This window comes from Dielma fastidiosa, assembly GCF_003475485.1.
Lineage (GTDB): Bacteria > Bacillota_I > Bacilli_A > Erysipelotrichales > Erysipelotrichaceae > Dielma > Dielma fastidiosa.
This window is the reverse complement of the sequence record NZ_QRQL01000001.1, coordinates 171,318-402,003: the sequence shown is the minus strand read 5'-3', so window position 1 is coordinate 402,003 and position 230,686 is coordinate 171,318. Positions and strand designations below refer to the sequence as shown.

General features: G+C 41.0%; 223 protein-coding genes, 14 tRNA genes, 1 other RNA gene, 3 pseudogenes and 2 other annotated features (2 of these 243 only partly in view). Of the genes and pseudogenes, 210 read left to right on the top strand and 31 right to left on the bottom strand.

Translation table 11 applies throughout. The annotated features are described in order from the left end of the window. The 13 genes from DWZ33_RS02115 to DWZ33_RS02055 all read left to right on the top strand — a co-directional run. Positions 1-426: the 3' portion of an NfeD family protein gene (locus tag DWZ33_RS02115; RefSeq protein ID WP_022937541.1), read on the top strand. It extends 6 nt beyond the left edge of the window; only the last 426 of its 432 coding nucleotides appear in the window; the start codon falls outside the window, past its left edge; its stop codon occupies positions 424-426. Between the two features lie 19 nt (positions 427-445). Continuing rightward, the gene (locus tag DWZ33_RS02110) at positions 446-1,333 is read left to right on the top strand and encodes an SPFH domain-containing protein (RefSeq protein ID WP_022937542.1); all 888 of its coding nucleotides are present in this window, start codon (positions 446-448) and stop codon (positions 1,331-1,333) included. A 273-nt stretch (positions 1,334-1,606) separates the two neighbouring features. Next, entirely contained in the window at positions 1,607-3,064 is a 1,458-nt protein-coding gene (locus DWZ33_RS02105; protein WP_022937543.1) for a 4Fe-4S dicluster domain-containing protein, read from the top strand. Then, positions 2,988-3,332, top strand: a complete 345-nt coding sequence (locus DWZ33_RS02100; protein ID WP_084744396.1) for a (2Fe-2S) ferredoxin domain-containing protein — start codon at positions 2,988-2,990, stop codon at positions 3,330-3,332. Before DWZ33_RS02105 ends, DWZ33_RS02100 begins: the two co-directional genes overlap by 77 nt. After that, positions 3,329-4,999, top strand: coding sequence for a [Fe-Fe] hydrogenase large subunit C-terminal domain-containing protein (locus DWZ33_RS02095; RefSeq protein ID WP_022937545.1), 1,671 nt, complete (start codon positions 3,329-3,331; stop codon positions 4,997-4,999). The genes DWZ33_RS02100 and DWZ33_RS02095 overlap by 4 nt, the downstream gene beginning before the upstream one ends. Further along, the gene (locus DWZ33_RS02090; protein ID WP_022937546.1) at positions 4,999-6,177 is read left to right on the top strand and encodes a SpoIIE family protein phosphatase; all 1,179 of its coding nucleotides are present in this window, start codon (positions 4,999-5,001) and stop codon (positions 6,175-6,177) included. The genes DWZ33_RS02095 and DWZ33_RS02090 overlap by 1 nt, the downstream gene beginning before the upstream one ends. A gap of 58 nt (positions 6,178-6,235) precedes the next feature. After that, positions 6,236-6,616: a hypothetical protein gene (locus tag DWZ33_RS02085; protein ID WP_022937547.1), complete on the top strand. Its 381-nt coding sequence runs from the start codon at positions 6,236-6,238 to the stop codon at positions 6,614-6,616. Between the two features lie 43 nt (positions 6,617-6,659). Continuing rightward, positions 6,660-6,869 (top strand): YneF family protein, encoded by a 210-nt coding sequence (locus DWZ33_RS02080; protein ID WP_022937548.1) that lies wholly within the window; start codon positions 6,660-6,662, stop codon positions 6,867-6,869. Positions 6,870-6,898: 29 nt separating this feature from the next. Next, complete coding sequence (locus tag DWZ33_RS02075; RefSeq protein WP_118453613.1) at positions 6,899-7,594, top strand: biosynthetic peptidoglycan transglycosylase; 696 nt, start codon at positions 6,899-6,901, stop codon at positions 7,592-7,594. A gap of 15 nt (positions 7,595-7,609) precedes the next feature. Next, positions 7,610-9,583 (top strand): HTH domain-containing protein, encoded by a 1,974-nt coding sequence (locus DWZ33_RS02070; RefSeq protein WP_118453612.1) that lies wholly within the window; start codon positions 7,610-7,612, stop codon positions 9,581-9,583. Positions 9,584-9,711: 128 nt separating this feature from the next. After that, the gene (locus DWZ33_RS02065; RefSeq protein ID WP_118453611.1) at positions 9,712-10,122 is read left to right on the top strand and encodes a PTS sugar transporter subunit IIA; all 411 of its coding nucleotides are present in this window, start codon (positions 9,712-9,714) and stop codon (positions 10,120-10,122) included. Between the two features lie 17 nt (positions 10,123-10,139). Then, positions 10,140-10,565 carry a PTS sugar transporter subunit IIB gene (locus tag DWZ33_RS02060; protein ID WP_118453610.1) on the top strand — a complete coding sequence of 142 codons (426 nt, stop codon included), beginning with the start codon at positions 10,140-10,142 and terminating at the stop codon, positions 10,563-10,565. Between the two features lie 288 nt (positions 10,566-10,853). After that, positions 10,854-11,084: a DUF6061 family protein gene (locus tag DWZ33_RS02055; RefSeq protein ID WP_009203541.1), complete on the top strand. Its 231-nt coding sequence runs from the start codon at positions 10,854-10,856 to the stop codon at positions 11,082-11,084. Between the two features lie 157 nt (positions 11,085-11,241). Here the strand turns inward: DWZ33_RS02055 and DWZ33_RS02050 are convergent, their stop codons facing one another. From DWZ33_RS02050 to DWZ33_RS02030, 5 genes are read right to left on the bottom strand one after another with little or no spacing between them, the layout of a single operon-like run. Further along, positions 11,242-12,951, bottom strand: coding sequence for an ABC transporter ATP-binding protein (locus DWZ33_RS02050; protein ID WP_015524538.1), 1,710 nt, complete (start codon positions 12,949-12,951; stop codon positions 11,242-11,244). Then, on the bottom strand, positions 12,944-14,707 hold the full coding sequence (locus tag DWZ33_RS02045) for an ABC transporter ATP-binding protein (protein WP_015524537.1): 1,764 nt from the start codon (positions 14,705-14,707) through the stop codon (positions 12,944-12,946). The genes DWZ33_RS02050 and DWZ33_RS02045 overlap by 8 nt, the downstream gene beginning before the upstream one ends. Before the next feature lie 3 nt (positions 14,708-14,710). After that, positions 14,711-16,183 carry an ABC transporter ATP-binding protein gene (locus DWZ33_RS02040; RefSeq protein ID WP_014078544.1) on the bottom strand — a complete coding sequence of 491 codons (1,473 nt, stop codon included), beginning with the start codon at positions 16,181-16,183 and terminating at the stop codon, positions 14,711-14,713. Continuing rightward, a complete protein-coding gene (locus DWZ33_RS02035; protein WP_015524536.1) occupies positions 16,180-16,905 on the bottom strand; it encodes an energy-coupling factor transporter transmembrane component T in 726 nt (241 codons plus the stop codon). Before DWZ33_RS02035 ends, DWZ33_RS02040 begins: the two co-directional genes overlap by 4 nt. Next, complete coding sequence (locus tag DWZ33_RS02030; protein ID WP_009203546.1) at positions 16,902-17,513, bottom strand: MptD family putative ECF transporter S component; 612 nt, start codon at positions 17,511-17,513, stop codon at positions 16,902-16,904. Before DWZ33_RS02030 ends, DWZ33_RS02035 begins: the two co-directional genes overlap by 4 nt. 186 nt (positions 17,514-17,699) lie before the next feature. On the opposite strand from DWZ33_RS02030, the gene DWZ33_RS02025 reads away from it, so the two are divergent. Further along, complete coding sequence (locus DWZ33_RS02025; RefSeq protein WP_015524535.1) at positions 17,700-18,668, top strand: AraC family transcriptional regulator; 969 nt, start codon at positions 17,700-17,702, stop codon at positions 18,666-18,668. A 278-nt stretch (positions 18,669-18,946) separates the two neighbouring features. Here the strand turns inward: DWZ33_RS02025 and DWZ33_RS02020 are convergent, their stop codons facing one another. From DWZ33_RS02020 to DWZ33_RS02000, 4 genes are all read right to left on the bottom strand, one after another. Then, the gene (locus tag DWZ33_RS02020; protein ID WP_118374695.1) at positions 18,947-19,657 is read right to left on the bottom strand and encodes a DUF6040 family protein; all 711 of its coding nucleotides are present in this window, start codon (positions 19,655-19,657) and stop codon (positions 18,947-18,949) included. Then, the gene (locus tag DWZ33_RS02015; RefSeq protein ID WP_118374694.1) at positions 19,635-21,356 is read right to left on the bottom strand and encodes a MobA/MobL family protein; all 1,722 of its coding nucleotides are present in this window, start codon (positions 21,354-21,356) and stop codon (positions 19,635-19,637) included. Before DWZ33_RS02015 ends, DWZ33_RS02020 begins: the two co-directional genes overlap by 23 nt. A gap of 280 nt (positions 21,357-21,636) precedes the next feature. After that, complete coding sequence (locus tag DWZ33_RS02005) at positions 21,637-21,951, bottom strand: hypothetical protein (RefSeq protein ID WP_014080633.1); 315 nt, start codon at positions 21,949-21,951, stop codon at positions 21,637-21,639. A 144-nt stretch (positions 21,952-22,095) separates the two neighbouring features. Next, positions 22,096-22,326, bottom strand: coding sequence for a helix-turn-helix domain-containing protein (locus DWZ33_RS02000; protein WP_003505382.1), 231 nt, complete (start codon positions 22,324-22,326; stop codon positions 22,096-22,098). A 174-nt stretch (positions 22,327-22,500) separates the two neighbouring features. Between DWZ33_RS02000 and DWZ33_RS01995 the strand changes: the two genes are divergently transcribed. The 12 genes from DWZ33_RS01995 to DWZ33_RS01940 all read left to right on the top strand — a co-directional run bounded on the left by DWZ33_RS01995 (position 22,501) and on the right by DWZ33_RS01940 (position 37,916). Beyond that, positions 22,501-23,130 carry a helix-turn-helix domain-containing protein gene (locus DWZ33_RS01995; RefSeq protein WP_118374693.1) on the top strand — a complete coding sequence of 210 codons (630 nt, stop codon included), beginning with the start codon at positions 22,501-22,503 and terminating at the stop codon, positions 23,128-23,130. Positions 23,131-23,290: 160 nt separating this feature from the next. Continuing rightward, positions 23,291-24,586 (top strand): tyrosine-type recombinase/integrase, encoded by a 1,296-nt coding sequence (locus DWZ33_RS01990; protein WP_118374692.1) that lies wholly within the window; start codon positions 23,291-23,293, stop codon positions 24,584-24,586. Positions 24,587-24,807: 221 nt separating this feature from the next. Beyond that, positions 24,808-25,602, top strand: a complete 795-nt coding sequence (locus tag DWZ33_RS01985; RefSeq protein ID WP_022937554.1) for a PTS mannose/fructose/sorbose/N-acetylgalactosamine transporter subunit IIC — start codon at positions 24,808-24,810, stop codon at positions 25,600-25,602. Beyond that, positions 25,602-26,420: a PTS system mannose/fructose/sorbose family transporter subunit IID gene (locus DWZ33_RS01980; RefSeq protein WP_022937555.1), complete on the top strand. Its 819-nt coding sequence runs from the start codon at positions 25,602-25,604 to the stop codon at positions 26,418-26,420. The genes DWZ33_RS01985 and DWZ33_RS01980 overlap by 1 nt, the downstream gene beginning before the upstream one ends. A gap of 17 nt (positions 26,421-26,437) precedes the next feature. Then, entirely contained in the window at positions 26,438-27,640 is a 1,203-nt protein-coding gene (locus tag DWZ33_RS01975) for an N-acetylglucosamine-6-phosphate deacetylase (protein WP_118453609.1), read from the top strand. Position 27,641: 1 nt separating this feature from the next. Continuing rightward, positions 27,642-28,445, top strand: a complete 804-nt coding sequence (locus DWZ33_RS01970) for a ChbG/HpnK family deacetylase (RefSeq protein ID WP_182425476.1) — start codon at positions 27,642-27,644, stop codon at positions 28,443-28,445. Between the two features lie 100 nt (positions 28,446-28,545). Next, positions 28,546-30,276 carry an ABC transporter ATP-binding protein gene (locus DWZ33_RS01965; protein WP_118453607.1) on the top strand — a complete coding sequence of 577 codons (1,731 nt, stop codon included), beginning with the start codon at positions 28,546-28,548 and terminating at the stop codon, positions 30,274-30,276. Next, the gene (locus DWZ33_RS01960; RefSeq protein WP_118453606.1) at positions 30,273-32,057 is read left to right on the top strand and encodes an ABC transporter ATP-binding protein; all 1,785 of its coding nucleotides are present in this window, start codon (positions 30,273-30,275) and stop codon (positions 32,055-32,057) included. The genes DWZ33_RS01965 and DWZ33_RS01960 overlap by 4 nt, the downstream gene beginning before the upstream one ends. Positions 32,058-32,123: 66 nt before the next feature. After that, entirely contained in the window at positions 32,124-34,190 is a 2,067-nt protein-coding gene (locus DWZ33_RS01955) for a putative bifunctional diguanylate cyclase/phosphodiesterase (protein ID WP_182425474.1), read from the top strand. A 79-nt stretch (positions 34,191-34,269) separates the two neighbouring features. After that, on the top strand, positions 34,270-36,240 hold the full coding sequence (locus tag DWZ33_RS01950) for a UvrD-helicase domain-containing protein (RefSeq protein WP_182425472.1): 1,971 nt from the start codon (positions 34,270-34,272) through the stop codon (positions 36,238-36,240). A 156-nt stretch (positions 36,241-36,396) separates the two neighbouring features. Then, positions 36,397-37,239, top strand: a complete 843-nt coding sequence (locus tag DWZ33_RS01945; protein WP_118453603.1) for an RNA polymerase sigma factor — start codon at positions 36,397-36,399, stop codon at positions 37,237-37,239. Beyond that, the gene (locus DWZ33_RS01940) at positions 37,236-37,916 is read left to right on the top strand and encodes a DUF2461 domain-containing protein (protein WP_118453602.1); all 681 of its coding nucleotides are present in this window, start codon (positions 37,236-37,238) and stop codon (positions 37,914-37,916) included. The genes DWZ33_RS01945 and DWZ33_RS01940 overlap by 4 nt, the downstream gene beginning before the upstream one ends. Positions 37,917-37,958: 42 nt before the next feature. Here DWZ33_RS01940 and plsY read toward each other — a convergent pair whose 3' ends face one another. After that, the gene (plsY, locus tag DWZ33_RS01935; RefSeq protein ID WP_022937571.1) at positions 37,959-38,555 is read right to left on the bottom strand and encodes a glycerol-3-phosphate 1-O-acyltransferase PlsY; all 597 of its coding nucleotides are present in this window, start codon (positions 38,553-38,555) and stop codon (positions 37,959-37,961) included. A gap of 130 nt (positions 38,556-38,685) precedes the next feature. Here plsY and parE point away from each other — a divergent pair, with 130 nt between their 5' ends. Next, positions 38,686-40,611: a DNA topoisomerase IV subunit B gene (gene parE / locus DWZ33_RS01930; RefSeq protein WP_118453601.1), complete on the top strand. Its 1,926-nt coding sequence runs from the start codon at positions 38,686-38,688 to the stop codon at positions 40,609-40,611. Next, positions 40,611-43,088, top strand: coding sequence for a DNA topoisomerase IV subunit A (gene parC, locus DWZ33_RS01925; RefSeq protein ID WP_118453600.1), 2,478 nt, complete (start codon positions 40,611-40,613; stop codon positions 43,086-43,088). Before parE ends, parC begins: the two co-directional genes overlap by 1 nt. A 44-nt stretch (positions 43,089-43,132) precedes the next feature. Here parC and DWZ33_RS01920 read toward each other — a convergent pair whose 3' ends face one another. Continuing rightward, positions 43,133-43,300, bottom strand: coding sequence for a YjzC family protein (locus tag DWZ33_RS01920; protein ID WP_118453599.1), 168 nt, complete (start codon positions 43,298-43,300; stop codon positions 43,133-43,135). 91 nt (positions 43,301-43,391) lie between these two features. On the opposite strand from DWZ33_RS01920, the gene DWZ33_RS01915 reads away from it, so the two are divergent. Next, positions 43,392-44,417 (top strand): N-acetylmuramoyl-L-alanine amidase family protein, encoded by a 1,026-nt coding sequence (locus DWZ33_RS01915; RefSeq protein ID WP_182425470.1) that lies wholly within the window; start codon positions 43,392-43,394, stop codon positions 44,415-44,417. Positions 44,418-44,447: 30 nt separating this feature from the next. Here the strand turns inward: DWZ33_RS01915 and DWZ33_RS01910 are convergent, their stop codons facing one another. Then, complete coding sequence (locus tag DWZ33_RS01910) at positions 44,448-45,344, bottom strand: RluA family pseudouridine synthase (protein ID WP_118453597.1); 897 nt, start codon at positions 45,342-45,344, stop codon at positions 44,448-44,450. 1 nt (position 45,345) lies between these two features. After that, entirely contained in the window at positions 45,346-46,167 is an 822-nt protein-coding gene (locus tag DWZ33_RS01905; protein WP_118453596.1) for a CAP domain-containing protein, read from the bottom strand. A 119-nt stretch (positions 46,168-46,286) separates the two neighbouring features. Here DWZ33_RS01905 and DWZ33_RS01900 point away from each other — a divergent pair, with 119 nt between their 5' ends. Continuing rightward, entirely contained in the window at positions 46,287-47,234 is a 948-nt protein-coding gene (locus DWZ33_RS01900) for a Gfo/Idh/MocA family protein (RefSeq protein WP_182425468.1), read from the top strand. Beyond that, positions 47,215-48,261, top strand: coding sequence for a hypothetical protein (locus DWZ33_RS01895; RefSeq protein WP_118453594.1), 1,047 nt, complete (start codon positions 47,215-47,217; stop codon positions 48,259-48,261). The genes DWZ33_RS01900 and DWZ33_RS01895 overlap by 20 nt, the downstream gene beginning before the upstream one ends. A gap of 6 nt (positions 48,262-48,267) precedes the next feature. On the opposite strand, the gene sigK is transcribed toward DWZ33_RS01895, so the two are convergent. Further along, positions 48,268-48,966, bottom strand: coding sequence for an RNA polymerase sporulation sigma factor SigK (gene sigK / locus DWZ33_RS01890; RefSeq protein WP_022937580.1), 699 nt, complete (start codon positions 48,964-48,966; stop codon positions 48,268-48,270). 197 nt (positions 48,967-49,163) lie between these two features. On the opposite strand from sigK, the gene DWZ33_RS01885 reads away from it, so the two are divergent. From DWZ33_RS01885 to DWZ33_RS01820, 14 genes and pseudogenes are all read left to right on the top strand, one after another. Next, positions 49,164-49,658 (top strand): YqeG family HAD IIIA-type phosphatase, encoded by a 495-nt coding sequence (locus DWZ33_RS01885; RefSeq protein ID WP_118453593.1) that lies wholly within the window; start codon positions 49,164-49,166, stop codon positions 49,656-49,658. Between the two features lie 4 nt (positions 49,659-49,662). After that, entirely contained in the window at positions 49,663-50,742 is a 1,080-nt protein-coding gene (yqeH, locus tag DWZ33_RS01880) for a ribosome biogenesis GTPase YqeH (RefSeq protein ID WP_118453592.1), read from the top strand. Continuing rightward, positions 50,742-51,026 carry a YhbY family RNA-binding protein gene (locus DWZ33_RS01875; RefSeq protein ID WP_118453591.1) on the top strand — a complete coding sequence of 95 codons (285 nt, stop codon included), beginning with the start codon at positions 50,742-50,744 and terminating at the stop codon, positions 51,024-51,026. The genes yqeH and DWZ33_RS01875 overlap by 1 nt, the downstream gene beginning before the upstream one ends. Beyond that, positions 51,016-52,050: a nicotinate (nicotinamide) nucleotide adenylyltransferase gene (gene nadD, locus DWZ33_RS01870; protein ID WP_244925833.1), complete on the top strand. Its 1,035-nt coding sequence runs from the start codon at positions 51,016-51,018 to the stop codon at positions 52,048-52,050. The genes DWZ33_RS01875 and nadD overlap by 11 nt, the downstream gene beginning before the upstream one ends. After that, positions 52,047-52,379, top strand: a complete 333-nt coding sequence (rsfS, locus tag DWZ33_RS01865; protein ID WP_022937585.1) for a ribosome silencing factor — start codon at positions 52,047-52,049, stop codon at positions 52,377-52,379. Before nadD ends, rsfS begins: the two co-directional genes overlap by 4 nt. After that, entirely contained in the window at positions 52,379-53,092 is a 714-nt protein-coding gene (locus DWZ33_RS01860) for a class I SAM-dependent DNA methyltransferase (RefSeq protein WP_244925832.1), read from the top strand. The genes rsfS and DWZ33_RS01860 overlap by 1 nt, the downstream gene beginning before the upstream one ends. Beyond that, a complete protein-coding gene (locus tag DWZ33_RS01855; RefSeq protein WP_118453590.1) occupies positions 53,089-53,766 on the top strand; it encodes a 5'-methylthioadenosine/adenosylhomocysteine nucleosidase in 678 nt (225 codons plus the stop codon). The genes DWZ33_RS01860 and DWZ33_RS01855 overlap by 4 nt, the downstream gene beginning before the upstream one ends. Before the next feature lie 127 nt (positions 53,767-53,893). Next, complete coding sequence (locus DWZ33_RS01850; protein ID WP_182425466.1) at positions 53,894-55,801, top strand: BglG family transcription antiterminator; 1,908 nt, start codon at positions 53,894-53,896, stop codon at positions 55,799-55,801. 1 nt (position 55,802) lies between these two features. Then, positions 55,803-56,111, top strand: coding sequence for a PTS sugar transporter subunit IIA (locus tag DWZ33_RS01845; protein ID WP_118453588.1), 309 nt, complete (start codon positions 55,803-55,805; stop codon positions 56,109-56,111). A gap of 1 nt (position 56,112) precedes the next feature. Next, the gene (locus tag DWZ33_RS01840; RefSeq protein WP_022937590.1) at positions 56,113-56,415 is read left to right on the top strand and encodes a PTS sugar transporter subunit IIB; all 303 of its coding nucleotides are present in this window, start codon (positions 56,113-56,115) and stop codon (positions 56,413-56,415) included. 15 nt (positions 56,416-56,430) lie between these two features. Further along, the gene (locus tag DWZ33_RS01835; RefSeq protein WP_118453587.1) at positions 56,431-57,681 is read left to right on the top strand and encodes a PTS sugar transporter subunit IIC; all 1,251 of its coding nucleotides are present in this window, start codon (positions 56,431-56,433) and stop codon (positions 57,679-57,681) included. A gap of 13 nt (positions 57,682-57,694) precedes the next feature. Beyond that, complete coding sequence (locus DWZ33_RS01830) at positions 57,695-59,134, top strand: family 1 glycosylhydrolase (RefSeq protein WP_118453586.1); 1,440 nt, start codon at positions 57,695-57,697, stop codon at positions 59,132-59,134. A gap of 161 nt (positions 59,135-59,295) precedes the next feature. Then, a complete protein-coding gene (locus DWZ33_RS01825; RefSeq protein ID WP_118453585.1) occupies positions 59,296-60,171 on the top strand; it encodes a MerR family transcriptional regulator in 876 nt (291 codons plus the stop codon). Beyond that, positions 60,140-61,048: pseudogene (locus tag DWZ33_RS01820) on the top strand (serine hydrolase domain-containing protein); the annotation flags it as partial. The gene DWZ33_RS01825 and the pseudogene DWZ33_RS01820, both read left to right, overlap by 32 nt. A 9-nt stretch (positions 61,049-61,057) precedes the next feature. Here DWZ33_RS01820 and DWZ33_RS18485 read toward each other — a convergent pair. Further along, positions 61,058-61,105, bottom strand: a pseudogene (locus DWZ33_RS18485) (hypothetical protein); the annotation flags it as partial. Positions 61,106-61,186: 81 nt separating this feature from the next. Then, the gene (locus DWZ33_RS01815) at positions 61,187-61,687 is read right to left on the bottom strand and encodes a hypothetical protein (RefSeq protein ID WP_022937595.1); all 501 of its coding nucleotides are present in this window, start codon (positions 61,685-61,687) and stop codon (positions 61,187-61,189) included. A 108-nt stretch (positions 61,688-61,795) separates the two neighbouring features. On the opposite strand from DWZ33_RS01815, the gene DWZ33_RS01810 reads away from it, so the two are divergent. The 3 genes from DWZ33_RS01810 to nth are packed head-to-tail and all read left to right on the top strand — an operon-like array spanning position 61,796 to position 63,407. Beyond that, a complete protein-coding gene (locus DWZ33_RS01810; protein WP_147352864.1) occupies positions 61,796-62,245 on the top strand; it encodes a hypothetical protein in 450 nt (149 codons plus the stop codon). After that, positions 62,242-62,775 carry a DnaD domain-containing protein gene (locus DWZ33_RS01805; RefSeq protein WP_022937597.1) on the top strand — a complete coding sequence of 178 codons (534 nt, stop codon included), beginning with the start codon at positions 62,242-62,244 and terminating at the stop codon, positions 62,773-62,775. The genes DWZ33_RS01810 and DWZ33_RS01805 overlap by 4 nt, the downstream gene beginning before the upstream one ends. Then, entirely contained in the window at positions 62,775-63,407 is a 633-nt protein-coding gene (gene nth, locus DWZ33_RS01800) for an endonuclease III (RefSeq protein ID WP_118453582.1), read from the top strand. Before DWZ33_RS01805 ends, nth begins: the two co-directional genes overlap by 1 nt. Before the next feature lie 14 nt (positions 63,408-63,421). On the opposite strand, the gene DWZ33_RS01795 is transcribed toward nth, so the two are convergent. Continuing rightward, positions 63,422-66,082, bottom strand: coding sequence for a transglycosylase domain-containing protein (locus DWZ33_RS01795; RefSeq protein WP_022937599.1), 2,661 nt, complete (start codon positions 66,080-66,082; stop codon positions 63,422-63,424). Continuing rightward, positions 66,072-66,686, bottom strand: a complete 615-nt coding sequence (gene recU, locus DWZ33_RS01790) for a Holliday junction resolvase RecU (RefSeq protein WP_022937600.1) — start codon at positions 66,684-66,686, stop codon at positions 66,072-66,074. The genes DWZ33_RS01795 and recU overlap by 11 nt, the downstream gene beginning before the upstream one ends. 123 nt (positions 66,687-66,809) lie before the next feature. On the opposite strand from recU, the gene gpsB reads away from it, so the two are divergent. The 16 genes from gpsB to yfmH all read left to right on the top strand — a co-directional run bounded on the left by gpsB (position 66,810) and on the right by yfmH (position 84,295). Next, a complete protein-coding gene (gpsB, locus tag DWZ33_RS01785; RefSeq protein ID WP_022937601.1) occupies positions 66,810-67,124 on the top strand; it encodes a cell division regulator GpsB in 315 nt (104 codons plus the stop codon). A 5-nt stretch (positions 67,125-67,129) separates the two neighbouring features. Next, positions 67,130-67,465: RNase P RNA component class B (gene rnpB, locus DWZ33_RS01780), an RNA gene on the top strand. 370 nt (positions 67,466-67,835) lie between these two features. Next, positions 67,836-68,747 (top strand): helix-turn-helix domain-containing protein, encoded by a 912-nt coding sequence (locus DWZ33_RS01775; protein WP_022937602.1) that lies wholly within the window; start codon positions 67,836-67,838, stop codon positions 68,745-68,747. Continuing rightward, positions 68,731-69,324: a CDP-diacylglycerol--glycerol-3-phosphate 3-phosphatidyltransferase gene (gene pgsA, locus DWZ33_RS01770; protein WP_029473274.1), complete on the top strand. Its 594-nt coding sequence runs from the start codon at positions 68,731-68,733 to the stop codon at positions 69,322-69,324. The genes DWZ33_RS01775 and pgsA overlap by 17 nt, the downstream gene beginning before the upstream one ends. Then, positions 69,324-69,887 (top strand): CinA family protein, encoded by a 564-nt coding sequence (locus tag DWZ33_RS01765; protein WP_022937604.1) that lies wholly within the window; start codon positions 69,324-69,326, stop codon positions 69,885-69,887. The genes pgsA and DWZ33_RS01765 overlap by 1 nt, the downstream gene beginning before the upstream one ends. Next, on the top strand, positions 69,880-70,905 hold the full coding sequence (gene recA / locus DWZ33_RS01760; RefSeq protein WP_022937605.1) for a recombinase RecA: 1,026 nt from the start codon (positions 69,880-69,882) through the stop codon (positions 70,903-70,905). Before DWZ33_RS01765 ends, recA begins: the two co-directional genes overlap by 8 nt. Positions 70,906-71,050: 145 nt before the next feature. Next, positions 71,051-72,604, top strand: coding sequence for a ribonuclease Y (gene rny, locus DWZ33_RS01755; protein ID WP_022937606.1), 1,554 nt, complete (start codon positions 71,051-71,053; stop codon positions 72,602-72,604). A gap of 2 nt (positions 72,605-72,606) precedes the next feature. Beyond that, positions 72,607-73,383 carry a TIGR00282 family metallophosphoesterase gene (locus DWZ33_RS01750; RefSeq protein ID WP_118453581.1) on the top strand — a complete coding sequence of 259 codons (777 nt, stop codon included), beginning with the start codon at positions 72,607-72,609 and terminating at the stop codon, positions 73,381-73,383. Between the two features lie 90 nt (positions 73,384-73,473). Further along, positions 73,474-73,677, top strand: a complete 204-nt coding sequence (locus DWZ33_RS01745; protein ID WP_373127456.1) for a 4Fe-4S binding protein — start codon at positions 73,474-73,476, stop codon at positions 73,675-73,677. 51 nt (positions 73,678-73,728) lie between these two features. Continuing rightward, on the top strand, positions 73,729-75,177 hold the full coding sequence (gene miaB, locus DWZ33_RS01740; protein ID WP_118453580.1) for a tRNA (N6-isopentenyl adenosine(37)-C2)-methylthiotransferase MiaB: 1,449 nt from the start codon (positions 73,729-73,731) through the stop codon (positions 75,175-75,177). 108 nt (positions 75,178-75,285) lie between these two features. Then, positions 75,286-76,950, top strand: coding sequence for a ribonuclease J (locus DWZ33_RS01735; protein ID WP_118453579.1), 1,665 nt, complete (start codon positions 75,286-75,288; stop codon positions 76,948-76,950). Positions 76,951-76,963: 13 nt separating this feature from the next. Continuing rightward, on the top strand, positions 76,964-79,306 hold the full coding sequence (locus DWZ33_RS01730; protein ID WP_022937611.1) for an FtsK/SpoIIIE family DNA translocase: 2,343 nt from the start codon (positions 76,964-76,966) through the stop codon (positions 79,304-79,306). Beyond that, on the top strand, positions 79,299-80,804 hold the full coding sequence (locus tag DWZ33_RS01725) for a YjjI family glycine radical enzyme (RefSeq protein WP_022937612.1): 1,506 nt from the start codon (positions 79,299-79,301) through the stop codon (positions 80,802-80,804). The genes DWZ33_RS01730 and DWZ33_RS01725 overlap by 8 nt, the downstream gene beginning before the upstream one ends. Further along, complete coding sequence (locus DWZ33_RS01720; protein WP_244925830.1) at positions 80,788-81,624, top strand: YjjW family glycine radical enzyme activase; 837 nt, start codon at positions 80,788-80,790, stop codon at positions 81,622-81,624. Before DWZ33_RS01725 ends, DWZ33_RS01720 begins: the two co-directional genes overlap by 17 nt. A gap of 132 nt (positions 81,625-81,756) precedes the next feature. After that, positions 81,757-83,025: an EF-P 5-aminopentanol modification-associated protein YfmF gene (gene yfmF / locus DWZ33_RS01715; RefSeq protein WP_118453578.1), complete on the top strand. Its 1,269-nt coding sequence runs from the start codon at positions 81,757-81,759 to the stop codon at positions 83,023-83,025. Then, a complete protein-coding gene (gene yfmH / locus DWZ33_RS01710) occupies positions 83,018-84,295 on the top strand; it encodes an EF-P 5-aminopentanol modification-associated protein YfmH (protein ID WP_118453577.1) in 1,278 nt (425 codons plus the stop codon). Before yfmF ends, yfmH begins: the two co-directional genes overlap by 8 nt. Here yfmH and DWZ33_RS01705 read toward each other — a convergent pair whose 3' ends face one another. Together DWZ33_RS01705 and rpsD are read right to left on the bottom strand one after the other, a co-directional pair. Beyond that, positions 84,296-84,616, bottom strand: coding sequence for a single-stranded DNA-binding protein (locus DWZ33_RS01705; RefSeq protein WP_022937616.1), 321 nt, complete (start codon positions 84,614-84,616; stop codon positions 84,296-84,298). It lies immediately after the preceding gene. Positions 84,617-84,810: 194 nt separating this feature from the next. Further along, positions 84,811-85,413, bottom strand: a complete 603-nt coding sequence (gene rpsD, locus DWZ33_RS01700; RefSeq protein ID WP_022937617.1) for a 30S ribosomal protein S4 — start codon at positions 85,411-85,413, stop codon at positions 84,811-84,813. Positions 85,414-85,723: 310 nt separating this feature from the next. Here rpsD and DWZ33_RS01695 point away from each other — a divergent pair, with 310 nt between their 5' ends. The 29 genes from DWZ33_RS01695 to DWZ33_RS01550 all read left to right on the top strand — a co-directional run bounded on the left by DWZ33_RS01695 (position 85,724) and on the right by DWZ33_RS01550 (position 110,795). Next, positions 85,724-87,466, top strand: coding sequence for a septation ring formation regulator EzrA (locus DWZ33_RS01695; RefSeq protein ID WP_118453576.1), 1,743 nt, complete (start codon positions 85,724-85,726; stop codon positions 87,464-87,466). A gap of 7 nt (positions 87,467-87,473) precedes the next feature. Beyond that, complete coding sequence (locus DWZ33_RS01690) at positions 87,474-88,607, top strand: cysteine desulfurase family protein (RefSeq protein ID WP_118453575.1); 1,134 nt, start codon at positions 87,474-87,476, stop codon at positions 88,605-88,607. Beyond that, the gene (thiI, locus tag DWZ33_RS01685; protein ID WP_118453574.1) at positions 88,588-89,805 is read left to right on the top strand and encodes a tRNA uracil 4-sulfurtransferase ThiI; all 1,218 of its coding nucleotides are present in this window, start codon (positions 88,588-88,590) and stop codon (positions 89,803-89,805) included. Before DWZ33_RS01690 ends, thiI begins: the two co-directional genes overlap by 20 nt. 45 nt (positions 89,806-89,850) lie before the next feature. Beyond that, the gene (locus tag DWZ33_RS01680; protein ID WP_022937621.1) at positions 89,851-90,117 is read left to right on the top strand and encodes a hypothetical protein; all 267 of its coding nucleotides are present in this window, start codon (positions 89,851-89,853) and stop codon (positions 90,115-90,117) included. 129 nt (positions 90,118-90,246) lie between these two features. Beyond that, a complete protein-coding gene (locus DWZ33_RS01675) occupies positions 90,247-91,188 on the top strand; it encodes an RluA family pseudouridine synthase (RefSeq protein ID WP_118453573.1) in 942 nt (313 codons plus the stop codon). A gap of 114 nt (positions 91,189-91,302) precedes the next feature. After that, positions 91,303-91,614: a hypothetical protein gene (locus tag DWZ33_RS01670; RefSeq protein ID WP_022937623.1), complete on the top strand. Its 312-nt coding sequence runs from the start codon at positions 91,303-91,305 to the stop codon at positions 91,612-91,614. A 36-nt stretch (positions 91,615-91,650) separates the two neighbouring features. After that, positions 91,651-92,688 carry a V0D/AC39 family V-type ATPase subunit gene (locus DWZ33_RS01665; RefSeq protein WP_022937624.1) on the top strand — a complete coding sequence of 346 codons (1,038 nt, stop codon included), beginning with the start codon at positions 91,651-91,653 and terminating at the stop codon, positions 92,686-92,688. Positions 92,689-92,708: 20 nt separating this feature from the next. Continuing rightward, positions 92,709-94,628 (top strand): V-type ATP synthase subunit I, encoded by a 1,920-nt coding sequence (locus DWZ33_RS01660; RefSeq protein ID WP_118453572.1) that lies wholly within the window; start codon positions 92,709-92,711, stop codon positions 94,626-94,628. A 14-nt stretch (positions 94,629-94,642) separates the two neighbouring features. After that, on the top strand, positions 94,643-95,086 hold the full coding sequence (locus DWZ33_RS01655) for an ATP synthase subunit C (RefSeq protein ID WP_022937626.1): 444 nt from the start codon (positions 94,643-94,645) through the stop codon (positions 95,084-95,086). Positions 95,087-95,103: 17 nt separating this feature from the next. Next, complete coding sequence (locus DWZ33_RS01650; RefSeq protein ID WP_029473294.1) at positions 95,104-95,412, top strand: V-type ATP synthase subunit F; 309 nt, start codon at positions 95,104-95,106, stop codon at positions 95,410-95,412. Between the two features lie 10 nt (positions 95,413-95,422). After that, positions 95,423-96,019, top strand: a complete 597-nt coding sequence (locus DWZ33_RS01645) for a V-type ATP synthase subunit E family protein (RefSeq protein WP_118453571.1) — start codon at positions 95,423-95,425, stop codon at positions 96,017-96,019. Between the two features lie 31 nt (positions 96,020-96,050). After that, entirely contained in the window at positions 96,051-97,802 is a 1,752-nt protein-coding gene (locus DWZ33_RS01640) for a V-type ATP synthase subunit A (RefSeq protein WP_118453570.1), read from the top strand. A 17-nt stretch (positions 97,803-97,819) separates the two neighbouring features. Beyond that, positions 97,820-99,262, top strand: coding sequence for a V-type ATP synthase subunit B (locus DWZ33_RS01635; protein ID WP_022937630.1), 1,443 nt, complete (start codon positions 97,820-97,822; stop codon positions 99,260-99,262). Positions 99,263-99,266: 4 nt separating this feature from the next. Continuing rightward, complete coding sequence (locus DWZ33_RS01630; protein ID WP_022937631.1) at positions 99,267-99,899, top strand: V-type ATP synthase subunit D; 633 nt, start codon at positions 99,267-99,269, stop codon at positions 99,897-99,899. 279 nt (positions 99,900-100,178) lie between these two features. Further along, positions 100,179-100,255, top strand: a tRNA-Arg gene (locus tag DWZ33_RS01625). Positions 100,256-100,275: 20 nt separating this feature from the next. Further along, positions 100,276-100,352: transfer RNA gene (locus DWZ33_RS01620), tRNA-Pro, on the top strand. 7 nt (positions 100,353-100,359) lie between these two features. Beyond that, a tRNA-Met gene (locus DWZ33_RS01615) sits at positions 100,360-100,436 on the top strand. A 24-nt stretch (positions 100,437-100,460) separates the two neighbouring features. Continuing rightward, positions 100,461-100,537: transfer RNA gene (locus DWZ33_RS01610), tRNA-Ile, on the top strand. A gap of 20 nt (positions 100,538-100,557) precedes the next feature. Next, positions 100,558-100,648, top strand: a tRNA-Ser gene (locus DWZ33_RS01605). 42 nt (positions 100,649-100,690) lie between these two features. Then, a tRNA-Met gene (locus DWZ33_RS01600) sits at positions 100,691-100,767 on the top strand. 3 nt (positions 100,768-100,770) lie between these two features. Continuing rightward, a tRNA-Phe gene (locus DWZ33_RS01595) sits at positions 100,771-100,846 on the top strand. A gap of 394 nt (positions 100,847-101,240) precedes the next feature. After that, positions 101,241-102,554, top strand: a complete 1,314-nt coding sequence (locus DWZ33_RS01590; protein ID WP_118453569.1) for an EAL domain-containing protein — start codon at positions 101,241-101,243, stop codon at positions 102,552-102,554. A 120-nt stretch (positions 102,555-102,674) separates the two neighbouring features. Further along, positions 102,675-103,403 carry an HAD-IB family hydrolase gene (locus DWZ33_RS01585; RefSeq protein WP_118453568.1) on the top strand — a complete coding sequence of 243 codons (729 nt, stop codon included), beginning with the start codon at positions 102,675-102,677 and terminating at the stop codon, positions 103,401-103,403. Between the two features lie 118 nt (positions 103,404-103,521). Beyond that, positions 103,522-104,607 carry a ComEC/Rec2 family competence protein gene (locus DWZ33_RS01580; RefSeq protein WP_118453567.1) on the top strand — a complete coding sequence of 362 codons (1,086 nt, stop codon included), beginning with the start codon at positions 103,522-103,524 and terminating at the stop codon, positions 104,605-104,607. 15 nt (positions 104,608-104,622) lie between these two features. After that, positions 104,623-105,942 carry a replication-associated recombination protein A gene (locus tag DWZ33_RS01575; protein WP_118453566.1) on the top strand — a complete coding sequence of 440 codons (1,320 nt, stop codon included), beginning with the start codon at positions 104,623-104,625 and terminating at the stop codon, positions 105,940-105,942. Positions 105,943-105,950: 8 nt separating this feature from the next. Beyond that, on the top strand, positions 105,951-106,655 hold the full coding sequence (locus tag DWZ33_RS01570; protein ID WP_118453565.1) for an MBL fold metallo-hydrolase: 705 nt from the start codon (positions 105,951-105,953) through the stop codon (positions 106,653-106,655). Beyond that, entirely contained in the window at positions 106,639-107,010 is a 372-nt protein-coding gene (locus DWZ33_RS01565; protein WP_118453564.1) for a VOC family protein, read from the top strand. The genes DWZ33_RS01570 and DWZ33_RS01565 overlap by 17 nt, the downstream gene beginning before the upstream one ends. Before the next feature lie 80 nt (positions 107,011-107,090). Continuing rightward, complete coding sequence (gene guaA / locus DWZ33_RS01560; protein ID WP_060692110.1) at positions 107,091-108,623, top strand: glutamine-hydrolyzing GMP synthase; 1,533 nt, start codon at positions 107,091-107,093, stop codon at positions 108,621-108,623. A 567-nt stretch (positions 108,624-109,190) separates the two neighbouring features. Continuing rightward, the gene (locus DWZ33_RS01550; RefSeq protein WP_118453563.1) at positions 109,191-110,795 is read left to right on the top strand and encodes a DNA cytosine methyltransferase; all 1,605 of its coding nucleotides are present in this window, start codon (positions 109,191-109,193) and stop codon (positions 110,793-110,795) included. A 42-nt stretch (positions 110,796-110,837) separates the two neighbouring features. On the opposite strand, the gene DWZ33_RS01545 is transcribed toward DWZ33_RS01550, so the two are convergent. The 4 genes from DWZ33_RS01545 to DWZ33_RS01530 are packed head-to-tail and all read right to left on the bottom strand — an operon-like array spanning position 110,838 to position 114,619. Next, on the bottom strand, positions 110,838-111,590 hold the full coding sequence (locus tag DWZ33_RS01545; protein WP_118453562.1) for a DUF6339 family protein: 753 nt from the start codon (positions 111,588-111,590) through the stop codon (positions 110,838-110,840). Beyond that, a complete protein-coding gene (locus tag DWZ33_RS01540; protein ID WP_118453561.1) occupies positions 111,590-112,471 on the bottom strand; it encodes a hypothetical protein in 882 nt (293 codons plus the stop codon). The genes DWZ33_RS01545 and DWZ33_RS01540 overlap by 1 nt, the downstream gene beginning before the upstream one ends. Then, on the bottom strand, positions 112,455-114,362 hold the full coding sequence (locus DWZ33_RS01535) for a hypothetical protein (RefSeq protein WP_118453560.1): 1,908 nt from the start codon (positions 114,360-114,362) through the stop codon (positions 112,455-112,457). Before DWZ33_RS01535 ends, DWZ33_RS01540 begins: the two co-directional genes overlap by 17 nt. A gap of 5 nt (positions 114,363-114,367) precedes the next feature. Further along, complete coding sequence (locus DWZ33_RS01530) at positions 114,368-114,619, bottom strand: glycoside hydrolase family 70 protein (protein ID WP_118453559.1); 252 nt, start codon at positions 114,617-114,619, stop codon at positions 114,368-114,370. A 1,581-nt stretch (positions 114,620-116,200) separates the two neighbouring features. Between DWZ33_RS01530 and DWZ33_RS01525 the strand changes: the two genes are divergently transcribed. The 15 genes from DWZ33_RS01525 (at position 116,201) to DWZ33_RS01455 (ending at position 128,850) form a co-directional block, all read left to right on the top strand. Next, entirely contained in the window at positions 116,201-116,626 is a 426-nt protein-coding gene (locus DWZ33_RS01525) for a very short patch repair endonuclease (RefSeq protein WP_118453558.1), read from the top strand. A gap of 766 nt (positions 116,627-117,392) precedes the next feature. After that, positions 117,393-119,972, top strand: a complete 2,580-nt coding sequence (locus tag DWZ33_RS01520; RefSeq protein ID WP_118453557.1) for a translation factor GTPase family protein — start codon at positions 117,393-117,395, stop codon at positions 119,970-119,972. Positions 119,973-120,085: 113 nt separating this feature from the next. Continuing rightward, positions 120,086-121,393, top strand: coding sequence for a glutamine-hydrolyzing GMP synthase (gene guaA / locus DWZ33_RS01515; RefSeq protein ID WP_118453556.1), 1,308 nt, complete (start codon positions 120,086-120,088; stop codon positions 121,391-121,393). Positions 121,394-121,581: 188 nt separating this feature from the next. Continuing rightward, positions 121,582-121,935, top strand: a complete 354-nt coding sequence (locus DWZ33_RS01510; protein WP_118453555.1) for a DUF2200 domain-containing protein — start codon at positions 121,582-121,584, stop codon at positions 121,933-121,935. Positions 121,936-121,966: 31 nt separating this feature from the next. Continuing rightward, on the top strand, positions 121,967-122,425 hold the full coding sequence (locus DWZ33_RS01505; protein ID WP_118453554.1) for a GNAT family N-acetyltransferase: 459 nt from the start codon (positions 121,967-121,969) through the stop codon (positions 122,423-122,425). Between the two features lie 108 nt (positions 122,426-122,533). After that, positions 122,534-122,836, top strand: coding sequence for a cyclic-di-AMP receptor (locus tag DWZ33_RS01500; protein WP_029473315.1), 303 nt, complete (start codon positions 122,534-122,536; stop codon positions 122,834-122,836). 147 nt (positions 122,837-122,983) lie between these two features. Continuing rightward, positions 122,984-123,059: transfer RNA gene (locus tag DWZ33_RS01495), tRNA-Val, on the top strand. Positions 123,060-123,068: 9 nt separating this feature from the next. Further along, positions 123,069-123,144, top strand: a tRNA-Thr gene (locus DWZ33_RS01490). A gap of 11 nt (positions 123,145-123,155) precedes the next feature. Further along, a tRNA-Gly gene (locus DWZ33_RS01485) sits at positions 123,156-123,229 on the top strand. A 119-nt stretch (positions 123,230-123,348) separates the two neighbouring features. Beyond that, positions 123,349-123,525, top strand: a complete 177-nt coding sequence (locus DWZ33_RS01480) for an ATP-binding protein (RefSeq protein ID WP_118453553.1) — start codon at positions 123,349-123,351, stop codon at positions 123,523-123,525. 172 nt (positions 123,526-123,697) lie between these two features. After that, positions 123,698-124,192: a GyrI-like domain-containing protein gene (locus DWZ33_RS01475; protein WP_118453552.1), complete on the top strand. Its 495-nt coding sequence runs from the start codon at positions 123,698-123,700 to the stop codon at positions 124,190-124,192. An 80-nt stretch (positions 124,193-124,272) separates the two neighbouring features. Further along, positions 124,273-124,743, top strand: coding sequence for a ComEA family DNA-binding protein (locus tag DWZ33_RS01470; protein WP_118453551.1), 471 nt, complete (start codon positions 124,273-124,275; stop codon positions 124,741-124,743). Next, entirely contained in the window at positions 124,740-126,668 is a 1,929-nt protein-coding gene (locus DWZ33_RS01465) for a ComEC/Rec2 family competence protein (RefSeq protein WP_118453550.1), read from the top strand. The genes DWZ33_RS01470 and DWZ33_RS01465 overlap by 4 nt, the downstream gene beginning before the upstream one ends. After that, positions 126,665-127,624, top strand: a complete 960-nt coding sequence (holA, locus tag DWZ33_RS01460) for a DNA polymerase III subunit delta (RefSeq protein WP_118453549.1) — start codon at positions 126,665-126,667, stop codon at positions 127,622-127,624. The genes DWZ33_RS01465 and holA overlap by 4 nt, the downstream gene beginning before the upstream one ends. Next, positions 127,621-128,850 carry an L-serine ammonia-lyase, iron-sulfur-dependent, subunit alpha gene (locus tag DWZ33_RS01455; RefSeq protein WP_118453548.1) on the top strand — a complete coding sequence of 410 codons (1,230 nt, stop codon included), beginning with the start codon at positions 127,621-127,623 and terminating at the stop codon, positions 128,848-128,850. Before holA ends, DWZ33_RS01455 begins: the two co-directional genes overlap by 4 nt. A gap of 65 nt (positions 128,851-128,915) precedes the next feature. Here the strand turns inward: DWZ33_RS01455 and rpsT are convergent, their stop codons facing one another. After that, the gene (gene rpsT, locus DWZ33_RS01450) at positions 128,916-129,179 is read right to left on the bottom strand and encodes a 30S ribosomal protein S20 (protein WP_022937651.1); all 264 of its coding nucleotides are present in this window, start codon (positions 129,177-129,179) and stop codon (positions 128,916-128,918) included. 107 nt (positions 129,180-129,286) lie between these two features. Here rpsT and gpr point away from each other — a divergent pair, with 107 nt between their 5' ends. From gpr to tyrS, 25 genes are all read left to right on the top strand, one after another. Then, positions 129,287-130,129, top strand: a complete 843-nt coding sequence (gpr, locus tag DWZ33_RS01445; RefSeq protein WP_244925828.1) for a GPR endopeptidase — start codon at positions 129,287-129,289, stop codon at positions 130,127-130,129. A gap of 50 nt (positions 130,130-130,179) precedes the next feature. Continuing rightward, a complete protein-coding gene (spoIIP, locus tag DWZ33_RS01440) occupies positions 130,180-131,073 on the top strand; it encodes a stage II sporulation protein P (RefSeq protein ID WP_118453547.1) in 894 nt (297 codons plus the stop codon). Between the two features lie 4 nt (positions 131,074-131,077). Next, positions 131,078-131,371, top strand: coding sequence for a hypothetical protein (locus tag DWZ33_RS01435; protein ID WP_022937654.1), 294 nt, complete (start codon positions 131,078-131,080; stop codon positions 131,369-131,371). 99 nt (positions 131,372-131,470) lie between these two features. Next, on the top strand, positions 131,471-132,409 hold the full coding sequence (gene fmt / locus DWZ33_RS01430; RefSeq protein ID WP_244925827.1) for a methionyl-tRNA formyltransferase: 939 nt from the start codon (positions 131,471-131,473) through the stop codon (positions 132,407-132,409). Beyond that, positions 132,406-132,900 (top strand): ECF transporter S component, encoded by a 495-nt coding sequence (locus DWZ33_RS01425; RefSeq protein ID WP_118453546.1) that lies wholly within the window; start codon positions 132,406-132,408, stop codon positions 132,898-132,900. Before fmt ends, DWZ33_RS01425 begins: the two co-directional genes overlap by 4 nt. A gap of 74 nt (positions 132,901-132,974) precedes the next feature. Then, a complete protein-coding gene (locus DWZ33_RS01420; RefSeq protein ID WP_022937657.1) occupies positions 132,975-133,508 on the top strand; it encodes a LytTR family DNA-binding domain-containing protein in 534 nt (177 codons plus the stop codon). After that, positions 133,505-133,987: a hypothetical protein gene (locus tag DWZ33_RS01415; protein WP_118453545.1), complete on the top strand. Its 483-nt coding sequence runs from the start codon at positions 133,505-133,507 to the stop codon at positions 133,985-133,987. Before DWZ33_RS01420 ends, DWZ33_RS01415 begins: the two co-directional genes overlap by 4 nt. Before the next feature lie 189 nt (positions 133,988-134,176). Next, entirely contained in the window at positions 134,177-135,979 is a 1,803-nt protein-coding gene (gene lepA, locus DWZ33_RS01410; protein WP_118453544.1) for a translation elongation factor 4, read from the top strand. A gap of 85 nt (positions 135,980-136,064) precedes the next feature. Further along, positions 136,065-136,892 carry a hypothetical protein gene (locus tag DWZ33_RS01405; RefSeq protein WP_118453543.1) on the top strand — a complete coding sequence of 276 codons (828 nt, stop codon included), beginning with the start codon at positions 136,065-136,067 and terminating at the stop codon, positions 136,890-136,892. 20 nt (positions 136,893-136,912) lie between these two features. Beyond that, a complete protein-coding gene (locus DWZ33_RS01400) occupies positions 136,913-137,575 on the top strand; it encodes a sporulation initiation factor Spo0A C-terminal domain-containing protein (protein WP_118453542.1) in 663 nt (220 codons plus the stop codon). Positions 137,576-137,577: 2 nt separating this feature from the next. Further along, complete coding sequence (hemW, locus tag DWZ33_RS01395; RefSeq protein WP_118453541.1) at positions 137,578-138,672, top strand: radical SAM family heme chaperone HemW; 1,095 nt, start codon at positions 137,578-137,580, stop codon at positions 138,670-138,672. Positions 138,673-138,701: 29 nt separating this feature from the next. Continuing rightward, entirely contained in the window at positions 138,702-138,914 is a 213-nt protein-coding gene (locus tag DWZ33_RS01390) for a hypothetical protein (protein WP_022937663.1), read from the top strand. Positions 138,915-139,029: 115 nt separating this feature from the next. Next, positions 139,030-139,296: a 30S ribosomal protein S15 gene (rpsO, locus tag DWZ33_RS01385; RefSeq protein ID WP_022937664.1), complete on the top strand. Its 267-nt coding sequence runs from the start codon at positions 139,030-139,032 to the stop codon at positions 139,294-139,296. A gap of 112 nt (positions 139,297-139,408) precedes the next feature. Continuing rightward, the gene (gene pnp / locus DWZ33_RS01380) at positions 139,409-141,547 is read left to right on the top strand and encodes a polyribonucleotide nucleotidyltransferase (protein WP_118453540.1); all 2,139 of its coding nucleotides are present in this window, start codon (positions 139,409-139,411) and stop codon (positions 141,545-141,547) included. A gap of 85 nt (positions 141,548-141,632) precedes the next feature. Then, positions 141,633-143,021, top strand: a complete 1,389-nt coding sequence (locus tag DWZ33_RS01375) for a Sapep family Mn(2+)-dependent dipeptidase (protein WP_118453539.1) — start codon at positions 141,633-141,635, stop codon at positions 143,019-143,021. A gap of 8 nt (positions 143,022-143,029) precedes the next feature. Further along, on the top strand, positions 143,030-143,656 hold the full coding sequence (gene trmB, locus DWZ33_RS01370; protein WP_022937667.1) for a tRNA (guanosine(46)-N7)-methyltransferase TrmB: 627 nt from the start codon (positions 143,030-143,032) through the stop codon (positions 143,654-143,656). 14 nt (positions 143,657-143,670) lie between these two features. Then, positions 143,671-144,324 carry a hypothetical protein gene (locus DWZ33_RS01365; RefSeq protein ID WP_118453538.1) on the top strand — a complete coding sequence of 218 codons (654 nt, stop codon included), beginning with the start codon at positions 143,671-143,673 and terminating at the stop codon, positions 144,322-144,324. 13 nt (positions 144,325-144,337) lie between these two features. Beyond that, a complete protein-coding gene (locus tag DWZ33_RS01360) occupies positions 144,338-144,667 on the top strand; it encodes a thioredoxin family protein (protein WP_081721352.1) in 330 nt (109 codons plus the stop codon). Beyond that, positions 144,664-145,263: a YtpR family tRNA-binding protein gene (gene ytpR / locus DWZ33_RS01355; protein WP_118453537.1), complete on the top strand. Its 600-nt coding sequence runs from the start codon at positions 144,664-144,666 to the stop codon at positions 145,261-145,263. The genes DWZ33_RS01360 and ytpR overlap by 4 nt, the downstream gene beginning before the upstream one ends. A gap of 5 nt (positions 145,264-145,268) precedes the next feature. Next, positions 145,269-145,952: a hypothetical protein gene (locus DWZ33_RS01350; RefSeq protein WP_118453536.1), complete on the top strand. Its 684-nt coding sequence runs from the start codon at positions 145,269-145,271 to the stop codon at positions 145,950-145,952. Between the two features lie 12 nt (positions 145,953-145,964). After that, on the top strand, positions 145,965-147,266 hold the full coding sequence (murC, locus tag DWZ33_RS01345; protein ID WP_118453535.1) for a UDP-N-acetylmuramate--L-alanine ligase: 1,302 nt from the start codon (positions 145,965-145,967) through the stop codon (positions 147,264-147,266). A 48-nt stretch (positions 147,267-147,314) separates the two neighbouring features. Further along, the gene (locus DWZ33_RS01340; RefSeq protein WP_118453534.1) at positions 147,315-147,713 is read left to right on the top strand and encodes a hypothetical protein; all 399 of its coding nucleotides are present in this window, start codon (positions 147,315-147,317) and stop codon (positions 147,711-147,713) included. A 14-nt stretch (positions 147,714-147,727) separates the two neighbouring features. Further along, complete coding sequence (locus DWZ33_RS01335) at positions 147,728-148,369, top strand: hypothetical protein (RefSeq protein WP_022937674.1); 642 nt, start codon at positions 147,728-147,730, stop codon at positions 148,367-148,369. 8 nt (positions 148,370-148,377) lie between these two features. Then, a complete protein-coding gene (locus DWZ33_RS01330; RefSeq protein WP_022937675.1) occupies positions 148,378-149,370 on the top strand; it encodes a LacI family DNA-binding transcriptional regulator in 993 nt (330 codons plus the stop codon). A 34-nt stretch (positions 149,371-149,404) separates the two neighbouring features. Further along, positions 149,405-149,599 (top strand) — a binding site (T-box leader). 37 nt (positions 149,600-149,636) lie between these two features. Beyond that, positions 149,637-150,869 carry a tyrosine--tRNA ligase gene (tyrS, locus tag DWZ33_RS01325; RefSeq protein ID WP_022937676.1) on the top strand — a complete coding sequence of 411 codons (1,233 nt, stop codon included), beginning with the start codon at positions 149,637-149,639 and terminating at the stop codon, positions 150,867-150,869. A 997-nt stretch (positions 150,870-151,866) separates the two neighbouring features. On the opposite strand, the gene DWZ33_RS01320 is transcribed toward tyrS, so the two are convergent. Beyond that, entirely contained in the window at positions 151,867-152,442 is a 576-nt protein-coding gene (locus DWZ33_RS01320; RefSeq protein WP_118453533.1) for a TetR/AcrR family transcriptional regulator, read from the bottom strand. Positions 152,443-152,578: 136 nt separating this feature from the next. Between DWZ33_RS01320 and DWZ33_RS01315 the strand changes: the two genes are divergently transcribed. The 17 genes from DWZ33_RS01315 (at position 152,579) to DWZ33_RS01235 (ending at position 171,357) form a co-directional block, all read left to right on the top strand. After that, entirely contained in the window at positions 152,579-153,217 is a 639-nt protein-coding gene (locus tag DWZ33_RS01315) for an HXXEE domain-containing protein (RefSeq protein WP_118453532.1), read from the top strand. A gap of 475 nt (positions 153,218-153,692) precedes the next feature. After that, entirely contained in the window at positions 153,693-155,072 is a 1,380-nt protein-coding gene (locus DWZ33_RS01310) for a UDP-N-acetylmuramoyl-tripeptide--D-alanyl-D-alanine ligase (protein WP_118453531.1), read from the top strand. Then, positions 155,073-156,131: a D-alanine--D-alanine ligase family protein gene (locus DWZ33_RS01305; RefSeq protein ID WP_118453530.1), complete on the top strand. Its 1,059-nt coding sequence runs from the start codon at positions 155,073-155,075 to the stop codon at positions 156,129-156,131. It abuts the gene before it with no gap. Between the two features lie 18 nt (positions 156,132-156,149). Then, a complete protein-coding gene (alr, locus tag DWZ33_RS01300) occupies positions 156,150-157,307 on the top strand; it encodes an alanine racemase (RefSeq protein WP_118453529.1) in 1,158 nt (385 codons plus the stop codon). A 98-nt stretch (positions 157,308-157,405) separates the two neighbouring features. Beyond that, positions 157,406-157,765, top strand: a complete 360-nt coding sequence (locus DWZ33_RS01295; RefSeq protein WP_118453528.1) for a helix-turn-helix domain-containing protein — start codon at positions 157,406-157,408, stop codon at positions 157,763-157,765. A 3-nt stretch (positions 157,766-157,768) separates the two neighbouring features. Beyond that, positions 157,769-158,467 (top strand): Fic/DOC family protein, encoded by a 699-nt coding sequence (locus tag DWZ33_RS01290; protein ID WP_118453527.1) that lies wholly within the window; start codon positions 157,769-157,771, stop codon positions 158,465-158,467. Positions 158,468-158,663: 196 nt separating this feature from the next. Beyond that, a complete protein-coding gene (gene polA, locus DWZ33_RS01285; RefSeq protein WP_118453526.1) occupies positions 158,664-161,246 on the top strand; it encodes a DNA polymerase I in 2,583 nt (860 codons plus the stop codon). An 8-nt stretch (positions 161,247-161,254) separates the two neighbouring features. Then, positions 161,255-162,079 carry a bifunctional DNA-formamidopyrimidine glycosylase/DNA-(apurinic or apyrimidinic site) lyase gene (gene mutM, locus DWZ33_RS01280; RefSeq protein ID WP_118453525.1) on the top strand — a complete coding sequence of 275 codons (825 nt, stop codon included), beginning with the start codon at positions 161,255-161,257 and terminating at the stop codon, positions 162,077-162,079. Continuing rightward, the gene (coaE, locus tag DWZ33_RS01275) at positions 162,061-162,669 is read left to right on the top strand and encodes a dephospho-CoA kinase (protein WP_244925846.1); all 609 of its coding nucleotides are present in this window, start codon (positions 162,061-162,063) and stop codon (positions 162,667-162,669) included. Before mutM ends, coaE begins: the two co-directional genes overlap by 19 nt. Then, entirely contained in the window at positions 162,656-163,837 is a 1,182-nt protein-coding gene (locus DWZ33_RS01270) for a DnaD domain protein (RefSeq protein WP_182425463.1), read from the top strand. Before coaE ends, DWZ33_RS01270 begins: the two co-directional genes overlap by 14 nt. Next, on the top strand, positions 163,838-164,746 hold the full coding sequence (locus tag DWZ33_RS01265; RefSeq protein WP_118453522.1) for an ATP-binding protein: 909 nt from the start codon (positions 163,838-163,840) through the stop codon (positions 164,744-164,746). It abuts the gene before it with no gap. 61 nt (positions 164,747-164,807) lie between these two features. Further along, positions 164,808-165,770, top strand: coding sequence for a 6-phosphofructokinase (pfkA, locus tag DWZ33_RS01260; RefSeq protein WP_022937686.1), 963 nt, complete (start codon positions 164,808-164,810; stop codon positions 165,768-165,770). A gap of 28 nt (positions 165,771-165,798) precedes the next feature. Then, positions 165,799-167,214: a pyruvate kinase gene (gene pyk, locus DWZ33_RS01255; protein ID WP_118453521.1), complete on the top strand. Its 1,416-nt coding sequence runs from the start codon at positions 165,799-165,801 to the stop codon at positions 167,212-167,214. A gap of 197 nt (positions 167,215-167,411) precedes the next feature. Then, complete coding sequence (gene nagB, locus DWZ33_RS01250) at positions 167,412-168,131, top strand: glucosamine-6-phosphate deaminase (RefSeq protein WP_022937688.1); 720 nt, start codon at positions 167,412-167,414, stop codon at positions 168,129-168,131. Between the two features lie 46 nt (positions 168,132-168,177). Next, positions 168,178-169,026 carry a Cof-type HAD-IIB family hydrolase gene (locus DWZ33_RS01245; RefSeq protein WP_118453520.1) on the top strand — a complete coding sequence of 283 codons (849 nt, stop codon included), beginning with the start codon at positions 168,178-168,180 and terminating at the stop codon, positions 169,024-169,026. Further along, a complete protein-coding gene (locus tag DWZ33_RS01240) occupies positions 169,016-169,543 on the top strand; it encodes a phosphohydrolase (RefSeq protein WP_244925826.1) in 528 nt (175 codons plus the stop codon). Before DWZ33_RS01245 ends, DWZ33_RS01240 begins: the two co-directional genes overlap by 11 nt. A 62-nt stretch (positions 169,544-169,605) precedes the next feature. Continuing rightward, complete coding sequence (locus tag DWZ33_RS01235) at positions 169,606-171,357, top strand: hypothetical protein (protein WP_118453519.1); 1,752 nt, start codon at positions 169,606-169,608, stop codon at positions 171,355-171,357. Between the two features lie 8 nt (positions 171,358-171,365). On the opposite strand, the gene ybaK is transcribed toward DWZ33_RS01235, so the two are convergent. Next, positions 171,366-171,845: a Cys-tRNA(Pro) deacylase gene (gene ybaK / locus DWZ33_RS01230; RefSeq protein WP_118453518.1), complete on the bottom strand. Its 480-nt coding sequence runs from the start codon at positions 171,843-171,845 to the stop codon at positions 171,366-171,368. 227 nt (positions 171,846-172,072) lie between these two features. Here ybaK and DWZ33_RS01225 point away from each other — a divergent pair, with 227 nt between their 5' ends. The 5 genes from DWZ33_RS01225 (at position 172,073) to DWZ33_RS01205 (ending at position 176,435) form a co-directional block, all read left to right on the top strand. Next, positions 172,073-173,002: a calcium/sodium antiporter gene (locus DWZ33_RS01225; RefSeq protein ID WP_118453517.1), complete on the top strand. Its 930-nt coding sequence runs from the start codon at positions 172,073-172,075 to the stop codon at positions 173,000-173,002. A gap of 72 nt (positions 173,003-173,074) precedes the next feature. Then, positions 173,075-173,287 (top strand): hypothetical protein, encoded by a 213-nt coding sequence (locus DWZ33_RS01220; protein WP_022937694.1) that lies wholly within the window; start codon positions 173,075-173,077, stop codon positions 173,285-173,287. A 76-nt stretch (positions 173,288-173,363) separates the two neighbouring features. Continuing rightward, positions 173,364-173,981, top strand: a complete 618-nt coding sequence (locus DWZ33_RS01215; RefSeq protein ID WP_118453516.1) for an alpha/beta fold hydrolase — start codon at positions 173,364-173,366, stop codon at positions 173,979-173,981. A 78-nt stretch (positions 173,982-174,059) separates the two neighbouring features. Beyond that, positions 174,060-175,166 (top strand): DNA alkylation repair protein, encoded by a 1,107-nt coding sequence (locus DWZ33_RS01210; protein WP_118453515.1) that lies wholly within the window; start codon positions 174,060-174,062, stop codon positions 175,164-175,166. Positions 175,167-175,253: 87 nt separating this feature from the next. Beyond that, positions 175,254-176,435, top strand: a complete 1,182-nt coding sequence (locus tag DWZ33_RS01205) for an SDR family NAD(P)-dependent oxidoreductase (protein WP_118453514.1) — start codon at positions 175,254-175,256, stop codon at positions 176,433-176,435. A gap of 254 nt (positions 176,436-176,689) precedes the next feature. Here DWZ33_RS01205 and DWZ33_RS01200 read toward each other — a convergent pair. The 3 genes from DWZ33_RS01200 to DWZ33_RS01195 all read right to left on the bottom strand — a co-directional run bounded on the left by DWZ33_RS01200 (position 176,690) and on the right by DWZ33_RS01195 (position 178,879). Further along, positions 176,690-176,765: transfer RNA gene (locus DWZ33_RS01200), tRNA-Thr, on the bottom strand. A gap of 88 nt (positions 176,766-176,853) precedes the next feature. Then, complete coding sequence (locus DWZ33_RS17920) at positions 176,854-177,024, bottom strand: hypothetical protein (RefSeq protein ID WP_022937698.1); 171 nt, start codon at positions 177,022-177,024, stop codon at positions 176,854-176,856. 4 nt (positions 177,025-177,028) lie between these two features. After that, a complete protein-coding gene (locus DWZ33_RS01195; protein ID WP_118453513.1) occupies positions 177,029-178,879 on the bottom strand; it encodes a DUF5696 domain-containing protein in 1,851 nt (616 codons plus the stop codon). Positions 178,880-178,982: 103 nt separating this feature from the next. Here DWZ33_RS01195 and DWZ33_RS01190 point away from each other — a divergent pair, with 103 nt between their 5' ends. The 46 genes and pseudogenes from DWZ33_RS01190 (at position 178,983) to DWZ33_RS00970 (ending at position 219,342) form a co-directional block, all read left to right on the top strand. Further along, the gene (locus tag DWZ33_RS01190; RefSeq protein WP_118453512.1) at positions 178,983-179,873 is read left to right on the top strand and encodes a Cof-type HAD-IIB family hydrolase; all 891 of its coding nucleotides are present in this window, start codon (positions 178,983-178,985) and stop codon (positions 179,871-179,873) included. Between the two features lie 41 nt (positions 179,874-179,914). Continuing rightward, entirely contained in the window at positions 179,915-180,223 is a 309-nt protein-coding gene (trxA, locus tag DWZ33_RS01185; protein WP_022937701.1) for a thioredoxin, read from the top strand. A 186-nt stretch (positions 180,224-180,409) separates the two neighbouring features. Continuing rightward, positions 180,410-181,192, top strand: coding sequence for an ABC transporter ATP-binding protein (locus tag DWZ33_RS01180; RefSeq protein ID WP_022937702.1), 783 nt, complete (start codon positions 180,410-180,412; stop codon positions 181,190-181,192). Continuing rightward, complete coding sequence (locus tag DWZ33_RS01175) at positions 181,179-183,047, top strand: COG1361 S-layer family protein (RefSeq protein WP_118453511.1); 1,869 nt, start codon at positions 181,179-181,181, stop codon at positions 183,045-183,047. The genes DWZ33_RS01180 and DWZ33_RS01175 overlap by 14 nt, the downstream gene beginning before the upstream one ends. Before the next feature lie 2 nt (positions 183,048-183,049). After that, entirely contained in the window at positions 183,050-184,372 is a 1,323-nt protein-coding gene (locus DWZ33_RS01170; RefSeq protein ID WP_022937704.1) for an ABC transporter permease, read from the top strand. Between the two features lie 166 nt (positions 184,373-184,538). Continuing rightward, positions 184,539-185,072: a helix-turn-helix domain-containing protein gene (locus DWZ33_RS01165; RefSeq protein ID WP_022937705.1), complete on the top strand. Its 534-nt coding sequence runs from the start codon at positions 184,539-184,541 to the stop codon at positions 185,070-185,072. A 15-nt stretch (positions 185,073-185,087) separates the two neighbouring features. Then, on the top strand, positions 185,088-186,665 hold the full coding sequence (locus tag DWZ33_RS01160; RefSeq protein WP_022937706.1) for an ABC transporter ATP-binding protein: 1,578 nt from the start codon (positions 185,088-185,090) through the stop codon (positions 186,663-186,665). Positions 186,666-186,668: 3 nt separating this feature from the next. Beyond that, positions 186,669-187,508: an ABC transporter permease gene (locus DWZ33_RS01155; protein ID WP_022937707.1), complete on the top strand. Its 840-nt coding sequence runs from the start codon at positions 186,669-186,671 to the stop codon at positions 187,506-187,508. Further along, positions 187,508-188,305, top strand: coding sequence for an ABC transporter permease (locus tag DWZ33_RS17915; RefSeq protein ID WP_022937708.1), 798 nt, complete (start codon positions 187,508-187,510; stop codon positions 188,303-188,305). Before DWZ33_RS01155 ends, DWZ33_RS17915 begins: the two co-directional genes overlap by 1 nt. Then, positions 188,302-189,375 carry an ABC transporter substrate-binding protein gene (locus DWZ33_RS17910; RefSeq protein WP_182425461.1) on the top strand — a complete coding sequence of 358 codons (1,074 nt, stop codon included), beginning with the start codon at positions 188,302-188,304 and terminating at the stop codon, positions 189,373-189,375. The genes DWZ33_RS17915 and DWZ33_RS17910 overlap by 4 nt, the downstream gene beginning before the upstream one ends. A gap of 123 nt (positions 189,376-189,498) precedes the next feature. After that, positions 189,499-189,585 (top strand) — tRNA-Leu (locus DWZ33_RS01145). A 27-nt stretch (positions 189,586-189,612) separates the two neighbouring features. Further along, positions 189,613-189,686: transfer RNA gene (locus DWZ33_RS01140), tRNA-Cys, on the top strand. Positions 189,687-189,689: 3 nt separating this feature from the next. Beyond that, positions 189,690-189,776, top strand: a tRNA-Leu gene (locus DWZ33_RS01135). 128 nt (positions 189,777-189,904) lie between these two features. Continuing rightward, positions 189,905-190,192 (top strand): hypothetical protein, encoded by a 288-nt coding sequence (locus DWZ33_RS01130; protein ID WP_022937710.1) that lies wholly within the window; start codon positions 189,905-189,907, stop codon positions 190,190-190,192. Between the two features lie 57 nt (positions 190,193-190,249). Next, on the top strand, positions 190,250-190,963 hold the full coding sequence (locus tag DWZ33_RS01125) for a leucine-rich repeat protein (protein ID WP_022937711.1): 714 nt from the start codon (positions 190,250-190,252) through the stop codon (positions 190,961-190,963). After that, positions 190,957-191,736: a putative RNA methyltransferase gene (locus tag DWZ33_RS01120; RefSeq protein ID WP_118453510.1), complete on the top strand. Its 780-nt coding sequence runs from the start codon at positions 190,957-190,959 to the stop codon at positions 191,734-191,736. Before DWZ33_RS01125 ends, DWZ33_RS01120 begins: the two co-directional genes overlap by 7 nt. Before the next feature lie 360 nt (positions 191,737-192,096). Further along, positions 192,097-192,450 (top strand): annotated as a pseudogene (locus DWZ33_RS01115) (type II secretion system protein); the annotation flags it as partial. A 45-nt stretch (positions 192,451-192,495) separates the two neighbouring features. Then, positions 192,496-192,870 (top strand): type II secretion system protein, encoded by a 375-nt coding sequence (locus DWZ33_RS01110; RefSeq protein ID WP_118453509.1) that lies wholly within the window; start codon positions 192,496-192,498, stop codon positions 192,868-192,870. A 62-nt stretch (positions 192,871-192,932) separates the two neighbouring features. Further along, complete coding sequence (locus DWZ33_RS01105; protein WP_118453508.1) at positions 192,933-193,307, top strand: hypothetical protein; 375 nt, start codon at positions 192,933-192,935, stop codon at positions 193,305-193,307. 104 nt (positions 193,308-193,411) lie between these two features. Further along, the gene (ffh, locus tag DWZ33_RS01100) at positions 193,412-194,797 is read left to right on the top strand and encodes a signal recognition particle protein (RefSeq protein WP_118453507.1); all 1,386 of its coding nucleotides are present in this window, start codon (positions 193,412-193,414) and stop codon (positions 194,795-194,797) included. A gap of 100 nt (positions 194,798-194,897) precedes the next feature. Next, the gene (rpsP, locus tag DWZ33_RS01095; RefSeq protein ID WP_022937717.1) at positions 194,898-195,170 is read left to right on the top strand and encodes a 30S ribosomal protein S16; all 273 of its coding nucleotides are present in this window, start codon (positions 194,898-194,900) and stop codon (positions 195,168-195,170) included. 2 nt (positions 195,171-195,172) lie between these two features. Next, positions 195,173-195,421, top strand: coding sequence for a KH domain-containing protein (locus DWZ33_RS01090; protein ID WP_022937718.1), 249 nt, complete (start codon positions 195,173-195,175; stop codon positions 195,419-195,421). A gap of 41 nt (positions 195,422-195,462) precedes the next feature. Continuing rightward, entirely contained in the window at positions 195,463-195,966 is a 504-nt protein-coding gene (gene rimM, locus DWZ33_RS01085; RefSeq protein ID WP_220452383.1) for a ribosome maturation factor RimM, read from the top strand. Continuing rightward, positions 195,963-196,691, top strand: a complete 729-nt coding sequence (gene trmD, locus DWZ33_RS01080; RefSeq protein WP_118453505.1) for a tRNA (guanosine(37)-N1)-methyltransferase TrmD — start codon at positions 195,963-195,965, stop codon at positions 196,689-196,691. Before rimM ends, trmD begins: the two co-directional genes overlap by 4 nt. A 130-nt stretch (positions 196,692-196,821) precedes the next feature. Next, positions 196,822-197,169: a 50S ribosomal protein L19 gene (gene rplS / locus DWZ33_RS01075; RefSeq protein ID WP_022937721.1), complete on the top strand. Its 348-nt coding sequence runs from the start codon at positions 196,822-196,824 to the stop codon at positions 197,167-197,169. A gap of 145 nt (positions 197,170-197,314) precedes the next feature. After that, on the top strand, positions 197,315-197,965 hold the full coding sequence (gene lepB, locus DWZ33_RS01070; protein WP_118453504.1) for a signal peptidase I: 651 nt from the start codon (positions 197,315-197,317) through the stop codon (positions 197,963-197,965). A 1-nt stretch (position 197,966) separates the two neighbouring features. Next, positions 197,967-198,518 (top strand): signal peptidase I, encoded by a 552-nt coding sequence (gene lepB / locus DWZ33_RS01065; RefSeq protein ID WP_118453503.1) that lies wholly within the window; start codon positions 197,967-197,969, stop codon positions 198,516-198,518. A gap of 40 nt (positions 198,519-198,558) precedes the next feature. Further along, the gene (ylqF, locus tag DWZ33_RS01060; protein ID WP_022937725.1) at positions 198,559-199,443 is read left to right on the top strand and encodes a ribosome biogenesis GTPase YlqF; all 885 of its coding nucleotides are present in this window, start codon (positions 198,559-198,561) and stop codon (positions 199,441-199,443) included. Further along, on the top strand, positions 199,427-200,050 hold the full coding sequence (locus DWZ33_RS01055) for a ribonuclease HII (RefSeq protein WP_022937726.1): 624 nt from the start codon (positions 199,427-199,429) through the stop codon (positions 200,048-200,050). Before ylqF ends, DWZ33_RS01055 begins: the two co-directional genes overlap by 17 nt. Positions 200,051-200,132: 82 nt before the next feature. Further along, the gene (locus DWZ33_RS18395; RefSeq protein WP_182425459.1) at positions 200,133-200,609 is read left to right on the top strand and encodes a type II secretion system protein; all 477 of its coding nucleotides are present in this window, start codon (positions 200,133-200,135) and stop codon (positions 200,607-200,609) included. A gap of 47 nt (positions 200,610-200,656) precedes the next feature. Continuing rightward, positions 200,657-201,391, top strand: a complete 735-nt coding sequence (dprA, locus tag DWZ33_RS01045; protein WP_118453501.1) for a DNA-processing protein DprA — start codon at positions 200,657-200,659, stop codon at positions 201,389-201,391. A 63-nt stretch (positions 201,392-201,454) separates the two neighbouring features. Continuing rightward, complete coding sequence (gene topA / locus DWZ33_RS01040; RefSeq protein ID WP_118453500.1) at positions 201,455-203,650, top strand: type I DNA topoisomerase; 2,196 nt, start codon at positions 201,455-201,457, stop codon at positions 203,648-203,650. Further along, entirely contained in the window at positions 203,643-204,938 is a 1,296-nt protein-coding gene (gene trmFO / locus DWZ33_RS01035) for a methylenetetrahydrofolate--tRNA-(uracil(54)-C(5))-methyltransferase (FADH(2)-oxidizing) TrmFO (protein WP_118453936.1), read from the top strand. The genes topA and trmFO overlap by 8 nt, the downstream gene beginning before the upstream one ends. Next, positions 204,931-205,830: a site-specific tyrosine recombinase/integron integrase gene (xerA, locus tag DWZ33_RS01030; RefSeq protein ID WP_118453499.1), complete on the top strand. Its 900-nt coding sequence runs from the start codon at positions 204,931-204,933 to the stop codon at positions 205,828-205,830. Before trmFO ends, xerA begins: the two co-directional genes overlap by 8 nt. A 157-nt stretch (positions 205,831-205,987) precedes the next feature. Beyond that, positions 205,988-206,935 carry a 30S ribosomal protein S2 gene (gene rpsB, locus DWZ33_RS01025; protein WP_022937732.1) on the top strand — a complete coding sequence of 316 codons (948 nt, stop codon included), beginning with the start codon at positions 205,988-205,990 and terminating at the stop codon, positions 206,933-206,935. A 38-nt stretch (positions 206,936-206,973) separates the two neighbouring features. Continuing rightward, on the top strand, positions 206,974-207,864 hold the full coding sequence (tsf, locus tag DWZ33_RS01020) for a translation elongation factor Ts (protein WP_022937733.1): 891 nt from the start codon (positions 206,974-206,976) through the stop codon (positions 207,862-207,864). Between the two features lie 205 nt (positions 207,865-208,069). Next, entirely contained in the window at positions 208,070-208,783 is a 714-nt protein-coding gene (gene pyrH, locus DWZ33_RS01015; RefSeq protein WP_022937734.1) for a UMP kinase, read from the top strand. Positions 208,784-208,785: 2 nt separating this feature from the next. After that, entirely contained in the window at positions 208,786-209,331 is a 546-nt protein-coding gene (frr, locus tag DWZ33_RS01010) for a ribosome recycling factor (protein ID WP_022937735.1), read from the top strand. Positions 209,332-209,394: 63 nt separating this feature from the next. Beyond that, complete coding sequence (locus DWZ33_RS01005) at positions 209,395-210,102, top strand: isoprenyl transferase (protein ID WP_022937736.1); 708 nt, start codon at positions 209,395-209,397, stop codon at positions 210,100-210,102. Further along, positions 210,099-210,869, top strand: coding sequence for a phosphatidate cytidylyltransferase (locus DWZ33_RS01000; RefSeq protein WP_118453498.1), 771 nt, complete (start codon positions 210,099-210,101; stop codon positions 210,867-210,869). Before DWZ33_RS01005 ends, DWZ33_RS01000 begins: the two co-directional genes overlap by 4 nt. Beyond that, the gene (gene dxr, locus DWZ33_RS00995; protein ID WP_118453497.1) at positions 210,866-212,020 is read left to right on the top strand and encodes a 1-deoxy-D-xylulose-5-phosphate reductoisomerase; all 1,155 of its coding nucleotides are present in this window, start codon (positions 210,866-210,868) and stop codon (positions 212,018-212,020) included. Before DWZ33_RS01000 ends, dxr begins: the two co-directional genes overlap by 4 nt. Further along, complete coding sequence (gene rseP, locus DWZ33_RS00990; protein WP_022937739.1) at positions 212,020-213,075, top strand: RIP metalloprotease RseP; 1,056 nt, start codon at positions 212,020-212,022, stop codon at positions 213,073-213,075. The genes dxr and rseP overlap by 1 nt, the downstream gene beginning before the upstream one ends. A 44-nt stretch (positions 213,076-213,119) precedes the next feature. Next, positions 213,120-215,234 (top strand): DNA topoisomerase, encoded by a 2,115-nt coding sequence (locus DWZ33_RS00985; RefSeq protein WP_118453496.1) that lies wholly within the window; start codon positions 213,120-213,122, stop codon positions 215,232-215,234. Between the two features lie 133 nt (positions 215,235-215,367). Continuing rightward, positions 215,368-216,099, top strand: coding sequence for a hypothetical protein (locus DWZ33_RS00980; RefSeq protein ID WP_118453495.1), 732 nt, complete (start codon positions 215,368-215,370; stop codon positions 216,097-216,099). A gap of 190 nt (positions 216,100-216,289) precedes the next feature. Beyond that, the gene (locus tag DWZ33_RS00975; protein ID WP_118453935.1) at positions 216,290-218,548 is read left to right on the top strand and encodes an ATP-binding cassette domain-containing protein; all 2,259 of its coding nucleotides are present in this window, start codon (positions 216,290-216,292) and stop codon (positions 218,546-218,548) included. Positions 218,549-218,607: 59 nt separating this feature from the next. Beyond that, positions 218,608-219,342, top strand: a complete 735-nt coding sequence (locus DWZ33_RS00970) for a hypothetical protein (protein ID WP_147352863.1) — start codon at positions 218,608-218,610, stop codon at positions 219,340-219,342. 44 nt (positions 219,343-219,386) lie between these two features. On the opposite strand, the gene trhA is transcribed toward DWZ33_RS00970, so the two are convergent. Further along, positions 219,387-220,040, bottom strand: coding sequence for a PAQR family membrane homeostasis protein TrhA (trhA, locus tag DWZ33_RS00965; RefSeq protein ID WP_022937744.1), 654 nt, complete (start codon positions 220,038-220,040; stop codon positions 219,387-219,389). 109 nt (positions 220,041-220,149) lie between these two features. On the opposite strand from trhA, the gene DWZ33_RS00960 reads away from it, so the two are divergent. From DWZ33_RS00960 to rpmA, 9 genes are all read left to right on the top strand, one after another. Next, complete coding sequence (locus DWZ33_RS00960) at positions 220,150-223,086, top strand: chromosome segregation protein SMC (RefSeq protein ID WP_022937745.1); 2,937 nt, start codon at positions 220,150-220,152, stop codon at positions 223,084-223,086. After that, on the top strand, positions 223,086-224,057 hold the full coding sequence (gene ftsY / locus DWZ33_RS00955; RefSeq protein ID WP_022937746.1) for a signal recognition particle-docking protein FtsY: 972 nt from the start codon (positions 223,086-223,088) through the stop codon (positions 224,055-224,057). Before DWZ33_RS00960 ends, ftsY begins: the two co-directional genes overlap by 1 nt. Then, positions 224,050-224,364: a YlxM family DNA-binding protein gene (ylxM, locus tag DWZ33_RS00950; RefSeq protein ID WP_022937747.1), complete on the top strand. Its 315-nt coding sequence runs from the start codon at positions 224,050-224,052 to the stop codon at positions 224,362-224,364. Before ftsY ends, ylxM begins: the two co-directional genes overlap by 8 nt. 12 nt (positions 224,365-224,376) lie before the next feature. Then, the gene (locus DWZ33_RS00945; protein ID WP_022937748.1) at positions 224,377-225,573 is read left to right on the top strand and encodes an acetate/propionate family kinase; all 1,197 of its coding nucleotides are present in this window, start codon (positions 224,377-224,379) and stop codon (positions 225,571-225,573) included. 1 nt (position 225,574) lies between these two features. Next, entirely contained in the window at positions 225,575-226,513 is a 939-nt protein-coding gene (locus DWZ33_RS00940) for a DHH family phosphoesterase (protein ID WP_118453493.1), read from the top strand. Between the two features lie 54 nt (positions 226,514-226,567). Beyond that, positions 226,568-229,651 (top strand): DNA polymerase III subunit alpha, encoded by a 3,084-nt coding sequence (gene dnaE, locus DWZ33_RS00935; RefSeq protein WP_118453492.1) that lies wholly within the window; start codon positions 226,568-226,570, stop codon positions 229,649-229,651. A 78-nt stretch (positions 229,652-229,729) separates the two neighbouring features. Continuing rightward, positions 229,730-229,802 (top strand) — a sequence feature (ribosomal protein L21 leader region). Between the two features lie 12 nt (positions 229,803-229,814). Then, the gene (gene rplU, locus DWZ33_RS00930; RefSeq protein WP_022937751.1) at positions 229,815-230,126 is read left to right on the top strand and encodes a 50S ribosomal protein L21; all 312 of its coding nucleotides are present in this window, start codon (positions 229,815-229,817) and stop codon (positions 230,124-230,126) included. Between the two features lie 2 nt (positions 230,127-230,128). After that, positions 230,129-230,452 (top strand): ribosomal-processing cysteine protease Prp, encoded by a 324-nt coding sequence (locus DWZ33_RS00925; protein WP_182425457.1) that lies wholly within the window; start codon positions 230,129-230,131, stop codon positions 230,450-230,452. After that, positions 230,449-230,686 carry the 5' portion of a 50S ribosomal protein L27 gene (gene rpmA / locus DWZ33_RS00920; protein ID WP_022937753.1) on the top strand. The gene runs 47 nt beyond the window's last position, so 238 of the gene's 285 nt are visible here — the first part of the coding sequence; it begins with the start codon at positions 230,449-230,451; its stop codon lies off the right edge, out of view. The genes DWZ33_RS00925 and rpmA overlap by 4 nt, the downstream gene beginning before the upstream one ends.

Sequence of the window (230,686 nt, the reverse complement as noted above, 5' to 3'; positions counted from 1 at the left end):
CCAACTTTAATATTCTGGATCATTGCGTGTATCGCATTCATCTTAATTGAAGCTATTACACAGCAGCTGGTAGCTGTATGGTTTGTGGTTGGCAGCGCCTGTTCATTACTGGTTTCACTGTTCGATGTGTCATTTGATCATCAGATAATTATTTTTATCATTGTTTCTTTATTGACACTGATTGCATTAAGACCATTGCTTAAGAAATTTATGAGCGGCAAGTTTGTTGCGACCAATACAGAAAGCAACATCGGTCAGCTGGCATTAGTAACAAAAGAATTTGATCCATTAACGCTTGAAGGCAGAATTTTGGTCAATAATATGGACTGGGCTGCTAAGAGCATTGACGGACACTGTTTTAAAACTGGTGAGAAAGTTATCGTTCAATCCATCGAAGGTGTTAAGTGCCTTGTGAAGATGGCTTAATAAAAAAGGAGAAAAAATTATGTTTTGGATCGTTATAGGATTATTTTTGCTGTTTATTATTGCTTTCCTGGCATTCCATGTGCGGATTGTTAATCAAAGTCAGGCTGTTGTTGTAGAACGCTTAGGGGCTTATCAGACAACATGGGGTACAGGGGTTCATTTCCTGCTGCCATTTATGGAACGTGTAGCAACTACGATTTCATTGAAGGAGCATGTAGTTGATTTTGATCCGCAGCCGGTTATCACTAAGGATAACGTTACGATGCAGATCGATACTGTTGTTTATTTCCAGGTTACTGATCCGAAGCTTTATGCTTATGGTGTCAACAATCCAATGATGGCTGTTGAGAATTTAACAGCGACAACTCTGCGTAACATCATTGGTGATTTGGATCTTGATGGCACATTGACTTCCCGTGATTTAATTAATACTCAGATGCGTGCGATTCTTGATGAAGCAACTGATAAATGGGGAATTAAGGTTAACCGTGTAGAGCTGAAGAATATTCTGCCGCCGCGTGAAATTCAGGATGCGATGGAGAAACAGATGAAGGCTGAACGTGAACGCCGTGAAGCAATCCTGCAGGCTGAAGGCCGTAAGACAAGTGAAATCTTAATTGCTGAAGGTGAAAAGGAATCAGCGATTCTGAGAGCGGAAGCGGTTAAGGAACAGAAGATTCGTGAAGCGCAAGGTGAGGCTGAGGCAATTGAATTAGTTCAGAAGGCGTTGGCTGATTCATTAAATGTATTGAGTGCGGCAACGATTTCTGATGAAGTCTTGAAGCTTAAGAGTTTAGAAGCACTGCAGAAGGTAGCTGACGGACAGGCTACGAAGCTGATTATTCCAAGTGAAATTCAGAATTTGTCCAGCTTGATTGCTTCAGTGAAAGAATCAGGTACGTTATAAGAACACAAGGCTGCGTAATGCAGTCTTTTTCTTTTGCCTGAACTATTTATTATAAGCAGAAGTGAGATTTATGATGCGGATGTCTGTCTTGTTTATCAGGATGGATAATTTCTTAAAATTTTTATGCAGGAAATCATTTTCTTAAGATAGAAGCGTTTTAATGCGGATAAACATGTGATATAATTGACATGAAAACTCATGTTATGTTTTTCGTATAGTCTGAATTCATCCACTATGTGAAGAATTTGACAATTAAAAAAGGGAGAGAAAATTATGAGCTTATTTACACATGAAGCGAGACAATTCAAATTTGATGTATTAAGAGAAGTTGCACGCCGTACTTTCGAAGGAAGGCTAAGTGAATCAACACCCGATGAATTAGCTATGCTGCTGATTCCTACCAGTCAGGCTTCATTTCGATGCTGTGTCTATAAGGAAAGGGAAATCATTCGTGAAAGAACCAGAATGGCAGCTGGCAAAACACCGATTGTAAGCAATCAGCCGCATAATCCAAAGCAGATTGTCAGAGTGCTGGAAGCGGCATGTGACGGCTGTACGATTCATAAAATATGTGTGACTGATAACTGCCGCAAATGTATGGCTAAGAGCTGTCTGGCTTCCTGTCGTTTTGATGCGATGCGGATGGGATCTGATTCTGCCTATATCGATTATGATAAATGTAAGGAATGCGGCGCTTGTGTTAATGCCTGCCCATTCCATGCAATCGTTGAGACGCAAAGACCGTGCCGTAAGAGCTGTCCGGTAGATGCAATCTCAATGGATGAGTATAATATTGCCAAGATTGATGAAGGTAAGTGCATCAACTGCGGCGCCTGTCAGTCAGTTTGTCCATTCGGAGCCATTGAGGATATGAGCCAAATGGTGCCGGTAGTTGAACAGCTTCGTGACAAGGCTTCTATGACGGCCATTATTGCTCCGGCGATTCAAGGTCAGATGGATAATGCAACATTGCCGCAGATCAAGCAGGCAATTCGGCTGCTTGGCTTTGATGAGGTATATGAGGCTGCCAGCGGTGCTGATGCGGTTGCCTGGTATGAAAAACAGGATCTGCTGCATCACAAGGCAGAAGGCGTACAGATGACAACTTCATGCTGTCCGGCTTTTGTGAATATGGCCCGTCTGCATTTCCCGACAATCTATGAAAAGAATGTCAGCAAGATGGTATCACCGATGGAAGCAATCGCTCGTTATATCAAGTCAGTCAAGGATACAAAAGTAGTCTTTATCGGTCCGTGTGTTGCGAAAAAACAGGAAGCGATGGAAGACTTCTCAGTGGTTGACTATGTACTTACTTTTGAAGAGCTGGCAGCAATGCTGACGGCTCAGCATATTGATGTTGAAGGTGTTGAACCGCGTGAAGGCGATGAACCAAGCGCTCATGGCCGCGGCTTTGCCATTGGCGGCGGTGTCAGCAAGGCGGTTGCACAGGCGGCCAAGGAATGTGCTGATGAGGATGCGATTACCTCACTTTATGCCGATGGTGCAGCAGAATGCAAAAAGAATCTGCTGATGATGAAAGTAGGGCGTTTTAACGCTGATATTCTTGAGGGTATGTGCTGTCCGGGCGGCTGTGTCTGCGGACCGGCAACGATTGAAAATCCAATGAAAGTAAAACAGCGCATGACTAAAGAAAATGCCGCAATCAAAGATAAACCGATTAAAGCAACACTGGAAACATTTGATTTCTCTAAAATTAATCTTCATAAATAATCTAAGGAAAGAGGAAACAGTTATGGTAACAATTGAAATTTGTATTGGAAGCAGTTGTTTCGTGAAGGGAAGTAATGAAGTCGTAGAGTTGTTGAAGAATTATATCGCTGAACATCATTTAGAGGAAAAGGTACAGCTTAAGGGCGCTTTCTGTATGGGACAGTGTACGAAAGGTCTGGGTATTAAAGTGAATGGCAAGATTCTTGAGGGTGCTACGCTTTATAATGTGGTAGATCTGCTTGAACCTGAATTAAAGGAATTGTTATGAGTAAAATCATCGCATTAAAGGAAAATAATTGTAAAAGCTGTCTTAAATGCGTCCGTAACTGTCCGACTAAGGCAATTACTTTTGAAAGCGGCAGCCCGGAAATCATTGAAGAAGAATGCTTATCTTGCGGCCGCTGTTACTTGTTCTGTCCGCAAAGTGCAAAAGAGGTGCGCAGTGATCTTGAGCGTGTGAGAGCATGGCTTAAGGCTAAGGAAGAAGTTGTTATCTCAGTAGCGCCGTCTTATCCAATTGTATGGCCTAATTTCAGTAAGCTGAAGCAGGCACTGCTTGAGGTGGGTTTTAGTGCGGTTGAGGAAACCGCGCAGGGAGCTGCAGTAGTATCGTCACAATATGTCGGTTTAATGCGTGAGCAGTCGATGACGAATATTATTGAAACATGCTGTCCGGTGATTGTCAGGCTGATTGAGACAAAATATCCATCATTGATTAGTCAGCTGAGTCCCATCGCGTCACCGATGATTATTCACGGCAGAATGCTTAAGGAAAAATATCCGAATGCGAAAGTGGTTTTTTTGAGTCCATGTGTGGCTAAGCAGAATGAAGCATTGGATGAACGCTTTACCGGCAGTGTTGACGCAGTGATCAGTATGCCGGAAATGGATGAATGGCTGCTTGATACGGAGCTTTATGATGAAGAAGCTATTGAGCCACAGGAAAATATTGCCCGGCTTTATCCAATCAGCGGCGGTATTATTAAGACGATTGATAATTTCAGCGGCTATAAGCGATTAGCCGTAGAAGGTATCGAACGCTGTCAGACGGCGCTTCAATCAATTGAAAACGGCCATCTTAAAGGATTCTTTTTTGAGATGAATGCCTGCTTAGGCGGCTGTCTGGGCGGCCCGTATTTATATGCTTACAAGGAAAATGAATGGTTGGCTCAAACGCGTATTTTAAAGGCTGAGGAAGCTGGGAAAATCGATTATCAGGACTGCTCGCTGCCGGTGAGTGCTAAATGGCAGGATGATCATGTTGATCAGCCTGAATTCAGTGAAGCGGCAATTGATGAAGTTCTGCAGTCGATGGGCAAGGCGGATTATTCAAGACAGCTCAACTGCGGCGCCTGCGGATATGATACATGCCGTGAAAAGGCAATTGCGGTATTGCTTGGCAAGAGTGATCCGAAGCATTGTCTGCCATACGCTTTAGAGAATGCAGAATCTATTTCTAATTTAATTATTGAACATACACCGAATGGTATTATTGTGCTTGATGCTTTCCGGAAAGTAAAAGAGATTAACCCTTCGGCGATTAAGCTTTTAAAACTGCAGAATTTCAGTGTTAAGGGATTTGATATTCAATCCATCCTGCCATCTGGACAGATCAGTGATGTGCTGGATCATTTAGATGGGGTTAAGTATTTTATTGAGGAATATCCCGATGCCGGTAAGGTGATTGAGCATGCTGTTATTCCGGTTAAGGAAGAAAATGCCAGCTTTATCATTTTGATGGATCTGACCGAAAAGATGCAGCAGGAAGAAAAACTGAAACAGCTGCGCCGTGATACAATTGCCTCCACGCAAAAGGTTATTGACAAACAGATGCGTGTTGTTCAGGAAATCGCTTCGCTGCTTGGTGAGACTACCGCTGAGACAAAGGTCGTATTGACTAACCTTAATAAGACGATTGAGGGAGAATCGGAGTGATGAATATCCATGTTGAGACATATACCGCTTCTTTAAATAAGAAGTATGAGGAATTATGCGGTGACCGGGTGAAAATTGTCCGCAACGCGGATTCCTGCATTTTAGTGCTTGCCGATGGTCTTGGCAGTGGGGTAAAAGCAAATATATTAGCGACGCTTACTTCTGAAATCTTATCAACGATGGTTGCGGAAGGAACAACGATTGAAGAAGCCATTCAGACAATCACGGCTACGCTGCCGGTGTGCCGTGAACGCGGCGTTGCCTATTCGACCTTTATCATCGTCCAGATTTTTTATGACGGCCGTGTTTATTTGGCGGAGTATGACAGTCCTGATGTGATTTTTCTGCAGGGCAGCCGGGCTGGTACTTTTGAAAGAGAAATTCATGTGCATTCAGAGAAGAAGGTTCGGGAAGCGCATTTTATGGTTGAACCCGGAGATCGATTGATTTTATTTTCTGACGGCATCGTTCATGCCGGGGTTGGTTCAATTTTGAATTTTGGCTGGGATAAGAAAGAAATCACTCAGCATCTTTTAACGATGCAGCATTATAACGATAATGCCAGAACGACGACTTGGAATCTGCTGCATGCGGTTAATGATCTGTATCAGGGACTGCCGGGAGATGATTCCACGGTAGCGGTTGCGCATATTCTTGAGCCAAAAGAAACAATGATGATGGTTGGCCCGCCGGTAAATAAAGAAGATGATGAGGTTGTAGCTCGTAAACTAATGAGCGCTACCGGCAAGAAAATTGTCTGCGGCGGCACGACTTCACAGATCATTTCACGTTATCTCCATGAAGAAATCAAAATGGATGATCTGCTTAGCTTTACCGGTGATGTACCGCCGATTGCCAGAATCAAGGGAATTGATTTGGTTACTGAGGGTGCATTGACGATTGGCAAGGCACTGCAGTATCTTGAGGAATGTGCAAAATCAAGAGATTATTATGAGCAATTTATCGAAGCAGACCGTAACGATGGGGCTTTCTTATTGGCCCACACACTTTTATGCGACTGCACAGCGGTTCACTTCCTTTTAGGAACCGCCGATAATATTGCCCATGCTTCAATTAATTATTCGCCGATTTCACTCAGTCAGAAGATCAAGGTCATCGAAAAAATGGGTGAAGAGTTAAAAAAATTAGGTAAAATTGTCACAATTGAAAAATTTTAGTCGTTTTTCGACAAAATCCGCTCTTGGTTTCCACTAAAATAAGGAGTGGGTGATCAGAATGAGTATTCAATTAATTGCGTGTATTAATGATTCCGCAAAAATATTTAAGGGAAATGATAAAGTGCTGCTGCATACGCTGGCCAATGCTGACCGCAATCAGAAGCAGGCGTTCTTTCGCTTTCATGATTTTGAAACAATTTTAGCTGGCTGCAGTTCATTCTTTGAGGATCAGTGTATCTGTACAGAAGCAGATACACTTTATTTACGCAATGAATATCTCAGAAAAAATTATTCATTAACGGTATATGAAGATCTGCTGATCACCAATACCTTAGATGATAATCCATTTCTTGAATATCTGCTTCGATATGAAAGATGTTGGTGTGTCATTGATGAAAATCAAGGTGTTCACTGGCTGGGGGTATTGTCAAAGCGGTGAAAATCGTGTAAAATAGGTTATGATGTTAGGAGGCAGTATACCTATGTTGGAGTCTATATTATATACGCTTTTGGGTCTTATTATTGGTGGAGCATTAGGGTTCTATTTCACCAAGAAGAAGTTTGAAAAAGAATTGAGAGAAAATCCGCCAATCAATGAGAAAATGATTCGTGCAATGTTTTTACAAATGGGACGTAAACCATCTGAGGCACAGATCAAACAGATCATGAAATCGATGAATGCGAACAAATAACACAGCCTTAGCTGTGTTTTTTTGAAATTATGATTAAGAAGTTAATACGGTTTATTCTTTGTTTGATCTTGGCGGTGGTGCTGATTTTTACTACTTTAGGTTATTTTCAGTATAAAACAGCAATACAATCAATCAGTATTGAGGATAAGGTTGCACAAATCCAGGCGGATGAAAATTATGTATCATTAAAGCAGGTTTCTGATTATTTGAAAGATGCGACGGTTGCTATTGAAGACAGGCGTTTTTATGAACATCACGGTGTTGATTTCATCGCGTGGCTGCGAATTGCCAAGGATCTTATTTTTACTCAGCAAATAAACAGCGGCGGTTCTACGATTACGCAGCAGCTGGCTAAGAATATGTATTTTGGCTATGAACCCTCTTTAATCAGAAAGTTTTCTGAATTATTTGTTGTGCATGATTTGGAAAGCCGTTATGATAAGGATACGATTTTAGAGCTTTATATTAATATTATTAACTATGGGGACAATAATTTCGGCATTTATGACGCAGCATATAATTATTATGGTGTATCACCAGCAGAGCTTGATTTAGATCAGGCATCTACACTTGCTGGTATTCCGCAGTCACCGGCTTATTTGCAGTTAAGCAATTTAACGATGAAAACGATATATAAGCAGAAGGCAGTGCTGAGTGCGATGGTGAAGGAAGGCATGATCACACAGGCTGAAATGGATGCGGTGATGAGGAATAAGGGGGAGTAATCAGGAGGAAAGCTTATGGATCTGTATTCTGGACGGTATATTGCAATTCTATATGAATTTTTTGTATCTAAACAAACATTTCTGACTTCTGAAGAATTAGCAGAGAATTTAAAATGCAGTTCACGTACCATAAAGGAAGATATCAAATCATTAAATGCTTATTTGCGCCAAGAACTAATTGGTTTTATTGAATCAATTCCAGGCCGCGGATATCAATTAATTATTGAGGATCAAGGGAGAGGCAATCAATTAAAATTAATGATTGAGCGCAGCTATGAGTTTTTCTTTGATAAAGATGTTGGCCGCATAAAGCTGAGAATATTTATTTTGAAGAAAATACTCGCAGTCCCTTCTTTAGAATATGCGGATCTCTTAGATGAAGTACATTTGACACAGTCTGCACTTAGACGTGATTTTGACTGGATTCGTGAATTTCTTCAATCTTATGATTTAAAGCTGAAAGTCGTAAATGATGCAATTCAGGTCAAGGGCAGTGAGCTTCAGCGCCGTAAGGCAATGCTTGAAGCTTTTTGTGATAATTATTATGGTCTTGATGATGCATTACTTGTGAAAGAATTTAATTCCTTATTTTATGAAGATGATCAGGAATATGAAAATATTCGGCATGCATTCTTAAATATTCTGCGTCCTGAACAAATTGTCATTAACGATTTATCAACCAAAAAACTTTCAGCATATATATGCTTGGCAAAAAGACGCAATGCGGCTAATTGCCGATTATCCGCCTTTACTGATGAAGAGATTGATGAAACAGAAAAACTATACGAATATTCAGTAGTACAAAAGATATTCAATGATCCGCTGATTGCGGCAGGTAAATGGTATGACGAAAATGAAGTTATAGCATTTACACGCATGCTGCTGACGCATCGTGATATCGATTTAAGCCGGCATCGTGATGTTGAAACCATCCCACCAGTCTATCTATTAAAAGCATCACAGAATTTACAAAGTACATTAGACTGCTTGAAAAATACGGTTTGGCAAGAATTATTTGCTTCTGAGTTATTTGCATCTTTTGAACGCGATTTCTTATCTATTGTGTTGCTTTTGACTCTCAGACATCGAATGGATTCAAATAAAGAAATTCAATTGGTAATCTATTCAAAATATGAGAATTATAATTTTACACCCTTGGCTTTAGAATTAACGCGGGTATTTATTTATCATCTAAGCAGTGTGGTGAATTGTTCTGTCAACGTCATGAATCTATCAATCATTCCTTCTGTTTTTGAATATATTTTAAAACAGGTGAATTATGAGTATCATCGTCAAAATATTGCTGTTGTTTCCACGGCAGGCAGAATTGTCGCAGGCTATATAGCCAATGATTTAAACAAGAAATTCAGCCGTTATATTCAAAGCCTTGCTGTATTAAATCTTTATGAGATGCGAAGCTTGAATTTCGACGATTTTGATTGTGTAATCTGTGATAAAAATGATTACTACAAACGTTATCCAATTAAATTTGTTGCTTACACATCAATGACTAGCTTAGCCCAGGATGACCTTTATGGGAAAGTTTTTAAATCTGGCTATGATCGTCATATATTGGATTTTATGAAGCGAATTACTAAGATCACAGAAGATGTGGTAAGTGATAATTTTAATGCATTGGTTAAATGTATATGTTTTCGTCATGCGGCAGAAAGTAAATTGACTGAACTTGAAAATGCTATCCTTTGGAAAAACTCACTCATTTCTTATGTTAAACGGCAGTGTTTAATTATTTTTTGTGATATATCTCATACCAAGAAAGAATTTATTGAATTTTATCGGGTTAGCAAATTTGCCAAGTATGCAATAGTAGTATCCATAGATTATGGTTATGATTTATCTAAGATTAAATTGATTAATTCAATATTAGATCGGCTGATTGAAAATGATGGCTATTTTGATTTGATGCTTAGCGATACTTCAGCCGCCTATGATCAATTATTCGACGATATTATTGAGAATCAGTCTTAGCGGAAGCAATTCCGCTTTTTTTTTTCATCAGCATTCGTGAAAAAGCATGAGTTTCACGATATCGAATGAAAAAGTAAGCGTTTACATAAGTTGCCTGTAATGTGAAAATAAGGGCAGGAGGAAGGCACATGATTAAAATTTTTTTAGCTACACACGGTCATCTAGCCAGTGGTTTTAAAAGCTCTTTGGACATCCTTTTAGGTGATTCATCAAATGTTACTATTTTTGATGCTTACGTTGATGAACATTCTGTACAATCTAAATTGGATGATTTCTATCGCAATGTTGATGAAAGAGATCAGGTATTTCTATTATCAGATTTATATGGCGGCAGTGTCAATCAAGCGATGTTTACTTATTTGAAGCATCAAAATACTACACTGATAACAGGGGTGAATTTAGCTTTGATTTTAGAGCTGGCAATGAAATTGGAACCATTGGATGAAAAGGCAATGAATCAGCTAGTTGAAAATAGCCGCAAAGCATTATTAATTGTAAAAGATGACCAAACACAATTTTGTGATGATGATTTTTTCTAAAAGAAAGGAGGCATAGAATGATTAATCTAATACGTTTAGACGAACGCATGATTCATGGACAGATTGCTATTAAATGGTCGAAACATACTGGTGTGGATCGTATCATTGTAGCTAATGATGCGGCAGCAGCCAATAGTATTGTTCAAAAATCATTAATGATGGCTGCTCCTTCTAATATTAAGGTAGCAATTAAAAGCATTGATGATGCGGTTCGTTTAATCAATGATCCGCGTTCAGATAAATTGAAAATATTGCTGATAGTGGCCAATCCTGTTGATTTATTAAAGATGGTTGAACAGGTAAAAGGAATTCCTAGAATCAATATTGGCAATTATGGAAGAATTGCTGAGAAAAAGGGAAATCTTCAGCGATGCGCCTATGGCAGTAATTTATACGCATATGAAGATGAAGCAGCAATTTTCGCAAAGATTATTCAAACTTGAATTGAGATTTCATATATTCAAAGGGATTTAATAACTGTTATATTTTATTATCAAATATCTCTCAAGCCCTTGAAAACACTAAGTTTGTCGCAGGTGAGCTTTCCCTTATTGTTTCCCTTGTATTATATTGTCCCATGAGTGTTTACGAACTCTGATAAGGGAAAAAACAAGGGAAAGAAAATCTTATAAAACAGTATAACACAAAATAAAAGTGACATGGTGAACTGATTGAAATGCTTCTGATTTTTGCAACAAATGATTGATTGAACGATAAGGAGATTTGATACGATGAGAACGATATTTGCAGAATACAATCCACAACGCAACAGCATTGATGTTTATACTTCTGCTGGCTATATGCTCCGCATTGACTGCTGGGAAGCGGAGAAGAATTTAACAACTACTCCCGGATCTGACTGTGCATTAAACGCACTTGCCATTGATGAACCACTTGAGTATGCAAGATTGTATCTTGATGGAACGATGCAAATGTGGATAGATGCGGAAGATTCCTTTTAGGTATACGCAAGAAACGGCGGCTCTGATTTCTCAAAACCGCCGTTAGGATAATAACTTAAAATAGGCGCGCAAAATCACCTGCCCCAGCCAGCGTTTTTTCTTTCCCCATAGTCGGGGCAGGTTCATGCGCTATGCAATTATTCTTCTTTAGCTTCTATCAAGCCGATATTTTTTTCTCTGCGTTCCACATAGCAGCATATTTTCCGCCTTTCGCAAGCAATTCCTCGTGGGTTCCAGATTCAGCAATCCTGCCATCACCCATTACAAGAATTTGATCAGCGTTTTTGACAATGGAAAGGGTATGAGCAATCATTACCACTGTCTTTTTCTCTTTTAATAGATTAGCGATGGCCTGCTTTACGGCAAGCTCATTTTCAATGTCAAGAGATGCTGTTGCTTCATCCAAGAGCAGGATGGGGCTATTTTTCAGTATAGCGCGGGCTATTGAAATTCGCTGACGCTCACCGCCAGAGAGAAGATTTCCGTTCTCACCAGTCGGCGTATCATATCCCTTTTCCATCTTACGGATGAAGCTGTCACAGTTAGCCTCCCGGCAAGCATCCTCGATTTCCGTGTCCGTAGCATTAGGGCGGGCGTGTCGGATATTATCCCGGATGGTATCGTCAAAAAGAAATACGTCCTGGTCTACCATAGAAACTTGTTCCAGTACACGCTCTGCGGCAACATGGTTAATGGGTTTACCTCCAATAGAAATCGTCCCGCCCGTTGCTTCATAATATTTTGCAATCAGATTCAAAATAGTAGATTTGCCAGAGCCAGAGTCTCCGACAATGGCCGTGAGCTTTTGATCTGGCACCGTAAAGGTGGCGTGTTTTAGTACAGGTTCACCGGGAACATACTCAAAATCTACATTGTCAAATGTGATTTCATGGGTAGCTGTGTGAAGCGGCTCCATGCTGCCAGTTTCCTCCGGCTCATTCATTACACTCAAGATTTTGTTTTTCGAGATCATCAGGTTCTTATAACTGGTGAGGTCTACAAAAATCGAGTTAGCCAGCTTTGCACAGAACAGGGGCAGCATACAAATCAAAAGGTAGTCCACCGTGTTCAGTGTCCCTGCGACCCAGGGTGCATAGGCCAGCAAGATAACCAGCGGGCAGGACAGCCAACTCAAAATACCAAAGACCGCACCAATAGGAAGCACTTTTGATTCGTACACAAAGCTGATCCGACAGAACTCCCGCATAGCGTTGATAACGGTTTTATTCTTCAAACCACCTACGCCATAGGCCCGGAAAGTTTGAATACCAGACACATACTCCACAATGCTGCTGACATTCTCTGCACAAATATCATTCTTTTCTTTACCATACTTCCGAACCATACGGAAGGAAAGCCACAGTCCAGGGATCAAAAGCAAGTCGGCAATCAGCAGGATAATTCCGGCAGGCACATAAATGGTCATCACAAAAATAATCAGCATGAGCGAAAGTGCAAAACTCTTTGCCATATCACCGATCTTATGGGTCAGGATTTTTTCATAGTTGTTTACATCGCTTGTGATGGTATTGATATAATCGCCGGTCTGTCCCTGGGTAAACCGGGAAAGCGGGATACGCTTCAAATGGTCGCCCATAAAGAGGCGGGTATTCTTGCTGACCTCTGCACCGCCGATCTGCGCTTTGGTATAGCCATAGCTGTAAATCAGGATACGAAGAAGAAAAACCACCGCGATCACACAGGTCAGAACCAGGACACGGTTCATGTCAAATTGTCCCGACCACAAAAACTGCATGACAGAGTAAAGCAGCATAAACAGGCTGCCGGAGAGAAGCCCTTCCAGAACAGTCCCGCCAACGCCAATATAAAAATTACGGTTCTTTTTCAATACATCATGCTCACTCATGCTGCTCGCCTCCCTCCAACTGATAAGTAATATTCCGGGCTGTTTCGTAGTCCTCCCACGCCTTCCGATAGTAAGCATTGTTCTTTCGGACTTCCTCATGGGTTCCGACACAGGTAATTGTGTGATTTTCAACCACTGCTACACGCTCGCACATCTTCAACGCGCTCAAACGATGGGCTACCACAATGACAGTCTTTCCCTTACAGAGATTTTGAATGGCTTTGTCAATCTCCATCTGATTTTCCGGGTCAGAGGCGCTTGTGGCCTCGTCTAAGATCAAAATGGGGGCATTCTTCAGGATAGCGCGGGCAATGGCAATCCGCTGTTTTTCACCGCCGGAGAAGCGAGAGCCAAAGCTGCCCACCTTCGTGTCATATCCATCCGGCAAAGACATGATGAAATCATCAATCTGCGCCTCTTTTGCGGCGGTCCGTACTTTTTCCAGAGTGGCGTTACTGCCCATGCGGATATTTTCTAAAACGCTGTCACGGGTCAGGAAGGTCTTTTGGAACACAATGGCGACATTTTTTAGGATAGTATCATAATTGAGTTCCTTTACATTTTTCCCGCCAATCAGCACTTCGCCCTCCTGCACATCATAGAACCGGGAGATCAGCTCAATCACGGTACTTTTACCGGCACCAGACTGTCCCACAAGGGCCATGCGTTCACCATCTTTAATTTTGAGATTAACGCCTTGCAGTACATCGGTCTTGCCATCATAGGAAAACCGAACATTCCGAAGTTCAATATCGTGATTTTGGGGAAAGTCCGCTCCACCCTCATAAATTGGAATATCCAGTATCTCTTTGGTCTTAGTAACAGCGTTCAGCACATTGGCAAAATTAGTCCCCAGTTCCTGTAGGGGGCGTATTTCCGTCAGATACATGGAACCTACATAGACGAACAGCAAAAATGCGCTGGCAGCCAGTGAGCCTTTCAGGAAAAACATTCCGCCGATTGGAACCATTATCAACATCCCACATTCGATGATAACAACAAAGGCCGCATAAGGTGGCCCCATGCGCCGGGAAGTTTCATTCCACATGGCATTTTCTTCCTGGATAGCGTCTGAAAACTTTTGAAACGATTTGCTCCCCATGTTATAGGCTTTAATCAATTTCATGCCGCTGATGTACTCAATCATAACCGAGTTCAGTGTGGTAATGGAGTGATTGGCCCGTTCCATCAGGTCATCCGTATTGCGGAACATCATCCCCATTACAACAACAGCAAGGATCAGCGGAACCAGGGAAATCAATGCCAGAGGAATATTGACGGTCATCAGATAAATAAAGATGACTACCGGCCCCACCAGATAGCACACAAGGTCAGGAAGGTTATGGGCCAGAAACAGCTCCAACTTTTCAATATCTTCATTCAGAACCGTTTTTATGTCCCCGGTGCGCCGTTCATTCAAGGCCCCTAAAGGCGCTCTGGCCATGTGTTCTGCAACCATGCAGCGCACTTTGAAAAGAGCGCCATAGGCCCCTTTGTGGGCTGCTACGCCGGAACAGCCAAACAGGGCAAACCGCAAAGTTACCGCCACTGCAATCATTACCACGGTATGTACAACAAGTTCCTGCGTGCAGGTATGATTGAAGGTGGCGTCCATCAGCCGGTAAATTCCAATGTAAGGGACGATAATGCAAAGACCGCTGACCGCCGATAGAAAAATTGCCAGGAACAGCCAGATTTTTTGCTCACCGGCCCAGTGGAGCAGCAAAGCTACTCTGTTTTCTTTTTTCTGTTTCATAGATCACCTCTCCTTTCCATCTGAAACAGAGAACAGCTCTCTCAATTTCGGGAGGGCATCCATTGTAACTGGTACATCATCGGGCATTTCGCCCTCGTCAAAATGCAGGACACGGGAGCAGGTACGGCAGACAAATTCAAAATCGTGGGTGACAATGAAAATAACCTTTCCCATATTGGACAACCGGCGGATCAGTCCCGCCACCTGCGTCATACTGTCAAAATCAAGGCCGCTGGTCGGTTCATCGAATACCAGCAGATCTTTCCCACAAATCATGCTAACAGCTACAGCTACTCGTTGCTTTTGACCGCCAGAAAGCGTGTTTGGATGGCGCTCCCGATATTGGGTAAGGCCTAATTCCTCCAAAGTTGCATTTACCAGTGTTTGATCTGGATTGCGTATACCAAAGGAGCACTCTGCCTCCACGCTGTCAGCGAAAAGTTCATAATTCACATCCTGCATAACCATGTAAGAGCGTTTCAGCCTTTCCTTACGCTCAATCGGCTCGCTTTCCCACAAAAATTGTCCATCGCAGTCTTTGTGAAGCCCACAGAGAGCGCGGGAAAATGTAGTCTTTCCAGCTCCGTTGTGGCCGACAACACCAATCACTTCGCCCTTTCCGGCGGATAGCTCAATGTCATGCAAAATTGTTTGCTTCTTGTAACGGAGCGTCACATTCCGCAGCTCCAATACAGGGGTAGGCGCAGGCAAGTGGGCTTTTTGCGGGAATACCGCCTGTAGATCAACAGCTCGCAGCCCCATGTGTTCACGATCAGGTTCAGATAGCTGCCAAAATTCTTCCGGGGTGTATATTCCTTTGATTTCTCCTTTTTCCAGATAAACAATTCGGTCAGCCAACTCCATCAGGTAGTACAGACGATGTTCCGCTATCAAAACTGTTTTTCCCTGTTTTTTTATCAGCCGCAAATGTTCCTTTAGTTCCTGGATCGAAGTCATATCCAGATTAGAGGATGGTTCATCCAATAGATAAATCTGTGGGTTCATGGCATAAACAGAAGCAAAGGCGATTTTCTGCTTTTCTCCGCCGGACAACTCAAAAATATTTCTGTTTCGCAGCTTTTGAATATGCAAATCTTCAGTTGTCTGCTCTACTCGCTCAGCCAATTTCTCAGGAGGGCGAGCTTCATTTTCAATTCCAAAGGCAATCTCACTGTCTGTATCAACATTGAAAAACTGCGTCCGTGGATTTTGGAAAACGGAGCCAACCTTAGCGGCAATCTGATACATGGGGATATTGCTGATTTCCTGACCATCTACCAGCACACGGCCATGAAGCTCCCCCTGATAAAACTGAGGGATCAGTCCATTCACCAGCCTTGTAATCGTTGTTTTTCCGCACCCGCTGCGGCCACAGAACAGGACGAATTCTCCGTCCGAAATTTTCAAATTGATGTCGCGCAGCCCACCATGTTCCTGCCCCGTATAGGAAAACGATACATTTTCAAACTCAATCAACCGATCACACCTCCTCGCACACATAATTCAAAAATCAGATAAGCTACGGCAACGGCCATGACGCCCCAATCGGAAATTCCGCATTTTATCTGGACAAGACAGGTGCGTGGATTGGGATTTTCAATTCCACGAGTGACAGAAGCAACAGAAAGATCATCCGCCGCTTTTGAAGCTGCCATCAATAAAGGCACATAAATACACTCAACCGTCATGCCCGGATGTGTTAAAAAGCCCGCCAGAGATGGTGAAACATCTCTCATTCGCATAGCGTCTGTGATATAGCGCCAGTCCTCTTGAATAGTTGGAATGTACCGCAGCATAACTGCCATAGGAATTACTAACTTTTTGGGTGCGCGGACACGGTTCATAGCAGACAGGAACTCATTGACTTTTGTAGTAGTCAGAACAATCCCAGCCAAGGTTCCGCACGCATAGACCTTATGAAACAAGCCTAAAAAGGCAATAAACATTGTCCGCAGCGTGCCTGTCATTTCTGCCATGATCCAAACTGTCAGGGCACAGATGACCGCATAAAAGCATACAGCCTTAATGACATATTTCCACTTTCCAAAGAAAGCCCCCAATATCGCAATCAGCATAACAAGGATAAATTGATATGCAAGTGAGGGCGCAAACATGGACGATAAAACACACATAAGAATAAGAAAGAGCTTGGCCCGTGGGTCGAGCCAAAGCTCTTTCTTATGGCGTTTACCGCTCATGCTGTAATACCTGCTTTTTCAAACTGCTTTTTCAGCATTTTGCAGCCTACAAAAGCGCTGATTGCAGATGTAATGATAACAGCAGCAAACATGGCAATCAGGATGCCGGTATTTGCAGTTGCCTGCATGGTGTCGATGTAACTCTGTTCAGTTCCGTTCCCCAGCATGGTCTGCGCCCAGCCGTTTGGGTCAACAAAGAACACGATATATGAACCAGTGCCACCGAGAGAGAACAGGATATAAGACAGGCTGTTGAGTTTTTTGCTTTTGTACTGCCCTGCACCAGCAACAAAGTCCGCGACAATCGCCATGATCATGTAGCCCAATGCAAAAGCCCAGTGCATACCAGTCACGAACCAAATAATACCCATGATAACGCCCATTATAGAAAGGCTCCAACGCTTATGTACTTTTGCAATCAGCAAAAGATAAATGGGGCCAGCAAGCAGCCCACCTCCTGCTGGCATGAAAAAAGTAAGTACAGGATTCGTTGCAAAAAAGACACCGCCCACCAATACAAAAACAAATAACAGTGCAGTAAAAATACCTGTTGTTACAAGGTCTTTCACTGTCAGACCTTTGTTCATAGAATTTACTTGATTACTCATTTTGACCTCCTACCTTTCATTGTCTTGACTCGACAAGTGGTTTGTGATATTCTTCGGTTAGATACCTCTAATCTTCGTCTAATACAATACGCATTTATCGAACAACATTCAATAGGTTCCGGCAATGTTCGTCTGTTCCTTTCAAAAGTTCGTCTAATCGTTGCAAAAAGGAGGCGGTCTGTTTTCATGTCTGAAATTATTGACCAGTTTTATACACCGCTACTAATTGAACACGGTTTTATCCGTGACCCAGACAACCAGCAATATGGGGCATTAGGTGACTGCTGGAAACTTTCTCCCGAAGTTGGAGAAGGCACCTACTGGGCTTATGGACAGAAAGACTTATATGATATTAAAATCCATAACTTTTCCTTCCACGAAGATTTCATGTTGGAATGCTCCATGCCGGAATGTTTGAGTATCACTCGGTATGACTCTATTTCCGGGGAGGAATTATCTCCATACCGTAGACTGTCTGCCGGTTGTATCAAAACATTTATTGGAGGCTACACTCCATACAAGGCTTTGATACATAAAAATATTCCAATCCGTTCGGTTGGGATTGAGATTGCACCGGCATATTATGAGGACTACCTGAAAAAACTGTACCCGGAGGCACAGATCAATCCTGTGGATGCATTTCGGAAGATCGACCAAACATCCGACTTTCCAGAAATGTCACGGTTACTCACAGAAATCAAAGACTATCGCGGGGAAGGGATTGCAGCAAGACTTTTTTATGAGGGTAAAGTTGCAGAAGCTGTTTCAATGGTGGTGGAATATCAGAAGAAACATCCTGATAAACCAGCCCATAAGCTCTCTCAACAGGATATTGAAAATCTCCAAATAGTTGCCGCTTATCTTAGCGATCACTATGCTTTTGATATTCCTCTGGAACGGCTAACACAGATTGCCTGCATGGGAACAACAAAGCTCAAAAGCTGTTTTAAGAAATACTACGACTGCACCATCACGGAATATGTTCAACAGCGGCGCATGAGCCAAGCAGAATATCTGCTGGCATATACAGAGCTGACAGTCGGGCAAGTTGCCCAAACAGTAGGCTATTCCACTTCAAGCCGATTTGCAGAATTATTCCGAAAAAGCACGGGATTGTTGCCATTAGAGTACAGAAAAAACGCACAGCGAAAGTAAAATGAGCGCCAGAGGGAACTCTGGCGCTTGTAAAATTTTTCACCCACATTCTAGTCGGGCTTAGCCATGTGTTGTGGAATATATACGGAATGCATCGTCAATATTCCACTGCTGCTTGCGGTTGTTACCAAGATAGTGAGAGCTCATCTGAACACAAAGTTTCCATTGCCCTTTTTCGTACCTAAACGAAGTAAGATTTCATGTGCATGCTCATCACTGAATTTTTAGAATAATCTGTCCTAGCACGAAAGTAAATATGAATAGTTTCTAATAGTTTTTTAATAATATCCTCTGGCTTCTTGCCATCCTTTTACATACCACCTAATTCCAACATATACCAGTTGCACCAATAATAAGAGAAATAGCATATTGATCGGCAAGACTGTCTTTATCCAATCTCCAAAGTAGATTGCTATTTCCAGGCTTATAAGTGTTACCAGTATGGTAATCATATCCCAACAGTATTTCTTATATAGCCCTGCAATCTTTATCCCTATAAACGCTACAAGTATTCCCGCACCCACCAGACATCCACCGCAAATCAATATTCTTATCAGCCAGTATATAATTCTGTCAATGACAGGATTGGATATTCCATTACTAATCTGTGCCACATTCTTTCCTATCAGTGCAATCCAGCCAGCAATAGTCTGTGTGAAAGTTTCGATTGTATCAAAGAATACCACGCAATCAGAAATAAATATTTTTGACCGTATCATCTGGAAAAGAGTAGTTGATACGGAATACCATATCAGCAGAAACATCAATGCTTCATACATGACTGTTTTTGTTTTATATCTGCCTGCCAGTTTTTCCCTCTGCGTATCATACTTTTCTTTGGCTTTCAGATAAGCTGTCTGATTACAATTCTGACACTTTTGATAGAGTACCGGCTTTTCAACCGGTATCTCTACTTTTTTCTGATGAGAGAGTGCATAGTCCCGTTCCTGTTCTGCCTGCCTTAGCTTATCTTGACATTCCTCTGTCATGATTTCGGCAGCGTGCGTTTTCTCTTTCTCGCTCTGCAACAATTCTTTTGTTTTCCTCAAGTCGTTCTTTAAGGCTTGAATGTTCCCTGCTCTGTTCTCGCTGTTTAACCTCTCGTTCAAGGTCAGCGATTCGTCGAGCTGCACTTTCAGTTTCCTGATAGTCCGGTCTTTCTGGTCGAGTTCTTCCTGCATCTGCTCCGTCAGCATTAGCAGTTCTTCCAGTTGATCGTCGTTCTTTGAGTTTCTTAATTCGTTCATCAATCAACCTTCCTTTCTCTAATTGCTGTTCAAGTTCAGTAATTCGCTGTTCTGTTTCTGCAATAGCCGGTTCTCGCTGTTCAATTTCTGTGCCAATTCCTGCCATTGCTGATTTTCGTCTGTGAGTTTCTGTATCTGGTCTGTCTTTTCTTCCAGAAGCATCAACAGTTCTTCTGTATCCGGTAAGATTTGTAGCAGCTCTGGCAATTCTTTCTCTAATTGCTGCAATCGTTCTTCCTGCTCCTGAAAGCACATCAGCTTCTCGTCCTTTTCCTGTATCTCCTGAAGCATCTCTGCCATGATATTCTGCTGTTCCTCTATCTGTGTAATCATTGCTTCCATCATGGGAATTACTTCTTTGCTTTCTTCTAATGTCATTCAACCACTCCTTCCATATTGACAATGCACCGGATACCTTACCAAAGGTTGTGATTACCTTTTGCAGTAGTGCATTTTGTTTTTTAATCATCTGGTTTTCCTCTACCTTCCATGAACCTTTCCTTATCTGTCCGGTGAGATATTTTTCCTCAATCTTTCTTGCATCCGCACCCTCATGAATCGTAGGGATTTTTAATTTGCCCTGTCTTTCATAAGAGCGGTGGTCAATCTGATTGTCTATGGATAAATGCCGGTTACACATCCCAGCCCATTCGCTTCGCCATAACTCACAATTCTTTGGATTATTCCAGCCGGTAGCATCGGTCAGAACCCGTTTCCATTGTTTTCGGTTTCTTGCCCCGACTTTCTGTACTCCGTTTTCATCAAGTACCGGAATGCGGATTCCATGCCGATCAGGATTTTTCTTATCCTGCCACCAGTCCGGGTGGGATTCATCAACCACGATATTTCCGTCAGTATCTCTGACAAAATCCCAGTCCTTGACTTCTTTGCTGCCCCATGAATGATCCAGATTGAATGGTCGCATGGTTACAAGTAAATGCACATGTGGGTTTCCATCGCCCTTATCGTGTATGCTCCAGTCGGCACACATTCCCTTATCCACGAAAGTCTTTTGAATATATTCGGTTGTATAATCAATCTGTTCCTGTCTGCTCCATTCTTTCGGCAGGGAAAATTCAAATGAGCGTCCAAGCTGTGCATCTGCATTTTTTTCTATCTTCAATACCTCATTCCATAGACGCTGTTTCTGAAATGTGATTTTAAACTTTTCCAGTGCGGCATCTTTATCATCCGCTCTTTTATAACGGATAGACTGTTGAAACCTTTTTATATTTTCTTCCGGTACATGCAGCCATTCAGGAGGTGCATTTTCGCACATCATCAGACTGGTGTAGACGACTTCCTTTTTGGAAGTATAGTAACTGATTCTGCCTGTTTCCTCATTCTTCATCACATCTCCATTAAGATATGCCGATGCGGATATGACAGATTTTCCTTTACTGCGCCCGACAATCTTTACTGTAAAGTGAAATATCGCCATGATACGATTCCCCCTTTCTGCCGTATCCGGCATTGATTTCCGACAGCATCTTCTTCTGGTTTGGCAGAAGTGAAGCTGTCGGAACGCCCTCTGCGCAAGAGTGCCCCCTGCGGCATGAGCAGGTCTGGCTGAAAGCCCCGCCGACGGAACGAGCCCGGCAAGCGTAAGCGCAGACCGGTTGCCACTTGTGGCAAACTTATAAGGACGACCTCTGGTTGTCCATAAGTGCGCCCTTCATTCAAAGGCAATGAAGGGAATGGAAAAACCACTCCCTCCGCCATTACACTTCCTCCATATCTGTAAGTGGCTCTTTCTGCATCGCCTTTGAGAAAAACTTTCCGTTTGTTTCCTGCCTTTTTAAGAAGCCTATCAACTTTGGTAAATCTTCCTCCTCAATCGGACAGCCAAGAACCGATTCCACTGCGCCACCAATCTGACAGAGCCTGTGGGTTCGTTTTTTACTTTCCTCTGCTTTCTTTCGCTTTTCCAGTTCCTTCCGCTGTGCAATGAGCTTTTTTGTAGCTTCAATGCTTTCCTGTTCCTTTTTCTCTAATGCACGTATTCTTTCTTCATAAGTCTTTGTTGATTTCGCCATATCGTCTTCATCCTTTCTTTTTCCGATAAACAACAGTTCCCGGTTGCATATCAGGAGAAGCACATGGTATAATCCTCTTGCGTGTAGGTATATCATGGCTTCGGTCTGATAGAACCTTTGGCGGTTTCTTAGGAAGCCGCCTTTTTAAGTTGCCACATTTCTTGTGACAGCTTTTACATTTCCTTTATCCCTCAGATCACGCCCCTCGTTGGCTTCCATGAACTTTTCCAGAATGTCAGTTTTAATAAGGACTTTTCTTCCGACCTTTAATACCGGAAGCTTCTTCCATTCAACCAGCTTTCTCAAAGTGTTTCTGCCAATTCCTGTATAGTCGGCTGCTTCCTCGATGGATAATGCAATCTTTCTTTCCGTCATCTTGTCACCTCCTTATAAATTGCATTATGCAATTTTTGTTGTGCTGTTAGTGTAGCGGTTTTATATTGCGTTGTCAAGCGTTATGAAATTTTAAAAATAATCATTAAATTGCATATTGCAATCATGTGAGGTACATGCTATAATTCATACATACCGAAAAAGGAGGCAATCAGCATGAAAGATAAAGAACTACGCAAGCTGATAGGTAGCAGGGCAAAACAGCGTCGTCTGGAATTAAATCTGACACAGCCTTATGTTGCAGAGAAGATGGGAGTTACCGCTTCCACAATCCTGCGTTATGAGAATGGTTCGATTGACAATACCAAAAAGATGGTGCTGGAAGGTCTTTCGGAAGCACTTCATGTATCTATTGAATGGCTCAAGGGGGAAACCGATGAATACGAAACCGATATTACGGATAAGAAAGAATTACAGATTCGTGATGCAATGGGCGATATTCTCAAACAGTTACCTCTCGACCTTAGTAAAAAGGAAGATGCTTTTTCCAAAGATTTACTGCTGTTGATGTTAAAGCAATATAACCTGTTTCTGGAATCATTCCAGTTTGCCTGCAAGAATTACAAGGGCAACACGAATGAAGCGGATATTGCAAAGGCAATGGGATTTGAATCGAATGATGAATATAACGAGATTATGTTTCTCCGGGAGATCACCCATACCGTTAATGCCTTTAATGATATGGCAGATATTGTAAGGCTCTATTCCAAGAAACCGGAAATGGCAGAACAAAGGCTTGAAAATCTTTTATCAAAAGTTTTGTATGAGAATTCCGATTCGGTATAGAACGACAACCGGAGTTATGATACAATGAGCACGAGCAAGTCAGGCTGTTTACAGATTTGACGAGCGGCGAATTGGCTTATGGACTTGTCCATAAGATGCCTACACGCAAGAAGCATTTCATCAGTTCCGATTGTCTGATATCGAAAGGAGACACACGATTATGGCAAAAGGATCTGTAAGAAAAAAAGGAAAGAAATGGTACTACCGCTTCTATGTAGAAGATGCAAGCGGCAATCTGGTTCAGAAAGAATACGCTGGAACAGAAAGCAAAAGTGAAACGGAAAAACTGCTCCGTCAGGCAATGGACGATTACGAAAGCAAGAAATTCATTGCAAAGTCGGAAAATATTACAGTTGGAGAATTACTTGATATATGGGCAGAGGAAGAATTAAAGACCGGTACGCTCAGTAATGGGACAGTCCAGAATTACCTCGGTGCTATTACCAGCATCAAGAAGCATCCAATTTCAGAGAGAAAGTTGAAAAATGTAACATCTGAGCATTTACAAGCCTTCTTCGATCTGCTTTCCTTTGGTGGCACTTATCCCGATGGTTCAGAAAGAAAAGGTTACAGCAAAGATTACATCCGTTCTTTCTCGGCAGTATTACAGCAGTCATTCCGATTTGCAGTATCACCAAAGCAATATATCACTTTCAATCCGATGCAGTATATTAAGCTGAAATACCAGACGGATGAGGTTGACCTGTTTTCCGATGATGACATGGATGGCGATATACAGCCAATTCCACGAGAGGATTATGAAAGACTGATTGAATTTCTACAGGATTACAATCCACCGGCAATTCTTCCAATCCAGATAGCTTATTATACAGGACTTCGTATCGGTGAAGCGTGTGGTCTGGCATGGCAGGATGTGAATCTTGAAGAACAGTGCCTTACAATCAGACGCAGTATCCGATATGATGGTTCAAGGCACAAGAATATCATCGGACCAACCAAGCGAAAGAAAGTAAGGATTGTTGATTTTGGAGATACGCTGACTGAGATTCTTCGCAATGCCCGAAAGGAACAGCTTAAAAACCGAATGCAGTACGGAGAACTTTACCACAAAAACTACTACAGAGAAGTAAAAGACAAAAACAGAGTTTACTATGAGTTCTATCATCTGGACGGAACAGAGAACGTTCCAGAAGATTATAAGGAAATATCCTTTGTCTGCTTAAGACCGGATGGAAGTTTGGAACTGCCAAGCACGTTAGGAATTGTTTGCAGGAAGATTGCTCAGAAACTGGATGGATTTGAAGGATTTCATTTTCACCAGTTGCGACACACCTACACAAGCAACCTTCTGGCAAATGGAGCAGCTCCGAAAGATGTACAGGAACTGTTAGGACACTCAGATGTCAGTACCACAATGAATGTCTACGCCCATTCCACAAGAAAAGCCAAGCGGGAATCCGCAAAGTTACTTGATAAAGTGGCAGGCAACGACTAAATAAAACTTTCCCTTATTTCCCTTACGATTATCTCATAAGGGCAAAAATAAGGGAAAATACATATCATTTCACTAATGAATGGGCTGAAAAGCCTGTAAAATAGGAAAAGTTAGAAAGATATTTCGGCAAACTGGAATTGAATGTGTTTATCAAACAACTCCGGAAGATTATCCGGAACCATTAGCAAAAGTGCTGAAAATTAAATAAGGAGGATGGCATTATGATTATCGATGCAATGAAGTTGAGTATTCTCTATTGGATTATTTTATTACTTGATACGTATATTTTATCATGGCAATGTTTAATGCGGCCAATAGTAGTAGCGCCGTTAGCGGGATTACTGCTTGGTGATCTTAAAACTGGAATTGTAATGGGAGCGGCTTTGGAATCAGTATTTATGGGGATTTCAGCAATCGGCGGTTCAGTGCCTGCGGATGTAACAACGGGCAGTATCATTGCAGTTGCGTTTACTGTTCTAACTGGTGCCGATATGGAAACCGGACTCGCTTTATCGTTACCAATTGGAACAGCAATGGCTTCAATTAATGGATTGTTTACACCAGTCTGGGGAGCTTTATCGCCTTATTGGGAAAAGTTGGCAGGCAGCGGCAATATTAAAAATTTTGAAATACAGGTCATGTTAGTCAATCTGCTGACACCGATTGTCAGTGCTGTCGTATTATTCTTTGCAGTAGCTTATGGGGTTGAAAGTCTGCAGGCTTTCTTAGCGGTTTTGCCAGCTTGGGTAATGACTGGCTTAGGCGCTGCCAGCGGTATGATGCTTGCGGTCGGTTTCGCAATTTTAACATCAATGATCTGGTCAAAAGAAATTGGTTATTTTTTCTTTTTGGGTTATGTGATGGTGGTTTATCTAGGTATGGGAACGCTGCCAATTGCTATTGTTGGTATTGTAATTGCGATAACGATGTTTATGAATGAAAAACGGATCGTGGACTTAAAAAATCAGATTACATCATCGTCTCAGGTAATCAGCGATGAGGAGGATTTCTTCTAATGGAAAAGAAAACTTTAAATCAGGATGAAAAACGCATTCTCAGGTCGATGTTTATTCGCTCACATTTAACTTTTGTTTCAGCGAATATGGTTAAGCTGGAAGCAAACGGTATGACGATGACGTTGATTCCTGCTATTGAACATATTTATAAGGATGATGAAGTAGGGAAAAGAGAAGCATATGCACGTTCACAGCAATTCTTCAATACACATGCTGTACCATTTGCTTTTATCGCTGGCCTTGTTTACGCAATGGAAAAAGAGCATAAAGAAAACAATTCAGTGGATGGCAAAACAATTGAAAGTGTAAAAGCAGCTTTGATGGGGCCAACAGCTGGTATGTTTGACAGTTTATTCTTTAATTGCCTGCGTATCATCGCTGCCGGTATCGGAATAGGATTATGCGCTGAGGGAAATATCTTAGGTTCAATTTTATTTGTATTAATCTATGGTGTTTCACAATCAGTCTGTAAATATTTCTTTGTAAATTGGGGTTATATTTATGGTACATCATTTATCGATATGATATTTAATTCAGGTTTGATGGGAGCATTTACTAAATCGGCTTCTGTTTTAGGTATCATGATGGTAGGTGCGATGACGGCACAAATGGTTAATGTGCCAATTAATTGGACATTGAATATTGGTCAGACATCATTAGTTGTTGGGGATGTATTAAATTCAATATTCCCAGGGTTCTTATCTGTATGTTTGCTGTTCTGGCTTGTCCACTTAATTAAAAAAGGAATTCGTCCTACAACGTTGATTTTGATTATATTAGTTATTTCACTGTTAGGTGCATTTGTAGGTATATTCTAAAGAAAGGGGATGTGGCAATGATTTATAAGTCAGATCAAATATATACTGAAGATGGCTGCTTCAGCGGATATATGAAAGTGGAAAATGGCAAAATCTATGATTTTCTGATTGATGCAGGCACTGATGAAGTTATTGATTATACAGGCTATCGTATCATACCAGGCATTTTTGATACCCATAATCATGGCACGATGGGCTATACAATTATGGGTGATGTGAAGAATAAGGAAGCTCATGTCAGAGGCTATTTAAAGGGTTTAGCATCCCAGGGTGTTACTGCAGTTCTCGCGACGGCTGATTTACCTTTTTTTGCAACTTTAGCGCAGATGGCAAGCCTTGAATTAGATGGCGCAAAAATTATTGGTATACATTCGGAAGGTCCTTTTTTAAACCGAGTAGGTGAAAAGGGGATAGATACGGGTCATCCGGAAATTACCGATGAACTGCTTGAAAAAATGGTAGATGAGGCAGGCGGAGTTTTAAAGCTGGTTGCATTGGCACCTGAGCTGCCGCATGCTGATGAAGCGATTGCATATTTTAAAGGGAAGGGTATTCGTGTAGCTTTTGCCCACAGTAACTGCAATTATGAAGAAGCAGTCACAGCTTTTCGTAAGGGTATTACAGTAACAACGCATACAGCAAATGTTATGAGCGGTATTCATCATCGAAGAATGGGTGGTTTAGGTGCTTGTATTCTTGATGCTTATGTCAATAATGAATTAATTTGCGATTTTATGCATGTATCAAAAGAAATGATTGACTTAATATTGCGCTGTAAAACACCAGATAAGATTATGCTGGTTTCGGATAATACACCTTTGAGCGGCGCTCCGGTAGGGCGTTATATGTTAACTGTGAATGAAGATAACCGTATGGCTGTCAATATTGATGAAAAAGGGTATTGTCTCTCTGATACAGGACGCTTATGCGGTTCTACAAAGCCTGTTCTTACCGGCATCGGCAATTTAGTGGAACAGCTTCAAGTACCAATGGAAACAGCGATTCAAATGGCTTCTTTAAATCCTGCGCGGGTTTACGGCATTGGCGATCACAAGGGTTCACTGGCAATTGGCAAGGATGCTGACTTTGTCGTGATAAATAATAATTATGAAGCATGTTATACATACAGTGAAGGACGTATGATTTATAATACGGAAAAGGATACAGATTTATTTAATCAAGCATATCTGAATGAAATTGCCTTTTGTGAGGATAAATAAAATGAAAAAGAAACTTATTGTTGTTGCCGATGATTTTGGTTTTAGTGAAGCGTATAATTATGGTGTGATGAAGGCATATAAAGAGGGCATAGTGACAGTTGCTTCTTTAATGAGTAACATGGAAGCAGCACCTCATGCAGTAAAGCTGGCTAAAGAGTATCCTGATCTTAATCTTACCCAACATACTAATTTTGTATCAGGGTACCCGGTGAGTGATCCGCACATGATACCATCGATGGTTGATGAAAATGGGAAATTTTATCGTTCTGTGCAATGGGCACCAACCAGCCCGCTAGATACTAAATGTCAAGGACATGTAGTAGTAAGCTATGAGGACGCAAAAACTGAAACATTGGCGCAGATGGCAAGATTTAAAGCATTGACAGGACATGCTCCTAATCATTTTGAGGGTCATTCTGCAGGTACAGATGCGATTAATAAGGCTTTTCTGGAAATTAGTGAAAACACAGGCATTCATTGTATGGCTTTGCTGGATAAGGAAACTGATAGTCTGAAGCCGGCACATGAGTTGGTGATGGCAAACAACGAATACATGCTTGCGCTGCATCGAGGTATGTGTGTTGAAGATTTTATCAATACAGAGGGCTTTGGTCTGCTGGCCAGTCCGTATGAAATTAATGTGATGCATTTTCATCCTGGTTATGTAGATGCTTATATCCTTGATAATTCTACATTGACGATCCAGCGCTGCCGAGATCTTCAAGTCTTATGTGATTCACGGCTGCGAAGCTGGCTTGATAATCATAATATTGAATTAACGGATTATAATGCGGTATATAAGTAGTCCTTACAGCCGCATTGACTTTAAGAGAGCTGTGTGTTAGAATTCAAAATGAATGAAAAGGGAGAAGCGTGCTTCTTCCTTCTTTTTAAAGGAGTAACTTATGAAGCTGATCTTAAAGTATTTAAAACGTTATAAAAAGCTTCTGCTTTTTGATTTCTTGTCAGTGTTTGGCTTTGCGCTGGTAGAGCTTGGCATTCCAACGATAGTTGCGCAGATGATCGATCAGGGAATTGCCAATCAGGATCCTCAGTTTATAAAAGAGCGCACACTGGTGATACTGCTGATTGCTGTTTTGGGTGTATTTGGAACGATTTGTCTCGGTTATTGCAGCGCCCGCATCTCAATCAACATAACCCGTGATATCCGCTCAGATATCTTTAGACGCGTTCAGCAGTTTTCCCATGCGGAATTCAATAAGTTTGGGGTATCCAGTATGATAACCCGAACAAATAATGATGCGTTTCAGATACAATTATTCGTAAATGTATTGCTGAGAACAGCTTTGCTGACACCGGTTATGTTTATCGTATCCATGGTGCTGACGATTCAGAATTCACTGCCGCTCTCGTTAGTGTTGGCGGCTTCGGTTCCATTTATTGTAGCCGGTGTTTATATTGTTGCGAAAAAAGCCGATCCGCTATCAACCCGTCAGCAGAAAGGCCTTGATAAGCTGAATCAGGTAACCCGTGAAAACCTTACCGGCATTCGTGTCATCCGCGCGTTTAGAAATGATGAATTTGAAATGCAGCGGTTTGCACAGACTAATGAAGATTATACGAATACATCAAGAAAGCTGTTTAAGCTGATGACGATTACACAGCCTTTATTCTTTTTAATGCTGAATGCGGTCATTCTGATTATTTTCTGGCTTTCAGCTAATATGATTAATGTTGGTACACTCAGCGTCGGTCAGCTGACGGCTTTCCTTGAATATTGTTTCCATGCGATGTTTTCAATGATGCTTTTCTGTACAGTATTTATCATGTATCCAAGAGCGGCCGTATCCGCAAGCCGTATTCAGGCTGTTTTTGATACTGACATCAGTATAGTCAATCCTGAGAATGGGGTAACAGAAACGCCGATAAAGGGTAAAATTGAATTTGATCATGTAGATTTCGTATATCCAAATGGCGAAGAGGCTGTCTTAAAGGATATCTCTTTTAAGGCTGAAAAGGGTGAAACGGTGGCTTTTATCGGCTCAACCGGTTCTGGCAAGTCAACACTGATTAACCTGATTCCACGCTTTTATGATGTCACCCGCGGTTCAATCCGCATCGATGATGTTGATATCCGTGATTTTGATTTAAAAGCACTGCGTTCGCGTATCGGTTTTATTCCGCAGAAAGCATTGCTGTTTTCAGGCAACATCGGCAGCAATATCCGTTTTGGCCGTCTGGATGCGCCTGAGGATGAGGTAATTCATTCTTCACAGGTTGCACAGGCCTATGATTTTATTACTCAGAAGCCGCATCAGTTTGAGGAAGCGATTGCCGAGGGTGGTACGAATGTATCCGGCGGTCAGAAGCAGCGGTTATCAATTGCCAGAGCTTTATTGATTAAACCGGAAATCTATATTTTTGATGACAGCTTTTCAGCGCTTGATTTTAAAACTGATGCCCGTCTGCGCGCTGATCTGAAAGAAGAAACAAAAGATGCGATTACGTTGATTGTCGCACAGCGAATCTCTACGATCATGGATGCGGATCAAATCATTGTGCTGAACGAGGGAAAAATCGTTGGACATGGCACGCATCATGAGCTATTGAAGAACTGTACGATTTATCAGGAAATTGCGGCTTCTCAGCTCAGCGAGGAGGAATTGGCACGATGAAACAATCAATAAAATTGACTTACCAACGGATCAAACCGTTTGTTTCTCCTTATAAATGGCTTTTTCTAGGTGCTATTGTCTTTTTGGTAACTGCCAGTGTATTAATGGCGCTGACACCTTCAGTCGAAGGCTGGATTACTACCTCTTTAATGAATGATGTGCTGGCAATGAAGGCTGGTACTCAAAGCGGTGTTAATTTTGCCTATGTTTTACAGACAATCATTCTTTTGGCAATTATGTATTTGATTCAAAAGGGTTCTAATATTCTGTCAGGTTTTATGCTGACGGATGCAATTCAGAAAATGATGCGCGATTTGCGAAATGCTGTGGAAATGAAAATTCATCATTTGCCGATTGCTTATTTTGATGCGCATGAAAGCGGCGATTTAATGTCACGGATCGCTAATGATGTCGATACGGTATCCAACGCGCTCCAGCAGAGCTTTTCACAAATATTGAATGGCATTCTGGCAGTGATTTTAGCATTGACAATGATGTTTAGAATCAATACGACAATGGCATTATGTACAATGCTGATCATACCGATTTCTTTGCTGATTTCTCGTATCATCGTACATTTTTCACAGCGTTTGTTTAAACGTCAGCAGGATGCTTATGGTGCGATGAATGGCACAATTACTGAAATGTATACCGGCTTCGATGAAATTCAGCTGTATAACCGTCAGCAGACAGCGATTGAAGAATTTGAAAAAATTAATAACAATCTTTGTCAGTCAGGCTTTAAGGCACAATTTATTTCATCACTGATGAGTCCTTTGATCTCACTGGTTACTTATCTGGGAATTGGTATTATGGCGATGATGGGGGCTTTAAATGTACTCTCCGGTGCTATCACAGTGGGAAATCTGCAGGCTTTTATCCGTTATATCTGGCAGATTAACGAGCCGTTGAATTCAATTTCCCAACTGTCATCAACACTTCAGGCAGCCGCCGCCGGATTCGCCCGTATCTTTGAAATTCTTGATACTGAGGAAGAGGTTAAGGAAAGTGAAACACCGCTCTGTGTTGAATGTCTGAAGGGGAATGTTTCCTTTGAACATGTACGCTTTGGCTATACACCAGATAAAATCTTGATTAAGGATCTGAATGTAGAAGTCAAGAGCGGTCAGACGATAGCGATTGTCGGTCCGACAGGTGCCGGTAAAACGACATTAATTAATCTTTTGATGCGTTTTTATGAATTGAATGGCGGTTCCATTAAGGTTGATGGTGTCGATATAAAGGATATGCGACGCGATGATCTGCGTTCCATTTTTGGTATGGTTTTACAGGATACATGGCTTTACGGCGGTACAATTGAAGACAATATCCGCTATGGCCGGCTTGATGCAACCCGTGAAGAGGTTGTGAATGCGGCTAAAGTAGCCAATATCCATCATTTCATTAGAACACTGCCGGATGGCTATGCGACAGTATTAAATGAAGAGGCAAATAATATCAGTATCGGTGAAAAGCAGCTGCTGACTATTGCCCGCGCGATTCTTGCTGATCCGCCGATTCTGATTCTTGATGAAGCAACCAGCAGTGTTGATACAAGACTTGAAATCATGCTTCAAAAAGCAATGAAAAATATGATGATGAACCGTACAAGTTTCGTCATTGCTCACCGGCTTTCCACGATCCGGAATGCGGACTGCATATTGGTTATTAATCATGGTGATATTATCGAACAGGGAAGTCATGATGAGCTGATGAAGCAGCAAGGCTTCTATGCGGATCTGTATAATTCACAATTTGCCGACTGTATTGATGAAGAATAGGGCAAACCTATTCTTTTTTGCGTTTAGAAATGGTAGAATGATAATAACATGGGGGAGGCTGTATTCATGGACGAACTGGCAATTCTGGACGAATTAGAGGATGTGGTATATCTTACTGATCCTGATACATATGAAGTCTATTTTATTAACCGGGCTGGCTTGAAAAATAGCCCGATAAAGGAGTATAAAGGGTTGCCTTGTTATAAGATTCTGCAGGGGAAGGAGCACCCTTGTGAATTTTGTACTAATAAGATTTTAAATGAAAGGCAATTTCTTGTCTGGGAGCATTATAATGATAATCTGCAGCGGCATTTTATATTAAAAGATAAAATGATTAAGCTAAATGGGAAGAAGCTGAAAATGGAGATTGCTGTAGATATTACTGAAAAAGAGGTGATCAGTACACAGCTTGCCAAGAAACTGGAAAGCCGTGAAAAACTGGTGGAATGCATTCAAATTTTTTCTGAATGCACAGATTTTGATGCGGGAATGCATCAGGTGCTGAAAAATCTTGCTGAATACTATCAGGCGGCTGGCGCCCAGCTGTTTGAAACAGAAGCATCTGCAATTACGAAGTCTTATGCATGGTACGATGATGGGGAGGCAAACGCTTTCTCTAAGGCAGACGCAAATGCGTACAAGTGTCTTTTTGCCGCATGTGACAGCAAAGGAAAGCTGATGATTGATAATGTTGATAAAACGGATTCAGAAGTAAAAAAGCTTTGCATGAAGTATAATGTTTCAGCTCTAATGATGGTAGAACTGCATAAAGAGGGCAAGACTCTCGGTTATATTATGATCATTAATCCAATGCTGAGGCCTGGTTTTGACCGTTCGCTGTTTAACTCATTGGTAACGTTCATCGAAGCTGAGCTTGACCGCCAGCATGTGCATAAGCATTTTGAATTTCTGGGTTATCATGACGGCTTGACTGGTTTTAATAACCGTAACCGGTATATGGATCATATTCTTCAATTAAATGATGTAAAATTGAAATCATTGGGTATCCTTTATTGTGATATCAATGATCTGAAGCACATTAATGATTCAAGAGGACATGATATCGGCGATTTGGCTATTCTGCGCTTTTCTAAAATTTTAAGTGAATATTTTAATCAGCGAGATCTGTTTCGGCTTGGCGGCGATGAGTTTGTCGTTATCGCGCAGAATTTAGATATCCGTGATTTCCGTGAGCGAATCCGCAGTATACAAATGCAGATAGAAACACATGAGAGCTTTTCAGTATCGATGGGTTATGCATGGAGTGAGACCAATTTCAATATCCGTGAATTAACCCGGCAGGCTGATGAAATGATGTATTTGAATAAGCAGCATTATTATGAGAACAGTGAGAAGGATGATTACCGGCATTATTCTTATATCCGTCAGGAATTGATTAAGAGTATAGAGATGGGCAGCTTCGTCGTTTATCTGCAGCCGAAGGTCTATGCCTCTGACGGCAGGATTTATGGTGCTGAGGCATTAGTTCGTTATCAGCATGAAAAGCATGGTCTGATTCCGCCGGGTCATTTTATCTATCTGCTGGAAAGAGAGCGGATCATTGAAGTTCTTGATCTATATGTCCTGAAACAAGCCTGTTTGATTTTAAATCAATGGCGTGAAGAAGGTATAAAGCTCATACCGATTTCTGTGAATTTCTCCCGGCTGACAATTGCTGATGACAAGATTCTTGAAAAGATGCTGAAAATTGTCGATGAGCATGCCATTGAGCATTCACTGATTGAAATTGAAATTACTGAGAGCACAGACATGCTGGATCGGGAATTGATGGGAATCATCACCCGCCAGATTCGTGAACAGGGCTTTTTGTTATCCTTGGATGATTTTGGTTCCAACTATACAAATCTCGCTTCACTGACAGAGGTGGATATGAATGTGCTGAAGCTTGATAAAAGTTTAGTGGACGGCATTTGTCAGGATCATGTATCCAAGAGTGTTGTAAAGAGTGTGATCGATTTCTGTGCAGAAATGAATATTACGTCATTATCTGAGGGTGTGGAGATGAAGGAACAGGTTGAATTATTGGTTCAGCTTGGCTGTAATCTGATTCAGGGTTATTATTACGGCCGCCCGGCACCGGTGGATACCTTCACCCAGCAATGGCTGAAGTAAAAGTTTTACTGGCAAATACAGTAAAAATATAGTATGATTATAAAGTATGCATTTTTAGAGTAGAGGTAGGTTGAGAGGATTGAAGACATTATTTAACGATGAATTGCAGCAGGCACTTGTACACGATAGAGGTGCCTGTGTTTTTGAGGGAAGTACAGGTTCTGGAAAGAGCACATTGATTCGCGAAAGGGCAGCGCGCTTGATTGAATCAGGGGTGATTCCACAATCAATTTTAATTCTGTGTGCGAATGAATACTGTGTGAAAGAAACACAGCGTTTGTTTAATTATGAGCATCCTGAGCTAAAGGCTCCCCTAATCACAACACTGGATCGTCTCTGCGCGAAGCTGGTTCTCGGCTATGAAAAACAAAATGGTATTAAATCAGCCCGTATTTATAAACGGATGGATCGTTTTGTGAAAAAAATCTGTAAGGATGCCTTTGGTGTGCATTTAAGCAGTGAACGCTTGGCTAAACTAATTGATAAGCTGATTGAATGCGATGCGATGATGCTGCCGGAGAGTGAAATCAATGGCAAAATGTTTGATCAGATCGATCTTGCTTATTTAGTAAAGGCATTAAAGAAACTAAAGAAAAATAATGAAATCAGAGATCTCATGGATGTCCGTTCATTATCCTTACAGCTGTTGACGAGTAAGGCTTACAGCTTAGAGGCATGTGATCTCAGACTGACGCATCTGATGCTGGATGATGCGGAAAATCTGTCTTTTCTGGATCATTTTCTCATTAAACAGCTGGCTGCTGATCTGCAGAGTATTTTCTTTGCCATCAATCGCGATAATACGTTCCGATTTGCTCAGGGCGCATTTCCGCAGGCTTATGATGCTTTTAATACCACTTATGACAATCCTTTATGGATCAAGGCGGCTGTTGATTATCATACACCGGCAACGATTACTGAATGTATGAGCCGTTTGGTTAAGAAGCCATTAAACAGCGGTAATGAAGCGGCGGATGTAGTCGCTTTTAAGGCGCTTCGCGATAAAGAGCTGATGATGGATTATCTGCTTAAGAATATCAGTGCGGAAAAGGAAACGGCATTGATTTATCGGCATTCATCAACAGCGTTGCTGCTGATTGATCGGTTGCTGGAGATGGCGGTACCGTTCCAGCTGCATGATTCAATGGCGCTGATGCTGGAGAATGACACGGCTCATGAATTGCTGTCAATTATGCGTTTGTTTATGAATGCTCATGATCTTAATGCATTCATGGATGTTTATGAGCAGCTGGATTTTGGTTTAACGGCAAATCAGGCAAAACAAGTCAGAGAAATTATGTTGGTAAATCCGCAGCTTGATGTATATCAGGCAATGCTGGAATGCAATATGCGGAATGCTCAGAAGCAAAAAATTATTTCTTCATTAGAAGCTATCCGCATGGCTAAGGATATGAATGCTTACCGGCTGCTTGAATTTATCCATGAGGAATCTGGTTATGCGGCATATCTGAAGCGCAATGGTTTGGCTGCGGATATCCATTTTTACAGCACGATGCTGCTGCTTGCGAAACGTTATCCGAAAGCGGATATGCTGCTTGTCCGGCTTGATGAATTGAAGAAAATACATCCTAACGCTTCAGCACCTTTGATTTTAACATCGGCGGAGAATGCCTTTGGTCAAAGCTTTGATGACGTTTATCTTTTAGATTGTATCAATACAAGCTTCCCGCTTGTCGGCAAGGCACATCCAGATTATCCGCAGGAAATCTCTTTGTTTGCGTATTTAATGTCAAGAGCCGGCAATCATTTAGAGCTGATAGCTTATAAGGCTGCTGCGCAGGTCAAGGTGAGAATGTCAGATTTTATGTATACATTATGTTCCAAGGAAGCTGAGAGTGAGGTTGCTGAGGAGACGAATAAGCCGGCTGCAAGACTGCGGCGCGGTGCTAAGATTCAGCATAAACTGTTTGGCAAGGGAATCATATCAAATCTTTCCGAGGGTAAAATCACAGTGCGCTTTGAGATGGAGTCCAAGACGCTGTCTTTATCCCACTGTATTGAAAATAATATGATTGAATTAATCAATTAGCAGGGCAACCTGCTTTTTTTAATGGGGGTTTTCATTTTTTTGAAGCCAAGGTTTAAATGCTATGGTATGCTTATTAAAACAGGATTTCAAAAAAAATAAAAAAAAGATGTCACAAATTGACTGCTTTGAAGTCTAACTTATAAAGGAGATGGAATTATGGACAAGAAAAATGAACAGGAATTAATTCAAGCTGCCATTCAAGGTGACAGTGGCGCACTTGAAGAATTACTGCTGAGTGTTCGGGATCAGATTTTTACCTTGGCGTTAAGAATGCTGGGCAGCGTTACTGATGCGGAGGATGCTGCTTCGGAAATATTAATCAAGGTAATGTGCAATTTATCTGCTTTCCGTCAGGAAAGTGCCTTTTCGACATGGGTATATAGGATTGCCGTCAATACCTTGCTGACTACCCGTAAAAGCATGTTTGCCGATCAGCCGCTCAGCTTTGAAATCATGGGGCAGGATATTGAGGCAGGTTATATTGAAGCTTCGCAAAAGGATACATGCGGTGTTGATCATGAAGTATTGGCTGATGAGCTGAAATTGTCATGTACTAATGTCATGCTGCAATGCCTGAAGCCAGAAGACCGCTGTATCTTTATACTGGGAACGATGTTTAAGCTTGACAGTCAGAATGCGGCGGATATCCTGAATATCAGTGCGGAGAACTATCGGCAGCGGCTTTCACGTTCACGTAAGAAGGTGGGCGATTTTCTTAAACAATACTGCGGCCTTGTCAATAAGGATAGCTGCAGCTGTCAAAAACGTTTGGGCGTTGCGATTAAAACCCACCGGCTGAATCCGCAGCATCTTGAATACAGTGATCATGTTAAGATAGAGAACTTTATTCAAAATATGGAAGATTTAGATGAAATATCAGATGTTTATCGTGAGGAAGTACGTTTCTGCTCACATCTTGAAATCAAAGAATTTTTAAAAAAACTGCTGCAAAGCAGACAGCTGAATGAAGTGATGAATGAGGGGAGAGAGACAGCATGAATACCGCTGAATTATTAAATTTTATCAATGAACTGAAGCAGCATAACAATAAGGAATGGATGCATGAACATAAAAAAGAATATCAAGCTGCTCAGCAGTGCTTTTATGATTTGCTTCGTGATCTTTTACTGGGGCTTGATGAAGGTGAATTAAGCTTCATGGACCCCAAAGAGCTTACCTATCGGATGGTTCGGGATACCCGTTTCAGCAAGGATAAGAGCCTTTACAATCCAAACTTCCGCGCGCATTTATCAACGGGCGGCAAGCTGCCGATACCGGTTGGTTATTATATTTCACTGACTTCACAGAATCAGTCATTTATCGGCGGCGGTTTATTCGCAGATGTTTTTAATGACGCGACCACGATGATTCGCAGTCATATCCAGCAAAATCCCGATGCTTTTCTGGCAATCATCAATGATTCTGAATTCCGCAAGTATTTTAAGGTTGGCGGCACAAAGCTGAAAAAGCTGCCTAAGGGTTATGAAGAGGATGCGAAAGTCGGTGAATATCTGCGGTATAAGAGCTGGTATCTGGAAGCCTTTATTGAAGATGAGCTGATTGCTGAGCGCGAGCTTTTCATTGCCGAGACGATCAAGCTATGCAGGCTGATGAAGCCCTTTAATGATTTTCTGAATGCGGCGCTGATCGATTTTGTATTTCCTGAAAGACATTAAAAAAACTGGCAGTATGACATTAGAAGTCGTGCTGCCAGTTTCTTATAACCACTTTACTTTATTTTCTGTGCCATTTAAAATCTTTTTAATATTGCCTTGATGACGATAGATAATTAATACTGCCATAAGCAGGGAGGCAATGATAACCGAAGTCTCCGCTTTGAAGAAAATCAGACAGAGCGTTGAAGTCAGCGATGCGACCATCGATGACAAGGAAACCATCTTTGAAAAATAAAGACAGATCATGAAACAGAGAAAGGGAATCAGGAAGCAGAGAAAGTTATTAACAGTAAATAATGAAACCGCAAATAAGAAGCCAAACATACTGGCAGCTGCTTTTCCTCCCTTAAAATGTGCAAATACTGGATAACAGTGGCCGATACAAACGGCAAGACCGCACCAGATCGATGCCTGCTTATCAAAGAGTGAGACAAGATAGATTGCCAGTACGCATTTCAGCGCGTCTAATACAATGACGGCAATGCCTGCTTTCTTGCCGAGTACACGGCCGGCATTGGTGCCGCCGAGATTGCCTGAGCCATAATTGCGTACATCCGTATGATAGAAGACTTTCCCGATAACTAACGCAAATGGAATTGAGCCTAATAAATAGCCAAATAACATATAAAGAATGAACATAGTTTCACCTCATTGACTATTCTATCATGGTTGTACAACTTTAAAAAGTTTTTTTGAATATTATGAAAAATTTCATTATTGGATTCAGGTCATTTTATGCTATACTATACAAATGGAATGAGGTGAATCCATGAGTGAAAATGTTTATGATGCCACCAGTATACAGATTTTAGATGGTCTGGAGGCAGTACGTAAGCGTCCGGGTATGTACATTGGTTCAACGGATAGCCGGGGGCTGCACCATTTAGTTTGGGAAATTGTTGATAATGCAATCGATGAAGCACTGAACGGACATGGGAACACAATTAAAATCACCATTGAAAAAGATGGTTCACTGACAGTTGAAGATGAAGGCCGAGGCATGCCGGTAGGGATGCATGCCAGCGGCGTATCCACACTGCAGGTTATTTTTACGGTACTGCATGCGGGCGGTAAATTCTCTACCAGCGGCGGTTATAAAACCAGCGGCGGTCTGCATGGCGTAGGTGCCAGCGTTGTTAACGCGTTGAGTAAGTGGGTAGAGGTGACAGTCTGCACCGGCGGCAAGATGTATGCCATGAGTTTTAAAAACGGCGGCAGCGAAGCCTCTGAATTAAAGGAATTGGGAAAGACGAATAAGACGGGAAGTAAAGTGCGCTTTATGCCTGATGATACGATTTTCTCAACGACGGATTTCTCTTTTTCAACGATTGAAGAAAGAGCCAGAGAAAACGCGTTCTTATTAAAAGGTCTGAGGATGATCGTTACGGATCTGCGCAAGGATAAGCATGCCGACTTTTGCTATGAAAATGGTTTAGAGGCTTTTATTGAGTATCTTCATGAGGATAAGGAAGTCTTTCATAAGCCGGTATCTTTCAGCGGTATGGTGAATGAGATTCAGATTGACTGTGCTTTCCAATATACCGATGAATATCAGGAGAATATGTTTTCCTTTGTCAATATGGTAAGAACGAAGGATGGCGGTACCCATGAGGTAGGCGCCCGCAGCGCTTTTACCAAGGTGTTTAATGATTATGCCCGCCGTTATGGTCTTTTAAAGGAAAAGGATCGTAATTTTGAGGGCAGTGATGTCCGCGAGGGACTGACGGTTATTTTGTCACTGGGGATTCCGGAGAACTTACTGCAGTTTGAAGGACAGACAAAGGGGAAGCTGGGCACCGCGGAGGCTAAGTCAGCGGTTGAAAATCTAGTCAGTGAAAAATTAACTTATTTCCTAGAAGAAAATAAGGATTTGGCATTTACGCTGATTAAAAAGATGTCACGGGCTTTTCAGGCGCGTGAAGCGGCCCGCAAGGCGCGTGAGGATCTGCGTAAAGGTAAAAGCCGCGGGAAGTCTGAGAAAATCTTATCTGGTAAGCTGGCTGCTGCGCAAAGCAAGGATGCCCGTAAAAAAGAGTTATATCTGGTCGAGGGTGATTCTGCCGGCGGCAGTGCCAAGCAGGGACGTGATTCCCGCTATCAGGCAATCCTGCCGCTGCGCGGTAAGGTGCTGAATACGGAAAAAGCCAGCATCGCCAATATTGAAAAAAATGAAGAGTTGAATACAATTATTCACGCGCTGGGAGCTGGTGTGGGAGCCAATTTCTCCGCTGAAGACAGCAATTATCACAAAGTGATTATCATGACCGATGCCGATGATGACGGCGCGCATATTCAAGTCTTGCTGCTTACTTTCTTTTTCCGTTATATGCGTGAATTGATTGAAAAGGGTATGGTTTATATCGCACTGCCGCCTTTATATAAATTAAGCAAAGGCAATCAGACACAGTATGCATGGAGTGATGAGGAGTTGAATGCACTGCGTAAAACTTTCCCGAAGAATTTCACTTTGCAGCGCTATAAAGGTCTTGGTGAAATGAATGCCGATCAGCTGTGGGATACAACGATGTGTCCGGAAACCCGCACATTGATTCAGGTAAGCATTGAGGATGCGGTGCTTGCGGAACGCCGGGTGTCGGTGCTGATGGGAGATAAAGCCGATGTGCGCCGTGACTGGATTGAGGAGAATGTCAGCTTTACGCTTGAGGATAATTATGCATTGGAGGTTAAACGTTAATGGCCGATGAACAAAAAACACATGTTTTGATATCGCCGCTTGAAGAGATCATGGGTGATCGCTTTGGCCGTTATTCAAAATATATTATTCAGGATCGAGCGCTTCCGGATGCCCGTGATGGTTTAAAACCGGTACAGCGCCGAATCCTATATACGATGCAGATCGATGGCAATACCCATGATAAGCCTTACCGTAAATCAGTAAAATCGGTAGGTTTAGTTATCGGTAATTTTCATCCGCACGGCGACAGTTCGGTTTATGACGCCATGGTTCGTATGTCGCAAAACTGGAAAACTCGGGAACCTTTGATCGATATGCATGGTAATAATGGTTCTATGGATGATGATCCGCCGGCAGCCATGCGTTATACGGAAGCGAGATTAGCGCCCTTAGCCCAGTATCTGCTTCAGGATATTGATAAAAACACCGTAGAGTTCACGCCGAACTTTGATGATACCAACATGGAGCCAACAGTGCTGCCTGCCCGCTATCCCAACCTTTTAGTGAATGGTATCAGCGGTATTGCCGCCGGTTACGCGACCAATATCCCTCCGCACAATTTAGGTGAGGTAATTGATGCGGCTATCTATCGGCTTCAGGTTCCTGATTGTGAATTAGATGAACTGATGGAATACATTCAGGGCCCAGATTTTCCAACCGGCGGTATCGTACAGGGAATCGAAGGTATTAAAGATGCCTTTACTACCGGCCGCGGTAAAATTGTAGTCCGTGCCAAGGTTGAAATCAATCAGACAAAAACCGGCCAGCAGATTATTGTGAAGGAACTTCCTTATGAAGTAATCAAATGCAATCTGGTCCGCAAGATTGATGACATTCGTCTGAATAAAAAAATTGACGGCATTATCGATGTTCGTGATGAGAGTGACCGCAATGGTCTGCGTGTAGCGATTGATTTAAAGAAGGAAGCCAATGCTGAACTGATTTTAAATTATCTGTATAAGAATACGGATCTGCAGGTTTCTTATAACTATAACGTCGTGGCTATTGTTAATAAGCGGCCGATGCAGTTAGGTCTGACTCAGATGCTGGATGCTTTTATCAACCATCGAATTGATGTTATTACCCGGCGCTGTAAGTTTGAATTGGACCGCATGGAAAAACGCTGTCATATTTTAGAGGGTTTGATTAAGGCTGTTTCAGTTTTGGATGAGATTATCGCGCTGATTCGATCTTCTAAGGATAAGGCTGATTCTAAAAAAAGAATCATCGAACGTTTTGAATTTACCGAGGAACAGGCAGAAGCTATTGTAACCTTACGTTTATATCGTTTATCAAGTACCGATGTCAATGAGCTGCGTGATGAATTTTCACATTTGGTTAATGAAATGGAAATTTTAAACGATATGCTTGCCTATCCAAAGCTGATGCGTAAAGAAATTGTGCGTGAATTAAAGGAAGTTAAGAAAGCTTTTGGTTCACCGCGTCTGACTAAAATTGAGAATGAAATCCAGGAAATTGTCATCGATAAGCAGCAGATGATACCGAATGAGAGGGTGATGGTAACAATCTCACGCGATGGTTATGTAAAACGTGTATCACTGCGTTCTTACAGTGCCAGCGAGCATCTGTCTACTGGCTTAAAAGATGGCGATGAGCTGATTGGTTATAAGGAAGTAAATATGCTTGATACATTGCTTTATATAACCAGCTCCGGCGCTTATGGCTATACGCCGGTCTATGAGATCGAGGAAGCTAAGTGGAAGGATATCGGTTCTCATTTGAATACGATGGTATCCATCAGCAGTGAGGAAAAAGTTATTGCCTCCTTTGTTTTGAGCAGCTTTGATACTAATGCTTCAATTATTACTCTCTCCCTGCAGGGAATGATCAAGCGAACAATGGTCAAAGATTTAATGGTTTCAAGAAACAACAAGACAATGAACCTGATGGGACTTAAGGCTGAGGATCGTGTCGTAGCTGCCTGCGTGGTTTATGACAATGCGGATTTAGTCGTTTGTTCAGCTAATGGCTTTGTTTCTCGTTATAATGTGAATAACATAACGCCTACCGGTGCGCGCAGCAAGGGAATTATTGCTATGAAGGCAGAGGCGATGGCTAGTTTATGCGCCTTAAATAATAATGAGAATTATGTTGTTATCTATTGTGAAAATCAATCAATCAAACGTCTGAAAACCAGTGATCTGCCGCTGACGGGAAGACCGGTACGCGGTGAAAGTATCTGTAAAAAGGTGAAATCAAATCCATCTGTCATTAAGATGATTGCCAGCGGTGATTTGAATGACGCGATTGATTTTATGAAAGAAAAGATTGAACCGGTATTGTTTAAGGATATCGCATTGATGAGTAAGGATGCGACCTTCTCGTCCGCTCTTCATCTTGAAGCTGACAGCTATCCGCTGAAAGGAATCCAAACGGTTGAGATTCGTGAATTTAGTGAAACAGAACCGTTAGAAGATAATCTGGAAGTAGAACAGGAAGCTTTTGATTTGAATTAATAAATAAAATTGCAGCCTAAGCATTTGCCTGGGCTGCAATTTCATTATTTCTGTTCTATAAAATAAGAACCTTTCTGTTGCGCTGGTGGGAAACGATGCCCTGCATCAACGTCGATATCTTCATTGACTAACTTGCCTGATTCTGTATATTCAGCATATTTAGCTGTTTTTTCACAGTTTTCACCAGGTTTGTATTTTTTTGTTTGAGCCATTGAAATCACCTCCTGCAAGTAGTATGCGGACGATTTTAGAAACTATACGCGAAAGTGAATCCGTGATATAATTTGAATGAAGGAGTTGTTGATGATGAGAATAAAACAAGGATTGATCGCAGCTTTAAGCTTAAGCCTGTGTTTGGCGATGACAAGTATCAGGGTATCTGCCGATTGGGCAACCATAGGAGATAACCGGGTCTACATTGAAGATAATAAAATGGTAAAAGAATGGAAAAAAATCGACGGCAGCTGGTATTATTTCCAAAAGGATAATGGTTATATGACCAAGGGCTGGCTGAAAACGAATGACTGCTGGTACTATCTTGATGAGAAGAATGGTAAAATGGTGACCGGCTGGCTGGCACAGAATAAATCTTGGTTCTATCTGAATCCGGCAAACGGTATTATGTATTCAAACATGTGGCTTAGTGAGAATGGCAGCCGCTACTATTTTTTAGGTAATGGTCAAATGGCGACCGGCCGAGTTGTCATCGATAATCAAACCTTTGAGTTTGCGACTGATGGCAAGTATATTGGCACAAGTTCTGAAAGCTTGCTGAATGGATTGGTAACAATTAATGGCAAATTATATTACTATAAACAGAATGTAGCGCAGACCGGCTGGCAGGAGGCAGATGGCAGAAAGCTTTATTTTGCGGCTGATGGAGCGGCAGTTTACGGCTGGCAGACGATCAATGGCGTCAGTGCTTATTATGTGAATGGGGAAGCCATGGTCACAAGTGATGCGGCTGATCTAAAAAAGGAAATTATCAAGGAATTAAAGAAAATGAGCGGCGGTCAGCTTGATACCCAAATGGCTGATCTGCAGACGGCGGCTGATATCAGAGCTTTTGAAGGATTGTCGCGAGCTGATTCCATCCGTCCGAATAATACATATTTCACGACGGTTTTGGATGAACAGAAAATCAGCTATCTGGATGCGAAGGAAGCTATTTGCCTGAATGTGACAAGCGCTGAGGATTGTATCAATCAGCTTGAAGATGATTATGTCTTTATGAAAGCGCTGAATGATAAAGCATTTACCAAATCAGCGGTGGGTATTGCTCAGCAAGGGGATACGTATCAGGTTCATATTTTATTGCTTGAAGAATAGAAAAAGGGTTGTGATCGCTGTCACAGCCCTCTATTTTTTGAGGCATATTTGCATATCTTCCGGCATTTTTGTTTCGATGAGTAAGGCTTTCATACTCATTGGATGAATCAATCGCAGCTTATAGGCATGCAAGGCACATCGCTGAATCAGCGGCGAAGGTTTTCCATAAATCGGATCGGCGAGAATCGGCCGCTGTATTGAAGCCAAATGAACACGGATCTGGTGCGTCCTGCCGGTTTCTAACTGACATTCGACAAGTGAAATCTTCTTGCGCTGATTTTCTTTTAGACAGGTGATATGAGTCACCGCCGGCTTACCGGTTTTGCTTACTCGGTATTTATTGTTTACATGCCGGTCACTGCCAATCGGCGCGTCAATGGTCTGCGTTGTGTGAGGCTTCATCGCACCGTTAACGATGGCCAGATAGCTGCGGGCAATCTGCTTATTCGCTAGCATTTCATCAAGCAGCGGCTGAAAGAATGAGCATTTGCTGAATAATACCAGACCGCTGGTTTCAAAATCAAGGCGATGAATCGGACGGATCGCATGTGATTGACCGCTTGCGTGATAATAAGCGCTGACGGCATTTGCCAAGGTATGATGGCCATCCTTCTGATCCGGATGAACTAATAATCCAGGCGGCTTATTGACAATCAGCACCACCTCATCCTCATAAACAATATCAAGGGGCAGGGCATCAGGCAGAAAGTCAATGGCTTCATCAATGAAAACACGGACTGCCAATTCATCACCCGGCTTTAACGGACAATTTTGCATGATTGGCTGCTGATTCACTAACAGCCTTCGCTGCTGATAGCAGAGATAGCGCTGCTTTTTAGACTGGCGGCAGGCTGTCAGGATCTCATCAACAGAGCTGTCATGTTCAATCACCGTTACGGCATATTCATCTTTTTTATAAAATTTCATCTTATTCTCCAATGCAGATCATCGCCCACAGATAACCTGTGCTTGAAGGAATCAGGCTGACAGCAATTTCATTAAAGCTTTCATTTAAGATATTGATGCGGTGGGACTCTGAATGCATCCAGAAATCCATGGCTTCATCAACACTTTGATATTCAAAAGCGATATTCTCCGCATAATAATATGTATCAATTCCTACCTCATCAAGCACGGTTGCGAAATAACTGCCGTCAGGTCTTTCATGACTGAAGTCGGCGGCTAATTCATTCACTCGGATATCAGCAGCGTTTTGTAATGCAGCAGAAGCATTGCTGAGTGCTTTTAAGCCAGCTTCAGCGCGATATTCATTGACTTGATCAATGACCTGTTCAGCCATCGAGCGTTCATAGCTGCTTTCGCTCAGATCACTGTCAGGCGGCAGCGGTTCATTTTGAGAAGCTTCGCCGAGATAACTGCCATTTTCCGCAAATAGGTGACTGACACCGTCAATTTCAACGAGGCCGACCGCCATTTTACCATTTGGCAATAGATAGTAGTTTGTGCCGTTTTCAGTAATCCATTTGCTGTCCTGCATGATGCCGTTATCAGGATTCAAGTAATACCAGTCACGGTTTTCCGCAACCCAGCCAGTCTTCATGATGCCGCTGTCATAATCCAGCATGTACCAGCATTGATACTGATCCTGAATCCAGCCGCTGAGCCGCATATTTTCAACATTATAATAAGCCCAGCCAGCTTCTTCCTTGACCCAGCTGCCCTCGCTGAACGCGTGAACAGACAGGGAAGATGCCATGAAAAGGCAGAGTGTAAGCATTATTTTTTTCATATAAAACCCTCTTTTAAGTGTTATTATTATATCATTATCAGCATCAATTGTCGATTTTCTTCAATTGTATAAATAACTGAATAATGATAAAATAAATGCGATTGCTGAGGTGGTATAGGATGATTCGTTTAGGAATTCTGGGAGCAGGCAACATTGCTCATCGTTTTATGAAGGGTGTACAGGGAGCAGAGACATTTAGCGTTGTCAGTGTTTACGCGCGCAAAGCGGATAAGGCAAAGCAATTTGCTGATGATTTTAATATTCAAAGCTATACCGATGATCTTCATCAGTTCCTGAATCATGATGAGCTTGATGCGGTATATATTGCCACCCCTAATTTTCTTCATTTTGAAAATGTGATGCAGGCTTTAAGGGCTGGACTGCATTGTATGGTAGAAAAGCCGGCATTTATTGAACCAGCGCAAGCTTTAAGCGCCTATCAATTTGCCCAGGAGCATAATCTGATTCTGATGGAGGCCATGAAGGTCTGTTATCTGCCGACCACCCAAAAGGCCAAGCAATGGCTGAATGAAGGTAAAATCGGTAAGGTGATTCACATGGAAGCCAGTTTCTGCCGCAAAAGTGACATTGATGCAAGCCATCCGATTTTTGATGTGCAGAAGGGCGGCGGTGCTTTATTTGATGTCGGCTGTTATGCCTTGGCTATGGTACGGGAATTGCTGAATGAACCTAATCATGTTGACGCATGGTTTCATTTATGCGCCAGCGGTGTTGATGATACGGCTGAATTATTATTGACATATCAAGAGGCATGGGCATCGATTCAGGCCAGTTTCCTGCTTGATAAGCAGAATGCCGCGATTATTTACGGCAGTGAGGGAACGATAACGATTCCTGATTTTTGGAAGAGCAGCCGCATGGAGCTGCAGCGATATGATGGTTTAAAGGAAAGCTTTATCTGTGACCAGCCTTCTGAATTTACGCCGCAGATCAATTATTTTGCTGATTTGATTCTTGGCAAGGTCAAAAGCAATGCATCGATATCCGGACTTTTGAATTGTGGAATCATTAAGGAGGCAATAGAACATGGATACAATCAAAACTAAGACTAAGAAATTCTGGCAGCTGTTTATCAAGCAGCAAATGGAACTACAAGAAGCATTAAAGGATCAGCAGCAGGCAAAAATTATAGAGCTTGTCCGGATTTTAAATGATGAATTATTATCAACAGCCGGTTGTTTCTTAGAGGTTGAAGGCAATGGCGAAGATTTTTATGAATGTACTTTTCTAAGCGGCGATGATAAAAGCTCACAGCTTATCTGCGCTTATATCAAAAAATTTGCACCGGAAAGAGTATTAAATCATTGGATCATCAATGATTGCCAGCAGCCATTAAGCGAAAAAGGCTTTCAAACACGTTTTGATGTGCGTGATGTCAGCTATGGAGTTGAAGATATTCAAATTTGCATGCATGTGCTTGAGGACGCTCAGATGGTTGATCTTGATGTGTACTGCGCGGCATTTGAATGGCAGGATGAAAAGGAAAAACAAACGATTACCGCCCTGCTGCTTGAAATGATGATTGGTACTTTACAGATGGAAGCTCATATCAATAGCTTTACTTGTGTAGATCAGCAGGATGCCAAAGAAGAGTGGTTTGCCTTAGCCGATTTATATGAACGATTGCTTGATCTGATTGAAACTAAAAAATGGCCGGACTTTAAAGATCCGACCCAGATTTATCGGGCGTATAAGCTGGATAAGGAAGAAATTAATGATAGTGTTCATCACGATAAGCTGCTGATCACCACATGCCATCCAGAATTATTTGTGGAAATCATGAATGAACAGCGTTTGATTTTAGATAACTTTAATCGGCTTGGCGGTGAATATGGAACTCTGGTTTATGAGCATGAGGGAGTAAGTGAAAATCTCGCGCATAATAAAAAACAGCTTGAAAGGGAATTGAATGAATTACTTTATTCACTGGGACTGGCACGTTGTATCGGCGGTGCTTTAGGTACGCATTATTGTTATATCGATGTTGCGGTATTTGACCGTCAGGATTTTAAACAGGCATTAGTTAAAATCAATGAAAAGCTGCCGGTTCAGCTGAATTATTTTCCTTATTAGTGTCACTTAGCGGACACTTTTTTCATGTTTGCAGAATTCCTTATACAGATTGATTATCGCTCTTTTTTCGATCCGTGAGACATAGGAGCGTGAAATGTGAAATTCCTTCGCGATTTCCTTTTGCGTCTGTTCAGGATGATTAAATAAGCCATAACGGCGTGTTAAAATCTCTAATTCACGCTGATCAAGGACATAGAGATAGTCCTTCATTTTTTTAATGTTTTCATCAAGCATATAATCATCAATCGGATTGGTCGGTTCTGAAGCAATGGCATCAATTAAAGACATTGAACTGCCGTCAGTTTCATTGCCAATCGGTTCATTTAACGAAATGGTGGACGCGTGCTTGGCATTGGAGCGAATCGCCATCAAAATTTCATTTTCAATGCATCGAGCTGCGTAGGTTGTTAATTTATGGCCGGTTTCCAGCCGATACGTATCAATTGCCTTAATCAAACCAATCGTACCGATGCTGATCAAATCTTCTTTATCAATTTTCTTGATGTCATATTTTTTTACGATATGAGCGACCAGTCTGAGATTATGCTCAATCAGTTTGTTGCGGGCTTCCTGATCATGATTTTCAAGTCGTTGCAGCAGCTCAGCTTCTTCCTCTTTGGAAAGCGGATCTTTAAAGCGGCGGGACTGGATAAAGCCTAAATAAGTAAATAGATTGGTAAAACACGATAATAAAGTTTCAAACATAATTTTCTCACCTGATATAGTCTATGAATAATTTTAAGAAACTATTTCTAATTAATTTATTTTGTATCTGATTCGGTTTTGATACAATCTTTAGGGATCGTGTTTAAAACCGAGAATTCAGTCGATTTGATGATTAAACACGGATAAAACTCTTTATTCACACTGCTGGTTTTGGTATAATAAGCAGGAGGTGGCCTATGTTTGATTATTTAAAACCGGATCTGCAGATTGCATCTTATCAGCAGCTGGATGTCGGCATGCTTCAAAGGGCAGGCATTGAATTGCTGATCTGTGATATAGATAATACATTGGCGGTTCATGATGAAAAGCTGCCTGGTGCAAATGTAAGTGAATTTGTCAGAAAGGTACAGGCTGCCGATCTTAAGTTCTGTCTGATTTCTAATAATCGAGAAGAGCGGGTAAGGCAATATGGTGAGGCTTTAGGTGTAAGGGCATATGCTTTCGCGCTGAAGCCGATGAAGCATACATACCGTAAAATATTGAATGATTTTCAGGTTGACGCTCATCAATGCGCCTGTCTTGGCGATCAGCTGCTGACTGATGGGCTGGGCGCTAAGCGAATGAAGATGCTGATGATATTAAGTCAGCCCTTATCTGAAAAGGATATTATTTATACTCGAATCAATCGTCATGCAGAGCGGTGGATTCTGAAACAGTTTGAAAAGAGGTAAACGAATGAGTAAAAAATGTATTGGCTGCGGTGCTGAGCTGCAGAGCGAGGATGCCGGCCAGATCGGATATACACCTAAACCTGAGGCTGATTATTGTCAGCGTTGTTTTCGCATCCGCCATTATGACGATGTGATGATTTCAATGAAGCAGGGAATTGATTCTGATTCAGTGCTGAGCCGGGTTGCTGAACTGGATGCTTTAATTTTATGGGTTGTGGATCTGTTTGATTTTGAAGCGAATCTGCTAAGCGGCATTAACCGCCATTTAGCGGGTAAGGATATCGTACTGGTTGGTACGAAGCGGGATCTGCTTCCGGATACGCTGGGAAATGAAAAGCTGGCTCAGTTTATCATGCGCCGATTGAAGCAGACAGGCATCAGTGTCAAGGGAATCGTGATTTGCGGAGATTTGGTTAAGAATGCCAATACGCAGATGAATTACAGCATTGATGAGGTGCTGAACTGTATCCATCTGCTGCGTCATGATCGTGATGTGGCCGTGATTGGCATGGCTAATGCCGGTAAATCAACACTGCTGAATGCTTTGATGAATTCAGCGCAGCTGACTACGTCGCGTCATCCCGGCACGACCTTAGATTTTACCAAGCTGCCGTTTGAAGATTTTGTGATTTATGATACACCGGGCTTAACACGCTTAGACAGCTTGCTGACGCATATCAGCGATGCGGATTTAAAGAGTGTAATCCCGATGAAACAGGTGAAGCCGATTGTTTATCAGCTGAAAGGTTCACAAACCCTTTCCGTAGGCGGTTTGGTACGGTTGGATTTATTGGATTGTGAAGCGGTGAGCTGTGTCTGCTACTTCAGTGACCGATTAAAAATTCACCGCGGCAAGCAGGAAAATGCGGATAAGCTGTGGGTGGATCATATCAATGAGCTGCTTGTGCCATCAATCAGCAAATCATTCAGGGATTTTGTGATGGTACAGCGGGATGGAGTAAATGGCAGTATCGATGTTGTGATTCATGGTCTTGGCTGGTTCTGCATTCAGGGACATGTGTCTCAGATACGTGTATATACAGATAAAAATGTCAATGTGACATTCAGAGAGGAAATGATTTAATGTTAAGTAAAAGTGATAAAACTAAATTAAGAGGCATGGGGCAGAAGCTTCGTCCTTTATTTCAAATCGGCAAAGATGGTATTACCGAAAATCTATGTGCCACCTTGTCTGATTCTTTGGAAGCACATGAGCTTGTGAAGCTGAATGCTTTGAAGACTTGCCCGGTGGGTATTCAGGAAGCAGCGCTTGATCTGTCAGCCGCCACCAACAGTGAAATTGTACAGATCATTGGCAAAACAGTTGTCCTGTATCGCCGCAGCAAAAAGAATAAGTGTGAATTATAAGATGCGGATTGGTTTGGTGGGCGGCAGCTTTGATCCTATCCACAATGCCCATCTGGCAATGGGAAAATGGGCACTGAGGAAGGATCACTGCAAAGAGGTTTGGTATATTCCAAGTGTTTCTACCCCGCTGAAGGATCGGGCGCTGACTTCCTATGCGATCCGTGCGGCCATGGTGAAAGCGGCGGTTGCGCCATATCGGCATATGAAATTATGTACGATTGAGGAAAAGCTGGCAGCTCCATCTTATACGGTGAGAACGCTGAGAGCGTTAAAGAAGCGTTATCCAAAGGCTGAATTTGTTTGGTACATCGGTGCTGATCAGGCTGCACAGCTTGATAAATGGAAGAATATTGAGGAGTGTCTGCAGCTGGCTGCTTTTAAAATATTTCGCCGCAATGGGGAATTGATCAACTGCGCTTATGACCTGCCGATTTTGGATATGGAGGAAATGCCGGTATCCAGTACGCAGATCCGCCAAGGGGCTTTTCAGCATTGTCCCGCGTCTGTGCGTTCTATTATTGCGCAGGAGCAGCTTTATATTGATGAATACGCGGCTCATTCCATGAGTGAGAAGCGGTATCGGCATTCTGTCAGTGTGGCGGCATTAAGCGCCCATTTGGCTAAAGCCCATGGTCTTGACGCCCAGGCCGCTTATACAGCGGGGATGCTTCATGATATCTGCAAGCAATGGCCTTATGAAAAAGCACGGCTTTGGATGCAGACGCAATTTCCTCAATATCTGGATGAAGCACCGGCCATCTGGCATGGTTATCTAGGGGCTGATACGGTTAAAAGACATTATCGGTTAAATGATAAAAAAATTCAAAACGCTATCTATCATCATGTCAAGGGAGACAGTACAGACCCGCTGGCGATGATTTTATATATGGCTGATAAGCTAGACCCGCTGCGTGATTATGATTCCAGTCATGAAATCGCACTTGCCGAAGAAAATCTGCATAAAGCCTATGAACTGGTTCATGCACAGCAGCAGGCATATTTAAAGAAGGAGAAGAAACTATGAATCAAACGCTTGAAACAATTTTAAAATCTATTGATAAAGCGAAAGGATATAACACTATTGTCTATGATTTTAATAAATTTAATCCATTCATCGATTATGTGGTAATCACGACTGCCAGCAATCTGCGTCAGGTTAACGCGCTGGCTGATTATATCCGTGAAGATCTTTTAAAAGAACAGCTGCCGTTAAAGCATATTGAAGGCAACAAGGAAAGCAAATGGGTGCTTGTCGATGCTGACAGTGTTGTTGTCCATATCTTTGAAGAAAATGAACGGTCAGTCTATGCGCTTGAGAAGCTGTATGCCGGCTGTGATCGGGTGAATTTTTAATGAATATGTATCATGCTTTAGCTGCTCATTATGATTCATTGGTGAAGGATGATGAGGCTACGCAGGCATGGGTCGATCTGATTGAACGTTCTGCCGATTTTAAGCATGTTGTGGAATGTGCCTGCGGAAGCGGGGAGATTACACTCGCTTTGGCGCGCAAGGGCTATACGATTGAAGCCAGTGACTTATCTGAGGATATGATTAATCAGGCAAAGCAAAAGCCTGATGCGGATAAGGTCGATTGGAGTGTTCAGAACATGATTGACTTAAAGATTAAAGCAGCGCCTGAACTGATGCTATGTCTTTGTGACAGCTTAAATTATATTCTGGAGGATGAACAGATCATTCATCTTCTGCAGCAAGCGTATGAACTGCTTTCTGAGCAGGGCACATTTATCTTTGATGTTCATTCCTTAGACCGGCTTGATGAATTTAAGGAAGAATTTCTTGAAGAGGGCTGTTTAGACGGCACAAATTATGAATGGAGTATTCAAAGCGATGATGATTTAATCTATCAGAATTTTGTATTCTATGATGAAGCGGCCAATGCCCATTATGAACAGCATATACAGCGTGTGTATGATCCGCTGTGGCTGAAGGCTGAAGCTGAAAAATGCGGGTTTACAGTGAACATCGTGACGGATTTTATCCATGACGGCATCACTGAAGGAGAAAAATATTTCTATATTTTGAAAAAGGGGGCAGAACAATGATTGGAATCATTGCGGCAATGCAGAAAGAAATTGATGAAATGCTGCTGCTGTGTGAACATGTGCAAGAAAAGCAGGTCGTTCACACAACCGTTTATGAAGCAGAATTAGCCGATAAAAAGGTTGTGCTGTGTCTGAGCGGTGTCGGCAAGGTAAATGCGGCAATCGCGGCAACGGTGCTTGCGACCCGCTATCCGTTAAAGGCGCTCTTGAATATCGGTACCGCCGGCGGTTTAAAGGCGAGTGAACATGTGCTTGATGTCGTGATCAGTGATCGTGTTGTTCAGCATGATTTTGATACCAGCGGCATTGATGGGGAAAGCGGTTATGGATTGTTTTATGAAGCAGATCAGCACTTGCTTGAAATCACCAGCCAAGTTCTTCAAAACATGGCAATTCCTTATCATATCGGCATGGTAGCGACCGGTGATCAATTTATCCATGAAGATCATCAGATAGAGCGCATCTTATCACGCTATCCAAAAAGCATCTGCGCTGAAATGGAAGCTGGCGGTATCGCACAGGCAGCGTCTTATTATAAATTGCCATTTATCGTTTTGCGTTCGCTCTCAGATGTAGCGGTGAATGATGATTCACCAATGGATTTTCTAAAATATGTCAGTGTTGCTTCAAAGCGATCCGCTGAGTTTACTAAACAAATCGTAGCAATATTATAAGCTGAAATCCCTGTGATTCCAGCTTTTTTCTTTATAATAAAAGCAATTTTACCAAAACTATTTGGCATAAATAAGTATGGAGGTAATTATAAAAGCAGTGCATTATATAAATGTAAGGAGAAAGAAAATGAATCAAGAAAGACGGTTGAATATTCTATTGCATGAATTATTAGAAAATCATGAGCCGATGACAATCAAGGATTTATCGTTAAGATTAAATGTTTCATACAAAACAGTGCAGAATGATCTTATGCAATTAAAACGTGAATTAAGTACAAAAGGCGCGCATATTGAATCAAAAAGAAGTATCGGTATTCACTTGATTATTGATGATGAACATCGATTTAATTCATTTTTGAAAAGTATCGTCACACAGCAGGAAGATGCAAATCGTGATGAAAATTTTGAAATTCAGCTGACCTATTTTTTACTTACAACCAAGAATTATATAAAAATTGATGAGCTGACAGATATTTATTATTTTTCAAGAGCGAAGATATCTTCGGTATTAAATAAAATTAATAAAAGCTTTATGAAATACCATTTAGAAATCGTGTCAAAACCATTTTATGGCATGAAAATTGAAGGTAAAGAAAGAGACCGACGCCGATATATTCAATCTATTTACTCATCATATATTTCTAATGAGCAATTAAATCAATATGAAAAATTATTAGCGATGAATCAGATCAAACAAATCCTTAAACGTCATGAATTATCGATGTCATCTACCTCTTTAGATTCAATAAGGATTTATATGGTAATTGCCATGTATCGTATGCAGAAGAATTGTTACATCGAAATGGATGTCGCCGAATTAAGCTACTGCTGTGAAATGAAAGAATTTGCTGCTGCCAGTGAACTTGCCAAATTGATGGAAGATAAAAATCATGATCCTGTGCCGATTGATGAAATTGCCTATCTGACCCAGCTTCTCAGCGGTAATCAGAAATATAGTCAAGATAAATACCAGAAATTTGAGGAATCGATTCATTTCGATCTGGATCGCTTGATTAAAAAGATCTTTCATCGAATCAATGATTTATTCGCTAAAGATTTTTCTAAAGACTTTGAGCTTTATATATCTCTTGGCCTGCATATGATTCCTTTAATAAGCCGTATTCGATTTAATTTTGGCATCAAAAATCCCTATGTCAGTGATATAAAAAAAACTTATCCATTAGCCTATGAGATTGCAGTTGAAGCAGCTATGGTATTAGAAGAAGAATTTGATATGGGATTGGACGAAGATGAGATAGGCTATTTGGCACTGCATTTCAATCTTGCGCTTGAACGTGAAAAGCTTCAGATTATCAACCTTAAAAAAATTTTGATAATCTGTTCAACCGGCGGCGGTATGGCCAATTTACTGGCTTTTAAAGTAAGCTCAAATTTTGCGAAATATATTTCAAAGATTGATACTGCTGATCTTCATGAAGTGAGTGAAAAAAATCTTGATGAATATGATTATGTCTTGACAACTGTGCCGCTGCCTTATGAATTACAGAAGCCTGTATTGCAGATTTCACATATGCTCAGCAGCAATGATATCGGTAATATTAATAGCTTCTTGGTTGCCCAAAAAGAGAGCTGGGGCTTGATTGATATATTATCTCCTGAAGATTTTATGACTGATATAAAGGGTGAGAGTAAGCAGGAAATAATTAATGCGATTGTTTTGCGATTGAAATTAAATCATCAGCTGCAGGAAGATTTCTATGAACAAACTCTGCGCCGTGAAGCATTATTTTCAACGGAAATAGACAATAAAATCGCTTTTCCGCATCCACTGGTGCAGGAAACAAATGAAACCTTTATGTCGGTAACAATCTTAAATAAACCAGTCTTTTGGACCCATGATTATGTGCAGGTAATATTGATCGGCAATGTGAAAAAGGGGGACGGCGCTAAAGCACAGCGGATGTATGAAGAGTTTGCAAAGCTGGTATCAAGTAAGGAAAGCATTCTTACTTTAATAAAAAATCCTACTTACCAGACATTAGTTAATGAAATAGAAAAACAAGGAGAACATTAAAATGGGAATTGAAAAAGGGTTTGAGATTATTTTGCATGCGGGTAATGCTAAGAGCATGGCTTTAGAGAGCATTGCCTTTGCGGAAATAAATGAATTTGAGAAAGCAAAACAGGAACTTGAGAAAGCGGATAAGGAATTGGTTTTAGCTCATCAGGTACATAAAGATATATTAGATTTGCTGGCTAACGGTCAAAAGATTGATGTCGATTTAATTCTCGCGCATGCCTTAGATCATTTGTCATCAGCAGAACTAATATGTATTTTAGCACAGAAATTCATTCATCTTTATGAAAGGATAGGAGGAAAATAGAATGAATATATTATTGTGTTGCAGCGGTGGTTTTTCAACAAGCTTAGTCGTATCGAAAATGAAAGAGGCAGCAAAGCAGAAAGGGGTGGATTGCCGGATATGGGCAGTAGGTGAGAAAGATATTGATGAGAATCTGCCTAAAGCGGATATTGTCATGCTGGCACCGCAAATTGCTTATCGGGCGGGTGATTTTGAATTAAGATGCCGACAGGCTGATAAAAAATTTGTGATGATCGGTCAACTTGATTATGGCCGGTGCAATGGGGAAAATATATTGACACAGGCGCTTGAAGCGTTATCTTAAAGAAAGGGAAAGATTATGAAAAAACTAATGACATTCATAGAGGGGACACTATTACCAGCTGTAAATAAATTCGGATCAAATAAATACATAGTTGCATTAAGAGATGGTATCGCAGCCATTATTCCATTTACGATTATTGGCAGTATCTTCATGATTATTACAAGTTTTCCGGTTAAAGCCTGGACCAATTTTATTGAACCTTACAGCGCTTATCTGAATATTCCTAATACTGTATGCATGGGCTTGATGGCAATTATTGCGGTTTATTCAGTGGCTTATAACGTCGCAAAACAGTTGGGTGTAAAACCAGTGTCGGCAGGCTTTGTTTCGCTGGTTGCATTTGTAATTACGCAGACTCAGCTTGATGGTACGATCAGTACGGCTAATTTTGGCTCAACTGGCTTATTCTTGGCGATTGTAATTGCATTGATTTCGACTAAAATCATTGAAATATTTGAGAAGAAAAATATTACGATTAAATTGCCCGCCAGCGTTCCTACCATGGTTGCTGATTCATTCTCTGTATTGATTCCAGGTTTTGTGGTAATTACCTTATTCTGGGTATTAACAAGTATTTTAGGCTTAGATCTTAACGCTATCCTGACTTTGATCTTTAGTCCGTTAGTCAGAGGCTTGGATACTTTGCCAGGTATGCTGTTAGTCGTTTTTGTTTCCTTAGCGCTTTGGTGCTGCGGAATTAATGAATCAGTTATTTCAGGGTTAACTTATCCAGTATGGTATGCTTTATTGGCTGAAAACACAGCAGCTTGGCAGGCTGGTGAAACCGTAACTCATATCGGTGCATATGGATTTCAATATTTTGGCTTCTGGATGGGTGGAACGGGCCTTACGATTGCTTTAGTATTACTAATGCTGCGGTCAAAAGTGAAAATGTATAACCAGTTAGGAAAGCTGTCAATTATTCCAGGTATTTTTGAAATCAATGAGCCAGTTGCTTTTGGCTTCCCAATCGTTTTTAATCCAATTATGTGGATTCCTTATATTTTAGCTCCGTTAGTAACGACAACATTATATTATTTTGCCTGCAGTATGGGTTTGATTGGCATGCCGGTAGTAGCTATTCCTTGGACGACACCGCCAGTATTAAATGGTTTCCTAGTTACCGGCGGTGATTGGCGGGCTGCGGTATTCCAATTAGTGATGCTGGTAATCGGTGTTATTATTTATTATCCATTCTTTAAATATGTTGAGAAAAAAGAATTGGCTGCCCAGCTGAGCGCTGAACAAAATGAAGCAATTCAGTAATTGAGAGGGACAAATGAAAACTTTAAAAGAAAATTTTTTATGGGGCGGAAGTATTGCCGCGCATCAATGTGAAGGCGCTTATCAGGAGGATGGCAAAGGGCTTGCGATTATGGATCTGGCAACGCAGGGCAGCTATGGGGTGCCGCGTGAATTTACAAAACAGGTTGAGCCTGGCAAAATCTATCCATCTCATGAGGGCATTGATTTTTATCATCGTTATAAAGAAGATATTAAATTATTTGCTGAAATGGGATTTAATTGTCTTAGAATTTCTATTGACTGGTCTCGGATATATCCAAGTGGTGATGAAGAAGTTCCTAATCAAAAGGGAATAGAATTCTATCAGCGGCTGGTTGATGAAATGCTGAGCTATGGAATAGAGCCGATGGTTACGCTTTATCATTTTGAAATGCCGGTTGAAATTGTCAGGCAATACGGTTCATGGGCAAATCGCAAAATTATTGATTTGTATTTGAAATTTGCTGAAACGATGTTTAAGGCATTAAACAATAAGGTACGGTATTGGGTTACTTTTAATGAATTAAACCATGTTGATCCAATGAGTAAGGCCTCCGATATGTTTACTTATTTAGTGGCTGGTATTAAGTATTCTGAACTGGAAAATCCTAAACAGATACTTGCGAATATCGGTTATAACATGAGCTTAGCGAGCGTGAAAGCTGCTTGTTTAGCCCGTAATATCAACGCTGATAATAAAGTGGGCTGTGTATTTGGCATTACACCATTTTATCCGGCAACACCGCATCCGGATGATGTCTTAGCGGCTTTTAAACAGACGATGCGTGATTTCTATCAAGTTGACGCTATGTGTTTTGGTCAATTTCCTCAATATAAAATAAATGAATATATCAGCAATGATATAAATATCGATATTCTTGAGGAAGATGAAAAGTTCTTTTTTGAAGGCAGATTGGATTTCTTAGGCTTTAACTATTATCAAAGTGAAATGTCATCGACGCTTAACACCAAACAAACGTCTGAAAACCGCGGCTTGCATGGCGGTTATATCAATCCCTACCTTGAAGTATCCGACTGGGGCTGGCCGATTGATGCAAAGGGTTTGCGATATATGCTTAACCTTGTTTATCGGCGGTATAACCTGCCGATCATTATCACAGAGAATGGTCTAGGAGCTGCTGATGAGGTCACTGCAAATAATGAAATTATTGATGATTATCGAATTAAATATTTGAATGATCATATCAGAGAATTGAAAAAAGCGGTTATTGAAGATGGTGTTGATTGTTTTGGGTATCTGATGTGGGGACCGATTGATTTGATCAGTGCGACAACTGGAGAGATGAAGAAACGATATGGCTTTATCTACGTTGATAAACAGGATGATGGGTCAGGGACACTCAACAGATACAGAAAGAAGTCTTTCAATTGGTATAAAGAAGTAATCGCCAGCAATGGCGAGAGTATTGAATAAAATTAAAGATTCCTCTACAGTTTAACTCACTGAAAAGGAATCTTTTTCTTGTTTCTATTAGATGGCAATCTATTTTTAATCATGTTATACTCCTTGTATTTCTGATATTGACTTTGCCCTTAGGGCAAGGTGTACCATAGATTTAGACAGGAGGTGGCTTTATGCTGACAATTGGTGAATTCTCAGCAATATGTAAGGTTTCTGCGAAAACATTGCGCTATTATGCTGAGATTGGCTTAATATTGCCAGAGCTTATCAATCGTGATACCGGTTATCGTTACTATTCGATGAATCAGCTTGAAACGATGCTGATCATTCAGCGATTAAAGAATTATGGCTTTTCATTAGAACAGATCAAGGCATTGATTCAATCAGAAAATAACTTCAGCGATCAGCTTTATTTGGCCTTGTCACAGCGCAAACAAGAAATGGAAAAGCAGATCCAGGCGATGAATGGTACCCTTGATCAGCTGGCTCACGATTTAGTGATTTTAAAGGAAGGTAAATCTATCCTTTCATATTTGGAGGATATCGATGTGCAGCTCACAGAGGTTCCTGAAATGAATCTTCTGTCAATCCGCAAGCTAGTTCAGCAGGCAGACTTTCCAGCAGCGTATGAGGATTGTTTCGCTGCCTTATTCAGAAAAATTGTGCAGGATCAGCTGACATGTGCAGCAGCGCCGATGGTGCTTTTTCACAGTGATGAATTCAGCCCTTGTGGGATGGATACTGAATTTGCGATACCGATCAAAGAGCGGGTAACCGGCACCAGAGCTTTTTTGCCTGGCCTCTGTTTGAAAAGTGTACTGACTGGTTCTTATGATAATCTGCCTTCTGTATATGCCAGACAGAGTGAATGGATCAATCAGGAAGGTTATGAAAGTAAGGACGCCTTATTTGAGGTCTATGTTAACGATCCTTCTCAGGTTGAAAGCTATGATCAGTTAATTACGGAAGTTTATCTGCCAATCCGAAAAAAAGAGAATGTGCTGAATCGAAAGGAAAATGCGTATTATGATAAATCAGGAGCAGTATAAAATAATTGAGAATTGTGTTATGAAAGATTACAAGAATACAGCCGGAATTGTTGTTATGAAAAAGGGTCAGCTTATGCTTGAGCAATATTTTAATGACTGTGATGCTGAAAGTATGGTTCATGTTTATTCCGTAACCAAAAGCATTGTTTCAATTCTTATCGGCATTGCATTAGATCAAGGATTCATTAAAAGCATTGATCAGAAGGTGCTTGATTTCTTTCCTGAATATGCGATTAAAAGAGGCGAGAAGCTGATCCAGCAGATAACCTTGCGTGACTTGCTGATCATGCAGGCACCATTTAAATATCGAATCCCGCCTTATTTGAAATATTTTAAGAGTGATGACTGGCTGCAATTTACACTGGACTTATTAGGCGGCCGAAAACCCGTTAAAACCTTTAACTATACACCCTTGATTGGCCCGGATATTTTTACCGGCATTTTACGCAGGTCCAGCGGCCAGACAGTGTTGGAATTTGCCAGAGAATACCTTTTTGAACCTTTGGAAATCAATGTCGAAAAGAGTATTTATTTTAACAGCAAAGAAGAACAGATGGCTTTCAATAAGGCTAAGGATATCAACGGCTGGGCAGCTGATCTGACGGGTCTAAACGCCGGTGGCTGGGGCTTAACGCTATCTGCGTTAGATATGGCTAAAATCGGTCAGTTATATTTAGATAACGGTCTTTGGGAAGGCAAACAAATCGTTTCTGAGCAGTGGGTAAAGATGAGTACAAAAAGACAAAATTTTTGGGAACAGGAAAAGCTGGCGTATGGTTATCTTTGGTGGGTTATTGATGAAGAGAAGCACTCAGCGGCAGCGGTTGGAGACGGCGGCAACGTGATCTATTATAATGCTGAGCATGATTTGGTTATAGCCATTACCTCGCTCTTTGTTCCCCGTGCGAAAGACCGCCTCGCATTTATAAAAAATACTATTGAGCCGCTTTTTATCGGCTGATGCTGAAACCGCAGCTTTTGCGGTTTTTTATACTAAAAAACGTGCCTTAGCACGTTAATTAACAGGTATCAATTCATTTCTTTTCAGGAAAGCCGTCAGATTTTCAATATCCGTTTTTGTATTTGCTGACCATTCAAAAGTATCTAGGATATCATAACCGCTGTCAAGTTTCTTTACTTTGACAATGGCTGGGATACTCTCTATTGAATAGAGATTTTTTATGATTTGATTGTTGTAGGTAGAGGATGAATCTTTATAGTTTATTTTATAAATTTCATCGAAGTGAATTTCACCGTTCTCATTGCTGATCTGCCTAAGCATAACTTCATCAAGATAGATACAATCTTCGTTCTCAGAATCATAGACAAATACATAAATCGTATGATCCTCAGCAGCTTCAAATACATCTGTTATTTCACTTTCTTTATAAAGTTTAGCATTTACGACACTTAAATTTACTTTTTGCAGCTTCATGTAAGTATACAGCAAAGATAAGGCGGCAAGGATGGCGAAAATTGCTACTGCGACAGCGGCAATCTTAAGCGTTTTTTTCATAATAAATCACCCCGTACTATTTATTTTAACATAACCAAGATTTTATGACAATAACCCTTAACTTAATGTATAATAGAGGAGACGAAGGTTGGAAGGAATGATTCGCTTTTGAAAATACAGAGTAAATTAATATCGTTGTTTATGGTCTTGCTGCTGCTGATTCTGATTGTTGTTAATTATGCGCTCAATATCAGCGGGCCGGCTATTAAGGCAGAGGCTGAAGAAAAACAGATGATTTTAAAGATACAGGAAGAATACCCGCAGTGTGAGGATTTTTATCGTCATAGTTTTCGTTATGTGACATATTCAGCAGCAGATGCGGAAAAGATTTACTGGTTCAATCAGTTTGGTGAGCTGATTCAGTCAAAAACAAAAGCGTCGGCACAAACTGCTGAAGCGCTGCGAATCGCGGCTGAATATGGTTTCAGTGACATTGCGCCGGTTTATGGCTATGGTTATGAAAATGCCGTATATGTATTTGAGCAAAAGGGTACTTATCTGTATCTTGATTATGATACACTTGAGGTAGTTTATTATATGAAGGAGAAGCTGGTATGAGCAAATGGTTTGAGAAGGATTACATTGATCGGATCAGTTATATCCTGAGTGAGTTTGAAACGATCAATCTGAATGCTGAAGAGGGAATGGTTGTTTTGCTGATTCAGTTTTATAATGATCATAAACAGACGATTGAAGCGGCATCTATTGCGCAAAAGCTGAAGGTGGATGTGGATCGGATAGATGAAATTATCAATGGTTTAAGTGAGAAGGGATATTTAAAGATCAGCTTTACGAATCGAACTTTAGAATTTAATTTAGATGGTATTTTTGAACATAGTGAAGAGGCTATGGAGTTTAATGAAACCTTGTTTGAAATGTTTGAGAATGAATTTAAACGGCCTTTGACACAGATTGAACTGCAGCGGTTAAGTGATTGGATTAAAACTTATGAATTGAAATTAATCAGCTATGCGCTTCGAGAGGCTTCAATTAATAAAAAATGGAGCTTTGACTACATCGATAAAATTCTTTATGAATGGCAGCGCAAGGGGATTACAGCTGAGAAATATGAAAGCGGGGATAAATAATGACAACGGATGAAATACTTGATGAACTTGAATTGATTTTTCCAAATGCTGAATGTGAATTGATTCATAAAAATGCGTATGAATTATTGATTGCTGTAATTTTATCCGCGCAGACAACCGATGTGTCAGTGAATAAGATTACGCCAGCCTTGTTTGAGCGCTTTCCTACCCCACAGCTATTGGCGAAGGCTGAGCTTAGTGAGATTGAGCCATACATTCATTCAATTGGTCTCTACCGCAATAAAGCGCGTTCAATCAAGGGCTGCGCTGCTGCCTTAGTAGAGAAGCATCAAGGCATAGTGCCTTCGACTATGAAAGAATTGACTGCCTTGCCTGGCTGCGGAAGAAAAACGGCAAATGTCGTGCTCAGCGTTGCTTTTGATGTACCAGCCATTGCTGTTGATACCCATGTTGAACGGGTAAGCAAACGACTGGGATTAGCGAAACCGGATGACAGCGTGCTTGAAGTAGAGAAAAAATTAAAACGTAAGATTAAAAGAGAACGCTGGAATAAGAGTCATCATTTATTTATCTTCTTTGGCAGATATTTATGTATGGCGCGAAATCCTCAATGTGAGCGCTGTCCATTTCAGTCAATATGTAAACGAAAAAAAATTGAAGCTGTCAGTTAGCTTCAATTTTTTTATTATTCATCGGTTGGATCTAAAGGCTCTTCAGTATTTGGATCATCCTTGTGATTGTTTTGAGGATCGTTTTTATCTGTATCTGAAGGAGTTTGATTGCCTGGACCAATTGGTTCATTTGGATCAGTAGGATCGGTTGGACGATTTGGCCGTTCATCATCATCTTTAGACTCAATTGTCGTACAGATCTTATTGCTGGCGGCGATACCGTTCTTGTAGGCGTAACTGCCGCAGACCTCAACCTTTTGTCCCGGCATGATCGGCAGTAATTCAGACGCTGTATCAGTGGCATAATCGAAGGAACCAAGACTAATGTTATTGCTGGTTACTTCAACACGGTAAACAACCTCACCGAAGATTGCACTTGGATCGTAAAGCTTTGTACCGGAGAAGTTCGGATAACCTTCAACGCCGTGATATTTGCCGTCAAATGGTTCGAGCTTTTCAGCTTCCGGATATGGCGTGAACTTGAAGTTAACTTTAGAGGTAGCATCGTCAAGCTCAGCAGTAAACGTTTTTAATTCAGATAATTCATCAGGCTTTAATTCATTCAATGTCGCAAATTCACTCTTAATTAAACCGGTCGAAATCATTTCATCCGGTGTTCCTTCAGGTACTGCGTAATAACCATTATCGAAGGCACCCTTCACATGGGTTACTGATACAATGCCTGACGGCTGTTGAATTGCTGACGGATAATTATTTTGATGGATAAAATCAAAGAGTTTTTTATTGATTTGTCCCGGTACATTCAAGAGCATTTTATTCGTATCAAACCAAGTAAACTTACCAGCAACTGGTTCATCATAACCTGCCCATGTAGCGGCTGTATACTTCGAAGTATAAACAACCATCCATTTATCTTTCATGGCAACTTCTGGGATACCGTATGCGAGTCCATCCTGTGCCCAGTCTGTCGTACCGGTCTTACCATAAACAGGATATGGTGAAATCATGATTTGAAGCAGATTCTGCCAATTTGTGCTGACTGCATCTTCAAGCAATACTGACATCAAATAAGCAGCCTGCGGTGAAATTACATTTACAGATTCATAATTAGGTTCAATGCTTTCGGTCTTGCCGTCTTTAAATACAATCTTGCGGATCGTATGCGGCTCAATGTAGTTACCATTATTGGCAAAGATGGAGAAAGCGCCGGCCATTTCAACAGGAGTCGTCGTCATATCAGCACCGCCGATACCATAACCGAAGGAGAAGTCTTCGGCAGTCAGATTTTCAAAGGCTGAGAAGCCGAGCTTTTTCATATGTTCCAGAACTTTGTCAACACCGATTGTATCACACAGTTCCTGAAGGGCTGTAATCGCTGTTGTATTTAAGGAAACAGCTACGGCATACTGATAAGTAACATCACCGCGGTTCTGACCGTCGGCATTATAGAATGGTGTATTTGTACCACGGTATTTCATCGGGGCATCAAGCAGGATATGATCAGTTGCCCAGCCCAGATAATCAAAGGTCAGACAGTAATCAATCAACGGTTTAATTGAAGATCCGGACTGCTTAACTACACCATAAGCACGATTTCGCCGATTGTCGCCGTCATAGCCGCGGCCGCCGCCCAATGCGATGATCTCACCGTTTTGATTATTCATCAGAGAGAAACCAACCTGGAATAGTTCATCATTTTCAGGATAATTAATACCTGCTTCACCATTTAGAATCTGATCCGCTAATTCCTGCGCACCGCGATCCATACTCGTATAGATTTCCATGCCGACTACCGTTGGATCAAGGCCGCCGGTCAATTCAATAATTTCTTCACGTACTTTATCGATATAGCTTAAATAAGGAGAGGTTTCAAATACGATAGGCCCGCTCAGCTGGAACGCCAATTCAGTATTGGCAGCCAATTCATGCTCTTCTTCAGTAATATAGCCGTGATACAGCATCAAATCGAGCGTTTCATTGCGCCGTTCAATGGCTGCGTCATAGTTGTAATATGGATCAAATCCGTTTGGCGCGTTGATAACACCGGCCAGGAAGGCTGCTTCGGATAACGTAACCTGCGAGACATCCTTGCCAAAATAATATTGAGCTCCTTTTTGAATGCCGCGGGCTGGACCGCCAAAGTTAATCAGATTGAGGTACTTTTCAAGAATTTGCTGCTTTGAGATATGACTTTCAGCCTGCATACTTAAGAAAATTTCCTGCACCTTACGGGCAATGCGGACAAAGCCGTTCGGCGCTTTTTCAAGCTTTGACATATGAGATACGTCAATCATCTGCATGGTCAGCGTTGAACCGCCCTGACCAAGATTTCCCTGTTTAACATTTTCAAGCGCTGATTTTATAAAACGGGGAAGGTCAAAACCGTTATGTTTATAGAAACGGGAATCCTCGATAGAAAGGAAGGCATCAACGACAACTTGAGGTATCTGATCATAAGACACATTTTCACGCGTGCCATCCTCACGGCTTAATTCAATAATAACGTTGCCGTCAGTATCATAAATTACCGAGCTTTCCTGAGTTTCTAATGAACTGGCATCATACTTTGGTGCATCAGGATCATTCAGAATGCCATCCAGCAAGTAGAAAGCCGAAACACTGCCGATCAGGACCAGCGAAAGAATAACGATAATGATCGAATTCAGTACCTTAACCCCTTTGCTGCCTTTTTTTATATTGTTGTTATTTTCCATTTTTATCCTCCATGAAATAAAGCTCATCAACATTATCCAGATAGTTCAGACGCGGTGTCAAACCTTCTCTGATCAGTGATCCGTGAGCGCGAATCTCCTGAATCGTTAATGATTTTTTTGTTTCATTGTTATAAGCATCAATCACATATGCAGCATCTAAAAGATAAGTTTCATTCAGGCATGTAAAGCGGATTATGACAAATCCGATACCGCCGTGAAGCAATACTTTTTCAAGATGCTTGATTTGATGCGGGTGAATTGCTTTAAATGTAAAGCTGGTCCGGTTTTTGGTTTCTTTAGCCTCAAAATCAATCGCTTTACCCCGGTAGATGCCGTTATAATCTGTTGTTGAGGGCGTTTTATAATAAGCCTCAACGATCTTGGCGCTGCTTCGTTTGGGATAATCAACTCTTACAACCTGAATCGGCGTCGGTTTCTTATGTATCAAAGCACGGTCAATTTCAATATAATAGTCATTGCTGGCGTTGATATCACTTTCCAGCGTCATGCCGCGTCCCATATGACTGAGCCGGGCATCGACTTTCAGCGCTTCCGCCGCGGACGTCTGCAAAACATTTGTTTTTTTGGTTGGATAACCAATCATAGTATCACCTTTTACTATTATAACCAATTTGCTTTCTTATTTCCATAGCAAACTAAATTGCTTCTGATTTTACTTGATTTTTGTGCAAAGATTTGAGAAACTATTAGGGTGGAAGGTGATTGTATGGACAGAAGATTCAATTTAAAGGTCGAAGATGTGCTTGAAAAGCAGTTTAATATCGATTTTAAAGGTTATGCCGCCAGTGAAGTTGATGAATTTCTGGATATGGTGATTCAGGATTACCAGCAGTATGAGGAAATGATTCAGGAACTGGGCGCGACGATGCAGAAGTATGAAAATACAATTGAAACCATGAAAGCAAAAATATCTGAATTGGAAACCAGCAGTAAAAATGCTGAAGAACACGTGGCTGCTTACAGCAATGTGGATATTTTAAAACGTCTTTCACGTTTGGAAGCTGAAGTTTTCAAACGCTAAAGTTAACATTTGGGCAACCGCTGACTGCCTGCAGTTAGAGGAAAGTCCATGCTCGCACGTCCTGCGATGGACGTAGTGTTTGTGCTGGCTGAATCAATAAGGCCAGGCAGAGAAATCTGACGGCCGGTAATTCGCCTAAGGGAAACTATGGCGGAACCGTTAATGTGCCACAGAGACGAGCGCTGAAGAAATTCAGCGGATGGAACGGGTAAACCCCACAAGCGAGAAACCCAAATTTGGTAGGGGAATCTGTGTGAATGAACTGAAAGGATCACAGGACATAGCAATATGTAGATAAATGGTTGCCACTTCTTAGGAAGGACAGAACATGGCTTACAAAATGTTGACTTTAAACACTCCTTGTGAGTGTTTTTTAATTTCATCAAAAATGAGGATGATTTTCTAGTGATATTATAGAATATACCCATTCACTTATGACAGCAGCTTGTATGAAAGGAATAAAATTGGCATAAATACAATATTTTTCTTTATGGAATTGCATGTTTAAATGATGATTGGAATTTTACTTAATTTTAGAAGAAAATGGTAAAATTATGTTTTTTCTTGTTGTTTCGATAAATCCGTGCTTTTCTATAAAAAATCGGTTATACTAAATGAGGCAGGTGAGTGGTTCTTGTGTTTATTTACTTTCCTTGCTGAAATTGATATAATAAATTATAATGAATTAAAATACCGACAAAGGGTGATTAAATGAAAGAAATAGGAGAACTTCTAAAACAAAAAAGACTTGAAAAAGGTTACACCATAGATGAAGTCAGTGACAAGACTCGTTTATCTATTCCTCATATTAAAGCGATCGAAGCCGGCAATGTAGATTATTTTAAAAATGATTTACCTTATCTTCGGTATTTTCTGCGTTCTTATTGTGAATTGGTTGATGTTGATTTTGATTCAATCAAGGATCAGCTGCAGGATGTTGTAGAGGAGTATACGCATACTTTTTCTATTAAATCCATGGAAGAACATAAAAAAATTGAAGAGCATGTACGCACGCATAATGCCGAACAGAAGAAAACCCAAAAGAGCAAGAAGCGTAAATCACGCCAGCATATTGATTTTTCATTGATATCTTTTCTGACCATTGTTATTATCGTGATTGCTTCGGTTATATTTGTAGCGGGATTCTTTATTTTAAGAAATATGCAGACACCGCTGCAGCCTAATCCACCGATTGTTACACCGACGCCAAGCGATCAAGTTCCTGATCCTGTACCTGTTGAACCAGAACCTGATCCTGAACCGGAAGCTACGCTGAATGTTTCTGCGAAGGATGCGACAACTTATGTGATCAGCGGTTATGGTGACGCGGAAGAATTGACGCTGACTGTTGAATTTGTGCCGCGCGCGTGGTTCCAGGCTACCAAGGATGGTGTAGTGCTGAGTGACCCAACGGCGAAAATCTATGAATCCGGTGAGACGCTGCAATTAAAGCTGAATCCGAGTGTGGATAAGGTGCTGGATCTTAGAATTGGTTATTTTGCGGGAATGAAATTTAAAGTGAATGATGTAGAAGTGAAGCTGGATGATTCAATTGCTAATACACCTGGATCATTGACTATCAGCTTTGAAATTGGAGGAAAATCTAGTGAATCTGCCGAATAAATTATCTTGTTTCAGAATGGCAATTGTGCCGCTGATCGTTCTTGTTATGCTGTTTCCTTACGCACAGTTCTCAATTGCAATGCCGGATTTTCAGTTTGGCTTTGTGACCTTGCCATTAAAGAATATTTTAGTGCTGGTGCTTTTCGCAATTGCTTCGTTTACGGATTTTCTTGATGGTCATATTGCCCGTTCAAGAAATCTGATAACTTCTTTTGGGAAATTTATCGATCCTATTGCGGATAAGCTGCTGGTAAATACAATGTTTGTGATGTTTGCCGCAACTGCGGTTGTACCGGTAGTGCCGGTCGTTATTATGATTTGGCGGGATACGATTGTAGATGGTCTGCGAATGAATGCGGCGCAGAAGGGAAAGGTTGTAGCTGCCGGTTTCCTTGGTAAACTGAAAACAGTTACGCAGATGCTGGCGATTATAGTGATACTGCTGAATAATCTGCCGTTTGAATTAGTTCGTTTTCCGATGAGTGATTTTTTACTTTGGTTTGCGACATTGATTTCGGTAGCGTCAGGAATTTCTTATTTTATGCAGCTTAAGGATATTATTATGGAGTCAATGTAATGCAGGCATTGGTTGATGCATTGAAAGCAGAAGCGCTGAGTATCGGCACCTGTGAGAGTTTAACCGGCGGTATGTTTGCCTCTGAGCTGACTTCAGTGCCGGGGGTATCTGCTGTTTTTAAAGGTGGGTTTGTTACCTATTGGAATACATGTAAAATTGATGTTGTGCATGTAAGTGCGGAAACGATTGATAAATACGGTGTTGTGTCAGCACCGACCGCAATTGAAATGGCTGAAAAAAGCCGGCTGCTGCTTGAATGCGGCTGCTGTATCTCTTTTACCGGCAATGCCGGTCCTGATGTTTTGGAAGGTAAACCGGCTGGCCTAGTTTACAGCGCGGTGGCTTTTGATGACGCGGTTTATGTTTATAAGCTTCAGTTAAGCGGCGAGCGAAACGCGTTAAGGCATCAGGTATGTGAAGTAATGAAAGAAATTCTGCGGCAGCTTGTGGGAAGCCGGCATGCAGCTGATTTTGAAAAGCAGCATCAAAGATTAATAGAAAATTTAGGCATTATGGAGTATAACGCATATATAAAAAGTGTGAAGGAGCAGAATCATGGATGAAAAGAAAACAGATAAGATGTTAGAGAAGGAAGCGGATAAAAAGGATTCACTGCTTCAAGATACAATTAAACAAATTGAGAAACAATATGGCAAGGGTTCAATTATGAAATTAGGGGACCGTGCCAATGTGGATATTGATGCGATTCCTTCCGGTTCAATTAAACTGGATTTAGCATTGGGTATCGGCGGGTATCCGAAGGGCAGAATTATTGAAATTTATGGTCCTGAATCAAGCGGTAAGACAACCTTAGCGCTGCATGCGATTGCGGAGGTGCAGAAACGCGGCGGCCGTGCGGCTTTTATCGATGCTGAAAATGCGATTGATCCGCTTTATGCACAGAATTTGGGTGTGCAGATTAATGATTTGATTCTGTCACAGCCGGATAGCGGTGAACAGGCTCTTGAAATTACTGAATTGCTGATTAAATCGAATGCAATTGATTTAGTTGTCATTGACTCAGTCGCTGCCTTGGTGCCGCAGGCTGAATTAGACGGTGAAATGAGTGATTCACAGGTTGGCCTTCAGGCACGTTTGATGTCAAAGGCGATGCGTAAGCTGGCGGGAGTGATGAACCGCAGTGAATGTACGGCGATTTTTATTAATCAGCTGCGTGAGAAGGTAGGCATCATGTTCGGTAATCCGGAGACGACGCCGGGTGGCCGTGCTTTGAAATTCTATTCTTCTGTGCGCCTTGATATCCGTAAGAGTGAGGCAATTAAAAATGGCTCTGATATCATCGGTAATAAAGTGAATGTCAAAGTAGTTAAAAATAAGGTTGCGCCGCCATTTAAGGTCGCAGCGATTGAAATTATGTATGGCGAAGGAATTTCCTTTGTCGGCGAGCTTGTCGATTTATGTGTTGATTATGAAGTCATCCAGAAGAGCGGTGCTTGGTTCTCTTATAAGGGAGACAAGATCGGTCAGGGCCGTGAAGCGGTTAAGGCTTATCTTAAGGCGAATAAGGATGTTCAGGATGAAATTTACGGCTTGCTGAAAGAAAAATTGAATGCCAGATAACAAGAGATGCACAGCATCTCTTTTGCATTTTCAGGAATACTTGTTAAGTTTAAATAATTTGGGTTGTGAAATGTGTGAGAATTGTGTAAAATAATAAAGGGAGTTTTATTTACTCTCTCATAAAATGACAAAAGGAGGTCAGAGGATGGAAAATCCTATTACTTTTCTCTTGTCAGGGATGATAGGTTTAGTTCTTGGTATCGTCATTATGGCGATCAGATCAAGGGCTGGTTTAAATAGGGATCAACAAAAGGCGGAGGAAATCCTGAAGGAAGCGAAGGCGAAAGCTGATAATACGCTGAAACAGGCAATCCTGGATGGCCGCACACAAACTCATGAAATGAAGCTTGCTGCTGAAAAAGAAATTAAAGAACGTAAACAGGAAGTTTCGGATATGGAAAATAAATTGCTTCGCAGAGAAGATAATTTGAATTTTCGTGATGAAACTTTAACAACTAAAGAACAGCAGATTGATCAGAAAAACAGTCAATTAACTAAAAAAATGTCTGAACTAGACGAGATGGAAAAGAAACTTCAGGAGAAAATCGATGTCCAGGTAACGGAATTGGAAAGAGTTGCCGCTATGTCGACGAATGAAGCGAAGAAAGAATTATTCGATATCGTAGAAAAACGTATGGAGAATGAAGTAGTTGCATATATCAAAGAAAAAGAAGATGAGGCGAAGAGTGTTGCTGCTGAAAAGGCGCGCAATATCATTGCTTTATCCATTCAGCGTTTATCTCAGGATGAAGCGGTGGAACGGACAGTTTCTGTTGTAACGCTGCCGACAGAAGAGATGAAGGGACGTATTATCGGCCGTGAAGGACGTAATATCAAGGCAATTGAACAGGCTACGGGTGTTGATTTAATTATTGATGATACACCGGAAACCATTACTGTTTCATGCTTTGATCCAATCCGCCGTGAGGTAGCCCGCATCGCTCTTGAAACTTTGATTCGTGATGGCCGCATCCAGCCGGGCAGAATCGAAGAAGTTGTAAACAAGGTGCGTAATGAAATTAATGCCAACATTGTTAAGGTTGGTGAGGATACCGTATTTAAGCTGGGTATCGGTAAGATCGACCGTGAGATCGTTAAATTGATCGGCCGTCTGAAATATCGTTACAGCTATGGTCAAAATGCCCTCCAGCATTCGATGGAGGTTGCTTATCTGACTGGCATGATGGCCGCTGAATTAGGCTTGAATCAAAATCTTGCAAAACGTGCGGGCTTACTGCATGATATTGGCAAGGCACTTGATTTTGAAGTGGAAGGCAGTCATATTGAGCTTGGTTATAAGTTCTGCAAGAAGCATGGTGAAAGTGACGTTGTGCTGAATGCAATACAGTCGCATCACGGTGAAGTAGAACCTACTTATCTGATTTCTAATCTTGTACAGGCTGCCGATACATTAAGCGCGGCTCGTCCGGGTGCCCGTTATGAGGCAATGCAGAATTATATCAACCGCCTTGAGGAATTAGAGAAAATTACTAAGAGCTTTGATGGTGTTGATCAGTGCTATGCGATTCAGGCAGGCCGTGAGATTCGTGTTTTGGTTCATCCGGATAAAGTGGATGATAACGCATGTACGAAGCTGGCCCGCGGTATTCGTGATAAGATTGAGGCTGAGCTTACTTATCCAGGCCAAATCAAGGTTACGGTTATTCGTGAATTAAGAGCGAGTGAATTGGCTAAATAACGATGAAAATTTTATTTGTTGGTGATGTGGTTGGCAGTGTCGGCCGCCAGATGGTGATCGATACAATACCGCATCTAAGAGAAGAAAAAGCGATTGATATGGTGATCTGCAACGGCGAAAATGCTGCCCATGGCAAGGGGATTACCAAAAAAATCTACAATCAGCTGATTGCCGCTGGCATCGATGTGATTACAATGGGAAATCATACTTTTTCTAAAAATGATATCCTGCTGTTTATCGATGAAGCTGATCGGCTGGTCAGACCGATGAATATGGAACCGACGGAACCTGGGCAAAGCACTTGTGTGGTCCAAATCGGCGGTAAAAAAATCGCGGTAAGCAATCTCAGCGGTGAGGTGTTTATGAATAATATCACAGATTCACCGTTTGCCTGTATGGAAGATATTTTAGAGGCATATGAGGACTGTGATCTGCATGTTGTTGATTTGCATGCCGAGGCTACCAGTGAGAAGATAGCGTTTACTTATTGCTTCGCGAACCAGCTGGCTGCCGTTGTCGGTACGCATACCCATGTACAGACTGCTGATGAGCGGATCGTTGACGGCTGTGCCGCGATCAGTGATCTTGGCATGTGCGGCCCTTACAACAGTGTGCTGGGGCGTGATATTGATGAAGTGATCGCGCGTTTTAACGGTGAAAAGACGAAATATACAATGGCGTCAGGCCCTGGTATCTTCTGTGGCTTGATCGTAGAAATTGATGATATCAGCAATCGCGCAGTCAGCGTTGAACGGATACAAATTAAGGAAGAAGCGTAAATTTGCACTTCTTCTTTTTTTTCTTCAGTGATAGATTTTTATTCAGTTTCCAGGCTTAAAATACTTGCAGTAGATACAACTTATGTTATAATAGTTAAGAAAGAAAAAGGAGGATTTATCATGCCAGTAAAAATTAACGAAGATACTTGCATCGGTTGCGGTGCTTGTGTAGGTGTTTGCCCAGTTGGTGCATTGTCAATGAACGATGACTCTAAATCAACATGTGATGAAGGAACATGTATTGATTGCGGTGCTTGTGTATCAACTTGCCCAGTAGAAGCCATTTCACAATAAACCAAGCCTTGCTTGGTTTTTTTGGGCTTTAATTTTAAAGGAGAAAATAGAATGAAAGTACATGAAGATTGGATGAAGCCTTCTTTAAAGGAAGCACAAAAAAGAACGAATCAACAGGCTGCGATTGAAAAGAGTCTGTTTAATATACCATTTGAAGCACGTAATATCGGCTGCGGCCGTAAATATTTCCTGCGTACCTACGGCTGTCAGGCTAATGAACGCGATGGTGAAACCATTGCCGGTATTCTTGAGGAATTAGGCTTTGAACAATGTCATACACCAGAAGAAGCTGATTTTATTTTGCTGAACACATGTGCGGTGCGGAAAAATGCTGAAGATAAGGTTTTGGGAGAGCTGGGGTCATTAAAACGCCTGCGTAAGACAAATCCTGATCTATTATTCGGCATGTGCGGCTGTATGGCTCAGGAAGAGGAAATCGTTGATACAATTATCAAAAAATATCCGCATGTGGATTTGGTGTTTGGTACACATAATATTCATCGTCTGCCGATTCTGCTGTATCAGGCAATGATGGCCAGAGAGAAAACGATTGAAGTTTATTCAAAAGAGGGCGAAGTTATTGAAAATCTGCCTGTGAAACGCTTTGGTACCCATAAGGCATGGGTCAATATCATGTATGGCTGTGATAAATTCTGTACATACTGCATTGTTCCATATACCCGCGGCAAAGAGCGTTCGCGCACCGTTGAGGATATTTTGGATGAAGTGAGAGAACTAAAGGCGGAAGGCTTTAAGGAAGTGACACTGTTAGGGCAGAATGTCAATTCCTATGGAAAGGATCTGCAGCTGGCAGGCGGCTTTGCCGGCTTGCTTGAAGAAGTCGCGAAAATCGGTATCCCTCGAATTCGTTTTACAACCTCGCATCCATGGGATTTTACGGATGAAATGATTGATGTAATCGCTCGTTATGATAATATCATGCCGTTTATTCATCTGCCGGTTCAATCAGGCAGCAATGAAATTCTTAAAATCATGGGACGCCGTTATACGGTAGAACAATATCGCACACTGTTTGATAAGATTGTGTCTAAAATTCCAGGCGTTGGTTTTTCAACGGATATCATTGTTGGTTTTCCAAATGAAACTGATGAACAGTTCCAAAAAACTTTAGAGCTTGTTGATTATTGTCAGTTTGATAATGCCTTTACCTTTATTTATTCACCGCGTGCCGGTACACCGGCAGCCGCGATGGCGGATAATGTCAGCTTAGAAGTAAAACAGGATCGTCTGAATGAATTAATGGAGCATACAAATCGTTATGCCCGCTTGAAGAATGAGGCTTATGCGGGCCGCGTCGTGAAGGTCTTGGTCGATGGACCGTCTAAGAAAAATGAGCTAGTTTATTCAGGCTATACAGAAACTAATAAGCTTGTCAACTTCACAGCTGAACAGCCGATTCAGCCAGGTGATATCGTCGAGGTTCAGATCACGGATGTAAAGACTTGGTCGTTGGACGGAGAGGCAATTAAAAGTGAATAGTTGTTCACTTTTTTTGTTATTTTTAGCAAGTAGTGGTATAATATGCATAGCGACTTATACTAATAGATTTGAAATATAATTTGATAGAAGAGCATAAAGGAGGAACTTATGGATCAAGTACGCATTTTTGCGCTTGGTGGACTCGATGAAAACGGCAAGAACATGTTTGTAGTCGAAGTAAATGAAGCGATTATTCTGATTGAGGCAGGATTGAAATTTCCTGATTCTGATCAGCTGGGGGTGGAGTTTGTCATCCCTGATTTTAGTTATTTAATAAAAAATAAAGACCGTGTAAAGGGGATATTTATCACTCATGGACACGACGATGTGATAGCGGCGCTGCCTTATCTGCTTAAGCAGATTAAGATACCGGTTTATACCGGTGCGCTGACCGCTAATATTCTGCATGATATGCTGAAAAAAGAAGGCATCCGCGATGTGAAAATTCACAAAATAAAGCGAACCAGCCGTCAGAATGTCGGCGGTGTAACCGTGAGAACATTCCCGATGACGCATGCTTATCCGGACAATTTTGGTGTAGCTATTGAGAGCAGTCAGGGGTATATCGTTTATACCGGTGAGTTTATCATCGATTATGATGTTCTTGAAGAAGAATATATGTGTGATTTGAATGAGTTAAGTGAAATTGGTAAAAAGGGTGTTCTTTGTCTTCTGAATGAATCGGTTTCTGCAGATAAGGAAGGCCATACAGCGCCGAAGCATCGCATTACGAATCTGATTGAACCGATTTTTGAAGGCGCAGAGCATCGTATTGTGATTTCTGCTTATCGTCAGAGCTTATTCAGAATCATTGAAATCATCGATCTAGCTAGAAAATTTAACCGTAAGATTTTCTTTTATGATAAAGAATTGCGCGCATTGTTAAATCAGATGGAGATATTAGGCTATTATAAGCTGCCTCGTGAAATTGAATTAACTGAAAAACAATTTGATGATGCGATGGATGATGTTGTTGTCTTGATTTCTGACAGTGGTAAGAATTTGTTCAGGAAGATTCAAAACATTGCTATGCATGAAGATAAGAATATTAATTTCCGCAGTGATGATACGATTATTATTGCTTCACCGGTGGTTAGCGGTACGGAATTAGAAGCGGCGAATATGGAGAATGAGGTTTACAAGGAAGGCGGCAAGCTGTTTTCTTTGAAATCGAAGACGGTTTATTCTATGCATCCGTCCAGTGAAGACTTAAAAATGATGCTGTATCTGTTTAAACCAAAATATTACATTCCGGTTAAAGGCGAATATCGTCATTTAGTTGTGAATGCTAATCTTGCGACTAAAATGGGTTATCGGCCGGATAAAATCGTGATTTTAGATAATGGTCAGATTGCGGCTTTTGAGAATAAGGTGCTTAAGTCAGTGGCTGATCATATCGAGCTGGAAGATACGATGATTGACGGCAAGGAAAACTGGGATGTTACCGGTGTTGTTTTAAAAGATCGTGAACTGCTTTCAACGGATGGGGTAATGATTGTCGGTGTATCAATCGATGCTAAAACGAAGAAAATTATCGGCGGCCCAGATGTTCAGACACGCGGCTTGATTTATTTGAAGGATGCGGACTATATCGTGAAAGAAGTTGGCAATATCTGTGAAAATACGATTGAAGCTGAGGTTAAGGATCATGTCTATGAGAATTTGGCAACCCGCACGAATATTCGTGATAAAGTAACTAAATATTTAATGAAAGAAACTGGCAAGCGGCCAATGGTTCTGCCGGTCATTATCGAGATTAATAATAAAGCTTAGCAGGAGGTAGACCATGGCCAAAACGAAGAGGAAGACACGTCCGGCAGCAACTAAAGAAGATAAAGAGGTTTTGATTTATATTTATGCGCTGCTGATTATCACATTATCGATCATTGGTCTTTTGAATATAGGGATTGTCGGTGAATTTTTGAATCAGGTTGTCCGTTATTTCTTCGGCAGTCTGTATGGTGTAGTTTATGCTGGTATTATTTTTGCTGCGGTGATGATGATGCTTCGCCATGACATCAAAAAGTTAAAGCTGAGGCCTGCATTTGGCGCTTTCTGTCTGTTTTGCGCATGGCTGCTGCAGACATCAGCTCCTCAGGATACTTCAATCACTGGCATGACAATATTTAGTGAATATGTGAAGAACTCGTTTATGATATTTCGCGGCCAGCTGCCTACAACGGTTGGCAACGGCGGTTTGATTGGGGCTTTTCTTTATTCATTGTCAACCCTGCTGTTTGATAAGATTGGTACTTTAATCTTCAGTGTGGCATTATTGCTGCTGGGTGTGTTAATGTTTGCCAATAACAAATATGTTCAGGGCTTTTTCAAACGCTGTACGTTATTATTTAATTCTTTGATGAATAAGCGTCAAAAACAAAAGCGTGAAGCAAAACCAAAGAAGACAAAGACGGTTAAAGTCATGGAAGATCAGGAAGAATTTGATATGGATGTCTTAAACGCAAATCAAAATCAGAGTAAATTTGATTTTCTAGATCTTGAGGCAGATGAATTTAATGATCTTGAAGAGCCGGCAGTTCATGAAGAACCGGCAGCTCATTATGAAACATTATCTGCAGAGCCGCTTAAGCATGCAGAACCAGTTGAACAGGATATTTTAAAAAGTGTGGAAATCCCGCAGGTTAAAGAGGAAAAGCAGGAAGAGGCTTTTGTTTCGGTATTTGAAGAGGATTACACAAATTATAAATTACCAAGAATTACCTTACTGAATGAGAATGCAAAGAATACAAGATCATCCGTGAACATAAAGGCTGCTAAAGAGAGCGGTGATAAGCTGATGCGGATTCTTGATGAATTTGGCGTAAAAGCTACATTGATGGAAACACATATTGGGCCAAGTGTTACTAAGTTTGAGGTAAAACCTGATTTAGGTGTTCGTGTCAGTAAAATCAGCAATCTTCAGCATGATATAAAAATGGGATTGGCGGCCAAGGATATTCGTATCGAAGCTCCGATTCCAAGCAAGTCTGCCGTTGGTATAGAAATTCCTAATATTGAAAAGACGACGGTTGGCATGAAGGAATTGATGAAAAATGTCCCTGAAAAATATGCGGACAGTAAATTGCTGTTTGGTTTAGGGAAGGATTTATTAGGCAATTGTGTTTACGGCGAATTAAATAAGATGCCGCATTTGCTGATTGCCGGGGCTACCGGTTCAGGGAAGTCGGTATGTGTGAATTCAATCATCGTTTCTATCTTAATGCGGGCTAAGCCGGATGAGGTTAAGCTGCTGCTGATTGATCCGAAGAAGGTTGAGTTTACGATGTACGCACAGGTTCCGCATTTGCTGGGACCGGTGATTACGGATGGTACAGAGGCGTCTACCGCGTTAAAAGTTGTTGTTAATACGATGGATAACCGCTATGAATTGTTCTCTCAGGCGGGTGTCCGCAATATCAGCGGTTATAACAAATATATTGAAGAGCATCCAGAAGAAGGTTTGAAGAAAATGCCATGGATCGTTGTTGTGATCGATGAGCTTGCTGACCTGATGCTGGTTGCCGCTAAAGATGTTGAAGCAAGTATTCAGCGTATCACTCAGCTGGCTCGGGCTGCCGGTATTCATTTAATTGTCGCTACTCAGCGGCCTAGTGTGGATGTTATTACCGGTATCATCAAAGCCAATATTCCAAGCCGTATCGCCTTTGCGGTATCCAGTGCGATCGATTCAAGAACGATATTGGATCAGCAGGGAGCTGAAAAGCTGCTTGGTATGGGAGATATGTTATATATTCCTGTCGGTGAGCAGGTTGTGACCCGTGTTCAGGGTGTGTTTGTTTCAGATGAGGAAGTGCGTAAGGTCTGTGATTTTGTCAGCGCTCAGGCACGGCCAAAGTTTGATGATGCGTTTATTCGACTGCAGCTGATCGATAGTGGAAGCGGTTTAATTGATTCTTCTGATGATCCGTTGTATGATGAAGTTAGGAACTTTGTCATTCAGTCACAAAAGGCCAGTACCTCGTTTATCCAGCGTAAATTCAGCATTGGATATTCCCGGGCTGCCCGGCTGGTGGATGTGCTGGAGGAGAATGGCGTAGTTGGGCCTGCAAGAGGAAGCAAGCCTCGTGAAGTTTACATAAAGAAAGAGAGGACGGATAGCGATGAGTAAAGTTTCAGAAATTATTTCTAATCCAACTTTAACTTATGCTCAGCAGGTTTTGGCGTTAGCCAGACTTGCGGAAAGTGAAGATGACACATTAAAACTCGATGATGAATTCAAATTAGCATTAAAAGAACATACGATTTGTGATTTAGGTGAGGGAAATGCGCCGTATCGGCCGCGTTATATTGTTCCTGACTATGACTTGTTCATGGAGAAGGGTTGTAAATTTTTAGAGCTGGATCCGCCTAAAGATCTGTTAGAAGCTGTAAATAATCTGTTGATTTTTTATAAGCATGTACCTTCTATTACTTCATTCCCTGTCTATTTGGGAAACTTTACTACAATGTTTGAAAAATTTGATGTGGATGAAGCTGAAACACGAAAAGTAATGCGTTTGTTTTTAAAGCATATCGATAAAACGCTGACTGACTCTTTCGTACATGCGAATATCGGTCCTAAGGATAATCGTGTAACACGTATTATTCTTGATTTGACAGAGGAAATGCAGCTTGCAATTCCAAATATTTCTTTATTATATGATGAAAACGAGACTAGCGATGAATTAGCTTTAGCCTGCATTAAATGTATGCTTGCTACTTCAAAGCCAAGCTTTGCAAATCATGCGATGTATAAAAAAGAGCATGAAGGACCCTATGCGATTGTCAGCTGCTATAATGCGTTAAAGGTTGGCGGCGGCGGATATACATTACCGCGTCTGCGTCTCTATGAAATCTCATTAAAGGCTGCCAATGTTGATCAATTTATGAATGAGGTACTGCCGCATTATTGTGAATTAATTTTCCGCAATATTGATGCGCGTATCCGTTATATTGTTGAGGAAAGCTCCTTCTTCAAATCAAATTTCTTAGCTACTGAAGGCTTCGTAAAGCGTGAAAACTTTACGGGTATGGTGGGTGTCGTAGGTCTTGCAGAGTGCTGCAATCATTTGCTTGGCATCGATGATAAGGCTAAGGGCTTCGGCAATAATGAAGAAGCAAATGCTTTAGGTGAGCGTATCTTAGATAAAATCAATGAATTGGTACATGCACATCACGGCGTTTATTGTGAAGGCTGCAACAACATGTATGTGATGCATGCACAGGTAGGTATCGATACTGACGGCATGGAGGATTCACCAGGCGCCAGAATTCCAGTAGGCTTTGAACCAGAGCTCTATAAGCACATTCAGGTTGAAACAAAGATGCATAAGCATTTTGTATCCGGTATCGGTGATATTTTCAAATTTGATGATACATGGAATAATTCAAAGGGTGCGGTGCTTGATATTATCAAGGGAGCCTTTAATTCAGGAATGCGTTATTTCACAGCTTATAATGCGGATAATGATGTTGTGCGCGTCACCGGTTATCTGGTAAAGAAGAGTGAAATTGAAAAGCTGAACAATAACAAGACCAGTCTTAATAATTGCAGTGCCTTCGGTCAGGGAGCTGCCAGAGATTCACATGCTTTAGACCGCCGTGTTTATAATGAAAGCGGCAGTTAATAAGATTATTTCGTTTTCTAATGTAGACGGCCCCGGCAACCGCTGCTCAATCTTTTTTCAGAGCTGCCCGTTTCGCTGTTTATATTGTCATAATCCTGAAACGATTAATATGTGCGTCAACTGCGGCGAGTGTGTAAAAACATGTCCGGTGCAGGCGCTTCAAATGGCAGACGGCAAAGTGGTTTGGGATAAGAAGCTATGCGTTGAATGTGATACATGCATTAAAACATGCAAGCATTTGGCATCGCCTAGAATCAGCTGGATGAGCGTTGAGGATGTGGTTGAGCACATCAAATCAATTAAGCCGTTTATCCGCGGTATTACAGTAAGCGGCGGTGAATGTATGAACCATGCTGATTTTCTTCTGGAATTATTCAAGGAAACGAAAAAACTTGGCTTAACTTGTCTGATTGACAGCAATGGCTACTATGATTTTGAAGATTATCCTGAATTGATGGCTGTTTGTGATGGCGTCATGCTTGATGTTAAGGCTATTTCTGATGATTTTCATTATTTTGTCACGGAACAGCATAATGCGATGGTTCTGAAAAATCTGCGTACCTTATTGGCAATGCATAAGCTTGAAGAGGTCAGAACCGTTATTCTGCCGGGATACGAAGATGAAAATACAAAAACTGTAACCGGTGTTTCTGAAATCATCAAGAGTGAATGCCGTTATAAATTACTGAAGTATCGTTATTTTGGTGTACGGGATGCCGGCGTGAAGGTTTTTGGCGAAGGTATCGTAAGCCATGATGAGCTTGTGCGCTGTCAGAAAATCTGTGAAGAGCATGGCTGTTCAACAAGCGTTATTATATAAAAATTAAAGACTGATTTGTTTCTCTCTTGAGAGGCTCATTGAGCCTCTTTTTTGTTAATTTACCTTTATTTTTACTGTGTCATGCGTTAAAATAAGAATATTGTTTATACTAAGAAACAAGGAGGATTTTCGATGAAAATAAAAATCAGAGAGGGGGTAACTTTAAATTTTATCCAAAGTGATAAATTTAAAGATATCGCTGTTTATATTGACTTTCTGCATGAGTTAAATGAAAAAGATGCCACCGAGCGTTCGGTGCTGTCAATGATGATGACGGACCGCTGTGAAAAATATGATACGAAACAGAAAATGTCAAATGTATGTGATGAACTATACGGTGCTACCTTGTCATGCCGGACCATTGGCTGCGGCGGCGGTCATGTGGTAGAATTTCGCAGTAAAATCATTAATCCAATGTATGTTGAAGGGAGTGCGAATTTGCTTCGTGATCAGCTATGCCTGATTAAAGAGATTCTATTTAATCCTTATTATGAGCAGGGACACTTCAGTAAGGAGATTTTTGATGAGGCTGTGCGGCTGCTTAAATCAAAAATCATGCGCCGTCTTGATGATGCTCAGACATACTCACTGCTGCTGGCGTTTCAAAAGGCTGGTGAGCAGCAGCCGTTAAGTATATCGGCACTGGGCAGTCTTGATATATTGTCAAAACTGACGATTGAAGATGTTGAAAAGCAATATCAAAGCATGCTGACTAATGATCCTGTTGAAATCATGGTTTGCGGCCAGTTTGATGAATTGCAGATGGGACGCATGATTGAATCTATTTTTGACTTTACACAGCGCTCAACGAAGGTAAATACACACTACTGTCTTAATACGGCTGCCAGTGATGAAATTACCAAGGTTGAAAAGGATATCCCGCAGACCAATATCGCTATGATCTGGAAAAACGGTATCGATGTCGTAGATGAACAATATGCAGCATTGCGGGTCGCTAATGGTATTTTTGGTCAATACTCAACGAGCTATCTGTTTCAGGAGGTTCGTGAGAAACACAGCCTTTGTTACTCCATTTTTTCTAATTTGATTTCTTTTGACGGGGCCTTAGTGGTAAGCACTGGTATTGAACATCAAAATATCGATCAGACAATACAGCTGATTAAAGAGCAGTTTGAACGCTGCAAAAAGGGTGAATTCAGTGATGAATTAATTTCAGTTACCAAGAAAATGATTATCAATTCACTGAAAGCGAGCCGTGATGATATGAATTCAATGATGTCTTATGCATACAACAATTCATTGCTTAATCGTGAATTAACCATTGAAGAAAATATTGAAAGAATCAGCAATGTCAGTAAAGAGGCAATTCTTAAGGCATTTAATGCCTGTGAGCTGCTGGCGACAGTCGTGCTGACAGGGAAGGAGAAGGCGCATGAATAAGGTAATCAGTAATAAATATCAAGAGTCTTATATCGAAGAGACACTGCCTAATGGATTAAAGGTTGTGTTGTGGCAGAAAAAAGGCTATGAAAAGAGCTATTTTATGATGACTACTCCTTTGGGTGCCTTAGATATTGAACAGGTGGATGCTGACGGCAAGGCTTTTCAGTTTGAACCGGGTACTGCGCATTTTCTCGAGCATAAAATGTTTGAAGATGAAGATAAGGATGTAATGAATCTGTTTTCGGAAATGGGAGCCAATGTCAACGCCTTTACTTCCTATACAGAAACCGCCTACCATTTCACAACTTCAGAAGATCCTGAAGCGCCATTAAATCTCTTACTTGATTTTGTACAGCGATTAACGATCAGTGAGGAATCGGTAGAAAAGGAAAAGGGAATTATCATTCAGGAGCTGCAGATGTATCAGCAGATGTCTGATTCATGGCTGATTAATGAAACTTTCTCATCACTTTTTCATGAGCATCCGCTGCGTTTTGATGTCGGCGGCTCACCGGAATCAGTGAATCGGATAACTAAATCAAGTCTGGAAGAATGCTATGCTTTAAATTATCATCCTTCTACGATGATTTTAGTCGGGGTTACCGGCCGCGAGCTTGAGCCCTTGCTGGAAATCATTAAAAACAATCAAATGAAGAAGCAATTTAAGCCAATCAAAAACGTAACCCGCAAACAATTCAGCGAACCGCAGACCGTAAAGCGTCCATATTACCAATTTAATATGGATGTGACAACACCCAAGGTAAATATTGCCTATAAGCTTCAGGGAATTAAAGATGGTATGCAGCGGCTTAAGATGGAATGGTGTTTAAAATTTATTTTAGATGCTTCCTTCACTTCCTTAAGCGAGGATTATCAGCAATGGCTGATTGATGGAACAATCAATGATTTCTATGGCTTTGAACTTGAATTTGGCGAAGATTTTGGTTATATGATGTTTTATACGGAAACTGAGAAGCTGGATGAATTCAAACGAATTGTTGAGCTGACATTAGAAAAAGCAAAAGCTAATGGTATCAGTGAAACAACGCTTAATCAGCTGAAGCGCCGCTATTATGGGCAGTCAATCCGTGATTTAAACAGTTTTGATGATATAGCCTTTACTTTTATGAGAGATTATTTCAATAAAATCGACTTCTTTGAAGCTTTAGACGTAATCAATACGATTACAATGGCTGATATTCAGGCGGCTGCTGAATTGATGGATCTTGAACATCAGGCTATTCTTCATCTGATGCCAATTGAGTAATTACTTATAACTCAGAAAATCTACTTTCTCGGCAATCATATCGTAATTAATAAACGCATTGCCTTCCTGCGACTGGTAGGTTCTTGACTGAATGCGGCCCTTGATACCCATCATGTCGCCGACTTTACAATAATCAACGACCGTTTCTGCACTGGCACGCCAGACTTCGACAGCAATTTGGTCATATTCATAAACCCCTTCGGAATTGCGGAAACCGCGCTCTACATTTAAGAGCAGGGTAGTATGCTTTGTTCCATTAGGGGTTTCTTTCATTTCCGGCTTTTCCAGAACTTTGCCGATAACTACAAATACATTGATCATAATTTGTTCTCCTTTTATGTGTAGCTGTATTATGCCTTAAAAACAAAAAGTTGGCAAAAGTCCGAATTTGCACTTGACAAGCAAAAAAGCCTGATTTCATCACAGTGAATTCCCAAAAAAAGCCCGATTTATGCAAATTCGGACTTTTTTAATTTTATATAAAAAAAGACACGCTTGTGCGTGTCCGTAAGTGACTATCTGTTGTAGAATTCGACAACCAGCAGTTCGTTTACTTCTTGGTTTAATTCGCTTCTTTCAGGAAGACGAACATAAACACCTTTTTTAGCTTCTTTATCAACAGTAACAAATGCTTTAGTGTTGATTGTAGCTTCTAAAGCTTCAGCGATTGCTTTCATATCTTTTGAAGTTTCTTTTACTGCAATTGTCATACCAGGCTTAACGATGTAAGAAGGGATATCCACTTTCTTTCCATCAACAGTGATGTGACCGTGGTTTACAAGCTGACGTGCTGCGCGGCGAGTTCTTGCAAAGCCCATGCGGTATACAAGGTTATCCAGTCTTGATTCAAGCAGGAACATGAAGTTGTCACCCTTAACACCCTTCATAGCAGATGCTTTTTTGAAAGTGTTGTAGAATTGACGTTCATTGATTCCATACATATAACGAATTCTTTGTTTTTCTCTTAACTGTAAACCGTAGTTAGTCAGTTTTACTCTCTTCGTTGGTCCATGCTGACCAGGAGCATAAGTTCTTTTTTGTAATTCTTCGCCAGTTTCAAGAACTGAGAAACCTAAGCGGCGGGAAACCTTCCAAACAGGTCCATTAATACGTGCCATTTAAAAATCCTCCTTTAATTGTTTTATGGTTTTTGGCTATAAAACAATAACAGGGCGTAAATCATCATTGACGGGTGTCAATACTTTCGGTATCCTCACATATTGCAGCATGCTACCCGATACCCCGCAGAAACTGCGTTATTGACGCCTTAGACAAGACTTTACGAGCTGCCATCATTTTGACGCTATATTACTATATCATTGATTGAATGTCCAGTCAATGAAAAAAGTGGAAATGCTGAAAATTTCGTTAATTTATACGCTAATAACGGGTTGATTTATGATACAATAAATACAGTGAGGTGTGTTTATGGATAAGATTATGGAAACGCTCAAAGGACTTGGGGAAAACAATAACTTTTTGATAGGTGTAATCGTGGTCGGCGTGATTTTGATCCTGCTGATTATTTTTACGGTTCTGAACACTAAAAAGGTAAAAAAGCAGCTGAATGAAGCAGAGATGAATTATAATTCATTAAAGAGTATTCCTTTACCCTTTAAACTGAACAAGGCAGTCGCTTTGTCAAGAGTCAATTCTGCCGTTGCGGAAAGTGTGGAACGTTCCCGCAATGAATTTGACATCGTTCAGGAACAGCTGAAAGAAGCCAGTGTCTATCTCGGTGAAATCGATGATCTGATTTATGTACATAAGGTTAAGCAGGCAAAGCGTCAGCTGAAGGAATTGCAGGAACTGCTTGAAAACTGTTCGGTGGGCGTGCATAAATTATCAACCTCTTTGGATAATATTCTGGAACAGGAAAGCGCTCAGCGTGAACAAATCAATAAGCTGAAAAACCAATTCCGTATCGATAAAGAAATCATTCGTGATAATCGAGAAAATTATAATAGCGGCATCGAAGTTTTGGAAGCGCGGGTAACATCGATTGAGAAGATGTTTTCTACCTTTGAAGAATGGATGTTCGCCAGTGAATTTGCCAAGGCAGGCACTCAGCAGGTAGAAATCAGCGAGGCGATGAAGGAACTTGAACAGCTGATGGACGAATTTCCTGCCTTGTATGAGGAAGCGAAGCTGTCATTGCCTAAGGCGATCGATGAAACGGGATATGTCTATGCTCAGGCACGCAATCAGGGTGTCTATCTGGAACATCTTGAAGCAAAACGCAATCTTGAAACGGTGACCGCGATGCTTAAGGACGATCTTGGCCGGTTGGCAGAAGGTCAGATTGAGGGCGTCATGTATTCCTTGCTTGAATGTGAAAAACGTCTCCAGCAGCTGAAGGAACAAATTGACCGTGAAGTGAAGGCTTCTGAGGACTTTACAGCATCCTATGAGCCATTGCTGAATGACATTCAAACAATGAATGAAAATATTATTAAGCTGCGTGATTTATATGAAAAGGTAAAGATCCGTTTTGGTTTTGAAAATCTGAATGATTCATTAGATGCGATTGACCGCATGATGAGTGAAGTGCTGATAGCTCGGGACAAGCTGAAGGAATCGGCCGCTAATCAGGCGATCCCAGCGACTACGCTGATGCTTTCAATGAATGAATTGAAGCAGCACTGCAAGGAATTGCTGGATGAGCTTGGCAAGGTGAAGAAAAAGCTTGATACGGCATGCGCTGACGAAGAGCGGGCTAAAAAGCAGCTGCTTAAGCTTCAGCTGATCGTGAATGAAATTACGGTGAAAATCAATAAGAACCGCCTGCCGTCCATCTCTTTAAAATATGAAGAAGATCTTCGTAAGGCAAATCTGATTATTAATGAAATTAACTGTCTGCTTGAGGCAACACCGCTGGATGTGGCTCGTCTTAATGAAAAATTAAAAGAAGCGATTGACTTTGTCTATACCTTATTTAACAGTGTCAATAACCTTGTCGGCATGGCAATCATGGTTGAAAATACCATTGTCTTCGGCAACCGTTATCGTTCCACTTATCCGGAAATTGACTCTGAACTGACAAGGGCGGAATTGTGTTTCAGAAACGGACAATATACGAAAGCATTAAAAATAGCTATCCAAACAATTGAAAAACTGCATCCTGGTTCTTACGAAAAGCTGATTCGCAAGACTCAGGGAACGGCTGCGTAGGTGTGCTATGATTTATTTAGACTACGCATCAACAACGCCTGTTAATCAGGAAGTATTAAAAGCTTATACCTATGTTTTAGAGAAATACTACGCCAATACAGATTCACTGCATGACGCAGGCTTAAAAGTTGCGGAATTAATGGAACAGAGCAGGGAGCAGACAGCTTCCTGCTTAAAAGTGAAAGCGAATGAACTGATGTTTACCTCGGGTGCCAGTGAAGCGAACAACACGGCAATCAAAGGCAGTGCGTTTGCGCTGCAGCACCGCGGCAAGCATTTGATTACCAGCTGTGTGGAACATTCAAGTGTCGATCAGACAATGAAACAGCTTCAGGAATTGTTTGGCTTTGAAGTGACTTATCTGCCGGTGAACAGCAGCGGTGTTGTAGAAGCAGAGACTTTGCGTCAAGCCCTTCGTAAGGATACGATTCTCGTATCAATCATGGCTTTAAATAATGAAGTGGGATCAATCAATGATATTGCTGAGCTGGCAAAAGTGACCCATGAATCTTCACGGGCAGTATTTCATAGTGACTGCACACAAATATTAGGCAAGCAGCCGTTAACTTTTTTGCCGGATATTGAGTTAGCCTCATTTTCGGCTCATAAAATCTATGGCTTAAAGGGCAGCGGCCTGCTTTATCACAAGCAGAATGTGCGTTTAGTGCCATTGATCTGCGGTGGTCAGCAGGAAGCCGGCCTGCGCGGCGGGACAAGCAATGCGCCCTGCAATATTGCATGGGCTAAAACGATGCGGATCGCGTTTGAGAAAATGGATGAACACAGCCGGCACGTGTCAGAACTGAATCAGCGCCTGCGTCTGGGATTGGCCGAAATTGACGGTGTTGAAATTAATTCACCACAGGATGCGACACCCTACATCTTAAATTTTTCAGTCAAGGGTATGACCAGCGAGGTCATGCTGAACGCATTGAATCATTATGGTATCTGTGTCTCATCAAGAAGTACCTGCTCCTCAAAAACCAAAGCGCCTTCCAAGGTGCTGATGGCTATGGGAATCAGTGAGGAAAGAGCAACTCATTCACTGCGGATTTCGCTTTCTCATTTGAGTAAGAAATCAGAGGTTGATGAATTGCTGAACGTATTAAAGGAGATATTTAATGACTATCGAATCAAATAATAAAATGGTTTATGATCACATTTTAGTTCGCTATGGCGAATTATCAACAAAAGGTAAAAATAAAAAGGATTTTATCCGCCGTTTGCATCAGAATATGAAAAACGCCCTGCGTAATTATCCGGCTTTGGAATTTGAACGTACACATGATCGGATGTATATCCTGCTGAATGGTGTTGATCCTGATGAAATAGCGCCGATTATCAGCCGTATTTTTGGAATCAGTTCATTTTCTTATGCGCTCAAGGTGAACAGTGAGATTGAAGATATTATCGCAGCGGCTTATCATTCCGCATGCCAAAGCGGCGCTAAGACTTTTAAAGTGGAAGCCCGCCGTCATTACAAGCTGTTTGGCATGATTTCTGATGAAATTAATCGTGCGGTTGCTACTGAGATTTTAAAGAATACGGAAATGAAAGTTGATGTTCATCATCCAGAGCTGAGAATTATGATTGAAGTGCGTCAGTTTGAAACTTATATCATGACTAATAAATTATTGGGAGCCGGGGGTTATCCGGTAGGTGTCGGCGGCAAATCGATGGTTATGCTGTCCGGCGGTATCGATTCACCTGTCGCTGCTTATTTAATGATGAAACGCGGTATCACAGTAGAATGCATCCATTACGCATCACCGCCGTATACATCACCGCGTGCCCAGCAGAAGGTCGTGGATTTAGCTAAAATCTTAGCCGCTTATCAAGGCCATATCCGAATTCATGTGATTCCCTTTACTGAATTACAGCTGGCTATTTATAAGCATGCGGATGAAAGCTATTGCATTACCTTAATGCGCCGTATGATGTATCGCATCGCAGAGCGTCTCGCTCAGCGTCAGAACTGTTTGGCGATTGTTAATGGCGAGAGCATCGGTCAGGTGGCTTCACAGACATTAGAGAGTATGAATGTAATCAATGAAACAGTGACCATGCCGGTAATCAGACCGGTAGTGACGATGGATAAACTGGAAATTATTGCTTTATCAGAAAAAATCGGCACTTATGAAACATCAATTCAGCCGTTTGAAGACTGCTGTACGATCTTTACGCCAAAAAATCCGGTAACGCATCCAGTAAGCCGTAAAGCGGCTGCTTTTGAACAAAAATTTGATTATGATGCATTGATTGAGGATTGCCTGAATAAGATTGAAATCATTGATGTTTATCCAAATCAAAAAAATAACACAGAAGAAGATTTATTTTAGTATAAAGTTTTAGGGTGGAGATAAACTATTCTTGAGGTGATAAAAATGGACCACAAGAGAGAATATCAAAACCAAAATCTGAATCAGAATTTGAATCAAAATCAAAACCAGAGACAAAATCAGAATCAGAATCAAAGACAAAATAACTCAGTTCAAAACAACTTGTATCAGTTTGAAATGGGTTATGAATTAGGCGCTGATATTGAAGAAGCTAAAAACATGCACAAACAGGAATACTGCAAGGATGAGCTTCAAAACAATATGAGAAAGCTTAATGAAAAACAACAAAACAACCAAAATAACAATCGATAGTTTATTTTGAAGAAAATACCGCCGGCAATACAGTCAGCGGTATTTTTATTTGCTTGTAAGTCATTGGTAATCCCGCTTTCATTTTAGGAATAGAATGGTTATAATTAAAAGATAGGAAAGAGGTGAAGCATGAGAGAATTTGTAGTTAATAAGAATGATGCTGATCAGCGTGTAGATAAATATCTGAGTAAGAGTCTCAAGCGTTTGCCTAAGAGTTTGATGTATAAATATATTCGCAATAAAAAGATAAAAGTGAATCGTCAGCGCTGTGAAATATCTCAGCGGTTAAATGTCGGGGATACTATTCAGATGTATATCAGTGAAGAGTTTTTTGATGAACAGCTGGATACTTCATTTATGCAGGCATCAAAGCTGCAGAATGTGGTTTATGAAGATGATCATTTATTAATTGTCAATAAGCCTGCCAACTTGCTTGTGCACAGTGATGAGGCAGATCAGACGGATACTTTAATCAACCGCATCCTGAAATATTTAGTTGAGCATAAGGCTTATGATCCGGTTTCTGAAAAAAGCTTCATGCCGGCTCTATGCCATCGCATTGACCGTAATACAGAAGGTCTTGTGATTGCGGCGAAAAGTGCTGAGGCATTGCGGATGATGAATGAAAAAATCAGAGAACGTGAAATTGAAAAGCATTATTTATGTATTGTCGAAGGTGAACTTTACGGCAGTGGTACGTTAGTTCATTATTATCGTAAGGATGAGCAGCAAAATAAGGCATATCTCGCGCAAAAACCATCGGCTGGAATGAGTGAGGTCAGACTGAGCTATCGCTCATTAGCGGTAAAGCATGGCTATTCTTTGTTAGATATTGATTTGCTGACCGGTAAGAGTCATCAGATCCGAGCTCAGCTTTCTTTTATTGGTCATCCCTTGGTCAATGATGTGAAATATCATGGTAAAGCGATGAAAAAGCTTGAAGGACAGGCGCTGTGTGCTTATAAGCTTTGTTTTTCCTTTAAAAGCGATGCCGGCTGTTTGAATTATTTGAAAAATAAGGAAATACAAATTGTAGAACCAGCGCTGTTAAAGTTGTTTGAACAATTGTAAACGGCTTCATTTTAGAGTGATTTATAATTGAGCAAGATTGTTGATTGTTTTAGCGAATAAAAAGGTTTATACTACATTTGGCCTGAATTTTAAGACCAGTAAGGAGGGAATTATTTGGATAAATTTATAGAAGCTATCGTAAAAGCAGATCATGCCGCAAGTGAGCGTGTTGATGCTGCCAGAAAACAGCGGCTGCAGCTTAGAAGCCAAACGGAAGCCAATCGTGATGAGGTATATAAGCAGCTGATGGATGAAGAAAAGCAAGCCATTGCAAAGCATCAGCAATTGGTTGCGAAAAGGCTTCAGGATCAGCAGGAAGAGAATCAGAAACGCTATGAAGCATCCTTAATTTCACTTCAGAAAATTTACGATGAAAACCGGGAACAATGGGTAAAATCAATTGTTGAAGCCTGTCTTCATGTGTAAAAATCTGCTTATTATAAACAGAATCGAGGTGAAATTATGACATCATTATCCGCCAATGCCATTACTACCAAAGCTAAGGCAATGTATGGCCGGCGGCTTAGAAGCGAGGATTATCACGCGCTTGTGCATAAGAAAAGTGTGGCTGAAATCGCTGCTTATTTAAAGAATGAAACAGATTATGCCAGCACCTTTGCCAATGTGAAGGAAAGTGAGATTCATCGCGGTGATTTGGAAGCGCTGCTTAAAAAGGATATGTTTGAGCGCGGCTGCAAGTTAGCTCATTATGCTGACGGCAAAGATAAAGAGCTTTATGAAATCGGTATCTTTAAGAGTGAAATTGATTTGATTTTAGGAAAACTGCGGCTCTTCAATTCATCGCTGTATTCCGAGTTTGAATCACAGATTCCATTCTATCTGAATCGCTATACTTCCTTTGATTTGCATAAGCTTAAGGAGGCACAGACGTATTCAGCTCTGTGTGAAATACTGGCACGTACCGATTATGCTAAGATTTTATTGAAGTATCAGCCCAAAGGCAATGAATTAATTGATTATCCTCAAGTTGAAACCGCGCTGACGAAGTATTATTATGACCGTGTACTGCTGACGATTAAACGACATTTAAGGGGAAAAACGCAGAGTGATTGTCTGACGATCTTTCTGACCGGCATTGAGCTGCAGAATATTTCCAAGATTTATCGTCTGAAAAAGTATTATCATGCGGATGCTGAAACGATTCGGCCGACTTTGATGCTTGATTATCTCAGAATTTCTAAAAGCAAAATGGAGGAATTGATTGAGGCAGCGGATGCGGAAAGCTTTTTAAGAATATTGGCTGATTCACCTTATCGTGTATTTGCTGATAATCATGATTATGTATTTATTGAATACTATGCAGATCGGATTAAATATCATTTGGCTGAACGGCATATGCGTTTTTCTACAAGTCCGGCGATTGTATTTCTGACTTATACGATCCTGCATGAAATTGAAATGAGTAATCTTGTTAATATTATTGAAGGGGTGCGTTACGGTGTCTCTGCCGATCATATTGAAAAGACTTGTATTTATTAGAAATTGAAAGGAGGAATAATGTGGCAATAACTAAAATGAGGCTGATGAATATTATAACGGATAAACAGCATCTTGAAGAAATGCTGCTGCGTTTCAGTACGCTGGATAATTTTCATCCTGAGCTTGCCAATAAAATAGTTGATCGGGTCAGTGGATTAGCGGTCTTGAATGATGCCAATCCGTATGCCGATCTATTGTCAAAGGTTTCAGAGCTATGCGCTGAAATGGATTTGACTTTAGTTAAAAAGCCAATCGATTCTTATTTCATCAATCTTGATGAAACAAATAAAATGATTAATGAAATCAAAGCGAAGTTTGATCAGATTCATGAAATAAAGAAAGAATTGCAAACCGTAATCGAAGAAAATAAAATGGCGGTCATTCAAGTAAAGAATGTATCAGCCATGAATATTAATTTTGATGATTTGTTCTCTTGCCGCTATCTGAAAATCAGAGTTGGCAGAATGCCTAAACAAAGTGTAGATAAGCTTCAGTATTATAATAACCGCCCTTATATATTTAAGGAATTTAATAAGGATGAGCATTTCTGCTGGTGTATGTATATTACAACCATGAGATATGAGGGTGAAGTCGATAACATTTTCTCCAGTCTGCACTTTGAACGTGTGCGGATTCCTGATTTTGTTCATGGTACGCCAGAGGGTGCAATTAAAGAATTGGAAGAGGATATGAAGCAGGATCAGGAGCATCTTGATCATGTGATTGAAACTGAGAAGAAATTTGTAGAAGAGAGCGCTGAACGGCTGTCTGAGCTTTATACTAAGCTGCAGTGTCTGAATCAAACCTATGAGGTACAGAAATATGTGGTACTGCTGGGTGAGCGCGCTTCAATTTCCGGCTTTGTGCCTGAGGAAGATGTAGAGCGGGTGAAGCAGCAATTTGCGGATATTGCGAATGTTGAGGTTGAAGTAAGACCGGCGCATAGTGATTCACGGTTAACGCCGCCGACTAAATTAAAAAATAATTGGTTTGTCCGTCCTTTTGAAATGTTTGTAGAAATGTACGGCATGCCTTGCTATGAGGATTTTGATCCGACACCTTTTGTGGCGCTGACCTATTGTCTGCTGTTTGGTATTATGTTTGCCGATGTCGGCCAGGGTCTGGTGCTTTCATTAGTCGGCTATATTGCTTATAAGAAGATGAATATGCGGCTTGGTGAGGTCGGGATGCGGATCGGATTGTTCTCAGCTTTCTTTGGCTTGATTTTTGGATCAGTCTTTGGCAATGAGGAACTGTTGAATCCGATGTTTCATGCGCTGGGCTTTGCGGAAAAACCGTTTGAAGTCATGGCACCTAGCTTTGTTATGCCGCTTTTGATCAGTGCGATTGCGATTGGCGCGGTTTTGATTTTAGTATCTATGCTGATCAATGTGACACAGAGTCTAAAAAACAAGCAGTTGGGTAAGGCGCTGTTTTCACAAAACGGCATCGCTGGATTTGTATTGTATGGCTCATTATTAGTGGGTATTGCATTACAGATGGGTGCCGGCATTCAGGTGCTGACGCTGCCTTATATTTTGATACTGATTGGTATTCCAGCTGTCTTGATTTTTATGCAGGAGCCGCTGGAAAGGCTGTTAGAACATGAAAAACTATTCCCGAATGGTTTTGGCGGTTTCTTTATGGAAGCCTTCTTTGAGATGTTTGAAATCTGTCTGACCTTTTTGGCAAATACAATGTCATATTTGCGTGTCGGCGGTTTCGTATTATCCCATGCCGGTATGATGCTGGTTGTCAGCACTTTGATGAGCATGGTTGGTAATGCCAGTCCGCTTGTCTTCGTCTTAGGAAATATTTTCGTAATGGTACTTGAAGGTATGATTGTGGGTATTCAGGTACTGCGTCTTGAATTCTATGAAATGTTCTCACGTTACTTTGATGGTAACGGCATCGCTTTTAAAGCGCTGAATAACAATTAAATTAGGAGGAACTTATGAACTTACTAGAACTTTTATTACCAGCTTTAATTATTGTTTTAATTTCACTGCCTTTGGTCAATGTATTTAAGGGAAAGACTTCTTTGAAACAAGCCAGAACACGTTTGGCTGCTCATACAAGTATGTTCTTTGCGGTATTATGCGCATTTGTTTTATTTGAAATCAACGGCTTTCACGTATTTGCGGAAGGTGATGTAAATGCTGTGAATTCAATTGTTGGCACAGCGGCTCAGGGCATGGGCTTCTTAGCGGCAGCATTAGCTACCGGGATGTCTGCTTTAGGGGCTGGTGTGGCCGTTGCAGCAGCTGCTCCGGCAGCAATCGGTGCTTTCTCTGAGAATGAGAAGAACTTTGGTAAATCAATGATTTTCGTAGCCCTTGGTGAAGGTGTTGCGATTTATGGTGTATTAATTTCAATCCTGATTATCAATAAGCTGTAAGATGGGATGTGAGGACGATGAAATTTTTCTTGATCAGTGACAATATTGATACCCAGATGGGATTGCGGCTGGCAGGAATTGAAGGCGTTGTAGTACATGAACGGCATGAAATGCTGGAAACCTTGGAAAAGGTAATGCATGATGATGAGGTTGCAATCGTGCTGCTGACGACCAAACTGATTGAACTGTGTCCTGATGTAATATCTGAAATCAAATTGAAACAAAAGAAACCGCTGATTGTTGAAATTCCTGACCGTCATGGCGACAGCAAAATCGGTGAAACGATTGACCGCTATGTCAGTGAAGCAATCGGTGTAAAACTATAGAGGTGAAGCGATGAAAAATATAGAAGAAGTCGTTCGCTACATTGAAGATGAAATTTCAAAGACTGCCGATGCGGAATGCAGCAGTATTTTAGCCGAGGTAAATGAAGCTAAGGCAAAGGCGGAAGAAGAGCTTTATAAGGAAGCTAAGAAGGATACGCAGCTGCAGCTTGCCAGTCAGCTGGCGGAAATCGAGGCTGAAGCGGCCATTGAAATATCAAAAAGCAATAGTGAGACTACAAAGAAATTAATTGCGAAACGGGAAGCTTATACAGAAATGGTGTTTGCGGAAGTAATCCGTACGTTAAATGAATTTACGGCAAGTAAGGATTATGAGGCATTTCTGATTAAAAAAGCTCAGAAGATGGCAGCTGTCTGCTCGCTTGACGGCTCAGCATTCCTGATTCGCAAGCAGGATGAAAAATATGCGGCGGCAATCAGCAGCGCTTATGGTCATCAGTGTGAGGTTAAAATTAATGCGTCGATTGCGATGGGCGGCTTTATTTTTGAGAATGCCCTCAGTCATGCAGTTTATGATGAAACGCTGGATGCCGCGTTTAAGGATCAGCATGAATGGTTTGCTAATCATTCAGGTCTAATTATCCAATAAGAAAGCAGGCAAACCTGCAAGAGGTGATAAAGTGAGTGAAAATGTAATTTATTCAATCAACGGGCCTGTTATAACTGTTAAGGATGCAACTGATTTTTCAATGCTGGAAATGGTTTATGTCGGCAATGCCCGATTAATTGGTGAAGTTATTTCAATCAATAAGGGTAAAACGACAATTCAGGTTTATGAATCAACGACCGGTCTGCGGCCGGGTGAGCCTGTATTCAGCACAGGAAATCCAATCAGTTTAACACTTGGACCTGGTATTTTAAGAAATATTTTTGACGGCATTGAACGGCCGTTAAAAGAAATAGAGAAAGAATCCGGCGCGTTTATCGCGACCGGCAGTGCGGTGGCGCCGCTTGATGAGGAGCAATTATGGGATGTGACATTATGCGTCAAGCCTAATGATGAAGTTGCGGGCGGTACAATTTATGCCACTGTTCCTGAAACGAAACTGATTGAGCACAAATGTATGGTGCCTCCTTATCAGCAGGGAAAGGTGACTTGGGTTGCACCTAATGGTCAATATAAGATTAATGATGTGGTTATGAAATTTGCGGATGCTGAGGGCAACGAGCATGAATGTACGCTTTGCCAGAAATGGCCGATTAAAAATGCCCGTCCAGTTAAGCATCGTCTGCCGATTTCGATTCCATTGATTACCGGCCAGCGGGTTGTTGATACACTGTTCCCAATTGCGAAGGGTGGTACGGCAGCTGTGCCGGGCGGCTTTGGTACAGGGAAGACAATGATGCAGCATCAGCTTGCTAAATGGTGTGATGCGGATATTATCGTTTATGTCGGCTGCGGTGAGCGCGGTAATGAGATGACTCAGGTTCTTGAAGAATTTCAGGAGCTGATCGACCCGAAGAGCAACTGCCCGCTGACTGACCGTACCGTTTTAATTGCGAATACGTCTAACATGCCGGTAGCTGCCCGTGAGGCTAGTATTTATACAGGAATTACGCTGGCTGAATACTATCGTGATATGGGCTATCATGTAGCAATCATGGCTGACTCAACGTCACGCTGGGCTGAAGCTTTGCGTGAAATCAGCGGCCGTTTGGAAGAAATGCCGGCTGAAGAAGGCTTCCCAGCTTATCTGCCGTCAAGGATTTCTCAATTCTATGAACGTGCCGGCTATATGGAAACATTAAACGGACAGGAAGGTTCGGTTTCAATTATCGGTGCCGTTTCGCCGCAAGGTTCAGATTTCTCAGAACCGGTAACACAGAATACAAAACGCTTTGTACGCTGCTTCTGGGCATTGGATAAGGCGTTGGCTTATGCCCGCCATTATGCGGCAGTAAACTGGACATTGAGTTATAGTGAATATATTCCGGATTTAGAAAAATGGTACAGCAAACACGTTGATCCGCGTTTTATGCGTGACCGTCAGGAAATCGCAGCAATTCTTGCGGAAGAAACTAAATTGATGGAAATTGTTAAATTGATTGGTTCTGATGTATTGCCTGATGATCAGAAATTAACGATTGAAATTGCTAAACTGATTCGTGTAGGTTATTTGCAGCAGAATGCTTTCCATCCGGAGGATACGTATGTACCGCTTGAAAAGCAGCTGAAGATGATGGATGTTATTCTGCATTTAAATCGCCGCTGCAAAGAAGCTATCGCTAAAAATATACCGGTGAGCACAATTATGCAGCTGGGTTTATTTGATAAGGTTGTCAAGATGAAATACGATGTGCCTAATAATAATCTTGCACTTCTTGATACTTATAAGGATATGATCGATAAAGCGATGCTGACGATCCAATAGAAGGGAGGAATTCGTTAATGAGCCTTCAATATGTAGGTTTAAGTGAAATAAATGGCCCGCTTGTCGTGCTTGATAATGTTGAAAATGCCAGCTTTGATGAGATGGTAGAAATCGCATTAAAAGATGGCCGCACAAGAATGGGCAGAATTGTAGAAATTGAAGGAAAGCGATGTGTGATTCAGGTTTTTGAAGGAACTAATACACTTTCTTTAACAAATACCAAAACCAGATTGCTGGGTCATCCGATGGAGATGCCGCTTTCTAAGGAAATTTTAGGCCGTACATTTAATGGTGCTGGGGTACCTATCGACGGACTTGGCAGTGTATTTGCGGAAAAACGGGCCGATATCAATGGCCAGCCGCTGAATCCGGTATCCCGTGTTTATCCGCGTAACTATATTAATACAGGAATCTCATCCATCGATTGTCTGATGACGCTGATCCGCGGTCAGAAGCTGCCGATTTTCTCTGGCAGCGGTTTGCCGCATAATCAGTTGGCAGTGCAGATCGTCAAGCAGGCCAAGGTTGCCGATGATGAAGGAAAAGGCTTTGGTGTTGTCTTTGCTGCTATGGGTGTTACCAATGATGTCGCTGATTATTTTAAACGTTCTTTTGAAGAAGCAGGAGTTATGGAAAGAGTTGTGATGTTTATCAATCTTTCTAATGACCCGATTATTGAACGTATTTTAACACCGCGCTGTGCCTTAACAGCCGCTGAGTATCTTGCTTATGAGCATGATATGCATATTTTGGTCATCAATACTGATATCACATCTTATTGTGAAGCATTGCGTGAATTCTCTTCCAGTAAAGGAGAGATTCCAGGCCGTAAAGGCTATCCGGGCTATCTGTACTCAGATCTGGCATCACTTTATGAAAGAGCAGGTATTATTAAGGGCGCTAAAGGATCGGTGACGCAGATTCCAATTCTGACCATGCCAAATGATGATATTACGCATCCGGTACCCGATTTAACTGGGTATATTACAGAGGGACAGATTTCGTTGGATCGTAATTTAACAGCGATGGGGATTTATCCGCCGGTAGGCGTACTGCCTTCTTTATCACGACTGATGAAGGACGGCATCGGTGAAGGGTATACAAGAGCCGATCATTCAGCGGTAAGCAATCAGCTTTTTGCCTGCTATGCCAAGGTACAGGATGCCCGCTCACTTGCCTCAGTTATCGGTGAGGATGAGCTTTCTGACGCGGATAAGCAATATATGCAGTTTGGCAAGCTTTTTGAACAGCATTTTATCAATCAGGGATTTGATGAGAATCGCTCAATCGATGAAACGTTGGATCTTGGCTGGTCACTGCTATCCGTTTTGCCTAAAAATGAGTTGGATCGTGTAGATGATGCAGTCCTTGATCAATTCTATGATCATGAAGCAGCAGTTAAACGGTTTGATCTAAAAGAAGAAACGATCATTAAAGAATTAGCAAACCAGGGAGCGTAAGCCTATGGCTAATCAGGTAGCTCCGACAAAAGGTAATTTGATTGCCACTAAGAAATCACTGTCATTAGCATCTTTAGGTTATGATCTGATGGACCGTAAGCGTAATATCTTGATTCGTGAAATGATGGAGCAGGTTGAAAATGTGAAAATGCTTCGTGATGAAATAACCAAGACATATGCTGTCGCTTATTATGCTCTGCAGGAGGCCAATATGTCATTGGGTCTGATTACTGATATCGTCGATGCGATACCGGTAGATAATGGGCTTCAAGTCAGTTACCGCAGTGTTATGGGTGTGGAACTGCCGAAGATTCATTATGAAAAGCAGCCGATGGAATTGACGTATGGACTGGAGCGAGCAAATTCTAAGCTGGATTATGCCTACCGCTGCTTTGCGAAGGTTAAGGAAATGACAATTGTACTGGCAGAGGTTGAAAACAGCGTTTATCGGCTTGCTAATACGATACGCAAGACGCAAAAGCGGGCTAACGCTTTGAAGAATATTGTGATTCCTGATTTTAAGCTGACGGTAAAGAATATCAGTGACGCGCTTGAAGAAAAAGAGCGTGAAGAATTCTCGCGTCAGAAGGTAATCAAAACAACTAAGGATAAAATAAAAGAGGAAGCTGCCGAGTAAAATCGGCGGTTTTCTTTTGCGTTTTTTATGATTTGGGAATAAAAGTGTTTGCTTCAGGGCATACTTGATACGGAAAGTTACAGACAGAAAAGCTGTTTTAGTGAATATGTGTTTCAGCCTTTTAAGCATCAAGTGTGAGAATCAGCCTATTTAAAGGCTTCTGCGGCAATCGGGAAATTATTGATTAAAAAAATTAAAAAAAGTTAAAAAAATACTTGCATTATCTAAAGGTATTTGGTATTATAAATGGGCACTGATGAGACAGTGCGAAACACCGATGCGCCATTAGCTCAACTGGATAGAGCGTTTGACTACGGATCAAAAGGTTGTGGGTTCGATTCCTGCATGGCGCGCCATTTAATTTAATGTTTGTCGACGGGATGTAGCACAGCTTGGTAGTGCACTTGATTTGGGATCAAGGGGTCGCAGGTTCGAATCCTGTCATCCCGACCATTAATTTGGCTGGGTAGCTTAGTTGGCTAGAGCATCCGGTTCATACCCGGAAGGTCGTGGGTTCGAGTCCCACCCCAGCCACCAACTTATAGATCTAATTAAGGATGCGGACCCTTAGCTCAGTTGGTTAGAGCATCCGGCTCATAACCGGCGGGTCGTAGGTTCGAGTCCTACAGGGTCCACCAGCTTATTTTAAATTGAATATGGAGGAATACCCAAGTGGCTGAAGGGTCCGGTCTTGAAAACCGGTAGGTCGTGCGAGCGGCGCCTGGGTTCGAATCCCAGTTCCTCCGCCATTAAAAAAAGGTTAACAATTTCCTTAAAATTGTAATATATATCGCGGGATAGAGCAGTCTGGTAGCTCGTCGGGCTCATAACCCGGAGGTCGTTGGTTCAAATCCTTCTCCCGCAACCAAATGGTTCCGTAGCTCAGTCGGTAGAGCAAAGGACTGAAAATCCTTGTGTCGTTGGTTCGATTCCGACCGGAACCACCATTTGAAAACAATCCCTAGAAGTGAGGATAAGCCTTATTTCTAGGGTTTTTTTTGATTTTTGATATATCACTTAAATGTTCTAGATAAGGTCATGCCTATTTTATGACTATAAAAAGATGTTGATTTACCTTTTTATTGAGTTAAAATTAAGAATAGAAAGATTTTTGAGTTAGGAAAATTTTATTTTAGGTTTTATTTGAATTAAACGAAAGCCTGTGATTGAATAGCAGTTATATAGATTTCAATAATTAAGTTGAATAGAAAGTTTGATTGCAGGAGTAAGGGCCAATAAGGGCTAGTTCAGCGTACTTACTGATGATCATAAAGCTTAAAAGTTTGATTGCTTTATGAATTTTTGGTATAATTATCTAAATGCTGATGTGAGGTATTTTCAATGGTAAAGCAAACAACAAATAACGATCAAATTGATGAAATAACAGGCCGACCTAGTGCAGTGTGGCTAAGGCATATATATAAAGAAACAGTTTCGAAGGATTGTCAGCATTATGTATTTGCTACTGCAAATATTAAAGATTTTCGTTACTTCAATCTCAAATATGGTTTTGAACAGGGTAATCAAATCCTTAAAATAGTGCTTGACTGTCTTTATCATCATCTTGATGATAAAAGCTATGCGGCAAGAGTCTATGCTGATGAATTTCATCTTTTAATCTATTGTGAAGACTGTGATGCTTTTGTAGATAAGTTTTTAGTGCCATTTGTTGATGAGCTTTTTGATGTGGAAGAGCCAATGCTTTATCATAATATTTATATGTCTTTTGGTCTTTATAAGCTGGAGCATCCTAATGAGGACTATGCTCATATCTCGAATAAGGCTGAAATAGCCCGCTTGGAATGCCGTGAGCTTAAGCATCGTTCATTTAGCTTTGATGATTTAAATAAACAGAAGTATGATGAATACATGATGCGTCATGCCTTAAATGGCAAGCTGACAGAAGCGCGGCTAAATAAAGAATTTGTTCCTTATATCCAGCCTAAAATTGATCTGTCCAGCGAACAGATAGTTGGCGGCGAGATTTTAATGCGCTGGATCAATGAACAGGGTGAATTAATCCCTTTAACGAATTTCTTTTTTTCATTAAATGAAAAAGGTGATATTTATTTGATTGATCTGTATTTGTTTGATCAGGTTTGTCATTGGATGAATCAGCGCTTGAAAGCAAAGCTGCCTTTGGTGCCGGTAAGTTTTAATATAACCAATACTTCTTTCTTTGATATTAATTTTCTTGATGATTATTTAAATATTCTGCATCAATATGAGATTCCCAAGGAATATATTGAATTTGAATTTTTAGAGGATATTCAATATGGCTTGAATGAGCAGGTCATTGAAACCATTGAGAAGCTGAAAGCGATTGGTTTTACATGTTCTCTGGATGATTTTGGCAGCGGTTATTCTTCTTATAATGTATTATTAAAAACACAGGTTGATATTATCAAGCTGGATCGAATGTTTTTCCAGAAGCAGTTAACTGAGAAGTATGCGAAGATGCTGAATTACACCATCCTTGCATTAAAGGAAATGGATCTTAAAATTCTTGCAGAAGGTGTTGAAACTAAGGAATATGTTGACTTTCTTAAGTCTGCAGGCTGTGATTATGTGCAGGGATTCTATTATTATAAACCGATGCCGCTTGATGAATTCCAACAGCTGATTGATAAACAGGCAGAGGTTCAAACAGCTTAAAGGTTAGAATAAGGCAGAAGCTATTGAGGGTTATAACTCAAGCGGCTGCCTTTTTTGATTGCCAGAGTGTTTTTTGTAATAAGAAAAAGGTATAATATAAAAAAGTATAGGAGGTTTACAATGAAAAGGACAGCGGCATTTTTTGATATTGACGGAACGATTTATCGGGAAGGTCTAATTACTGAATTATTTAAGAAATTTGTGACTCATGAGCTTGTTGATCAGACACGCTGGCATGATGATGTCCGGCCGGTTTTTATGAAATGGGATCGCCGACAAGGGGAATATGATGATTATTTGATGAAAATGACAGATATATTTAAGGAAACCATTGTGGGTCTGTCTGAGGAACATGTTAAATTTATTGCCGCTAAGGTCATTGAACAGAAAGGAGATCGGGTATATACATTTACCCGTGATGAAATTTTGATGCATCGCAGACTAGGGCATTTGGTGATTGCGATATCGGGGTCACCTTATGAATTGGTTAGTGAAATGGCGGCTAAGTATGCGTTTGATGATTTTCGCGGTACAGTATATAAAACAGATGAAAAGGGTTGTTATACAGGTGAAATCATACCGATGTGGGATTCCCGCAGCAAGCAGAAAGCCATTCAGCAATTATGCAGTGAATATGATCTTGATTTGAATGAATGTTATGCTTATGGAGATACGACAGGTGATTTCACGATGTTTCAGCATGTGGGACATCCCTATGCGATAAATCCTACCAGAGAGCTGCTGAATCGGATTATGAACGATTCTGAGGTAAAGGCTAAAATTCAGGTAATTGTGGAGCGTAAGGATGTTGTTTATGAAATGGATATTCATAATATGAAACTGCGCTGATTTAGATGCTGGTGCTGAGGTAATCTAACATTATGCTTGTAAGAAATTGGAACCAATCAGCGTAAGACTGTAAATTAGCTCAATCATCGTTTATAATAAAAGTGTCAGGAGAGAAGATATGAAGTATATTGGAAAAGTGTTGATGATGCTAATGCTTATTCTTGGTGTCAGCGGCTGTCAGTCTTCTAGGGCTTATGAGGCGAAGCAGCCGCCAATGTCAGATCAGCTTGCGGAAGCGGTGAATGAAGATGCAGAAAATACAGAGGGTGAATTGGAAATTTACTTTTTGGATACGGGTAATTCTGACTGTATTTTCATTAATGCAGAGCAAAAGGTGCTGATTGATGCCGGAGATAATGATGATGAATCGATGATCGTTGATTTTTTGAAAGCATTGAAGATTGAGAAAATAGATTATTTGGTGAATACACATCCTGATGCGGATCATGCCGGCGGTTTGGATGCGGTTATTGAGAATTTTGCGATTGGTACGGTTTTTATTTCAAATGGTTCCGCAGAATCTAAAACATATCGTGATTTTGTCAATGCGGCGGTGGACAGGGGATTATCACCTTCGGTTCCGTTAGCTGATAAGCTGTTTTATCTGCAGCCAGAGATGTTTATGCGTTTCTATAATACAGAAGCTAAGGGAAGCGGCAATGAGGTATCGTTAATTGTTGAATTAGTTTATAAGCAGCAGCGTTTCTTGTTTATGGGTGATGCTGAAAAGGCACAGGAGCTGGCTGTCTTAGATCAGCTTGATGATGTGGATCTTGTTAAAATCGGACATCATGGTTCAAGAACCTCCACCAGTCAAGAATTGTTAGAACGGATAAAACCGGAAATAGCGGTCATTCTGTGCGGTAAGAACAACTCCTATGGTCATCCGCATCAAGAGGTGCTGGATCGGCTGACGGCTTATGGCATTGAGGTGTATCGAACAGATCTGCAGGGTACGCTTCATGTGCATAGTGATGGCGTAAATCTCAGCATTGAGGCAATGGCAGAAAGTGATAAGCTGTCTAATGATAAGGATACATCAGCTGCAGAAGAAGCAGAATATTATATTGGGAATCTTAATTCTAAGAAATTTCATTTAGCAGAGTGTAATTCATTACCTGCTGAAAAGAATCAAATTATATTTGATAGCTATGAGGATGCGGTTAATCAAGGTTATACACCTTGTAAAGTATGTAATCCATAAGGAAGAGGTGAAAAAATGGTTCAGGAATCATTATTTGATGATCGTGAAATGAGTGATCCGCTGGCAAGCCGGCTGCGGCCGAAGACCTTGGATGAATATGTGGGACAAAAGCATCTTTTGGGTGAGGGAAAGGTGCTTGCTCAGTTAATTAAGAACGATCAGGTATCTTCGATGATTTTCTGGGGTCCGCCGGGTGTCGGCAAGACTACGCTGGCAAGAATTATCGCCGGTAAAACGAAAAGCCGTTTCATTGATTTCAGTGCTGTTACCAGCGGTATAAAAGAGATTAAGGAAGTAATGAATAAGGCTGAAAGCGCACGATTAATGGGTGAACGGACGATTTTGTTCATTGATGAGATTCATCGTTTCAATAAGGCTCAGCAGGATGCTTTTCTGCCGTTTGTGGAAAAGGGAAGCATTATATTGATTGGTGCGACAACTGAAAATCCTTCATTTGAGATTAATTCCGCGTTATTGTCCCGATGCAAGGTTTTTGTGCTTCAGGCCTTATCAGCAGATGATCTGTCTGAATTAATTGGTCATGCTATCAGTTCACCAAAGGGATTTGGTAATTTTAAAATCAATATCAGTGATGAAATGATATATATGATTGCTAATTTTGCTAATGGTGATGCTCGTGTGGCATTAAATACATTAGAAATGGTTGTGCTGAATGGTGAACGTCAAGGTATTGAGATTACGATTACCAAGGAGACTTTGGAACAATGCATCAGTAAAAAATCATTGCTTTATGATAAAAAAGGGGAGGAGCATTATAACCTTATCTCAGCGCTTCATAAATCAATGCGTAACAGTGATGTTGATGCGTCCATCTATTGGCTTGCGAGAATGCTCGAAGCGGGCGAGGACCCGCTTTATGTGGCCCGCAGGGTCGTGCGTTTTGCCAGTGAGGATATCGGCATGGCTGACAGCCGGGCATTGGAAATTGCGGTTGCTGCTTATCAGGCTTGTCATTTTCTGGGAATGCCGGAATGTAATGTGCATTTAACGCATGCGGTTACGTATATGGCATTGGCTCCAAAATCAAATGCTTTATATGTCGCCTATGGGAAAGCTGCTGATGATGCTTCAAAGATGCTGGCTGAACCGGTACCGCTGCAGATACGCAATGCACCAACCAAGCTGATGAAGGATTTAAACTATGGGGCAGGCTATCAATATGCTCATGATACCGAAGATAAACTCACCAATATGCGCTGTCTGCCTGATTCTTTGCTGAATCATTCTTATTATCATCCAACGAATCAAGGATCAGAGGCACGTGTACAGGAACGGATGAAGCAAATTAATGAATGGCGTAAAAAACACCAATAGGAGTTCTTATGAAAGTAACATATATTGATCACAGTGGTTTTATGATTGAATTAGTGCATACGATTTTGGTTTTTGATTATTATCGCGGAGAGATACCAGCTTTTGATCAGTCAAAGAAGGTATATGTTTTTGCTTCTCACACTCATCAGGATCATTTTAATCGTGAGATTCTTGATTGGCAGGGAGATATTCAATGGATATTATCAAAAGATATCCGAATTAAACCAACTGATAAAATTCATCAGGTAAAAGCTAATAGCAGTTATATAATTGATGAGCTGAAATGTGAAACGCTGCATTCTACTGATCAGGGAGTTGCATTTATGATTGATGTAGAAGGTGTGTCTATTTACCATGCCGGTGATTTAAATTGGTGGCATTGGGAAGGGGAAAACAGCGATGGTGAAAATAAAGCTGCGAAGAATGCATTTTTAAAGGAAATGGATAAGCTGAAGGACAGAACCTTTGATTTGGCCTTTGTTCCGCTTGATCCCCGTCAGGAAAAGCAATTCAGCTGGGGGATGCTTGCCTTTTTAAAGAGTGCGGATGCTAAATTGGTTTTTCCAATGCACATGTGGGAAGACTATGCAGTGATTGAACGGTTTTTAGCGTTGGATGAGGCTGCGGAATATAAGGATAAAATCGTTAAGATTGAACACATGAATCAATTATTTACAATTAAGGAAGGAGAAAATCATGAATTATACATTTAATCATTTTAATTTTAATGTCTGTGATTTACAGAAAAGCTTGGCGTTTTATAAGGAAGCATTAGGCTTAGAGGTTGTGCGCAAGAAAGAAGCGGCTGACGGCAGCTTTATATTGGCTTATCTGGGTGATGGGAAGAGTGATTTTACTCTTGAGTTGACTTGGCTGAAAGATCATCCGCAGAAGTATGATCTTGGTGAAGAAGAGTTTCACTTGGCTTTGACGGTGAATGATTATGAAGCATCTTTTAAGAAGCATCAGGCGATGGGCTGCGTGTGCTTTAATAATGAAGCAATGGGAATTTATTTTATAAATGATCCGGATGGCTATTGGATTGAAATCGTTCCATTGAAACGCTGATAAGTTGATAGAAAAAATAGTGCAAAAGAGTGATAAAAATGATATTATAGTTAGGAAATTGTAAAGAAAAGGAGAAGTTTATGGCAGATAAAATTATCGTTCTTGACTTTGGCAGTCAGTATAACCAGCTGATTGCACGTCGTGTTCGTGAAATGGGCGTATATAGTGAATTGAAATCACGTCATACAAGTGCTGCGGAAATTGCTGCCGATCCTGAAATAAAAGGTATTATTTTTTCAGGCGGGCCAAATTCGGTATATGATGAGAATGCTTTTAAGGTAGACCCTGAAATTTTTAAGATTGGGAAGCCAATTTTAGGGATTTGTTATGGGATGCAGCTGATGGCGCATGATTTGGGCGGCAAGGTTGAATCCTGTGAGCATGCGGAGTATGGCAAAGCGGATATTGAAATTAAGGCTGGCAATGCGTTGCTGAAGGGTATGGAAAATACGCAGCAGGTTTGGATGTCACATGGTGATCAGGTTACTGCGGTTCCTGAGGGCTTTGAGGTTAATGCTTCTACACAAACTTGTCCAATTGTAATGATGAGTAATCCTGAGAAGCGTTTTTATGCGATTCAATTCCATCCGGAAGTTCGTCATACAGTTAACGGCACTGCGATGCTGAAGAATTTTGTGTTTGGTGTATGTGAGGCTAAGAATAACTGGAGCATGAAGGAATTCGTCGATGTGGAGATTGCGAAGATCAAGGAAACAGTCGGTGATGATGAGGTATTATGCGCATTATCCGGCGGTGTTGACTCTGCGGTTGTGGCGGCTTTGCTGCATAAGGCAATTGGTGATAAGCTGACTTGTATGTTTGTTGATCATGGTTTGCTGCGCTTGAATGAGGCAGAATCTGTAGTAGATACATTTAAGGGACGTTTTGGCATGAATCTTTATAAGATTGATGCGAGAAACGAGTTCATGAGTTTGCTGAAGGGTGTGAGTGATCCTGAACAGAAACGTAAGATTATCGGTAATGAATTTATTCGTGTGTTTGAACGCGAGTCTGCAAAGTTTACTCAGATTAAGTGGCTGGCACAGGGAACATTGTATACAGATGTGATTGAGTCCGGAACGGATACCGCGCAGACGATCAAGAGTCATCATAATGTTGGCGGCCTGCCTGAAAATATGCAGTTTAAATTGATTGAACCACTGAATACTTTGTTTAAGGATGAAGTGAGAGAGTTAGGTACGCTGCTGGGGCTGCCTGATGAAATTGTGCACCGTCAGCCATTCCCAGGACCAGGTCTTGCGATTCGTGTATTGGGTGAAGTGACTGAAGAGAAGCTGGATCTGGTACGCCGCAGTGATGCGATTTTGCGTGAAGAGATTGCGCTGGCTGGCTTGGATAAGGAAATTTGGCAGTATTTTACAGCATTGCCGGATATGAAGTCAGTAGGTGTTATGGGTGATCAGCGTACATATGAATATACAGTCGGTATTCGTGCGGTTACGTCAATTGATGGTATGACTGCAGACTGGGCGCGGATTCCTTATGATGTTCTGGATAAGATTTCAAGACGGATCATCAATGAGGTGAAGGGCATTAATCGAGTGGTGCTGGATTGCACATCAAAACCGCCTGCGACGATTGAATGGGAATAATTATTTAAGAGTATTTGAGTCCCGAAAAACCTTGTAAATAAAGGATATTTCGGGATTATTGCTATTTGCTGACTACAAATTGATACATTAGACTGACTCTAAGTAGCCAAGTAATCAACTTGCTACTGCATCCAGCTATTGGCTACTTTCATCTGCTTGGTTGAGGAACAGATGAATATAAATTTCCATAGTGCTGAATACATTTACGTGATCAAAGCGTTCAGCAACCAGAAGCAATGCGCAATCATATCAATCAACAGATTTGCGTAATATGAATAACTTTTTCAAAAAACAATGCAAAGTAGAAAATCGCATACGACAAATTCTTTTTAGAATCTCATAGAATAATTAAGTTCATCAAATTGAGATAAAGGTGATTCGACATAAATGCCTGATGAGCTTAGTAGGGTTTGCTGAAGCATTAGGCGTTTCATTTGCTGCTGTTAATAGATGAGAATCTGGTAAAAGCAGGCCTAATTTCATAACCATGAAGTTATTCAAAAGCTTTTGTGAAGTTCGAGGGATCAACTTTGATGTGAGCAAACAGTTGATGGAGGAAGAATAAATATGATATATAGTGTAATAGATTTGTTTGCTGGAGCTGGTGGTTTGAGCCTAGGATTTAAGCAAACCGGTCAAGTTAAAATCATTGCCGCTGCTGAAAACAATCTAAATGCAAGAAAAACCTATAAGAGAAATTTTAAGCTGGTACGACTTTACTCTGATGTAAGAACAATAGATTACGCAGAATTACAAGATACCGTTGGGTCAGTTGATATTGTAATTGGCGGTCCACCATGTCAAGGCTTTTCAAACGCAAATCGTCAGCATACAACTGTGATTAGTATGAATAACAGACTTGTCAAGGAGTATGTTCGAGCCATCTGTGAATTGAATCCCAAAGCCTTTGTTATGGAAAACGTTGCAATGCTTCGTTCGCAAGTGCATAGATTTTTTCTTGAAGAGGAAGACCTTGAAAATGAACGAATTATGGCTCTTCCTTTGTCTGAGGACAGAATAGAGATTTTGCCTGAATGCGTAAATTTTGAAAACTCAATCACTTTTTTAGAAACAGCACACTCAGAAATGGGGTTCGCATGGGCAGATGGTTTCTATAAGATAATTAATATTCTTTATCGTTACCGAATTAATCATGCCAAGTTTGACGTAACGCTTAAAAAATATCAAAAAAAACTGATTGTACAGCTTAGCGAGATTCTACGTTTAACCACTGAGGTTGAAGAATTAAATGTATTGCAGTATAATGATAAAAGAATGGCTAAAATGCTGTTGCAATATATTGAACAGAAAAACAATTTTGACGATGCTGTGTCAGCGATTAGCGATTCTATTATGATGCAGCGAGCAATCATGAAAATTAAAGAATTAACTGATAATAACATACATGTTTTCGAGTTCAAAGAAGAAAAAGGTAGTTTAGTCGCAGTAGTAAAGTCCTATCCAGTTCTGGATTACATAAGGGCAATTTTGGAGAATGAACCTTATAACTACACTTTGAGCGAGAACACGCTTAATGCAATCAATTATGGAGCACCGCAAAGAAGAGAACGTTTTATTATTGTTGGACTTAAAAAGGAAAAGAATATAAAGTATACTGCTCCTAAAATCAAATTTGATGAGGGCCACTATAGAACTGTACGCGATGCAATTGCAGATATTCAAGATGTAATCCCTGTAACTGAGGTTACGGGTGATTATATTGAGCTTGAAGCTCACCCTAATGCAGCAGGATTGGAGAAAGAACTGAGAGGTCAGGCACTTTATAATCATATTACTACAGCAACTAGAGAAACAGCAATGAAAAGATTTAAAGCACTGAAAGCCGGCGAAAACTTTCATAACCTTGATCCAAAACTGAAAACAACGTACAGTAATGCTGATCGCACTCAGAATACTATCTATATGCGTTTAAAGTACGATGAACCATCTGGAACAGTTGTGAATGTACGAAAATCTATGTGGATACATCCTGAGCTAGATCGTGCTATTTCTATTCGTGAAGCAGCAAGATTGCAGACTTTCCCTGATAGCTTTATATTCGAAGGGACAAAGGATTCGCAATACCAGCAAGTTGGAAATGCTGTACCCCCGTATTTGGCAAGGGCTATTGCCGACAGCGTAATTAGCATCTTGAACAATGCAGCAGAATAAAGGAATGGGTCACTTCAAAATCATCGAAGTGACCCATTTATCTTATTCGATTACTTTTTCAGGAATCTTGCAAATCTCATTTGCTTTAATAAGAACTTTTTCATAAATTCGCTGCTCAGGCAGACAATCCAGAATATAAATACCACCGAGCAAATTGAGGTACTTAGCTAATTCACCAACTATGTTTGTGTCGATAGGTAATCCCTGAGCCTTTGCTTCTATGATTGCATCCAGGAAAGGACGAATGATTGTGGTGTTATTTGATGTATTACGCTCTAAGATATGCATGATATAGTCGGAACTTTCACACACAAATTTTGTCAGTTCCCAAGGGTCAGAACGTTTCTCATCATATGTAAGGCGTCCAATCCACCACAGTCTGGATAAAGCGTTTCTCGTTAAGGACCGTCTGGCTCCAAAGCCAAAGAAAAAGTGCTGCTGTACATTAGCGACCGTACACTTTTTATTGATCTCCCATCTGTACTTTACATAATCCCAGAACGGACCAAGACATAATCCTGCCCATAAACGTTCATCAGATGCTTGGGAGTCGGAAAGGAAGCAAAGATTTTCGTAAATACGTTTGACATTTTCTGCTTCTGTGAGAAAAGGCCTATCCGCAGTCATATCCAGACTGAAATCGGGAATTTCAGCGAATTTGGTATCTGAGAATAATGCGTTTCCAAACTCTTCCTGAAGCCATTCAGAGGAATCCTGCTTAAAATTATCAACCCAGCTTATAAGATTGGACTTGATAATGTCTATGTTATCGTAGCTTACAAACTGTAACTTCATTATTCGTCACCTCCCGCAGCACCAAAGCTACTTGTCAAAAATGTAAATGCATCCGTTACCGGATTGTTTATTAGTTTTTGGGCAAGAACTAAGCAGTTTTGATTATTGAATTTTTCACTTTCAATATCACAGTCAAATTGTGTCAACAGAGTTTTTGATAAAACTTTGTACCATAATGTGTCAGAGTTTTCACTGCGCTCCTGAATAGGCAAAGCTCTCAGTTCCTCTAAAATATATACGAGAGCAGGAACAACAGTGAGAGAGTTAAGGATAGGTTGTGCCAAAGGCGTAGTACTCAAGGCTTTATAGCTATAAAAATCACTAAGAGGGAGCTTGATAATGATTTTACGTTGAGACATATCAACTAGCATTTGTTTACAACTTTCGTCAGGATTTTTGCTGATGTTAAAAATAGATGGTGTGTTTGCAAGATCATCAATATCTTTAGAAACATTCACAGTTAACATTTTACCTACAGCCATTACACAGCCAGCTTCAATGTCAAAGGCAATACCTTGATAATCGTCATGGAAATCTGGGCTGGTAAAGTCTATCAAATCATTAACTGCCACAATGAACGGACAAATTTGCAATTTACCATTCACAGATTTGTTCAGCAAGGTATAAACTTCACTTACCTTATCTGTTTGGACTACTGTACGGAAGCCAGTCTGTGCACACTCCAAGTGGTAAACAAATTTTGCAACGCCCTGCTTAATGCAGTCTTGAAGACTTTGACAGGTGAGGTTTGCGAGGAAATCTATTCGCAGATCATAACCATCGCGAACTATATTGATGGCTACATCAAAGGAGCTAGTCTTATAATCGTTTGAATAAGAAGAAAGCACAGGATAAGGATATAATTTATACTTGATTTCCATATGCCTTCACCTCCAAAGAACAATAATCGTGATAATCAAGCTGAATGTTGAGCCTGAGAGCCTTTTTCTCAGTAAATACCAGATTTGTAATTCTATTTTTGTTAAACTTCAAATCAGGACACTCAGAACAAGAGGCTGCAAGTATAGATGCTTCATAGTTTTGAGATTCAGCAGACATATATACCTCTAAGATAACATCCATAGCTGATGAACAAGGGGTAAATACAATCGTATACTCACCAGTGGCTTTGTTACGAACCATATTACGAATACTGGTTGCAGAAATAGCGGATAGTTTCTTGTGATGTTCAACAGGAACATTTTCCCCCCCGTCACTGAGGTTACGACCACCGCCATAGCCATCGTGATTGCCCTGACCTTGGCTACCATTACCACCTTCGCCGGGAAAATCTGTGATAATGATGTCGCCTTCTTCATCCTCTACAAGTGTTTTACCAGGTTCCCTAGTTGGTGTAGCAGAAGGCTTAGGAGCAATTTCGTTAACATGGATTTTTATGTCTTTAATGCTGTCTTGCAATGCTTCAGTACGTTCCTGATTAGGAGACTTATCAAAGTCATTTGCAGAGAGATATTCACCTACAGTCGGATTAAGTGCTTCTTCACTTTCATCGTTTTTCATTTCATCCAAAGAGGTTTTAATAAAACGAAGCACTATTTTTAAGAGACGATTGGCTTTGCTCTTGTTTTCAGCACGTTCAACTTCCCATTCGAGATGTTGCGGATTTTCAAGACTGCGAAGATATGAGTTAATAGCATCACCCTCAATAAAAAGAGTGCCCGCAAATGGAATCAAAGCATTTATGTTGCCCTTGTCTTTAATTTTCATGCCAGTTTGACGAATCATTGCAACACGTCTGCTAAAAGAGGGCATAATCATTAATTTCAAAGTGAGCTTACCAGTGGTTTCAGGATCATCCGTAAGTTCTTTCGTAAATGTTTTTGATAACTTTTCGTCTGTGAGTGTCTGATAGTATTCGTCAGCATGTTCATTAAAATATTCCTTATGAGAAATCATTAGATTAGGTAATGTTTCCTTGCTAATAATGGTTCCATCAATATTTACTACCAAAGTACCGTTGAAAATAGCATAGAGGAAACCATCTATAACAGAAGCTATCATCTGTTGTTGCCATTCCTTATCACCAGTAAAAGCAGTAATATAAATATCTGTGCCAGAGTTGTTCGAATTACGAGAATATGCAGGATCCAATGAATACTGTTTATACATAGGGCTATTCTTGTCATTACCGTAGTAACCTGTCCCCTGGGTGATTTCATTCTTCTTGTTCTTGAACGAAGTCAGTCTGGAAACGCCCTGAGATGCACAAAGGCCTTCTTTGTCACTGGTACTATAGAAAACAGTTCTGAGAGCAGAACACGCATATGGTGCAAATTTTCCAATACCAAAGGAGCCGCCATGACTGCCAAACTTATCAGAAGCGCCTGCAGATTTTGTTAAATTACACCAGGCTGAATTATATTCTTCATGGGAGCCAACAAGGCCGGAAGTATTGAAGTCGCTGATTCTTAAGCAAGTGATAGAAGGTTTACGGATTACCTCTAATGCTTGCTTAAAGAAGTTCTTCGCTTTAGAAGATTGCTGTTGCGACCAAAAATCCAAAGCTCGCTTAAAAGCATCTTCTAAATTACTCAAGTCAGGAATTTTATGGGGATCTATTTCAAAAGTTTTGAATTCAATGCGAGTAGGCTCCCCGTTTTCAAGTGCAGCATCTAGAGAATTTTGACAGATCTCTCGTGCTAAAGACTTAATAGGGGTGCCTTTAAAGGTTTCAACACCAGAATCAGCAATGCCCAAAATCTGACCATAATTATTAGATGGAAAATTCCACTTTTGTATAAGATTGAACATGTTTTTCACCTCTTGCGCTTGCTCAATGAGAATCTGGTTACTTTCTCAGGCTCTATTTTTGTGAATTTCTTTTTAGCTTCACGCAGTTCTTGTTCGATTGCTTGGAAAATCTCTTCAACTTCGTCCATCGTATATTCATAGACAGAAGTGTTTGAACAATTACCAAGGAGCTGTAAGGTATCAATGATTTTATTGGTTCTGGCTTCAGCAAGCCTTACAAACTTATCGTGCTTGCTTTCTTCGGCCTGTTTCTTCATGGGAAATCCTCCTTTATATTTAATTATATAGTAGCATTTGAATTATATTGCGTCAATAATATATTTAAAATGTTACATAATATTATAAAAATATAAATTCTTATAATTGATTTAAATTGAATAAAAAAGCATATTTACGAAATATTTCACTTCTGTGATCTTATATATTTAAAATATCGACAATAAAAATAGTCTGAACAGTTAATTGTCTTGCTGATAGACAGCATTTATTATAGAAGTTATTCTCATAGATGGGAAATAATCGAATACAGCTGGTGATCTGACATTGCTTGAGACTCACGTACTCTGTTTACTTATGGAGGAAATAGTTTTTTTGTTTATCTATAAAGGTTACTTACAGCTTAAGTCTGAAAAAGTAAGCTTTAATAGAATAAAAATATGATTGCCGCTTTCATAATTTCATGCTAAGAGTAGAAAATGTTTTCTATAGAATAAATGAATTAGTTATAGATAAAGAATTGATATTTGGTGAAATTTAGCAAATAGAAAATTGGATGAGTATTTGCGGTAAGGTCTGTTGGATTATAGGAAGATTAGTGAAATAGCGGAATTACACGATTTAATAGGGTTTGAAATGATTATATACAGAAAGTAGAAACGTTAGAAACTTTAGGTGTTCAATGCTTAGAAGTTCAGCAGTAAGAAATAGATATATAGTGTATATCGTTCAGATTCAACACACAAAAGAAATCAGACATAAAATAGTATCACTATGAGATATAGCTTTGAAAAGGTTAAAAGATATAAAATAACTGTGTAAAATCTGAAATAATATAGCTTAAAATCTATCTTCATTTGAGACGCATAAAGTCTGCATGTCAGTGGCAAATGAAAGAAAGAAGCTGAATGAATTTAAATTTGTTTTTTTGATTGAAACAAATACTTGACTGAATATATAAAAAAATGTATGTTAATACTGAATATAAAGAAAAAATGGAAATAGAAGTTATAAATTTCTTAGAATACAGGCTCAATGACAGCATTAATAATGTAAGTAATGCAACTAATCCGTACATAAAAGAAATATGTTTATTAGACGAGTTTACCCATAAATATGAAATATTTGTTTCGGAAAGAATAGATTGTGGAGTGAAATGCTTGCTACAAAAGAAAATCACAAAAGAGATGAAGTCAAAAACATTATAAGGCGTAGTTTTTATGAACAGTCTTATCCCATCATGATAAAGAAATGTAAACAAATAGTCGCGGGACAATGACATGATAATTTAGAACAGAATATCCAATCTTGAAGATGAGCAGATTTTAGAATGGATTAAAAATACGACAAGATGATTTGAAAGAGCTTGAAAAAAGTTAGATCTTTTTCTGAATAGTAAAGATATACCTATATTTTGTGATGCAGAATTGTATGGCTTATGAGTTTTTATTATATTTTGCAATTTTCAAAAAAGCGTAAAAATCAATGCGAAAGCTGTACATTTAAAAAATATCAAAGTTAGTGTTTCAGATTTAATAGGGAATTAAAGAAAATTTTAGATGATGACATTTATACATAAGTGTTTGAATTAGCAATGAAATAAAACAGTGAGGATTACGATTATGGATAACCATACTAAAGAAGTGAGAAGTTACAATATGTCTAGGATACGTAGTGTAAATACTAAACCGGAAGAAATTGTTCGAAAATATCTATTTTCTAAAGGTTTGCGATTCAGGAAAAATGTAAAAAAACTTTCTGGTAAGCCTGATATTGTATTACCTAAATATAAAACAGTTATATTTGTAAATGGTTGTTTTTGGCATGGTCATCAAGGTTGCCGATATTTTGTAATGCCCAAATCTAATACTGAATATTGGTATAAAAAATTAAATCATAATATTGAAAGAGATATATTTGTTTATAAGCAATTATCTGAAGCAGGTTGGAATGTTATAACAGTTTGGGAATGTGATTTAAAGAAAGATAAAAGGGAAAATACACTTGAAAACTTGTATTACAATATTTTGAGAAACATCAAAGAATGAGCAAATGTTGCTTCTTTGAATGTGGAACATTAAAGGTCTATTTTCAAGCAGAGAAACAGAATTATTATGTTGTAATAGGCAAAATGAGAGTCTAGCATATGAATTTTGAATCAGAAGAACAAATCAGTGGATTAATCAATAAGTTTTATTCCCATCAGTTATCTTTAAAGTAAAAATCATCAATGATGGTTACTTTTTAAGCAGGAGTAAGTTGAATAAATTTGTGTTATCTCGCAGATAAAACGTAATACAGAGGGGATGAAAAGTTTAAGAAATTTGATTCATAAAGCCACATAAGGATAACCGAGAGCTTTCTTATGCTTCAGAAAATTCAGAAGTATAAAAAACAGCGAAATCATATTTTCTGGAATGTCTTGTGTCAGTTTCTAAACTATCCCAATTTCTTTCTTACATAGCCGTACCCCTGTTACATCCGAAGCGTCTATAGAATTAATAATAATGAATAAAAGGCTTAATATTTAATGAATATAGGACACGATTTCTCAATTTAAAAAATTATGAGAGTCATTGACATTATGTTTTAACCATTTGATTCTTAAATTGGAAACTTTCTTCAAAAAATAGTAGTGACATCACGGAAATATTTCCACATATTCATGTATATATGAAGGACACAGGCATTGACTTTATACACAAATTATCAATTATAATTTAAAAATAATGAACAATGTGATATTATAAGTGCTATGAAAATTAGACAGGCAGCTGACCTGTCTTTTTGGATAAGAAATCAGGAGGTAATCAAATGAAGCATGTAGTAATCGGAACTCTGGCACACGTAGATGCCGGCAAGACAACATTATCAGAAAGTATGCTTTATTTGAGCGGGAGTATCCGAAAATTGGGGCGTGTCGATCATGGCGATGCTTTTTTAGACTATGACAAACAAGAGAGAAGCCGCGGAATTACTATATTTTCAAAACAAGCTATTTGCCAATGGAAAGACATCGAATTTACCTTGCTTGATACGCCGGGGCATGTCGATTTTTCAAGTGAAATGGAACGAACCTTACAGATTCTGGATTATGCAATTTTGATCATTAATGGTGTTGATGGTGTGCAGACACACACGGAAACGATTTGGAAATTGCTGGAGCATTATCAAATACCTGTATTTATTTTTATTAATAAGATGGATACGGCATATCTAACAAAAGAAAAATTGCTGATTGAGTTACGTAAACGATTAGATGAGAGATGTGTTGATTTTACAGCTCCATCTGATGAAATGATGGAACAGGCGGCCATGTGTGATGATGAATTGCTGGATGATTATATGGAACATACGATTATAAACAAGTGTTTGTTATCAGCTAAAATACATGAAAGAAAGGTATTTCCATGCTATTTTGGTTCAGCATTAAAAAGGCAAGGCATAGAGACTTTTCTTGATGGATTAAGTGAATTTATTGTAATGCATGATTACCCTGAGGAATTTGGTGCGAAGGTATACAAAATAACTCGAGATGAGAATGGCAATAAACTAGCACATATGAAAATCACTGGCGGCAGCTTAAAAGTTAAAGCTAAACTGGGTGAAAGTGAGAAGGTTGACCAGATTCGTAAATATTCAGGCAGTAAATTTACTGCGGTTAATGAAGCTATAGCTGGTGAGGTATGTGCGGTTAAAGGACTGCTGAATATCTATGCGGGCGAAGGACTTGGTTTTGAAAAAAAATCTGAAAAGCCTTTGCTTTCTTCCTATATGAACTACCGGATGCAGCTGCCTGAAGGCTGTGATGCATTTACTATGCTTAGAAATTTAAAACAGCTAGGAGAGGAAGACCCACAGCTTCATATTACATATAATGAACGATTAAAAGAAATCAGAGTTCAGATGATGGGAGAGATTCAGACTGAAATATTAAAAAATATCATCAGCAATCGTTTTAATGTTGATGTTTCTTTTGATCATGGTGCTATCAGCTACCGTGAAACAATTTTGGAGCCCGTTGAAGGCGTAGGGCATTATGAGCCATTAAGGCATTATGCTGAAGTGCATTTGCTGCTTGAACCGGGGAATGAAGGCAGCGGTATCCAAATTGCTAGTGCATGTCCTGAAGATGAACTGGATCGTCATTGGCAAAGGCTGATATTGAGCCATCTTGAAGAAAAAGAGCATTTAGGAGTGTTAACTGGATCACCTATTACCGATATGAAGATAACTTTATTAAGCGGTAGGGCTCATCAAAAACATACTGAAGGCGGAGATTTTCGTGAAGCAACTTATCGGGCTGTGCGTCAAGGGCTGAAATCTGCCAAATCAATCGTATTAGAACCTTATTTCAAATTTAAACTAGAAGTACCTACAGAATATTTAAGTCGTGCTGTTTTTGATGTTGAACAGATGAATGGGAGTTTTGTAATCGATGATACTGTCAATGAAATGACGGTACTGAGCGGTAGTGCGTCAGTAGCAAAAATGCAGAACTATCAAAGCGAGTTAGTTGCTTATACAAAGGGTAAAGGAAAATTAGCCTGTGTGATGGAAGGCTATAAGCCATGTCAAAATCAAGATGAAATAATTGCTGATGCGGGTTATGATAGCGAAACCGATATCGATAATCCTACAGGTTCAATTTTTTGTTCACACGGCGCCGGTTACTTTGTACCTTGGCATGAGGTAAAGAAGCAGATGCATGTTACAACCAGTTACAGCAAAACGGAAAAGAAACAGCAAAGTGCCCCGGCCAAGGAAATGAAAAAGTTAAATGATGAAGATTTAGATGCGATATTTATTAAGACATATGGGCCAGGAAAACGGCGCTTGGAAAATAATTCTAAGAAAGCTAAAGAAGAAAGTGTTCAAGGTTTGTTGACTAGTGTGAAACGTCAGCCTTTATGTTATTTGATTGATGGTTATAATATTATTCATTCTTGGCCTGAATTAAAGGAACTGGCTGCCGATAATTTGGAAGCTGCTCGTTCGAGGCTGATGCAGCTGATGGGAGATTTTCAAGGCTATAAGCAATGTCTGTTAATTCTTGTGTTCGATGCCTATAAGGTGTCTGAAGGTGTTGGCCAAATGTTTAAAGATCATAGTATTTTTGTAGTGTATACGGATCAGGCGCAGACAGCTGATATGTATATTGAGCGGGCAACGCATAAATTGAGCAGCTATTATCGAGTTGTTGTCGCAACCTCTGATGCAATGGAACAATTGATTGTCAGCGGTCAGGGAGCACATAGAATGTCAAGCCGCGAACTGCTGTTAGAGGTAGAAGGACTGCGTAAACGAAGACAGCAAGAGTTTGAAGAAAGTCAGCGAAAGGGATATAATCAGCCACTTGAAAAAATTCGCGATTTGAATTTCAAAGATAAATAAAATAATTGATAGAATCATTTTATAAAAATATGTAATGATTCTATTTTATTAGATGCAGTGATTGTCAAAATATGGTACATTAATAGTAGTATAAAAGGTAAAGGAGAGACGGAATGAAACAAGATATGATTGTAATTTTGGATTTAGGCAGCAGTGATAACACACGTTTAGCTAGAGAAATTCGTGAATTAGGTGTATACAGTGAGATATATCCACATGATATTACTAAGGAGGAATTGACAAAACTGCCAAATGTTAAGGGAATCATTATTAATGGCGGGCCAAATCATATGATTGATGGGGAACGGATTGATGTATGCAAATGTGTATATGAAGCAGGTTATCCGGTAATGGCAGTTGAACATGAACCAGCCATTTGTGAAGAAAAATTAACTTGCTGGCCTGAGGATAAGGATGCCCGCGCTGACTTGCTTAAAAATTTTGTTTTTGATACATGTCATGCCGAAGCTAATTGGAACATGAAAAACTTTGTTGCTGATCAAGTGGAATTAATTCGTCAGCAGGTAGGTGATCGTAAGGTTTTACTTGCATTGTCTGGTGGTGTAGACAGTTCAGTTGTTGCGGCATTATTGGTTAAGGCGATCGGCAAACAATTGGTTTGTGTACACGTGAACCATGGGCTCATGCGCAAGGGTGAGTCAGAAAGCGTTGTTGAGGTATTTAAGAATCAGCTTGATGCCAATTTAGTTTATGTTGATGCGAGTGAAAGATTTTTAGGCAAGCTGGCGGGTGTCGCTGATCCTGAAGAAAAACGTAAAATTATCGGTGCGGAATTTATCCGTGTTTTTGAAGAAGAAGCGAGAAAACTTGAGGGCATTGACTTTTTAGCACAAGGAACTATTTATCCAGATATCGTGGAAAGCGGTACAAAGACAGCAAAGGTTGTTAAATCACATCATAATGTAGGCGGACTGCCTGAAGATTTGAATTTTGAATTAGTAGAACCATTACGTCAATTATTTAAAGATGAAGTGCGTGCCTGCGGTTTAGAGTTAGGATTGCCTGATGAAATGGTTTTCCGTCAGCCATTCCCTGGACCTGGACTTGGTGTTCGCTGCTTAGGAGCAATTACTAAAGAACGTCTTGAGGCGGTAAGAGAAGCAGATGCGATTTTACGTGAAGAGTTCCACAATGCTGGCTTGGATAAAAAGGTATGGCAGTATTTTACTGTTGTTCCTGATTTTAAATCGGTGGGTGTTAGAGATAATGCAAGATCATTTGAATATCCAGTGATTTTAAGAGCAGTAAATACAGTAGATGCAATGACGGCCACTATCGAACAAATTGATTGGCCGGTATTGCTGAAAATCACTGATCGTATCTTAAAGGAAGTTGCCAATGTAAATCGTGTTTGCTATGATTTATCACCAAAACCGACGGCAACAATTGAATGGGAATAGAAAATGATATCAAAAAGTGCTGATTAATAGCACTTTTTTTTCATGATATAAAAATTTATTTGATTGGGATAAATGCCGAAAGCTTTTTATTTGCTTCAACATTGAGTATAATAATACAATACAGACTGTTGAGTAGGCAGGCTTTAAAAGAATGCCTACTAAATTCTTTTGAAAGTGAGGAAAATAAAATGGAAAAGCCTAAAGCATACACAATGTTATTTAGCAAAATATATCCGTTGTACGTCAATAAAGCGGTAAAGAAAGGACGCACACAAGATGAAGTAAATGAAATCATCTTCTGGCTGACGGGTTATAATGAAGATACGCTTCAGCAGCAGATCAATTCTGAAGTTGATTTAGAAACCTTCTTTAATCAAGCTCCGCACTTTAATCCAAATGCGGTTTTGATTAAGGGGAGTATATGCGGTTGCCGTGTTGAAAAGATTGAAGATGATGTTCTGCGTAAAATACGCTATTTAGATAAATTGGTTGATGAACTGGCAAAAGGTAAATCAATGACAACGATTCTAAGAAAAGAATAGTTTATTATGGTTAAAGAAATGGAGCGATTCGATGCATATAAAATTTATTCCGATTACATCTCATAATTATGATGAGGTCAAAAATTTACATATTAGCGCATCACAGAAGGGAAATGTAGAAACGGTGGAAGAATGCTGCCGGGAAGCAGAGGAGTTTTCTTTATGGCATCCTATCGCTATTGCCGATGGTGAACAGTTGATTGGTTTTGCTATGTATGGTCTTTGGATCAATGAAGGTGAACGTGGAAGAGTGTGGCTGGATCGATTCTTTATTGATGAACGTTTTCAAGGCCGAAGATACGCAAAGCCTGTTTTAATTCAGCTAATAAGAAAAATCCATGAAGAATATGGGTACGATGAGATTTATTTAAGTGTTTATGAGTCAAATCAGCTGGCGATAAAAGTCTATCAATCCCTTGGCTTTGCATTTAACGGTGAACGCGATATAAATAATGAACTTGTAATGGTGCTGGATATCAAAAATCACTAATATCTGAATGCATAATTAAGACAGATTGAGATTTATTATGAGTTGATTAAGCGGACATCTTATTATATACTTAATAGGGTAAAGCATGAAAGAATGGATGTGGTAAAAGTGAATTTACTGATGATAATTGTAAATGATGAATTTCAGGAGGAAATGCTTGAACTGCTGGGTGAAAATGATTATATGGCAACAATGGTAGCTTCTACGGGTGAGTTCCTTCAATATGGCAATACTACGTTTATTCTTGGTGTTGATGATGAAGAAACTGATAAATTGGTACAGCTCATTGATAAAAAAACAAGTAAAAATCGAAATCAATATGAAGATTCAATAGGAGTTAAGGATATTCATAACAGAAAAAATATTGCGACGATTTTTATCATGAAATCAGAACAATTCATTAAGACTTAGACGAAGTGGAATCTTCGTTTTCTTTTTGCATCAGATTTATACAATGATCATCAGTTTTAAAAATCTGAGCTTTTTTAAACAAAAAAATTTAAAAAGCTGTTGACATTTTTGCCTAATTCCTGTAAGATAAATGAGCAATCGAAAGATGGAGGTTTAGCTCAGTTGGGAGAGCGTCTGCCTTACAAGCAGAGGGTCAGCGGTTCGAGCCCGTTAACCTCCACCATTTTTTTGTGCCGACTTAGCTCAACTGGTAGAGCAACTGACTTGTAATCAGTAGGTTGGGGGTTCAAGTCCTCTAGTCGGCACCATTTTTTTATGTGCGGATGTAGTTCAATGGTAGAACTTCAGCCTTCCAAGCTGACTACGTGAGTTCGATTCTCATCATCCGCTCCAAAATCATAAACTACGCCTGTTTCAGGCGTTTTTTTATGCTAAATTTTTTCGAAATGTCCTATAATGTCCACTTCTAGGCTTTTTTTGTCTATAAATGAATTGAGCAACTTTAGAAATGAATGATTCCAGGTTCAGGTTTAGGTTTGGCAATTGTTAAAATGATTGTGGAACATCATCATGATAAAATTGAAGTCAGCAGTAAACTGGATGTTGGCACTTGCTTTACTTTAAGCTTTGCAGCTGATCATCAGATAGATGCTTCAGGCCCCAGTCATGAATTATTGTCTGAAATTTAATCTTTATCCCTATACCTTTTAGATTTGCATCTGCACATAATTGTCTGATCTCTATGATGCAGTTTTAAATTGTTTGTCTAATCAATAAAAGCTCTTCTTTAATGTTTTAAAAAAAGAGGAAAGCAATTTTAAAATCAATTATAATAGGCATACCTAAAGGGAGGAACTACTGATGGAAAAACCATTCAGAATTGAGAAAATGGATAGCTTTAAGGTGATTGGCTATAAAATTGAAACAACAAATCAAAAACAAGAAGGAAGACATGTAATTCCTGAGTTTTGGGAGAATTTTAGAAAGCAGCAGCTAATTGAAAGATTACTGTCTTTAATGAATTCCAAGCCATATGGCATCTTGGGTGTTAATGTATACAATGTTGATACAGACAGCCGCAGATTTGATTATTACATAGCAACTGCCAGTACTCAGCCAGTGCCAGAAACCATGGTGGCATATACAATACCAGCCGCAACATGGGCCATATTTCCATGTACCCCTGAGACCATCGCCAAAACAGAGGTACAGGCAATCATGAAATGGCTGCCTAAATTCAAATATAAACCAATAAATTCAGGCTATATAACCGGCCGAATGAAAGCAGGTGCGCCGGATATCGAATATTATGGTGAAGATGATTACGCGGAGGTTTGGGTCGCAGTACGGGAATAGAAATATTTCCCGTACTTTTTTATTTTTTGTTGAAAGTTGGGCATCTTCCACTTTACCGCTTATATATAAGTGGTGATAGGATGAAAAAAGTAATACTTATACTCCTTGTTCTGCTGACGATTGGCCTAAATTATAACTGGCAGCCTATACAGATGGATGACTATGCGGCAGCACAGTTAATGGCCGAAATCAAAGGTGCAGTAGTACAGCCGGGCAGTTATGAAATCACTGAAAAGACAACGATTTCTGATTTGATAGAATTAGCTGGCGGGCCGCTTGAGGAAGCCGATCTATCTTCACTCAATCTCAACAAACAGGTGCTGCATCAGTCAGTAATTGTGATTCCTGTATATAAAGATGACAAGATTTCTTTAAACAGCGCCTCTCTTGAAGAATTAATGAGGTTGAAAGGAATTGGGGAAAACAAAGCGCGGCTGATTCTTGAATATCGTGAAGCCCATCAAGGTTTTAAAACCATTGAAGAGATCATGAATGTAAAGGGGATTGGTGAAAAGACATTTGAGAAAATGAAGGATCAACTGGCTTTATGAAAGGCCGTTGGCTTTACCTTGCTTTATCTTTAATGATAATTGTATCAATACCGCATTGGCTGCTTTTTTATGGATTGCTTATTATCTGGCAGCTTAAATATCGGCGTCTGCCTATTACGGCACTCATCGTTTTACTCATTATCGGCTTTATCACTCATCAGCCTAAGCCGAACCTGCTTCCGCAGACAAAAAACGGAGCTGTTGAATCAATCCGTAATGGCTATTTAATAGTAGATTTTGATTCAGTCAAAGCTATTGTCTACACTGATGAGGTGCTGCCCAAGGGTACAATGATCACGGTGAATGGTGAATTTCAAACATTGGATAATACCGCAAGTCTGTACGCTTTTAATTTTGACTCATGGTGTCAAGCCCGCGGCATCACGGCATCAATTAATGCGAAATCACTGAATATACTTAAACCATCATCATCAATTCAGCGATTCTTTTTCCAGCGTCTGAACAATTTTGATGAGGAGCTTAGAAATTGGTGCTTTAAGGTATTTTATGGGGTGAGAGAACAAGATGCCTTCTATCTGATTTCCGTTTCAGCGCTGCATTTATCCTTCATTATGCAGCTGATTGAAAAAATGACGAAAAGTAAAATGGCGGCAGCAGCGTTCCTGATTTTCTATGGCATCTTTATCCATTTTTCTTTCGCAATCTGCCGCTTATTGATTTTTACTGCTGTCCGTCAAGTTTTTCCGGATTCCTCATCCAAAGATCGATTAGGCATTGCCATGCTTTTGACTTTACTTCTATTTCCATATGCCGTCTATGAATTATCTTTTATTCTGCCCGTAAGTTTTACGCTGCTCTCTATTTTCAGCTGTCATAAGATATCCAAGCTGCTCTCATCATGGCTTGTTTTAATGCCGGTGCAGCTGCTTAATTTTTATGAATTTAATCTGCTCTCACCGCTGCTTTTTTCATTTTACCGCGTCTGGTATTCCATTAATCTTCTGCTCACCCTTGTCTGCGTACTCTTTCCGACGCATTGGCTGCTGATCTTTTTACGCACGGCAGATCAAGCGGTTCAGCAGCTTCAGCCTACGCTGTTCACACTTTGGGGTAAGCCGTCGATATTGGCATTGCTCATTTATTTGATTTGTGTTATCGCATATATCAGCAAGGCGTCCATTAAACATGCGCAATGGCTTTTATGCGGCATGCTGGTGCTTAATTTTTCACCTTATCTTGAACCGTTTACAACTATCACATATATAAATGTCGGTCAGGGTGACAGTATTTTGATTACGCTCCCATTCCATGGCGGCGCTATGATGATAGACGCGGCAGGCAGCCTTTATACGAATATTCCTGAACGGAAAATCCTGCCGGTATTAAAGGCTAAAGGATATAAGACCATTGATCAGCTCATCCTAACTCATGCCGACAAGGATCATGCCGGCGGTTTGCAGGAGCTAGCTGATTTAGTTGTGATCAAACAGGTGATAACAGATAAGCAGGCGGCTATGGATTATAAAAATATCGAATTTATTTCACTATTGGCAGAGAATGATTTCGGTAATGAAAATGACAACAGCATCGTACTGCTGAGCCGTATCGGCGCGCTTGATTACTTGTTTACAGGGGATGCGTCACAAGCTTTTGAGAATCAGCTGCTGAGTGTTTATCCTAATATTAAATGTGATATTTTAAAGGTTGGGCATCATGGCAGCAATTCTTCATCATCAGCACTATTCCTGCAAACCTTAAGACCGCGGATTGCTGTCATATCAGCAGGCCGCAACAACCGCTACGGACATCCGCATGATGAAGTGCTTGCCCGTTTGGCAGATTATCAGATTAAATGCTTCAGAACGGATCTTCAAGGTGATATCGAAATAAAAAGTTTTCTAAATTTCAACTTTATCATAACAGGAAGCCGGGAATTTGGTATAATAAACAAGGTGATAAGATGAACTATCTGATTTATAGCGAAGACCGCGGGCGGATTCAAAAAGAGATTCAGAAAATCGTAAAGGACAATATGTCAAATGATGTTAAGCCGGATACGATTACATACAATATGGCAACAACATCACTGGAAGAAATTCTGGCCGATGCTCAAACCATTCCTTTTTTTACTGAGCATAAAATCATTGTCGCTCAAAACTGCAGCTTTTTAAGTGCAGCCAATGAGGGCAGTCAAAATACTGAGAGCTTAGAGGCTTATCTCGATCACCCAATGTTAACGACTACATTGATTTTAAGCGGTAATTTTGAAAAGGTCGATAAACGAAAAAAAATCGTGAAAACGATTCAGAAGACATGCCGGGTAATCAGCTGTTCAACCTTGGATGAGCAGGGGAAAAGAGCTCAGGTCATACAGACGCTGAAAGCCAGTCAGCTTAAGCTCAGTGATGAGGAACTGAATCATCTTGTCAGTCTGCTGCCCTGTGATTCGGCAATCATTGAAAATGAACTGGCTAAGCTGATCGCATATCCCGAGACCCTAAATATGCGGGTCATCGATCTGTTAATTACCAGACAAATTGAGGATGATGTATTTGCGCTGGCTGACGCAATCATGAAGGGAAGGGAGAAACAGGTATTCAAGATCTGGAACGATCTGAATGCGTTGAATAAAGAACCCATATTTATGATATCCGTGCTGGCATCGCAGTTTCGCTTTTATTATCAAGTAAAAACCTTGCTGGTGAGCGGTCTGAATGAAAATGATATCACTCAGGAATTGAAGGCGCATCCGTATCGCGTCAAGCTAAGCGTAAAAGCGGTGGGTGCGGTGAGCTGTGATCAGCTGCTGAAAGTTTTGGCGATGCTGGCGGATACTGATCAGAAAATAAAGAGCGGTTTGCTTGATAAACAGTTAGGCTTTGAATTATTTCTCATACATTGTAAAGGAGTATTTGCGTGAAATCATTAAAAGAATTATATCGGATAGGGCCAGGACCTTCATCCTCACATACATTAGGACCGCAGCGGGCGGCAAAATTGTTTCAGGAAGCTTATCCGCAGGCGGTGTCTTATCTTGCTGAACTCTATGGTTCACTTTCATTTACCGGCAAAGGTCATTTGACAGACGCCATCATTATCAAAACCTTCTTACCAAAGAGCTGTGAAGTTTGCTTTATGCAGGAAACCGCGCCTGAACATGCCAACACGATGATTTTAAAAGCCTTAAATGAAACGGGCGCAGTCATTGGCGAATGGACGGTTTATTCGGTAGGCGGCGGTGCAATTAAGGTTAAGGGCAGCGCTGATCTTGAACCCGAAGAAATCTATCCGCATCATTCCTTTGCGGAAATCATGGCATACTGCAAGCAGCGAAATATTCGTCTGGCACAATATACGGATGAATTTGAGGTATTGGATGATTTCATGAATGAAATATTGGATCAAATGCTGTCTACTGTGGCAACCGGCTGTATTACTACCGGTGTACTGCCCGGCCGTCTGCAGCTTGAACGGGTAGCCAGCGGTTTATACAGCAAAGCAAAGCAAGCGGCTGATCCATCGCGTAAGCAGAAGCTTCTGATTATGGCTTATGCTTATGGTGCCAGCGAGCAAAATGCCGGCGGCGGTACAACGGTAACTGCACCGACCTTAGGCGCCAGCGGTGTGCTGCCAGCCGTGATTACTTATTATTATCGTGATTTAAAGATTGATCGCAAAAAAATTATAGACGGCCTGAAAATTGCCGGTATCATCGGCAATCTAATTAAAACCAACGCAACGATTTCCGGAGCCCAGGGTGGCTGTCAGGCGGAAATCGGCGCGGCCTGTGCGATGGCAGCGGCGTTAGTGGCCAGTCTTCATGATATGGATGATGATAAAATTGAATATGCGGCTGAAATTGGTATTGAACATTTCTTGGGCCTGACTTGTGATCCAGTCGGCGGTTATGTTATGATTCCATGCATTGAGCGAAACTCTGTGGCCGCCCTAAGAGCCATTGATGCGGCATTTATGGCTGAGGAATTAGGTTCACTGAAGGATCATCGTGTCAGCTTTGATATGGTTGTTAATACGATGAATTATACTGGCAGAAAGATTGCCATTGAATTAAAGGAAACCAGCCTCGGCGGTCTTGCAACCGTCGTGCCGCTGGCTGATTCAGCACCTAAAAAACACTGTGATTAAGCATTTACACGCTGATCACAGTGTTTTTTTATTATAAAAAAACTAGCTCATCTGAACTAGTTTAATTAAGCGATTTTATTGATTGCTGCAGCCAGACGAGCTTTTTGTCTGCTGGCATAATTCTTATGGTGAATTCCGCTAGAGATCGCTTTGTCTAATTTAGAACTTGCATGGTTGTATGCAGCAATGGCAGCCGCTTTATCGTTCGCATCAACAGCAGCAATTACGTTTTTGATTGCAGTTTTCAGCTCTGATCTTTGAGCAGCATTAGCCATGTGTTTTTTATCATTAGTTAAGACACGCTTCTTTTGTGACTTGATATTTGGCATTCCGACACCTCCTAATTTTTTTCATTTGCCTTTAGATTATAACAAAAGTTATTATGAAATGCAATAAGACAAATAAAAAAAGACATACTATCGTAGAGGTGAATCGATTGAAAAAAGCAGATTACATGCCAAGAACGGATTTTGCCGATGAGGTAATTACCTCAATTGGTGAATTTGAGCATTACAACCGCATTGAAAAAAAGATGCCGAATATGAAAATGAATTGGGTGAAAGTATTTAATGACGAAAATGAATTTAAGAAGCAGAAGGGAGACTATATCACTCTGGAATATAAACAGATGGATGATGCTCTTTTGCGTGACGGTATCAGTGAAGAAGTGGTGAATTGTCTCGATCAGTTAACCAGCGAAATCGTTGTAAATAAGGTACTGGTAGTTGGTTTGGGCAATAAAGAAATGATTTCAGATGCCATTGGGCCTAAGACCGCGGAACAGATTTTGGTAACCGCTCATCTGTTTGAAAATCATCAGGATGTCGGCGATGGTGTCAGCAACTGCGCGGCAATCGCTCCTAAGGTCATGGGACAGACCGGTCTTGAATCAGCCCGTATTGTAAAAGGTGTCGTTGACTTCTATCAGCCTGATTTATTGATTACCGTTGACGCGCTGGCGACCAATACACTTTCCAGAATCAACCGTGTCGTACAGATCAGCAATACCGGCATCGTGCCAGGCAGCGGCGTTGGCAACCATCGTCTGGCAATCAATCATGAAACCATGCAGGTTCCGGTTATCGCAATCGGTGTCGCTACAGTAACGACGATCGGTGCCATCGTCCATGATGTGCTTAATGAGGAATGTGAATTAAAGCATGATCAGCTGGACTGCATCGTAACGCCGAGAAGCATGGACATCGAATGCGATCAGATTGCCAGCATTTTGTCGAAAAGTATCAATTGTTTTATCCATCCGGATTACGAATCGATGTAACTCATAAATGACTGGGCCAATACATAGAATGACAAAGAGGAGGCCGGTCAATGAAAACATCGTTTCAAATCTTTATCAAGCTTTGCGCGCTGGTGCTTTTTTTTGCCTGCACACCGTTTTTGGAAGGGATAAAAACAACGGTAAATGAACAGACGCTGGCCAAACATTTGGTTTACACGAATTTGGATATTGAACCTGTAGATCTTCAGGATTCTTTAAATGTGATCAGTGTACCTAAAACGGAGGATGCTTTGAAAACCGAGAATGTTCCGATTGAAGAAACTGAACCGCCGCTGCCTGATGAAGTGCCGGCTGAACCAATCGAAGAGAAGGAAAATCCGCCGGTAATCGATCCCGTCCAGCCGCAGCCAATAAAAGATAAATCAATCTATATCTATAATACGCATCAGCAGGAGGCATACATCGGTGAGCTTACCGTCTATAATGCCGCACAGGTTTTGGCAGATAAGCTGCGAACCCTAGGCTATACGGTGATTGTAGAGGATGGCGATTTTGTGAAATACGGTCAGGAAAATGAGATGGATTACAATATGTCCTATCAGATATCGCGTAAATTTATCACTGATGCGATTATGAATAACGGCGGCTTTGATTTGATAATCGATTTTCACCGTGATTCCGTGCCGAGAGAAAGCACATATATTACGGTCAATGGTATCGATTATGCGAAAATGATGTGTGTCATCGGTGGCCTTACTGATAACTCCTATGAAATAACCAAGACGGCTTCGACATTGTACGACAGCTGCAACGCTTTGGTCGGTGGTATAATGAAGAACACAATGACCCGAGAGGCTTATTACAATCAGGATATGAGTGACAAGATGCTTCTGATCGAGGTAGGCAGTGATAACAATACATTTGATGAAGTTAAAAATAGTGTTGATATCTTAGCTTTGGGCATTGCACAGATTCTGGGGTGATGCGATGAAACGCTTTTTAGCGGATGGTATGCTGATCTTTATTTTGGTTGGTATCGGTTCAACGCTGATGAAACAACAAGGTGAAGAACAGATTACAATGCAGTACAGAATTGAAGAATTTGAAAAATCAGTCGATGAGCAGCAAATTATTGAGCCGCAGGTTGAAGGTGCTTCGCTCAATAAAATTGAAATGAATAAAGCTGCCAAACTGGCTGAGGGTACAAGTGAGGTTATCGTACAGGTTGTCGATACGACGGTCAGTATGATTACGTCATTGTTTATCAGTGTGATAGAATGAACCTGGACACAGGTTCTTTTCTTTTACCAGCTATCCAGTTTACGCTAACCATTTTCTTGAAGGAAAAGCTGTGATATAATTAAGCGCGAGGTGAGCAAGATGAGCGAACAAAGAATAATTTTTATGGGAACACCGGTATTCGCATGCGGGATTCTGCAGCGATTGATTGATGAAGGCTGCAATATTGTCGGTGTAGTATCCCAGCCTGATAAAAAAGTTGGCCGCAAGCAGGAACTGCAGCCGACGCCAATCAAGCAGCTGGCTGAAAAATATCGGATACCGGTACTGCAGCCGCAGCGTATCAAAGAGGAGTATGAGCCGATACTGGCATTAAAACCAGATATGATCATTACATGCGCCTATGGGCAAATCGTTCCGCAAATTGTTTTGGACGCGCCGGCATATGGCTGCATCAATGTTCATGCCTCCTTATTGCCGCGTCTGCGCGGCGGGGCGCCGATTCATAAGGCAATCATTTATGGGGAAGCTGAAACCGGCGTATCAATCATGAGGATGGTTAAAAAAATGGATGCCGGTCCAGTCTGTGCCGTCGCTTCGCTTAAAATCAGTGAGACGGATACAACCGGCACGCTGCATGACAAGCTGATGGCCTTAGGGGCTGATTGTCTGGCTGAAGTGTTGCCGAAGCTTTTTGCTGATGAAGCAAAATTTATCGAACAGGACGAGAGCCAGGCGACGTTTGCTTGGAATATTTCCAAGGAGGAAGAGCTGATTGATTTTAATCGGCCGGCCAAAGCGGTCTATAACCATCTGCGCGGATTAATTCCATCACCTGTGGGATATGCGCTGATCAATGGTAAAAAGATGAAGTTTCATCAAGTCTCTTTGAGTTTGGAAAAAAGTGATGCAGCGTTCGGAACTGTTTTGGGTTTTGACGCTGATTCAATGAAAGTAGCTGTGGATGGCGGTATCATTCACATTCATCAGCTGCAGCTGGAAGGCAAGGCAAAAACCAGTGCCCGTGAATTTTATAACGGAGCTGGACGCAGTTATATCGGGAAGGAATTCAACAAATGAAATTAAAAGAAATAGTATTTGGGGCTTTTGGTATTGCGGCAATTTTTATTTTAACGGCATTTATCTCGCTGCCGGTAGCGAACCTAGGTTACATTAATATTGGCGATGCGATGATCATGCTGTTTGCATCTGTGTTAGAATCATCACCGCTGGCTTTTCTGATTTCCGGCATTGCCAGCTGTCTGTCGGATATTTATCTGGGTTTTCCTCAGTATGCGATCTTTACATTTATTATCAAAGGTTTGGAAGGTCTGCTGGTTTCCTTGCTGGCACGCCGTTTTAAAAAGAAGCTGCCGGCTTTTATCTGCGGAGCCATCATCGTTGTGGCAGGCTATGCGCTGACAGATGTCTTTTTAACAATGCAGTGGGCAAGTGCTTTTGCTTCCATCGGTATGAATTTTGTACAGGTGGCTGTTTCATGTACATTGGCGATGGCATTAAGCAAGCCTTTTGCGAAAATATCGGATAAATTTCTGCAGGTTATCCGCTGATTGCGGTAAGTTGTTTAGGTTTCCTTGCTGATTATTAAAATTAAGCTAAAATAAAATTAGTACCGGGAGGTTCCATGTTTAAAGTTAAATTTTTGGCTGAACAGAAGGCCAGTGTTTTGAAGCAGCTGCATATCGAAGAACAGTCTGATTATCAGATCGTACTCTGCGAGAAGGCTGATGACATTGAAGCTGATAAGATCAACCTTTGTTTTGCTTATGAGCATCTGGATCAGGTAACCAAGCTGATGGCTTTTAAAAATACACCGTTAAGCATTAAAGTGCCGTGCACAACAGAACGCGGCGAAGAAATGGTAGCTTTGCATATGATCGATTTTATCGAATCATTCGGCAATGAGATCAGTGCTTCCGTGAATCAGCGTGTGCTGCGGATCAGCAGTAAGCTTTATAAGCTTGAGGATGAGTGGCGTAAATACGGCTTTGTCAGGATCTCTAAATCACAGATTGTCAATGTAGGTAAAATTGCCGCGATCAAACGGGGCTTTAATGGTAAACTACTCCTTGTACTTGAAAATAATCAGCACCTTGAGGTCAATCGCAGTTTTGTGAAAGATTTTAAGGCATATATGGAAGGGAGGAAACCGTTATGAAATGGGTGATTGCTTTATGTTTGCTGCTGGCAGCCCTGGTTTTAGCGGTTGTTTCGATTCAGGAGGCATCCTTAAACAGTCAATTAGACGCAAGACAGCGTGAATTAGGCTATGCTTCAAAAAAACGCTCGTTTTACTTTGGAAAGCGTTACCTATCCTTGCTGTTTACTGCCGCGGCTTTCCTGGTGGTGCTACCGATGAATCCCTCTTCGCCTGTTGATGAGCCGGAGTCCAGTCCCATCAGTGTCATGAGCCTTGATCCATCAGCACAAAAATCAAGAGCCCTCGATCAGGATGTTTCGCCAGCCATTCAATTGCCGGCGGGCGTTCTGCTTGAAGAAAAGGCTGTTGATGTTACGGATCATCCAATGATCGGCATTTATCATGAGGGTGAATTGACTTATAGCGTTTATATTGTCGATAACGAACTGATCTTTCAGAATCAGGAAGGAAAGACATATGTGAATCAATTAAAATGACAAAAATTAAAAATATGTCATTTTTTTTAGCTCTTTTTTAGGAAAATCTGCGTGTATTTTTGATTTATACTTTTTATAAGCGCTGGATTCCTGTTAATTGTAAAATTAATTCGCTTATCAAAAAGCTTATGTTTGCTAATTATGAAACATTTGTTATAATAAAGAAGATTTTTAGATAGGAGTGGTTCGATGGACCAAAGCAAAATTAGAAATTTCTCAATTATTGCGCATATAGATCACGGCAAGTCAACGCTTGCGGATCGCATTTTAGAAATAACGGACACGATCATGCAGCGTGAAATGAAGGAACAGCTGCTGGATACGATGGATCTGGAACGTGAACGGGGAATCACGATTAAGTTAAATGCTGTTCAGCTGACATATCATGCATTGGATGGCGAGGATTATACATTTCATCTGATTGATACACCGGGGCATGTCGATTTTACCTATGAGGTATCACGTTCGCTGGCTGCCTGTGAAGGGGCTGTGCTGGTTGTAGATGCCGCGCAAGGAATTGAAGCGCAGACACTGGCCAATGTCTATTTGGCACTGGATAACAATCTGGAAATTCTGCCGGTTATCAATAAAATTGATCTGCCGAGCGCCCAGCCGGAAGTGGTTATGGATGAAATTGAAAATGTCATCGGTCTTGAAGCCCATGACGCACCGTGCATTTCCGCGAAAAGCGGTCTGAATGTCCGTGATGTGTTGGAACAGATCGTTAAACGGGTGCCGGCGCCGTCCGGCAATCCGAATTCACGGCTGAAGGCCTTGGTTTTTGACTCGATTTATGACGCATATCGCGGGGTTATCGCTTTTGTGCGGGTTAAAGAGGGTACCGTGAAAGTCGGCGATAAGATTCGTTTCATGGCAACCGGTGCTGAATATGAGGTGCTGGAGGTGGGTGTCCGCACACCGAAGGAAGTTAAGAAGGACTGCCTGTCATGCGGAGAAGTAGGCTGGATCGCCGCCAGTATTAAAACGGTTAAGGATGTGCGGGTCGGCGATACGATCACCCATGCAGATCAGCCGGCAATTGAACCGCTGGCGGGTTATCGTGAGATGAATCCAATGGTTTACTGCGGCTTGTATCCAATTGAAACTAACCGCTACAATGATCTTCGTGATGCACTGGAAAAGCTTCAGCTTAATGATGCTTCACTGCATTTTGAAGCTGAAACCTCGCAGGCGCTTGGTTTTGGTTTCCGCTGCGGCTTTTTAGGACTGCTGCATATGGATGTGATTCAGGAGCGGATTGAGCGTGAATATAATGTGGACATTATTGCGACCGCGCCTTCCGTTGTTTATCATGTCAATCTGACGAATAAGGAACAGATAACGATTGATAATCCTTCGATGATGCCGGATGTGCAGACGATTGAATCCATTGAAGAGCCTTATGTCAAGGCAACGATTATGTGTCCAAAGGAATATATTGGACCAATTATGGAGCTTTGTCAGAATAAACGCGGGACTTACCGAGATATGCAGTATCTTGATGAGACGCGGGTATCGATTATTTATGAACTGCCCTTAGGGGAAATAGTTTATGATTTCTTTGATAAGTTAAAATCATGTTCACGCGGTTATGCTTCCTTTGATTATGAGCTGATCGGCTATCAAATCAGTAAGCTGGCTAAGATGGATATCCTGTTAAACGGCGAATGTGTGGATGCCTTATCCAGTATCGTACACCGTGAATTTGCTTATGAACGCGGTAAATCGCTTTGTGAACGGCTGCGTAAGCTGATTCCGCGCCAGCAGTTTGAAATTCCGATTCAGGCATCGCTGAATGGCAAGATCATTGCGCGTTCTAATATTTCCGCATTGCGTAAAAATGTTCTTGCGAAATGTTATGGCGGTGACGTATCACGTAAAAAGAAATTGCTTGAAAAACAAAAAGAAGGTAAAAAGCGTATGAAGCAGGTGGGCTCCGTTGAAGTGCCGCAGGAAGCATTCATGGCTATTTTGTCGGTTGATGATGAATAGTGTCTGAAAAGGCACTGTTTTTTCTAGTTTTGTCGCTTTTGACCAATTTTCACCCAAATATGATATGCTGATTAAGGGTGATGCTATGTCATTAGCACAGGAATTTACAGATGATGTATATTTAAGCTTTGAGGAACTTGAAGCACTTCTGAATTATCAAAATACACAGGCGGTATGGCATGAGATTCAAGCGTATCGAAGGCCCTTTGAATGGCAGCTGAAAACTTCAAATCAGTGTTTTACCTTAGTTTTAACACCTCAGCTTTGCGCGCAATGTTACGCGCTGGAACAACAGATACGGTTTTATCAGCTGCTGATGGGTCAGCGTGAATCCAGTGATTATATGCTTCAGGCAGCTCTAAATCCCGAAACTGAGCAAGCCTTTTATTTGAATCATCTGAAAGCTTATTTCAAAATGCTTAGCTGCGATCAGCTGACAGCGCTGACACAGATGCACGTATTTGCACAAATCATGGCAGTTCGCTGTTTTTGCCATGAAGATTGCTTGGCTGCTGCTGCTTTTTGTCTTCAGCGTTATTGCCTGCCATCAGCGGCTGATTTATTGGATCTGTCCTTGCTGGCTTGCAAAGACAGTACGGCAGAAATGATCAAGATGATTCATCAGGCGCATCAAAAGCTGAAAGTAAAGCTGCAGCTGGTAAAGCTGAAGCATTCACCTTTTATGAATGAGGGTGATGTGATAGAGCTTTGCGCCCGCTATCCGTTTTTAAGTGATGCTCAGGTGCAGTTCTACTGTGCGCATCGTCAAGCGATGCACTATTATACCGTCAGTGATTATGCTAAGTGGAATCAATGCAGCCATGAAACAGCACGAACCAGTCTCAATGAACTGGTTAAGCTTGGCTGGTATAAGAAACAGAAGGTAGGAAAGAAATTTGTTTATTTAATATGATATGAAAGGGGAATTATAAAATGAAAAATATTGGGTATGTAAGTCATGACAAGGAGCTCAGGTTGCTCATCGAACAGTTGGAAGAGAGGCTGCCTGAACTGCGTTTCTATGATATCGGCGCTGATTTAAGCATCGTTCATAAAGCCGACATCAGTCATGTTATATTTGATTTTGATAACTTCCGCTCATTAAGCGATTCACTGCTTTATAAGCAAATTGAAAAGCTGCAGGGGATGCGGCTTTTGATTATTGGCAATGAGCTTTCTGAATTGCTGTTTAATCATCCTAAAAGCGGTACGGTCATCGCCCATTTACTAAAACCTGTCAGTCCGGAAAGCTTATATGCGGCGGTTAAGTATTATCTGCTTGATCAGGAACACTCGTTAAATAAGGATGAAGTTAGTGAACGTCTCTTATTTGGCAGCCGTATGTACAGCTGTCTGCTTGGCTACTATTATTTAAATAAAGCTGTTGAATACTGCCGTGATAATAATGTTGACGACAGTGTGAGAATGGCTGTGATTTATGATTATATTGCAGTGAATTATGATACGACAAAAAGTAAGGTTGAAAAATCGATTCGCCGATTAATTTCACGCTTTGAAGGCGGCCGGCATCGGACTAATTCAGAATGGATTCTGTATTTTTATGGACAGCTGCAGTCAAATAGGGTGGAGCTTTAATCATGGTCAAGGCAATGTATGTGCATGTGCCTTTCTGCGATTCAATCTGTGCCTATTGTGATTTCGGCCGCTGTAAGATGCAGCCGCAGCTGGCGGATCGCTGGCTGACAGCAATAGAGAGAGAATTATTAAAGCGGCAGCTGCCAACCGCAATATCGACGCTTTATATCGGCGGCGGCACACCCAGCGCGCTTTCGGTTAAACAGCTGGATACTCTGCTCACTCTGCTTGATGATTATGCTCAGCAAACAGAGGAATACAGTGTTGAAGCAAATCCGGAGAATTTAAGTTTAGAGAAGCTGGCCGTAATGAAGGCACATGGGGTAAACCGCATCTCATTGGGGGTGCAGAGCTTTAATGACCAGCTGATAAAACGTATTGAACGTCATCATGATAAAAAACGAATCGATCAGGCTCTGGATCAGATTCATGAAGCGGGGATTCATAATATATCCATTGATCTGATGTATGGCCTGCCGGATCAGACGATAGCGATGCTAATGGAAGATTTAAACTTAGCGGCCAATGATGAGCGCATCAAGCATATCTCAATATATTCACTGACGATTGAGGAGCACTCCAAATTTGGCCGGCAAAAGATTGCGCCTTGTGATAATGAATTGGAAGGGACGATGTATGAGCTGATTGTTAAGACACTGCCTGAATACGGCTATCAGCATTATGAAATCAGCAATTTTGCGAAACCGGGTTATGAAAGCAAACACAACCAGATGTATTGGCGTTATGAGGATTATGCGGGGATTGGCTGCGGCGCCAGCGGCAAGGAGAACCATATTCGCTATGACCGGCCTTTTCAGCTGCTGAATTATCTGAATGATGAAGAAGTGTTTGAACGGTTTGAATTGAGTAAGTCTGATGAAATGTTTGAATTTATCATGATGGGCCTGCGGATGAAGCAGGGGATATCACTGAGCCGCTTTGAGGCGCTGTTTCAGTGTTCACCAAGCGATGTCTACGCCTCAGCGATTCATCAAAATATTGCGCGCGGCTGGCTGCTGATAGAGGGTGATTCACTGCGGCCAAGTGAGGCGGGCATGACTTTTTTAAATGATGTTTTAATGGCTTTTATGGATTAAAGGCTTATAATAAGAGTGGAGATGATTATATGGAAAAACAGTCCTTCAGTCTAGTTGGCTTTGCCTTTGCTTTATTATCCTTCGCGTTTAATCCCTTAGGCAGTGTTTCGATTTTAGCCATCGTATTTTCATCCATCGGTCTGAAAGAACGGCGGCATTTAGGCAGTCACGGCTTCTGTGTCGGCGGCTTATGTGGTGGAATCGTCAGCTTAGTTCTTAAAATTGTCGAAATCTTCCTATAAATGCTTGTTTTTTTATCTGGCCTGTGGTAGTATATTAAAGGTTTGTTACTGTGCTATTCGCTTCCTCGGCGGTATGCTCGGTTACAAATGACTTAACAACAGGAGGAAATTTAAAATGATTTCAAAAGCAAAAAAACAAGAGATTATGAAGGAATACGCACGTTTTGAAGGAGATACAGGTTCTCCGGAAGTACAGGTTGCTGTTTTAACTTATAACATCAACACATTAACTGAACACATGAAGGTTCATAAGCATGACTTCCATTCTCAGCGTGGTTTAATGCAGATGGTTGGTCACCGCCGTAACCTGCTTGCTTACTTAAAGAGCAAGGATTTGAATCGTTACAAAGAACTGATCACTCGTTTAGGAATTCGTAAATAGTTGTTTATCAGGCTTTCTCGAATCGGGAAAGTCTTTTTTCTTATTACTGAAAATGTTTCCAAAATCAGTAAAGTATGCTATTATTATCAAGATAAAACAATGAGGTGAAAAAATGGCTAAGCAAACTTTTAGTTTGGACTTCTGTGGTCGGGTGATCACAGTAGAAACGGGAGAAATTGCCAAGCAGGCCGGTGGCAGCGTATTGGTGCGTTATGAGGATACAGCGGTATTATCATGTGCTACTGCGAGCAAGCAGGCTAAAGAGGGCATTGACTTTTTCCCATTAACAGTAACTTTTGAAGAAAAGTTATATTCTGCAGGTAAGATTCCTGGCGGCTTCTTACGCCGTGAAGGAAGACCGAGCGAACATGCGACATTGACGGCGCGTATGATTGACCGTCCGATCCGTCCGCTTTTTGCAGAGGGCTTCCGCAATGAGGTACAGGTAGTTAATACGGTACTGTCAGTTGATACTGACTGCACACCGGAAATGACCGGTATGTTTGGTGCTTCTTTAGCGCTGGGTTTATCTGATATTCCGTTTAACGGTCCGATTGCAGGTGTTTATGTAGGTTATGTCGATGGTGAGTATATCATTAATCCATCAGTTGAAGAATTAAGCAGAAGCCGTATCACACTGGCGGTTGCCGGTACAAAGGATGCCATTAATATGGTTGAATCAAGTGCTACGGAAGTCAATGAGGAGGAAATGCTGGAAGCAATCCTTTTCGGACATGAAAATATCAAGAAATTGTGTGCGTTCCAGGAAGAGATTATCGCAGCCTGCGGTAAGCCGAAACGTGAGATCACACTTTATGAGATTCCTTCTGATTTAAATCAAGAGGTTCGTGACATGGTTCAGGATCGTCTTGTGGAAGCTGTACGCATTCATGAAAAATTGGAACGTTATGGCAAGATTGATGATCTGGAAGATGAGACAGTTGCTCTGTTTGAAGCCAGAGAGTACGAAGATGAAAAGAGTAAGCAGACGACATTGAAGTTTGTTCATGAAATCTGTCACAATATTGTAGTTGAAGAGGTGCGCCGCCTGATTACGGTTGACAAGGTTCGTCCTGACGGCCGTAAGATTGACGAAGTGCGTCCGCTGAATTCACAGGTGGATCTGCTGCCGCGCGTACACGGTTCAGCATTGTTTACCCGCGGGGAAACACAAGTGCTCTCAGTTTGTACGCTGGGTGCTTTAAATGACAATCAGATCGTTGATGATTTGACCGACATTGAAAAGAAACGCTTTATGCACCATTACAACTTCCCGCCGTTCTGTGTTGGTGAAGTCGGCCGTATGGGCTCACCGGGCCGCCGAGAAATCGGCCATGGCGCTTTAGGTGAAAAAGCATTAGCTCAGGTATTGCCGAGTGAAGATGAATTCCCATATGCAATCCGTTTGGTTGCTGAGGTTTTGGAATCCAACGGTTCAAGCTCACAGGCTTCTATCTGTGCCGGTACCATGGCATTGATGGCTGCTGGTGTACCAATCAAAGCACCGGTTGCCGGTGTAGCGATGGGGCTTGTCAAGGAAGGCGAGCATTATACGATTTTAACTGATATTCAGGGTATGGAAGATCACTTCGGCGATATGGATTTCAAGGTTGCCGGTACTAAGAATGGCATCACTGCCCTGCAGATGGATATCAAAATTGACGGTATTACCCGTGAAATCCTTCAGGAAGCATTGGAACAGGCTAAGGCTGGCCGTGAAACAATCATGGCTAACATGATGGAAGCTATTTCTGAACCGCGTCCGGAAGTCGGCCGTTATGCTCCGAAGATTGAAAAAATTATGATTTCACCAGATAAGATCAAAGATGTTATCGGACCTGGCGGTAAGATGATCAATCAGATTATTGCGGATTGCGATGATGTGAAGATCGATATCGATGATGACGGAACCGTCTTGATTTATCATCATGATATTGAACCAATCAAGAAGGCAGTAGCGATGATTGAAGCAATTACCAGAGAAGCCAAAGTGAATGAAATCTATGAAGGAAAGGTTGTCAGAATTGAAAAATTTGGTGCCTTTGTGGAACTATTCCCAGGCTGCGACGGTCTTCTGCATGTTTCTAAGATTGCTCATGAACGTGTTGAAAAGGTTGAAGATGTATTAAAATTGGGTGACATTGTGAAGGTTAAAGTCATTGAAATCGATGAGAAGGGCCGCGTCAATGTATCACGCAAGGCATGTCTTGAAAAGCCAAAAGCTGAGAAGCGTGCTGAAACTACAGAATAATGACGAAAGCGACATTTAATTTGTCGCTTTTTTCTTTTGAAGAAGGGGCTATTTGTGATAGAATAATAAGGTGAGGTGAAAACATATGAATTGGAATACAGAAGCAAAAAAATATGAAGCTCAGTTTAAAAAAGATTTAAAGGAATTAGTTGCTATTCCTTCATTAAGAGATGAATCAACAGCGAAAGAAAATGCTCCTTTTGGTGAACAGTGCCGCAAAGCCCTGGATAAGATGATGGAAATCGGCCGTGAGGCAGGTTTTACAGTCAAGGATATTGACGGTTACGCATGTACAATTGAATATGGTGAAGGGGAGGAAAGCGTAGGTATTCTTGCCCATTTAGATATCGTGCCGATCGGTGAAGATTGGACGCATGATCCGCTTGGCTGTGAAGAGGTTGACGGCATCATGTATGGCCGCGGTACCTTGGATGATAAAGGGCCGGCAGTAGCAGGTCTGACTGCTATGCGGATGCTGAAGGATAATAATGTAAAGCTGAATAAGAAGATCATGCTGATCTGCGGCTGTGATGAAGAAAGCGGTATGCAGTGCATGGATTATTATTGCAAGCATGCGGAAGTACCGACGATGTCTTTTACACCGGATGCGGAATTCCCGGTAATCTATGGTGAAAAAGGTCTTTTACAGATTGCGTTAAAAGGTCATGCGGAAACACCGATTTTGTCAATGCACTGCGGTGAACGTCCAAATGTCGTGATTGGCAAGGCGAGTGCTTTGGTGAAGGATTTCAGAGAAGAATATGTCGATTTATTTGATTTTTATCTGCGAAGCAATAACCTGCAGGGCAGTGTTGAATATACTGAAGCAGGGTGTGTGCTGAAAATTGATGGTGTCTTTGCTCATGCTTCACTGCCATGGCGCGGTACGAATGCCGCCCTGCATTTGATTAATTTTATTGGTACAACGTATGAGAATGAATTTTTAACCAATACTTATCGAATGCTGTCCGATTGGCGCGGCAGCGGTGTCAGCATTGCTAAGGAAGGCGCTTATATGGGCTTCTTAACAGCCAATGTCGGCATTGTTGATCTTGAAAATGATGAGTTTAATATTGTGATTGATATGCGTTATCCTAATGATACAGACAGTGAAACAATCATCAAGGGATATCAGGAAACGTTTAAGACTTATGACTATCCGGCAGAGATCATGGTGCGCTCTGACAGCAAGCCATTGTTCCTAGATCCTAATTCAGAGATGATTCAAAAATTGATGGCGGTTTATCGTGAATACAGCGGTGATACCTTTACACCAGCAATGACGATGGGCGGCGGCACTTATGCCCGTAAGCTGCCGAATTGCGTCGCTTTCGGCCCGGAATATCCGATTGCCCGTCATCAAAGCGAACATGTCATCGGCGGCCCGCATCAGGCGGATGAGGGAATTGTTATCGATGATATGCTGTGTGCAGTTGCAATTTATGCAGGAGCACTTGAAAAACTGGGACAGTAGTCATGAGAATGCGGAAGTTGAAATGGGCGGAGCCTTTTTTGGCCACCCAGTCTGTCATCGTTAGAAATTGTGATGAAATGGCTGGTCAGTGGCGCCGTCTGCTGAATCAAGAGGAACTGCATGTGGAGATTGGTTCAGGCAAGGGTGATTATTGGATCAAAATGTCAGAACTGTATCCCAATGCCGGCTGGATCGGTATCGAAAAGAATGTAAATGTCGCGGCGATCGCTTTGAAAAAGGTTGAAAACTGCGAACATTTAAACCGCCGGTTTATCGTCGATGACGCGCAGGCTATTGATTCATGGTTTGCGAAGGATGAGGTGGATGTCATCCATCTGAATTTTTCGGACCCATGGCCTAAAAAAAGAGCCAGCAAGCACCGTTTATCGCATGCTTCATTTTTGAAGCGGTATGAACAGATCTTAAAACCTGAGGGTAAACTGATCATGAAAACGGATAATGTTAAGCTGTTCGAATTTTCAATATTGGAATTTCAGAATAATGGCTGGCTGCTTGATGAATTCAGTGTCGATTATCGGCGTGATGAGCATCCTGAGGATGTGATTACTGAATATGAGCACCGGTTCATGGAACTGAATCAGCCAATTTATCGCGCGGTATGGCATAAAGCTTAGAAGGGAGGGTTTTGATGAAGAAAGTAGTGTTGCTCATGCTTTCGTTATTTCTGCTTGGCGGCTGTGCCTCAGAAGCAGATCTGTCAAATCAGGTACTGACCTTATTGCAGGAAAAATCAATGCTTGAACCTTTTAATGATACAAATATGTCGAAGAAGTATTTCAGTTATTATTTACCCCGGGATGTCGGCCGCGGCACTGGCAATTCGCTGAGCGGTGTTTATCTTAAGGACGGTTATAAATTTGTAATGAATCTGGATGCTTCTCAGATTATTATTGATGAATATTATACAGAAGCGCCGGCAGAGCCTGTTTCAGAGGTGCAGATGGAAACTTCGCCGGCAGGGATGGTCTATCAGGGCAGCTACATAAATACTGCCGAAGAAACTAAGAATTATACGCTGCGGCTAGAAAAATTGACAGACGGCTATTACTATATTGATCTTGCGGCCAGTGAGCTTCGCTTTTACAGCATTGTTCCTTATGCAGAGATCAAGTCACTGCTGAATTGTATGTTAACGATTATGCAGTCAGTAAAAGTAGAGCGGCAGCTGATCCTGAATGATTTTTCACTGAAAAGTGCAACGGCTCAGCAGCAGCAAAATCTGGATTATCTTAATGAAGAAGTGCCGGTAGACGGTTATATCAAAGATTTAGTTGAAAAATAGGAGGATTTGATTAATGAAAGACTATATGAAGCAGCTGACATCGATGGAGATGTTTGAGGCAGCATGGAATTCTGATCAGGTGAGTGTGTTTGTATTCTCCGCCGATTGGTGTCCTGACTGTATGTTTATTAAGCCATTTATGCCGAAATTGGTAGAGAAATACAAGCATTATGAGTTTATTTATGTGGATCGTGACGCGTGGCTGCCAATTTGTCAGCGTCTGAATATTTTAGGTATTCCTTCCTTTGTAGCGGTTAAAAACGGACAGGAATTGAATCGTTTTGTCAGCAAGCTGAGAAAAAGTGAAGCTGAAATTGATGCCTTTCTTGGAGGTCTGCAATGAGCTGTTCAGCAAGATTGTTTATCAATCGCAAGGCCTTCAGCGGCGTCGGCATGATCGTTTTGAAAGATGCTGCACCGGTGGCTTCTGAAACTATCGGTGAGGTATGTGCAATCTACGATCTTAAGCATGAAATCATCGGTTATAATCTCATCAGTCCTTATTTTGAAAATTTGAATGACGGTTATCAGCCATGGAATGATGAGACTTTGGCATTTGTTAATGAAAAGCTGATCAAAGCTGGTTTTGCGGCCATTGAAATCGATCCGACGCCAAGGCTTGTGGTTGGCTATGTGAAAACGTGTGAAACGCATCCGGATTCTGACCATCTGCATGTCTGTCAGGTGGATGTCGGTCAGGAATGCGTGCAGATTGTCTGCGGAGCGGCCAATGTAGCGGCTAATCAAAAGGTTGTAGCGGCGCTGCCGGGGGCTGTATTGCCAGATGGCAGGCTGATTGAAGCTTCAGCGCTGCGCGGTGTTGATTCTGCTGGCATGCTTTGTTCAGAATGGGAGCTGCGTCTGATTGATGAACCCAAGCGCGGTATCTTGATTCTTGATGATCAGGCAGAGATTGGTTCACCATTTTTTGGGAGGTAGAGAAGATGTTTAAAAAAATCCTTTCATTTTTATTTGAAGAAGATGATGAAGTCGTCGTTGATGACGATTTAGAAAAGGTTGATTTCAGCCGCGTTCAAAACGAGGAATTTTCATCCATCGTCAACAGTGAGAAACGGGTCGATCAGCTGCGCCCGCAGCCGCGTCCGCAAACACAGCCACTCAGCCGGCCAATTGAAGTGGAAAGTGAACCAGTTACACGGACACAGACCATTGATATTAAGCTGGAGCCTGAAAAAAAAGAACCGGTGCGCCCGCAGCGTGAGGTGCAAAAAACGGTGAAGAAGGAGTTTGAATTTTCACCTGTAATCTCACCGATGTTTGGTTCCAGCGAAGTGAAAAAGCCAAAACGTCCGGCGCCCATCGTGGAAACAGGCTCTGCTAAGAAGCGCAATGCTTTAGGTACCGTTATTTCTCCGATGTATGGGCAGAGTGAACTGGATCGTTTCGAAAGTGAAGCGCAGATTGAACTGCAGGAAAAAGAAAAGCGTCAGGAAAGCGCGCCGATCATTGAAGAAGTTGAAGAAGGCTTGTCACTGGATGATCTGATTGTCAATGAAAGTGAAAACAGCCTTGATGACTGTGTGCAGTTTTCATTATTTGGCGATGAGACGCCGTTAAGTAATATCGAGTTAGAAAATGCCGATAAAAAAGAAGAAAAAGAAGCTTAGGGAGATGAAAGCATGGTTCACTTTATAGGTATTAAAGGTTCAGGAATGGCATCCCTGGCATGTATTCTAAATGATTTAGGTGAAACAGTAACCGGATCCGATATTGAAAAATATATCTTTACTCAACAGCCGTTAGAGGCGAGAAAGATTAAAATCACACCCTTTGACGCGGATAATATTCAGCCGGGGATGAATGTCATTATCGGCAATGCGTTTGATGAAAGTAATTGTGAAGTTGCTAAGGCACTGCATACCGAGGGTGTAAACAGCTATTATTATCATGAATATTTGGGTCAGCTGGTTGAACGTTATACGACCATCAGCGTAGCGGGTACACATGGCAAAACGACGACGACCGGTATGCTCTCACACATGATGTCAGCGTTAAATAAAACCGGCTATCTGATTGGTGACGGTACTGGTGAAATGCCGAAAGACAGTCATTATTTCGCCTTGGAATCGTGTGAATATCAGCGGCATTTTATGGCTTATCATCCTGATTATGCGATTATTACCAATATTGATTTGGATCATATCGATTATTATAAAGATTTAGAAGATTATAAGAGCGCTTTTGAGGCTTTTGCCAATCAGGTAAAGAAGGCTGTGGTGGTCTGCGGCGATGATGAGAATATTCGATTATTGTCAATTAAGACACCGATCCTGACTTATGGCTTTAATGATTGTGACGATGTTCAGGCTGTGAATTTCCAAGAGGATGAGCACGGCATGCGCTTTGATTTATATTATCATCATAAGTTCTTCCATCATTTTGAATTGCCTTATGTAGGCAGACATTTGCTTTTGAACTCATTGGCAGTGATCGCCATCGCGCTTCTTGAGGGAGCTGACGGTGATTTGATTCAATCTCAGATGAGTAGCTTCGGCGGTGTGAAACGCAGGTTTAATATCGAAGAAAACGGGCAGTATGTTTATGTTGATGACTACGCGCATCATCCAACAGCGATTAAAGCAACGATTGAAGCGGCCCGCGTTCGCTTTCCCGGCAAAAAGATCATTGCCATTTTTAAACCGGATCGTTATTCACGCATTTATGCCTTTATGGATGATTTTGCGAAAAGCTTAAGCAGTGCTGATGAAGTAGTTCTTTGTCCGTTCCCGGAAAATGCCAAGCATGAAGAGGGCATTGATATCACGATTGAAGATCTTCAGAAGCTGATTCCAAATGCCGAGGTAATGGTTGAGAATGAAGCTAACGCGAAGCGTTTAGCGGCTTATGGCGAAGCCGTGTATCTTTTTATGAGTTCAAAAGATATCTATAAATTTAAAAATATTGTAAAGAGTTTTCATTAATCTTGAAATAGGTTTCAAAGTGTTGTACACTTAATATGAGGTGTTACTATGACTACAGATCAGTTTATTGAATTTTTTAGTGAATTGTGTTCAAAGTTTTTGCCGATCATCGGGGTAATCGTTTTGATTTATGTGATTCTTCTGCTGAGAAAAATCATACAATTCTTTGTGAGCATGCAGAAGACAATGATTACTGTTGATTCAACGGTAAGTGTTGTCGAGGAACAGATCAGAAAGCTGGATGCACCGCTGAATACGGTCACCGAATTTTCTCAGACCTTGGATAATCTGCATGAAATGAGTCAGAATGCTGTTAAATCAGCATTGCTGGCATTGATATCAAATCTGAATGTAATTCGTGACTGGCTGTTGAATCATGGCGGGGTTGACGAATCAGAAAATACGGCTGCAGAACCAGCACCAGCTGCTGAAGAAAGTCAGGACTAAAGGAGGTCAAACTTATGGAAGAGCCTAATGCAAAGCTGAATAATGAAGAAGTTGCTGAAGAAGCAAAGGAAATTGAAAAGGAAGTAAAGTATAAAATCATCACTTTGCAGGATGAAGAAGAAAAAGGAAATACAAATCCATTTATTGATCAGGTAATTAAGGAATTGGAACGAATTTCTGAAGAATTCAAAAAATGGTGCAGAGAAAATGATGATCCTGAAAAACGGGCTGAGGTAAAGGCTAAGATTCAGCTTGAAATCGACCGCCTAATCAGTTTTTCAAAGGAAAAGGTAGATTCATTAAAAGAGAATGAAGATTTAATGCATAAGCTTGAGACCGGTAAGGAAACGGTAAAGAAAACAGCTGAAACTGTAATTTCTGCCATTGATACCAGTGTTCAGGATATTCTGAATAATCCGGCGGTGGCATCTACTATTGATACGGTTTCCGATAAAATCGTTGAAGTAATCCAGGATGAGCATGTACAGGATGGTATTGATAAGGTACGCCGTTCAACGCTGAAGGTTGCAGAAAGTGCGCTGGAAGGCTTGAAAAAGGTATTAAAGGCGGATGAGCTTAAAGAGAAGGATGAAGCCAAAGCTGCACAATGCTGCCTTGAAACATCTGAAAAAGCTGATGAAGAAGAACAAGGTTAGGTGAAGATATGAAAAGAATTACTATTTATGATGTTGCGAAGGAAGCCGATGTATCGCTGGCTACCGTATCAAGGGTTATCAACGGCAGTGAAGTAGTCCGTGAGGATACTCGTGTTAAGGTACAGGAAGCGATTGAAAAGCTGGGCTACAAACCAAATGCGATTGCTCAGGGGCTGGCTTTGCAGAAAACAACGACGATTGCGCTGATCGTTCCGGAGGCGAGTTTCTTCTATACCGGACAGATTATCAATGGTCTGATCGATGTTGCTAAGATTTATAAATACAACATCGTTTTACATACGGCTACTGAGGGTATCATTGAAATGAATGATATCATTGAAACGATTATTAAGTCACGGGTTGACGGCGTGGTGATTTTTAATGACAAATTGTCTAAAAATGAACTGAATACGCTGACACGGTATCAAGTACCAATCGTTGTCATCGGCAATAAAATGTCTGATGATACCATTGGCTCTGTCTATGTTGACTACTCTAAGCTGGTTTATGATTTTACTACGAAGTATCTCAATAAAGGGATTACCGATATTGCCTTAGTTGAAGACCGTAAGAATCCGGCGATGATCAAGCAGTTGTTTGACGGCATTTCCCGTGCTTTTGCGGATGCCGGCAAGAGCTTTGACAACTACATCGAAATTCCTAAGGACTATCGTTCATCTTATTTATTCCTGCAGGAGTATTTTAAGAGCCATAAACATGAATTAGTTATTACATATCGTGATTCACAGGCAATGGCGGTGCTGAATACGGCTGCTGAAAATAATATCCGTATTCCTGAGGATATGGAAGTTGTCTGCATCCTTGACAGCAAGTACAATGCGATGGCAAGACCGCAGATCTCCGGCTTTAAGATTCCGGATTATGATTTAGGTGCCGTAGCGATGCGTGTGATGACAAAAATGCTTCATGATGAAGATGAGGTTATTGATAAAGAAATTGAATTAAGTTATATTTATTCACCGCGTAAATCTACGAAATAAGTTGACAAATCGTTTTGAATCAATATACTGTTTAATATAAGCGTTGAAGAGAAAAGAGCTATTGGTATTATGCAAAGAGATGTGATGGTTGGTGAGAATCACAGATAAGCTGATAGAAATACACCTTGGAGCTGTCTATTGCAAAGATAGACCGGTTGATTCCGTTATCTGATTGAGGGCATGTGTTTTTCACATGAACTAAGGTGGTACCACGCTAAGCGTCCTTGGATTAGGGCGCTTTTTTTATTTGATGGAGGAAAAGGAAAATGAAATTATTTGAAGAATTAAAATGGCGGGGGTTGATTGAAAGTGTCACTTCGCCGGAGCTTGAAGAAAAAATCAATAATGGCGGCATGACGTTTTATATTGGTACTGACCCTACGGCAGACAGTCTGCATATCGGACATTTTTCTTCGATGTTAACAGCTAAACGATTAGCTGATCATGGGCATCATCCAATTATTCTGGTTGGCGGCGGTACTGGCCTGATTGGTGATCCGCGTTCGACTTCGGAGCGTGATGTTATTTCTAAGGATGTGCTGAATAAGAATTTTGAAGCTTTAAGCAAGCAAATTACGACGATTTTTGATTGTGAGTTAGTAAATAACTATGACTGGTATAAAGATTTAAACTTTATTGATTACCTGCGTGATTACGGCAAGCTGTTTAATGTGAATTATATGTTAAGTAAGGAAACCGTAAAAAGCCGTTTGGAATCAGGTATTTCATATACTGAATTCTCCTACATGATTCTTCAGTCGATTGACTTTCTGCATCTTTATGAAACCAAAAACTGTGTCATGCAGATCGGCGGTCAGGATCAATGGGGCAATATCACTTCAGGATTAGAATTGATCCGCAAAAAACATGGTACGAATACCGAATGCTATGGCTTTACGATGCCGCTGATTACCAAGGCAGATGGTACGAAGTTTGGTAAGAGTGAAAGCGGTTCTGTCTGGCTGGATAAGAATAAGACCTCTTCCTATGAGATGTATCAATTTTTAGTAAATTCTGAAGATGAAAAGGTTATCGACTACTTGAAAAAGCTGACCTTTATGGGTAAGGAAGAGATTGAGGCTTATGAGGAGAAGGTAAAAACTGAACCGCATCTGCGTGAGGCTCAAAAGGCACTTGCTCAGTCAGTTGTGACCTTCCTCCATGGTGAAGAAGAATATCAGAAAGCATTAAAGATTACGAATGTATTATTCAAAGGCAATATCCGCGAGCTTGATGAAAGTGAATTAAAAGATGCTTTCCATGGCTTTGAAAAACGTGAAGTTGCGAATACACTGCCTTTGGTTGACGCACTTGTTGAGGGCGGTATTGCCAGCAGCAAGCGTGAAGCCCGCGAATGGATCAAGCAAGGTTCAATTCAGGTAAACGGTGATAAGGTTACCGATCTTGAAGCGGTGCTGACACCAGAAAACGCATTGCTGGCGAATCTGACTTTAATCAAAAAGGGCAAACGCAATTATTATTTACTTGAACATAAATAATTAGAAAACTCGACCTGCCTTGCGTATATAGAGGTAGGAGGGAACAATTATGAATACAATAGGTTTACCTGCATATGCGATCGTTTCAGCGACGGCTTATGTAATTTATCGGTATTTAAATGCAAAAAAAGGCAAATAGCCTTTTTTTCATATTATAGGAAATTTCATATAAGCATATCACCTAGTTTCCTTTGTATCAATCGAATCTCAGTGGATGCTTTTTTGTTCAAGGGGGAAATGTCTATCGTATTCAAATCGTTTCTATTATAAAGCGTTATCAGAAGAGGACGCGAATTGTATTAAGAAGGATTTGATCCTGTATAACGCTATGCTTCATACCGTTTATAAGAAACTCTATTTAACATGTTTTTATGGTGCCAAAGAAACAGTTTAAAAGCAAGATATGGTACGAATGATTATTTTCCTCTATCTGCAATCCATGAAGACAGAGTCCTGCTTAAAAGTAAGTTCGAAACTAATCAGCGATAGAAGAAAGAATGCACTAAACGGATTGAAAGAATCAAAGAGAAGATTCGTAAGGAAAACAAAACTTTACAGAACTGGCAGAAAAAGAAAGAAAAGCTGATTCAAAAAAGCAAGTAGCATGAAACTAGTGAAGCAGAGTATTTGTATGAGGTACAGATCGTCAGTCCGAATATCAAACAGTTAAAACATAGAATCGAGCTGTTGACCTTTAAATTAAACTGAGAAATATTATTCAGATAACATAAAAAATCAGTTCAATGAATCAAGGTGTATAGACCCAAACTAGAAGAAAAGGATGTTTACTTGATGGAAATCATTGAACTGATAAAAAGAGTTCCTGTAAGGATTTGTTCGGGTGCGACTCCAATACCGACAGGCAGAAAGTAGTGAAATTGAGCGCTCATGCAGTGGATAATGCTTATAATACTTATTTCACTCATTCAGCATGAATTTTAAATCTCTTTCCAAGCGGATATGTAGAGATTATTTACTTAAATCAGAGGGAAAACAACTATAGCGGCAGACATGCATCCGATAACTGAGAAAGGGATGCAATCATTAATTTCTGCAAGGTCTGGACGGCTTCTTGATTGATAATAGATGGATCAAAACTATATAATGTGGTAATGTAACCAGTTATACCAAACAGAGCATAGGAAATAATAAGATTAGTTTTTGTGTCATTATCATCAATTCCAAGCATTTCTAGTAAAAAGGGCTGCATAGAATTCAACAGTTTTTTTTGAAAACCAGTATCACCATGACTAAGAAGAACGGCCATCTGTTCCCCATATTTATATAGGATATTTTGTCCAAAAGCAGAGAATAATTCGAGCTTATATGGATTGTCCTGCTCTTTAATTTGGTAAAGGCAGGCGAGTATTTCGTGAATCAGTGTTTCCTGAGCTTGGTCAAGTAGGTCATAGACATCGCTGAAATATTCATAAAACGTACAGCGGTTGATACAAGCATTATCGGTTATGGCGCTAACCGTTATTTTTCGTAAAGGCTTCTGTTTATATTCTCGAAAGAATGCCTGAAAAATCTTTTCTTTCGTCTGTTGCTTTTTTAATGGGTTCTTATTCATAAATACCTCCTAATCCGACAAATGGCTTAAATATTGTTGGTTGATAAATCAAGCTTTATATTGTAGAATCGAAATACAACAATGTGTTGGATATACTATACACGCAGGTAAATGTAATGTCAAGCGGAGGTAGCTTATGGATAAATTTATGGAAAAATACAGCTTTTTTATTACGTCATTGCTGGGGATCATCGCAGTGATAGTGTTGGTTTTAGGATGGGATGGAATGGATATGTTAAAAAAGCTCCCGATTATTTATATTGTGGCATTAGCTGTTCATGAAATTGAAGAGCTGAAGTTTCCGGGTGGTTTTGTGGAAATGGTGACAGCCATGACAGGACTGAAGCTAAAAAAATTAGGATTGGCTAAATTTGGCTTACTAACGTTTACTTTATACGCAACCATCATTCCTACCCTTATCAGCGGATATGTCTGGCCTGTTATGGCAACGCTGTTTATTGGTATTATTGAGATTTTTGCTCATTTAGCTGCGGCAAGGGTCAATCCAAGGAAGTTCTATTCACCGGGCATGCTAACGGCTATTGTCGTACAGTTTCCTGTCGCCGTGTATGGATTTTACTATTTATTTTCTAATCAGATGGTGAAAGGGATTTACTGGCTATATGCATTTATATTTCTGCTCGTTCCATTATTTGGCCTGCAAGCCATTATTGTGAAGTTTAATGGAGAGCAGTATGGGGAATTTATAAATAATGCGAGAAAGGCGATGCTTACCAGCGAGGGCCGAAAAAAAACGATGAATAGAATAAAATAAGTATTTGAGAAAGCTTATGACTGCCTCTTTACTCGTTTCTATGTCGAAAGAAATACTTGAAAATCTTAAAGGACAGTCATAGCATACAAAGTGTATGGATTTAAAAAAGATTGTGTTGCTATGAGATATAATTTATTTTTTTGAATCAGGATTTGCTGATCAATGGCAGCAGTAGAATAGTTCTAAACGATGAGGATGCAATAATCGCTCCTCTTTTTTTATTAGGAAATTGCATTTTCAAGTATCTAAGCACCAATGCTTATTTAGAAAATTGTTCTTAAATTATGCAGAAGCTTGTAAGTGGTGCTGGGTAAAAAGAGAGACATTAAAATATAGCAGGAACCGTTATCTTTGATGGTATGATTCCTGAAGGTTTGCAGGAAATCATTTACTTGCGTACTGAGAGGTACGGATTTCTCGTGCACAATGGAAAAGTTATGCTATAATATTGAAAGAAATGTTAGAGGGTTTGGCAATGATAAAAAAAACAGTTTCTGAAATCCGGCAGATGTTAGGATTAAAGAATGAAAATACGATGTATGATGAGGTTGCTGTCAAGGGAGTCTGTATTGACTCACGGCAGGTTGAAGCTGGGAATTTATTTATTCCGCTTGTTGGTGAGCGGGTGAATGGTCACGCCTATGCAGACATGGCTTTAGCCAATGGTGCAGCTGCCATGCTTTGGAATGTGAATGAGCCCAATCCGCCTAAGGATGCGGCAGTAATCTTGGTTGAAGATACAGCATCAGCGCTTTGGCGGCTGGCGGGTGCGTATCGGCTGCTTTGTCATTATAAGACGGTGGGAATTACGGGCAGTAATGGCAAGACCTCCACAAAGGATATGGTAGCCGGCGTATTGTCTGAGCGTTATCGGGTCATGAAGACACAGGGAAACCACAACAATGAGATTGGTGTACCGCTGACACTGCTTTCCTTTGATGAGGATATCGATGTGGCGGTTGTGGAAATGGGAATGGAAAATCGCCATGAAATTGAAGCCTTATGTGAAATTGTGAAACCGGATATCGGTATTATTACCAATGTTGGTGTAGCGCATCTTGAGAATTTAGGCAGTATGGCGAATATTGCCAAAGCTAAATGCGAATTGATTGAAGGGTTACATAACGGCAGTGCTTTCTTTTATAATGGTGATGATCCTTATCTCGGTCAGGAAATTCCATCTCATGATCTGCGTCAGCTAAGGGTGCAAACCTTTGGCGAGGGGGAGCATAATGACTGCAGGCTTACATCGTTTTCTCAGCATCATGAAGGCATCACATTTACGCTTTCATTAACTGATCAAACATTCAGCTGTAATATTCTTGGCCGTCATCAGGCGATGAATGGCTGCGCGGCTTATTTGGCAGGTCATGAATTGGGAATGAGCGATGATGAAATACAGCGCGGTTTTCAGCGTGTGGAAACAACCAGTATGCGCAACGAATTAAGCTCAGTGGGGAAATGGCTGGTGCTGAATGATGCGTATAAGTCCAATCCGCAGAGTGCTTTGGCTGCTTTGGCTACCTTCGATCAGATAAAGGGCGGCAACCGTATAGCGGTGCTTGGCGATATGCTTGATTTAGGGGAGACGAGTCCTATGCTTCATGAGCAGCTAGGCCGTGACTGTGCGAAATTTAAGCTGGATAAGGTTTTCTGCCTGGGCCCGTTGGCTGAATATATTGCCAAGGGTGCGAAAGCGGCTGGTATCAGCGATGTCCGGCATTTTATTGAACGTGATGAACTGCTTGCTGCCTTACTTGCGGAAACAGATCATGAAGCAACCGTATTATTTAAAGGCTCACGGGGAATGAAGCTCGATGAGATATTCGATCAGATAAAGGAAAAGGTTAAATAAATGGAAAAAATTAAATTGGCTGTCATTTTTGGCGGTAAATCAAGTGAATATAGTGTATCTTTACATTCAGCAGAGAGTCTTTTGGCACATTGTGACCAGAATAAATATGAGCTGATCCTGATCGGTATTACCGAAGCAGGCAAATGGCTCCATTATCCTAAGCTGGATTTTGAGGCTGTCGCTCACGATACATGGCATTTGGATGCTGACTGCCGCGAGGTTGTGCTGAGTCCAAGCAGCTCAAGAGGCTTGCTTGAAATTGATGAAACAGGTTTTAAAAAGCTGCCCGTGGATGTGATTTTTCCATGTCTGCATGGGCCAAACGGCGAGGATGGTACGATTCAGGGACTTTTTGAACTGGCGTCAATTCCTTATGTGGGCTGCGGGCCATTAGCTTCTGCTTGTGGAATGGATAAGGAGTTTACTCATATTCTATGTGAGAATGCCGGCATTGCATGTGCCCCTTATCTTTGTGTTTATAAGGATAACGCATTGGATCTGAAAGCTATCTATAACCAGGCGTTCAATAAGCTTGGTCTGCCGATGTTTATTAAACCGGCGAATGCGGGTTCATCCTATGGTATTTCTAAAATAAACAGTGAGGAAGAATTTATCAAGGGTATGGAATTTGCTTTTAACTATGACTGCAAGGTATTAGTTGAAGCAGCGATTGACGGTTTTGAAATCGGCTGTGCGGTTTTGGGCAATCATGAACTGATTGTTGGTGAATGCGATGAAATCGATACGAAGAATTCATTCTTTGATTTTGCGGCTAAATACGCCCTGGAAAACACCCAGATTCATTGTCCGGCGCGCATCTCAAATGCGCTGAGTGATGAAGCGAAACAGATAGCGAAAAAGGCATACCGTACATTAAACTGCAGCGGCATGTGCCGTGTCGATATGTTTATCAACAGCCGGCAAAAGATTATTTTCAATGAAGTGAATACCATTCCAGGCTTTACCGCTACCAGCCGTTATCCGTCAATGATGAAGGCTGCCGGTATTGGCTTTGATGAATTGATTGATCGTCTTGTACAGCTCGCATTAGAAAAATAAAAAGAATGGAGGGATAGCATGCTGCAATCTAAATCAAGAGCATGGCTGCAGGTTGATGGCGATGCAGTCCGGCATAATCTGAAGGAAATTAAAAAACTGATCCCTGAGACAACGGAAATCATGGCTGTGGTGAAAGCTAATTGTTATGGTCACGGTGACCGGCAGTTATCGATGCTGATGCAGCAGGAGGGAATTAAAACCTTCGCGGTAAGCAGCGTTGATGAGGCATTAAATCTGCGGGAGGCGGGGATTAGCGGCGAAATTTTAATTCTGGGATATACGCCTAAGGAGCATTTTCACTATCTGCATGAAAAACAGTTGCTGCAGAATTTCTTATCTCTTGATTACGCGTCTCAATTAGATGAATACGCGGCTTTGCATCATGTTGTAATCCGCGGTCACATCAAAATCGATACGGGTATGGCACGGTTAGGTATCCGCTGTCTTGATGATGATTATAATATTCAAGAGGTTTTTGAAATTTACAAGCTTCAGCATTTATCGGTGGAGGGCTTGTTTTCTCATTTCAGTGTAGCGGACAGCTTAGAGATTGAAGATGATCGCGCTTATACGATTCATCAGCGCGAGCTTTTTGATCAAGTTATCGCTGATGTTTTACAGGCTGGATTAAATCCAGGAAAGCTGCATCTGCAAAACAGCTATGGGGTGCTGAACTATCCCGAACTTTGCTACGATTATGTCAGACCTGGCATCCTTATGCTGGGTTTTACCAGCGATGATTCGATCTCGATTAATACATCGCCTGAATTTATCCCAGCCATGTCCTTGTATGCGGAAGTATCCCGTGTACGCTTAGTGAAAAAGGGCTGCAGTGTTGGTTATGGCCGGCATTATAAGGCAAAAGAGGATCGCTTGATAGCAACCGTATCCATCGGTTATGCGGATGGTATTCCCAGAGCCGCCAGCAATCAGGGCATGCAGGTACTGCTTCATTCTCAGCGTGCTGAGATTGTCGGCAATATCTGTATGGATCAGCTGATGATTGATGTAACAGGCATCGAGCATGTTAAGAGCGGTGATATCGTTACTTTAATCGGACAGGATGGCAATGAGCGTGTCACCATTGATGAATGGAGCCGCTGTGTTCATACCATCAATAATGATCTGGTATGCCAGATTTCGGCTAGAGTACCGCGGTTTTATGAGCATTTTTAAAGTGTATAAGAATGATTTAGTTACGAGGTATTTCTCTTACTTGTAATATGTCCGGCAATGCCGTATAATGTAGCTATAAGGTAGAGGTGTGGTAAACAATGAGTATAAGAGAAATGCGCTTGCAAACTAAATTAAGCCAAAGTAAATTTGCTGCTATGTTTGATATTCCGGTTTCAACTTTGAGAGATTGGGAACAGGGCCGCCGTACTCCGCCTGCTTATGTTTTGAAAATGATTAAAACAATATTACATGAAAATGGTCTGCTTAACGATAACTCATATATAGAGGCTTGTGAGTTAAGGAAAAAGAATGTAGAAAGTGCCCTTGCAGTACTTTTCAGTGCGACAAATGGTCCGGATGCAGCTTTTATGGATGTTTTGCAAGCCTATATATCCGGTGAAATCACATTGGAAGAGATGGAAGCAAACGTTGATCATCTGGTATATTTAGGTGTTTAGAATATGGCTGGAGGTAAATATTGTTACCCGTATACCGATGTTTTAATAAATAAATATGGTATTCAGAATAAAGAATTGCTCGAAAAGCTTGAAATACAAAAAGTTACTGTAAAATTACTCGGGCTTCAGGTAAATCCTGAAAGAATTAAGTATACATTTGATACTGAGCATTTTGTAACACTTCATTGGTATTTATTTAGTGATATCTATGAATGGGCCGGCAGATACCGTGAAGAAAATCTTTATAAAAATGAACGTGTTTTATCTGGCGGTTCTGTCGAATATGCAGACTATCACGATATTAGTGATAAGTTAGCTGAATTGTTTGAAAAGGTAAATAATATTGACTGGAAGCAAACTTCTGATTTGATATTTAATATATCAGATTTCCTGTTGGAATTATGGTGTATACATTCTTTCCGTGAAGGTAATACGAGAACATGTGTTGCTTTCTTGTGGCATTACTTAAAAGGACGCGGCATAGATTTTCATTTGGAATTGCTTAAAAATAATCCAATGTATGTACGTGATTCTTTAGTTATGGCTAGCTATGATCACTCAGAATATTTAAGGAAAATAATATCAGATGCACTTAAAAGTGATGATGCCAAAACAAAATCGATATTGATTACAAAAAGTGATTATCGTATAAAAAAGTCAGAATATAAATTATTTAGCAATAAAATCATATCAAAGAAATAAGGATTTGTGTTCTTCTGTTCTGCATTTAGGATACATTGCTTTTTAGCTAAGATAGAATCTTTAGATTACGGGTATGAATTGATCATTATGAATTAAGCACTCTGCGGAGTGTTTTTCTTTGTCAAATTCTGTTAGTGAGTCTAAATTTGTGGTAGAATAATATGGAAGTTTGTTTTATGTGCAGGAGGTATTATTTATGAAAAAATGTTTATTGATTGATGGCAATGCGATGCTCTTTCGAGCATATTACGCAACCCTATATGGCCGTATGATGACTACATCTAACGGTATTCCTACCAATGCTGTCTATGGCTTTATCACAATGATAAACAAGGCGCTGGATTTAATTAAGCCGGATCATTTGCTGGTAGCTTTTGACAGCGGCAAGCCAACCTTTCGCCATGAGACATTTAAAGAGTATAAGGGAACCCGCAAGCAGCTGGATCAGGAGCTGATCGTACAATTTCCTATTGCCAGAGAATATCTGGAAGCTAAGGGCATTCCATGGTATGAATGTGAGGGCATTGAGGCTGATGACATCATCGGCAGCGCTGCTAAAACCTATCCTGATTATCAGACGGTAATCTTGACATCAGATCGTGACTTGCTGCAGCTGATTGATGAGACAACCAATGTGCTGCTCATGAAAAAAGGCATTACGGAAATGGAACTGGTCGATGTACAGGGATTAAAGGATAACTTTCATGTCACACCTTCTCAAATCATTGAATTAAAGGGTTTGATGGGTGATACAGCGGATAACATCCCCGGTGTGCCAGGCGTCGGTGAAAAAACAGCGCTGAAGCTTTTGGATCAATATGAAACGGTTCATAATCTGTATGAGCATATTGATGAGATTAAGGGCAAGCTGAAAGAAAAGTTAGAAATGAATAAGGATAAAGCTGAGCTTTCTTTATTTTTAGCTACCATCGTTACCGATGCGAAGCTGCCTTTTGATTTGGAATCCTGTGTTTTTCATGAAGATGTGGAAAGAAGCAACAGTTTCTATAAAAAATATGAAATGCTCTCATTTATCAAACAGGTTGAGGATAAGACCGTCTATGCGGATACAGAGATAAAAAAGGTAGAACAAATCAGTGAATCACTGCTTAAAAGCGGTGTGCTGTTATATCCAGACTGCAACAATGAAGCCTATGAGGATGCTGAATTCTTTGGCTTGGCATGGGTTAATGAGGGCGGCTGTGAATATATTGAAATTGATGATCTGCGCAGGGATGCGCACGCTCAGGCATTCTTAGCCAGTCAGGATAGCAAGGCGGGCTTTGATGTCAAGCATCTGATGCATTTGTTTGAACATGTGCAGATTCCGGTTAATGGCTTAGATTTTGATTGCTGGATCGCGGCTTTTCTAAGTGACGGCACGATTACCAGCTATGATGCGTTTGCTGAAAAATTCAAGATTGACCGCAAGCTTACAAGTGATGATGTTTACGGCAAAAAAGGCCGTCCGCAGCTGAGTGATGAATTATCACGTATCGAATATGTTAAGATTCAGGCGCATGGCTGTTATGCGGCAATTGAACAGCTGAAGAAGGAATTAACTGAAAAGGAATTAAACAGCTTGTTTTATGATATCGAGATGCCGGTTACAAAGGTTTTATTTGAAATGGAAAACAACGGCATCTGCACCGATCTGAATGTGTTGAATGAAATCGCCGAAAATACGAATCAGAAAGTATTGGCTTTGACCAAACAAATCTATGAGGCTGCCGGCCATGAATTTAATATCAATTCACCAAAGCAGCTAGCTGTCGTTTTATTTGATGAGCTGGGACTAAAAGCTGGCAAAAAGCGTTCGACGGCAGTCGATGTATTGGAAAAACTGATGCATGCGCATCCGATCATTCCGCTGCTGATGGAGCATCGTAAATTCCAAAAGGTTTACAGCACTTATGCGATTGGTCTTGCCAAGCATGTAAAGGCTGACGGGAAGATACATACATTGTTTAACCAATGTCTGACTACCACTGGCCGATTATCATCTTCTGAACCGAATCTGCAGAATATTTCAGTGCGCGATGAAGAAGGCAAGGAAATCCGCAAGGCTTTTGTAGCCAGTCCAAACCATGTGCTGCTGTCAGCGGACTACTCTCAGATTGAATTGCGCATGCTGGCGCATATGGCGGATGTGAAGGAAATGATCAATGCCTTCAACAGCGGTATTGATATTCATACACAAACGGCCATGTCAGTGTTTGGTGTTGCTCATGATGATGTTACAAGCAATATGCGCCGTCAGGCTAAAGCGGTTAATTTTGGGATTGTTTACGGGATCAGTGAGTTTGGCTTAAGCGAACAGCTTGGCATCAGCCGCAATGAGGCAAAGGATTTCATTGAGCGTTATTTTGCATCGTATCCGGAAATCAAGCAGTTTATGGATGAGACCGTCGCTTTCTGTGAAGCCAATGGTTATGTGAAGACACTGTTTAACCGCCGCCGTGAAATTAATGAAATTCATGATAAAAACTACATGGTTCGTGAGTTTGGCAAGCGGGCGGCAATGAATGCGCCGATTCAGGGGTCCAGCGCCGATTTGATCAAAGTGGCGATGGTTAATGTATACAATGCGATGGTGAAGCAGCAGTGTAAATCAAAAATAATTCTTCAGATTCACGATGAATTGATCTTTGATGTTTGTGAGGATGAAATTGAATTGATGAAGAATTTAGTTAAGAATGCTATGGAACAGGCAATGGCCTTGAAAGTACCTTTGATTGCGGACGCAAATATCGGCAAGTCATGGTACGATGCCAAATAGGTGAGCGTATGCCTGAGCTACCTGAAGTAGAAACCGTCAGAGCGACGCTTGAAGTACAGCTGGGACATCCCAAAATCGTCGGTGTTGATGTTTATTGGGAGAATATTCTGCCGCAGGGCAGTGAATTTTTCAAACAGAAGATTATCGGTCAGACGATTCAGGCGTATAAACGCCGCGGCAAGTATTTGATGTTTGTTCTTGATGAGGATATGCTGATTGCCCATCTGCGCATGGAAGGTAAATTTTATATTTATGATCAGCCAACGATGCGTAATAAGCATACTCATGTGGTATTTCATTTGGATGATGGCCGTGAGCTGCATTATAATGATACCCGCAAGTTTGGCCGCATGGAGATTTATCCGCTGGCTGAAGATGAGAATTATCCAATGCTTAAAAATACCGGTCTGGATGCATTTGATGAACGGCTTGACGCATTGGCATTATATAAAAAGTGGCATCCTAAAAAAATGCCGCTGAAAGCGATGCTGCTGGATCAAACCTTTTTGGCAGGTATCGGCAATATCTATGCTGATGAAATCTGTTTTGCCTGTGGTTTGCATCCGAAAACCCCAGTCAGTCATTGTTCAAAGAAGGATTTTGAAAATATTTTATTTCATACCCGCAGGATTTTAGCCGGGGCGGTTAAGGCAGGCGGCACAACGATTCGCTCTTATACCTCATCATTAGGGGTTACCGGCTTGTTTCAGCTGAAACTGAAGGTGCATGCCAGAGAAAATCAGCCGTGTTTGATCTGCCAGACACCCATTAAAAAAATCAAAGTGATAGGAAGGGGGACTTGTCTGTGTCCAAAATGCCAGAAAAGAAAGTAATCGCCATTACCGGTATTATCGGCAGCGGCAAGTCAACACTTTCTAAAGCGCTGCGCGAACGCGGCTATTTGGTAATTGATTGTGATCAGGGATCGAGGCTGTGCTGTGATAAAGGCACCTTGGGTTATCAGCAGATGATTGATGCATTCTCAGCGTGTATTTTGGATGTGGCTGGTAATATTGACCGCCAAAAACTCGCGTCTCTTGTGTTCGCCGATCCAGAAAAAAGGAAACAGCTGGAAGCCATTCAGCATCCGCTGATTTTGGCATGGGTTAAGGAGCAGTGTGCAGCCAGCACGGACGCTCTGATTTTTGTGGAAGTACCGCTGTTGTTTGAAAGTGGCTGGGAAAAATATTTTGATGAAAGCTGGGTCGTTGTGGCTGATGAAGCGGTTGTCATAAAACGTTTGAAACAAAACCGCGGCATGGATGATGAAGCGATTAAAGCACGTTTAAAGACGCAGATGAAGAGTGAAATGAAGATAAAAAAAGCTGATCATGTCATTGTGAATAATGCTTCTCTTGAAGAATTACAGTCACAGATTGACAGTTTGCTGCATGGAGTGGATAAGCGCGATGGTAAAAGATGAACAGTTAAAAATAGAACGGATTGAAAGCATCAGCGATGAAGAGAGAGCATCGCTTTTCGTGCTTTACGGGCCTTTGATCGGTTCCCGTGCGCTTCACCTTTACAGCCTGCTGGAAGCCTTATGCACAATGAATCAGAATACTTGCTCAACAATTCTGCTTTGTCAAAGTCTTCAGCTATCGCCTGCGGAATTGACTAAAAGCCGCAAAATCCTTGAACAGTTTATGCTGATTAAAACCTATGCCGGCGCCGATCATATGCTGATTCAGCTCAAGGTGCCTAAAAAAGGCTTGGATTTTTTGCGGCATGATGTGTTTGGCCGTTTATACTTAAAACAGCAAGGCCGTCAGATGTATGAGATGATGCAGGTAAGTTTTGCGAAGGGACAGATCGCTGAGGGATATGAAGAAATCAGCGAACCGTTTCGGATGGCCGATTGGTTTGAATGGGAAGAAGAAGAGGAAAAGAAATTCCATGAGGTTAAGCCTGAAAAGAAAAACTCGATGCGAATTACTTTTAATACCGAATTATTCTTAACCCAATGTTCAAAGCTGGCTTTTCCGGCAGCCGCGAGAACGAAGGAAAATATAGAAACTATTGAGCAGCTTGGCTCTTATTATGGTGTGAATGAAGAAGAAATGATCAAGCTGGTGGCCCGCAGCATTAATTTGAAAACTCAAACGCTGAGTGTCAGCCGGCTGAAAAATGCAATTACAAAGAAATATCAGGTGGTTGAAGCCGATGCTAATCCATATCGTTTGCCGGTAATTAAATTCCTGCAGATGAAGCAAAATGGCGTACCGGTTACTAACACCGATAAGCGTTTGCTTACTTATCTTGAAGATGAGTTAAAGCTGCCTAAGGAAGTCGTCAATGTGCTTGTCGAATATGTGCTGAATACGCTGAATCAAAATCTCAGCAAGGCTTATGTCGAAAAGATTGCCGGATCATGGGTGAGGTTGAATATTGATACGATGGAAAAAGCGCTGGATCAGGTCCAGAAAATTAAAGAACCAAAACCGAAACGCAAGCCATCGGCCAAGCTTAAAACAACAGAGAAACAGCTGCCGGATTGGTATACCGGCAATCAGCAAGAGGAAGATGAAGAATTAAAGCCTGAGGATATTGAAAAGCTGAAGGCTGAATTAGCGAAAATGCGGGGTGAGTAAATGGAGAAGATTGAGGTGCATTTTGAACTCAATGAAGAGCAGCGGCGGTTAAAGGAAGAACGTCTGCGCTTACTGAAGGCCGATCCGGAAGTGAAGCGCTGGCTGCATCAATACCAGCTCGATGAAAGCTTTCTTGAAAAGCATACGACTAAAATTCACGAATGGCTGATGAGTCTGAAAAAATGTCAGTCATGTTCAGGGCTTGATAAATGTGTTCAGCCAAGTCAAGGCCAATTGCTGAATTTGGTTTATGACGGTCTGCTTAATTATCAGCTGACGGATTGCCGCTATCAGCGTGCCCGCCGCGATGAATTGACGCATGTTAAAAATTATATTCTTCACCACCTCAGTGATGATCTGCTGAAAGTGGCGGTTGAAAACATTGATTTAAGTAATGAGAAGACGGCTTATGTGAGTGCGGTTTCGGAAGTGGTCAGGAATCTTAAAGAGCCAGTCAAGGGCTTGTATTTGCATGGCGCGCCGGGTGTCGGCAAGACTTATCTGGGAGCATGTATTACCAATTACTTTGCGAAGCATAATAAGAAAGTAGCCTTTGTCAATGTACCGGAGCTGATCATGGCGTTGAAATTAAACATGAGTGAAAACAGTATTATGGAGAATATGATTCGTTCATTAAAAAGGGCAGATGTTGTTTTATTTGATGATATCGGCGGTGAAAGTGTAACGGCATGGAGCCGTGATGAAATCCTGCTGCCGATTCTGAATGAACGGATGGAAAAGCATCGTTTAACTTACTTTACGAGTAATTATACGATTAAAGAGCTGGAAGGGCATTTCGCATTGGATAGCCGCGGCAACAGCGATCCGATTAAGGCAAATCGGCTGATTGAAAGAATTAAAGCACTTACATTTGAAAAAAATGTAAAAGGTTGTAACAGACGTACTTAAAATACTAGTCAAAAGTTTGTAAAAATGCTATCATAATAGGGCATGAACGGAGGAATCAGATATGGTGAAACGTATAGGTATTCTCACTTCCGGAGGTGACGCTCCAGGAATGAATGCAGCCATCCGTGCTGTAACCCGTGTCGCTTTGAAGAGCGGCGTTGAAGTCTATGGCATCTACGATGGTTATCGTGGTTTAGTTGAAGGCTATATTGAACCACTGACAAGAAATGATGTTGGTGATATTATTGACCGCGGCGGAACGATCTTAGGATCGGCACGTTTGCCTGAATTTAAAGATCCTGCGGTGCAGGAGAAGGGCATCATGCAGTTAAGAAAGCGTGAAATTGACGCGCTTGTCGTGATTGGCGGCGACGGCTCCTACCGGGGGGCGCTCGCATTGACAAATCAGGGCATCAACTGTATCGGCTTGCCGGGTACAATCGATAATGATATCACATGTACAGATTCAACAATCGGATTTGATACTGCTCTGTCAACAGTAGTAGAGGCCGTAGATAAATTAAGAGATACTTCAAGCTCTCATCACCGCTGTTCGGTGGTAGAGGTTATGGGCAACCACTGCGGAGATCTGGCTTTATGGTCAGGAATCGCCTGCGGTGCAGAAATCGTAATCACTGCTCAGACCGGTTTTGAGGAAACTGAGGTTCTCGAACGCCTTAAAGAATTTGATGTTGTGAAGAAGAAACGTCATGCAATTGTTGTAATCAGCGAGAAAATTACCGATGTTGACGCATTTGCGAAAAAGGTAAGTCTCAATACTGGCTTTTCGGGCCGTGCTACGGTATTAGGTCACGTGCAGCGCGGTGGTTCACCGACGCCGATTGACCGTGTATTGGCATCGCGGATGGGTGAAAAAGCTGTGGATCTGCTGCTGGCTGGTATCGGCGGACAATGTGTGGGTATCAAGGATAACCAGATTATTGCCGTACCGATTGAAGAAGCTTTGGATATGCCGCGCGCTTCCAGGAAGCGATTGCAGGATTTGTTTGATCGTTTAGTTTAAGGTTTAAAAACAAGGAGATATTAAAAAAATGGAAAGAAAGACTAAAATTATTTGCACCATTGGTCCAGCTACTGAAAGTGAAGAAATGTTAGTTAAAATGGCTGAAGCCGGAATGAACGTTTGCCGTTTAAACTTTTCTCATGAAACACATGATGCACATCTTGAGAGAATTGAGAGAATCAGAAAAGTAGCCAAGGAATCTGGCAAGAAGTTTGCAATTCTGCTGGATACTAAGGGACCTGAAATTCGCTGCGGCGTTTTCAAAAACGGTCAGGAAACATATGCGAAAGGTGATATCGTTACTTTGGTTCGTGAAGAAATCGAAGGAACTAAGGAACGCTTTCACATTCAATGTCCGGAAATGTTTGACGATGTTTCAGTTGGCGGTACAATTTTGATCGACGACGGTAAAGTGCGTCTGACAATTCTTGAAAAACGTGACGGTGAGCTTGACTGCCGTATTGAAAATCCGGGTGTGATCAAGAACCGTAAGGGATGCAACGTGCCTAATGTTAAATTAAGTATGCCATTCATTTCACCAAAAGATGAAAGCGATATTCGTTTTGCGGCAAGAAATCATTTAGATTACATTGCAGCCTCTTTCACTAGAAGAAAAGAAGATGTGCTGGCAATCCGCCGTATTCTTGAAGAAGAAGGCGATAATCATATTCAGATCATCGCAAAGATTGAAAACCAGGAAGGTTATGACAATCTTGATGAAATCCTGAACGTTGTTGACGGCATCATGGTTGCCCGCGGTGACTTAGGTGTTGACGTATCTGTTGAATTAGTACCAATTTATCAAAAACAAATGATCAAACGTGCTAACGCGTTTGGTAAACCGGTTATCACAGCAACTCATATGCTTGAATCAATGCAGTCAAATCCAAGACCGACACGTGCTGAAGCAAGTGACGTTGCCAATGCGGTTTTAGATGGTACTGACGGCATCATGCTTTCAGGTGAATCAGCAGTCGGCGCTTATCCGATTGAAGCGGTTCAGACAATGGATAAGATTTCTAAAGCAATGGAAACTATTCTGCCTTACCGTGAACGTCTTGATAAAGCAATCGCTACTTCAAGAAAAACAAAGGAAGATGCTATCGGTATGTCAGCGGCTGACACTGCGATGTCTTTAGATGTTGCCGGTATTATCTGCTTCACTTCAAGCGGTAATTCAGCAAGAAGAATCGCTAAATTCCGTCCAAAGGCACCGATCATCGCTGTATGCTTTGATGAAGAGGTTGAACGTTCATTGGCTGTTAACTGGGGCGTATCCACATACCTCAGCAAGACCGTGAATACTCAGCTGAATGAATGTGAATTAGCAAGAGAAATTGCCAAAGAACACGGCATTGCTGTGGGTGAGACAATTATCTTGGTTGCTGGATATCCAACTGGTTCTGGCGCAACCAACACAATGAAGATTATTGATGTTAAATAAAGAATGTGACTGAGGCTGAGAAGCCTCGGTTTTCTTTTGACAGAATTTATAAAGTTCACAAATAAAATTGTTCATTTTATAGAGAATAAACAATATTCAACATTATTTTATGTTCTTTATTGATAGTTTAAAGTCTGCGGGCTATGATTTCACTTCACTCTTTGATATAATAAAATCATCAACAAGGAGGGTATTTTATGAAAGTAATCGTAGTAGAAAATTATGCAGAAGTAAGTGCTGAAGCATTCAAAGTAATGCATGAATTAGTGGCGTCTAAACCCAATGCGGTATTAGGTTTGGCAACTGGCTCAAGCCCGATCGGCTTATATGAAAATATGATCAAAGACCATAAGGAAAACGGTACAAGCTATGCTGAATGTCAGAGCTTTAATCTTGATGAATATGTAGGTATTGACCGTAATCATGAACAGTCTTATTATACATTTATGCATGAAAATCTGTTTAACGGCATCGATATTAAAGAAGAAAATGTACATCTGCCATATGGCAATACAAAAGAAGACTGTGAAGCTTATGAACGTTCAATGGATAATGTAACTGTTGATATTCAAGTATTAGGTATCGGCAGCAATGGTCATATCGGTTTCAATGAACCAGGTACTTCTTTTGATGAAGAAACACATATCGTTACTTTAAAGGAAGGCACACGTAAGGATAATGCGCGTTTCTTTGAAAACGATATCAATAAGGTTCCTACTCATGCGATCACAATGGGTATCGCTACCATCATGAAAGCTAAAAAGATTCTTTTAGTTGCTACCGGCGCTAATAAAGCGGATGCTGTCAGTGCAATGGTTGATGGTCCGGTAAGTGTTGACTGCCCGGCATCTGTTCTGCAGAATCATCCGGATGTAGTGGTTATCGTTGACAAAGCGGCAGCCAGCAAGTTAAAATAAGGAAGACGAAACAGTCGCAAGGCTGTTTTTCTTTTGGAGGGTAGTTATGGCCATAAAAATGATTGTTATGGATATGGATGGTACGCTTTACCGCAATGATAAATCGATTGATCCATCTACCATTGAAATACTGAAGCAATGTCAGCAGCAGGGAATCGTGCTTGTTTTGGCATCTGGCAGAAACTGCAGCGATCTGCTGAAGGTAACGGATATCTTGAATATGCGTGAAACCGGCTATATCGTAGGCATTAACGGTCTTGAAATCATGTGCTTGAAGGATGGCAGTCATGAGGTTGAGGGACAGCTTGACAGCAAGGATGCGAGCTATGTTTTCAAGCTTGCTCATCGTTATGATTTAAAGGGTATCGCTTTTACCTTTGAACGCTTTTATTTTTATGTAAAACCTTATCATCGCTGGTGGAATCGCATACTGTCATTCTTTGAAGGTAAACTGAAGGAAATCGGCTTTGAAGGTGAAATGGTAAATAACTGCTATTTGAAGCATCCGGATGATTTGATTGAACCAGCAATTAATAAGCTGATTCTTCAGGATGATAAAATTGTTCAGTTAAAGCCGAAGCTGATGAGTGCGTTGGCTGACTATGATGTGATGATTGTTGGCCCGCGCTGGCTTGAAATCATGAAAAAAGGCATCAGCAAGGGAAAAGGTGTTTTGAAAGTAGCCCAGCGGCTGGGTATCAGCCGTGATGAAATAATGTGCTTTGGTGATGCGGAGAATGACCTTTCTATGATTGAATGTGTTAAATATGGCATCGCGATGGGGAATGCGATGGAGAATGTTAAGGCGGCGGCTTATTATGTGACCGATACTAATATGCAGCAGGGAATCACTAAGGCGATTGAGCATTTTAAGGATGAGCTTTATGAGCGATAGCATGGTAACACAAAGCGGTGAAAGAGTCACTCCGCTGGCTTGTGATGAAAAGCAAATTCATATTGAGGATATTGCCCATGCCTTATCACAGCTGTGCCGGGCGAATGGACATACGAAATATTTTTATTCAGTAGGTCAGCACTGCATTAATTGTGCTTTGGAAGCTAAGGCGCGCGGCTTTGGCAGGCAGCTGCAGCTGACAGCCCTGCTGCATGATGCCTCTGAGGCCTATATGGCGGATCTGATACGGCCAGTCAAACAGCAGATGCCAAAGTATTGTGAGGCTGAGGATCAGCTGCTGGCAGTCATTTTGAAGAAGTATGGCCTTGATCCTGAATTGCCGGCTTCCATTAAAATGATTGATGATGCAATGCTGGCTGCGGAATTTAATGATTTGGTAGGACCTGAATTGATTGAGTATCAAGCCGAGCTGATTACTGAACCTGACTTAAAGGAAAAAACTTGTTCAGAAATCAAACAGACTTATTTGAAACTGTTTCAAGAATTGACGCAATAAGCGTCTTTTTTTTGTTGTTTTTGTTTATGTGTTGTATACTAAGGGTAAAGAGAGGTGGTTTGATGAAGAAACTTAGCTTATGTGTACTTGCGTTTTTGCTTTGCGCCTGTCAGCCCGCAATGCCTAATGAATTGCCGAATGAGGGAGACAGCGGCGATGTCAGTACCGAAACGGATTTAAAGCCAGTCATCATCATGCCGGAAATCGAATCTTTTACAAAGGATCTTGGGGTTATGAAGCTGAATGGTGATGCTGTTTCTAATAATCAAAAGGCGGCAATTATTGAATGGCTGAAGCTTTTGGAATTAACGCCGACTCATGATTATGACGAGCAGTTGATAATCAGTGAAAATGATGTTTCAACAAGTTCAGACAAAACGTTAAAAACACTCATTGATGTAGAATATGGTGATCAAGGATTTGCTGTCTACGATGCCTTTTTGTCATCAAACATTTATTTTCTAAAATTTAAAGGTTCTGTGAATATCTATCCGGTTGACTATTTTAAGCTTCAAGAGCATCCTGCGTTTATTCGTGATAAGAGCTTGGATATTTCATCACTAGGCACAGCCTATCAGCCAGATTTCACTATTCCAGCTGATGCAAGAGTCTCTAAGCAGTTCTTAGCAGAAAATCGCTCAGAGATAACCATTGATCTGCCTTACTTATCATTAGGAATATGGGAAAGTGTTTCCTTTAGTAAGGAGCAGGCAGAGCGAAATATCCAGCAGCTGATGCTTGCTTTCTATGCGGATCAGCAGGGTTTCTTCGAGAAGATGCAATATGTATTCACCCTTGTTGAACCTATTGCTGTGGGGAACTATGCCATGGATGATATCGATGAAATCGTCATTGACGGCCAGCTCATAAAACTGGAAACACCGATTCCTGATTACAGCGAATTCTATAAGGGCGAAGCTGTCCGGCAAAAATATGAAGAATTATATGGCATGCCGTTAGGAATGATTGAGAATGATAACAGTCCATGGCTCGGCTACACCTATGAGGCTGAATATGATTTGTTCACTTATCATGAGTATCGTGACGGAGCTGTCGGCGGTTACACGTATGATACACCCTATGCCTATGATGTAAAGCTTTCAGGTAATGAAATGATCCTTCAGGTTGCATCTATCAACACAAGCTTTGATTATGACAAAGATACTGTCAACTGTTATAAGAATTCCGGCTTGCCAGTCGCTGACCGCCATTTCTCGGCAGCAGCTAAAGCCGATGGTATTCTGAGTGTTAAGGAATTAATTAATGAGCAGGGCGATTATTTCGATAAGTTTAAAATTCATGGCAAGCTCAATTCATGGGGAAGCTATTCGTTAAGTAGGGTTGAAGATAAAACATTAATTACAATGCCTGAAAAGGATGTTATTTTCTATAATAACTTTGAGCGTATTGATCATAATACCATCTTCATGCCTTTGTTTGACTGCAATTTAGCCCGCAGCGCGAACACTACGATGCTTTATGATATGAATCGTGATTTAAAGACCTGCAACTGCTATACATTTTATGAGGATGAACGCTATGCGGTTGTTTACACAGCGACTAAAGTGACTAAGAATAAGGATGAATTACTGGTTTATCTTTTGGATAAGCAAAATAAAACCTTTAATCAGCCAATGAGTCAAAGTGAAGCTGATTTCTATTATCAGCAGTTAAAGGACGCAAATCCTCATTTAAAACCTGATACCGAAATGATCCTTTATGAAGAAAACGGTCAGTCTCTGCTTTATTTAAAGGGGACGGATACGACTCTTGATATAGTGATTAAGCTAAAGAAAAGCATAAATCAACCTTAAAGATCAATTTATGCTTTAACTAGATCTGCTGTTTCTGCATGGATGAGCTGAATCAGTTCATGCGGGTCCATTTCAATCTGAAAACCGATTTTACCGCCGCTGAATATGATTGTATCTAATGTTTGACAGCTTTCATGCAGGACAGTTTTATACAGCTTTTTCATACCGATAGGCGAACAGCCGCCGCGGATATAGCCGCTGACTTTGTTGATTTCACTGACCGGAATCATATCGACGCTCTTTTCATTAACCGCTTTTGCACATTTCTTTAAATCTAGTTCATGTTCAACAGGAATGACAAATACAAAATAATTTTTGCTGCTGCCGCGGGTAAGCAGGGTTTTAAATACTTTTTTCGGAGCCTGTGAGCATTTCTTAGCGACTGATACGCCATCAATAGCACCATCATCAGCATCATAGGTATATGTCTGATAACTGATTTTGGCTTTATCGAGAATCCGCATCGCATTTGTTTTTTCTAATTTCATAAAATCACCGCTGATATTATAATCCCAAATTACAAAAAGTGAAAGAAAAAGGTTGAACTTTAGGTTTTTGTCCATTATAATAATGAAGTATTTCCATTAGGGGAGTAGTCTGCGCTGTGAGCGTCATTAAATCAACATCATGTTTCATTGCTGAAACTGGTTTAATTATAAAAGACAAGACCTATGTTACGCTATGTAGCATAGGCTTTTTTTTGGGAGGAAGCATCATGCTGGATTTTTTGTTATTAATTGTAGGCTTTGCATTTTTAGTAAAGGGCGCTGATTTCTTTGTAGATGGGGCCAGCTCAATCGCTGATCATTTAAAGGTACCGGCGATTGTTATCGGGTTAACCATTGTAGCCTTTGGCACCAGCGCTCCGGAAGCAGCGGTCAGTATTACTGCTGGTATATCAGGTTCCAACGCGATTGCGGTAGGCAATGTTGTCGGCTCTAATATTTTCAATCTTTTGATTGTACTCGGCGCGTCGGCAGCTTTAAAAACCGTAAAGGTACAAAAGCGAATCATTGACTTTGATTTGCCGGTCATGATTGTCGGCGGCTTGCTGCTTTGTCTGTTTTGTTATACCGGCAATGTAGTCAGCCGTATTGAGGGGGCAATTTTGTTCGTATTGATCCTTGCTTATGTTGGCTATACGGTAATTACTTCATTAAAAAGCCGTCACAGTATTGAAGTGAATGAGCCTAAATTCAATGTACCGATGAGTGTAGCAGTATCTATTATCGGTTTAGCACTGATTATTTTTGGCGGTCAATGGGTGGTTGATTCAGCAACCAGTATCGCCCGCAGCTTTGGCTTGAGTGAGACGCTGATCGGTTTAACAATCATTTCCGTGGGTACCTCGCTGCCTGAGCTTGTTACCTCGGTGGTAGCTGCCCGCAAAGGACAAAGTGATATTGCCTTAGGTAATGTTATCGGTTCTAATATTTTTAATATCCTGTTTATTATTGGTTTGTCATCAATGGTGAATCCAATTGAAATCGCACCGGTTATCTTTACCGATTTGATCTTTATGATGGTGATTTTCATTCAGACGCTGGTAATATCAATGAAACAGAAATGCTTTAATAAAAAGGCGGGGATTACGATGCTGATACTCTTCGCAATTTATTTAACTTATATCATTATCAGAAATTAGCCGCAAGGCTTTTTTTCTTTTGTGACATAAATCGTGTTAGGTTTAAAGGTATACTACCCCTGAGGTGATAAAATGAAAAGCTTTATTGATTATTTGTGTTTGATCAAGAGGTATAATAAGGATGCCTTTGAACAAGATCCGATGTATCGCTGTAAAATTATCAATCAGTATTTATTTCGTTATATTAATGAATGTAAAAGACAGGGTTATATGCCAGAAGATGCCGCGATTTATCAGCGGGAAAAGGAAGCCTATGAGCAAAAAATCCGTCATTTGCGTTTTTAAATCCTTTGTGTGATTAAGTTTACTTGCCGCTAATGTATTGATATGCTATCCTTAATCTAAGGACAAGGGTACAAATATGAAAAATATTCTCATTCATGGTTTAGGTCAAAACAGTGAAAGCTGGCAGGCTGTCCGGCAGTATTTAAATGGAACGGGCATAGACGCTGATTGTCCTGATTTATTTAAGTCATATCCGCAGGCCATAACGTATGATGCGCTGGCAAAAGCTTTTGCTGAAGACTGCCAAGGGTATAATGAAAAGGTGAATTTATGCGGGCTTTCACTGGGTGGGATTTTAGCGCTTGATTATGTCAAAGCATATCCGGAAAAGGTAAATTCAGTTATTTTAATTGGTACACCTTATGAAATACCTAAACGGCTGTTTAAGCTGCAAGGATTTATATTTAAACTAATGCCTGAATCAACGTTTAGAAAAATGGGATCTAATAAACATGACTTTATCAGTCTGGTTAATTCAATGGGCAGCTTGGATATAAGAAAAGATTTAAACAAGATCAGCTGTCCTGTGTTGATATTATGCGGTGAGAAAGATTCAGCCAACCGTAAGAGCGCGCTTAAACTGCATGAGCAGATTAAAGACAGTCAATTCAAATTAATTCAAAATGCTGGTCATGAAGTAAATACAGATAATCCTGAAGAACTGGCAAAAGCAATAATTCCTTTCTGGAAGTAATTGATTCTACAGTCTTCCTGTTATCCGCATGCTGCTGCTTTTTAAATTTATTCTGAATTAAATGAAAGGAGGAAATCAATGCCTGAATTATTGAAAGACAGATATTATAATTTTAATTCAATTCATGAATTAGCCTTCCGTATTAAGGCGATATATCCTTCCTTTCGGGATAGTGATTTTATAAGTGATATTATGGATGAAACATGGGAGGCGCTTTCACTAAAAGGCCGTATGCGCCATATTACGATAAATCTTGGAAAATATTTGCCCTCTGAGTATGAGCAGGCATTGGCCGTCCTTGATCAGGTGATTGCGAGTTATCCAGCCCATCATAATGATCTTGCATTCATTTACTTCCCGGATTTTGTAGAAGTTTATGGACAGGCTGAGTGTAATTGGGATTTGTCAATGGCTGCCTTAGAGAGATATACTCAATGTTCAACTGCTGAATTTGCTGTGCGGGAGTTTATTATAAAGCATGAGGAACGCATGATGGCACAAATGTCCATATGGGCAAAACACAGCAATGAGCACGTTCGGCGGCTTGCCAGTGAGGGATGCCGGCCTGCGCTGCCGTGGGGACAAGCATTGGCTAGGTTTAAAAAAGATCCAACCTTAGTGCTTGCTGTTTTAGAGCAATTAAAAGCTGATCCTTCACTCTATGTTCGTAAAAGTGTGGCCAATAATCTGAATGATATATCCAAAACACATCCCGAGCTTGTTGTGCAAATAGCAGGCGAATGGTATGGCCAAAATGAGTATACGGACTGGATCGTAAAACATGGCTGCCGGACACTTTTAAAAAAGGGTGACAAAAGGGTGCTTGCTATTTTTGGCGTTGCCGATGCAAGGCATATCACTGTTAGCGATTTTACCATGCAAGCCGAATCTGTTTCCATTGGCGAGGAGATGACATTTTCCTTTAAAGTCAAGGCGAAAAAAGCAGCCAAGGTACGGCTGGAATATGGTATTCATTATGTGAAAGCGAACGGCACGCGAAATCTAAAAATATTTAAAATAGCTGAAACTTCATTTGCGGCGAAGCAAGAAAAGACGTATATAAAAAAACATTCTTTCGCAGATTTGAGTACAAGAAAACATTACCCTGGAATGCATTCGCTAACACTTATTGTTAATGGCACAGAGCAAGGTAAACTGAATTTTGAAGTAGCGGCCGCTGAATAATCTATTTGACCGGCAATTTTCAATGGCTGCTGATTTGTTTTTGAAGTTAAATAATTTAAAATAAAGCTAAGGAGGCGTAATTTAATTATGATTATAGAAAACATGAAAGGGGACATGTCTGCACTTGCGGATAAACCCATTATCATCACCGGCGGCGGTGGCGGAATTGCATTGGAAGCCGGGCTTGCTCTGGCTTATATGGGGGCAAAAGTAATTATTGGTGAGGTGGATGAGGAAAAGGGAAGAAAAGCAGAAAGCTTGATTGCGGCCAAGTTCCCTGATCGTGTTCAATATATTCCTCTTGATCTTGAGAAGCCTGAGGCTATTCAAGCCTTTTGTGAGAAAGTAACGGCAGAATATGGAACTCCCTATGCCATCATCAATAATGCCGCGATAACCCCTTTTGATTCCATTGAACGGCTTCCGCTTTCAGACTGGGACAGAAGCTATCGTGTCCATTTGCGCGGGCCGCTGCAAATGATACAATTTTTCCTGCCTAAAATGTTGGAGAAAGATCAGGGTGTTCTAGTATTCACTCCATCCTCCGGTGCAGTAGCCTATATGGGAGGCTATGAGGTGTTTAAGACATCGCAGGTCGAATTGGCAAATACATTGGCGGCAGAACTGGAAGATACCGGGCTGTCGGTTTATAGTATTGGTCCTGGCCTTGTGAAGACGCAGACAGCTATGCAGGGAATTGAGAAAGTAGCGCCTCTTATGGGGATTTCCACCGAGGACTTCTATCATATGAATCGCGAAAATATTGTTTCCGCTCAGGAGGCTGGAACCGCGTTCGCCGTGTCATTGCTCTTTGCGAAAAAATATCATGGTCAAGAGATTGGCGGTATACAGGCGCTGATAGACGCAGGAATTCATAAAAATAATGATGAAAAAATATCGGCATCGTTGAGTGAAGAAGGACAAACGCTGCTGATCGCAATCGTCAAAACATTTGATGAACAGAATGAGGGTTGGAAAAAAAGAAATATATTTGAAAAGCAATGGATGCTGCGTGATTTCAAAAAATATGCCGGCAATTCTGCCGATGAGATGGCAGCCGCATTACATCAATATCAGATTGCCTATAACAAAAAAGACGTTGAGAAGCTGAATGGATTGTCTGCACTGTTAACAAATCTTTCTAATTATTATCGGCATCAACTGGAAATGATGCAGGGCTACATCAAAGACTCAGAGAAAAGGCAGGAATACGATACCTATATTAAAGGGTGGCTCAAGGACATTGAAACAATGAAGGGCATGCTGTAACTGTCATGCTGAATTGGCAATAAAAATACATTCTGTTGTTAGCTTTCTTTATAAGCTTTGCTGTTTTATGTACATATAAAATTTCACATGCAATAAAAAGATTCCTATATTTTGACATAGAGCTAAGTATAGGAATCTTTCTTTATTTAAATTTCTTTAAGAATTATATATTTCAATCAAAAATAGAATAGGGCAAGAATCAAAAAAGATAAAAGATATATAAAAAAGCCCTTAAATGGGCTTTAGTTTTTATATGGTGCCGACTAGAGGAATCGAACCTCCGACCTACTCATTACGAATGAGTTGCTCTACCGACTGAGCTAAGTCGGCGTACTTGAAATTACGCCCTTATATTATAGCGCGATTTTGTTAATTTTCAAGTATATTTTTTAAAAAGCTGAATCACATCAAAAAGTCTTTATTTTTCACTCTTAATGATACGCACCAGGGTAATCAGGTTTATAATCACTGCCAGCAACCCTAATAGTTTCGTCAGCATACCAAGCAGGGAGGTTCCGCTCGTAAAGATTGCCAGCAGGGCAACTACATTGGTTATATTGATGACTAATTTGCGTTGTTTGTTTGACATGGACTCAGCTCCTTTCTATTTTATAGCTTTGAGTATTAAAGTCTACAATAACTCTGGTACCGTCTGCGAACAGCGTTTCCTGCTGTTTCCAATCGTTATTAATAAAATGATGAGATACCATTTCTTCTTTTGCAACCTTTTCCTGAAGCTCAAGCACCTGTTTGCAGCGCTGCCAAGCGGTTGCTAAATCTTTTGGCTGATCGGTATCAAACACACCATCGGTATTCGGATAAGCGCCCTCTTTCTCAAGATAAGCACCGCCGCCGTTCAGCAGTGCATAAAGCATATAATCTTCCTGATCTGGATGCTGATCCATCGACCATGGCAAAAGCATACAGTCATGATAAACTAGATTAAACAGGGGAACCGGGTAGCCATTGCGCGGTGTATCTGGTGCTTTCAGCATGAAGTCATAAGGGCCATAATGCGCAAATACTAATTCACGCATTGCCCAATCGCCGCATTCCTCGGAGCTAGGCAAGATTTTCATACTATTCAGCATTGAAAAGCATTCCCGGCGATATTCAAAGCATTCCTTGCGGTTCATCATATGCTCTGGATTGAAACATTCATCACCTTCATTGCAGGTAAATACGTCCAGATAGCTGGCTTCAAGGTGAATGCCGTGTTTTAATAATTCCGTGAAATTGCGTTTTACATACATGGCTGCCTGAGAAGCGCATAAGAGGCTCTGACGGCCGCCTGCCCAGCGGGCCATATCAAAGATTGAGCCATCCTCATTCATGCAGGCATTCGCAGGATCAAAGCTCTTCGCGTTAAAATAATAATCGCGATATTGATCATGAAGACCCAGCATATAATTATATGTCTGCATCGTATCAGAAAGCTTTTTTAATCCATCCCAGCCGCCGGCCTGAATGCAGGGAGGCAGAATATCGGGATGCTGATTGTCATAACCGGGTTCAGCCCAGCCATCAAGATGCAGATAAAGCTTTTTAATGCCCATTTCATGATATTGCTTTATTTCTTCTGTTCTGGTATCAAAAGATGTCAGATGATCGTTATGTTCAGGGTTATCAGAATCATAAAACAGTGAATCTGGCTCAATATGTGATTTGATTCCTTTATGCACAAAGGCAGAACCAATTAATTGATCAACGAGCGGATTGCGGGCAGCTTTTTCACGTAGACTTGTAAATAGACCGCTTTCCTTTACATGCTGACGATAAAGCTTGCATAAATCATTATAGTCACAGTTGGCCCGTAAAGAATAACGCATCCGGCGGCGGTATCGCATTTTGCCTAAAGTTGGAAGCCAGCGAATGCTGATGCTGGTATAAGGTCCATTCGCGGGATGATCAATCTGATAGGCGGCATCGGCAGGATCTAAACATTCCGCAAGATAACCAGCCTGTTGATTTACCTGTGCAAACCAAGGCATATAAGCCGCGCTGCTGCCTAACTGACCATCAAAATGCAATTGATTCACCGCATGCGGCCAATTGTTAGGAATCAGCGTTCCCTGCATCTGATTAATTAATGTATAGCTTTCAGCATTCCCATCATCAAAACGAATCGGCATCGGCCAATAAACAGCACTTGGTTTAAGCTTATCTTCAATTAACGGCAGCCATTCAAAATAAATATCCTGAGTGCTTTCTTCAACCCAAACAAGGACTTCACATGCGTCTTCACCGTCATTAAACCCCTTATAAATAGTTTTAAACCCTGAACCTAAACCATTATTAAATTCAGTTGTTGTAATTTCCTGTGCTTTGCTGAACCAAAACTTTTGCTCATTGCACAGATAATAACCATCATTCATCATTTCAAACCAAAGAACATTGTCATTGTATAAACGAATTGCTTGATCTGCTTTTATTTTTATCTTCATAAGTACCTCTATCTTGTTAAACAGCTCTATTTTATCATAGCTAATTCACACATGAAAGTTGAAATGTTCATGAATTAAGTTATAATGGTTCTGAGGTACACATATGATAAAATGGATCGTTATGGATATGGATGGCACATTGCTGAATGATGAAAACAGAATCGATGAGCAAACCAGACAAATATTAATTAAACAAGAAGAAAAAGGTGTGCGTCTGCTGCTTGCCAGCGGCCGCAATTACCGCAAGCTGATGGATTATGCGATTCAGCTGAAAATGGATGTTTATCATGGAATGCTGATAGAAGCAAATGGTTTGGCGGTTTATGACTGTATGACACATGCAAGGCAGAAGAAAGCAGAATTAAATAAGCAGGATATCGAACGGGTCTTTAAGCTTGCACAGACATATGATTTAGAGCTGATCGCTTCTTTGGATGATGGCTTATATGATTACTTTTCTGAAAATATCCGTCAATCTAAAATAGCTTATCGCATTGAAAACAACTTTCCTGAGGACTTTCCTTTGACCGGCGGTCATCGTGATTGGATCAGTGATAATCGGGGCGGCTATCCCAATCAGTTTTTTGCTGAGCGGCTTGAAGCTTTTCCGGATGCCTGCAACAAACTGTGTCTAACCCATTTTCCAACCCGGATCAGTGAAGTTTTTGAGGCCTTAAAAAAAGCCTTGAATGATGAGTATGAAATTGTGCGGACATCACCAAGATGGGTTGAAATATCGCCCAAGGGAATCAGCAAGGGAAATGCGCTGACAGCGTTAATGAGTGCCAATCATATTAAAAAGGATGAAGTTTTAGTATTTGGTGACGGGGAAAATGACTGTTCAATGTTTGCCAGTGCCGGTACCGCTATTGCGATGGGCAATGCGATGGATATAGTCAAACAGGCAGCTAATGGTGTTACCTTAGATAACAATCATAATGGAATTGCCTATGCCATCGAAAATTTAGAGCAAATTACGAGTAAGCATGAATAATAGATGGTATAATACAAACAACAAACAGGAGGTATTTACTTATGAAAATTACAAACACAGCAGAATTCGATGCAATCAAAGACAATGGCGTAGTATTAGTTGATTTCTATGCAGACTGGTGCGGTCCATGCAAAATGATTTCTCCAATTCTTGAAGAATTAGCTAAAGAATATGAAGGAAAGGTTACAATCGTAAAGGTCAATGTTGATGAAAATGGTGATATTGCCGGCCGTTATGGTGTAATGTCAATCCCTAATCTGGTATTATTTAAAAATGGCGATGTAGTCAAACAAGTAGTTGGCTTCCAGCCTAAGAATCAGCTTCAGGCATTATTAAATTCTGCTATCTAACATCCAATTGAGGATGTTTTTTTTAGTTTTCAATAATTTAAAATTGTTCTATTTTAAAACAATTATCGAAAATCTGTTATTTTGTGTAAGAAATTTTTAAGATTAATGTGACAGAAATGGCATTTTCCCTTCATTAAATTATGATATAATGGGTTTGCATATAGAGTAAAAAAGGAGAGAAAGCCAATGTCTTTGATAGAGGTAAGGGATCTCCGTAAAGTTTACCATGTAGATACGGAGCGAATTGTTGCTTTAAACCGTATCAATCTCAAAATTGAAAAGGGAGAAATATGTTGTGTGCTGGGAACTTCTGGTTCCGGTAAATCAACACTGTTGAATATTATGGCAGGTCTGGAAAAACCGTCATTAGGAAGTGTTTTTATTGACGGCGTTGATATTTGCCAGTTAAGTGAGAAAAAACTGGCTGCTTTCCGGCAGAAAAATATCGGCTTTGTATTTCAGTCATACAATCTGATGTCAACACAAACAGCGATTGAAAATGTCGCAATGCCCTTGATGTTTAGAGGCATGAGTAAAAAGAAACGGAATCACTATGCGATAGAGATGCTGAAAGCGGTAAAACTAGATGGACGTATGGGGCATAAGCCTTCACAGATGTCCGGCGGTCAGCAGCAGCGTGTAGGTATAGCCAGAGCATTCGTTGCCCGGCCTAAAATTGTTTATGCGGATGAACCAACAGGAAATCTGGATAGTCATACAACCATTGAGGTTATGGAAATCATGATCGATATGGCAAGGCGATATAAGGAAACCTTGATTATTGTTACCCATGATCAGGAAATTGCGTCTTATGCAGATCGAATTATTTATTTACTTGATGGAAATATAAAATCAGATAAACCTAATGAATCGATTATGAAGACTAAAAGAGAGAAAGATTCTGAAACTGCAAAACAGGTTAAGGATCAGAAAAAGAATGAAGAGGGAAAAAGCAATGAGGAAAAATAAATTTCTATTAAAGAGTGCTGCGGCGATGCTGTCATTGATGATGATGGGCAGCATGATGCCGGGGATGAATGTGAAGGCAGATGATTCTGATACTAAACCGATATGTCCATATGGATCAGAACCTCGACAAGATAGTGATGGAAAGTGGTATTGTTATAAAGAGGTAGAAGTGCCTTCTGATCCTGAGCCAGACACGCCAATTTACGGCAACATCTTTAAATTATATCCGGGTTATGACACACCGACGATCAATGCCGGTGAATCGAAGGTGATTGAATTTCCGATTGTCTACGCGACTAAAAAGACAGCAACCAGTTATGAACAGGCACAAATCACCTTGCCGGATGGCTTGTATTTCTATGAAGCTAACGACATTCAGTCATTTGATGTGAAAACCCAAAAGGATGATAAGCGTTTTGAGGGCAAGGTCGCTATCTTAAAGGCCAGTATTTCCGCAAGCTCCGATGCGAAGAGCGGTACGGTGACGGTGCCGATTAAAATTACTTACAAATATTCTGGTAATTCTAATCCGATAACTGAAACAGTTAATGCCTATATCAAAATCAACGGCACTGACAGCAATCCTGCTAATCGTTTGAAAATCACCAATTACAGTTTTGACCGTCAGAATATCAAAGCCGGTGAAGCCTTTAATTTAACTGTAGAATTAAATAATCCATCAAACGGTGCGGTTAAGAATGTCAATGTAAATATCGGCAATTTAACCACAGAAACGATTATGATGAACAATGCAATCGATACGATGTATCTGCCTGAATTACCTGCTAATTCAACAAAGACATTAACCTTCCCGATGATTGCCAGCAAGAATATCGATAAGAATTCTCAAATGCTGGAATTATCTGTGACAGCGGATGGTATTGATACACCGCTTACATCAAAGATTTTCGCTTTTATTTCTAAATCAGCCGATGGCTCTGAAGCGGCTCTCAACGGTAAACCTAAAATTGTTATTGACAGCTATGACTATGGCGGTACAGCGGTAACTGGCGGTCAGCCTTTTGATTTATCAATGGTATTCAGAAATACAAGCAGTAATATTACGATTGAGAATTTAAAAATGACAATTCAAAGTGTTGCTGATGAGAAAACCGGCGGTGCGTTTACACCGACTAGCTCCAGTAACTCATTCTTTGTGAAGAGTATTGCGCCAAATGGTTCAATTGGACAAAGTATCAATTTGATGCCAAAGGCAGATGCTGACCCTAAATCTTATGGCTTGGAAATTCGTTTTGAATTTGAATATGTCATTAAGGGTGAACTGCAGGAAGGCAGCTCCACAGAACAGATTTCTATTCCATTAAAGCAATCTGATCGCTTTGAAGTAGGTGAAGTCGATATGTGGGGGCCGATATATGTCGGTATGGAAAGTCAGATCAATGTTTCTTATGTAAATAAGGGTAAATCTACAATTAATAACCTTGAAATTTCTGTTGAGGGAGAAAATATGACCGCGATGGAATCAAGATCCTATGTAGGAAATGTTGAATCAGGCAACTCTGATTATTACTCTGTAAATATTACCGCTAATCAGGAAGGCCCGGTTAAGGGTAAGATTAAATTCTCTTATGAGGATGCGAACGGACAGACGGTAGTTGTTGAAAAGGAATTCAGCAGTGACGCGATTTCGATGAATTTTGAACCTGATCCAGGCATGGATATTCCTGAACCAACGCAGCCGGAAGGGATGCCGATGTGGGGCAAAATCTTGATTGGCGTAGTTGTTGTTGGCGGTATCGCGGCAGTGGCTTATGTAGTGATTAAAAAGAAAAAGGCTAAGTCTAAATTGCAAGAAGCTGAATCTTATGATGATTTCCCAGAAGATGGTGAATAATTATGAGTATTAAGGATAAGATTATCATGTGTTTTTCTAACCTTTATAAAAGAAAGGTTAGAACGCTGCTGACAACCGTGGGTGTTGTTGTCGGAACATGTGCAATCATTATCACCGTTTCATTGGGCGTAGGCATGCAGCAGGCTCAGGAAGAAGCATTGTCACAAATGGGTGATTTAACAATCATCAATGTGAATTCCTATGGTATTTCACCGGATATAGATCCGCTGGATGATGCCATGCTGGAAAAGTTTCGCGAGCTGGATCATGTAGTAGCTTTAACCCCTGCTTATCAATTGAGCAATTGGGGATCAATCAGTATTACCAGCGGTAAATATATGTATGACAGTATGATTTACGGTGTTTCACTGAATGATCTTGAGGCTTTAGGTTATAAGCTTACAGAGGGTTCGTGGCCCGGTGAAGAGGGTGTAAAGGAAAATACGGTTTATTTCAGTTCTTCGGCGGTTTATGATTTCTATAATACGAAAAAACGTTCTAATAACCGAGTTTATGAAGGATCAGGCAAAGATCCTTTCGTTGATCCAAACAAGGATAAGATGAAGTTTGTCGTAAGTTCACAGAAAGAAAATAAAAAGCCTAAAGAATTTGATTTAGTTTATGGCGGTACGATGGAACAGGATTGGAGTAAGAGTCCGTCCAGCGGCTGGGGTGTCTTTGTGAGTGTCGATTATTTGAAAAAGTTAGAGAATGAATATAACAAATTGAATAATATTACTGTTAACAAGGATGCGAAAAAGAGCTATGACAGTGTGACGGTTAAAGTCGATGATATGAACAATGTCGCGGCGGTGGAAGAGGTTATTCAGGGAATGGGCTATACAACCAATTCCATGGAAACGATTCGTAAGCCGATGCAGGAGAAGGCTCAGAAAGATCAGCTGATGCTTGGTTCATTAGGTGCTATTTCCTTATTGGTTGCAGCTTTAGGTATTATGAATACAATGATGATGTCAATTTATGAACGTACACGTGAAATTGGTGTTATGAAGGTACTGGGCTGCTTTATCAGTGATATCCGTACAGTGTTCTTAATGGAAGCCGGAACGATTGGTTTCTTGGGCGGTGTGCTTGGCGTTGGTGTCAGCTATGGCGTTTCCTATCTGATTAATACGTTTGGCGGCGGCGGCAGTCAGGACATCTATGGTGCCCTGCAGGGCGGCATCGGTTCTACATCGGTAATCCCTTGGTGGCTGGTGGTGGGAGCATTGCTGTTCTCAACACTGGTAGGACTGTTGTCAGGTATTTATCCTGCCAACCGTGCGGTAAGTATTTCAGCATTATCTGCAATTAAACAGGACTAAACAGAAGACTGCTTCGGCAGTCTTTTTTCTTTGTCTGAAACTTTTGTTTAATAAATAAAACTTTTTGTTTAATTAGTATTGCATTTCAAAACGAATTGGGTATAATAGTATTGTTTGAAAATGAAAAACATTAAGTTTACTATTGCTAAACAAAAGGAGGGGTTTGGTGGATATCGGACATAAGCTGAAGCAGCTGCGCATTAAAAATAGTTTAACGCTTGAGGAGCTGGCTTCAAGAAGTGAGCTGACCAAGGGATTTCTGTCACAGGTTGAACGAAATCTGACGTCACCTTCCATTGCCACCTTAGAGGATATTTTGGAGGCGCTGGGAACAACTTTGGCTAGTTTCTTTCAAGAGGATAAGGATGAGAAGTGCGTCTTTACCAAGGACGATTATTTTGTTGATGAGCGTGAGGGCAGCACTGTTCATTGGATCGTGCCGAATGCCCAAAAGAATGAAATGGAACCCATCCTTCTTGAACTGGAAGTAAACGGCACCTCACAGGTTATCGATCCCCATGACGGGGAAGAGTTTGGTTATGTCCTGAGCGGCCGGATCGTTCTGGTTGATGGTGAAAGTGAATTTACAGTTAGAAAAGGGGAAACTTTTTATATTAACGGAACCAACAGTCATTATTTAAAAAATGAAAGTCAGGCTGTTGCCAAGGTGCTGTGGATTACCACACCGCCTCTGTTTTAGTGGAAAGGAGCAGCAATGAAACCACTGATTCAATTTAAAAACATCGTAAAAGAATTCGATGGTCAGCTAGTGCTGAAAGGGATAAATCTAGATATTTATGAAAACGAGTTTGTTACTCTGCTAGGGCCGAGCGGCTGCGGTAAAACGACACTGCTGCGTATCCTTGGCGGCTTTTTGGAACAGACTGAAGGTCAGGTCATGTTTGATGGTGAAGAAATCAGCAAACTGCCTGCATATAAAAGAGAAATCAACACCGTATTCCAAAAATACGCTTTATTTCCACATATGAATGTTTATGACAATGTGGCTTTTGGCTTAAAAATAAAGAAAGAAGCTAAAGACTTAATTGAACAAAAGGTTAACCGTATGCTGAAGCTGGTAAATCTTGAGGAATATGCAAAGCGTTCAGTTACGGAAATGTCCGGCGGTCAGCAGCAGCGTGTCGCGATTGCCCGTGCTTTAGTCAATGAACCAAAGGTTTTGCTTTTGGATGAACCGCTGGGTGCTTTGGATTTAAAGCTGCGCAAGGAAATGCAGCATGAATTAAAGAAAATCCAGCAAGAAGTAGGCATCACCTTTATTTTTGTAACCCATGATCAGGAAGAAGCGCTGACAATGTCAGATAAGATCGTGGTTATGAAGGATGGTGAAATTCAGCAGGTAGGTACACCGGAAGATATTTACAACGAACCGATCAATGAATATGTCGCAAACTTCATTGGTGAAAGTAATATTGTAGACGGCGTTATGACAAAAGATTATGAGGTTATGTTTGAAGATAAGAAATTTACCTGTGTGGATTTCGGCTTTAAACCTAATGAAAAGGTTGATGTTGTAATTCGTCCTGAGGATTTAGATATTGTACCTAAAAGTCAGGGCAAGCTGCGCGGTATTGTAAAATCAGTTTTATTTAAGGGTGTGCATTATGAAATTATTGTTGAAACTAAATCAGGTACAAGTATCACAGTACAGATGCATGTATCGGATGATCGGCCGGTAATTAATGAATCAGCCCGTGAAAAAATGAGTGCCAATGTTTTCTATCTGGATGTTGAGGACGTAAAGGAATTAACAGACGCGGAAATCATTGCCCGTGCTGACGCGCAGGCATGGAGTATGGATGATGAGGAAGAATCAATCTCAATCAGTAAGGTTGAATATGATATTAAACCTGAAAAGGGAACTTATCCGGTTACCTTCTCAACCTCAAACGGTACTTCCGTTACAGTTAATATGATTGTTAAGGATCAAAACCGCGTGGTATCTAAAGAATACGGCGAAGAGATTTTCGCTGAGAATTTCTTTAAAAAAGTAGATGAGATTCAGGACAGTGTCGCCTTGGATACTGATTTAAAAATCTGGGCAAACGCGCAGGCATGGGATCTTGATGAAGATATTAAAGTAGAAATTACCACTGTTGATTATGATTTTGATCCGGAAACGATTGTACCTGGAACTTATTATGTGACCTTTAAAACGAGTGGTTATGAATATAAGGTAGATACGACAGATTATGCCGAAGTTGACAGTGTTGTCGGTCTTAAATTTGAGCCTGAAGATATTCATATCATGAGTAAGTCAGGGAGCTATTAAGCTATGAAGCAGTTTAGAAAGATGACGATTCCATACATTGTATGGATGTCGGTCATGATCGTTATACCGATGCTGTTTATCTTTATGTATGGCATTACCAAGGAAGGGAACAGTGTTGTAACCTTGAATTTTACCTTGGATAATTTTGCTAAATTCTTTGTGGAACCAATCTATATCGATGTGCTGATCCGTTCAATGCGGATTGCCGTAGTGACAACCTTCTTTTGTATCCTGCTTGGCTATCCGGCGGCTTATGCGATCTCACGCTGCAATGAAAAAACGCAGACTCTTTTGGTACTGCTGATTACCTTGCCGATGTGGATCAATATGTTAGTAAGAACGTATGCGTGGATGGGAATGCTTCAGGATGACGGCTTGTTTAATACCTTGCTGGGGCTGATTGGCATTGGCCCGGTAAAAATGATTCATACTGAGGCAGCGGTTGTCTTTGTTATGATTTATAATTTTATTCCGTTTATGATTCTGCAGATTTATACATCACTGACTAAAATGGATAAAAGCTATCTGGAAGCTGCCAGTGATTTAGGGGCGACACCGCTTGAGGCATTCAGAAAAATCACCCTGCCTTTATCTTTGCCGGGTGTAGTCAGCGGTATTACCTTAGTTTTCTTACCGGCGGTATCTACCTTTACCATTACGTCATTGATCGGCGGCGGTAAATTCTCCAACGTCGGAAATATTATTGAAACCTTATTCCTGAAATCCGGCGATTGGAATGCCGGATCGGCACTGTCTTTGATTTTAGCGGTCATCATCATGTTCCTGATGTATCTGACTAAGAAAGTAGATAAAGACCCGTCGAATGGAAGGGGGCGTATCTAATGAAGAAAAAGAAACAGCCTATTTTCAATATTTATATTGTTTTAATGCTGATATTCTTCTATCTGCCGATTATTTATACGATTTTCTTCTCATTTAATGAAACTAAATCATTAACTCATTTCAGCGGCTTCTCATTGCGCTGGTATGAAAAAATGTTTGCCGACCGCACGATGATGGAAGCCATTTGGTATACCTTTATCATCGCGATTATTGCCACGGTTGTATCAACCATCGTCGGTACGATTACCGCGATTGGTTTATCTAAATCAAAAAGGATCGTACAGAATATTGTCGAACAAATCAACAATCTGCCGATTATGAACCCGGAAATTGTTACCGCAGTTGGCCTGCTGATGCTCTTTGCATCAATCAAAGGGATAGAAAAAGGCTTTGTCACTTTGCTGCTGGCGCATATTATGTTCTGTATTCCTTATGTAATATTAAGCGTCACACCAAAGCTGAGAACACTTGATCCAAACCTTACGGAAGCGGCAATGGATTTAGGCGCTACACCATGGCAGGCATTGACAAAGGTCATCGTACCGCAGATTATGCCGGGAATCGTATCCGGCGCGTTAATTGCCTTTACAATGTCATTTGACGACTTTGTTATTTCTTATTTCGTTACCGGCAATGGCGTCAACAATATTTCAACGCTGGTATGGACGATGTCAAAACGCATCAATCCATCCATCAATGCATTATCGACAATTATTATCGTTATTATTACCATTGGACTGATTTTAGCCAATGTTGTACCACTTTTAAAAGATAAAAAGGAGAAAAAGAGAATATGAAAAAAACACTTGCTGTACTAACAAGCGCCATGCTGCTGTTAAGCGGCTGTTCCTCTTCCAATGGCTCCAGCGATGCTGTTGAAAAATATGGTTCAGATACATTAAAGCTCTATAACTGGGGTGCCTATATGGGTGAAGATTTAATTCCTGATTTTGAAAGAGAGTTTGGTGTAAAGGTCGTTGTAGAATACTTTAATTCCAATGAAGAAATGTATACTAAATTACAGGCCGGTGATTCATATGATGTACTGGTTCCTTCCGATTACATGATTGAACGTCTGGTTAAAGAAAATATGCTTCAGGAGCTTGATAAATCAATGATTCCTAATCTTGCAAATCTGGCAGAGGGGGTTAAAAACCTGCCTTATGATCCAGATAACACTTATTCCGCGCCTTATTTCTGGGGCAGTGTAGGGATTGTATACAATTCAGCCAATGTGCCAAGTGAAAAAGTAGAAAAAGAGGGTTATGCTATTCTTCAGGATACAGATTACAAGGGCCGCATTTATATGTATGACTCAGAACGTGATTCATTTATGATCGCGCTTAAAAATCTGGGCTATTCAATGAACAGCTCTGATGATACTGAAATTCAGGCTGCCTATGAATGGCTGTCACAGATCAACAATACAATGGACCCGGCTTATGTTACCGATGAGGTTATTGACAACATGGTTAATGGCATGAAGGATCTTGCGGTTGTTTACTCAGGCGATGCTGCTTATATTCTTTCTGAAAATGAAGATATGCGTTATTTCCAGCCGAATGAGGGAACAAATATCTGGTCTGACGGCATGGTTATTCCAGCGAATGCCAAGAATCCTAAATTAGCTAATGAATTTATCAACTATGTGTTGACTTATGAAGCATCATACGGCAATTCTGAAGAAGTTGGCTATGCATCAAGCAATCAGGAAGTATTAGATGATATGACAGCGCCAGGCGGCTTATATGAAGACAATGAAGCCTATCTGCCAAGAGTTGGTTATGCTAAAGATGAAGTCTTTGTTTATAATGCGGAAATGGTCAGCAAACTGGCTGAATTATGGCTTAAAGTAAAGGCTCAATAAAACTGAATAGATAAAAGGGGAGCAGAGACAGAAATGTTTTTGCTCTTTTTTTCTAAAAAAGTGTGAAAAGCTGTTGCATTTTCTGATTAAATTTAATATAATAGACGAGCAATGAAAAGTTTTGGGGCCGTGGCGAAATAGGCAGACGCAACGGACTTAAAATCCGTTGGGAGCAATCCCGTGGGGGTTCAAGTCCCCCCGGCCCCACCATTCATTGTAAAACAATTAAATAGGTATGGTACCATAGCCAAGTGGTAAGGCAATAGACTGCAACTCTGTGATCATCAGTTCAAATCTGATTGGTACCTCCAGTTGGGGCCGTGGCGAAATAGGCAGACGCAACGGACTTAAAATCCGTTGGGAGCGATCCCGTGGGGGTTCAAGTCCCCCCGGCCCCACCATTCGATAGACAGAAGCTGTAACAAGTAGGAGTTCCTCTGAAAATTACAGCTTTTTTGTGCTTAAAACAGCCTCCGGTTGCTAAGTCACTTAAATTCAAGTACAATTAAATAGAAAGCAGGTGATGCTGATGCAATGTCCACAATGCAAAACTAAAATGAAAGTTAAAATGACAGATAAACAGGTTCGGTGCCCAAACTGCGGCAGGAATTATGAGGTTAAACTGAATACGATAAAAAGTATCGCGCTTATGATTATCTACTGTCTTGTCTTAAGCTCTATTACTTTGGAATTAGTGAATTATATCAATAACCCATATATTATTCTAATAATCATGATTGCCGGCTTTATACCGGCTAAATATCTGATTCTTTATGTTTTTGTACCGGTAACACTTAAACCATTATCAAGAAAATAATTTTCATTCTTCGTGATAGTAAAAAATGGTATAATATGAAAGAAGGGTGTGATCTAAATGGCAGTTGATAAAAAATATTATTTATTAAAGGATGGGACTGCTTATTTCAGTGATTTTTTATTGGATATCAGCGGTTCAGACTTTATGAATAAAAGCTTAATGAATATTGAATTAGGTGAAAAAGCAACACGGATCGGTGAAGAAACATTTGCCGGCAATTATCTGAGAAAAGTTGTTTTTCATAAGAAAATGAAGGTAATTGAAAGCCGTGCTTTCGCGAATAATAAAATCGAGAAAATTGTGTTTGAACGTGCAGAAATACCGCGGATAGCGAAGGATGCCTTTGCGAATAATCCAATCAAACGGATCGTAGTGCCGTATGCTGGCTATAAATGTTACAGCGGCATGCTGCTTTCCTTGGATCTGCCGGACGGTTATGAGGTGGTTTCCGATATTGCCAATGCTTTTGCTGAATTAAACGCATCATTAAAAGGTGATGAAATCATCTATATTGAAGTTAAATCAATCTATGGTGAATTATATTGGAAGATAAAGAAGGAATCGAGCTTTATCTTTGATACACGATTAAATCATGATCAGAACGAAGATGACTTCACCGAGATTGTAACTAAAAACGGCAATACAGTATTTATGCATACTGATGAGCATTTTGATATGATTATCTATGAAAAGGATGAAAATGGTTATAAATCAGTTACCTTTGAAGACTTTGACGGCATCTATTATGAAAAGGGGAAGAACCAATGTTAGTTTGTCCCAAATGCAGACTGCCGCTTGTCAGGTATGAGAAAACATATCACTGTTCAGCAAGACATTCCTATGATATTGCGAAAAAAGGGTATGTAAATCTGGTGTTGGGCAATCAGAAAATCAGCGGTGATTCTAAGGAAATGGTTGATGCCAGAACCTTGTTTTTATCTGCCGGTTATTATCAGGTGCTGGCTGATAAACTGATTGAGCTGCTGAAGGAAATAAAGCCGGATATGCTGATTGACGCAGGCTGCGGAGAGGGCTATTATACAAGACAGTTTCATGATTGCGGCAATCAAATCATAGCTTTTGATTTAAGCAAACCGGCATTGAATACCGCGGCAAAGCTGGATCAGGATACCATTTATGCGATCGCTTCGATCTTTGATATGCCGATTGGTGATGCCAGCGCGGATTGTGTGGTCAATATTTTTGCACCGACACCCGTTGATGAGATAAACCGAATCTTGAAAAAGGGCGGTATTCTGATTAAGGTAGGGCCGGGTGCCAAGCATCTGCACGGACTCAAGGAAGTGCTTTATGATGAGGTTTATGACAATGAAGAAGAAAGCGTTGAATTAAAGGGTTTAACGCACATTCAAAGAGTAAATGTAACAGATCAGATTCATTTAATATCTAATGATCAGATCAAGGCATTATTCATGATGACGCCTTATTATTGGAAAACGAGCCAGGTATCAGCAGCTCGCTTGAATACGTTAACCGAATTATCAACTGAAATCGATTTTTTGATTGATTTATATCAAAAATAATGTCCGAATTATGACATTTCATTACCGATAAACGAATGGGACTTAACGATAGTTTGTGTAAATTGTATAATGTAGACGTAAGATTATTGCCTTTAATCTAATCGATATGAATAAATGTAATAATATATTTCAACGAGCCTTAATCAGAGTGTTTGCGTCAAATTTAGAGGTTTATGCTGATGAGGTGTCTGTTTGTGCGCATTATTGTTTTATTTATATTTAATCACTTGATGTTATATCCTTTGTGAGATATAATTATTAAAGGATATGGTTAGTAATGGGTATACCAATCTCAAAAATTGGTAGTTTTTCATGAAAAAAAACTGGAGGGTAAGAAAATGAAAAATTTAAAAAAACAAAAAAGGTTTTACATTGATTGAATTGATTGTAGTTATTGCTATTTTGGGTATTTTGGCACTGTTCTTGGTACCGCAGTTTATGGGGTATAGTCAGGATGCAAAAGAACAAGTTGCAAAAGCTAACACTCGTTCTGTATGGTCAGCTGCTAATGCTGCCTTAACTAAGAGTGAATATATCAAGGATTTGAATATTACAGAAGATGCAGCGAAGCAATTAGGAGATTCTTTTAAGAAGGCAAATATTACAATTGTATTTGATAATAATGATAAACCTACAAAAATTACGAGTGTTACTTACGAAAATTGTTCGTATAATGGCGTAACATTCAGTGGCACTGCTTGTCCTAATAATTAATTTTATAGAACACACTTCTGTGTGTTCTTTTTAAGAGGTAACTTTATGAAAAATAAAAAAGGCTTTACTTTAATCGAATTGATTGTAGTTATCGCTATCTTGGGGATATTGGCATTATTTTTAGTGCCACAGTTTATGGGTTATGCAAATGATGCCAAAATGCAGGTCGCAAGAGCTAATACTAGAACAGTTTGGTCAGCGGCCAAAGCAGTTGAAGTATCTTATCAGTATAAATACACTGAATTTGATGAAGCTGTATTTAAAGCAGATGTAATGGATAAATTAGGTACAAGCTTTGATGCTGATGAAGTGTCTGTTGCTTTTGATCATAATTACATGGTATCCGATGTTGCCTATAAGACAGGTGATTATACTTGCGAAACAACCAATGGGACTGATTTTGTTTGTACAGATCAATGAGTGCTTATTATTGGAGAAATAATAAGTGAATCATTATACTGTCAGCTTTCAAGGGGTAATTTATGAAAAAGAAAAAAGTTTTTCATTTTAATTGGTTAATTATCGCTGTTTCTTTACTCTGTATCTTAGTCATATTTTTAGGTATACAATTAAGAAATTATTCCAAGGGTGTAAAGGTTCAGGTCGCAAGAGCTAATACCCATACGGTTTGGATCGTTGCGGATCAGATTCTCTTCACTAAGGAATATGATGCAGGAATTACTAAGGATAATTTCACTGAAAGGGTTGCTGAGAAGCTGGGGGCTGGTTTCAGTATAGATCAGATCAGTATTACTTTAAGCGATGATGGCAAGTCAGTAACTTATGTGTCTTATGTTAAAGATGGTATAGCTTGTGAAACATTAGATGGCGAAGATATTCTGTGCGGTAATTATTGATTAAATTCTATTGGGAAGGTACATTTCATGTGTATCTTCTTTTTTCTTCTTTTCACTTCTACTATTCTTTGTTATAATAAATAAAGCTGAAAGGTGGAGATTTTATGGCGTTTGAATCATTGACGAATCGTTTGAATAAAGCGTTTAGAGATATTACAGGTAAAGGGAAATTAACTGAGAAAAATATGAATGACATGCTGCGTGAAGTGCGTATGTCATTATTGGAAGCGGATGTTAACTATAAGGTAGTTAAGGATTTTATTGATCATGTAAAGGAAAAGGCTTTGGGCGCAGATGTTATGTCTTCGCTGAATCCAAGTCAGATGGTTGTTAAAATCGTTCATGATGAGATTGTTGAATTATTAGGTACTTCTGAGGCGTCAATCAATTTTAAGTCCAGCGGTATTACAACTATCATGATGGTTGGTTTGCAGGGTACTGGTAAAACTACGGCTTCCGCAAAGATTGCGAATGTACTGAAGAAGAAAAAGGCGAGAAAGCCATTGTTAGTTGCCTGCGATATTGTTCGTCCGGCGGCAATCGAGCAGTTAAAGACATTAGGAAACAGCATTAATGTGGAAGTGTATAGTGAGGGTGCAGATGTACCAGCGCTGACACAGGCTAAAAATGCGATGGAATATGCGAAGGTTAACGGTTATGACACGGTTTTATTTGATACTGCCGGCCGTCTGCATATTGATGAAGAATTGATGCAGGAGCTTGCGGACATTAAAGAAGCGGTTCAGCCTGATGATATTTTGCTGACTGTTGATGCGATGACCGGTCAGGATATTGTGACCGTAGCGCAAAGCTTTAATGAACAGCTGGCTGTGACAGGTTTAGTTCTCACTAAACTTGACGGTGATTCAAGAGGCGGCGGTATCTTATCTGTACGTGCAATCACAAATGTTCCTGTGAAGTTTGTCGGTCAGGGTGAAAAGGTTGATGATTTAGATATCTTCTATCCGGATCGTATGGCTGACCGTATCTTGGGTATGGGTGACATCATGACCTTTGTCGAACAGGCTCAGGAAAAGATGGACATGGAGGAACAGGCTAAAGCGGCTTCTAAAATGATGAGCGGCAAATTTACGCTGGATGATATGCTGATGCAGATCCGCCAGATGAATAAGCTGGGCAGTCTTGGCGGCATCATGAAGATGATTCCGGGAATGTCGCAGATGGCTGGTCAGATTGATGAAGCAAAAGCTGAAGGTCAAATGAAAAAGACAGAAGCGATTATTCTGAGTATGACGATGGAAGAACGTGAAAATCCAGATATACTGCGTGCTTCACGCAAGAGCCGTATTGCGAAGGGTTCAGGCACTCAGGTTGCGGATATTAATCGTTTAATCAAGCAGTTTGAACAGACTCGTCAAATGATGAAAATGATGGGTAATATGGGCAAGAGCGGTAAAATGCCGAATATGGGTGCATTAATGGGTAAAAAGCCTAAGAATAATTTTGGTGGTTTTGGCCGCCGCCGTTAATTGAATAAAAAAATAAAGATGTTAAGGTAAAAACCTTGACACCTTTTTATTTGTATGGTAGAGTAGTATTCGTTAAGTTAACGATTAGGAGGAAATTAAGATGGCTGTTAAATTAAGATTAAAGAGAATGGGTTCAAAGAAATCTCCATTTTATAGAATTGTTGCTGCTGATTCAAGATCACCAAGAGATGGTAGAATCATCGAATCTTTAGGTTATTACAATCCTACAAAAAATCCTGCGGAAGTAAAGATTGATGCTGAATTAGCTATGAAATGGCTGAACAATGGCGCACAACCAAGCGATACTGTTCGCAACTTACTGTCTAAAGACGGTATCATGAAACGTTTTCACGAAGAAAAAAACGCTAAATAACAATGATTGATTTCGAAAAGGTTCTATATGATCTTTGCAGTCCAATCGTTGATGACAAGGCCAGTTTATCGGTTAAGTTAATGTCAACGTTGGATGAAAAGGAAATCTTGCTTTATGTTTATGCGAATAGTGAAGATGTAGCTAGATTAATCGGACGTAAGGGCAGTATGGCTGGTTCTATCCGTCAGATGATGTCAGTTGCTTCCCGCAAGGAAGATAAGAAAATTACGATTAAATTTGAATCTTATTAGGATGCTTATCAGCATCCTATTTTTAAAGAGGAGGAATCATGATGCAGATTGAAATTGGAAAAATCATCAATACTCATGGTATTAAGGGTGAACTTAAAATCATCAGCAGTACGGATTTTGAAGAAGAGCGTTTTGCTGTCGGCAATACGGTAAATATTCAATTCGGCAAAGAACTGGTGCCAATGGAAGTGGCTAGTTTTCGGCGTCATAAAGGATGTCTTCTCGTAGCATTCAAAGATTTGCTGAATATTAATTTTGTTGAAAAATATAAGGGCTGTGTAATTAGTGTTGATTCTGATGAACTGCAAAAGCTTGATGAGGATGAGGTCTATTTCTATCAGCTGCTGGATTGTCAGGTAGTGGATGAAGAAGAAAATGAATTAGGTAAGGTAGTAGAAATTATTGAAACGCTGGCGCATGATACGTTAAGAGTGCGCAATGCTGAAGGCAAAGAAGTGCTGATTCCTTATGTGGATGCCTTTATTGTTGATGTAGATATTGAGTTAAAGAAGATTGTCGTGCATGTGATTGAGGGGCTGCTATGAAAATAACAGTATTAACACTGTTTCCTGAATTTTTTGATTCCTTTAGGTCAACCTCGATCATCGCCAGAGCTTTAGCTAAACAGGAAATAGAATTTGAGACGGTTGACTACCGTTTGTTTACTAAAGATAAGCATAATCATGTTGATGATACACCATGCGGCGGCGGCGCAGGTATGGTATTGATGGTTCAGCCGATTGCTGATGCGCTGAAAAGTGTCAGGACAGAAAACAGCTATGTTGTATTGTTAACGCCGCAGGGTACACCATTCAAACAACAGATGGCGCATACATATGCCGGCTATGATCATTTGATTTTAATCTGCGGCCATTATGAAGGCTTTGATGAGCGTATTCGCTCTTTAGTTGATGCGGAGGTGTCAATTGGCGATTATGTGCTGACCGGCGGTGAAATCGGCGCTATGGCTATCAGTGATGCGGTTTTCAGATTATGCACAGGTGTCATTAGGGAAGCAAGCCATGAGGATGACAGCTTTGAGAATGGCTTGCTGGAATATCCGCAATACACAAGACCCGTTGATTATGAGGGACAGCAGGTGCCGGAAGTCTTATTATCCGGTCATCATGCTAACATTCGTAAATGGCGTTTGAAAGAATCATTGAGAAAGACTTATCTGCGAAGACCTGAATTATTAAAGGACAGAGTCTTTACAAAAGAAGAAAAAGTGCTTTTTGATGAAATATTGGCAGAAATTGATAAAAAATAATTGCAATCTTAAATATTCTGTGATAACATTAAAAGGCTGTTAAAGCACGATTATTCCGCTGGTCAGCGATTTATTCCTGACGAATGAGTAAGCCGTTTAAATAAATGAAAGAAAAGGAGAAAAGAGAGTTATGAATTTAAATTTAGTTAATGAAGTTACTGCAACTCAATTAAAAAAAGATGTTCCTGAATTCAGATCTGGCTGCACAGTACGTGTTCACGTTAAGATCAAGGAAGGTGACAAATCTCGTATCCAGGTTTTTGAAGGTTTAGTTATTGCTCGTCAGGGCGGTGGCATCAGCGACAACTTCACTGTTCGTAAGATTTCTAACGGTGTTGGTGTTGAGAGAACTTTCCCGGTACATTCACCAATTATCGATAAGATTGAAGTAGTACGTAAAGGTAAAGTTAGAAGAAATAAATTATTCTACTTACGTGGACTTTCTGGTAAAGCATCTCGTATCAAAGAAATTCGTTAATTCAAAAAGTCGGGGAACCGGCTTTTTTATTTAAAGAATATGACAGATTAGAAATAATTCGTTCCAGCCAATGAAAGTGATTAATGAATATGGTAAAATAGCTATATGGCATAGGGCAACTGGATGCTGAAAAGGAGATTTTGGTATGGAGAATGATAAAACAAATGATATCATCGATGTCGATGTAATTAAAGAAGAAGTCATTGAAGAAGAAAAAACTGAAGGAGCAAAAGAACCGGAGAAAAAGCCTACATTTAAAGAGGAAGCAATTGACTTTATTAAAACCTTTGTTATTTGTCTTGGCGCGGTTTGGCTGCTGACAACCTTTGTCTTTACACCCGTTAGAGTTGACGGCATGAGTATGTATCCGACGCTGCACGACGATGATTTAGGTATTGCCAGTATCTTTTCGGCAAAGTATTTAGAAATTGAACGCTTTGATGTCGTGGTTGTTAACGATAAGGCCGCAAACAGCAAGGATCATTGGGTAAAGCGGGTAATTGGTCTGCCTGGTGAAACTATATCCTGTATGGATGATGTTGTATATATTAATGGTGAGCCGATTGAGGAACCATTCCTTGATACTGAATATGCAAATACTCAGCGTAAGAATCTAGGCTTTTTCACAAGTGATTTTGATGAAGTGACACTCGGAGAGGATGAATATTTTGTAATGGGTGATAATCGTACAAATTCCACAGATTCACGTTATGTCGGGCCTTTTACCCGCGATAATATAACGTGTAAGGATGTGCTGATTTATTATCCGTTCTCAAATTTCAAATTGGTGAAATAAAATGGAAAAGAAAAATGATACAGTAAAAGAATTATTAAGTCTTCTGAAAGTATTTGTGATCAGCTTTGCCTGTTTTTGGCTGATTACTAAGTTTTTATTTAACCCTGTAATTGTCGATGGCATCAGTATGTATCCGACACTGCATGACAAAGACCGTGGTTTAAGCAATATGGTTGGCTTAAATTTTGGGGTTGAGCGTTATGATATTGTTGTGGTTAACAGCAAGGATAACGATACTGAGCATTGGGTAAAGCGTATTATCGGTATGCCGGGAGATACACTGAGAGGTGAGGACGGCGTTGTTTATGTAAATGATGAACCGATTGATGAATCTTATCTCGATGCTGATTACATTGCTGAAAAGACTGCGGAATACGGACATTTTAATCGTGATTTTGATGAGATTACATTAGCTGATGATGAATATTTCCTATTGGGTGATAACCGTCCTGAATCAAAGGATTCTTCATTAGTCGGGCCTTTTAAAGAAGCGGATTTGATCAGTAAGGGTGTTCTGATTTTCTGGCCGCTGAATCAGATTGGGCTCTATTAAGCTGTATTTTTTAATGTTGGCAGAATAAGAAGGTGATAGTATGAAAGATAACGAGCAGAATGCGTCTAAATTAAATATTAACTGGTTTCCTGGGCATATGACCAAAGCTAAAAGGGAAATGCAGGAGAAATTAAAAATGGTAGACATGGTGATTGAATGCCGTGATGCCCGTATCCCTTATTCAAGCAAAAACCCGCTTTTGGAGGAAATTATCCAACAGAAGCCGCGTTTGATTTTACTAACAAAAATTGATAAGGCTGATCCAGTCCGCACCAAAGAATGGATTGACTGTCTGAGTAATGATACAACACAGGTATTGGCAGTGAATGTCTTAAAGGATAATGTTGTGTCACTGATTACAACTGCCAGTCAGGAATGTATGAAAGCGATGATTGAGCGGCAGAAACGCCGTGGTATCAATCCAAGAGCAATCAGGGCGATGGTTGTAGGAATTCCTAATGTCGGCAAATCAACCTTGATTAATCGAATTGCCAATAAAAAAGCTGTACAGGCTGCTGATCGGCCGGGTGTTACTCGTTCTTTAACTTGGGTAAAGGTTACTAAGGGTCTTGAATTACTTGATACACCGGGTGTTTTATGGCCTAAATTTGAAGATGAGCATGTAGGCATGTGTTTAGCTGTAACCGGTGCGATTCGTGATGAAATCCTGCCATTGGAGGAAGTGTGCGCTTACGCGATGCGTCATTTGATTCAATATTATCCGCAGCAGCTTAAGGAACGCTTTGATGTGGAAATCGTTGATGATCCATATGTGATGATTGAACGGATAGCCGCTCGCCGCGGTTTTATCAAAGCGAATAATCAGTTGGATATGGATCGGGCAATTCAGCGTTTTTTAAGAGATATCCGTGATGATTTTGTCGGCCGTATCACTTGGGAGTTTGTTGATGAAACCGGCGAATGAATATGAAAAAGCATGGTGGCAGCAAGGCCGTCACGCCATTGTCGGGATTGATGAAGCTGGCCGCGGACCGATTGCCGGGCCGTTAGTTGTTGCGGCAGTTCGTTTTCCCGCTGATTTTGATCATGAGGAAATCTATGATTCAAAAAAACTCAGTGAAAAGAAACGCCGTTTGTTATTTAAGGAAATTATCAAGCTTGCGGATGAGTATCATATATTAATTATCGATACAAAAACCGTGGATGAATTAAATATCTATCGGGCGACTCAAAAAGCGATGGAAGATTTAGTGCTGATGTTTAAGCAGTGTGATGGCGTACTTACGGATGCGATGCCGCTGAAAGTCTGTCCCTGTGAATACATACCCATCATTAAAGGCGATCAGAAAAGTGTCAGTATCGCGGCCGCCTCAATTTTAGCCAAGGTGACAAGAGATGGTATCATGAGCGGCTATGATGTTCTGTATCCTGAATATGGTTTCGCAAAGCATAAGGGCTATCCGACAAAGGCACATATTGAAGCGATGCATCAGTATGGTGTTATCGATAAAATCTATCGGTATAGCTATGGGCCGGTTAAAGCCATGGATCAGCTGCAGTTTGACATATAAAGTACGTTTTTTGCTGTGCGCTTGTATTTTGTTTTTTATTATGGTATTAGATAATTAATAATAATTGATGAGGTACTTTAAAGTGAAAACTAAAAAGGGTTTTACATTAATTGAACTGATTGTGGTAATTGCTATTCTTGGCATTTTGGCATTGTTTCTAGTGCCTTCTTTTATGGGCTATGCAAGAGATGCGAAGCTTGAGGTGATGAAGGCAAACGTCAGAACAGGACAGAGTGCGTATGCATATGCATTGACAAAATATGAAGACGAAAAAAATGAAGTAACACAAAAAAAATTAATTGGTGAAGAAGTCTGTAAGAATATGAATGGAATCGCTTGCTATTATTTTGTTGATAATAATTTACCTGAAAAAATCACTAAATATCCAAGTATGGTTTTTTCCATGGGTGAAAAACAAAACATGCAAGGCGGACATATTGATTATTATTTAGATAAAAATAATTTTTGTTCATATATGTACGCATATGATGGTAATAAAGATGCGTGGTCTTGCGCCGTCAACGGAACATATCTTGACCTTGAAGATGTAGAAAAATAATTTAGGAAATTAGGCTTGAAGCGCATATATCATAAGTGGGTGATATTATGCGTGAACAATTATTGGCATATGCTTTGAAATATAACGGAGAATATGACAGAATGAAGAAGGCGATACAGGATGACGAGGCGTGGCAGATGCCTGATTATAAGGGTCATTACCTGACGATTCTCGATGAGAATTATCCAAAAGCCTTGCTTCTTCTTGAAGATCCTCCTTTTATTTTGTTTTATAAAGGGGATATAAGGTTGCTTGAAAATGAATATCTGGGCATTATCGGCAGCCGTTTGGCCTCATCGGTGGGGCTGAATTATACGGCTTATCTGATTAAGAAATGTCCTTCACGTTATGGGATTGTCAGCGGCTTAGCAAAAGGCATCGACGCGGCGGCACATGCGAACGCGATTCGCAGCGGCCGTTCTACCATTGGGGTGATCGGCTGCGGCATTGAACGTGTCTATCCGCAAGAGAATCAATATCTTTATGAGCAAATGGCTGTCAATCAATTGATTTTAAGTGAATATCCTGAACATACACCACCGTATGCGTCACATTTTCCTTGGCGTAATCGTATCATTGCGGCTTTGGCTAAACGGATCGTGGTAGTTGAGGCGAAGGAGAGAAGCGGTACGATGCTGACGGTGAATGAGGCTTTAAGACTTGATAAAGATGTCTATGTGTTTCCATATCGTTATGATGACGCATTTGGCAAAGGCTGCAATATGCTGATCCAACAAGGGGCAAATATGCTGGTTTTTGATGAAGAAATTGAAAATTTATGAAAAAATGTTTGACAAATTAAAAAGTTATAGAATAATAAGATAAGTGTAACAAGGAGAAATGCCATGAAGAAATTAGTGATTGTGGAATCACCTTCCAAATCAAAGACGATTGAAAAATACCTTGGCCCGGATTACAGTGTTGTATCCAGCAAAGGTCATATCCGCGATTTGGCTACTACAGGCAAGGGTGGCTTGGGTATTGATGTTGAAGATGATTTTAAGCCTACTTATAAAGTAAGCAGTGATAAAAAGGATATTGTAAAGGATTTAAAGGCGCGTGCTAAAAAAGCGGATGAAGTTTATCTGGCCAGTGACCCTGACCGTGAAGGAGAAGCAATCAGCTGGCATTTAGCGCAGGAGCTGGGACTTGATACGACTCAGCAGAATCGTGTTATTTTTAATGAAATTACTAAGAATGCTGTTTTGGAGGCCTTTGAGCATCCGAGAACGATTGATCTGAACCTGGTAAAAAGCCAGGAAACCCGTCGGATGCTTGATCGTATCATCGGTTTTAAGCTTAGTAAGCTGCTTCAGAATAAGATTCAGTCAAAATCAGCGGGACGGGTGCAGTCGGTCGCTTTACGATTGATTGTTGAACGTGAAAATGAAATTAAAGCATTTAAGAGTGAAGAGTATTGGACTATCGACGCGCTGATTAAAAAGAATAAAAAAGAATTTAAAGCGGGTTTGATCCGGGTTGATGGAAAGAAACCGGAATTGAAGGATGAAGCGGCGGCGCAGGCGGTTCTTGATCGCTGCACCGGTGAGTTTGTCATCGATAAAATTGAACGCAAGGTGAAAAGCAAGGCAGCCAGACTGCCGTTTATTACTTCTACTTTGCAGCAGGAGGCTTCAACTAAGCTGGGCTTCAGTTCTAAAAAGACGATGCAGGTAGCGCAGAAGCTTTATGAAGGTATCAGTCTGGGTGGTCATACGGAAGGTCTTATTTCCTATATGCGTACGGATTCAACCCGTTTGAGTGATGTTTTTGTTAAGGATGCCTTCCATCATATTGAGGAGACTTATGGTAAGAAGTATGTTGGTTTTGTGCATCAGAAGAACAGTCAGAATGCGCAGGATGCCCATGAAGCCATCCGCCCGACCAATGTGCATAACACACCGGATTCGGTAAAGGAATATCTGACTAATGATCAATACAAGCTCTATAAGCTGATTTATGCACGGGCATTGGCTTATTTAATGGCGCCTAGCAAAAGTGATGTTGTAACTGCGACGATTGCTAATAACGGCTGTGAATTTACAGCTAACGGAAGCATCATTACCTTTGACGGTTATTTAGCGGTTTATAAGGATTATGAACAGACTAAGGATGAATTGCTGCCGGATCTTGAAGAAAAAGAAGTGCTTGAGCATGTTCAGCTGGATGGCAAGCAGCACTTTACAGAACCGCCGGCTCGTTATTCAGAAGCGCGTTTGATTAAAGAAATGGAAGAAAAGGGAATTGGCCGTCCTTCCACTTATGCGATGATCATCGATACGATTCAGGCCCGCGGTTATGTTTCACTTGAAAAAGCCAGCGAGGGAAGTAAGACGAAGGTGTTCTTCCCAACGGAGCAGGGAATTTTGACCGATAAAAAATTACAGGAATTCTTTTCGTCCATCATCAACGTATCCTATACAGCTAATATGGAAAAGGATCTTGATGAGATTGCCGAGGGTGAACGGGACAATGTCAAGGAGCTGCGTGAATTTTATGATCAGTTTATGCCGCTGCTTGATCACGCGTATGAAAATATGGAAAAGAAGGAACTGGAGAGAACCGGTGAGCTTTGTCCGGAATGCGGCAATGAGCTTGTATACCGCAATGGCCGTTACGGCCGTTTTGTATCCTGCATTAATTTCCCAAGCTGCCGGTATACGAAGGCGGAAAATGAAGAAAACAATGAAACGGATGAGGTATGTCCAAACTGCGGCAGCAAGCTGGTTATGAAAAAAGGCCGTTTTGGTGCTTTCCTCGCTTGTTCCAATTATCCTGAATGTAAATACATTAAAAGCAATAAGGTAAAGGAAGAACCCGTTCCTACGGGTGAGGATTGTCCGGAATGCGGCAAGCCATTGGTGAAGCGCAAGAGCCGTTTTGGTACAACCTTTGTCGGCTGCAGCGGTTATCCAAAATGCCGTTATATTAAAAAGGATCCAGAAGCGGCTGCGAAAAAAGAAGCTAAAAAGAAAACCACTGCGAAAAAAACAGTGAAGAAGACGGTAAGTAAGAAGAAAGTGAGCGATGCTGATGAATAGAGTAACAGTTGTTGGCGCTGGGCTGGCCGGCTGTGAAGCATGCTGGCAGCTGATTAAACGGAATATTCCGGTAACCCTGATTGAAATGCGGCCGCAAAAAAGCTCACCGGCTCATCACAGTGAAAATTTCGCGGAGCTTGTTTGTTCAAATTCACTGCGCAGCAATGATATTAATAATGCGGTAGGGCTTTTGAAACAGGAAATGCGTGAACTTGATTCATTGATCATGCGGTTTGCGGATGCTAATCAGGTGCCGGCTGGCAGCGCGCTGGCGGTTGACCGTGAAGCATTTTCTAAACAAATCACGGATTTTATCAAGGGACATGAGCTGGTAGAGGTTGTCCATGAGGAGCTTTGTGAGATTCCTGAAGGCCCGGCAATCATTGCGACCGGCCCGCTTACAAGTGAAGCGTTAGGCGCAGCGATTCAGCGTTTACTCCATGAAGAACGCTTCTATTTCTATGACGCGGCGGCACCGATTATTGAAAAAGACAGCATTGATTTCAGTAAGGCTTATTATAAGAGCCGTTACGACAAGGGTGATGCTGATTATATCAACTGTCCGATGAATAAAGAAGAATTTGACGCTTTCTATCAGGCGGTAATCAGCGCTGAATGCACAAAGATGCATGAATTTGAGGATGAAAAATATTTTGAAGGCTGCATGCCTTTTGAAGAAATGGCGAAGCGCGGTGAGAAAACCTTGCTTTATGGGCCGATGAAACCAGTTGGACTGGGCCGTGAGGGTGAACATCCTTATGCGGTTGTGCAGCTGCGTCAGGATAACGCGGCGGCTACGCTTTATAACATTGTCGGTTTTCAGACGCATTTATTATGGGGTGAACAAAAACGTGTCATTGCTATGATTCCGGGTCTTGAAAATGCCCGCTTTGCCCGTTATGGGGTCATGCACCGCAACACTTATATCTGTTCGCCGAAATGTTTAAAGGCCAGCTATGAGTGCAAGGAAAAAGAAAATCTGTTTTTTGCCGGCCAGATGTGCGGGGTTGAGGGTTATGTTGAATCAGCTGCCAGCGGTTTATTGGCGGGAATCAATATGGCGCTTAAAATGCAGGGCAAGGAAGCGGTGATTTTGCCGCCGACCTGTATGATTGGCGCGATGGCTTATTACATAACGCATACACATGCTGATCATTTTCAGCCGATGAACGCGACCTTTGGTTTGCTGCAGTGTGTGGTTAAGACTAATAAGAAAGACCGCAAGGAAAAGCTCGCCCAGCAGGCTTTATCGGTGATCAGAGAATTCAGGGATCATACTCATGAATGAGCAAATTGAACGCTTCTTGAATTATATATCCCAGATTAATACGAATTCTGAGCATACCCGTGACGCATATGAACGGGATCTTCATAAATTTAGAGACTTTTTGCATCGTGAAGGGATCGAAAAGCTGGAAATGGTTGACCGCAGTATTGTTTTGAATTATATCAGTTATCTGCGCGAAGAATGTATGCTTAAAAATAATTCGGTTTTGCGCAGGGTATCAACACTGCGCTCTTTTTATACATATTTGAATGAATACGGCATCCTTTCAGCCAATCCCTTTGTGCTTGTGAAGCTGGGCAGTGTCCGCCGGCAGGTGCCAGAGTTTTTATTTTATGATGAGCTTGACGCGCTGTTTGACAGCATTGATATTGAAACAGCGGCTGGTTTGCGTGATCGGGCGATGTTTGAATTAATCTATGCCTGCGGCTTGCGTGTCAGCGAAGCGGCAGCGCTTAAAATCAGCGATCTTGATTTCAGTGAATGCATTGTTCACATTCTTGGTAAGGGCAACAAGGAAAGAGTCGTTCCTTTCCACGATGTCGCAAAGGAATTCCTGCTTCGTTATCTTCGCGAAGTAAGGCCGCTTTGGTGCGCGGATGATCATGCTTTTGTCTTTGTTAATCAGCATGGCCGGCCGCTGACAAGCCGCGGTATTCAATACATTTTAGATCAGACAGTCAAAAAAAGCGGTCTGATGCTGCGAGTTCACCCGCATATGCTGCGTCATTCATTCGCAACGCACATGCTGGATAACGGTGCTGATCTGCGTCTGGTTCAGGAGCTTTTAGGCCATGCGTCGCTGTCAACGACGCAAATTTATACGCATGTAACCCGCGAAAGGCTTAAAAATGCCTATAATAGTGCATTTCCAAGGGCAAAAGTATCAAAATAGCCTTGCCAACAAAATCTAACTTTGTTATAATTGTAAAGCACGTTAATACGTGAGAAACACACACATCATGGATTCATTGATCCGTGCCCTTGACTAAAGACTGTCACTACAGGGTTATCAATGCTAGAAATGATGGAGGTAAAACGGAGGAATTAAAATGGCTGTTGTTTCAATGAGAAAATTATTAGAAGCTGGCGTTCATTTCGGACATCAAACTAGAAGATGGAATCCTAAAATGAAACCAAACATTTATGCATCAAGAAATGGTGTATATATCATTAACCTGGAAAAGACAATCGAACAAATCGATACAGCTTATGAAGCAATGAAGGACATTGCTGAAAAAGGCGGTAAGGTTTTATTCGTAGGTACTAAAAAGCAGGCTCAGCAAATCGTTGTTGACGAAGCTTTGCGCTCAGGTTCATTCTTTGTTAACCAAAGATGGCTGGGTGGTTTATTAACTAACTTCCGCACAATTCAAAAACGTGTTAAACGTTTAATTGAAATTGAAGAAATGGAAGCAAGCGGTCTGATCGATGTATATCCTAAGAAGGAAATCGCTCAAATCAAAAAAGAAAAAGCTAAATTAGAAAACTTCCTGGGCGGTATTAAAGAAATGAAGAAACTGCCTAACGCAATCTTCGTTATCGATCCAAAAGAAGAACACAATGCAGTTGCGGAAGCTAAGAAATTAGGTATCCCTGTATTTGCAATGGTAGATACTAACTGTGATCCTGAAGCTGTTGATTACCCAATCGCATCAAATGATGACGGCAACAGTTCTGTGAAGCTGATCGTTGAATTAATGGCTGATGCTATCGTTGAAGCTAAGGGCGGTCTGCTTTCAGTTGCTCATAACATCGAAGAAGGCGAAGATATCACAATGGCTGATGTAATCGTTAATGTTGAAGAAAAAATCGCTGAAAACGATCGTCGCCGCCGTCAGAGAAATGAAGAACGCCGTGCAGCACAAGCTAACCGTCGTCCTTACAACAGAGACAACCGCAATGGTAACGGTCCTCGCAGCGGCAAACCTTTCGTAAAGAAAGAAACTGTAAAACCAGCAGCAACAACTGAAGCTGCACCGGCTCCGGCTGCTGAATAATTACCACTTCGAAATTTACGAACAAGGAGGAAAATCAAATGGCAATTACTGCTCAAGATGTAAAAGCACTTCGCGATAAGACAGGTGCTGGTATGATGGACTGCAAAAAAGCATTGACAGAATGCGATGGCGATATTGATAAAGCAAGCGAATGGCTTCGTGAAAAGGGTATCGCAAAGGCTGCTAAAAAAGCTGACCGCATTGCTGCTGAAGGTGCAACCCGCGTTGCTGTAGATGGCAACACAGCTGTTGTATTTGAAGTTAACTCAGAAACTGACTTCGTTGCTAAGAATGAACAATTTCTGGCATTGATGAATCAGGTACAAAACCTACTGCTGAGCGCTAAACCAGCTTCTATGGAAGCGGCACTGGCTGCTGAAGCAGATGGCAAGACTTTAGAAACTTTAGTTACTGAAGCGACTGCTACAATCGGTGAAAAAATTACTTTCCGCCGTTTCGCAATCGTTGAAAAAGCTGATGATGAAGCTTTCGGCGCTTATATTCACATGGGCGGCAAGATTTCAGCTTTATCCGTAATTTCTGGTACTGACACAGCTGTTGCAAAGGATATTGCTATGCAGGTAGCTTCAATGAGTCCGCAATTCGTATCACGCGATGATATGCCTGCTGAATTCATTGAAAATGAAAGACACGTACAATTAGAAATCTTAAAGAACGATGCTTCTTTAGCTTCTAAGCCTGAAAAAGTATTACACGGTATCGTTGAAGGCCGTCTGACTAAATCTTTACAGGAAATGTGCTTAGTAGATCAGGTTTACTTCAAGAACCCTGATTTAAAAGTAGGTCAATACCTGAAAGAAAACAATGCAGTTTGTAAATCATTCATCCGCTATGCAGTAGGTGAAGGTATTGAAAAACGCAGTGAAAACTTTGCTGATGAAGTAATGAATCAGATCAAAGGCAACTAATTTAAACCTAAAAGGCATTGGTGATTCATTAGAATCATCGATGCTTTTTTTTTATCTGCTGCCGAAGCAGTTCTGTTATGAACAAGATTTTTCGTGAATGAGTGTTGTAACTGAAGGCTTTATCTAGTATAATTGTTATGGTAGAAACGTGTGTTTAAAACCGGTCTATCTTTAAAGAGATGTAGCGAAAAGGTGGAAAATAACAATGTATAAAAGAGTTTTGCTGAAGTTGAGCGGGGAAGCGTTGTCTTCACCGGGTAATTCATTTGATCCCCAAATTTTAAAGGGACTAGCAAGAGAATTAAAAGAGGTAGCTGAGTTAGGTGTTGATCTGGCTATTGTAGTCGGCGGCGGTAATTTCATCCGCGGTAAATTATGTGAACAGATGGGTCTGGAAAGAACTCAGGCCGATTATATGGGTATGCTGGCAACCGTAATCAACGCGCTGGCAGTACAGAACGCGCTTGAACAGGAGAACGTGCCTACTCGAGTGCAGTCAGCAATTGAAATGAATAAGGTCGCAGAACCATTCATTTTAAGAAGAGCGCTTCGTCATTTGGAAAAGGGACGGGTTGTCATCTTCGGTGCCGGTACAGGTAATCCTTATTTTTCAACGGATACGACAGCTGCTTTAAGAGCCAGTGAAATTAACGCTGATGTCATCTTAATGGCTAAAAACGGTGTAGACGGCGTTTATTCGGCTGATCCGAAGATTGACAAGAATGCGGTGCGCTATCAGTCACTTACATATATGGATCTGATTCAGCAAAATCTCCATGTCATGGATACGACAGCCACTTCAATGTGTATGGATAATGACATTGATCTGATCGTATTTAATATGAACGAACCCGGCAATATTCTAAAAGCTGTCAAGGGTGAAGTAAATGGTACATTAATTACCAAGAAAGGACAATAATTATGAAGGAAATCTTAGATAATGCAACAGTAAAAATGAACAAAGCAATCGAAAGTCTGCACGGCAATCTGGCGACAATCAGAACCGGCAGAGCGAATCCGCAGATTTTAGACCGTGTGCATATTGATTATTACGGAAGCTCTACACCGATCAATCAGGTGAGCAGCATTTCAGTAGTGGAGGGCCGTCAGCTTTGCATCAAGCCTTTTGATAAATCGATTATGAAAGAAATTGAAAAGGCGATTGAAGTGGCTGATTTAGGTTTAGTGCCGCAGAATGACGGTACGATGATTCGTATTAATGTTCCGGCTCTTACAGAAGACCGCCGCCGTGAATTAAGTAAGTCAGCAAGCAAGATGGGTGAAGAAGCGAAGGTAGCGATTCGTAACGTGCGCCGTGAAGCAAATGATGCGGTTAAGAAGAATAAGGAATTACCGGAGGATCAGGCTAAGCAGGCGAATGAAAAGATTCAGAAGCTGACTGATGAGTTCGTTAAGAAAATTGATACGATCGTGGATGAAAAATCCAAGGAGATCATGGCTGTTTAATCCGTTGCATCATGCAGTATTGTAGCCCACAGCATTGTGGGCTTTACTTTAGGAGGATCACGCATGGATTTACAAAGAATACCTGCTCACATTGCCATTATCATGGACGGCAATGGACGTTGGGCAAAAAAACGCGGTTTGCCGCGGACAGCCGGCCATCTTCAGGGTGCTGAAAATGTGCGCACGATTGCTAAGGAAGCGAATCGTTTAGGGGTGAAAACCTTAATTTTATATGCTTTTTCTACGGAAAACTGGAATCGGCCGGAATCGGAAATTGATTATCTCTGCAAGCTGCCGAAGATGTTTTTTTCTAAATATATTAAAGAATTAAAGGCGCTGAATATCAGGGTGTCATGTATCGGCGAATATGAGAAGTTTCCCAAAGATACCGTTACGGTGATCAAGAATGCCATTGATGAGACAGCGATGAATACCGGTTTAAACCTTTGTTTAGCGGTAAATTACGGTGCCCGCCGGGAAATTACGCTGGCGGCGCAGCAATATGCTAAGGATGTATTGGCTGATAAAGCATCACTGGATATCGATGAACAGGCTTTTGGTCAATATATGATGGGTGAGCATCAGGAGCTTGATTTGCTGATCCGCACATCTGGCGAAGTACGTTTGTCAAATTTTTTGTTATGGCAATGCGCTTATGCGGAAATGATATTTACAGATACGGCTTGGCCTGATTTTAATGAAGCAGAGCTGCATCGCTGCCTTGAACAATATCAGCAGCGTGACCGCCGGTTTGGAGGGTTAAAGGAATGAAAACTCGAATCTTAACCATGTTTGCTATTCTTGCCTGTGTGATACCGGCATTATTGTTTGGCGGTATTTTGATTGACGCCTTAGTGGTTTTCATTATTGTTGTCGGTTTGCATGAGGTATGTCAGCTGAGTGAGCAGCATTGTCCGCGTGCAGTTGAGTATTTTCTGATCGCGGCAGTCTTATTCTCGCTTATTTTGGATGCCCGGCTGCGCCTGCCTTATGTTGGCTTTGTATGTATTATATTGTTGGCAATGCCTGTCTTCAGTGAAAAAATGTTAGTATCTGATACGTTTCTATGTATGGCGTTTGCGGCTTTTTTCGTTACCATCGGCACTGGCTTTCTGGCGATGTATAATCAGGAACCGCTGTTTATCTGGTTTATCATTCTGGCAACCTATGTCTGTGATTCCTTCGCCTACTTGTGCGGCCGTTTTTTTGGCAAGCATAAGCTATGTGTCAGAATCTCTCCGAAGAAAACGATTGAGGGAAGTATCGGCGGATGGTTTTTCGCGGCAGTGATTTCTTTCCTGTTTGCGTATTTCTTTATTTCACATGAACATCTGCTGGCGATGGCGTTAGGCAGTATTTTCCTGCCGATTTTCGGTCAGATTGGCGACTTGGCATTTTCGGCCATTAAACGCAGCTATAAAATCAAGGATTTCGGTTATTTGTTACCGGGACACGGCGGCATCCTCGACCGGGTGGATTCTTTGCTGTTTAATCTGACGGTTTTCTATCTGATCTTTACGGTGGTGAACTTATTATGAAACAAATCATTTTATTAGGCGCATCTGGTTCAATCGGTGAACAGACGCTGGATGTGATTCGTTCTCATCCAGAGCTGTTTGAATTAGCAGCTTTCAGTGTCCGCAGCCGATTGGCGTCGGCCTATAAGATTCTTGATGAATTTAAGGTGCGGGCAATCTGTGTTAAGGATGAACAGGATGCTGATGAAATCAGAAAAAAATATCCGCATCTGGATATTCATATTGGTGATCAAGGTTTGCTTGAACTGGCAGCGCTGCCTTATGGTGATACCTTAGTCAATGCCTTGGTGGGCTTTGTCGGCTTGCTGCCAACGCTTAAAGCGATTGAATGCCGCAAGGATATCGCGCTGGCGAATAAGGAAACCTTGATTGTCGGCGGCAAGTTTGTGAAAGCCGCGGTTAAGGAATACGGTGTTTCCCTGAAACCGATTGACAGTGAACATTCCGCGATTTTCCAGTGTTTGCAGGGCAATGCGCATGGCAGTGTTGAAAAATTAATTATCACTGCGAGCGGCGGCAGTTTCCGTGACCGCAGCCGTGATCAGCTGCAGGGTGTTACGGTAAAAGAAGCTTTGTCACATCCTAACTGGTCAATGGGGGCCAAAATAACGATTGATTCTGCAACAATGATGAATAAAGGCTTTGAAGTTATTGAAGCGCATTACCTTTTTGATATCGATTATGATAAAATTGAAGTGCTGCTGCATCGGGAAAGCATTGTTCATTCTTTAGTACAATACTGTGATCATGCGCTGATGGCACAATTGGGTACAGCTGATATGCGGCTGCCGATTCAGTATGCTTTGACACATCCGGCAAGACTGCCGCTTATGAACAGTGAAACGCTGGATCTTGCGAAAATTGGTACACTGCATTTTGAAAAGGCTGATTTTGACCGCTATCCATTGCTTGGACTGGCCTATAAGGCCGGCCGGCTTGAAGGCAATGCGTGTGCTATTATGAATGCTGCCAATGAAGAAGCAGTAGCGTTGTTTTTGGCTGGCAAGATTAACTTCTTAGATATTGAAACTTATGTATTCAAGGCTGTAGAAAGCATTGAATTCATTGAAAATGCTACCCTAGAGGATATTATCCGCAGTGACGGTGCTGCTAGAGCATTTGTCAATGAAGCTGTGAAAGGAGCCGTTTAATGCAATTTTTATTTAACTTTATTATGTTTATTCTGCTGCTGATGGTAATTGTTGTTGTCCATGAATTTGGACATCTGATTACCGCAAAGCACTTTAATGTATACTGCAGCGAATTTTCAATTGGTATGGGGCCTGCCCTTTATCAAAATAAGAATAACGAGACTGTCTTCTCAATCCGTGCTTTGCCGCTGGGCGGTTATGTGCAGATGGCGGGAGAAGAAGGTACAGATACGACTGGCATCCCTTATGAGCGGACAATTAAAGGCATTAAGACATGGCAGCAGGTCGTTGTTATGGCTGCCGGCGCTTTTATGAATGTTGTGCTGGCTTGGGTGATTTTTGTCGGCATCGTCATGGCAAGAGGATCGGTAGCTGGGCCTGCATTGCCGGTATTATCAGGAATTATTGAGAATTCACCGGCTGAAAAGGTAGGGCTTCAGCCAGGTGATGAAATTGTTAAGGTAACACTGAACGATGGTACGTCATTCATTCCGGAAACCTTTGATGATATAATTGCCCGTACTCAGCAGAATCCTCAGGATCGAATCATTCTGACGGTTTCAAGAGCCGGACAAATCAAGGATTATATGATTACCCCTGAACTGCAGCGTGATGGCACGACGTATCTGATTGGTATTCAGGCCAGCAGCTCTGTCATTGAGATTCAATGGTATGAAGCCTTTAAATATGGTACGATGGCAATGGGCAGTTCGATGATGCAGATCATTTCAGCCTTAGGCAACCTTGTCAGAGGCGTGGGCCTTGAGGATATGTCAGGACCGGTTGGTATTTTCCAAGCAACGAGTCAGATCACACAATCAGGCGCCACAGCCTTTATGACATGGCTGGGTCTGTTATCTTTAAATATCGGTATCTTTAACTTGCTGCCGCTGCCGATTCTTGATGGCGGACGCATCGTTATCGTACTGCTTGAAAAGCTGATTGGTAAGAAGCTCAGTGAAAAATGGGAAACCATTATTATGATGATTGGTGTCGCACTGGTTGTTGGCTTAATGGTATTTGTAACCTGGAATGATATTTTGCGACTGTTTTAATTAAGCGAAGGCGATGCCTTCGTTTTTTGAAGGGAGGGCTGCTTTTGAAAACACTGATTTTAGCGGAAAAGCCAGAGCTTGGCAGAGCCATTGCGGCCGCGGTAAACGCAACTGAACGCGAACGTCAGGGAGTGATCCAAAAGGGTGATTTGACAATTACATGGGCTTATGGTCACCTTTTGCGATTAAAAGAGCCGGAAGAATATGATCCTAAATATAAGCAATGGAAAAAGGAAGATCTGCCGATTGTTTTTGATGAATGGCAGCAGGTACCAGATGGCGATAAGGCAAACCGTGTAGCCCAAATCGGCACGCTGATCAGCAATGCGGATCAGATTATCCATGCCGGTGACCCTGATGATGAGGGACAGTATTTGATTGATGAGATTCTTGATTATCATCACTGTGACAAACCGGTGAAAAGGCTTTATATCAATGATAATACACCGGAGCTGATCCGCCGTTCAATCAAGGAAATGAAGGATAATGATGAAAGCTGCCGGTTGGCTGGCCGCAGCGCCTATGCCAGAGCCGTAGCTGATTATGTCGTGGGTATCAATTATACAAGACTGTTCTCCGTATCACTGCGTAAAAAAGCGATGAGTGTCGGCCGGGTTCAAAGTCCTACACTCGGCTTAATCGTGGCCCGTGATTTACAGATAGAAACTCATCAAAAGCAAGTATATTATGAATTAGATGTTGATGTGGAAGTTGATAATAAACAGGTCAAAATGAAGTATAAGCCAAGCAAAGCGATTTTAAATGATGAAAAGAATATCCTTGACCGCAGTATTCTGGATGAACTGAAGGAAAAATTAACGGATCAGCTTCTAAAAGTAAAGGTTGAACAAAAGGAAAACAGTCAGCGGCCGCCGCTGCCTTATAATCTGGCTAAGCTGCAGGCGGCAATGAATGTTAAGTATGGCTATGATCTAAGCCGCACTGACCGTATTACGCAGACACTTCGTGACCGTTATCAGGCAATTACCTACAATCGTTCAGATTCCCAATATCTGAAAGAGGAGCATTATCAAGAAGCCGGCAAATTGCTGCCATTTGTTATGAATAAATTGGGATTGGCGCTGCCGCTTGATTATACTCTGCATTCGGAGTGTTTTAATGATCAATTTGTTACGGCCCATCATGCCATCATTCCAACGATGTCCAATTTTAATATCAAAGCCTTGAGTGAAGAGGAAATGAATGTTTACACTGAAATCTGCAATATGTATTTTATGCAGTTTCTGCCGCCGATTCAAAAGCTGCAGACTACTTTAAGTGCGCCGGTGGACGGCGGTGAGCTGCGGTTAGTGCTGACGAAGATTTTAGATCAGGGATATCGTCAGTATTTTCAGGAAATCAAGGAAAATGATGACGGTGAAGAAAGTGATGAACTGGAGTTTAAACCGGGAAAATATGACGGCTGTGTGCTTAACAGTGTGATTAGTGAAAAGGCGACAAATCCGCCGAAGCATTATACTCAGGCCTCATTGATCCGCGATATGACAAGCATCGCAAAATATGTTGAAGATCCAGAGGTTAAGAAGATATTAAAAGCCAAGGATAAAGATAAAAAGGGTGAAAATGGATCGATTGGCACCAGTGCTACCCGTTCGACGATCGTTGAAACATTGATCAAGCGCGGTTATGTGGAAATGAAGGGAAAACAGATTTTATCCACTCAGTTGGGACGCGATTTTTACCAGATTCTGCCTGATGAAATAAAGAAAGCAGATTGTACAGCTCGCTGGTGGGTGATTCAGGAGGATATTAAAGAGGGCAAGGCGGATGTCGCTGATTTGGTGAAGACGGTAGTAGATGCCTTTATGCCTAATTTAGAGAAGACAATTTATATGGACAGCCGGGAAAGCTTAGGCGTATGCCCAATCTGCGGTCATAAAATCGTGGAATATCCTAAAAGCTTTGGCTGCACTAATTATCGCAACGGCTGTAAATTCGCAATCTGGAAAAATGATTTCTTTCTGACCTCAATCAACAAAGTGCCTACCGCTTTAATGGCTAAAAAGCTGATTAAGGATCATTGGTGTCAGGTAAGATTAGCCAACGATGAGATTAAGCTGCTGATCATGCATATCCGAAACGGTAAACCGGTGTTTGAACTGCGTGAACTGCCAAAGAAGAAAGAAACTGCAGCCTAGTGAATTTTCATGATGCTTCCTGTACTACGATTTATTTGATATTATACTGAATGTTTAGTATGATAAATATAGATGGATAAGCTTATCATAATTTCTAAACCGTGGCTGATTGATAATAAGTGAGGTGTCAGTAATGAAGAAAACATCGTTTTGTACATTATTCCTATTGCTTTTTGCCTTCTTTCTGCCGCTTTCAATTCAGGCAAACTCAGCAGAACCGCCCGGTTTAGTTATCATTGTGAATAACCCGTCTGATGATTTAACCTTATCACTTCAATTTGATGATGCTGAGGCAGAACTTGTTTCAGAGCGAAAAGCATGGGAAGGCTATTATCAATTTTATTATCATAGGGTTGGCAATGACTTAACGGACATCGATTTTAGTCATGCCAAGCTGATCGTCAGCAGTGCTGAATTTAATTTTAGCTGCGATCTGCCGGACACAGTCTTTCATCGCTACAACAATCTAGTAACACTTGATTTAAAGACGCAGACAATTCAAGAGGGAAAGTCCAAGCTGAGGACAGCCCTGCTAGTTATTTTGCGGGTAAGCTTGACACTGGTTATTGAAGGTATCGTCTTTTACCTTTTCGGCTATCGAAAGCTAAAAAGCTGGATTACCTTTTTCGTCGTTAACTTGCTGACCCAGGGCTTTGTGAATGTGTCGCTGAGCACTTCCATGATTAATGATCATATCATCATAACTTATCAGATGTTGGAATTTCTCGTTCTAGTGCTTGAGATGATTCCGTTTATGATAATTATCAATGAACATCGAAGACGGCGAACCTTTGGTTATGTTGTAAGTGCTAATCTGATGAGTTTGGTTTTTGGTGCCTTAATTCTAATGTTTCTGCCAATATAGCTTTAAATCAACAGCATATCTTAATCATAAGCGATTAGGTATGCTGTTTTATATTCACTAATTATAGGCTTTGGGTTATAAAAATAAGCTATTCAAACAAGTCATAAAATGAGAGGTAAATTTATGATGCATGCTGTATAATCAAAAGAATCTAATTCATGATAATAAACTTGAATGGAAAGAGGTTAAAATGAGGGATATCACAATAGTTGGGCTTACCCAGAATAATTTAAAGCATGTTTCATTAAGCATACCCAAAGAAAAAATAACGGTATTTACCGGTGTATCAGGCTCAGGTAAGTCCAGTATTGTTTTTGATACGATAGCGGCTGAAGCACAGCGGCAGATGAATGCATCTTATCCTGCTTATATCCGATCCAGACTGCCTAAGTATCCAAAACCCAGTGTTGAGAAAATCGAGAATCTGACCGCTTCAATTGTTGTCGATCAGTCACCGTTAGGCAGCAATGCCCGCTCAACAGTCGGTACCATCAGTTCCTTATATGCCAGTTTAAGGCTTTTGTTTTCAAGAATCGGCACACCCTATGCCGGCAGTGCTTCTTATTTTTCCTTTAATGATCCCAATGGCATGTGCAAGACATGTGCCGGACTTGGCAAAGTGACGAAGGTTGATATTGATTCTATCATTGATGTGAATAAATCTTGGCGGGAAGGCTGTGTAAATGACTCTTTGTATGCACCCGGTACATGGTATTGGCGGCAGTACGCTGAATCAGGATTGTTTGATTTGGATAAGCCGATCAAAGCGTATACGGCAGAGGAATATCATCTGCTTCTTTATGGTACAAGAAGTGATGATGGAGAAGTAGTTCATCCCAAAGTCAGCGGTTTAGTTAATAAATATACGAAGACATTATTAAATCGGGATATCAGCGGTAAAAGTCGTCACTCACAGGAAAAATCTCGGCAGCTGATCGTGGAAAAGGAATGTGATGACTGCCATGGCAAGCGGTTAAATGCGGCGGCGCTGAATTGTAAAATCAATGGCTATTCAATTGCCGATTTATGTGAAATGGAGCTTACACAGCTAAAGATCGTTTTGACGCAGATCAAGGATCAAAGGGTGGACTTGCTTGTACAGTCGCTGATTGAAGGCTTGGATCGGTTGATTGACATCGGACTGCCTTATCTTCACTTAAACCGTGAGACATCAACCCTGTCCGGCGGTGAGGCGCAGCGCTTAAAGCTGGTGCGGTATATGGGCAGCAGCCTCAGCGGCATGACTTATATTTTTGATGAACCGAGTACCGGTATGCATCCGCGTGATGTTTATCGCATGAATAAGCTATTAAAACAGTTAAGGGACAAGGGGAATACCGTATTGGTTGTCGAGCATGACAAGGATGTAATCGCGATTGCGGATCATGTGATTGATGTCGGTCCAAGAGCCGGCACACAAGGCGGTGAAATCGTGTTTGAAGGCACGTATCAAGAACTGCTGAATGCTGATACACTGACTGGGCAAGCGATGCGTCAGATACTGCCGATCAAGATGAAAACGCGCCAGCCTAAGGGCAGTCTGCCGATCCGCGATGCCTGTCTGCATAACTTAAAGCATGTGGATGCTGATATACCGCTGGGTGTCATGAGTGTGATCAGCGGGGTTGCCGGTTCTGGTAAAAGCACCCTGATTTCGCAAGTATTTGCCAAACAATATGCTGATCGATGCGTATTGATTGATCAGGGGCCGATTATGGCGACGAATCGCTCTACACCGGCTTCTTATCTTGGTTTCTTTGATGAAATCCGCAAATTGCTGGCGAAAGAAAATAATCAGCCGGAGAGTCTGTTCAGCTTTAATTCAGCAGGTGCCTGTCCGGTATGCGGGGGTAAGGGCGTACTTGTGACTGAACTTGCGTTCATGGACCCCATCGTGACTGAATGTGAAGCCTGTGAAGGGAAAAGATATAATCAAAAAGCATTAGCCTGTACATATAAAGGGATGAATATTGTTGAATTATTGAATCTTACGGTACTTGAAGCGATGGCTGTATTTACAGATTTGAAAATAAGCCGGCAGCTGAAACAGCTTCAGCAGGTGGGGTTAGACTATCTCAGCCTTGGACAACCGCTCAGCACACTTTCCGGCGGTGAACGGCAGCGGCTGAAGCTGGCTAAAAATCTAAGTAAGAAGGGCAGTATCATTATTATGGATGAACCAACCACCGGCCTGCATCTTTCTGATATAGAAAAATTATTGAAGCTGTTTGATACCATTGTGGCACGCGGCAATACGCTGATTGTTATTGAACATAATCTTGATGTGATGAAACAGGCAGACTGGCTGATCGATATTGGGCCGGATGGCGGTAAAAACGGCGGTGAGGTAGTTTTCACCGGTACGCCGCTGATGATGATTCAAAAAGCTTCTACGCTGACAGCACAATGTCTGCGTTTGTCCTGCGGTCTTGATTCTGTAAACATTTAATAGTTATTTATGCTATGATATATATATAGAAATCATATCAATGAAAGAGGGGATCGAAAGTGAGAAAATACAAGTTATTCATGGCAGTGTTGATTTTGATCTTTCCGCTTTTGAATGCATTGCCAATTCAGGCCAATTCCGCGGAGCCGCCGGGCTTGCTTATCGTTGTTGAGAACGCGCCTGAAGACATGCGGCTGGCAATTCAATTTGATGAGCAGGAAATCATTGAGCTGCGAGTAGAGAGAAAAGCTTGGGAGACGTATTATCGCTATTACTATCATTTATCTGAGGCACGGTATGATGTTGACTTCACCAAGGCCAAGCTGATTGTAAGCAGCGAAAATATAAATTTCAGCTGTGACTTGCCTGCGGCAGCGTTTGAGACCTACAACAACCTGCTTCAATTGAATCTTAAAACACAAACGGTTGAAATGGGGATTTCACCATACCGCGCGCCGCTCTTAGTCAGCATGCGGGTAAGCTTGACTTTAGTCATTGAGGGGATTGTCTTCTTCCTGTTTGGCTACCGGCAGAAAAAGAGCTGGCAGATCTTTTTGATTACCAACTTACTCACACAAGGGTTCGTGAATATCATGTTAAGTAAATCTATTGCGAATGCATACGCAATTATTATTTATTTTGTTTTAGAAATGCTTGTCGTGTTATTTGAACTAATTCCTTATACGGCATTTATTGATGAACACAAAAAAATCAGAAATTTTTTCACATGTCTTATTGCCAACGCGGCCAGTCTTGTTTTAGGGGCATGGATTATCACTCATTTACCAATATAAAAGACGCAGCTTCTGATGATTCAGAAAACCGCGTCTTTTTCTTGTTACAGATAATAAACAATGGCAATGAAGTGTACAATCGATGCTAAATTAATAAATAGATGCCAAATCACATGATAATATTTCTTTTTTTGATGAGAATAAAAATAGACACCGATTGAGTAAAAGACACCGCCTAGGACTATAAAGAAGATAAACTGCCAAGCTGCTTTCGCAATAATCGTCGGCAGGAAGAAAACGGCAATCCAGCCCATGATCAGATAAATAGCTAATGAGAGCTTGCTGAATTCACGCTTGCCGAATATTTTGTAAAGGATGCCGCCAATAACGATTGACCATTCAATGATCAAAATCAGCACACTCTGCCAGCCTTGTATCATGGTTATCGCAATCGGTGTATAGGAGCCTGCAATCGCGATATAAATACAGCTGTGGTCAAGGATTCTGAAGACTAGCTTATTCGTCGATTCAAAGGGAGTTGAATGATAAAGCGCAGAGATCAGAAACATTAAAAAGATGGATATGACAAAGACGGATACTCCAAATGCCTGCATTGCGCCGCCTTTAATATAACCTAAAATTGCGGCATAGGGCAGGGCAAAAAGAAACAGCAGCGCCATGATGCCATGGGTGAGCGTATTGCCGACTTCTTCGCTGAAACTGAGCCTTGTCATGTTTTTCATTGAATTCAAAGACATGGTTATCACCTCTAGGCACTTAGTGTAGCACGCTTTAGAATTTAATTCAATTCTTGTCTTTGTTATGCTATAATGGTATGGCATAAGTTAGCTTGTAAAGGAGGAAATCATGTTCCTTAAACGTATAGAACTGCAGGGTTTTAAATCCTTTGCCGATAAAACCATCATCACCTTTGATTCTGATGTAATCGGTATTGTAGGACCTAATGGCTGCGGTAAAAGCAATATCAACGACGCGATTCGCTGGGTGCTGGGTGAACAGTCCGTAAAAAGTCTGCGCGGTACTTCAATGAGCGATGTGATCTTTTCAGGTTCAGATACCCGCAAGGCTGTAAATATGGCTGAGGTTACCTTGGTATTTGATAATACACAGCATTTTCTGCATGTTGACTATGAAGAGGTAGAAATTACAAGACGGCTGCATCGTTCAACCGGTGAAGGGGAATACTTTTTGAACCGTACACCATGCAGGTTAAAGGATATTCAAAATCTGATCATGGATACCGGCTTGGGCCGTGACTCCTTGTCTATTATCTCGCAAGGCACCATTTCCAGCTTTGCGGAATCAAAACCGGAAGATCGCCGCGGTTTATTCGAAGAAGCGGCCGGTGTAGCAAAGTATAAAAAACGTAAAATCGAGTCATTGGGAAAACTGAGCCGCACTCAGGAGAATCTTGATCGCTTGGAAGATATTATCATGGAGCTTGAACGTCAGGTGACCCCATTAAAGCGGCAGGCGAAAAAAGCTGAGACTTATTTGGAAAAGAAGCAGGAATTGGAAGCCATTGAAATCAGCGTACTTGTTGATGAGATTGAGCATCTGAATGAGCAGATTGAAGAGGGAAAGAAAAAGGCGTTTGATTTGCAGAGTAAAAAAGCGCTGCATGAAACAACGATTGCGGTCAGTGAAAGCAAGAATCTTGAGCTGAAGCAGGAAATGTCACAGCTTGACCGTGAGGTGAATCAGCTTCAGGATGAATTTATGAAAATTATGGGTGAAATTCAGTCATTGGATGCCCGTAAAACAGAAATTGATGAAAAGCGCAAATATGCCATGGCTTCGGCTAATGCCGAAATCAGAGCTAAAGAATTAAAGGCGATGATTGATGAAGCACAGTATGAGTATAATGACCGCAGCTCACGTTTAAATGAATTAAATGTTGATTTAAAGCTGAATCAGGAGAAGGCGGATAAGCTAAGCAATGATGCGGCTCAATGCAATGTGATGCTGAATGAACAGAACGCTTATCTGAACAGTCTGTTAAACCGCCGCTCGGTACTTGAGAATCTAGTGAAGCAGCCGTTTAATCATCAGCAGGGTGTAAAGGCAATCTTAGAGGTAAAGGATTCTTTAAATGGTGTTTTAGGTGTTGTTTCACAGATATTAAAACCGCATGACAATTATGAAAATGCTGTCAGCAATGCGATTGGCGGTGCTTTGTATTATATTGTCACCGAGGATGAAATCAGTGCCCGTCACGCCATTACATATCTGAAAAAGAATGCGTCAGGCAGGGCGACCTTTTTGCCGATTACCGTATTGAAAAAACGCGGTATCTTCAAGGAGCATGAGATCATTGCTAAAAACAGTGTCGGCTACCTTGGCACTGCAAATGAATTTGTAGACTGTGATACGGCATTTGAGGTTGTTCGTGACTCACTGATGGGCAATGTATTGGTCTGCGATAATCTGATCAATGCGAATGAGCTTGCCCGTACCCTCCACTTTAATTATAAAATCGTAACGCTGGACGGCGATGTGGTCCATAAGGGCGGCAGTATGAGCGGCGGTAAGGTAAGAGATTCCTATTCACCGATGTCACTGCAGAAGGAATTGGATCAGATTCATGAAAAAATTGCGAATCAGCAGGTCAAGACGGATAAGCTGAGAGATGATTGTTCATCACTGGCTTCAAGAGGTGAAGCCTTGCAGGCATCGTTGGTACAGCTGAAAATTGATATTGCACAGCTGCAGCCGGTCGTGGATGCGAAGAAAGCGAAGATGGATCGTCTGAAGGCTGAGTATGAGGAATTAAAGCCGGGTGAGCTGAATGATGATGAAGCGGTGAGCGAGGATACTTTAGTTGCCCAGTTAAGCGGCGCGTATTCTAAACGTGACGCGATTACCTCACAGTTAAAAATTAAACGTGAACGCCGCGCGAAGGCTGGCGCGGAAGTGGAACGTAATGATGTTTCAATCCGCAATTTGCGCCGTGAATGCAATGCGCTGCTTGCTGATGAGCGTGAATATGAATTAAGCCGGGTTAAGGCAGAAACAATGCTTCAGAACGCTTTAAACCGTTTAAGCAGTGATTATGAAATGACGTTTGAATATGCCCAGACGCAAAAAATGGATACCGATATTGCGGAAGCCAGAAAACGCGTACAGGTGCTGCGTCAGGAAATCAGTGCTTTAGGCAATGTCAATCTGGAAGCGCCGGCTCAGTATGAAGAAGTCAGCGGCCGTTTTGAATTCCTGACGAAGCAAAAGGGTGATCTGCTTGCTGCCAAGGACAAGATTCTTGAAGCTATTGATGAAATGGATCAGGTGATGATCAAGCAGTTCAAGGAAATGTTTGATAAAATCAACGCGGAGTTAAACGATGTATTCAGAACGCTGTTTGGCGGCGGCCGTGCCTCACTGGTGCTTGTCGATCCCAATGACATCCTGAATACGGGAATTGATATTGATGTTCAGCCGCCGGGCAAGAATGTTCAAAACATCAAGCTGTTCTCCGGCGGTGAAAAGAGCTTGATTGCCATTTGTGTTCTCTTTGCTATATTAAAGGCAAGAACAATGCCGCTTTGTATTTTCGATGAGGTTGAGGCAGCGCTGGATCAGGCCAATGTTGAGCGGTTTGCTAAGTATATCTCCCATTTCCGCGGCGGCAGTCAGTTTATCGTTGTGACTCACCGGCCGGGCACGATGGCGCAGTGTGACGCGCTCTATGGCGTAACAATGAAACAAAATGGTGTCAGCTCACTGCTTAAGGTGCAGCTGCAGGAAGCTATGCAATATGTAGATAAGAAAGAGGTGAATGCCTAATGGGTATCTTTTCTAAATTAAAACAGGCATTTTCAGGCAAACAGGACAGTGACCGCTATTTAAGCGGCCTGGATAAATCAAGAAAGTCTTTTTCGGAAAAAATCCGCCGTTTATCTTTGAATTTCACCGGCGTAAATGAAGAATTTCTTGAGGAGCTGATGGTGATTCTCTTGGAAGCGGACATCGGGATTCACACCGCTCAGAAAATTGTCGATGCGGTTGAGAATACGGCAATGGACCGCAAACTGAAAAATTTTGATGAGATCGTTGAATGTCTGATTGAAGAAATGGCAAAAATGTATAATGCCAAAGAAGACCGTGAATTTGAGTTTAATGATCAGGGACCGACAGTAATCCTGATGGTTGGCGTTAACGGCAGCGGCAAGACGACGACCACCGCCAAGCTTTCAAAGCTGTTTCTGGATCAGGGCAAAACGGTGGCTGTTGCGGCGGCAGATACTTTCCGTGCCGGTGCGATTGATCAGCTGGCGGTTTGGGCTGAGCGTTTAAATATCCACTGCATCAAAGGACGCGAAAACGGCGATCCAAGTGCGGCATTAGTCGATGGCTGCCGTTATGCGGTAGAAAATAAGATTGATGTGCTGATTGGTGATACCGCCGGCCGTCTGCAGAATAAGACTAATCTGATGAATGAGCTTTCCAAAATGCACCGTGTAGTTGAACGGGAAATCCCGGGCGCCCCTCATGAGGTATGGCTGGTACTGGATGCGACTACTGGTCAAAATGGGATCTCACAGGCTGAGCTATTTACTGAAGCATGCAATGTGACAGGCATTATTTTGACGAAATTAGATGGTACGGCTAAGGGCGGCATCGTCATCGCGATTCGTGATCGTTTAGGCCTGCCGGTAAAATATATCGGTTTGGGTGAAAAATTAGATGATTTGCGGCCATTTGACTTAGACGCTTATTTATATAGTCTGTGTGAAGGATTGGCTGGTAATGAATAATAAGACTGAAAAAATGAATGAATATCTTGATTGGTATGAGGATTTGCTGACTGAAAAGCAAAAAGAAATCTGTACTCAGTATTATCGTGAGGATTTTTCATTGGCAGAAATCAGTGAAAATTTTGATGTTTCACGCAGTGCTATTCTTGATACACTGAGACGCAGTGAGAAAATCATGGAAGAATATGAAGAAAAGTTACAGCTTGTGCAAAAATTTCATGCACGATCAGAAATTTATGATAAAATAAAATCGTTTGGTAATAAAGAAATTAATCAATATGTCATGTTATTAGAAGAAAATGAGTAACGGAGGTAAATTATGACAAAAATTATTTCAGTAAATGCGGGCAGTTCAAGCTTAAAATTCCAGCTTTTTGAAATGCCGTCAGAAGAAGTGCTGACTTCTGGTATCGCAGAGCGTATCGGTCTTGAAGAGGGGATTTTCACAATCAAATATAATGGTGAAAAACATACACAGAATCTGCCGATCAAGGATCATAAGGTAGCGGTAGATTTACTGCTTAAAGCACTTGTAGAACATAAAATTGTTGAAAATCTTGAAGAAATTAAGGGTGCGGGTCACCGTATCGTACAAGGCGGCAGCTATTTTGATTCAAGCGCGGTTGTGGATGAGGATGTAGTGAATAAGGTAGAAGAACTTTCTGATTTAGCGCCATTGCATAATCCGGCTCATTTGATTGGTTATCGCGCATTTAAAGAAGCTTTGCCGCAGATTGGCCACGTTTTTGTTTTTGATACAGCTTTCCATCAGACAATGACACCGGAAAGCTATTTATTCCCAGTACCTATGGAATGGTATGAAAACTACAAGGTTCGCCGCTATGGTGCTCACGGTACAAGTCATCAATATGTTTCTCAGCGCTGTGCTGAATTGATGGGCAAAGATGTTAAGGATCTTAAAATCATCACTTGTCATTTAGGCAACGGTGCTTCAATTACGGCTGTTGACGGCGGTAAATGTATCAATACATCCATGGGCTTAACGCCGCTTGGCGGTATCATGATGGGTACTCGCTGCGGTGATATTGACCCGGCTATCGTACCTTTTGTAATGAAAAAGACAGGCATGACACCTGATGAAATGGATACAGCTTTGAATAAGAAATCTGGTATGTTAGGTATTTCAGGCATTTCCAGCGATGCCCGTGATATTGAAAACGCAGTTGCGGAAGGCAATGAACGTGCTATTTTAACTCAGCAGCTTTATGTAAACCGCGCGATTAATGTAATCGGTGGTTATTACTTCCAGTTAGGCGGCTGTGATGCGATCGTATTTACAGCGGGTCTTGGTGAAAATGACTGCAACCTGCGTCATCAGATCTGTGAAAAGCTTGAAAAAGCAATGGATCTGAAAATGAATTATGAATTAAATGATAAAACCCGCGGTAAGGAAGTCTGTGTTTCTGCCGATGATTCTAAGGTACAGGTTTGGGTTGTACCAACTAATGAAGAATTGGTTATTGCCAGAGATACTTACAGCCTGTTAGGTTTCTAAGATGGCTAAGGATTTCTTTGAAATCATTGAACAATATGATACTCTAGCGCTTTTCCGTCATGTATTTCCTGACGGCGACGCGCTGGGTTCTCAATTCGGCCTTAAGCTATGGCTTGAAGAAGCTTATCCTGATAAGCGCATAGTTGCTTTAGGGGATAATGAAAATGCTGATTCAGCTTTTCCTATCAGTGATACGATCAGTGATGAAGCATTGAAAAATGCCTGTGCGATCATACTTGATACAGCCAATGTCGACCGCATCGATGATCAGCGGTATAAGCTGTGTGATACGGTAATTAAGATTGATCATCATCCGGTGGTTGAAAGCTACGGGGATCTGAATCTAGTGGAAGAGCAAGCCTGCTCAACCTGTGAAGTATTGACGAAACTGCTGATGGGTGTGAAGGATACATGCTCCAAAGCGGCGGCGAGCTATCTGTACTGCGGCTTGCTGACCGATTCACAGAAGTTCTCTATACCGAGTGTCAGTGCGCAGACGATGGCCTGTGCTGCCTGGCTCAGTGCTCAGGGTGTCGATATTTCGGCTTTGAATCATCAGATGTTTGCAACTGATCTGAAATCATTCAGATTTGAAGCCTATCTGAAGAATACATGCACAATCATCGATGATCAGCTGATCTATAAAATCATTGAACAGGAAGAATATGAGCGTTTTGGTCTCAGCTTTATAGAGGCTAAGGATAAAGTGAATGCGTTTGCCGGCATCAGCGGTATTGAAGTATGGGCGTTATTTACCCGTAATCCTAATGAGGAAGGCCATCTATATAATGGTTCGCTGCGTTCCTATCGCAAAACCATCAATGATATCGCAAATGAATATCACGGCGGCGGCCATAAGCTGGCCAGCGGTGTTAAGAAGCTCACACGCTTGGATATTGATGAGCTGCTGTCACGCTTAATGAAACGAATTGCAGAATAAGCAGGCGATGCCTGCTTTTATGTTATAATAGAAGAAAAGAAAGGGGATGTTTTCATGAGTGTGCATTTACATACAAGAAGCTGTTACACCTTGCTGAAAAGTCCGCTGCGGATCAAAGAGATCGTCGCAAAGGCTAAAGCCTATGGATATCATGCGGTAGCGCTGACGGACAAGAATGTAATGCATGGTGCCATGGCTTTTTATCATGAATGTATGCGTCAGCAGATTAAGCCGATTCTCGGCCTTGAATGTGATGTCGATCTGCATGATCAGATCATCCCTTTGCTGCTGCTGGCGAAAAATGACGATGGTTATCGTTCGCTGATGGCTTTATCTACCTATTTGAACACAAAAAGCAAGATCATTGCCTTTGATGATCTAATTGATTATACAAAGGACTGTGTTGTGCTGACCGCCGGTGAGCATTCAGTTTTTGAACAGTATTTGATTAATGAAGATAAGGTGCGTCTGGAAGAAATCATAACCGAGTTTAATCAGCATTTCCGAGATTTTTATGTGTCAATTGCGATGAATGATTCCGGTCTGTTCAGTATCAAAAATGCGTATCTGAAAGAGATCTGTCTGAATAACGGCGTTAAAACAACAGCTTTATCAAGAATCTATTATGCGGATCGTGAGGATGAGGAAAGCTATCGCGTATTATGTGCTATCGATCAGGGTGTTTCATTGCATGATAAGACATTAAATGTATCCTCCCTGCGCTATTTTAGGACTCAGGAGGAGATGGCACAGCTTTATGATGCTGATGATTTAGCGGCTACCGATGCGATTGCCGCGTCCTGTGATGTGAGAATGGCTTTCCCAAAGGCATCCCTGCCGGTTTATGAGAATAAATTTCATGTCAGCAGTGAGGAATATCTGCGCCAGCTTTGTATGCAGGGATTAAAGAAACGTTTTGGTTATCAAACGATTCCGGATGCTTATCATAACCGCTTGAAATATGAACTTGATGTTATTTTGAAAATGCAGTTTGCTGATTACTTTTTGATTGTCTATGATTTTATTCGTTTTGCCCGTTCACAAAATATTTATGTAGGGCCGGGACGCGGCAGTGCGCCGGGTTCTTTGGTTGCCTATTGTTTGGGCATTACGCATGTTGATCCTTTAAAATATCATCTGCTGTTTGAACGTTTCCTGAATCCGGATCGTATCAGTATGCCGGATATCGATACCGATTTTCCTGACAACCGCCGTGATGAGGTGATCGACTATGTCCGTGATAAGTATTCGCAGGATCATGTGGCCCATATTGTTACCTTTGGTACCTTGGCTGCGAAACAGGTGATCCGTGATGTCGGCAAGGTGCTGGGAATCGCGGTTCACGATCTCGATATGTTAAGCAAGGCAATTCCCAATGTTCCTAAGGTAACGCTTGATTATGCTTATAACATGGCTGATCAGCGGTTTAAGAAAATGATTCACGCGTCCAAAAATTTCGAACATCTTTATGCGATCGCGAAAAAGCTGGAAGGACTGCCGCGTCATGCTTCAACACATGCTGCCGGTATTGTCTTATGTGATACCGCGATAACGAACGTCTGTCCGCTGATGGAAACCGAAGAGGGGATTTATTCAACACAGTTTACAATGGAATATTTAGAAGAACTGGGACTTATTAAGATGGACTTTTTGGGGCTTAGAAATTTAACGATTATTGATGAAATCGTGCAGAATATCAATGCCCAGCAGACGGAAAAACTGGATATTATGAAAATACCGCTGGATGATGAAAAGACCTTTGCTTGTATACAGGCAGCCGATACGGTCGGTATCTTCCAGCTCGAGTCAGAGGGAATGAAAAATCTGATTCGCAGGATGAAGCCCCGCAGCTTTGAAGAGATTGCCGCAACCATTGCTTTATATCGTCCAGGTCCGATGGAAAATATATCGCTTTATTTAGAAAATCGGGCACACAGCGATCAGATTGTCTATGATCATGAGGATTTAATTCCCATACTTAAAGATACCTACGGCATTATTCTGTATCAGGAGCAGATCATGCAGATTGCGCAGAAAATGGCCGGCTTCTCCCTTGCGAAAGCGGATATTCTGCGTAAGGCGATGAGTAAGAAAAAGCTGAAGGATCTTCAGCAGCTGGAAAAAGAGTTTACGCAGGGGGCCTTGGCTAAGGGCTATAAAGAAGAGGTTGTACATAAGGTTTATGCCTTGATTTTGAAATTTGCCAATTATGGCTTCAATAAATCGCATTCTATTGCCTATGGCCTGCTTGCTTATCAGATGGCTTATCTGAAGGCTAACGCGCCTTTGCAGTTCTTTACCAGCCTTTTAAACAGTGTCATCGGCAGTGAGAGCAAGACCAGCGAATATATCTTTGAAGCCCGCAAACGGCGGCTGACGATTCTGCCGCCAAGTGTTAATGAATCTAACGCTGATTATCTGATCGAGCAGCAGGCCATCCGCTTTCCGCTCTTAGGCATCAAAAATATCGGTGTGGCAGTCTGTGACAGTATTCTGAAAGACCGTTCAATCAATGGCCGTTATGCTGATTTCTATGATTTTGTCGCCCGTATGGCAACATGCAAAGTTTCACGAAAGTGCATCGAATGTTTGATTGATGCCGGCGCATTAGATGATTTCGGCATGAACCGGGCTTCCATGCGCGCATCACTTGAAGAGGCCATTCGTTATGCGGAAATTGTAAAGGTGGAGGATCAGAATCAGATTACGATTAATTTCAATCTTGTATCGAAACCGGCACCGATTATGATTAAAGAAACAAATGAGCGTAAATGTGAAGCAGAAAGGGAAGTGCTTGGTTTCTATCTCAGCAAGCATCCGATTACGGAGCTGCGTTCTCAGCTTGATATCAGAGCCCCGCTTCTGATTGATTATAAAGGCAAGATGGGCAAGGCTGAAATGTTTGGTCAAATCGAGCGCGTTCGCCAGCATAAAACAAAAACCGGTGATTTAATGGCTTTTGTGACCTTGATGGATGAAACGACAACCTATGATCTGGTGCTGATGCCGCGTGTTTATCAAAAATATATTCAATATTTGATTAAAGGCAGGATGGTTTTGATTCAGGGAGATATTACCCGAGAGGACAGCTGCTTGGTGAAACAGCTTCAGGAAGTGACACCGCCGGGCCTTGTATAGATGTTTTTTAAGATTATTTTACGGAAAATAATTGACGGATTTACCTTTATATGGTAACATAACTACGTTGTATGTCCTTTTGGCTTACAACCGCATGATACAGGGTTACAAGTACGCAAGTCTCCTGTTATTGGCGAGTCTTATGAAAGAAGGAGGTGCGATTATGTACGCAATTATCGAAACAGGTGGAAAACAAGTTCTTTGTGAAGTTGGTTCAACAATCTTTGTTGAAAAATTAGATGTTCAGGAAGGCGAGCAGGTTGTCTTTGACAAAGTTGTTTGCTATTCAAACAGAACAACTAAAGTTGGTGCTCCTTATGTTAAGGGTGCTAAAGTTACTGCTAAAGTTGAAAAACAAGGCAAGGCTAAGAAAATCACGATTTACAAATACAAATGTAAAGATGGAAGCTCACACCGTAAACAAGGTCACAGACAACCTTATACTAAATTAACAATCGAAGCAATCGAGGCTTAATTGTGGTTACGGTTACAGTGAATACAGTGCAGGATGAGATAGCGGCCGTAGAGATAAGCGGACATGCTGATTATGCTGAACATGGGCAGGATTTGGTCTGTGCCGGTGTCAGTTCAATCGGTGTAGGTATTCTGAACGCATTGGAGGAACTGGCTGAAGGTGAATGCTCACTGCAAATGGACAGTGGCTTCATCAGTATACACGTATTAAATCGTCATAATGAGATGGTACAGCTGATTTTAAAGGTCATGCTGATTCAGTTTCAGACTATGACGGAAACTTATAAAAAATACATTCAAATACAGCAAATGGAGGTGGCATCATGAAATTTGTATTAGATATCCAATTATTCGCATCTAAAAAGGGAGTAGGTTCTACTAAGAACGGCCGTGACTCTCAATCAAAACGTTTAGGCGCTAAGTTGGCTGATGGTCAATTCTGCACTGGCGGTTCTATTATTTATCGTCAACGCGGAACCAAGATTCACCCGGGAACTAATGTTGGTCGCGGTGGTGATGATACATTGTTCGCAAAATGCGACGGTATCGTTAAGTTCGAAC

Bases quoted from the DNA above. Each gene is read 5' to 3' on its own strand.
- DWZ33_RS02110 (WP_022937542.1), top strand. From the start codon at position 446: ATGTTTTGGATCGTTATAGGATTATTTTTGCTGTTTATTATTGCTTTC.
- DWZ33_RS02105 (WP_022937543.1), top strand. From the start codon at position 1,607: ATGAGCTTATTTACACATGAAGCGAGACAATTCAAATTTGATGTATTA.
- DWZ33_RS02100 (WP_084744396.1), top strand. From the start codon at position 2,988: ATGCCGCAATCAAAGATAAACCGATTAAAGCAACACTGGAAACATTTG.
- DWZ33_RS02095 (WP_022937545.1), top strand. From the start codon at position 3,329: ATGAGTAAAATCATCGCATTAAAGGAAAATAATTGTAAAAGCTGTCTT.
- DWZ33_RS02090 (WP_022937546.1), top strand. From the start codon at position 4,999: ATGAATATCCATGTTGAGACATATACCGCTTCTTTAAATAAGAAGTAT.
- DWZ33_RS02085 (WP_022937547.1), top strand. From the start codon at position 6,236: ATGAGTATTCAATTAATTGCGTGTATTAATGATTCCGCAAAAATATTT.
- DWZ33_RS02080 (WP_022937548.1), top strand. From the start codon at position 6,660: ATGTTGGAGTCTATATTATATACGCTTTTGGGTCTTATTATTGGTGGA.
- DWZ33_RS02075 (WP_118453613.1), top strand. From the start codon at position 6,899: ATGATTAAGAAGTTAATACGGTTTATTCTTTGTTTGATCTTGGCGGTG.
- DWZ33_RS02070 (WP_118453612.1), top strand. From the start codon at position 7,610: ATGGATCTGTATTCTGGACGGTATATTGCAATTCTATATGAATTTTTT.
- DWZ33_RS02065 (WP_118453611.1), top strand. From the start codon at position 9,712: ATGATTAAAATTTTTTTAGCTACACACGGTCATCTAGCCAGTGGTTTT.
- DWZ33_RS02060 (WP_118453610.1), top strand. From the start codon at position 10,140: ATGATTAATCTAATACGTTTAGACGAACGCATGATTCATGGACAGATT.
- DWZ33_RS02055 (WP_009203541.1), top strand. From the start codon at position 10,854: ATGAGAACGATATTTGCAGAATACAATCCACAACGCAACAGCATTGAT.
- DWZ33_RS02050 (WP_015524538.1), bottom strand. From the start codon at position 12,951: ATGAGTGAGCATGATGTATTGAAAAAGAACCGTAATTTTTATATTGGC.
- DWZ33_RS02045 (WP_015524537.1), bottom strand. From the start codon at position 14,707: ATGAAACAGAAAAAAGAAAACAGAGTAGCTTTGCTGCTCCACTGGGCC.
- DWZ33_RS02035 (WP_015524536.1), bottom strand. From the start codon at position 16,905: ATGAGCGGTAAACGCCATAAGAAAGAGCTTTGGCTCGACCCACGGGCC.
- DWZ33_RS02030 (WP_009203546.1), bottom strand. From the start codon at position 17,513: ATGAGTAATCAAGTAAATTCTATGAACAAAGGTCTGACAGTGAAAGAC.
- DWZ33_RS02025 (WP_015524535.1), top strand. From the start codon at position 17,700: ATGTCTGAAATTATTGACCAGTTTTATACACCGCTACTAATTGAACAC.
- DWZ33_RS02020 (WP_118374695.1), bottom strand. From the start codon at position 19,657: ATGACAGAGGAATGTCAAGATAAGCTAAGGCAGGCAGAACAGGAACGG.
- DWZ33_RS02015 (WP_118374694.1), bottom strand. From the start codon at position 21,356: ATGGCGATATTTCACTTTACAGTAAAGATTGTCGGGCGCAGTAAAGGA.
- DWZ33_RS02005 (WP_014080633.1), bottom strand. From the start codon at position 21,951: ATGGCGAAATCAACAAAGACTTATGAAGAAAGAATACGTGCATTAGAG.
- DWZ33_RS02000 (WP_003505382.1), bottom strand. From the start codon at position 22,326: ATGACGGAAAGAAAGATTGCATTATCCATCGAGGAAGCAGCCGACTAT.
- DWZ33_RS01995 (WP_118374693.1), top strand. From the start codon at position 22,501: ATGAAAGATAAAGAACTACGCAAGCTGATAGGTAGCAGGGCAAAACAG.
- DWZ33_RS01990 (WP_118374692.1), top strand. From the start codon at position 23,291: ATGGCAAAAGGATCTGTAAGAAAAAAAGGAAAGAAATGGTACTACCGC.
- DWZ33_RS01985 (WP_022937554.1), top strand. From the start codon at position 24,808: ATGATTATCGATGCAATGAAGTTGAGTATTCTCTATTGGATTATTTTA.
- DWZ33_RS01980 (WP_022937555.1), top strand. From the start codon at position 25,602: ATGGAAAAGAAAACTTTAAATCAGGATGAAAAACGCATTCTCAGGTCG.
- DWZ33_RS01975 (WP_118453609.1), top strand. From the start codon at position 26,438: ATGATTTATAAGTCAGATCAAATATATACTGAAGATGGCTGCTTCAGC.
- DWZ33_RS01970 (WP_182425476.1), top strand. From the start codon at position 27,642: ATGAAAAAGAAACTTATTGTTGTTGCCGATGATTTTGGTTTTAGTGAA.
- DWZ33_RS01965 (WP_118453607.1), top strand. From the start codon at position 28,546: ATGAAGCTGATCTTAAAGTATTTAAAACGTTATAAAAAGCTTCTGCTT.
- DWZ33_RS01960 (WP_118453606.1), top strand. From the start codon at position 30,273: ATGAAACAATCAATAAAATTGACTTACCAACGGATCAAACCGTTTGTT.
- DWZ33_RS01955 (WP_182425474.1), top strand. From the start codon at position 32,124: ATGGACGAACTGGCAATTCTGGACGAATTAGAGGATGTGGTATATCTT.
- DWZ33_RS01945 (WP_118453603.1), top strand. From the start codon at position 36,397: ATGGACAAGAAAAATGAACAGGAATTAATTCAAGCTGCCATTCAAGGT.
- DWZ33_RS01940 (WP_118453602.1), top strand. From the start codon at position 37,236: ATGAATACCGCTGAATTATTAAATTTTATCAATGAACTGAAGCAGCAT.
- plsY (WP_022937571.1), bottom strand. From the start codon at position 38,555: ATGTTCATTCTTTATATGTTATTTGGCTATTTATTAGGCTCAATTCCA.
- parE (WP_118453601.1), top strand. From the start codon at position 38,686: ATGAGTGAAAATGTTTATGATGCCACCAGTATACAGATTTTAGATGGT.
- parC (WP_118453600.1), top strand. From the start codon at position 40,611: ATGGCCGATGAACAAAAAACACATGTTTTGATATCGCCGCTTGAAGAG.
- DWZ33_RS01920 (WP_118453599.1), bottom strand. From the start codon at position 43,300: ATGGCTCAAACAAAAAAATACAAACCTGGTGAAAACTGTGAAAAAACA.
- DWZ33_RS01915 (WP_182425470.1), top strand. From the start codon at position 43,392: ATGATGAGAATAAAACAAGGATTGATCGCAGCTTTAAGCTTAAGCCTG.
- DWZ33_RS01910 (WP_118453597.1), bottom strand. From the start codon at position 45,344: ATGAAATTTTATAAAAAAGATGAATATGCCGTAACGGTGATTGAACAT.
- DWZ33_RS01905 (WP_118453596.1), bottom strand. From the start codon at position 46,167: ATGAAAAAAATAATGCTTACACTCTGCCTTTTCATGGCATCTTCCCTG.
- DWZ33_RS01900 (WP_182425468.1), top strand. From the start codon at position 46,287: ATGATTCGTTTAGGAATTCTGGGAGCAGGCAACATTGCTCATCGTTTT.
- DWZ33_RS01895 (WP_118453594.1), top strand. From the start codon at position 47,215: ATGGATACAATCAAAACTAAGACTAAGAAATTCTGGCAGCTGTTTATC.
- sigK (WP_022937580.1), bottom strand. From the start codon at position 48,966: ATGTTTGAAACTTTATTATCGTGTTTTACCAATCTATTTACTTATTTA.
- DWZ33_RS01885 (WP_118453593.1), top strand. From the start codon at position 49,164: ATGTTTGATTATTTAAAACCGGATCTGCAGATTGCATCTTATCAGCAG.
- yqeH (WP_118453592.1), top strand. From the start codon at position 49,663: ATGAGTAAAAAATGTATTGGCTGCGGTGCTGAGCTGCAGAGCGAGGAT.
- DWZ33_RS01875 (WP_118453591.1), top strand. From the start codon at position 50,742: ATGTTAAGTAAAAGTGATAAAACTAAATTAAGAGGCATGGGGCAGAAG.
- rsfS (WP_022937585.1), top strand. From the start codon at position 52,047: ATGAATCAAACGCTTGAAACAATTTTAAAATCTATTGATAAAGCGAAA.
- DWZ33_RS01860 (WP_244925832.1), top strand. From the start codon at position 52,379: ATGAATATGTATCATGCTTTAGCTGCTCATTATGATTCATTGGTGAAG.
- DWZ33_RS01855 (WP_118453590.1), top strand. From the start codon at position 53,089: ATGATTGGAATCATTGCGGCAATGCAGAAAGAAATTGATGAAATGCTG.
- DWZ33_RS01850 (WP_182425466.1), top strand. From the start codon at position 53,894: ATGAATCAAGAAAGACGGTTGAATATTCTATTGCATGAATTATTAGAA.
- DWZ33_RS01845 (WP_118453588.1), top strand. From the start codon at position 55,803: ATGGGAATTGAAAAAGGGTTTGAGATTATTTTGCATGCGGGTAATGCT.
- DWZ33_RS01840 (WP_022937590.1), top strand. From the start codon at position 56,113: ATGAATATATTATTGTGTTGCAGCGGTGGTTTTTCAACAAGCTTAGTC.
- DWZ33_RS01835 (WP_118453587.1), top strand. From the start codon at position 56,431: ATGAAAAAACTAATGACATTCATAGAGGGGACACTATTACCAGCTGTA.
- DWZ33_RS01830 (WP_118453586.1), top strand. From the start codon at position 57,695: ATGAAAACTTTAAAAGAAAATTTTTTATGGGGCGGAAGTATTGCCGCG.
- DWZ33_RS01825 (WP_118453585.1), top strand. From the start codon at position 59,296: ATGCTGACAATTGGTGAATTCTCAGCAATATGTAAGGTTTCTGCGAAA.
- DWZ33_RS01815 (WP_022937595.1), bottom strand. From the start codon at position 61,687: ATGAAAAAAACGCTTAAGATTGCCGCTGTCGCAGTAGCAATTTTCGCC.
- DWZ33_RS01805 (WP_022937597.1), top strand. From the start codon at position 62,242: ATGAGCAAATGGTTTGAGAAGGATTACATTGATCGGATCAGTTATATC.
- nth (WP_118453582.1), top strand. From the start codon at position 62,775: ATGACAACGGATGAAATACTTGATGAACTTGAATTGATTTTTCCAAAT.
- DWZ33_RS01795 (WP_022937599.1), bottom strand. From the start codon at position 66,082: ATGGAAAATAACAACAATATAAAAAAAGGCAGCAAAGGGGTTAAGGTA.
- recU (WP_022937600.1), bottom strand. From the start codon at position 66,686: ATGATTGGTTATCCAACCAAAAAAACAAATGTTTTGCAGACGTCCGCG.
- gpsB (WP_022937601.1), top strand. From the start codon at position 66,810: ATGGACAGAAGATTCAATTTAAAGGTCGAAGATGTGCTTGAAAAGCAG.
- DWZ33_RS01775 (WP_022937602.1), top strand. From the start codon at position 67,836: ATGAAAGAAATAGGAGAACTTCTAAAACAAAAAAGACTTGAAAAAGGT.
- DWZ33_RS01765 (WP_022937604.1), top strand. From the start codon at position 69,324: ATGCAGGCATTGGTTGATGCATTGAAAGCAGAAGCGCTGAGTATCGGC.
- recA (WP_022937605.1), top strand. From the start codon at position 69,880: ATGGATGAAAAGAAAACAGATAAGATGTTAGAGAAGGAAGCGGATAAA.
- rny (WP_022937606.1), top strand. From the start codon at position 71,051: ATGGAAAATCCTATTACTTTTCTCTTGTCAGGGATGATAGGTTTAGTT.
- DWZ33_RS01750 (WP_118453581.1), top strand. From the start codon at position 72,607: ATGAAAATTTTATTTGTTGGTGATGTGGTTGGCAGTGTCGGCCGCCAG.
- miaB (WP_118453580.1), top strand. From the start codon at position 73,729: ATGAAAGTACATGAAGATTGGATGAAGCCTTCTTTAAAGGAAGCACAA.
- DWZ33_RS01735 (WP_118453579.1), top strand. From the start codon at position 75,286: ATGGATCAAGTACGCATTTTTGCGCTTGGTGGACTCGATGAAAACGGC.
- DWZ33_RS01730 (WP_022937611.1), top strand. From the start codon at position 76,964: ATGGCCAAAACGAAGAGGAAGACACGTCCGGCAGCAACTAAAGAAGAT.
- DWZ33_RS01725 (WP_022937612.1), top strand. From the start codon at position 79,299: ATGAGTAAAGTTTCAGAAATTATTTCTAATCCAACTTTAACTTATGCT.
- DWZ33_RS01720 (WP_244925830.1), top strand. From the start codon at position 80,788: ATGAAAGCGGCAGTTAATAAGATTATTTCGTTTTCTAATGTAGACGGC.
- yfmF (WP_118453578.1), top strand. From the start codon at position 81,757: ATGAAAATAAAAATCAGAGAGGGGGTAACTTTAAATTTTATCCAAAGT.
- yfmH (WP_118453577.1), top strand. From the start codon at position 83,018: ATGAATAAGGTAATCAGTAATAAATATCAAGAGTCTTATATCGAAGAG.
- DWZ33_RS01705 (WP_022937616.1), bottom strand. From the start codon at position 84,616: ATGATCAATGTATTTGTAGTTATCGGCAAAGTTCTGGAAAAGCCGGAA.
- rpsD (WP_022937617.1), bottom strand. From the start codon at position 85,413: ATGGCACGTATTAATGGACCTGTTTGGAAGGTTTCCCGCCGCTTAGGT.
- DWZ33_RS01695 (WP_118453576.1), top strand. From the start codon at position 85,724: ATGGATAAGATTATGGAAACGCTCAAAGGACTTGGGGAAAACAATAAC.
- DWZ33_RS01690 (WP_118453575.1), top strand. From the start codon at position 87,474: ATGATTTATTTAGACTACGCATCAACAACGCCTGTTAATCAGGAAGTA.
- thiI (WP_118453574.1), top strand. From the start codon at position 88,588: ATGACTATCGAATCAAATAATAAAATGGTTTATGATCACATTTTAGTT.
- DWZ33_RS01680 (WP_022937621.1), top strand. From the start codon at position 89,851: ATGGACCACAAGAGAGAATATCAAAACCAAAATCTGAATCAGAATTTG.
- DWZ33_RS01675 (WP_118453573.1), top strand. From the start codon at position 90,247: ATGAGAGAATTTGTAGTTAATAAGAATGATGCTGATCAGCGTGTAGAT.
- DWZ33_RS01665 (WP_022937624.1), top strand. From the start codon at position 91,651: ATGACATCATTATCCGCCAATGCCATTACTACCAAAGCTAAGGCAATG.
- DWZ33_RS01655 (WP_022937626.1), top strand. From the start codon at position 94,643: ATGAACTTACTAGAACTTTTATTACCAGCTTTAATTATTGTTTTAATT.
- DWZ33_RS01650 (WP_029473294.1), top strand. From the start codon at position 95,104: ATGAAATTTTTCTTGATCAGTGACAATATTGATACCCAGATGGGATTG.
- DWZ33_RS01645 (WP_118453571.1), top strand. From the start codon at position 95,423: ATGAAAAATATAGAAGAAGTCGTTCGCTACATTGAAGATGAAATTTCA.
- DWZ33_RS01635 (WP_022937630.1), top strand. From the start codon at position 97,820: ATGAGCCTTCAATATGTAGGTTTAAGTGAAATAAATGGCCCGCTTGTC.
- DWZ33_RS01630 (WP_022937631.1), top strand. From the start codon at position 99,267: ATGGCTAATCAGGTAGCTCCGACAAAAGGTAATTTGATTGCCACTAAG.
- DWZ33_RS01590 (WP_118453569.1), top strand. From the start codon at position 101,241: ATGGTAAAGCAAACAACAAATAACGATCAAATTGATGAAATAACAGGC.
- DWZ33_RS01585 (WP_118453568.1), top strand. From the start codon at position 102,675: ATGAAAAGGACAGCGGCATTTTTTGATATTGACGGAACGATTTATCGG.
- DWZ33_RS01580 (WP_118453567.1), top strand. From the start codon at position 103,522: ATGAAGTATATTGGAAAAGTGTTGATGATGCTAATGCTTATTCTTGGT.
- DWZ33_RS01575 (WP_118453566.1), top strand. From the start codon at position 104,623: ATGGTTCAGGAATCATTATTTGATGATCGTGAAATGAGTGATCCGCTG.
- DWZ33_RS01570 (WP_118453565.1), top strand. From the start codon at position 105,951: ATGAAAGTAACATATATTGATCACAGTGGTTTTATGATTGAATTAGTG.
- DWZ33_RS01565 (WP_118453564.1), top strand. From the start codon at position 106,639: ATGAATTATACATTTAATCATTTTAATTTTAATGTCTGTGATTTACAG.
- guaA (WP_060692110.1), top strand. From the start codon at position 107,091: ATGGCAGATAAAATTATCGTTCTTGACTTTGGCAGTCAGTATAACCAG.
- DWZ33_RS01550 (WP_118453563.1), top strand. From the start codon at position 109,191: ATGATATATAGTGTAATAGATTTGTTTGCTGGAGCTGGTGGTTTGAGC.
- DWZ33_RS01545 (WP_118453562.1), bottom strand. From the start codon at position 111,590: ATGAAGTTACAGTTTGTAAGCTACGATAACATAGACATTATCAAGTCC.
- DWZ33_RS01540 (WP_118453561.1), bottom strand. From the start codon at position 112,471: ATGGAAATCAAGTATAAATTATATCCTTATCCTGTGCTTTCTTCTTAT.
- DWZ33_RS01535 (WP_118453560.1), bottom strand. From the start codon at position 114,362: ATGTTCAATCTTATACAAAAGTGGAATTTTCCATCTAATAATTATGGT.
- DWZ33_RS01530 (WP_118453559.1), bottom strand. From the start codon at position 114,619: ATGAAGAAACAGGCCGAAGAAAGCAAGCACGATAAGTTTGTAAGGCTT.
- DWZ33_RS01525 (WP_118453558.1), top strand. From the start codon at position 116,201: ATGGATAACCATACTAAAGAAGTGAGAAGTTACAATATGTCTAGGATA.
- DWZ33_RS01520 (WP_118453557.1), top strand. From the start codon at position 117,393: ATGAAGCATGTAGTAATCGGAACTCTGGCACACGTAGATGCCGGCAAG.
- guaA (WP_118453556.1), top strand. From the start codon at position 120,086: ATGAAACAAGATATGATTGTAATTTTGGATTTAGGCAGCAGTGATAAC.
- DWZ33_RS01510 (WP_118453555.1), top strand. From the start codon at position 121,582: ATGGAAAAGCCTAAAGCATACACAATGTTATTTAGCAAAATATATCCG.
- DWZ33_RS01505 (WP_118453554.1), top strand. From the start codon at position 121,967: ATGCATATAAAATTTATTCCGATTACATCTCATAATTATGATGAGGTC.
- DWZ33_RS01480 (WP_118453553.1), top strand. From the start codon at position 123,349: ATGATTCCAGGTTCAGGTTTAGGTTTGGCAATTGTTAAAATGATTGTG.
- DWZ33_RS01475 (WP_118453552.1), top strand. From the start codon at position 123,698: ATGGAAAAACCATTCAGAATTGAGAAAATGGATAGCTTTAAGGTGATT.
- DWZ33_RS01470 (WP_118453551.1), top strand. From the start codon at position 124,273: ATGAAAAAAGTAATACTTATACTCCTTGTTCTGCTGACGATTGGCCTA.
- DWZ33_RS01465 (WP_118453550.1), top strand. From the start codon at position 124,740: ATGAAAGGCCGTTGGCTTTACCTTGCTTTATCTTTAATGATAATTGTA.
- holA (WP_118453549.1), top strand. From the start codon at position 126,665: ATGAACTATCTGATTTATAGCGAAGACCGCGGGCGGATTCAAAAAGAG.
- rpsT (WP_022937651.1), bottom strand. From the start codon at position 129,179: ATGCCAAATATCAAGTCACAAAAGAAGCGTGTCTTAACTAATGATAAA.
- spoIIP (WP_118453547.1), top strand. From the start codon at position 130,180: ATGAAAACATCGTTTCAAATCTTTATCAAGCTTTGCGCGCTGGTGCTT.
- DWZ33_RS01435 (WP_022937654.1), top strand. From the start codon at position 131,078: ATGAAACGCTTTTTAGCGGATGGTATGCTGATCTTTATTTTGGTTGGT.
- fmt (WP_244925827.1), top strand. From the start codon at position 131,471: ATGAGCGAACAAAGAATAATTTTTATGGGAACACCGGTATTCGCATGC.
- DWZ33_RS01425 (WP_118453546.1), top strand. From the start codon at position 132,406: ATGAAATTAAAAGAAATAGTATTTGGGGCTTTTGGTATTGCGGCAATT.
- DWZ33_RS01420 (WP_022937657.1), top strand. From the start codon at position 132,975: ATGTTTAAAGTTAAATTTTTGGCTGAACAGAAGGCCAGTGTTTTGAAG.
- DWZ33_RS01415 (WP_118453545.1), top strand. From the start codon at position 133,505: ATGAAATGGGTGATTGCTTTATGTTTGCTGCTGGCAGCCCTGGTTTTA.
- lepA (WP_118453544.1), top strand. From the start codon at position 134,177: ATGGACCAAAGCAAAATTAGAAATTTCTCAATTATTGCGCATATAGAT.
- DWZ33_RS01405 (WP_118453543.1), top strand. From the start codon at position 136,065: ATGTCATTAGCACAGGAATTTACAGATGATGTATATTTAAGCTTTGAG.
- DWZ33_RS01400 (WP_118453542.1), top strand. From the start codon at position 136,913: ATGAAAAATATTGGGTATGTAAGTCATGACAAGGAGCTCAGGTTGCTC.
- hemW (WP_118453541.1), top strand. From the start codon at position 137,578: ATGGTCAAGGCAATGTATGTGCATGTGCCTTTCTGCGATTCAATCTGT.
- DWZ33_RS01390 (WP_022937663.1), top strand. From the start codon at position 138,702: ATGGAAAAACAGTCCTTCAGTCTAGTTGGCTTTGCCTTTGCTTTATTA.
- rpsO (WP_022937664.1), top strand. From the start codon at position 139,030: ATGATTTCAAAAGCAAAAAAACAAGAGATTATGAAGGAATACGCACGT.
- pnp (WP_118453540.1), top strand. From the start codon at position 139,409: ATGGCTAAGCAAACTTTTAGTTTGGACTTCTGTGGTCGGGTGATCACA.
- DWZ33_RS01375 (WP_118453539.1), top strand. From the start codon at position 141,633: ATGAATTGGAATACAGAAGCAAAAAAATATGAAGCTCAGTTTAAAAAA.
- trmB (WP_022937667.1), top strand. From the start codon at position 143,030: ATGCGGAAGTTGAAATGGGCGGAGCCTTTTTTGGCCACCCAGTCTGTC.
- DWZ33_RS01365 (WP_118453538.1), top strand. From the start codon at position 143,671: ATGAAGAAAGTAGTGTTGCTCATGCTTTCGTTATTTCTGCTTGGCGGC.
- DWZ33_RS01360 (WP_081721352.1), top strand. From the start codon at position 144,338: ATGAAAGACTATATGAAGCAGCTGACATCGATGGAGATGTTTGAGGCA.
- ytpR (WP_118453537.1), top strand. From the start codon at position 144,664: ATGAGCTGTTCAGCAAGATTGTTTATCAATCGCAAGGCCTTCAGCGGC.
- DWZ33_RS01350 (WP_118453536.1), top strand. From the start codon at position 145,269: ATGTTTAAAAAAATCCTTTCATTTTTATTTGAAGAAGATGATGAAGTC.
- murC (WP_118453535.1), top strand. From the start codon at position 145,965: ATGGTTCACTTTATAGGTATTAAAGGTTCAGGAATGGCATCCCTGGCA.
- DWZ33_RS01340 (WP_118453534.1), top strand. From the start codon at position 147,315: ATGACTACAGATCAGTTTATTGAATTTTTTAGTGAATTGTGTTCAAAG.
- DWZ33_RS01335 (WP_022937674.1), top strand. From the start codon at position 147,728: ATGGAAGAGCCTAATGCAAAGCTGAATAATGAAGAAGTTGCTGAAGAA.
- DWZ33_RS01330 (WP_022937675.1), top strand. From the start codon at position 148,378: ATGAAAAGAATTACTATTTATGATGTTGCGAAGGAAGCCGATGTATCG.
- tyrS (WP_022937676.1), top strand. From the start codon at position 149,637: ATGAAATTATTTGAAGAATTAAAATGGCGGGGGTTGATTGAAAGTGTC.
- DWZ33_RS01320 (WP_118453533.1), bottom strand. From the start codon at position 152,442: ATGAATAAGAACCCATTAAAAAAGCAACAGACGAAAGAAAAGATTTTT.
- DWZ33_RS01315 (WP_118453532.1), top strand. From the start codon at position 152,579: ATGGATAAATTTATGGAAAAATACAGCTTTTTTATTACGTCATTGCTG.
- DWZ33_RS01310 (WP_118453531.1), top strand. From the start codon at position 153,693: ATGATAAAAAAAACAGTTTCTGAAATCCGGCAGATGTTAGGATTAAAG.
- DWZ33_RS01305 (WP_118453530.1), top strand. From the start codon at position 155,073: ATGGAAAAAATTAAATTGGCTGTCATTTTTGGCGGTAAATCAAGTGAA.
- alr (WP_118453529.1), top strand. From the start codon at position 156,150: ATGCTGCAATCTAAATCAAGAGCATGGCTGCAGGTTGATGGCGATGCA.
- DWZ33_RS01295 (WP_118453528.1), top strand. From the start codon at position 157,406: ATGAGTATAAGAGAAATGCGCTTGCAAACTAAATTAAGCCAAAGTAAA.
- DWZ33_RS01290 (WP_118453527.1), top strand. From the start codon at position 157,769: ATGGCTGGAGGTAAATATTGTTACCCGTATACCGATGTTTTAATAAAT.
- polA (WP_118453526.1), top strand. From the start codon at position 158,664: ATGAAAAAATGTTTATTGATTGATGGCAATGCGATGCTCTTTCGAGCA.
- mutM (WP_118453525.1), top strand. From the start codon at position 161,255: ATGCCTGAGCTACCTGAAGTAGAAACCGTCAGAGCGACGCTTGAAGTA.
- coaE (WP_244925846.1), top strand. From the start codon at position 162,061: ATGCCAGAAAAGAAAGTAATCGCCATTACCGGTATTATCGGCAGCGGC.
- DWZ33_RS01270 (WP_182425463.1), top strand. From the start codon at position 162,656: ATGGTAAAAGATGAACAGTTAAAAATAGAACGGATTGAAAGCATCAGC.
- DWZ33_RS01265 (WP_118453522.1), top strand. From the start codon at position 163,838: ATGGAGAAGATTGAGGTGCATTTTGAACTCAATGAAGAGCAGCGGCGG.
- pfkA (WP_022937686.1), top strand. From the start codon at position 164,808: ATGGTGAAACGTATAGGTATTCTCACTTCCGGAGGTGACGCTCCAGGA.
- pyk (WP_118453521.1), top strand. From the start codon at position 165,799: ATGGAAAGAAAGACTAAAATTATTTGCACCATTGGTCCAGCTACTGAA.
- nagB (WP_022937688.1), top strand. From the start codon at position 167,412: ATGAAAGTAATCGTAGTAGAAAATTATGCAGAAGTAAGTGCTGAAGCA.
- DWZ33_RS01245 (WP_118453520.1), top strand. From the start codon at position 168,178: ATGGCCATAAAAATGATTGTTATGGATATGGATGGTACGCTTTACCGC.
- DWZ33_RS01240 (WP_244925826.1), top strand. From the start codon at position 169,016: ATGAGCGATAGCATGGTAACACAAAGCGGTGAAAGAGTCACTCCGCTG.
- DWZ33_RS01235 (WP_118453519.1), top strand. From the start codon at position 169,606: ATGAAGAAACTTAGCTTATGTGTACTTGCGTTTTTGCTTTGCGCCTGT.
- ybaK (WP_118453518.1), bottom strand. From the start codon at position 171,845: ATGAAATTAGAAAAAACAAATGCGATGCGGATTCTCGATAAAGCCAAA.
- DWZ33_RS01225 (WP_118453517.1), top strand. From the start codon at position 172,073: ATGCTGGATTTTTTGTTATTAATTGTAGGCTTTGCATTTTTAGTAAAG.
- DWZ33_RS01220 (WP_022937694.1), top strand. From the start codon at position 173,075: ATGAAAAGCTTTATTGATTATTTGTGTTTGATCAAGAGGTATAATAAG.
- DWZ33_RS01215 (WP_118453516.1), top strand. From the start codon at position 173,364: ATGAAAAATATTCTCATTCATGGTTTAGGTCAAAACAGTGAAAGCTGG.
- DWZ33_RS01210 (WP_118453515.1), top strand. From the start codon at position 174,060: ATGCCTGAATTATTGAAAGACAGATATTATAATTTTAATTCAATTCAT.
- DWZ33_RS01205 (WP_118453514.1), top strand. From the start codon at position 175,254: ATGATTATAGAAAACATGAAAGGGGACATGTCTGCACTTGCGGATAAA.
- DWZ33_RS17920 (WP_022937698.1), bottom strand. From the start codon at position 177,024: ATGTCAAACAAACAACGCAAATTAGTCATCAATATAACCAATGTAGTT.
- DWZ33_RS01195 (WP_118453513.1), bottom strand. From the start codon at position 178,879: ATGAAGATAAAAATAAAAGCAGATCAAGCAATTCGTTTATACAATGAC.
- DWZ33_RS01190 (WP_118453512.1), top strand. From the start codon at position 178,983: ATGATAAAATGGATCGTTATGGATATGGATGGCACATTGCTGAATGAT.
- trxA (WP_022937701.1), top strand. From the start codon at position 179,915: ATGAAAATTACAAACACAGCAGAATTCGATGCAATCAAAGACAATGGC.
- DWZ33_RS01180 (WP_022937702.1), top strand. From the start codon at position 180,410: ATGTCTTTGATAGAGGTAAGGGATCTCCGTAAAGTTTACCATGTAGAT.
- DWZ33_RS01175 (WP_118453511.1), top strand. From the start codon at position 181,179: ATGAGGAAAAATAAATTTCTATTAAAGAGTGCTGCGGCGATGCTGTCA.
- DWZ33_RS01170 (WP_022937704.1), top strand. From the start codon at position 183,050: ATGAGTATTAAGGATAAGATTATCATGTGTTTTTCTAACCTTTATAAA.
- DWZ33_RS01160 (WP_022937706.1), top strand. From the start codon at position 185,088: ATGAAACCACTGATTCAATTTAAAAACATCGTAAAAGAATTCGATGGT.
- DWZ33_RS01155 (WP_022937707.1), top strand. From the start codon at position 186,669: ATGAAGCAGTTTAGAAAGATGACGATTCCATACATTGTATGGATGTCG.
- DWZ33_RS17915 (WP_022937708.1), top strand. From the start codon at position 187,508: ATGAAGAAAAAGAAACAGCCTATTTTCAATATTTATATTGTTTTAATG.
- DWZ33_RS17910 (WP_182425461.1), top strand. From the start codon at position 188,302: ATGAAAAAAACACTTGCTGTACTAACAAGCGCCATGCTGCTGTTAAGC.
- DWZ33_RS01130 (WP_022937710.1), top strand. From the start codon at position 189,905: ATGCAATGTCCACAATGCAAAACTAAAATGAAAGTTAAAATGACAGAT.
- DWZ33_RS01125 (WP_022937711.1), top strand. From the start codon at position 190,250: ATGGCAGTTGATAAAAAATATTATTTATTAAAGGATGGGACTGCTTAT.
- DWZ33_RS01120 (WP_118453510.1), top strand. From the start codon at position 190,957: ATGTTAGTTTGTCCCAAATGCAGACTGCCGCTTGTCAGGTATGAGAAA.
- DWZ33_RS01110 (WP_118453509.1), top strand. From the start codon at position 192,496: ATGAAAAATAAAAAAGGCTTTACTTTAATCGAATTGATTGTAGTTATC.
- DWZ33_RS01105 (WP_118453508.1), top strand. From the start codon at position 192,933: ATGAAAAAGAAAAAAGTTTTTCATTTTAATTGGTTAATTATCGCTGTT.
- ffh (WP_118453507.1), top strand. From the start codon at position 193,412: ATGGCGTTTGAATCATTGACGAATCGTTTGAATAAAGCGTTTAGAGAT.
- rpsP (WP_022937717.1), top strand. From the start codon at position 194,898: ATGGCTGTTAAATTAAGATTAAAGAGAATGGGTTCAAAGAAATCTCCA.
- DWZ33_RS01090 (WP_022937718.1), top strand. From the start codon at position 195,173: ATGATTGATTTCGAAAAGGTTCTATATGATCTTTGCAGTCCAATCGTT.
- rimM (WP_220452383.1), top strand. From the start codon at position 195,463: ATGCAGATTGAAATTGGAAAAATCATCAATACTCATGGTATTAAGGGT.
- trmD (WP_118453505.1), top strand. From the start codon at position 195,963: ATGAAAATAACAGTATTAACACTGTTTCCTGAATTTTTTGATTCCTTT.
- rplS (WP_022937721.1), top strand. From the start codon at position 196,822: ATGAATTTAAATTTAGTTAATGAAGTTACTGCAACTCAATTAAAAAAA.
- lepB (WP_118453504.1), top strand. From the start codon at position 197,315: ATGGAGAATGATAAAACAAATGATATCATCGATGTCGATGTAATTAAA.
- lepB (WP_118453503.1), top strand. From the start codon at position 197,967: ATGGAAAAGAAAAATGATACAGTAAAAGAATTATTAAGTCTTCTGAAA.
- ylqF (WP_022937725.1), top strand. From the start codon at position 198,559: ATGAAAGATAACGAGCAGAATGCGTCTAAATTAAATATTAACTGGTTT.
- DWZ33_RS01055 (WP_022937726.1), top strand. From the start codon at position 199,427: ATGAAACCGGCGAATGAATATGAAAAAGCATGGTGGCAGCAAGGCCGT.
- dprA (WP_118453501.1), top strand. From the start codon at position 200,657: ATGCGTGAACAATTATTGGCATATGCTTTGAAATATAACGGAGAATAT.
- topA (WP_118453500.1), top strand. From the start codon at position 201,455: ATGAAGAAATTAGTGATTGTGGAATCACCTTCCAAATCAAAGACGATT.
- trmFO (WP_118453936.1), top strand. From the start codon at position 203,643: ATGAATAGAGTAACAGTTGTTGGCGCTGGGCTGGCCGGCTGTGAAGCA.
- xerA (WP_118453499.1), top strand. From the start codon at position 204,931: ATGAATGAGCAAATTGAACGCTTCTTGAATTATATATCCCAGATTAAT.
- rpsB (WP_022937732.1), top strand. From the start codon at position 205,988: ATGGCTGTTGTTTCAATGAGAAAATTATTAGAAGCTGGCGTTCATTTC.
- tsf (WP_022937733.1), top strand. From the start codon at position 206,974: ATGGCAATTACTGCTCAAGATGTAAAAGCACTTCGCGATAAGACAGGT.
- pyrH (WP_022937734.1), top strand. From the start codon at position 208,070: ATGTATAAAAGAGTTTTGCTGAAGTTGAGCGGGGAAGCGTTGTCTTCA.
- frr (WP_022937735.1), top strand. From the start codon at position 208,786: ATGAAGGAAATCTTAGATAATGCAACAGTAAAAATGAACAAAGCAATC.
- DWZ33_RS01005 (WP_022937736.1), top strand. From the start codon at position 209,395: ATGGATTTACAAAGAATACCTGCTCACATTGCCATTATCATGGACGGC.
- DWZ33_RS01000 (WP_118453498.1), top strand. From the start codon at position 210,099: ATGAAAACTCGAATCTTAACCATGTTTGCTATTCTTGCCTGTGTGATA.
- dxr (WP_118453497.1), top strand. From the start codon at position 210,866: ATGAAACAAATCATTTTATTAGGCGCATCTGGTTCAATCGGTGAACAG.
- rseP (WP_022937739.1), top strand. From the start codon at position 212,020: ATGCAATTTTTATTTAACTTTATTATGTTTATTCTGCTGCTGATGGTA.
- DWZ33_RS00980 (WP_118453495.1), top strand. From the start codon at position 215,368: ATGAAGAAAACATCGTTTTGTACATTATTCCTATTGCTTTTTGCCTTC.
- DWZ33_RS00975 (WP_118453935.1), top strand. From the start codon at position 216,290: ATGAGGGATATCACAATAGTTGGGCTTACCCAGAATAATTTAAAGCAT.
- trhA (WP_022937744.1), bottom strand. From the start codon at position 220,040: ATGTCTTTGAATTCAATGAAAAACATGACAAGGCTCAGTTTCAGCGAA.
- DWZ33_RS00960 (WP_022937745.1), top strand. From the start codon at position 220,150: ATGTTCCTTAAACGTATAGAACTGCAGGGTTTTAAATCCTTTGCCGAT.
- ftsY (WP_022937746.1), top strand. From the start codon at position 223,086: ATGGGTATCTTTTCTAAATTAAAACAGGCATTTTCAGGCAAACAGGAC.
- ylxM (WP_022937747.1), top strand. From the start codon at position 224,050: ATGAATAATAAGACTGAAAAAATGAATGAATATCTTGATTGGTATGAG.
- DWZ33_RS00945 (WP_022937748.1), top strand. From the start codon at position 224,377: ATGACAAAAATTATTTCAGTAAATGCGGGCAGTTCAAGCTTAAAATTC.
- DWZ33_RS00940 (WP_118453493.1), top strand. From the start codon at position 225,575: ATGGCTAAGGATTTCTTTGAAATCATTGAACAATATGATACTCTAGCG.
- dnaE (WP_118453492.1), top strand. From the start codon at position 226,568: ATGAGTGTGCATTTACATACAAGAAGCTGTTACACCTTGCTGAAAAGT.
- rplU (WP_022937751.1), top strand. From the start codon at position 229,815: ATGTACGCAATTATCGAAACAGGTGGAAAACAAGTTCTTTGTGAAGTT.